The following is a 230,686-nucleotide window of genomic DNA, read 5'->3' as shown; positions in this document are numbered from 1 at the left end:
CCGTGGGCCCCCAACGGGGTGTTCCTCGGCACGTTCGAGGGCCTGATCCTCACCTACGTGGCGTTCGCGCTGCCGTTCACGGTGTTCTTCCTCTACGCGTTCTTCCGGACGCTGCCGAACGAGATCGCCGAGGCCGCCCAGGTGGACGGTGCAGGTCACTGGACGACGTTCTTCCGCATCATGTTGCCGATGGCCAAGCCCGGTCTGGCGTCCATCGGCATCTTCAACTTCCTTGGTCTGTGGAACCAGCTGCTGCTGCCGCTGGCGCTCAACACCAAGGAGGAGCAGTACGTGCTGGCCCAGGGCGTGTTCAACTTCGCCAACAAGGCCAAGTACGAGGTGAACTTCGGCTCGCTGTTCGCCGCAGTCATCATCACCATCGTGCCCGTGCTGATCGTCTACATGATCTTCCAGCGCCAACTGCAGGGCTCGGTGTCGCAGGGCACCATGAAGTAGCAGTCAGAACATGACACCGAGGGGCCGCGCCGAAGGGCGCGGCCCCTCGTTCGTCGTGTGGGACCACCAGGCTCGGTGGTGCGCGTCAGCGGCGGCGCCCCGCCCCGAAGAGGCCGCGGACGATTTCACGGGCTGCGGTGCGGGCGAACTGCTTGAACGCCGTCGACCCCGTCACCGACTCCACGAGTGACGGCTCGCGCCGCGTGCTCTGCCGGGGGGCGGGCCGGCTCTGCGTGGTCGGGGTGCTCCGGCTGCGGGCCTGCTCGTCGGCGCGTCGACGCTGATCCTCCTGAGTGCGGCGCTGCTCCTCCTCCGCGCTCCGGGCCCCCTCCTCCAGCTTGCGGGTCAGCATCTCGCGTGCCGAGTCCCTGTCGATGGCCTGCCCGTAGCGGGGCATGAGCGGCGACTGCGCCACGGCCTGCTGCAGCACAGCCGGGTCGGTGGGTGACATCGAGGACTCCGGCGCCCAGATCCTGGTCCACGCCACCGGGGTGGGGGCGCCGTCGGGGTCCATCACCGTGACGATGGCCTCGCCCGTGCCCAACGTCACCAGTACCTCCCCCAGGTCGTACCCGGAGGTGGGGTACGTGGACACGGTGGCCTTCAACGCCTTCGCGTCGTTCGGGGTGTGCGCACGCAACTGGTGCTGGACCCGGCTGCCGAGCTGGGCGAGCACGTCGGAGGGAACGTCCTTCGGGGTCTGTGTGACGAAGAAGACACCGATCCCCTTGGAGCGGATGAGGCGCACCGTCTGCGTGATGGAATCGAGGAAGGACTTCGACGCGTTGTTGAACAGCAGGTGTGCCTCGTCGAAGAAGAACACCAGCTTGGGCACCTCGACATCGCCCACCTCCGGCATCGACTGGAACAGGTCCGCCAGCAGCCACATGAGGAAGGTCGAGAACAGCTCAGGCTGTGAGGACAGGTCCGGCAGTTCCAGCAGCGACACCACACCGCGACCGTCGGCGGCCCGTCGCAACAGGTCCTGCGGCTCGAACTCGGGTTCCCCGAAGAACACGTCACCCCCCTGGGACAGCAAGGTGACGAGGTTGCGCAGGATGACGCCGACGGTGGAGCTGGAGACGCCCCCGATTCCCTTCAGCTCCGCCTTGCCCGCATCGGAGGTGAGGTACTTCAGCAGCTCGATGAGGTCGCTGAGGTCCAGCAGCGGCAGGCCTGCCTTGTCGGCGTAGTAGAACACCAGCCCCAGCGAGGATTCCTGCACCTCGTTGAGGCCCAGCACCTTTCCGAGGAGGATGGGACCGAACGAGGACACCGTGGCCCGCAGGGGGATCCCCACACCCCTGCCCCCGAGGGCGTAGAACTCGCACGGGAATGGGGCGGCCGACCACGGCTGGCCCTGCGCATCCACGCGGGCCTGCAGCTTTTCGCCGGGCTGGCCGGGGCTGGCCATCCCGGACAGGTCGCCCTTGATGTCGGCGGCGAACACAGGGACCCCCGCCTTGCTGAGGGCCTCTGCCATCACCTGCAGCGTCTTGGTCTTGCCCGTGCCGGTGGCGCCCGCGACCAGGCCATGCCGGTTGAACATCGACACCGGAATCCGGATGGGCACATCCGTGGCAGGGCCGTCGTCGGTCATCAGGACACCCAGTTGCACACCGGGCTCGGGGAAGGCGTACCCCTGCGCGATGGCGGTGGCGTCATCGGATCCGCGAACTGTGTCACTCACGGCCCCAGCCTGCCACAGGAGCGCGCACCACCACCGGCCAATTGGACCATGTCCTTGTCACCTCCCCCACACCGCGGCATCTCCCCGTTAGACTGACGCCCGTGATCTTCAAGCGCGTGGGCGACGGACGCCCCTACCCGGACCATGGTTATGTCCAGAAGCAGTGGGCTGCCATCGCGCCCCACCAGGTCCGGCTGGACGAGCTCGTCACCACCAAGCGCACCCTGGACCTCGATGCACTCCTCGAGGAGGACTCCACGTTCTACGGGGACCTCTTCGCCCACGTCGTGTACTGGCGTGGCGAGCTGTACCTCGAGGACGGGCTGCACCGTGCGCTCCGCGCGGCACTGCAGCAGCGACAGACCCTGCACGCGCGCGTGCTGGAACTGAAGTGAGTGCCCCCTTGACGTCCCCGAACAGAGCTGAGTGAGCTTTCCGTGCGCATTTTTCGACTTGTCGCCACGCCCCTGCTGCTGCTGACCCTGGTGGGGCTGCTCATCTGGGGAGCCTTCTGGGGCTGGCGCAACCTCACAGCCCCGCTGCCCACGCCTGAACCGACCCCGTGCGTGACGGTCAGCACCGAACTGGTGAACGTCACGCAGGTCTCGGTGCGGGTGTACAACGCCGGCTTCACCAGCGGTCTGGCGAGCCGGGTCGGAGCAAAGCTCGAGGAGGTGGGCTTCAACGTGATCCGCATCGAGAACACCGAGGAGCGCGTCACCCGTGGCGTCATCGTCCGCACCAACGAGGCCAACAAAGCCGGCATCCGCCTGGTTTCGTCCTACTTCGCCGCACCCGTGGTGGAGTACGACGACCGCGTCGACGGCACCATTGACATCCTGCTGGCCTCCGACTGGGGCGACTACGGGGACGCACCACTGTTCCAGGTGTCCTCCGGTGAGGGCGGGACCACGTGCGTCCCGCCGGAGGCAAGCCCGTCCGCCGAGCCCACCGAGTCGGAGACTCCGAAGAAGCCCTGATCGCCATGGAGCCGACGCCCCGGAACAGGCCGCACATCCTGCTGATCTGCGTGGACCAGATGCGCGGCGACGCCCTCTCACTGCTGGGACATCCCGTGGTACGGACCCCCTACCTGGACCAGCTGGGTCGGCGCGGCACCGTGTTCACCAACGCCTACTCCGCCACCCCCACGTGCGTCCCTGCACGGGTGGCGTTGTTCACGGGCCAGTCGCCGGAGGCGCACGGCCGCTACGGCTACCGGGAGGGTGTGCCGTTCACTGCCGCCCACGGCACCACCGTGGCGACGGTACTGGGTGAGCACGGCTATCAGACCCAGGCCATCGGCAAGATGCACGTCTTCCCAGAACGCTCCCGCGCAGGGTTCGACAACGTCGTGCTGCACGACGGATTCCTGCACTTCGGCCGCCGCCACGGCAACCGCAACCTGGAGGCCAACGACGACTACCTGGCGTGGCTCCACCGACAACCCGGCCATGCCCAGTCCGACCACGTCGACCACGGCGCGGGCTGCAACAGCCAGGTGGCGCGGCCCTGGGACAAGGCGGAGGCACTGCACCCCACCACCTGGACCGTGACACAAGCCATTGACTTCCTGCGCCGCCGCGACACCACGGCGCCGTTCTTCCTGTACTTGTCGTTCCATCGCCCCCACGCCCCCTACGACCCGCCCCAGTGGCTGCTGGAGCAGTACCTCGCCGCAGAGCACCCCGACCAGGTGATGGGCGACTGGGTGGCCGACGTCGCGGAGCACCTCACCGACGGCGAGGTGGAGGGCGAGTTCACCCGCCAGCCCGACGACGTGCGCCGCCGCGTGCGGGCCGGCTACTGGGGTCTGATCTCGCAGATCGATTTCCAGGTCAACCGTCTCATGGAGGCGCTGAGCGACCACGGACTGCTCGAGGACACCGCCGTGGTGTTCACCTCCGACCACGGCGACATGATGGGCGACCACCACATGTGGCGCAAGACCGTCGGCTACGAGGGAAGCGCCAAGGTTCCCCTCATCGTGACGCTGCCACCCTCGGACGATGCCCACCCACGCGGTGCCCTCCGGGCGGAGGTGGCGGAACTCCGCGACGTGATGCCGACCCTCCTGGGGATCGCCGGCGTCACCGTCCCCCACACGGTCGACGGACGCAGCCTCCTGCCGTTGGCGCGCGGCGACGACGCACCGTGGCGCACCCACATCCACGGCGAGCACACCCTGCACCGGTTCGGCATGTGGCAGGCCAACCACTGGGTGACCGACGGGCACCACAAGCTCATGTGGTTCTCCGGCGACGGCAGGCAGCAGTTCTTCGACCTCGACGCGGACCCGCACGAGGAGCACGACCTCATCGACGACCCGTCCCGGAGCCGCGACGTCGCCCTGTGGCGTGGCCGCCTCGTGGAGGCTCTCACGGGCCGGGAGGAGGGCTTCGTGGCCGACGGCGACCTGGTGGCGGGTCGCCCCGTCACGACGGAGTCCTCGCGCGTCCAGCAGGTCATCGACGAATGGTGCGCCGGGTAGAGAAGCCACAACGCCAACGAACCCCCGGATCTCTCCGGGGGTTCGCAACCTTCTGTGGCGGTGACGGAGAGATTTGAACTCTCGGTGGCTTGCACCACTCTCGCTTTCGAGGCGAGCTCTTTCGGCCGCTCAGACACGTCACCGCCGGTGAGTTTACAACCATCACGCGGCCACCCGCCAATCGAGGTGGCTAGCATCGTCTACGAAGAAGTGTCGTCGATCGAAGAGGGATCCCCATGAAACACCGCCAACTCGGCAACTCCGGCCTCACCGTCTCCGTGGTAGGCCTCGGCTGCAACAACCTGGGGCGGGCCGGCACCCCGACGCAGACCCAGGAGGGCACCGACGCCGTGGTCCATGCGGCGATCGACGCGGGGATCACCCTGTTTGACGTCGCCGACGTCTACGGCAGCGATCCCGGCCTGTCCGAGACCATGCTGGGGCGCGCCCTGGCGGGGCGTCGCGACGAGGTGGTGCTGGCCACCAAGTTCGGCATGGACATGGCGGGCGCGTACGGCAACGACTTCGGGGCGCGCGGGTCGCGCCGCTACATCACCCGCGCGGTCGAGGCGTCCCTGCGCCGTCTCGGCACCGACCACATCGACCTGTACCAGTTCCACACCCCCGACCCGAACACCCCCATCGAGGAGACCCTCGACGCCCTCGACGATCTCGTGAGGGCCGGCAAGGTCGGCTACATCGGGCACTCGAACCTGGCTGGCTGGCAGATCGCGGAGGCTGAGTTCACGGCCCGCATCCGCGGCGGCGCCCGGTTCATCTCCAGCCAGAACCACTACAACCTCCTCGATCGCCGAGCGGAGTTGGAGGTGCTGCCCGCCGCACAGGCCTATGGGTTGGGCGTCCTGCCGTACTTCCCCCTGGCCAACGGGCTGCTGACCGGCAAGTACTCCTCCGGTCACGCACCGGAGGGGAGCCGGCTGACGCACTCCCGCACAAGCATGCTGGAGAACGCTGACTACGACCAGTTGACGGCGTTCGGCGCCTTCGCCCGCGACCGTGGACTGGAGCCCATCGAGGTCGCGTTCTCCTGGCTCGCGTCCCGCCCGGCCGTGGCCAGCGTCATCGCCGGCGCAACGAAGCCGGAGCAGGTGGTGCAGAACGCCGCCGCCGTGAAGTGGGTCCCCACCCGCGAGGACGACGCGGCGCTGGACGAGATCTTCCCGCGCGAGCCGAAGGTCGCCCTCTTCTAGGCCACCCCATGGGACAGGTGTTCAGCGGACTCGTCTGGGCGGTGTTCGTCTGCGTCGCGATCCGGCCACCGTTTCGCGTCGGGCGAGCCGGCTTCGTGTGCTTCGTGCTGAGCATGGTCGTCAACGAGGCGCCGCTTGTCTTCCTGGTGCCATTGGCGGTTTCCGTGGTGGTCCCGGCCCTGGGGAGCCCCCCGGACGCCGGCGCGTGGCCGGCCCTGCCACTGTTCGCGTTCGTCGTGCTGGGCCTGGTGTGGCTGCAGGTCCGGGCGGGCACCGCCGCTCCCGCCCTCGGTGTGACGTCGACGCCCTGGCTGCGGGGCATCCTGCTGCCGTTCCAGCGACACGCGCGCGGCGTCACGCGCCTGCGGAACCTGTCCTACGGGAGCCGGGGCCGCGCGAACCTGCTCGACGTCTATCGGGGACCGGATGGCACCACCCGCAGGCCGATCCTCGTGCACCTGCACGGCGGCGGCTTCGTCCAGGGCGCCAAGAGCCGGGAGGGTGTCGCCCTGCTGAACCGGCTCGCCTCCCACGGCTGGATGTGCGTCAGCGCCAACTACCGCCTCCGTGCCGACGGCGCCCACCCGCATCCCCTCGCCGACACCACCCGCGTCATCGCGTGGGTTCGTGACCATGCCACCGAACTGGGCGCGGACCCCGACGTCGTCGTCCTCGTGGGGTCCTCCGCCGGTGCTCACCTCGCCGCCTCGGCGGGGCTGGGCAAGGAGAATCGCATTGCTGCCGTGGTGTCGCTCTACGGCTACCTGGGTCCGCGGACGAGCGACCCGTCGAGCTCCCCCGCCGCACTCGTGCACACCGACGCCCCCGCATTCATGGTGATCGAGGCAGGCAATGACACGGCACTGCCGCGCAGCGTCGCCCCATCCTTCGTGGCGGCCCTGCGGGAGGTCTCCGCCGCACCCGTGGTCCACGACGTGCTGCCGGGTGCCCAGCACAACTTCGACTGGTGCGCATCGGTGCGCGCACGGGTCGTCGCGGACGCCGTCGAAGTGTTCCTGGACCGGGTCCGCGCAGGGCGCCGTCCGGACTGAGATGTCAGAGGCGCCGTTCCGCAAAGAAGGCGTCCAGCAGTGCGGCGCACTCCTGCTCCATCACACCGCCCGTGACACGGGGCCGGTGGTTGAGGCGGGGGTCGCGGACCACGTCGAACAGGGAGGAGACGGCACCGGCCCTGGCGTCGAAGGCACCGAACACCAGGTGCTCGATGCGGCTGGCGACGATGGCGCCCGCGCACATGGTGCAGGGTTCCAGCGTCACCACGAGCGTGCACCCGGTGAGACGCCACTCCCCCAGCCGCTCTGCGGCGCGGCGGAGTGCGACCACCTCGGCGTGCGCCGTCGGGTCGCCCATCAGTTCGCGCTCGTTGCCGCCCTCGGCCACCAGGTTGCCGGCTGCGTCGAGGACCACGGCCCCGATGGGCACGTCACCGTGTGCCCCAGCAGCGCGACCCTGTTCGAGGGCGCGCTGCATCGCCGGGACGAAGCGGCTGGCCACCTCAGTCGTCGAAGGATTCGACGGCGCGCTCGAACTCCGGCGCCATCTTCAGCTTCGAGACGATCTGCAGGACCAACTCGTCGGAGTCCGCGTCGTAGTCCGTGGCGATCTGTTCCAGCTCGAAGGCGCGCAGCCCGTTGGCGGCGAACATCTCGAGGTCCCCCACGGGTACGGAGTCGTCATCCTCGTCCGGGATGTCCTCGTTGAGGTAGTCCATGACGTCGCGGGCCAGGGGCCAGTCGTTCGCTGCGCCGTTGTCGCTCAGCAGCACCTCGACGGTGCGTCCTCGGACACGGCACGCCACGAAGAACTCGCCGGCCACGGAGACGAAACCGGTGGCGCCGGAGTCCCCGGGCAGACGGCCCAGCTGGCGGACAAGTTCATCGAAGTCGTTGGCCAGGTCGAAGTCCATGGGGACGGCCAGCGGGCGGCCATCCTCCCGGTAGACGGCCACCACGAAGTCGACATCGTCCTCGGTGGCGTCGTCGAGGTCCAGGTCGTCGTCCTCATCCCCACCATCGTCCGAATCCCCGTCGTCCTTGAGGTCGAATGGTTCGGCGTCCTCGTCGAATGCGTCCACGGCAGACCCCTTCCTGATTGATGGCCGGGTCCATCCTCCCAGACAATTGATCCGAGCACAGCCCCGGGTCGGCAACTACGGGCGTCGAGGATGTGCAAAGCTGGGCGTCGTGGAACTTTGCGTGATCAAGCACCCGTTGGTGGACCACAAGCTCACCCTGCTCAGGGAGGCAAGTACCGAGCAGCCGACGTTTCGTCGGCTCGTCGAGGAACTCGTCACCCTGCTTGCCTACGAGGCGACGCGTGGCGTCCGGGTGCGGCAGGTGGACATCACCACCCCCGTCGCCCGGACCACCGGTACGCGCCTGGCCCAGCCGGCCCCGCTGGTGGTACCGATCCTGCGCGCAGGTCTCGGCATGCTGGATGGCATGCTGCGGCTGATGCCCGCCGCCGAGGTGGGATTCCTCGGCATGATCCGCGACGAGGAGACGCTGATGCCCGTCACCTACGCGGAGCGCCTCCCCCAGGACCTGTCCGGACGGCAGTGCTACGTGCTGGACCCCATGCTCGCCACGGGCGGGTCGCTGGGCGAGGCGGTGAAGTTCCTCGTGGGTCGCGGCGCCGATGACATCACGGCCATCTGCCTGCTCGCAGCCCCCGAGGGCATCGAGAACATCCAGAACCTGCTGGCTCACCTGGACGTGCCCTGCACGCTCGTGGTGGCCGCCGTCGACGAGCGCCTCGACGAACAGGGCTACATCGTGCCGGGGCTGGGCGATGCGGGCGATCGTCTCTACGGTCTCGCGGACTGACGACCCACCATCACGGGGTCGCCTCCTAGGATCGTGGCATGACTGATTCCGGGGGCTCCTGCTGCTCACCCTCGCTGGGTGACGTGGCGCCACGCACGGCCTCCGCATCCTCGGCACGGCCCACCGCTGCGGTCCCGGCTTCCCGCACGTCCCGCCATGGCATCGAGCAGGTGGCGGTGCCCGCAGGCACGTTCGCCATGGGCGACCACCACGGCGACGGGCACCCCGACGATGGCGAGACCCCCATCCACACCGTCACGCTGTCGGCGTTCGACATCGACGCCACCAGCGTCACCAACGCGGACTTCGCCACCTTCGTCGACGCCACCGGCTACCTGAGCGAGTCCGAGCGGCAAGGATTTTCCGCCGTGTTCCACCTCGCTTTCGCGGGAGCCGACGACGACGTACTGGGCACCGCGGGGGGCGCGCCGTGGTGGTACGGGGTGCGTGGCGCCGACTGGCGCCACCCCGACGGCCCCGGCTCCACCATCGATGGCCGCGACGAGCACCCCGTTGTGCAGGTGAGCTGGGACGACGCGCAGGCCTACTGTGCGTGGGCCGGGCGGTCGCTGCCCACCGAGGCGCAGTGGGAGCGGGCGGCACGGGGCGGCGTCGAGGGCCAGCGCTACCCGTGGGGCGATGACATTCCCGCACGGGCGACGGGCACGCACTGGCCGTGCAACATCTTCCAGGGCAGTTTCCCCGGCGAGAACACCACAGAGGATGGATTCCTCACCACCGCCCCCGTGCGCTCCTACGCCACCAACGCCCTGGGGCTGTGGCAGATGGTGGGCAACGTGTGGGAGTGGTGCGCGGACTGGTTCGACCCCCACTGGTACGCCGCATCACCGAGGGAGAACCCGCAGGGTCCTGCCGCGGGGTCGGGCCGCGTCATGCGCGGCGGCTCCTACCTGTGCCACGACTCGTACTGCAACCGGTACCGCAACGCGGCACGCACCTCGAACACCCCCGACTCGGCGTCGGGGAACGTGGGGTTCCGGACCGTCAGTCGTTGAGACGGAGGTCGGCGCGGACGCTGTCGAGGTCGGCCAGCGCGGTTGCGTCTGCGTCGACGGCCCCCGCCCAGTACACGGCGTCCCCGTCAGGGCTGCCCGTGTCGACGACCACCACGTCGTAGGTGGCGCCGCCGCCGGGGATGCGCGTGGACGTGGCCTGTCCCCGCACCCACCATCCGGGCTGCCCGTCGATGGTGATCTCCTGCGACGTGTCGATGGTGTGGCCCGTGTAGCCCGAGAAGCGACCGGAGGTCACGTGGCACTCCAGAACCTGGACGGCCGTAAGCGCCGGATCCACGAACCCTGCAGCACTCGGGGCCCTGCCGACGGCGAGGAACGACGCCCACCCGCTGTCGAACAACCGCGAGGCACCGGACTCGTCCGTCAGCACCATCGACCAGGACCCACCCTCGGCCCAGCCCTCGGGCACACCGAACGACATCCCGCCACCATGGACCCGTCCGTCACGAGGATGGTCCTCCACCACGTTGTTCACCACCGGGCAGTCGACGGCGGCGCCACCGCTCGGTGTCGGGTCAGTGGGCACAGGCGTGGAGGGCGCCACGGTGGGGGGTTCCTCGTTCCACACGCTGCCGGTGGGCCGGGCGGAGGCAACGGGATCCTCGGTGACGGCGTCGCGCAGAGATTCCCACACGCCCCACCCGAAAGCCACGACCAGGACCACGGCCAGCGCGATCAGAAGTACTGTGCGGCCGCGCCCCGGAGCGCCCGGGGCGTTCGATGTGCGTGCACCCTCGTCGGAGGGGGTCGATTCACCGACCCACGCCTGCCCGTCCCAGTAGCGCACATGACCCGGCCTCCCTTCGGGGTCCGGGTACCAGCCTGCGTCGGCCATCAGTAGTAGTACGGGAACGTGGACCAGTCGGGGTCGCGCTTCTCGAGGAACGCGTCGCGGCCCTCGACGGCTTCATCGGTCATGTAGGCAAGCCGCGTGGTCTCGCCTGCGAACACCTGCTGACCCACGAGGCCGTCGTCGATCATGTTGAACGCGTACTTGAGCATGCGTTGCGCCGTCGGGGACTTCCCGCAGATCTTCGCGGCCCACGCCAGGCCCTCGTCCTCGAGGTCCGCGTGTGCCACCACCTTGTTGACCATGCCCATCCGGTGGGCGTCATCAGCGGTGTAGACGTCGCCCAGGAAGAAGATCTCCCTCGCGAACTTCTGCCCCACCTGGCGGGCCAGGTACGCCGACCCGAACCCGCCGTCGAAGGACCCGACGTCCGCGTCGGTCTGCTTGAACCGGGCCTCGTCGGAGGCGAGGGTGAGGTCGGAGACCACGTGCAGGGAGTGCCCGCCGCCTGCGGCCCAGCCGCCCACCAGCGCGATCACCACCTTCGGCATGAAACGGATCATCCGCTGCGCCTCCAGGATGTGCAGACGCCCCAGCCGGGCGGCGTCGACCCCCTCGGCGGTCTCCCCCTCGGCGTACTGGTAGCCAGCCCGACCGCGGATGCGCTGGTCGCCGCCGGAGCAGAAGGACCAGCCACCGTCCTTCGGGGAGGGGCCGTTGCCGGTGAGCAGTACGCAGCCGACGTCGGAGGCCATGCGCGCGTGTTCCAGCGCCTGGCACAGCTCGTCCACGGTGTGGGGGCGGAAGGCGTTGCGCACCTCCGGCCGGTTGAACGCGATGCGCACGGCCGGCACCGTGCGGGCGCGGTGGTAGGTGATGTCGGTGAAGTCGAAGCCGTCGACCTCGTCCCACAGCTCGGGACGGAACGGGTTGGTCATGCCCGAAGGTTAGCGGCCCATCCGGACGACGCGCCTGGCCCGGTCCGGGAAGTTCGTCACGAGGGCATCCACGCCGATCTCGATGGCGTGGGCCACGTCCTTCTCCTCGTCGACGGTCCAGACGTTGACCTTCACCCCGGTCTCGTGGGCGAGCCACACGTAGTCGGGCTGCCGCAGCGCCCGCCAGTTGGGGTGCAGCGCACCCGCCCCGATCCACCGGGCGTACTGCCACGGGTTGTACAGCCCGTCGGAGTACAGCACCCCGATCTGCGACGGCGGGACGACGCCGCGCAGGTTCGCGAGGCTGGGGTGGTTGAACGAGGAGAACAGGACCCGATCCGTCATGCCGGCGGCGGCCACGAGCTCGGCGGCCTCCAGTTCGATGCCGGGGTACAGCACCACCGAGTTCTTCAGTTCAATGTTGATGATGGCATTCGTGGGGCGCACCAGATCCAGCACCTCGGTGAGGGTGGGGATGCGGACGTTGCGGTGTCCGATGAAGCCGTTGGAGTAGTCACAGCGGCGGAGTTCTTCAAAGGTCAGGTCCACCACGCGGCCAAAACCGGTGGAGGTGCGGTTGATGGTTTCGTCGTGCACCACCACAAGCACCCCGTCGGCGCTGCGCTGCAGGTCCAGTTCGATGCCCTGGGCGCCCTGGTCCAGGGCCATCTGGAACGCGGGGAGGGTGTTCTCAGGGGCATAGGCCGAAGCGCCTCGATGTGCCCAGATTTCCGTCACGATCGTTCCTCCTCGGACTCACTCCCGCACGCCCGTCCGGAATCGACCGACAAAAAAAGCCCGGCCGTCAGGGCCGGGCCTGCTGCGCGCTCGGGAGGATTCGAACCTCCAACCTTCTGATCCGTAGTCAGATGCTCTATCCGTTGAGCCACGAGCGCTTGCCTTGCGGGCAGTCCCAAACTATACGCGAACTTTCGTCCCACCGCCAAAACGTGCCGTCCTGGTGGTGACATCCCCCGGCCGGGGCCGGGGGATGCGCGTGGCGGAGGTGGAGGGATTTGAACCCTCGATGGGGTTGAAGCCCCAAACCCGCTTAGCAGGCGGGCGCCATAGACCGGACTAGGCGACACCTCCACGCCCGGTAAAGGGTAGCGGAGCCTCCAGAGCAGTACCAAACGACGCCGGTGGGACAAGTGCCCCGACTGAATTAGACTCCATCGTCAGGAGGGCAGAACATCATCATGAGTGACGACCAACAGCCCAAGCGTGCCGCCAAGCGGGACGGGGGCCCACAACGGGACCTCGACGGCATCTACCGCAGCGAGCGCCACGGCGCCCGCGACTCCGACGATGCCACCACCATCCGTCCCAAGCGTCAGCTTCCCCGAACCGACCCCGCGCTGGAGGTGTCCTCCGGTCCCGCCGCGTCCTCCACGGCCACCGACCGGGTGGCCATGACCCGGCGCGGCCGCACTGCGTTGTTCGTGGTCGCCGCCCTCGTGGTGATCGCCGCGGCCTTCGGGATCACCGCGTCCCTGGCGGGGATGCAGGCCGCCTGGGTCGTCGGTGTGATCGCCACCATCGCCGTCATCTGCGTGGCCGCGCTGGGCAGCACGGCCCTGCTCACCATCGCCAGCACCATCCTTCCGGGGTTGGGGCTGCTGGGCGCCCGGTCCCGTCGCGCCAAGGTGGTCGGGGTCGCCCTGCCCGTGGCCCTGCTCGCCCTGATCGCCTGGGCCGGTTTCTCCGCCTCCACCGACCTCGGACGTTTCGCCGGCTTCGCCGTCAACCCCACCCAGCTGCGGACCCTGACCATCGCCCTCGTGGCGGCGGGGCTGCTGTGGGTGACTCTCATCGCCGGGACGCACATCCTGACGCGACCCACCGGCTGGGGTGTTGGTCGCAGAGCTCTCGGGGCCGTGCTCGTGACGGCCATGAGCTTCGGCGTGGCAGGCTCGGCGGCGCTGGCCGCCCGTTACGCCTTCGACCAGCAGAAGCTGGTCACCACCGTCTTCGCCGACGAGAACGACGTCCAGTCCACGTCCCGGCCGTCCATCAACGGCACCGAGAAGGACCCGTGGAAGAACACCCCGCGGCTGAACGTCATGCTGGTGGGCGCCGACAGTGCCGACGCACGCAACCCCCTGAACGGTCTGCGCGCCGACACGATCATGGTGGCCTCCATCGACACAGCCACGGGCGCCACCACCATCGTCCAGATCCCCCGCAACGTGCAATACACCCCGTTCCCCGAGGGCACCGCCCTGGCCGAGCAGTTCCCTCGCGGATTCCGCGGCGAGGGCGACCCGGCCGAGTGGTACATCAATGCTCTGTGGGACAAGGCCGTCATGGAGTACCCGGACCTCATGCAGGGTGCCACCTACCCCGGCGCCGAGGCGATGAAACAGGGCGTCCAGGGCATCACCGGACTGAAAATCGACTACTTCGTCCTGCTCAACATCGACGGCGTGCAGCGCCTCATTGACGCCATGGGGGGCGTGACCGTCAACATCAACGAGCGGCTCCCCATTGCCAGCAACACCACGGGCAAGCGGCCGACCGGCTGGCTGGAACCGGGACCGGACCAACACCTCGGCGGCTACGACGCCATGTGGTACGCCCGCAGCCGCTCCACCACCAGCGACTATGCCCGCATGGCCCGCCAGTCCTGTCTCGTCAACGCCATCATCAAGCAGGCGAACCCGAAAACGATGCTCAGCTCCTACGAGGCCATAGCCGCCGCGTCGGCAGACATGGTGATGACCGACATCCCCCAGCAGGTGCTGGAACCGTTGGTCAGCCTCTCCCTGAAGGTGAAGGACGCCAAGGTCTCGCGCCTGGTGTTCTCGCCCGGCAAGAACGGTTACGACTACAACAGGCCCGACTTCGAGGTCATGCAGGAGTCCGTGCAGGAAGCCATCAGGAGCACCTCGGTGAACCCCTCGATCACACCCAAGTCGACGGCTCCGGCAACCACGGCGGCAGCTCCCCCATCGGCCACCCCGAGCCCTTCGCCGGGGACCTCCTCCAGTGCACCGCCCGACCTGGTGGAAGGCGCACAGGGCGTCGAGGACGCCTGCGCCTACAACCCGGTCTAGAACGAGATCCGCGGCGCCGGCTCGCCACAGCTGGGCATCCGCCCGGACCAGATCCAGAGCCGGACGCTGCTGGCGGCAACGCATCCGTGATCAGTTGCTGGGCTGCCGGCCACACGGGGTTGGCTTTGATGTCCAGCGCCACCGCATGGTGAATCAACCCTCACCGGCGAAATGCCGGTAGCCAACACCAGTGTTGGCATGACAGTGCGCGCCATGGCGGGGACCTCCGGAGTGTGCCCCAATCACCGGCAATGGTGAGGCGGGGCCCGGCTATGTCGTCATGACGGGAAGACGACGGGGCCTACGACCCGTCCCAGGGCGTGTAACCCTTGGCGGCGTCGAGTCGGGTGCCCATCTCCTCGAGCACTTCGTCGATCTGGGCGGTGTCGTCGCTGCGGAACTCCAGCCGGATCCGCTTCCCCTCGCCCTCGTGGATGGTCACGTGGGCGGTGTCGATGGCGCGGGTGATGCGGGTCACTGCGGCCCACTCGCCCGACTGGCTGCCGTCGCGGGTCACCACGGTGTAGCCCTGTTCGTCCAGCACCAGTTCCGCGATGGAGGCGCGCTGCGCGAGGTAGGCCGCCAGCGCCAGTACCAGGCCGGCAGCCAGGATGACCGTGGCCAGGATTGCCACAGCCGGGTGCCAAGAGTTGCTCAGCGACAGGACGAGGAGTCCGGCGCCAAGGATGCTGGCGATTGCGGCGATGAGGAAAGCGCGGAAGGCAGTGCGCGGGACGATGGTGTACGTGGATGCGGCCATGCCTGCATCGTAGGGGCTGGCGGCGAGGGTGGGATTCGAACCCACGGAGCGTTACCACTCGGCCGCTTTCAAGGCGGCTGCACTAGTCCACTATGCGACCTCGCCACTGCGTTGTGCGCAGCGGCCACAATGGTAGCGTGCAGAAGAGATCGCCGCTCCCTCCCCGTCACGGGTTGCAGGCAGCCTGGGTGCGGACACCGGACCGTGACCCCACCGAACCGTGGCCCTGGCCGACGATGCGTGATTTCCTCCTCACCAAGTTGGGCCCCGCCCGCGACGAGGTGGACCCGATGCTGGCCGCCGGCGCCTTCGTGGACCCTGGAGGGGTGCCCCTGACCGGTGACGAGCCCTACACCCCGCACACGTTCATCTGGTTCCACCGTCGGCTCCGCGACGAGGTGACGGTGCCGGGTGAGCTGGTGGTGCTGCACCGCGATGAGCGCCTCGTGGTGTTCGACAAGCCGCACTTCCTGTCCACCATCCCCCGCGGCCGGCACGTTCTGCAGAGCGCCGTCGTCAGGGCCAGGCAGGCGCTGGACCTGCCGGAGTTGACGGCAGCCCATCGGCTGGACCGGGCCACCGCCGGGGTCCTGCTGATGACCACCGAGAAGCGATGGCGGGCCGCGTACCAGTCGCTGTTCAGCGCCCGCACCGTGGAGAAGACCTACGAGGCCATCGCGCCCCTGCGCCCCGACCTCACGTTTCCCCTCGAGGTGGAATCGCACCTGGTCAAGCGCGTCGGCACCATGCAGGCCGAGACCCTGGACCTGCCGCCCAACGCCTGCACCCGCATCGACCTGCTGGAGACCCACGACGGATGGGGCCGCTACGACGTGCGCCCCGTCACCGGCCGAACGCACCAGATCCGGGCCCACTTCACGCAGTTGGGCATCCCACTGGCCGGCGACCCGCTGTACCCCGACGTGCTGGACATCGACATCGACGACTTCTCCTCACCCCTGGCGCTTCTCTCCCGCAGCCTGGCGTTCACGGACCCCGTCGACGGCACCCCCCGCCACTTCACATCCGGACGCACCCTCTCCTGGCCCACGCGGTAACGCGCCGCCCATGTGGCAGGGTGGGAGCCATGGATGCCGTCATCGTTGCCACCCCCGGAAGCATCGACGCGCTGGAGCTGGGCGAGTTGCCCACCCCCCAGCCAAAGCCGGGGGAGGTGCTGGTGCGGAGCGTCGCCTCGGGCGTGAACCGCGCAGACATCCTGCAGCGCAAGGGCCACTACCCGCCGCCGAGGGGGGTCACCGACACCATCGGGCTGGAGGCGTCAGGCATCGTTGAGGCTGTCGGCGACGGGGTGACGCGGTGGCAGCCCGGCGACGAGGTGGTCGCCCTGCTCGCGGGTGGTGGGTACGCGCAGTACTTCGTGGCACCAGCCGGTCAGCTCATCGCCCCTCCCCCCGGCATCGACCTCGTCACGGCCGGGGGCCTGCTGGAGGTGGCCGCCACCGTCGTCTCCAACATGGACGTCGCAGGGCTCTCAGCCGGCGAGACCCTGCTGGTGCACGGCGGGTCCGGCGGCATCGGCACGTTCGCCATCCAGTACGCCAAGGCGCTGGGCTGCACGGTGGTGACCACAGCCGGCACGGAGGCCAAGCTGCAGCACTGCCGCGAGCACGGCGCCGACATCGCCCTGGACTACCACGGCGACTGGGTCAAGGGCCTCAGCGACGCCACCGACAGCAAGGGCGCCGATGTGATCCTCGACATCATGGGCGCCAAGTACCTGGAGTTGAACATCGACGCACTGGCCCGACGCGGCCGCCTGGTCATCATCGGGATGCAGGGCGGCACGAAGGGCACCCTCAACATCGGGAAGTTGCTGCAGAAGATGGGGACGGTCACGGCCACCTCCCTGCGGTTCCGCTCCGAGAAGGAGAAGGCCGCCATCTGCGCCCGCGTGGTGGATGTGGTGTGGCCACTCATCGGGGATGGTCGCATCAAACCCTCCCCGGAGACCCACATTGCCTTCCGCGACGTCCGGAGGGCCCACGAGCTACTTGAGAGCGGCGACAACGTCGGAAAGATCGTGCTCGTGCACGAAGCGCAGTGATGCTTCGGTCGAGGAGGACCCATCGCGTGCTGGCACTCGTGGCAGCCGCCAGCCTGCTGCTGGGGCTGAGCGCCACGTCCCCCGCCCGGGCGGCGGACTGGCGGGAGTACACCTCCAGCGGCCGCCAGTGGCGCGAGAAGTGCGACACCTACTCCTCCACCGTGGTGCGGTGCCGCACCGAGATCCGGGCCACCGTGGCGAGTTGGAACGGCCGACGGTTCGTCACCACCACCGGGTGGGCCTTCAACAACCTGCTGTACAAGCCCAGCCCCCGGGCGCAGTGGGTCGGGAACCCGCTGGCGACCCCCGGCGAGCACACCATCGACGGGCGCCGCTGGAAGACTGAGTGTGAGACGGCGTGGACCGGGCGCAACGGGTGCCGCTCCATGATCCTGGCCGACGTGGTGGACGGCAGCGGCGGACGGTACCGCTACGTCTCCACATGGGTCTTCAACAGTGCCGTGCAGTTCCTGCCTTCCTCGTCCACTCCCCCGACGACCCCTCCCATCCCGGATCCGGGCCCCGCCCCCGACCCGACGCCGGGCGCGACGCTCGCCATCGCCACCGTCGGTCACAAGGAACTGCCCACAGGCGGCCTGTACCGCTACTTCGCGCCCATCCGGGTGACGGGCCGGGTCACGGGCTCCGTGGCCGGCACCGAGGTGAGCCTCACGCTCACGGACTACAGCGCCAAGGTGTGGGGCACCACCTCCGCCCGCACCGATAGTGCCGGACGGTTCACCGCCTCCCTCCCGCCATCGTTCGCCGGGTGGGCGCAGGTGGTGGCCACGCTGGGACCCGACCACGAACCCGCCGCCCGCCAGTTCACGATCCTGCCGGCGAGCCTCACGCAGGCCGCCCCCACCCAGATCGATCCGCTCTCCACCCCTGCCATCACGGGGCGGCTGATCCCCGCCGTGGCCGGCGTCACCGTGCAGGCCCTCGCCAACGTCGCCGGCACATGGCAGTCCGTGGCCTCCGCCACCACCGCGGCCGACGGCAGCTACGCCATCACCTGGAACCACAACCGTCGGGTGCTGGGTGCCGTGGGCGTCCGCGTGAGGGCGACGACGGCCTGGGGCAACACCTTCGAGACGGGCGTGACCAACACCATCACCCGGATGCGATGGCCCAACACCGTCATCACACCCACCACGTCGGACGAGGTGTCCTCCACCTACCGGGCCGGCTGCCCCGTATCGCCCGGCAACCTGCGCACCATCCGCATCAACCAGCAGGGCATGGACGGCACGATCCACCGCGGGGAGATCATCGTCCGCGCCGATCTGGCCGCCAAGGTGGCCGACTCCTTCGAACAGGTCTTCGCGGCAGGGTTCCCCGTCGCCCAGATGCGCAACCCCAACGTGTGGGGCGGCTCGGACACCTCCATGATGGCTGCCAACAACACCTCGGCGTTCAACTGCCGGCGCGTGGTGGGCAACCCGACAGCCCTGTCGCCGCACTCCTACGGCAAGGCCGTCGACTTCAACCCGGTCCAGAACCCGTACCGGGACCCGAACGGGAAGTGGTGGCCCTCGGCCACCTACTCCGTGAACCGTCCCGCCTCGGTCCCCGGCCTGCACACCGCCTCCAGCGCCTCCGTGAAGGCCTTCCAGGGCAACGGCTTCACCTGGTTCAGCGGCTGGGACTGGCACCACTTCGAGTACCCCAACCGCGCCAGCACCACCCTGACGGCCCGCCCTGGCGCCCCGTCCCCCACCACCGCCGGCGACCTGGACGACCGTTCGCTCCCCCAGCCCGACGGCTGGCAGGGTGAGGTCCGCGACGGCTCCCCCGACGAGGGCTTCACCGGCAACGGCACCTGGCTGCACGCCGTTGACCCCGCCACCAAGGGCACCGACATGCTCGCCGTGGGATGCGCACCCACCACCACCGACGCCCCCCGGCCCGTCGCGGCGCTCGAGGGCAACCTCACGGCTGACGGCAGGCCGGGCATCAGTGTCGCGCTGCAATTCGCCTCCGAGGCCGAGGCGACGCGCTATTTCGGCGCGTGGCAGTCCCAGATGCAGGCCTGCGTGGGTGACTCCGCCACGGAACTCGGCGCCCCGGATGCCACCTGGCTGGGGCGGTGGGACGTTGACGGGACCCGCTGGTCCGAGGCCGCCGGGCAGCGCGGCGACACCGTGAAATTGACCCTCCTCGACGACGACCTCACCGTCACCGACCTGGAAGGCATCGCCGCCAACTTCTGAGGCCGGGAACCTCCCGGATTCAGCCTGTCCCCGTCGTTACACTGCCCGCATGGACTGGGACGCAGACACCATCGTTCGCACACTGGAGCGCAGCGATCTTCTCCGGGCGCCGTTCCGGGACGTGGGTGCCCCGTCGTCGGTGGGCCTGGTGGCGAGGACGTCATACCGGGCGCGCGTCGACGACCCGCGCGTGATGTGGGTGTCCCACATCGCCCCTGACCGGGACCCGCACGCCCTCTGGTCGGAGCTGGTGGAGGTGGCGCACAGCCGTGGCTGCTCCACCATCAGTTGCCAGGCCACCGACAGGCTCACCCCCGGCAGCCACGAGCGCGTGATGCGCGACCTCGGGTTCACGCTGGAGGCCGATGGGCACGTCCTCGGCGCCCCGGTGGAGTCGCTGGAGCCTCGGACCCCGCAGCGCCAGGTGGAGTTGACGGCCACGGCGCGGTCACTGGCGGCCGCTTCCCGGGTGCGCGCCACCCTGTGGGGGACGCCCCCCATGAGCACGGACGAGGCCACCGCCATCACCGAGGCCATGACGAAGCTCCCGTTGAGGGAACGGACGAAGCACGACATGGTGGTGTGGCTGAACCATCAGCCCGCCGCCGTTGGTCACCTCGACGTGCACGGCCACGTCGGCACGCTCGAGGACGCAGCCACCCTGCCGGAGTACCAGCAGATGGGCGCCTACACCGCCACCGTGGATGCCCGCCTCATGCTCGCCCGTGCCGTGGGCTGCCACACCGTGGTGGCGTTCACGGAGAACGACATGGCCCGCCGGGTGCTCCAGTCCCGAGGCCTTCAGGTGGTGGACACCACGAGGCTGTACACACTGAACCTGTAGCCGCTCGCCGCTCGCCCCTCTGGTGGAGGCCGGGCCAGCCGCATGTCAGGCCGGCAGCACCACGGAGATGGAGTCGCCGGTGTCAGCTGCGAGCGACGCCGGACGTCACAGCGGGTTGGCGTCGATGAGCTGGAACTGTGCCCCCTGGTCGTCCGCGACGGTGGCCACCCTGCCGAACGGGGAGTCGACGGGCCCGTCCAGCAGCGTGCCGCCGAGGCTGCGGACCTTCTCGACGCTGGAGTCGACGTCGACCACCTGTACATAGACACGCCAGTGGGACGGCACTTCGTCCGAGACGATGGTGGCGGCGTCACAGATGCCGGCGAGCAGCCCGTCACCCTGCCCGAAGGTGGAGTACTGGAACGGCTCTGACTGTGCACCGAGGGGATGGATGTCCATACCAAACACATCGCCGTAGAAGGCCACCGCTGCGCCGTAGTCTCCGGTCATCAACTCCCACCACGTGAAACCACCGGGCTTGTCCCGCGCCTCCACCCTGACCTGGTCCCCTTCCCAGAGCCCCACGTGCGCGCCGGTGGGGTCCTGCAGATAGGCCATCGTGCAGCGGCCGGGGATCTCCATGGGCGCCACCGTCACCCGTGCCCCGGCTGCCTCCGCCCTCGCCGATGTGGCAGGGACATCACTGGCCGCCAGGTAGACGGCGAACGACGGCGGCGAGTTCGTGAGGTCCGGGTGCAACTCCATGGCACCCGCCACCAGCTCGTCACCGAGCCGGACCGTGTTGTAGTGGCCGTAGTCCAGCCCCTCGTCCTCGAAGAGCCAGCCGAACAGCGCCCCGTAGAACGCCTCTGCCTTCTCCATGTCCGGGGTGTTCAGTTCGACCCACACGGGCTCACCGGGAATGATCACCTTGCTGCCTCCTCGCACGTCATGACGGATGGCTCCACGCTAGTTGAGCGCACCCCTCCACGGGGGACGTTCCGCTCCCTCGGTCCGCGGCATGCTCCCATTCTGGCAAACCGTGCACGGAGCCGGTGGAGGGTCCGGGATTATCGGAAGCATCAGGGACGTCGGGCCGCGTCGATCCGAACCGAACCCTTGCCGCGGTCCACCAGTGGAATTACTGTGCAAACACACCGTCGGAGCGTGGGACACACCATCCCCGGCGGGCTGTCGGGAGAATACTGAGACCACCGGGAGGACGGAAGATGACCACGTTCGTACTGATCCCCGGGGCTGGCGGCGCCGCCTGGTACTGGCACCTCGTCGCCCCGAAGCTGGAGCGCGCGGGCCACGAGGCCTTCGCCGTCGACATCCCCGAGGACGACCCGGTGCTCGGGTTGCCGGAGTACGCCGACATCGTCGAGGAGGCCATCGGGGACCGCGAGGACGTCGTGCTCGTGGCGCAGTCGATGGGCGCCTTCACGGCGGCGATGGTCGCGGGTCAACGACCCGTGCGCCTCGTCGGCCTGGTGAACGCCATGGTCCCGCTGCCGGGCGAGACACCAGGGCAGTGGTGGGACATCACGGGCCAGCCGGAGGCGATGCGCCTCGCCGATGAGCGCGCCGGACGCCGCGGCGGCTTCGACGAGGGCATCCACTTCCTGCACGACGTACCCGAGGAGGTCCTTGAGGGCGCCACGGAGCCACGCGTCCCCGCGGACACCCCCTTCGGGCAGCCGTGCGAGTTCGACGGCTGGTCGGGATTTTCGGTGCGTAGCCTCATCGGCACCGGCGACCGGTTCTTCCCCCCGTCGTTCCAGCGCGCACTTGCTCGCAACCGGCTCGGCATCGAGCCCGACGAGATCCCGGGAGGCCACCTGATCGCGTTGTCCAACCCACGGGGCGTCGCGCAGTGGCTGCTGGAGGCGAGCGCTACGAGCCCACACCCCGACGACTCGCCCACCTGACAGCACGACCACGCAATCAGCACCCCTGAAAGAGGCAGCGACATGCGCAAGCTCATCTACCTCGTCGGTATCTCTGCCGACGGGTTCATCGCCGCCTCCGACGGTTCCGCCGACGGGTTCCCGCTCGACCCGGAGGTGCTGGGACGCATCTTCACGGAGTATCCCGAGACCTGCCCGGCACACCTGCGCGAGGCTCTGGCCGTCACTGGTGAGGCGCGTCACTTCGACACCGTGGTGATGGGCTACCGCACCCACGAGCCGGCGCTCCAGGCCGGTTTGTCCAGCGCCTACCCCCACCTGCGGCAGTACGTCGTCACACACCGGGGCGACCTGCCGCCGGACCCCAGCCTCACCGTCGTCCACGACCATCCCGTCGCCCTCGTGCGCGACCTCAAGGCCCAGCCGGGCCGTGACGTCTGGCTATGCGGCGGCGCGAACCTGGCGGGACAACTCGTGGACGAGATCGATGAGGTGCACCTCAAGGTCTACCCCGTCGTGTTCGGCTCCGGGGTGCCACTCGTGTCCGGGTCCATGGCGTGGACGCTGCTACTCGTCTCCAGCACGCCGCTCGGCGCAGGAGTGTTGCTCAACATCTACGGCCGCGGCTGATACGACAACGGGCGGGCCTGACCCGCCTCAGTCGTGCAGGATGCTCTCGGCGTTGACGAGCCCCGTTCCAGCACCCTCTGCGGGTTCATCCGGCACAACCTACTCGCTGTCGGCTGCCCGGCGCGCAGGGAACTCGAGGAACGTCCATCGACGACGGATCAGGTCCACGGCGGGGCCCATGAGGATGAAGATCAGGACGGTGCCCGGGCCCACGGAGGCACCCATCAGCCAGCCGGCGAGCGCGCCGACGGCCTGCAGGATGCTGTAGCTCCACCGGAAGGGAAGCGGCGGATCCCAGGCCAGCGCCATGGCCTCGGCAGGGCCGGCGCCGGTGTTGCTGGCCAGGTAGCCCGCCACCCCGAACGACATCAGCACCAGGGCCAGAACCAGTGCCGTGACGCGCACGACAAGCGGCTCCAGGTCCGGCACGAGGGCCATTCCCACGGAGATGACGGTCCCGACGAGAAACCACTGCACCAACGTCCCGGGGCCGGGTTTCCTGCCGCGCGCCCACGCGATGGCGACGAAGACGGCCCCCACCATGATGTTCATGAGCCAGAACGGCGTTCCTGTCTGGATCGTCAAACCACTCACGAGCGTGGAGTAGCCGTCGGAGCCCATGCCAGCCTCCAGGAGGAGGGCCACCCCCAGCCCCAGAACCGTGCACGAGATGACCAACTGGGCGTACTGCGCCGCCACGGACCTGGAGGTCACCCATTGCAGTATCACGCCATCAAGATATCTGACCCGCGCCGGCTCAGGACGCCCCGGGGCGTGGTGATGTGCGCTCGAACTGCGGGTCGGGGACGTCGTAGCGGCGGAGAGTCGGGCGCACGGTTGCGCGGGCGAGGAGTCGCACCAGCCACCTCATCCCCACACCGAACCGCTCCTCGCGGGCAACCCGTCCGATCCGGTGCATGATCCAGGGCTCGTGGGGACTGCGCACGTGGTGATCAACGAGGTCGATCCGGCACAGGTGCTTCACGTGCTTGTAGCCGTACAACTGCGGCACGACGAGCCGGTACGGGGCCCCGTGGTCCCGCTCCAGCGGCCGCCCGTCACGGGAGTGGGCGATCATGACGTCGTCCCGCAGAAGTTCTTCGAGCGGGATGCTCGCGGTGAAGCCGTCGAGTCCCGTGAACAGGACCTCGACGGTGCCCGGCTCGGCAGGGTCCCGCAGAAGGGTGTCCCACAGATCGCTGAAGCGCCATCCGCTCCATCGGGTACCCACCGCGCTCCACGTCATGACGCAGTGCAGGTCAAGTGCCTTGGTCGTCCCCGGCACGGCATCCAGTGCTGCACGGTCAAGCGTGATCGGGTGGTCGACGAGCCCACCGACTTCGAGCACCGGCCCCTCGGGGATCGTGAACCTGGCAGCCAGGTACTGCGGCAACCCGAAGCGCGGGGCGGGGCCGATCAGTACACGTTGCCCCGGCGAGGGATCCTTCACCGCAAGCCGCCCGCCCCTGTGGCGATCGCATGCGGCGTGGGGCGCCGGATCAGTCCGCTGCACGCGTGGATGACGCTCCAGTAGGGACGCAACCGGCCTCCGTCGACCGGGCTGGTTCCACCACACAGCGTCGTCGTCATGCACGGACACTACCAGGTAGTAGAGCACACATTCTAGAACTCAGTGCCTACAATGGCGCCATGGCACGCCCCGCTCACTTCACCCATGACGACGTCCTCGACGCGGCAATGGCCTGCGTGGCCGCCACCGGGCCGAACGTCAGCGTCGCCGACATTGCCCGGCAACTGGGCGGACCGGTGGGCTCCATCTATCACCGCTTCACCTCGCGGGACGTCCTGGTCATTCGCCTCTGGTTGCGCAGCGTGCAGCGCTTCCAGGCCGGACTCTTCGAGATTGCCGAGACCATGGACGACCCGCACGAGGCGATGATCGCCATGGCCCTCCACATCCCGCAGTACTGCCGAACGCACCAGGACGAGGCCGTGAGTCTCACGCTCTTCCGGCAGGAGCGCCTGCTGACCGCCTGCCCCGCCGGGGTGCGCGACGCTGTTGCAGGCGTGAACGGCCCCGTCACCGCGATCATGCTGGAGTTGACGCAGAGACGTTACGGCCGACTCACGGCCGAGAACCGGCAGTGGGCACTCATGGCCACCCAGGTGGCGCCGTTCGGTCTCGTGCGGCCCCACCTCGGGGGACCCGTCCCCCGCCATGTCGACGACGCCGTCGTCGCATCCACCGACGCGATCCTGCGCCTCGGGGATCGGACCGATTCCTGAGCCTGAACCGCGCAGTTCAGGCCAGGGTCGCCGCGTCCCGCGTCCCGCGCGCCGATGGCCACAGCATCAGCTACGGCCCGGCCCGGCCGCACCGGCGACGGCCTGACGTGCGGCCCAGCAGACTCGTCGATCCATTGACCGGATCCCCCGGCAGGAATATTCTGAAATTCCATTCTGGGGGGGCTTGGTCGGCGACGCCGTGACGGCGGGAGGACGGGCTCGACGCTTCCCACAAGCTGTGAGGGGTCCGCAATGACGCAGGCAGTACTTCATCGATGGCTTCGGAGGTTGACCGTGGCGGCCGCCACCGCAGCCCTGGGGCTGACCGCCGCAGTGGTCACAGTGTCCCCGGCCAGGGCAGAGATCGACGTCTATTCAGCGCCGGGCCAGTACTTCGTCAACGGTCGCGACTGGCGCACCACCTGCGAGCCGTACTCGCAGACCCAGCGCTGCCGCACCGAGATCTGGGCCACCCAGGTGACACAGGTGAAGGGAAAGTTCGTCTCGAAGACGGGCTGGTACTTCAACAACCTGTCGTACCTGCCGTCGCCGCGCTCGTTGTGGAAGAACAACCCGCTGGGCGCCTACGGCAAGGTCAACGGCACAGCGAAGTGGAAGTCGACGGACGGCCGCCAGTGGCGCACGGTGTGCGACACCGCCGCCACTGGCCGCAACGGGTGCCGCTCCTACGCCAGCGCCCGTGTCATCGAGACGTACACGACCTCCGGGGGTGCGACGGCGTACCGGTGGGTCACCAAGGAGCTGTTCAACAACATCGTCCGCTTCGGCGCACTTCCGGTGTTCAAGAACGTGAACATGAACACCACGGTCTCGCTGAAGTACTTTGACGTCACCGTCAGCAGCCCGGTCTACGAACCGGACGGCACCGGCTTCGGGGCCATGGTCAAGGTTTGCTACACCCACGCACACCCGGATGCCGGCTCCGACGGCAAGGTGCGGGTGAGCCTGGACCCGTGGTCCTTCGGTGTCCTCGACCTGGAGGCCGGCGCCACTGACCTGGCGTACTTCGAGGCAAGCGCCGTGCCCAGCAGCACCCTGTGGACGCCGCTCTACAAGGAGACGAGGCTGGCGCTCGGGACCTGCAACACGGGCTACATCTCCGCCCACCACGGGAACCCCGACCTCTCCACCGGCTTCACGTTGCGCTACGCCCCCTCGGGCTCGGCGGATCGGATCACCTGGTACGCCCCCAGCTGAGGCGCCAACAGATGGAGCCGACCCCGGCCCGCGTCCTGGACGCGCGCCGGGGTCGTCGCCGTCCGGGCTGCAGGTGTGGTGGGATGTAGCGACTTCTCACGAAAGGCCACCGGATGATCACGCGTCGCCACCTGCTGTACGGAACAGGGCTGGCCGGACTGGCCCTCACTGTGGGGGCGTGTTCCGGCTCTGCAGAGGAACTGCGTGGCACCACCGCCGTTCTGGCGCTGCCACTGGAGGGCACACCCCACGTCGGGGCCGCCGCCACGGCTAGCGCCCGCATCGCCTGGCAGCTGATGACAGCCGACCCCGTGGGCCGGAGCCAGAACACGGCGATTGCCCCCAGCTCCCTCGCCGTGACCCTGGCGATGCTCGCCGAGGGTGCCGCGGGCACCAGCCTGCAGAGCCTGGACGACGCGTTCGGCCTCACGGGCGACGACCTGTCCGCCGCCATCGGGGCACTGCGGCAGGCGCTGGCCGACTATGAGGACCTGCCGAAGTCCGTGGATGCCGATGACCCACCGGAGACTCCCGTGGTTCACCAGGCCAACCGGGCCGTGATCATCGACGACGCCCAGGTGAGCCAGGACTTCCTCGACAGGCTGACCAGCTACTACGACACCGCCGCCGCCCGCGTCCCCCTGAAGGCTGCACAGGCGGATCTCGATGCATGGGCGAAGAAGAACACGGCCGGGCTCGTCGAGAAATCTGCCATCACGGTTTCCGCCGAGTCGCGGCTCATCACGCAGGACGCCCTGCTGTTCGCAGCCGCGTGGCGCCAGCGCTTCACGAACACCACTGCCGCTCTGACCTTCAGCACGGGTGACGGCGCCAGCAGCGACATCGACGCCCTGGCCGACACCTTCACGATTCCCTACGCCACGGGCGACGGATGGCAGGCCGTCCGCCTCCCTTATGACGACAACCTGGCCATGGACGTGGTTCTCCCCGCCGACGGCACCCACCCCGGCGAGTTGGACTTCGAGGAAGTCGATGCCAGCATCGCAGCACTCACCGAGGCCACCGTACGATCCGTTGACCTCGTTTTGCCGCCCAGCGACATCAAGGCTGCATGGGATCTCCTCGCGGCCCTGGGGGATGTGGGTATCGACCTCTCCGACATGGGTGGGATCTTCCCGGGCGCCTACGTCGGGCAGGTCGCGCAGCAGGTCCGGCTCACCGTCACCGCCAGCGGCACGGTGGGGGCTGCGATCACGGAGACAGGAATCCCGACGGGGGCGCGGCCTCCGGAGGCGGAGCCCGTCGAACTCATCGTCGACCGGCCGTTCGTGATGCGAGTCCTCGATGTCCGCACGGGCTGGCCGCTGTTCCTGGCCATCGTCAACGACCCGGCCATCCGGGCGGACTGAGCCACCATGGACACCTACGACATCAAGAAGGACCACCCGTCCCTGTACGCCCCCAAGCCGGTCGACTGGCACGTCGTCGAGGTGCCCGAACTGCAGTTCCTGCAGGTGGATGGGCACGGCGACCCGAACACCTCCCCCGCCTACACCGAGGCGGTCGAGGCGCTCTACCCCCTCTCCTACGGCATCCGGGCGCTCGCGAAGAGGGACCTCGGCCGCGTGCACACCGTCGGGCCACTCGAGGGGCTGTGGAGTGCAGAAGACCCCCACGACTTCGCGGCCCGGAACAAGTCCGCCTGGGACTGGACCATGATGATCTCCCAACCTGACTGGATCACCTCAGAGATGGTGGATGAGGCCACGTCCGTGACCGGGAAGAAGGCACTCCCCGGCCTGCATCGCGTGCGCTTCGCCCCGTACGCCGAGGGCAGGAGCGTCCAGGTGCTGCACGTCGGCTCCTACGACGATGAGGCCCCCACACTCAGGCGACTCCACGAGGAGTACCTCCCCGCGCATGGCCTCACCTTCAACGGCCGCCACCACGAGATCTACCTCTCCGATCCGCGTCGCATCGCGCCCGACAAGCTGCGAACGGTACTCCGTCAACCGGTGACCGACGCCAGCTGACAACGCTCCCCGCTAGCGTGCCGGACCGCCCCGGCCAACGACCCACAGGAGATCCGACACATGAAGCTCACCGTCAACACGTTCGTCACCCTCGACGGCGTCATGCAGGGTCCCGGAGGCGCCGAGGAGGACCCCACCGGCGGGTTCACCCAAGGCGGCTGGCTCGTCCCCTACGTGGACGAGGGCTTCGGCCAGGTGGTCGATCAGTGGTTCGCCGCCGGCGACGCCGTCCTGCTGGGGCGCACCACCTACGACCTCATGAGCGCCTTCTGGCCGCTGGTCACCGACCCTGAGAACGCGACCGCCACGGCACTCAACGACCGCCAGAAGTACGTCGTGTCCCACTCACTCACCGACCCGGGCTGGCAGAACACAACCGTGCTCACCGGGGACGTCGTCGAAAGTGTCCGGGCGCTGAAGGAGGAACTGGGCGAGGGCGAGCTGCAGGTCCACGGCAGCGCGCAACTCGCGGCCACCCTGCACGAGGCGGGCCTCGTCGACGAGTACCGCCTACTGGTCTTTCCCGTGTGCGTGGGACCGGGCAAGAGGCTGTTCCGGGAACAGGCTCCCCCCGTCGGCTTCGAGGTGGTGGACTCCCGCAGCACCGAGGCCGGCGTCACGCACCTCGTCCTGCGCCCCACGGCGTTCCGCAGCGGCGTCGTCGGAATCGAGGACGGTCGGGAGACGGTCTGACACCCGACACCCTTGTCCCTGAATATCCGCCTGGACTACGGTGGATGCACCCACCAGCGCAGGAGTCACCATGACCATGGGCAACAGCGACGTCGTCGAGCGCATCCGCGACGCACTCCACACCGGGCGCACTGTGCGGGAGGTCCGCATGTTCGGCGGCCAGTGCTTCATGGTGGACGAGAAGCTCCTGCTGGGCGTGATGAAGGACGGCGCCCTGCTGGTGCGCACCAACCCCGAGAACGGCGACGACCTCCTCGCCGTCGACGGGGCCAAGCAGGCGGAGATGGGCGCCGGCCGCTCGATGGGTCCCAGTTGGGTGTCGGTCGCCCCGGAAGCAGTGGCCACGGAGGAGGCCCTGCAGTTCTGGATGGACGAGGCACTGGCCTACAACGCCACGATCACCGATCGCTGACATTTGGGGCCGAAGCCCCCACGATTAGCACATCCGGCGACCCCTAGGATTCAGCCGGACCTACCCGCCCGTCCTGGTCGCCGAGGCGCTGGCGTACCAGGTTGCCACCAGCAGGAACATGGGAGGCGGCAAGGAAATGGCGCGAGGTTGGCATCTCGTTGCCTCCGACACGGAGTTTGAGCACGGCACGGGACCCGAAGTGCACGGTGAGGCCATCTCGCTGCTGCTTGCGGTGTCGGGTCGCGCCGTCGGCCCCGACAAACTTTCCGGCCCCGGGGCCACAGGCTTCCTTGCCGACGCGGTGGCGCTCGGCTAGGCGGCCCTGGACGTCATGCCGCGGGAGATGATTCCCGAAACTGCCATGGTGATCAGCATCGTCCCCACCAGGAAGAGCAGCCCTCCGCCGACGATGGCGGCTTTGTCCATGCCGACCAGCACGGTGATCATCATCCAGATGACCGCAGAAATCAGTCCCGCAATCAGTCCGCCTCTGACTTGTTCCCTCATGGCGATCCCCCATCACTCTGAACAGCCACCGCGCCACAGCATCATGGTCCGGCAACCGTGGTTGCCAATAATACGTGGCAATATTACGCGCTACCCGGTCAGGCGCGGCCTTCAATCACCGGTGGACGGCAGACCGGGTTTGCCGGGCCCACCCTGGACACTCTTCAACAGGCCCGCGAGACGTATCAGGACGCTGTCGTTCTCGAGTGCGACCATCTGGGCGATGACGCCTTCCTCAAGCTGCCAGCGAAGGTTGATGGGGCTCAAGTCCGCCGTGGCGAAGGCCCCGGGGGTGAGACCAGCAAAGTACATGAAGGCGGTGTTCATGGGTGGTTCCCTGGAGACATCGCGCTTCACCCGGTCGCGGTAGTCAAAGATGGAGCCGTAACCCTTCACGGTGGAGAAGGAAATCCACTTGTCGCCGTCCTTGAACGCGCACCTAGCCTGGCCCTCGGGGTCAAGCACGACCGGCCGGCCAACAACCTTCGACACCTGCTTCGCAGTGGGACAGGTGAGGGTGAAGGCTTTGGCCGGGACTGTCGGTGCAGGTGGTTCGGCGATGGCAGCAATGAACAGTTTCGCCAGACTGAGGGAGAGTTCCGGTTGTGCCAACGGCACGGACAGGTTGAAGAGTCGCCCGTCGGGCTTGCCGTCGTTCCAGTACAGGATCACGCTGCCATCGGCATAGCTGAAGGCCCCGGCGCCCAACTCGGGCACGTCCACGACAGGCTTTCCGGCGCTTTCCGCGGATTCCCTGAGGTTGCCCAAGATGTAGCCAAACTCGTCGAACGAGAACCGAACGCCCTCTCCATCGATCTTGACATAGCTGCAGCCGTTGGCCGAGAAGCCGACTTGGTAGAAGGTGTACCCCAGAATTGCCTCCATGTCAGGCTCGGATGGGCAGTACACCATCGTGGGCTCCGGGCCCGGTTCCTCGGCCGCGGCCGTGGTTGTCAGGGCGGTCGCAGCCAGCATTACAGCGCAGGCTGCGGCAAGAATTCGGGATCGAACGCGCATCGTTGGGCTCTCTCTCGTCGACGCCACCGCCCCACTGAGGAGTCACACGTGGGCAGCGACCGTGATTGCGGTGATCATAACCCCCCGACAAGGAGATTCAGCGTGAACGTCAATCACCCGTCGACGGCAGGCCCGGCTTTCCCGGCGTCGTCGGTGAGTCGTCGCCGTGCTGGACGGCGGCAAACATCAGAGCGAGACGTCGCAGGACATCTTCCTCCCCGGGGGAAGTCAACTGAGCCACGACCCCCTCTTCAAGCTGCCAACTGAGGAGAGGCGGCGTGAGATCCGAGAATTCGAAGGCCCCGGCGGTGAGGCCAGTGAAATACCGGAATTGGCCCATGAGTGGCGCACCACCGACCTGGTATTCGCGTATTTGGGCTTCGCGGAACTCGACGATCGAGCCGTACCGCGGCGCGATGAAGAAAGCAACCACACCGTCGCCGCTCGTGAACGCACACGGATAATATTCCATGGGGGCCAACGTGGCCGTCCGGCCCAGTACCCGCGTGACCTGCTTGGCCGTCGGGCACGTGAGCGTGAAGGCCTTGGCGGGGACATTCGGGGGTGCGATACCCATGGCGGCGGTGAACAGTTTGGCCAGGCTGACAGCGACATTGTCAACCGCCAACCGGACCGAAAGGGAGTAGATCCGACTGACAGACTCGCCGTCGGTCCACCGCAGGTTCACGTAAGCGCCGTCCACCCAGCTGAAAGCCCCTGCCCCCAACGTCGGGACGTCCTCAACGGTGAAGCCTTCGTCCTCCGTCGACGTGCGCAGGCGCATGAAATCCTCTGTCGAACCCACGTCGAAGCTGAACCCCACCCCTGCGTTGCCGTCCCCCACGTAGGAACACGACTTTTCCCCGTATGCGAAGAGGGAGAGGTCGAGACCAGCGGTGGCCGAGACTTCCGGGGGTGTGGGGCAATACACCATGGGCCAGTCCTCGGCCCTCGCAGTGGGGGCCAGGGCGGCCACCAACAGGATCGCAGCGCAGGCTGCGGCAAGAATTCGGGATCGAACGCGCATCGTTGGGCTCTCTCTCGTCGACGGCCGTGGCCCACTGATGAATTCGTCAGTCGGGCATCGGCCACCACTCAGGTCGGCCCCCGCACCACGTCCTCGGGGCACAGCGACCGTGAATGTAGTGATCATAACGTCACCCCTTGGGATCGTTAGAGCAATCGTTGTTGATTCGTGATCACCCACCCGGCGCTTTCCTTGACGGTCGGTGATGTGATGGGCACAAGCGCTTCTGACGAGGGGAGTTCACGATGCTCACACGTCGCCACGCACTGCAGGGAGCGGGCCTGGCCGGGCTCGCACTGGCGCTGGGAGGCTGTTCCGGATCGTCGCCCAACGCGGAGGATCTGCATGGGGCCACCGACCTGCTCACCCTCCCCTTGGACGGCACGCCCCACGTGGCCGACGCCGCCACCGCGAGCTCCCGCATAGCGTGGCAGCTGATGGTGGCCGACGAGGATGTTCGGACGCTCAACAGGGCCATCTCCCCCAGTTCCCTGGCCGTGACGCTCGCGATGCTCGCCGAGGGTGCCAGCGCCGGCAGCCTCACGAGCCTGGACGAGGCGTTCGGCCTCAGCGGCGACGAACGCTCCGCCGCCATCGGCGCCCTGCGCCAGTCGCTGGAACAGTACGAGGACCTGCCGACGTCGGTGGATGCCGACGACCCACCCGAGAGCCCCGTGGTGCACCAGGCCAACCGTGTGGTGATACTCGACGAGGCCGCAATCAAACAGCCGTTCCTGGACCGACTGGCCAGCTACTACGGCACCAGCGCCGTTCGACTTCCCGCCGAGGAGGCGAAACCGGACCTGGATGCCTGGGCCAGGAAGAACACGGCAGGGCTCATCGAGGAGTCCAAGATCGAGATCACGCCCGACGTCCGTCTCATCACCCAGGACGCCGTGCTGTTTGCTGCCCGCTGGAGGCAGGAGTTCGCGCAGGACGACAGACCCCTGAGCTTCACCACCGGTGAGGGCGCCACCACCCAGCTGGATGCCCTCTTCGACAGCTTCCAGATTTCGTACGCCACTGACGCCGGCTGGGAGGCCATCCGGCTTCCCTACGACGACAACCTCGCCATGGATGTCATCCTCCCCGAACGCGGAGTCCACCCCGCCGAGTTGGAGTTCACCACCGTTCACGCCAGCAGCGCCGCCCTGAGTGGGGCGAAGCAACGGCCCGTGGATGTGACCATGCCCCCCAGCGACACCAAGGCAACGTGGAACCTGCTGAAACCTCTGGCTGACATGGGGGTGGACCTGTCGCGCATGGACGGGATCTTCGACGGCGGTGAGACGCTGCAGTTCGCCCAGCAGGTGGTGCTGACCGTCACCGCCAAGGGCACGGTGGGGGCGGCGCTCACGGAGGCCGCCGTCGGAGAGTCCGCGGTGCAGGCCCCGGAAGCCGTGAAGTTCGTCGCCGATCGTCCCTTCCTCATGCGCGTCCTCGACACCCGCACGGGCTGGCCGCTGTTCATGTCCATCGTCAACGACCCGGGCGACGAGACGCCCTGAGTTCTACGCTCGCGTGGTGACGTGGTCGTGGTGACCGCGGAACCGCACGAAGCTGTACACGATCAGGCCGAGCGCGAAGCCTCCGGACGCCATCATGGTCACGCCCGTGACCCAGCCGCCGAACAGCCACCACTTCGCATCAATGGGCCACCACCCCGGGGCGCGGAAGTCCATCCCCCACAGGATCCCGACCGTCACGATCATCAGTGCCCCCATGGTGCTCATCACGATCCGGGGCCACGTCTGCACCCCCTCGGCGGCGAGGTGGTAGGCGCGGGCCTTGAGGGGGTGGAGCAGCTTGTCGGCCCAGCTGTACTGGGTGGAGAGCAGTGCCAGTCCGGCTGCGATGAGCAGCAGCCCCGGGCCGGGCAGGAACAGTGCAGCCACCCCCACAATCAGCAGGACGTACCCGCCGATTTCTGCAGCAAGCCGCTTGGCCAACCCCATCGGGGAAATCGGCTTGCGGGCAGTGCGGGTCACGGGCGGCCTCCCTTGGTCGCGTCAAAGGCACCAGGGTTCAAGGTCCCAGCACTTCCAGTAATTTTGCCATGCCGCGCCAAGCATTCCATCGGACCACGGAACGAACCTGCATGGCACCCCAGTCCCTGAAATGCACCGCATCCGGGAGCGACGTTGCTGGTGCAACGCGTCAGGACGGCAGCTCGCCCGGCCCCCCAACGAGGATCCTGGCGAATGTAGCTGCGGCAACCGTTCCTGCCCGACTGGGCAGTCTCGCACTCCGTCTTCCACTTCCGGCGGTTGGACACCAGATGCGGCTGACCAGAAGAGACGCTTCTGATCCCGCTCAGCCCGAGAGCGCGCCCAGCCAGTCAGCTGTGCCAGTGGGGCGACGGCTGCAGGGACGGAGGAGTCGCCCGTCCCTCGAGGTGTGTGGGCGGACTTGTCCCCCTGAGCAGAAATCGGTGATGGAGCCGGGGAACACGCGCCGGGTCGATCTGCCGGGGCGGGGTGAACCACGGCAGCCCGGTTTCCGGGTCGAGGAGGATCTGCCACTGGACTTCCGCTGATCTGTCCGGATCCGGCTCCACGAGGCGGTGGTGGTAGGCGCAGAGGAGGACCCCATTCGCCACGCAGGTGGTGCCTCCCGCCCACCACGGTGTGTGGTGGTGCGCATCGCATGCTGCCGGTGGGGCATCACATCCCGGGAAAGCACACCCCAGGTCCCGCAACACGAGAGCCGCCCGGATCGCTTTGGTGAAGAACCTGTGGCTCCGACCCACGTCCAGTACTTCGGAGGGCCCACCCAGCACTGCCGGGATGACCTGGGCGTCGCAGCACAGCCGTCGGGCCTCACCCGCGGAGATGGGTTCCCCGGAAGCCAGCAGGGCGCCCGCCCCCAGACCCTTCATCAACGTCTCCAGTGTGAGACTCAACAGAACCTGCGGCCGGTCGCCACCCACAGCTGGAAGCTGTCCGGAGGAGGCGGTGATGCCACACCACCGAACGAACGCGTCCGCGCGTCGCGCCGACCGCTCCGGCACTTCACCGGCCAACTGGTACGACGCGGCGGACGGCATCAGCGCTTCCAACTGCGCGAGGAACAACTGACCGTCGGCAATCGGCACCTGTCCGCGGATCAGCATCGAGCCGTGATGGTCCGGGTAGACGACCATCGACCTCCGCTGGAACGCGATCCGTGCGTCTCGCTCCACACGGTCCGCCTCCAGCGCCTCAGCGTGGTCCGGGTCGACGACTTCCGCCATCCGCTGCGCCAGTACTCTCAGCTCATCCGGGTCCAGCCGGTCGGCAAACGCCACCACCTCGGACTGACACGTCTCCAGCTGCGACGGCGACAACGCCAGTGGCAAGTGCTTCAACCCGGCAACTATCCCCCGCGCCTGCTGCCCCGAGAGGGTGCCGTCACGCCACGCCCGGGCCACGACCGGGAACCTGTCTGCGAGATCCTTGGCCAGCCGCACATCGGACCGCGACGAGGCACGGGAGACCCGATTGGTTGCGTGCAGCCGCTCTGCCACACTCAGCCCCGGCTCGCGCACCATCTCCGCGTCGTGCAGCAAACCCATCCGCACGGCCGCGAGCCGGTCACACAGACCGTCGACCCCCGCCACCACCGCAAGCAACCCGGAGGCATCTCCGGACGTGGCCGACGCCATCGCGACGACGACATCCAGAACAGCAGCCAGCTGCCCCAAGCCCCCGTCGGTGGTTTCGTCCATACCCCTATTGTTCCCACCACCACTGACAAAAATAGAACACACAACCATTTATCGTCCAGGACCCAGCATCGTTACCACATCGTTACATTCAGATAGTGCAGAGGCCCAGTCCTACACGGCACAGGGGCAAGCCTGGGGTGTTCATCTCCGGGACGATCCCCCGCCGCGCGCCTCAACCCCGGTGAGGCTGGAGCAGCTGGTGCAGCTGGTGCAAGATCGTCCAACCAGCCGGACGCAACTGGCACAACACCAGCCGCTACATGACCGTCGAGGGCGCGTAGGCCCTGCGTCGAGCCTGCGGAACCGACCACACCGGGAGACCCGCTGCCGACCAGCACAGAGGTGGAGTGGGCGGTCCCATCAGGTGGCGGTCAGGGCGTCGGCGTTGCGGCGAACATGGAGCGTCGCCCCTCGAACGCGCGGCCGAGCGTGATCTGGTCTGCGTACTCCAGGTCACCACCCACCGGCAGGCCGCTGGCGGGGCGGGTGACCTTGACGCCGAAGTCGCGCAGCATCCGGCTCAGGTATGCGGCGGTGGCCTCGCCCTGGGTATCGGGGTCGGTGGCGATGATCACCTCGGTGACCTCCCCGTCGGCGAGCCGCTGGAAGAGTTCACGGGTGTGGAGATCGCCGGGGCCGCGCCCGTCGATGGGCGAGATGGAACCACCCAGCACGTGATAGAGGCCACGGAACTCGTTGGTGCGCTCCACGGCGATGACGTCCTTGGACTCCTCCACCACGCACACCATGGAGCGGTCGCGACGGGGATCGCGGCACACACGGCACCGGGTCTCCTGCGTCACGTTGAAGCAGACTTCGCAGAACTTGGCGGACATCTTCACCCGCCGCAGGGTGTCGGCGAGGCTGAACACGTCCTCCTCGGCCGCGTCCAGCAGGTAGAACGCGATGCGCTGCGCACTGCGCGGGCCCACACCGGGCAGCCTGCTCAGCTCGTCGATGAGGTCTTGAATCGGTCCTTCGTACACCGAACCCTCAGAACCCGAAGCCCTCGGGCAGCGTCGGCATCTGCGGCATGCTGGCCTGGGCTGCGCCGTCCGCTTCTTCCTTGGCGGCACGGAAGGCGGCGATCACGAGTGCGGCGAGGGTTTCGGGGTCCTCGGGGTCCCAGGCTTCCGGGCTGATCTCCAGGTGCAGCAGGTCACCCAGACCGGAGACCGTGGCCGTGACGAGTCCGCCACCGGAGGTGCCCTCGAACTTGCGGTTCGCCTGGTCCTCCTGCGCCTTCATCACGTCGGCCTGCATCTGCTGTGCCTGGGCCAGCAGGGCGTTCATGTCCATGCCTTCAAACATAGTTTTCCGTCTCCGTTCATTGGCGCTGCGGCCAGCATATGCGCCATTGGCGAGGCATGCGTCCCCGTCTCTTCGACGTGGCACCCGTCTGCCGGGCGGGAACGGTCAGAACGTAGTCTGGGCTCCCATGGGAGTACTTGAGATGGTCCTCGTGGCCATGGTGGTACTCACCGGGGCAGCTACGCAGCGGGTGAGCGGGATGGGCTTCGGCCTCGTCAGTGCGCCTCTACTCGTACTCATCATGGGTCCGTTTCTGGGAATCCTTCTGACGAACACTCTGGGGCTGACCACCAGTCTCATCGTGCTGACCCAGGTCTGGCGCCAGGTGGAGCTGCGGAAACTGGCGCTTCTTGCACCTCCCGCCCTGCTCGCCATCATCCCGGGCGCCTGGGTGGCGCTGAACGTACCAAGTGCCCCTTTGGCCATCGTCGTTGGCAGCATGACGTTCTCGGCTCTCCTCGGAATGCTCCTCAGTGAGCGCCTGCGGGTGTTTCACGGCACCACCGGTGCGGTTGCGGCCGGCGCCCTGTCCGGGTTCATGAGTGTCACGGCCGGCGCCGGGGGTCCGGCCATCACCCTCTACGCACTCTCGACGCGGTGGAAGCACCGATCCTTCGTCGGCACTGCACAGCTGTGCTTCGCGATCATCACCGCCGCCTCGCTCACTGCCAAGGGAGGGCCCCCGGACCTGCCCGCGGCAACGTGGGCGCTCACCCTGGGAGCGCTGCTCATGGGCGTACTGCTGGGCGGTCGCGTGGCACGCTACATCCCTGCGACCCTCGCCCGCGCGCTCATGGTCGGGCTCGCGCTGACCGGGTCACTCACCACAGTGGCCAAGGGCATCATCGACCTCTGAGGGACAGCTCACTCACCTGCGGGTCAGGGGGCGTTTTTGTCCTCCACGTCAATGACCTGCGCGTCGAAGGTCGCCGCCAGCAGTGCGGCGGCCGCCTCGTCGGCGTTGACCAGCTCGACATCGTCGGAGGCAATGTCAGCCTCCGCCCGCTGGGGCTCCTTCTCGGAGGCCGATGCGGCACTGGCGACGGCGTCGGCCATCTGCCGTGTGGCGGGCGGCGGGCCCGGCGGCGGGGCGGACTGCGCGGGGGTGGGCTGCGCCGCGGCGGCCTGCTCGCCCGACTTCGTCTCCACGGCCTGGATCCGCAGTTCCACACCGATCACCTCGATGAGGGAGTCGGCCAGCACGTCCTGGTTGCCGCTCGCGGAGAAGTTCTCCTTGGCGCCGGCGCTGGCGAAGCCGAGCACCAGTTGACCACCGGAGACCTCGATCACCTGCGCGTTCTGGGACAGCAGCATGTAGGTGAACCGACGTCTGCCCTTGACCTCCTCCAGCACGTTGGGCCACACCCTCCGCAGCTCAGAGGTGGTGAGTGCCACCTGCGACTCGGCGCGTGGCCTGGCAGCCGCAGGCGCTTCCTGCTGCGCGGGGGCCTGGGCGCTGCCGGCGGCCGGAGCGCCGGCCGGGCGCTGCCGCAGAGGCTGCTTGGCAGGGCCCTGCGCCGGGGCTGGCCTCGAGGGGGACGACGGGGCGGACGGCTGCTGGGCTGGTGCCGGCTGGGCGGCAGTTTCCCGGGAGGGGGCCTGCTGGGCGGGACGCTGCGTCGGTTCAGCAGGTGCCGCAGCCTGGGGGCGCTCCTCCCTCGCCGGCTGCGGGGCCGGTGCCTGCGGAGCGGGTGCCTGCCGCTCGGCCGGGGGCTGTTCAGCGGGCACCTGCTGGGCCGGTGCCTGGCGGGGCTGCGGGGCGGGAGCCTGCTGCGGCTGCGGGGCTGGCCGGGCGAGAGCCTTCTCCGGGGGCCGGTGGCCCTCGACGTCGTCCCAGTTCGCCACGGGTGCCTCCCCGGAGCCGATCATCCCGACGCGCCGCTCAAGACGATCCATGCGGGCGTTGAGGCCGCGCTCGTCGGCGTCGGCACCCGGGAGCAGCACGCGGGCGCACATCAGCTCCAGGTGCAGGCGGGGTGCGGTGGTGCCGCGCATGTCCGTGAGACCCGTGGCGATCACCTCGGCGGCGCGGGTCAGTTCCCCGTTGCCCATGCCCGCCACCTGGGTGGCGAGGCGCTGGGCCTGGTCGGTGGAGACCTCGAGCATGCCGTTGGTGGCGGCGTCGGGGACGGCGGCCAGGATCACGAGGTCGCGGAGACGGCGCAGCAGGTCCTCGGCGAACCGGCGCGGGTCCTGGCCCACCTCGATGACCTTGTCGATGGTGCGGAACACACCCGCACCGTCGCCGGCGGCGAAGGCGTCCATGATCTCGTCAAGCAAGGCGTCAGGGGTGTAGCCGAGCAGTGCAGCAGCCTGTTCGTGGCCGACTCCCTCCTCCCCCGCCCCGCCGAGCAGCTGGTCCAGCACCGAGAGGGAGTCACGCACGGACCCGCCGCCGGCCCGGACCACCAGCGGCAGGGCAGCGGCGTCCACGTGGACGCCCTCGGTGTCGCAGATCTGGGACAGGTACTCGGTGAGGATGCGCGGCGGCACCAGCCGGAACGGGTAGTGGTGGGTGCGGGAACGGATGGTGCCGATGACCTTCTCGGGCTCGGTGGTGGCGAACACGAACTTGGCGTGCGGTGGCGGCTCCTCCACCAACTTGAGCAGTGCGTTGAAGCCCGCCGTGGTCACCATGTGGGCCTCGTCGACGATGTAGATCTTGTACCGGCTGGCCACGGGGGCGAAGAAGGCACGCTCCCGCAGGTCGCGGGCATCATCCACACCACCGTGGGAGGCGGCGTCGATCTCGATGACATCGATGCTTCCGGGGCCGCCGCGGGCGAGGTCGGTGCAGGACTGGCACACCCCGCACGGTGTGGACGTGGGGCCCATCTCGCAGTTCAGGCAGCGTGCCAGGATGCGGGCCGAGGTGGTCTTGCCGCAGCCACGGGGACCGGAGAACAGGTAGGCGTGGTTGACCTTGTTGTTGTCCAGTGCGCGTTGCAGCGGCACGGTGACGTGGTCCTGACCGATGAGCTCCTGGAACGTGTCGGGCCGGTAGCGGCGGTACAGCGCCAGCGGTGCGGCCGGCGCCTCAGGGGTGGTGCGGCGCGAGTTCAAGACCGCACCAACGGCCGACGCGGGCAGCCACGACGACTCTGCAGAGGAGTCCTCCGGGTCGTCGAGAGGTTCCTCGGCGGGATCGTCGAACAGGCCTGGGCCATCCTGTTCCACTACGTCATCGGGCGCAACGTCGTCGATGCCCTCGTCGCCGAACAGGCCCGGGCCGTCCTGGAAGATGTCGTCCGGGGGCGGTGCGTCGCCGCTCAGGGTGTCCCCCGGCTCGCCGATGGGGCCGTACTCGTCCTCAAGGTCCTGGTCCACGCTGGACAGCCTATGCCAGCGCACGGACATGTCGTGCCCGGCCCGGGTCCTGCGTCAGGGCATGAAAAAAGGCCCCTCGCGCACCCAGAAGAGCTCACTTACCCTTGCTGCCTTCCGACCCTGGGGGAGTTGGGCGAGTTACTGCCGCGCGAGGAACCAAAGACAAGCCTACCGGATCCGTCGGAAATGGCCACCCGAACCCCGAGGACCGTTTGGCACAGGCACTTCTCGGCCATTCGTCGCAGAGACAGGTCGAGCATTCTCAGCAGGGAAGGACCACCTGAACTGCTGCCTGTCCGGGTGGAAGCTCGGTCTCGATCGAACCTCCTGCAGTGGAAATCCGGTAGCTGCCGGCGAAGCCATGAATGGTGACGGCGCCCGCGCCGTCGGTCTCCAGATGGGTCTCGGGGTACCACCACTCCCCCCGCAGCAGCTCGTGGAGGGCGTCATAGGCCGGCTTGCGCGTGCCGTCGACGCGGACGAGCCCGCAGGGAGCGCCCAGCCACGCCCCACGGTCGGTGATCCCCCAGTATGTGAGCGACTCGACGGCTGGGTGGGACACGACGGTGCGGTAGTGCCGCACGATCTCGTCGGCCTGGCGCGCCTCCCCCTCCGGCGTCGAGGGCCACGAGTCGACGACGTGGTCGTTGAGGTCGACGATCTCCGGCGGCATCAGGTCCCCCGACACCAGCGTCGTCTCGGTCAACTGGAGGGGAAGCCCGAACCGCGAGAACCGTTCGAGCAACTGCCACACCTGCTCCTCGCCGCGGTACCCCTGGTGCATGTGCGTCTGCAGCCCCACCGCATCGATCTGGATGCCGGCGTCGAGGCACTCCTCGATGAGATGTTCGTAGTCCGCGGACAGGTCGAAGTCGTTGAGGACGAGACGGGCACGAGGGTTCGCAGCGTGGGCCTCCTCGAATGCCATGGCCACCATCTTGACTCGGCCCTTGCGCTGGGCGAGGCGGGTGACGGCGTTGTCCTCCGCCGTGAACACGGGAAGGATGACCACCTCGTTGATGGCGTCCCACAGGTCAATGACCCCGGCGAATTCCGTCACCTCACGCCTGATGCGTCCACGGATCACCGCCTCCACCTCGTCCTCGGCCACGTCGAGGAGCCATGGGGGCGCCAGCGTGTGCCACACGAGGGGATGCCCCTTGACGGTCACGCCACGGTCGGTGAACCATTCCGCGGTGCGGCGCAGACGGGCGGTGTCCGTGTGACCGCGCACCGGTTCGAAGCCGCGCCAGTAGAACGGCAGCGTGACCGTGTTGAACAGGTTCAGGTAGTCGGCTGCCAGCGCCTCCGCACGGCTGGCGGACTCGTGCGGGGTCTCCCAGGCCGACGGGGCCCCCGCCGGTGGTGGTCCGCCCAGCCAGTCGACGAAGTCGAACCCGATGTTGCCGAAGCCGAACGCCTGACGCGTCTGCTGCACGGTGACGGCTGCATTGCGCAGCGGCTCTCCGGCAGTGTCGACGAGGGCAACGCGGGCCTCGGAGAACCGGTGGCTGATGTCAGGCATGGACGCAATCCTCCGAGGCGTACGGTCCGGGGGTCACGAGGCCCACGGTTCCCTGGCGACGCGCACATCGGCGCCGCTGCGGGCGGACTCCTCGATGGCGAGTCCGAGCAGATGGTCCTGACAGGCGTCGGCCAGCGGATATGGCGCCGGCCCCTCGGACCGGGTCCACAGCCCCACCTCCTCCAGGAGCGATGCGACCGCGATGTCGTCCTCGGACAGTCGTGTCCCCACCCACGGATTCCGGTAGACCATGCGGCCTTCGAAGGACGCCGACACCAGGTCGTTGCCCTCCAGGTTCATGTCGATGCCGGTGCGCCGGTAGGAGATGGGGGACACGATCACACCTTCGGTTGTGAGGTGGGTGACGGTGTCGTCCACGATCTCGCCCCGCTCCCCCCGCACCACGAGGCGTCGCGCCAGCAGCGGGTTCCACCACTGGTTGTCGGTGAAGTCGTACAACCCCATCCGCCCGCCGCCGAAGTCGAGGGTGGCGATCGTGGTCGTCAGGGGACGCGGTGCGGGGTTCTCCACCCATCCGTCGGGTGTCAACGGGTCCATCTGCGAAGCGACGAACGACCGCGCATTCACACGTACCTCCCCCGGCCCCACGTCCAGGAAGGTCCTCATCATCGAGGTGGCGTGGTAGAGGTGCGTGGAGGAGATCTGCACCGCCGTGGGTGCCCCGATGACCCCACTGCGCACGACGGCCAGCCGTGCGGCATGCCCGGGCATGCGCATGTACTGCTCGGCCACCTGCACGCGACCGCTCCCGCCCACCTTCGCCCACAGTGCCCGGAGTCCGTCCACGGTGGGCGCCGGCGGCGTTTCCGCCAGGACGTGTGCTCCCGCGTCCACCAGTTCGGTGACCACCTGCGGCATCGCGTCCCACGTCACCGAGGCGATGACGAAATCGGGGGAACATGCCAGTGCCTCACCGATGGTGCGGACGACGGGAATCCCCCACGACCGCGACCGCTCCGCCCCCGCGTCGGAGTGCGCCACCACGGCGACGGCCTCCAACCGGTCGGGAGCCTCCCGTGCCATGCGGAGGTGGAAGTCGGACCGCCAGCCGGTGCCCACCACCGCGAACCTCATTGGATGTGTCACGCGCATCACGCCCCGGGTCGGTAGTCGAAGGTGACGACGTCGGCTGTGGCGTCGCTGGGTTGCCCGTTGCTGGTGGCGTAGACCCCCATCCACAGACCCAGAAATCCTCCCACCGTGACCGGGTCGAGTTCCCGCCCGTCCACCACCGCGAGTGTTTCCGTGCCCGAGGGCGTCTCCACCGCCAGGCTGTACTCCTGCCCGCGGGCCCGGACCATCAGCGTCACGGTGCCATCGGAAGAAAGTTCGAGCGGCGTCTCGGCCAGTACCGTCTCGTCACCACTTCTGCGATGCGCGGCCCGGACCACCATGCCCCCGTCCGGACCGGGCGCGACGTACACGGTTGCGTGATCGCCCTCGGACTGGCGGAGCACAAGGCCCACATGCTCATGCGGGAGCCGCGTCCGCGGGCGGATCGTGGCGGTGACGTCGACGTCGACGTGCTGCTGGCGCACGCCGAGGAATGTCGGGGTCAGCCGCTGGGCGAGGGTGACTGGCTGCAACGCCAGGCGCCATCCGTCGCCCTGAGGTGTCGCGAAGGCCGTCACGGGTCCGCGCAGCGACGTCCACCGCGGGTCGTCCGGGCCCACCGGGCCCGCCTGGGGGGCCAGCTGCACGGCTGCGGAACCGGGCACCTCCAGCGTTGGGGACACCTGCCCGACACCGGGCGCGAAGATGGGCCAACCGTCCTCCCACTCGACGGGGACGAGGAACGTTTCGCGGCCAAGGTTGTAGTGGTACCCGCCGTAGGGTCGCATCGCGAGCAGTACTGCCCACCACGATCCGTCAACGGCCTCCACCAGGTCAGCGTGACCGACGCCGACGATGTCGGCGGTGCGTCCCAGGTTTCTGTGTGTCAGCACCGGGTTGGCGCGGTTGCCCACGTAGGGGCCGGTGACGTGCTCGGAGCGGGCGACGGAGACCGCGTGGTGAAGGTCGGTGCCCCCTTCAGCCGTGAGCAGGTAGTAGAAGTCGCCGATCTTGTACAAGTGCGGCGCCTCAGCCCACACCGCCCCGAGCAGGGCACCGTTCCACAGGATGTGTTCGTCACCCACGAACGACATGGTCTGGGGGTCGAGTTCGCGCACCCAGACCTCCGTCTGGTCATGCCATGGCGGATCGAGGACAAGCCTCGTGCCGTGCACCCACATCCTGCCGTCGTCGTCGAAGAAGAGTGACGGGTCGATCCCGCCACCCTCCAGCCAGATGGGGTCCGACCACGGACCCGCCGGGTCGGTGGCCGTCAGGAGGAAGTTGCCTCCCCGTGAGCGGTCAGAAGAATCGACCATGGTGCACGCAATCCAGAACACACCGTTGTGGTGACGCAGGGTGGGGGCGTACAGCCCGCCCGAGGACGGGACCCCTGCCATGTCGAGTTGTCCCTCCCGGTCGATGGCGGAGCCGATCTGGGTCCACGAGACGAGGTCGCGGCTGTGGTGGATCGGGAGTCCGGGGAAGTACTCGAACGTGGACGTCACCAGGTAGTAGTCGTCCCCCACCCGGCAGATGGAGGGGTCGGGGTAACAGCCGGGCAGGATGGGGTTGGTCACGGTTGTCATGTCAGGTCCACCTCGACGGACACGATCCGCTGGTCGGCTGACGTCACCTGGTGCACGTCGCCGGTGATGACGGTCCGTACCCGCTCGGTTGCTGTCCCGGCAACGACGTGGCCCTTGCCGGGGCGCGTGCTGGTGATACCGCCGCCAGTGGTCTCCCTGAGGTCGCCCGACTGCGTGGCGGTGGCTGAATGCGAGGCCACCCAAAGATCCACCTCACCTGGTTCCACCACCTTGACCATGCGGCGATTGGTGAACGCGAACCGCGCGGTGGGCACGCCGAAGGACACGGTGCCGGACTCGCCCGGCTCGAGGAACACGCGTGCGTACCCGATGAGTTGTACCGTCGGGCGCGTCAGTGACGCATGAACGTCGTGGCCGTAGAGCTGCACCACGTCGGCGCCGGCCACCTGGCCCGTGTTCGTCACCGTGACCGTGGCCCGGATGACACCGTCGGAGGGTGTTGCGTCGCTGGTCTCCAGCGAGGAGTAGCTGAAGGTGGTGTAGGACAACCCGAACCCGAAGGGCCGCAACGGGGTGGAGTCGGCGACGGTGACGTCGGAGGGACCACCCAGCAGCGGGCGCAGGTAGCTGTAGGGCTGCGCCCCACCAGAGCGGGGCAGCGACACCGGCAGTCGACCAGAGGGGTTGACCCGGCCGGTCACGATGTCGGCGATCGCCAGGGCTCCCCCCTCCCCCGGGAAGAACGCCTGCAGCACGGCAGCCGGACGGGCTCCGGGCCCGTCGAGGGCCCAGTCGATGGCGTACGGGCGTCCGGTGAGCAGGATCAGCACCACGGGGGTGCCCGTGGCCACCATGGCCTCGACGAACTGTCGCTGCACGCCCGGGAGCTCCAGGGTGTCGACGTCGTTGCCCTCACCGACGGTGCCGCGGCCGAAGAGACCTGCCCGGTCCCCCACCACGACGATGGCGACATCCGAGGACGACGCTGCTGCGGCGGCCTCGGCGAACCCGGAGGTGTCCTCGCCCTCGACCTCACACCCCTGGAGGTGGACGATGTCTGGGCCGGGCTCGTCCCCGGGCCTGAGTGCGCTTGTACACGCCTCCAGGACGGTGGCGATCTCGAAGCCCATCGGCAGGTCGGGATGACTGGCCAGGACGTGATTGGCGAAGGAGTAACAGCCCTGCAGCGCCTGCGCGCTGTCAGCGTTGGGCCCGAGGACGGCAACCCTCAACGACGCATTGGAACTGACATCGAGCGGGAGCGTGCCGTCGTTGGACAGCAGGATCACAGATTCCTCCGCCAGCCGCCGCGCAACCTCGCGGTGCTGCGGGGAGTCGAGGTCGACATGGGTGGGCGGCTCGTCCTCGTAGACGTCGGCCTCCAGGAGCCCCAGCTCCTCCTTCTGCGCCAACACCCGGAGGACGGCACGATCCACGTAGCCCTCGTCCAGCAGTCCGGCACGGACCTGCCCGGCGAGGGGCTCGAGGTAGGCATCCCCCGTGGGCAGTTCCACGTCGATGCCGGCCATCAGTGCAAGCTGTCCAGCTTCGCCGAGGTCACGGGCGACGCCGTGCATGACGGCCAGGAAGGCCACGGAGAAGTAGTCGGCCACCACCACGCCGTCGAAGCCGAGTGTGTCGCGGAGCATCCCCGTGAGGTATTCCGGGCTGGAGGCGACCGGTGCCCCGTCGATCTCCGAGTAGGAGTTCATGACCGAGCGGATGCCGCCGTCGCGGATGGCCATCTCGAAGGGTGGCAGGAACACGTCCGCGATTTCCCTGGGCCCCGCGTGGACGGGCCCGTGGTTGCGACCCGCCTGCGACGCCGAGTACCCCAGGAAGTGCTTGGCGGTGGCATGCACCCCGGTGCTCTGCAATCCCTGCACGAAGGCGGTGCCAATGGTCCCCACGACGTAGGGGTCCTCGGAGATGCACTCGTCCACGCGGCCCCACCGTGGGTCGCGGATGACGTCCAGAACCGGCGCCAGCCCCTGGTGAATACCCAGGGTGCGCATCGACTCACCGATGAGCTGCCCCGCCTCCCTGACCAGTACCGGGTTGAAGGATGCCCCCCAGGCCAGCGGCGTCGGAAACGTCGCGGCCTGCCACGCCGCCAGTCCCGTCAAGCACTCCTCGTGCACCAGTGCCGGGATGCCCAGCCGGGTTTCACGCTTGAGGCGGCGCTGCTCGCCCCACAACCAGGCGGCCCGCTCCAGCGGCTCCACCGGCCTCGTGCCGTAGACCCGGGTGTAGTGCCCGATGCCGTGACAGGTGGTCTCGGCGAGGGCGTCGGGGTTGCCCTTGCCTGCGGCCATCTCCCCCTGCATGGGGGCGACGACGGAGCCGCCCTGGTCCAGCCAGTACCCCACGAGCTGCGCCAGCTTCTCCTCCAACGTCATCCTGGCGTGCAGTTCCCGCACAAGGCTTGAGCAGGTGGGCATAGCAGGGATGGCTGGCGGGGTGGCCACCGGTTGGGCGGGCACTGGCCCGTCGGTGGTCGGCGGGGCGGGGACGAACCGCGGGGCGTTCGACGTCAGTGGCACATGAGACACAGCAACTACTCCTTGGACGAGCACGAACAGAGAGGACGGGGGTCGGTACGAGGGGCCGGGGTCACCCCATGCGTGGCCGGGATATCACGGCAGATGGGGGCTGCCGCACATCACCCCTTCACCGCGCCGGTCAGTCCGCCGACGATGCGGCGCTCGAACAGGCTGAAGAAGATCAGGGCCGGGATCATCGACAGGGACGCGAAGGCCAGCACGCGGGCGGTGTCGACGGAGTACTGCGACGCGAAGGACTGCACGCCGAGCGGCAGCGTGTAGGACATCTCGTCGTTGAGGATGAACAGCGGCAGCATGTAGCTGTTCCAGCTGGCGATGAACGCGAGGATGCCGGTGGTGATGACACCGGGGAGGGACAGCGGCACGACCAGACGGACGAAGAAGCCCAGCCTGCTTGCCCCGTCGATGGCCGCCGCCTCCTCCAGTTCCTTCGGGATGGCCCGCAGGAACGGCACGAGGATGATGATCGTCGTGGGCAGGGAGAACGCGATCTGCGGCAGGATGATGCCGCCGAGGCTGTTGATCAGTCCGAGGCTGCGGATCATGATGTAGAGCGGGGTGATGGCCACCGTCATGGGAAACATGAGACCGGCCGCAAAGAGCGCGTACAGCACACCCCGCGCCTTGAAGTCGTAGCGCGCCAGGACGAAACTTGCCATGACTCCCAGGACAACGACACCGATGGTGGTGAAGATGGCCACGATGGCGGAGTTGCCCATCTGCCGCCAGAACAGCGACGTGGTCATGACGTCGATGTAGTTGACGATTTTCCAGGGTGAGGGGAAACCGGAGGGGTCCGTGGTGATCTGGGAGTTGGTCCTGAATCCTCCCAGGACGATGTAGGCCACGGGGACGATGCAAATGGAGACCAGCACGAGGGCGACGATGTAGGTCAGCGGTCCACCCCTCCCGATCTGCGACCCCTTGGAACGCCGCTTCGTGGCGACGGGGCGGCTGGTGGGCGGCGGAGCAACGGCGAGTGCGGACATCACTTCCCCTTTCCTGTGAGGGCGCCCTCGGTGTCGCGCCGGAGCACGTAGCGCTGGTAGATCAGGGCGATGACGAGCGAGATGAGGAACAGCACGACGGCCACGGCGTTGCCGTATCCGAACTCGCCGGCGTTGCGCCCGTAGGTGACCATGTAGGTGGCCATCGTCGAGGTGCCGGCAGTGGCGGAGACGTACTGGCCCCAGATGATGTAGACGAGGTCGAAGAGCTGCAGGGATCCGATGATGGACAGGAACGCCCAGATCCGGACCGTGGGGCCGAGCAGGGGTACCGTGATGTGTCGCTGCGTCCTCCAGTAGGAGGCGCCGTCGATGGCGGCGGCCTCGAACAGTTCCTCGGGGATGCTCTGGAGCCCCGCGAGGAAGAGGATGACGGCGAAGCCGATGTACTTCCAGGAGATGATCAGGAGCAGCGACCAGATCGCGATCTTCGGATCCGACAGCCAGTCGACCGCCCAGCCCGGCAGGCCGATCTTGGTTCGACAACGTGCCGGAGTCCGCGCTCGCCACTCCCCCGCTGACTACCATCAACCAGCCCATCCAGCAGATGGGCTCCGAGGCGTTGCGCCTCCTCATCCAGCTCATTGAGGGCCAGAGTGACACCGAGACCCATGTCATGCTCCCCACATCGTTGGTCCTTCGCTCCACCACCTGCCCGCCCCGCTCCTGACTGGCCGGACGCGGTGAGCGTGGGAACGGGGTGGGTGCCATGCACCCACCCCTCCCCCCTGGCCTCAGGCCATCACATCTGAGTGCACTGGCGGCGTCGTGATCAACGGAACCTGACCAGGTTGTTGAACACCCAGGTGTCGACGAGCTTGTAGCTGTAACCGCCGCCTGGAAGCGCGGTGGGTGTCACCACGTTCTTGATCCAGATGAAGCTCCGGCAACCGTTGCGACCCGTCGCGGCGGTGTCGCACTCCGTGCGCCAGCTCCGACCGTTGCTCATGAACTCGCCGGTGTTGGCCAGCGGGTTTGCCCCCCACGCCTTGCGGGTCATCATCGGCAGGTAGGTGAGGTTGTTGAACACCCAGCCGTTGGTGTTGACGTAGCTTCCGGAGGCGGACCGGGTGGTCGTGGTGGCCCAGATCTTCGTGGTGCACCGCACCGTCTGCGAGTAGGGCTCACACGTGGTGAACCAGTCCCGCCCATTGACCCGGTGGAACCCCGGCGTGGTGTACAGGTCGCCCTGGCTCGGGGGTGCCGTGACGGTCACCGTCACCGTCGGCTTCACCGAAGGTTGGGTCGCCGGAGAACTCGGGCTTGCGCTCGGGCTCGGGCTCGGGCTCACGCTCGGGCTGGGACTCGGGCTCGGATTCGTGCCTGGGTCGTTCTTGCTGAGCCACGCCTCCGGGTCGGCAACTGCCACAGCCCCCAGCTTCTCTGACCAGTCGCTGTTGAAGATCAGGGGATTGTGGGTGGAGCGCCAGCTGAGCTGATCGTTCAACCCCCAGAACGTGACACCGTCAATGTGGTCCGCGTACTTCTTGTAGACCGCGAAGTACTCGGCGAACCGCTGCGCCTGGATCGCCTCCAGCTCAGCACGGTTGGTAATCTTGCCCACCCAGTAGGTGAAGCCGTCCTTGGAGATCCGGTCCTTGACCGATGGGTCGGTCAGGTCACGGTAGTTGGCCGCGCTGTCACCTTCCGGCTGGCCGTTGTAGGCCTCCCAGACCTGGAGATCAAGCTCGCTCACGTCTGCGTCCATTCCGGCCTCGATGATGAGCTGGATGGACCGCTCGACCGACGCCGCATCGGAACAGGCGCCGGGCTTCCAATCGGCGGCATCGTCGTCCACGAGGTCGGCGAGTTCGGTGTGGTCAGAGCACGCGAAAGCCGGCGTCTGGTTGATGTAGGTGTGCGACTGCATGCCGATGGTTTCGACGAGCTGGCGCGGGTCGGCCGGGAACTCGTCCGCATACCGCTCATTGAGCTCCGTGGCCATGGCGATGATCGCCTTGGCCTTGCCCTCGGACTGGAAGACGTTGAAGTCGTTGTACTCGAGCTTGACTTCGGGTCCGTACTTCCGGGCGAACACGAACGCGTCGTAGAGGAAGTCACCCGCGGTCTCGCCGGCCGCAGCGTCGGCGCCGTTGGCGTAGGCCTTGTACCAGTTGGAGGCGCCACCGTTGGGGCCGCCGCGCAGGAAGTCACGCCAGTCCTGGGTGGCGGGGTCGAACTCCGCGAGCCCATCGACGAATGCCTCATTGACAACGTCCCAAGAGACGGTGCGGTCCTTGAAGTGCGTGAGAACCGTCTCGATGTAGCGTTCCATGTTGGCCTTGGCCAGCGCACGGGTCCCGCCGGTTGTGCCGCTGTTGATGCGGTCCGGCGACTGGCCGTGCCACACGAGGACGTGTCCGTGCACGCCCATGCCCCGCTCGATGGTCTGGTCAACGAAGGCGTCGGCCGGGCCAAAGTTGAAGGTGAACTCGCCGGTCACCGGGTCGATGTTGTTGTTGGGCAGCAGTTCGACCGGCTTCATGATGTTCTCGGCGGTCATGACGTTGAAGTGACGGGCGATCGTGTTCGAGTTCGGCGAGCCCTCCGCGTACGACTGTGGGCCGGAGTAGATGTTGCCCACCGTGAAGTAGTCGGCGTAGACATCCTTGAGGGGGGCGATCTGCGGCCGGAAGGTGGTGTCGAGGGCGACGTCGCCCTCGGGCATCGTGAACGACGTGGTGCGCGCTCCGATCCAACCCAACTCCGGGGAGGTCCAACCGCCCCAGACGTTGGTGCTGGACGGATTCGCAGTGAGGGTCACCGTGTCGCCGGCGCTGTAGGTGCCCGCTCCGGAGAAGGTCCCCTTCCCCGTCGCGTTGATCTCCACGTCGAACGCACCTTCATCGGCGGCGCTCTGGGCTGGCGCGACGAGCCCCGTGGCAGCAAGCGTGACTCCTACCCCGACAGCCAGCCAACGACCGGCTCGGGACTGGCCGATTGAGCGGTGCCTGGGCGGCCTGTTCTCGTCGCCCAGAGTGGTTCCAGCAGACATGTCTTTCCCACTTCCTCGTGAGGTGTCGAAACTTTCGGTATCGGCGTCGATACCTTAGGTCGGTAAGCTACGCGGCCCTGGGCCCCAAGGTCAAGGGTTTTCACTCAATTAGTTTCGGTCCCAGCCAAAAGGGTGACCCGCCCCACCGAGGGCCGCGCCTGCCCCCACGCCCCCCTCTGTGTCGTAAGATGCCGCCCCGGATCCCCCCCCCCCCCATCTGCATCATGAGCAGCCGCCCCCGGATGCCCCCACATGTGTCCTGAGTAGCCGCCACGAGGAACGAGTGCGGCGGATCAAAGGGCGTCCCAGCACAGCCCATCACACGCGGTAGACTTCTCGAAAGTTGCGAAGGAGAACCGATGTCTCGCACAACAATTGCGGAGATCGCCGCGTCGCTTGGGGTCTCCGTCCCCACCGTCTCCAAGGTGCTCAATGGCCGCAGCGACGTCGCGCCAGGTACCCGAGCACGCGTGGACGAAGCCCTGAAGCGCCACAATTACCGCCGATCCGTCTCCCCCACTGCTCGAAAGTCGGGCCTCCTGGACCTCGTGTTCCGCTCCATGGACAACATGTGGGCCCACGAGATCATGCTGGGCGTCGAGGAGGCAGCCTCCGCCCGCCGTCTGAGCGTCGTGGTCTCGGAGCTGCGCGGCGCCCACAGACCGCCGCAGCGTTGGCTCGACGGCGTGATGTCACGGCGGCCCGTGGGAGTCATCCTTGCCCTCTCCACGCTGGAGGACGAGCAGCGGGAGCAGCTTCTGGCCCGCTCCATCCCGTTCGTCGTCGTCGACACCGAGGGCCAACCACCGGTGGGGGTGCCGACCGTGGGCTCCACCAACTGGGACGGCGGGCTGGCCGCCACCCGTCACCTCCTCGAACTGGGGCACCGCCGCATCGGCGTCATCTCGGGCGCACCGCACGTCCTGTGCAGCCGTGCGCGGGTGGATGGGTACCGCTCCGCTCACGACGAGGCGGGCATCACGCCCGACCCGGCACTCATCCGTTGGGGCGACTTCACCGCTGAGGGCGGGTACCAGCACGCGACCGCACTGCTCGCCCTGGAGGACCCGCCCACCGCCATCTTCGCCGGCTCGGACCACCAGGCGCTCGGAGTGCAGCGAGCCGCCCACGAGGCTGGCATGCGCCTCCCCCAGGACCTGTCCATCGTGGGCTACGACGATCTACCCATGACTGCGTGGCTCAGTCCCCCGCTGACGACGGTGCGCCAGCCGCTGCGCGAAATGGGCGCCCTGGCCACCAGAATGGTTCTCTCACTCGCTGAAGGTAAGGAGCTTGTATCCATGCGTATGGACCTCGCCACTGAACTCGTGATCCGCGAGTCGACCATGCCGACCTCGCCATGATGCGCGGCCACCTGCACCATGCGTCCCCGGAAGCCCACGGCCTGGACTCCCTGTTGATCCTGCGCGCCCTGACCGCGCTCGAGGACCAGGGGCTCGACCCCCACGGGTTCGCCATCGTGCGCCACGGCCGCGTCCTGGCTTCCGGCAGCTGGGCACCGTGGACCGCCGAGCAGGCAGGCCAGGTGTACTCGGTGTCGAAAACCTTCACCTCCGTGGCGATCGGTCATCTTGTCGCTGAGGGGCGCCTCGCCGTCACCGACACCGTCGATACCCACCTGGACATTCCCAACCCGGCCGGCATCACCGTCGGCCATCTCCTGTCGATGTCCACGGGACACACCGACGAGCAGTTGGCGCAGATGGGGCCCCCGTACGAGACCGCGACAGTGCTGTCCACGCCCCCCATCCACCAGCCGGGCACCCACTTCGCGTACAGCTCCCCCTCGAGCTACGTCCTGTCCCACCTCGTCACCGCGATCACCGGGCAACGTCTCACGGACTACCTGCGCCCCCGGATCCTCGACCCCCTCGGCATCCCCGATCGGTGGTGGACGCCGCAGGGACCCCTGGACCAGGGATACTCCGGGCTCCACATCACCCTCGATGACCTCACACGCCTGGGCGTTGCCCTCACGGCGCGCGGGAGCTTCGACGGCGAGCAGGCAATCCCCGCCGACTGGGTGGACGCGCTCGCCCTCCCGATGGTCGACAATTCTCAGCAGAACCAGGAGGCTCCGGACTGGGCATGCGGTTACGGCCGCCAGGTATGGATGAGCCAGCACGGTTTCCGTGCCGATGGCGCCTACGGCCAGTTCTGCCTGGTCATCCCGGAACTGGACATGGCCATCGCCTATCTCGGTGCCACCACGAACACGCAGGCGACGCTCGACGTGTGGTGGCGGCTCGTCGAGTCAGTGTCCGACGTTGCCCTCCACCGCAACCCCGCTGCCGAGGTGGAACTGTCTGCCCGGCTGGACGGCCTCGACTCCTGGCGCGAATCGATCGAGGTGGACGCCAACGCACCAGCGGGCGACCCCGCGCCGCGCCCCTGGCGGTTGGCTGCACGTCCCGGGGGCTGGGACCTCACCCTTGGCCCCCTCACCATTGACGTTCCCGAGGGGAAGTGGCTGCACCAGGTGTGTGACGTCGCACTGGATGACTACCACCAGCAACCGGGGCGAACAGACAGTGGTCGCCTCGTCCTGGCCGCACGAGGAGCCACTGTCGACGACGGTGTGGAGATCCATCTGGTGGTGCCGTCCTCACCCCACCGCCTGGTGGTTCGCTCCGTCGCGGGAGAGCTCACCGCCGCGTGGCACACGGTTCCGCTGTGGCGTCCGGACCTGACATCACTGGCAGTGCCCTCCTTCGTCGTCGCGGACAGCGACACCTCGCCGCTGCCCGAGTAGTGCAAACCTCGCTGCCTGAGTGGCCGCCGCGAGGAACGAGCAGCGGCATATCGATCGCCTCCAACCAGCGTCCCGAGCGCCGACCATTCCCCGCTGCCCCGCGCACCCCCACTTTCCCGCTCCCTGAGTAGCCGCCGCGAGGAACGAGCAGCGGCGTATCGACGTGCCGCCCCCACAACAACCTGAGGCTAGGTTGAGAACAACCCCAAGAATCCGCCACCCCCCAACCACCACCTGAGCGCTCAAACAGACTGTGAGCTCCACGCCAACCCTCAACCCAAGCTGAACGAATTCTTTGGATTTCACAGGAACTTCGTGTTACGTTCCTATTCGTTCGTAACGTTACTGAAAGAGGTTGGGATGCTGAAGCGCTCTTTGCACATCATGCTCGTGGTTCTGATGGGTGCCGTGTTCGGCGTCGTCTCCACCCAGAGTGCGAGTGCACTGACCTACACGGTCTACAACCAGCCGGGCGACCACCTGGTCAACGGCCGGTACTGGAAGACCTCGTGTGAGATGTACTCCTCCACGGTGGTGCGGTGCAGCACGAACATCTGGGCCACCAAGGTGGTCAAGAGCAACGGACGCTTCTACAACCACAACGGCTGGGTCTTCAACAACATGACCTACCTGCCCTCCGGCAAGGCCGCGTGGAAGAACAACCCGCTGGCGACGAACAAGCAGTGGACCGCCGCAGACGGCCACCGTTGGAAGACGGAATGCAACACCGCCGCCACCGGCAAGAACGGCTGCCGTTCCTATGTCCTTTCCCGGAACGTGGTGAACACGGGCGGCAAGTTCGTGTCGCAGAGCGCATGGCTGTTCAACAACATGGTCCAGTTCTCCTCCAAGGGGACCCCCGCCCAGACGACGATCCCCCCGAAGGCCCCCGCCGTGGCGAACGTGCCCGTGGAGAAGGCCTTCAAGACTCCGGTCGCTGCAGCAGCGGGCGGCGCCGGCGGCACGTGCAGCGCGTCGTACTACTGGGAGGGCCAGATGACCGCCAACGGTGAGCGGTTCAACACCAACGACTTGACGGCCGCCCACAAGACGCTGAAGTTCGGCACCCGGGTGAAGGTCACCAACCCCGCCAACGGCAAGTCCGTCGTGGTGCGCATCAACGACCGTGGCCCCTACGTTTCGGGCCGCTGCCTCGACCTCTCCAAAGCTGCCATGTCGGCCATCGGCGGAATCTCCGCCGGCCACATCAAGGTCAGCTACCAGGTCGTCTCCTAGATCCGCCTCATCCCCCCCGTGAGGTGTGGCCCCGTCGGCGTAAGCCGGCGGGGTCAATTCTTTTGTCCCCCATGCGGCCGTCTTGGATCAAATTCGCGCCGATGTTATCGTCATTTCATCCCAATATCAGAAAGGCTCCTGCATGCTCAAGCGCGCACTGCACGTATTCATGGCCGTCATCCTGGGTGCCACCCTCGGCCTCGCTGCGTTGCCGCAGGAAGCAAAGGCACTGGAGCCGACGCTCTACAACCAGCCCGGCGATCACTTCGTCAACGGACGCTACTGGCGCACCTCGTGTGACATGTACTCCACCAACGTGGTGCGTTGCCGCACGGAGATCTTTGCCACCAAGGTGGTCAAGTACGCTGGCAACTACTACAACCACAACGGCTGGGTCTTCAACAACCTGACCTACCTGCCCTCCGACGAGGGACAGTGGGCCGGTAACCCGCTGGCCACCAGCAGCGACGCCTGGTATGCCCCGGATGGTCGCAAGTGGAAGACCGAGTGCAACACCCCGGCCACCGGCCAGGGCGGTTGCCGCTCCTACGCCTTCGTCTCCGACGTGGTGAACGAGGGCGGCAAGTTCTTCCGGAAGAGCAGCTGGATCCTGAACAACATCGTTCAGTTCAGCACCGCGTCCGTTCCCGCGCAGAAGACCATCCTGCCGGCCGCCCCGGCCGTGCCGAACATGCCCGTCGAGACGGCGTTCGTGCCGCCGAAGCCCACGGCACCGCCCGTGAACACAACCTCGTTCCGCACGGACTCTCGCTGCAACACCGGACGGGTGCTCTGCATCTCGAAGAACCAGCGCAAGATGGCCTACATGATCGACGGCAAGATCCAGGACGTCGTGTCGGTGCGGTTCGGCTCCGAGCTGACGCCCACCCGTAACGGCAACTGGACCCTGTTCCGCAAGTCCCGCAACCACGTCTCGAGCCTGTACGGCTCGGCCATGCCGTTCGCCATGTTCTTCTCGGGCGGCCAGGCTGTGCACTACTCCTCGGACTTCAACCGCCGCGGCTACAACGGCTCGTCCCACGGTTGCGTGAACGTCCGCGATTACAACGCGCTGGAAGCCATCTTCAATTCCATCCGCGTCAACGACCGCGTGGTCGTCTACAACTGATTCACAGCTGAACCAACGCAAACTGCGGCGCGTCCCTGATGGGGCGCGCCGCAGTTCCTGTACCAGCAGGTTGACCGGGGCGGAGCAAATTCAAGCGTGTTTGATTGTGAAGGAGACCATGATCGGCCTTACCAACACCCTCAAGTCCAGGCCTGCGTGATGGGTTGAAAAACCTGAGGATCTTGGGTGGCACCCTCAAGCGTCACCGCTAGCACCTGCTGGCCTACTTCGCCCATCCGGGCGCTAGCAATGATTCCCTTCGGGCGATCAAATGCCGACGCTGCCATTTTGGCTGAGCGATGAGTGTGAGCCTGAAGTGGCCCCGGTTGGAGCGGTGGTGATGGGGCGGATTCATGGGAACGACGCAACAGTTGCTTATCTGTCTGCTGACTTAAGCACAGTGAACTGCGTGGCCGGTGATGTCCACGAGAGCGACTTGCGAGGGCGGTTGTTGAGATGATTTTGGACGGCAGCGAGGTCAGGGGCCGAGTGTCGACGTAGATCTGTGCTTTTCGGAAAGTACTGCGAAACGAGGCCGTTGCCGTTCTCTTTCGTACCACGCTGCCACGGTGAGTGCGGACCGCAGAAGTACATCGCCAGCCCTGTTGCCGCCGTGATCTGATCATGGTTGGCCATCTCCTTGCCCTGATCCCATGTGAGTGTTCGGCGCAGGCGGGAGGGGACGGCGGCCATCGCCTCGGTGACTGCCCCACCGGTGGCGGCTGCGGTGTGATGCTGGGGCAAACGTACGAGTACCGTGTACCCGCTGGTGCGTTCCACCAGCGTCCCGATCGCGGAACGGTTCGCTCCACCCGTGATCAAGTCGTCCTCCTTAAGCTGTTTGGTGAGGCCGGATCGGTGTTTGGCGTAGCCTTTCCGGTCACCCTCGGGCAGCGGGTATGGCTTAATTTGTCGCCCTGCCGCCCGGGAGATGAGTGCGGCGAGATGATGGCCCGGGTGGATGCGCCACGCGGACAGATCTGCTTCGGGAGTATGTCGCTGCTTCCGGTGCCATGGTCGTGGCGGCGCAACAAACACCGATACGAGCCCTATATCTGAAGGGGATCTATGCTTCCTGGCTCCTCGTAATGGCGGCGGGGAGAGCACGACGCTGTGAGTTGAGGCGGGTATGTGAGGGGGCCCAGGGGTTGGGAAGATGGAGATGTCTTACGTCCCAATCGCCAACCCGAGGGCCCTTGTGCGAAACGCTACCCCACCCTGCCTTGATCAGTTCTGCCGCCTCGATCGTCTCGATCTGACCGTCGTTGCTCAAGAGGTCCTGCCGAGTCACTCTGTCTTAACCTGTGTCGTCTTGTCGCCGGGAAATTGTTGCCCGGGCTGCGACGACGTCGGCGTCCTTCACGACACCGTGATCAGACGGTTGGCCCATGTCCCCAACGGGTGGTGGCCCACCATCTTGGAGGTTCAGGTGCGGCGCTACCGCTGTCCGTCCTGCTCGCGTGTGTGGCGACAAGACACCCGGGCCGCGGCTGAGGCCCGCTCGAAGCTGACCCGGCAGGCTGTGGTGTGGGCGTTGAAGTCCCTTGTCATCGACCGGATGTCGATCTCGCGGATCGCCGCCGGACTCGGCGTGGCCTGGAATACCGCCAACACCGCTGTCTTGGCCGCCGGCCAACACTTGCTGATCAACGACCCCACCCGCCTCGACGGTGTCAAGGTCATCGGCGTCGACGAGCACGCCTGGCAACACGTCACCGGAAAGGACCGCTACGTCACCGTGATCATCGACCTCACCCCAGTACGGAACAAGACCGGCCCAGCCCGCCTACTCGACATGATGCCAGGCAGGTCGAAAAAGGTATTCAAGGACTGGCTGGCCGCCCGCGACAAGGACTTTCGCGACGGCATCGAACAGGTCGCCATGGACGGGTTCACCGGATTCAAGTCCGCCTCCGTCGAAGAACTACCCGACGCGGTCGAAGTGATGGACCCCTTCCACGTTGTCGCCCTCGCGGGGCAGCGCCTCGACGACACACGGCAGCGGATCCAGCAACTCACCATGGGTCATCGCGGCCGCTCCGGAGACCCGCTCTACGGCATCCGCGCCACCCTGCGTTGCGGCTACGAGATGCTACGGGACAAGCAGAAGAACCGACTCGAAGCCGTGTTCGCCACCGACGCGCATGCCGTGGTCGAGGTCACGTGGAGCGTCTACCAGAGCATCATCACGGCCTACCGGAGTAAGGACCGCGGTCTCGGTAAGCAGCAACTGACCCGGATCATCGACTCACTCAAGACCGGGGTTCCCGCAGCGTTGCCGGAGTTAGCGACGCTGGGCAGGACTCTCAACCGAAGACGGGTGGATGTGCTGGCCTACTTCGACCATCCGGGCACCAGCAATGGACCTACTGAGGCCATCAACGGCCGCCTCGAACACCTCCGAGGCACCGCCCTCGGCTTCCGGAACCTGACCCACTACACCGCCCGGTCACTCCTCGACAGCGGAGGATTCAGGCCCCTGCTCCACTCTCTTTTATGAAGAGCCGGTCAACTTTCGCTGGCCGTGGTGGTCGACGTTCCAAGCCAGGTTGCGGACTTTGTTGGTGACGTGGGCGTCGGAGATGGTGCGCGCCGTCACCGGTTGGCGGATGCTCTTCCAAGACTGGTACGTCCTCGCGGCGATCTAGCAGCCTGCTCACGAAGGACCCTACAGATCGACTCGACCGCATGGCCTTCGCCTTTCATGGCGTCGATGAAGCTCATCATCAGCGGTAGCGGGGGTCAAGTTCCCCCACGAAGAAAGACGCTGCGGCATTCAAAAATGCCACGTCTTCCCTGAACCGTCGGTTCTCCGTCTTCAACTGTTGATCTCTTCGCTCTCCTGGGTGGTGGCACCGTCGCGGGTCCCGGCATCGAGTTGGTCCTGGATCACGCAGCGACACACGGTTTCCTTCCCGAAGCCGAGTTGCTTGGCCACCGCCGCTGCCGCGGCGGCCAATGATGGGTACTCGCTCTGGTGTTCGTTGGCCAGCCGCACAGCTTCACACAGATTCGGATCCCCGACCACACAACACCCATGTGTCCACCTCACTTTGTCCGGCGCAGAACTCGAAACAGTTCCATCGAGTTAGCAACTATAGGCCTACGGAAAAAGGCGAAATAGCCGAGTAAGAGAACAACAAACGCTCCGGTTGCGACCACCCCATCGAGCGTGGAGTGCATCAGGATGGCGCACCCCACCAGTCCGATCTCCACCCACATGACTGACGGCAAGGAAATGCCCAGAATTCTTACAAGTGCGACCTCGGCCACAATAGCTCGCAAACCAAGTACAACAACAATTGACACAACAGCCAGATGCAAATCCTCCAATAGATAAACAGTGACAAAGCTCAAACAAACGCTGACCGCAAGAGCTGCGAGGTTAACCCCCAGTAGAAGGTTTTCCCGCCTCAACGTCTTGAGATACTGATTCACCAAGAGGCCCATCCGCGACTCAAAAACAATGATAGGCAACAGAAGCGGGATGTACTGAGTACCAATCTCAAACTGCGGGAGCCACAAATTGATTAAATGGGCAATAGGGAACGAAAACGCTAAGACTACAAGGAGTGAAGATGATAAGGGGATACGAATAGCTCCATAGAGCCCCGGCAAGCGGTCCGCCCCGAGGCGCCGCAGGGCAGGAAACAGAACAAGACCCACCGCATTAACGAAGACCATGAAAAGAGTAGTGACATTCAATGTCAGCGAGATGGCGCCGAATACAGCAACCCCAAAGACTCGATCAATCAAGAAGCGAGACACCCCAAGAATAAGCATGTTTGAAGTACTTGCCAGACTCAACTTGGACCCGACGTACACATTCTTCAACAACTCCCGGAAAGCCAACTTCCATTCCCGAAAATCAACGGATAAGATATCCCGCGTCAGAATTACCGCAACCAAGAGCGACAATACCTTAGCAAAAATCTCAACCCAAGCAAACCATACGAAATCTCTCACACCTAGCAAAAGTAGCGCAGTCAAGACGCTGGCGAACAGGACCCTGTCCCCGATGGCAACACGACTGTAGGCCTTGAAGTCAGAAGCCGACTGCATTTGCATCAAGACAAAGTGGCGCACATTGATTGCTAAACCAACCAGCGCCGTCAAACGAATCACGCCAACACGTTCTGGACTGGAAGCCAGCGAAGGAGCCAACCAAAGAAACAAAACAGAAACCAAGGCTGCAAACGCGACCAGAAACAGGGCCTGTAACCCCACTGCCCGAGCCGCGATCTCCGACCGCTCCAACCCTGCGTAACGCAGGTTAGCTCCCCCACTCACGCCGAACTGGATCAGCAGCACGTATGAGGAATAGAAGACAAACAGTTGCCAATACCCGTATTGTTCAACACCCACCAGCTTGGGAATAACCAAAGTCGCCATCGCCGACACTACAGCCACCGAAAAATTGGAGATGATCGCGTGAAGGACATTAGATTTAAACGACTGGCGGTGCGGCATCCGCAATCACCAACTCCTCGGCTGATTCGAGCAATACAATTGAGCTGAGTCTGACGAACCTCTTACAGTCCCCCGCCGCCCTAATCCAGGGGCGGCAGGTGGACGTCCACTGGCCATGCCGACCGGAAGGCCACAACCATGGAGGGCCAGATTTCACAGGTGCAGAACCCACATCAAAGAACCTATGAACGGTGCACGTCACGGGAAGATATCCCAAATCATCACATCAACGCCATCCACTAAGCATCAACACTCACAAATTGCTTCATCCAATCATCTATTGCCACCCGATTAATTCTGACATCAGTCACCACGTCCTGTTCCACCATTCTCCGCAGCTCAGATACGTCTCCACGAGGGACCACGTTGAGGTTGTGGGTCTCCTGCATGTCTAGCGCGCGATGGTCAACAGCGACGATGATCGCTCTGCGTCCATGCCTCATTGCAAAAATCCCCGCATGCAAGCGGGTCCCCACGTAGTCGACGTCCTCCATCGCCAGGAAGTCCCGATATGCACTGAGGCTGGGCTCTATCAACGTGACTCGATCAAGGACGTCGAGTTCCGACAGATACTGAAAATCGCGGGACCCTTGAATCCACACAAACGTTTCTTCATACATATCGCGCAAAGCATCCAAGATCGCGAGATCATGATCACGATTCTGCGCATAATCGGTCACGGTGAATACCACCCGCGGGGCACGAGCAAGCGGAATCTTTGCGCAATGCTCTGCCGTGAGAGTCCACGTTGTCGGGCACCCAGTGTTGACTGCTCGAACCCCAAGAGCCTGAAGGACCTCAGCAGTCCGTTGGTCGCGCGTGGAGTGCACAATGCTAGGCGACAGGACGCTCCGGTATATCCACTTAGTGTAGGGGTCCCTTATTGGACCAGAACCACCCACACCACAACCCACCGTAACAGCGCCCCGATACAACGGAGCGGATACTGGGTTTATATTCCATCCTGGCTTTTTACTGATCAGGGTAGACTTGATCAAATTGGTCCCCCCCAGGAACTTCAAATTCGCCTTAAGGCAAAAGTCGCGCATACCGTTGGAAAGGAGCATTTGATGCCCATGAAGAACGGGAGAGTGTGTTGAGAACCGCGCAAGAAAGTTTCCTCGCAGAATCGGAGCAAGCTCGGTCATTAGCGCGTCATTTATGATGTTGTCACCCAAGTTGAGTGTCCCATACGAAGGATCAAAAAGCACTATTTTCTTCACGTGTGGATCTTTCTGTTGTAACTCATGGTTGAAATGGTTTTTACTAAAACCCTACTCGAAATACTAAGCGTTAGAATCAAATAGACCCATACTCCTCACAATTGGAACGGTCGAGAGGGTCGCAACGCGTTAGTCCAAATACACCAAAGTTGACACGCTTCACAACTTGCGCCACCAATGCGGTCCGAACGTTTGAATCTCGAAAGCTGAGCCGAATAGGCTCTGCCCGAAAGTCCAGGAAAACAGATGCGAACAACAAATCAGAGAAAGCACCTATCATCCAATCGCTATACGCGCCTTCCCAACGACGACGAGAGGCGAAGGTACAGTTCCTGGATGCTATTCGCGCTCTCCACTGAATCGTATCCTGCGGCCCTCAACTCATCCACCCTCGAACGGCGTTCGCTTCCGCACACCCAGGCAGTCATCACCGCGTCAGCCCATTCTTCATCTGTGTCGGCAAGTCTCATAAATGTCACCCCCTCCGTGACTGCAACTTCGCTTGTGACAGTGTCAGCGACAACGCAGGGCAAACTTGACACCTGCGCTTCAATGACCGCGACGGGTAACCCTTCGTAAAGGGAAGGGAACAGTAAAACATCCATAGCAGCAATCAGTTCCGGAACGTCTTTGCGAACACCAAGCAGGTGCACAGTGTCTCCCAATCCCAACTCGTTGACCCGCTTTTCAATTACGTCACGAAGCTCTCCATCTCCAACAAGCACTAGACGGGCTGACGGTTCTTGCGCTGAAATCCGCGCGAAAATTCGCAAAATGCGCTCGTGGTTCTTCGGCGTCGCGAAGCGACCCACGTGGCCAACCACCATCGATTCTTGCAATCCCAGAATCGCCCTAGTTGATTGACGAGCGCTTCGGGCATCTGCAAAACGGTCCAGCCCGATTCCATTTCGAATGATCCGCACTTCTTTGTTACCGAACATCCACGTTGCCGCGGCTTGGGAGCACCCCAACAGAAGATCGGCTGAATAGCGCAGGGGCAATCTTAGTGCCGTCCTGATCAGGCCGGAGAGACTTGGTTCTCTGCCAGCGGTGTGGCTGTGTGCGATAACTTTGCGTCCCAGTGTCCGGGCTATGGGAATGTAAACAAACCCAGGCACCGTGTGGTGAGCGTGAATGATGTCCCACTCAGGATGATCCTTGAAACATCGCCACCACCAGAGCGCGTAGCCAATTACATTCCAGCCTTTGAATCTTGGAGCCCTTACCACGCGCCCGCCGAGCGCAACCACCTCATCTTCGTGCGCGCCACGTCCATCGCCGTCGTTCACAATGAAGTCGAATGCGATCCTGTTTGGGTCGACATGCCGAAGCCAATCCATCACGACGGCCTCCGCCCCGCCACGGTCTAGGCTCGCCATCACTTGGAGCACGCGCACTTTCTCTACCATTACCGTCTGCTCTTTCTAAGACTTGTCACTTCCAGCGATTGAACGGCAACTCCACGCTCCGAAATGCGAAGAGTCGCGGTGCTTCTCGAAAGCGGGGCCGGCTTCCGGAGACTGCTGCTGACTTGCTTCAGACTCGGAGCGGCAGGATCGCTGTTCGAGGTTTTCGAAAGCGCAATCAAGGCGAAGAACAGCCCCGCGAGCTTGAATCTATGTCTTGCGGCCGTGCCTGCATTGCTGACGCCTGCACCAAAAACAATACTAGAAATCACTATTGAGATCATTAAAGCGTACCCCAGTAGCCGTTCATTTCGGCCCAGTAGCTTCCTCCTGCGGAGGAAGAGAAAGGGGGCTCCTAGATAGAGGACCGAGTCACTCAGGAAAGTTGCAGCATCCACCAAACCCCTTATATCCCATGGCATTGGGGCGCCAAGGAAATAAACTGCCCTTAAGGGCCCAAATAGCAAAAGCTCCGGATAGGAGGAGATGGTCAATCCGCTCAGATACTGCGAGCCGCCGCTCCGCCTGTTCACATCACCGAAGAGAATCTCCTCCGAACCATAACCATCAAACTTCCCTAGAAATACGTCAGGATTCTTGGCCACGACAGCTAGGACCATGGCCGCCGCGATGGCCAAATAGGCCAGGCCTTGCAGACTGACCCCAAAACATCTGCGGGTTGGCTGATAAACGATCGACACACACACGTATCCGATGCCAACTGCGATCACCGCAGCATGAAACGTTGCCCCTACGAGGACCATAACGGCCGTCCATATCAAGAACGTCCCTCGCCCACTCTGAAACCATCTGGCGAAAAAGTAGGCTGAACTGGCAACGAGGAACCCCACCACGCTTTCCCTCAAAAAGATGGAGGACAAGATGAGCGAGTTGGGGAGGAGGGCCACTACCGCCATCACCTTGACCGTCTGTTCCCGATCCAACGGCAGCAAATCCGTGATCAGACCGACAACGAGCACGAGACTCATACCGAAAAGCACGTTGGTATATTGCCCGAATATCCGGAGCGGGCCAGTGACCCAGAAAAGGGTGCCGAAAAGTTTAGAGAACGCTCCTCCGCGAATATCAACGCTCAGGAGAGAAGGGTCTTGCGCCACCGCCCGTGCGTAATTGAAGAACATTTCGCTGTCCAGACCGCTATTCGGCAAACTGACGATATGGGACAGGTTTAAATCCCAGAACACAAGGCCTACCCGGATAACCAAGGAGACCACCAACAGTAGCGCCACACTGCGAATGCGATGTCGCGCAAGGATGTAGATCGCGACCATGGCATGGACAACCACCGCTACACCCTCGACCCAAGTCGACCTCTGTGCTGGCACCCAAAGAATTCCCAGAATCAAAACAAATATGAACCAGGTGAGCCAGAGTTGCAATAATAGGACACCGTAAGGAGATCTACTCCCCACCTTATCCGCACATCGAGAGTTCATGACGTGAAAGATCCGCTTCGCTTTAGATTCTGTTCGATGGGGACGCTGGCTCCGGCCAAAGTCAACGGCGGCGTTTGAGAAAGTTTTAACCAGTGACGCTCTCCGCGTTCCTGCAGTCGCCGCTTCGTCATCGGCGTACTGACACGGAACTCTCGGCAGCGCAGCATTTTGCGCCCCTTTCGCTCGGGATCCTACACATTTTCACGCTTATTGATGCAGCTTCGACATGTTCATCAGCGCTCTCCGTGGCCATCCGTAACAAACTGACCCGTTTTCCAAGAGGGTACTCAGGTCTACGACGGCGCGCCCATGCGTTAAATTCTGGATGCCAACCGCGACGCGCAGAGTATGCACGACCGTGACGTCCAACGATCCTCTGCTGCCTCGAGAGCGCAACCGTCAGGCGTTCACGGACTTTAGCTAAGTGATCACAGCCTTTTCGGGGCGTCGGTACCACCTCAGAGTCTCATGTCAGAATCGCTTGAATCAAACGCATTCTTCAGGTCATAGAGCACGTGGCTTCCGCGAACTCCAAATTGACGGATTGCCTTAGGTCCCATCTTTTGATATTCCCGATGGTTCACCGCGACGACGATTGCATCGTATGCGTCTTCGGCAGGATTTTCCACGAGCAGCACATCGTATTCCGCATGAGCCTCCGTTGGGCTAGCCCATGGGTCATGCACGTCGACGACCACGTCGTATTCCTGAAGTTCACGGATGATGTCGATCACACGTGAGTTCCGAAGGTCGGGGGTGTTCTCCTTGAACGTCAAACCAAGCACAAGGACGCGTGCCCCGCGCACGGGGATACTATTTTTCGTCATTCGCTTGACGAGTTGTGCTGCCACATAGGCGCCCATCGAGTCGTTGAGTCGTCGTCCTGCCAAGATGATCTCCGGGTGGTAGCCGACTGCTTGTGCCTTGTGCGTCAGGTAGTAGGGATCGACGCTAATGCAGTGTCCGCCCACCAGGCCAGGGCGGAATGGAAGGAAGTTCCACTTCGAACCAGCGGCAAGAAGCACGTCCTCGGTCTCGATCTCCAACTTATTAAACAAGATCGCCAGTTCGTTCATTAGGGCGATATTCACGTCGCGCTGTGTGTTCTCGATCACCTTAGCCGCCTCGGCCACCTTGATTGACGGCGCCCTGTGCGTGCCGACCGTGACGATGGCACGATAGAGATCGTCGACAAGGTCTGCAGTCGCCGGGGTGGAACCAGAGGTGACCTTCACGATGTTGTGAACGCGGTGCTCCTTGTCGCCCGGATTGATCCTCTCCGGGCTGTAGCCCACGAAGAAGTGCCTATTGAACTCGAGTCCGCTGACCCGTTCCAAAACGGGCACACATTCCTCCTCCGTCGCACCCGGATATACAGTCGATTCGTAGATAACGACGTCGCCTATAGCGAGGTGCCGGCCGATAGTCTCTGACGCAGACAGGACCGGACCGAGATCTGGTCGCTTATGCTTGTCGATCGGTGTCGGTGTGGTGACGATGTACACGTTGGCCTCGTCCAGGCGGGACTCGTCCACAGTGACAGTGAGATCCGCGCGGGCAAGGTCGTCATCTTCGACTTCCAGGGTGTGGTCGTGTCCCGATCGCAACGCATCGACACGCTTCGAGTCGATATCGAAGCCGATGACCGACGACATTTTACCGAATTCTACAGCCAGCGGCAGACCAACGTATCCAAGCCCAATGACCGCGATCCTCACGTCTTCAAGTCTCATGCCTGCTGCGCCTTCTCCGCGACGCTACGGAACCACTCGACGGTCATGGCAAGACCATCCTTCAGGCCGAGTGGTTCGACAGACGGAAACAGTTCCCTTACGCGTCTGTTGTCGGCTTGAGAGGCGCGCACGTCGCCAGCGCGTGGGACCGTGTGCTCACGAGAGACTCTGAACCCCAACTCCGCCTCGATGTCGTCCAGAAGCGCAAGCAAGGTGGTGTTGGTTCCATAAGCCAAGTTCACAGGATCGGGGCTGGAAGTCTGGTTGAGAACAGCTTGGTGAATAACTGCACACACCGTTTCCACATAAGTGAAGTCGCGAGACTGCTCCCCGTCCCCCTGCACCTGCGCCGGCCGACCGTTCATCGCTGCGTCAAGGAACTTTGGAATGACCGCTGCGTAGGCGTGGTTGGCAGCTTGGCCCGGACCGTAGACGTTGAAAAACCTAAACGCGAGGGCCTTCAGTCCATAAGAATACTGGTAGGCCAGCGCATAACCTTCGGTGGCCTGCTTACTCACGGCATAGGGACTCATAGGACGAGTCCAGTCAAACTCACTCTTCGGCATTTTTGGATTCGATCCGTACACCGAACTGGAGGACGCGACAATTACATGACCAACCCCGACCTCGCGAGCAGCTTCGAGCACGTTGAGAGTGCCCGTGGTGTTGGCCTCATGGGAAGCACGTGGATTGACGATAGATCTCGGAACGCTGGGGATAGCAGCCAAGTGCACTACCGAATCAACACCCTCAGTCACGTCTTTCAACGAATCGAAGTTCAGTATTGACCCTTCAGTGAAGTTGACCTTCAGATTATTTAGATTCTCGGACGAGCCGGTGCTTAGATCATCAAGGATCCGGACCTCATCGACTCCTTGCTGCAAGAGGAATCTGGCGAGATTTGATCCGATAAAGCCGGCGCCGCCGGTAATAAGTACGTTCACTTCAAACTTTCTTTGGGTCGTCTGATGTCGGCGTTCGGCGCAAAGGATTTTCCCACCGAACTACACATAGCTAGATGGGGATCCCCCCGGTGCCGGTATGAGCAACGAGCAGCATCAGTGTCTTCTTTCCGATTTTTTCTCGTCATTTTCTAGCTCTCCTAGCCTGTCGAGACGGGTGAGCCCCTCTGCCTCGTAGCGGTCAGACAGGATGTCAGCGAGTCCTCGCCAGATCGTCTCCGGCTGGAAATCGTTCACAGCTCGCTCACGAGCGGCCTTACCTAAGCGCTGCACCAGCGAAGCGTCGTCCGCAAGCATGTTCAGCGTCACGACCAACCCTTCAGAGTCATCGACGTCCACCAGGATCCCGGTCTCTCCGTCAACGATTGAGTCAATGGCGCCTGTGGCTCGGGTCGTGACAGTAGGGATTCCCGCAGAAGCAGCTTCCAGGACGACATTCGGGAACCCCTCCCTCCGCGTTGGTAGACAAAGAACGTCAAGAACGGGCAGCGTGCCCCAGAGGTCACTCGTCCACGGAAGGACCTTGACACGATCACCCAAGGTCTCTGTTGAGGCTGCCAAAGCTGGATCCTCAACTGCGCCAATAAGGAGCAGCTCAATGTTTGGCAAAAGCCGACCGGATGCAAATGCTTGAATTAGTGTGCCAACACCCTTGTCTTTCGATACGCGGCCCACAAACCCGACAACAAGGGTCTCCTCGCTGAACCCAATCTCCCGGCGGAGCCCGGAGCGATCGACTTCAGCGGCTCGTGAGGCAATCCTGCTGGCGTCGACGCCGTTGCTGCTACCCCTGCCGATTAGCCAGGCCTTTCTCGGGGTGACCAGCTTGCGATCCAAAAGTTCATGTGCGAGTGAGCGGCTCACGACCACGACATCAGTCGCGACCGCAGCCGAGATCCATTCCATCACCCAAAGGACTTTCAAAAATAGTCCCTTGGTGCCTTCAAGGCGTAAACCGCGAACGACATAGATCCGTTTCGGGACACGAGTGATCCATGCAGCGAGCCCGGCGAGTAGACCGGCTTTCGGGGTTCCGACGTTGACTGCATCTGGGCGCAGCCTTCGCAGCAGACGGAGCCACCCGTAGAGCGCACGGACATCTGCGGCCGGCGATATATTCCGTTCCGTCGGAATCCCGTGAAAAGCGATGTGTTCGCGGTCTACGGTCAAGAGCGCTTCGTCGTCCGGGGTACAGGCCAGCGTCACATCCCATCCGGCCGCCGAGAACCATCCCAATTGACCCCGCATCAGCGCGAAGGCACTGACGCCAACACCGACGCCATAGACTAGCCGCGGCGCAACATGCCCGCGTCGCGAAGTTAGTCGTGTCTTCTTGTGCAATTCTTCGTCATTTTGCCGAGACATTCACCCTCCCAGTGCGCTGACCGGACCCCTGCCGCAGGCCGGGAAGGAAAAGATACACGGCTATGACGGCAATAAGGAGTGCTGACGACGCGTACGGACTTAGGGCGCCCCCAACCAAAAGTAATCCGATGCCGCCCGTGAGTGCCGTGAGAAACGAGACTACAGCAGCCACTGCCAAATGGGACAGCCCCGCACCACTTAATCGTTGATAAAAGTGCGTCCGGTGGGCGTGATGCAGCGACTCACCTTTTAGCGCTCGGCGAACTAGGGTGGCCAGCGTGTCTGCTAGGTAAATGCATAATGGCGAAAAAGCAGCGACGGGGTGCACTCCGACCGCTATCGCCACGATAGCGATAGCTGACAAGCTTCCACCGAGCAGATAACTGCCAACGTCGCCAAGGAACATTCCCGGCGGACGGATATTCCAGGGCAGGAAGACGAAGAAAGCGACAGCAACCAAAAGACCCGCAAGCATGAGCCACGAGTAGCCGAGGATTCCTCCCATGGCTGAGAAGGCCAGCCCTGCGGTCAAACCATGAAGGCTCGAAATGCCGTTGATGCCATCCATGAAGTTCGCGAAGTTCACGTAAGCGGCGAAGCCGAGCGCAGAAAGGGGAACGATGATCCAATGGGAACCTGCGGTTGGGACGAGGACGAGTCCCACCCCAACCCCGAGAAGCAATTGAAGAGCGAGGCGGACCGAAACGCGCAGCCCTCGAACATCCTCCACGAGTCCAACTACGCCAACAAGGCAGCTGGCCGTTACGATCAAAAGGACGAATGCGACTCCGTCTCTTTCACCCATGGAAGCCGATCCGACCGCGCCTCCCAGCGCAAGCGCGGCCAACTGAGCTACCCCACCGCCACGAATCGTCGGACGAGCATGCGACGAGCGGTGGTTAGGAATATCAACCGCTCCAATACGGAGCAGGATGGGCCGAAGTAAACGGGGGACCAATCCCGCGATTACCGAAGTGATGAAGACTGCCACCCACGCACCTGCGGTTAGCACGAGCGCTTCCCTTGAACGACCAATCCTCTGACCGTTCCGGTCACATCACAGCCGCTACCTTTCCGAATTACGGAAGGGGACACTCTTCCTTTTGGGGTTCGTTTCACAGGAGTTCGTGACCCGAAAACTCCGACCCGAACACACCGCCCCATAACGACATGATCCCGGGGCGATTCAGTGGACGAGCGGTGAGACGAAACGGGCGAAGGGCCCTTGAACTTTAGGACGAAGGGGCGAATGAATGTCGGGGACACGAGTGACATCACGTTGGCCGGTGCAACTGGTGCAAATGAGAGTGCGTTCATTTCGAACCATCAGGAATCGCCGCACCAACTGATGCGCCGTTCAGTTCCTTTTCGTGGGCCGGAGACCAGCCTGTCTGGTCATTCTGAACGGGTCGCTTGGTGACTGAGTGTGGTTCCGGGCGGTCCTCGTTATCAACCCAGGGGGCGACGAGCTGCACCGGACTTCTCGGCGCTACCCTCACGGCTGAGATCAGGGGGTGAATACTGGGTGAAGACTGCTCGGCACCGCTGAACAAAACCTCGTGAAGTTTCTCGCCCTCTCGGAGTCCGGTGATACGCACCCCGATGTCCTTGCCAGAGTCCCGAATGAGCCTTTTAGCCATATCGAGGATGCGTACCGGCTCTCCCATGTTGAGGACAAGCACTTGCCCACCCTGTCCGACCGCGCCGGCCTGAATGACCAACTGACAGGCTTCTGGGATCGTCATAAAGAAGCGGGTGACGTCCGGATGCACCACGGTGATAGGGCCGCCCCGTTCAATCTGCTGGGCAAATGTGTGGAGCACCGAGCCGCGGGACCCCAGCACGTTGCCGAAGCGGACCGAAAGGTAGTTGCCGTCGTGGTTCTCCGCAAACCAGGCGGTCAATTCCTCCGCGCGGCGCTTGGTCTTGCCCAGAACGCTGGTGGGATCGGCTGCCTTATCCGTCGAAATGTTGACGAACGTCTCAACACCGAACTCCGCTGCGCATTCGAGGACGTCCAGGGTGCCGAGCACGTTGGTCTTCCAGCCCTCGTCCGGGTATTGCTCCAGGAGAGGGAGATGCTTGAGTGCCGCCGCGTGAAAGACCACATGCGGACGGTGCGCCTCGAAGATTTTCTGCAGGGCGGGTTTGTCCCGGATGTCACACAGGACCATGTCAGGTGTGTCCAAGAGGCCTTGTCCATATATCGACAACTGCACCGAGTGGAGCGCTGATTCGTCCCTGTCGAGGCAGACGAGTTCTTTGGGGCCAAACTGGTGCACCTGCCGGGCGATCTCAGAACCGATGGAGCCCCCGGCTCCAGTGATCAGCACCACCTTGCCACGCACGTAGTCGGCGATCGAGGTGAGGTCCGTCTTGATGGGGTCACGGCCTAGAAGGTCGGTGACGTCGAACTCGTGGATGTCACCCAGCTTGAGCTGACCACCACTCCACTCGCGCAGCGGAGGAAGAACCAGCATCTTCATGCCGGCCGCATCCAAGTCGGAGGAGAGTTGCTTGAGGAAATCGGCTGAGGCCGTGGGGATCGCGACGAGCACGCTCTGGACGCCGAGGGCCCTGGCCTTTGCAATCATGTCCTTGCGCTGGCCGACGACGCGACCGAACTCGAAGCGACGGTGGCGCTTGCGCGGATCATCGTCAATGAGGCCGACAACCTGGAACTTGCTGTCGGGATCCGAGAAGAACAGGTTGCCCACCATACGTCCGGCATTGCCAGCCCCGTAGAGCAGGATGCGCTCAGCTTTGCCAGCAGCCTTGTACCGCTGGAAGATCTGGATGGCGACTGCGCGGGCCACGAACCTAGCTGCCCCCATGAGAATCAGTGCCAGGAAGGGGGCGAGGAACGCGACGCCATTGGGATAGTCAGGCACGCCGATCATGAAGACAAGCCCAACGATGAACCCCACGGCCAAGGTGACTGTTGCCATGGTGGACGCTTCGATGAAGCTCCCGATCCGGTTGGAGCCCCGGTAGACACCGGCGAGCCATCCCAACAGCATCTGCGCGCTAGCGGCGAAGATGCTGTACACGAGGACACTCGACCATTGGACTGCGTTGAGCTCGAAGTCGTAGCGGAAAGCAATCAAGGCAAACGCCGCGACGAACCAGCAGAGCGCGTCGATGAAGCTCAGCGTCAGGTGAACGTCCGTGCGTTCCAGAAGCATGAGCGGAGGCTTCCGCCGCGACTGGCCGCTCAACAGGGGCGTCATGACTGGTGCTCCAGGACAGGCTCGGCAACCTTGTTGGTACGCTTCCTCGCTCGCACTGGCTCTCGCTTGGCCTTCACCGAATCGGATGCCGGCACCGAGGTGTACTCGGCGTAGTAGCCGCCGTAGCTTCCGGAGCCGTTGGCTGGGGCATCGTTGAGGACCACTCCGAGGAGGGTGACTGATCCGGATTCGAGCAGTCCGACGGCGGCCTCGAACTCAGGGCGCTTCACCTTGCCAGAGCGCGCCACCATGATGGCTCCCGCCGTCTGGCCGGCAAGCACGACGGCGTCAGTCACGGGAAGCAGCGGGGGCGCGTCGAACAGCACGTGGTCATACTGGCGCTCCACCGTTGCCAGGAGGTGCGCCATCGCTTCGGACCCCAGGAGTTCCGACGGGTTGGGCGGCACTGTGCCAGCCGGGAGCACGGCCAGGGAACCGGGCACAACATCAATCACCATGTCCTGCAGCGACCCCTTGCCGGAGAGCACCTCGGAGAGGCCAAACTCGCTGTCCAACCGCATACGGTTGGCTACCTGCGGCCTGCGAAGATCAGCGTCGATCAGTAGCACCGATTCGCCGGCCTGCGCGAGGACGCGGGCGAGGTTGACGACGGTCTCCGTCTTACCCTCCGCCCCCACCGATGAGGTGACAACCATGGAGGGACGCCGCTCGCCACCGAGTCCGACGAAGCCAACGTTCGTGCGGAGGCGGCGGTATGCCTCGGCGTTCGACCAGTGTTGGCCTTCAGTCTCCAGGGCGCGGTCACTGGGCGCATCGACGTGGCCGATCGCACCGAGCAGGGGCGCTTCCGTGAGGTTCTCGAGGTCATCAACGGTGCGGACCCGCGTGTCGAGCACGCTGCGCAGCACGGCCTGACCGACGCCGAGCAGCATTCCGAGGACCAGGCCCAGGGCCAGGTTTACGGTGGGCCGCGGAGCGGTGGGTTGCGTGGGTGCAAGGGCGGGATCGATGGCGGTGGCGGTCACCAGTTTCGCTCCATTGACACCGGCCGGCGATAGCTTTTCGACGGCCTTCTGCAGGCTGTCGGCAACCGTGTTGGCAAGCAGTGCAGCTTGGGCCGGGTCCCCGTCGGTGGATGTCACGTCGATGAGCGTCGTCGCGGTGGGCGACGTGACGGTCAACTTCTTTCCCAGCTGCGTGGACGTCATGTCCAGCTTCAACTCGTCGATCACCGGCTGCAGCACCACGGCAGTGGTGGCCACACTGACGAAGGACTTGACCTGCCGTTCGGCGTACGTGGCCCCTTGTGCCAGGTCGCCGGCAGTGTCACCGCTTTCCACCGCGAGGAAGAGTGCGGCAGACGCCGTATACGTGGGTTTCTGCGTCAGCGTGACAGCGGCGGCTATAACCACACAAAGAAGCAAAGTCGCAATCGCGCTCCGCCAGTAACGACGCACGATGAGCAGGTATTGCTGCAACTCCATTGAGAACCTTGTCGATCGGGGGAATCGTTGGTTGTGTGGAGTTCCCGGCACAATAAAGCATCATGCGGCGTCTCCAACATCCAACACTCTAAGCTAGGCCCCGCTACTCACCTAAATCAGTTGAACCTGATACGACGCACTGGTTCTGGCAACCGAGTGGCCAGGCCAGCCCCCGTTGTCCGCCGCTACCACGAAAGGTCATCCATGCGCTCACGCAGCCAGAGGAACCTCCTCAGCACTGTTGGCTTGACCGTGTTTGCCCTAGTGGCAGCATGTCTGAGCGTGGCTGCGCTCACGCAGAATCGCGCCTCACCGATGGAGGCCACCCCGCCTGAGATTGCGCCGAGCGTCACGAGTGGACAACCGACGGAAATGGTTCCGCCAGACGGGAACAGTCAACCAGTGGTAACACCGAAATCAACTTCTGTTGATTCGGAATCAACACGTCTTAGCGCCGTTGTGGTGTTGGGTGACACCCATTCAGCCAGCGACACGCCCGGGATATGGCTCACTTCCGTGCAAAGTGAACTCGGTTGGGCGCCCGTGACGAACCTGTCGACACCGGGTCGCGGCTATCTCAAGAAGCCTGCATCATGCGAGATTGCGGTCTGCGCAAACTTCGAGGGGACCATTCCCGCAATCGTCGCGGCTACCCCCGACGTTGTTGTGACTTTCGGCGGGGCAGCCGACGGCGACAGAGACCTCAGTGATGCCGCGCGGGAGTACTACGCCGCATTGCGCGAGGCCCTTCCCGACGCCGAGATCATCGCCATCTCCCCCGTCACGTCCGAGGACGAGGCCGCGTACTGGCTCACCATGCACAAGCGCACCATCCGCACCGCCGTGGAAGCCGTGGACGGCACGTTCATCGATGTCGGCCAACCGGGTGTGGGCGACGGCGAATACCTCTCCGCTGCCGCTCAGGCGGAGATCGCCGCTACCGTCATCAAGGAACTGTCCTGATGGGGACCCCACACTGCCACCGGAGAGGCTGAGTTCTTGCACCCGCTGAAGCTGGACACCACCGACATCCCCGGCCTCCTCATCCTGAGGCTCCACGTCCAGCACAACGACGTGGGCTGGTTCAAGGAGGACTGGCACCGCGAGAAGATGGCCGCGCTCGGGCTGCCCGACTTCCGACCGGTCCAGCACAACCTCACCCACAACGACAGCCGCGGAATCACCCGCGGCTTCCACGCCGAACCGTGGGATCGCCTCATCACCGTGGTCTCGGGCAAAGCCATGGGTGCCTGGGTGGACCTCCGCGTCGGTGAGACCTTCGGCAAAGTGGTGACCTGCGATCTGGACCCGGGCACAGCCGTCTTCGTGCCGCGCGGCGTCGCCAATGCGCACCAGGTACTGGAGGACCACACCACCTTCAGCTACCTCCTCAACCACCACTGGACGCCCGAAGCCCGTGCCCGGTTCTCCACCGTGAATATGTTCGACCCCGCACTGGGCATCACGTGGCCCATTCCCCGCGAGCAGGCCGATCTGGGCCGTGCTGACGTGCATCTGCCAGCCTTGGCGGACGCGACACCCATGCAGCACCGCCGCATCCTCGTGGCCGGCACGGACACCCCTCTGGGACGCTCACTCCTGGCGGAACTACCGGGAGCCGACGGCGTCAGCGGGGCAGCGATGACTCACGCTTCGCGAGCAGAGTCCCCCGTTGACCTCTCCGCCTACGACACCCTCATCAACGCACAGGGTGAGACCGGTAACGGCACCCCGCGAACCTCCCGCGACCGTGAGGCATGGACCACCACGGCCGCCCACGCGCGCGATCTTGCTGACATCGCCCGCCGGCACCGCATGCGCTACGTCCACGTCTCCACCGATTGCGTGTTCGAGCGCGACTCCCCCACCCACACGGAAGACGACTCCCTCAGCCTTCTCGACACCCGCACCCAAGGGCTTGCCGTCGCAGAGGTGGTGGCCGCGACCGTTCCACGACACCTCGTCATCCGCACCGGGTGGGTGATGGGCAGGCAGGACCACGCCATCGACGAGCTGGTGTCCGCCGCTCGCCACGGCCGAGCCGCCGAGATGGACAACGCCCAGCACGGACGCCTCACGTTTGCGTCAGTCCTGGCCGCCGGCATCCTCCACCTGCTGAATGCGGGGGCCGCGTCAGGCACCTACAACCTGACCGGCGACGGCCCCGTGGTGTCCTGGGCGGACATCGGGCGCCGCGTCTTCGAACTGTGCGGCCGCAACCCCGACGACGTGCAGAACGCCGCCGCCCCGGACCAGGCACCATCCAGCGGCAGTGCCCTGGTTCTTGACCGCATCAGGGCAACGGGTTTCCGACCCGGCAACTCCTGGCTCCAACTGGGCGACCGGATGCCCGGTGTGGGGGCGCCGCGCAGCCCCAGCAGCGCGCCGGAGCGGCAACGCCCCGTCGCCCCGAACCCACAGGCCGTTGAGGCCGTCGCGAAGCAGACCGTTCGTGAGCCGTACCGGGTGCTGTTCGTGTGCACCGCCAACATCTGCCGCTCCGCCTACGCCGACGTGGTGGCGCGTGGCACGGGGATCACTGGCATCGACTTCTCCTCCGCAGGCACTCATGCGCTCGTGGGGCAGGGCATTGACCCACCCATGGCCGCACAGGTCGGGAACCGAGGCGACACCTCCGCCCATCGCGCTCGGCAGCTGACGCGGCAGATGGTGGGTGACGCCGATCTGATCCTGGCCATGGGCGTCGAGCACCGTCGCTATATCCTCGACGAGTGGCCAACACTCGGGCGCAAGGTGTTCCTCCTGGGGCACGTCGCACGGGAGATGGCCCGGCTGCCGGAATCAGTGACGTTGGACAACCTCACCTCCCACCTGTGGAGGCACAGGAGCGCCGACCCCTCCGACGAGGTGGCCGACCCGTACCGCCGGGGTCCGGAAGTGGCCGCCACGTGCGCCGGGACCATCGACGGACACCTCAACGCCATCCTGGGGGGATGCACCACCTTGTTTGATCGAATGGAGCACGCATGACCGACGACACCTTCTTCCGCGGCGAAGATGAGCAGCCCGCCAAGGGCAAGCGCCGTAAGAAGCGTCTTCGTGAACGCTGGCTGCTGCTCAGCATCGTCGGTGTCCTGGGTGTGGCGCTGCTGGTGGCTGCTGCTTTCGCCGGCTACTACGGCAAGGCGGCCAAGGACGCTCTCGACTCGATCGACCGCGAGCCCACCCTGATGCCCACGTCCACCGAGAACCGTCCGCAGCCGGTGCCGACGAAGGAGGGCGAGTCCAACCCGCCCCTGAACTTCGTTCTCATGGGCACGGACGCACGCAACCCTGACGAGCGGGGTCGCTCCGACGTGCTCATGGTCATGCACATCCCCGGGGACCGGAAGCAGGCCTACCTGATCTCCCTCCCGCGCGACTACTGGGTGGACATCCCCGGACGCGGCAACGCCAAGATCAATGCCGCATACTCGTGGGGCGGCCCTGCGCTGACGGTGGAGACGGTCGAGCAGTTGCTCGACATCCCCATCGACCACACGGCCATCATCAACTTCGAGGGCTTCATGAGCGTCATCGACGCACTGGGTGGCGTGACCGTCGTCAACCGCCACGTGTCCTCCAGCGACGGCTTCGACTTCCCGAAGGGACCGGTGGAGTTGACCGGGGAGTCCGCTCTGCGTTTCGTGCGGGAGCGCAAGAACCTCCCCAACGGCGACTTCGACCGTGCTGAGCGCCAGCGCGACGTCCTCAAGGCCATCGTCAGCAAGCTCACCTCGCGTGGCGTGCTGACGAACCCGGGGATGTTCCGCGACGCCGTCACCACGCTGGGGCCCAACTTCACGGTCGACACCGGGCTGGACAACAACACGATCATCAACCTTGGTCTGGGCATGAGGATCAACGGAGGCGACGACATCAAGTCGCTCATGGCCCCGACCGCTGGCTTCGGGACAAGCGCGGACAAGCAGTCCTACGTGAAGGTGGACGGCAAGAAGCTTGACGAACTGGCCACTGCCCTGCGCACCGACACCATGGCCGAGTACTACGCGGCCAACGGCTGACCACCTCACTGGTTTGCCGCTCGTCGAGTGACGAGCGGCAAACCAGTGTGTCAAGACGTCCTGCAGGCGACAGCGGTCTGGTCACGTCACTTCTCCGCGTGACAGGCTGGAGTTCCTTCGTCGCCCGGCGACTCAGAGCAACGCGCTCCTCGACTACTCGACCACCGGTGTGACGCAATCGTGCCGGGCCTCGGAAATGAATCCGGGGCCCGGCACGATTGGTGTTTCAGCGGTGTGTCAGGAGAACAGGACGATGTTGTTGAAGATCTCCTTGGTGATCCAGCCCAAGCGAACAGGCTGGCCGGGTGTGGCGACGTTGCCGATCACTTTCGCCGTGGCGTAGGAACGACACCCGTTGCCGCCGGTGGCGGGCGTATTGCACTCCGTCCTCCACTGACGGCCGTCAGCGGCGGTCCAGGAGCCGGGCCGGCCCAGCGGGTTTCCTGCCCAGGCCGATTTCTTCGAGGGCAGGTACGTCAAGTTGTTGAACGCCCAGCCCTTCTTGCTGACGAATTGCCCGTTCACCTGGGTCACCGTGGTGGCCTGGATGAGGGTGCGGCAGCGCTGGGTGACGGAGTAGGGCTCGCAGGACGTGAACCAGTGGCGCCCGTTGTAGTCGTGGTAGCCGGGTGTGGTGTAGATCGATCCCGGGTACGACGGGGTGGGCGGCGGGGTCGTGACCGGCGGGGTGGTCACCGGCGGGGTGGTCACCGGCGGGGTGGTCACCGGCGGGGTGGTCACCGGCGGGGTGGTCGGCGTGGGTGTCTTGGCAACACCGATGCGATCCATCATGTAGTTGGCCACATCGATGAAGTAGTCCTCCCCTTCAGGGGTCAGGTAGCCGGCACGGATCTGCCGCGCATCCACCTCGGCCATCAACGCCAGGTATTGTGCGCGGGTCTTGTAGGCGGTGAGGAACTCATCCAGCGACATCAGGTGCATGATGCCGTGCGCGGTGAATCCCGTACCTTCAATGCCCAGGTACTGGCCGAGGGGGTGGTCGATGAGACCGTAGCGAACCCCTCCCAGGGCGTTGCCGGCGTCGTCCCGCAGGAGCGCTCCGGTGGCGGTGGTTGTTTCCCACAGCGACGGTGCAGCCGGAATGCCTTCCTGATGCCACTTCACCAGCGCGTCAGTCGCCGCAAAGATGGTGGGCTCCAGAGGGTAGTAACTGATCTTGGCAAGGAACTCAGGCTTGTGAACGTTTGCATCCGGCGTCCGGCCGCTCTTGAGGATCTCCTCGTCGGACGGGATCACCGGCGACAGCAGGTCGGTGTGAGGGGTACCGGGTACCGCCCAGACACGCTGCTTCGGCGGAAGGTTCCGGGGGCCTCTCCTGTCCAGGATGAGTTCGGAGTCGACGAGGATGTTGGGAACCGAGAGCACCGGATCAGCAGCCGGGGTGGCCTGGCCCCCGGTCCGCAGTGAGCGCCCGGTGAGACCAGCGACGTTGAGGTAGCCGTCGTAGACCGACTGGCCATTCGCCTCCTCCGCCAATCCGGCGATCTTGTTGGTGTAGGTGGCGATGTAGCCACCGGACTGGGACTGGCCCGTCAACAGGATGGTCCTGGGCTGCTGGCCACCGAGGACGAGACCCGCGTCCTCACTCTTCAGAAGGGCACCCATCTGGGCGATGATGTCCCACGCCTGCCCCTCCTCGTCCCAGGCAACCGGGGCGTAACGCACGGGATCATAGGTTTTCAGTCCGACGATCTGGTTCGGCTTCGAGACGACGCCGATGTAGGTGTCGCCGTTGGCCATGTGGTGCTGCCACAGCCGCCGCCACATGTCCTCACCCGCGTAGCCGTTGGACGCGTTGGTCAATTCGACATCGATCACCCCGGACGAGTCCGCCGCCTTGGCGGGGCGTCGCACGATGATGCGGTTCACGTAGGGAACATCCTTTGTCACGACGGCGAGTGAACCGTCGATCTCGTCGTAGACATTGCTGGTGCCCGAGATGAAGTACTCCTCCTCCACGTAGCCATAATCCGCCACGTCAAAGGGCACCATTGCCCGCTTCATGCTGGAGAACATGTGGGTGGTGTCGTCCTCAGCAATGGGACCCTGCACCTCCGGGATCATGCTGAGTGATTCCAGGATGGGATCAACCGGGTCATCCGCTGAGGCCGGTACGGCCCAGAGCGTCCCCATCATGGCTGTGGCAGCCGTTACAGCCAGTGCACCGCGCACTCTGCGGTCACGTCTTGAGGGTGGCATTTCATTGTCCAATCTGTCGGTGGATAACGACATGGTTCTGTGCCTTCGCGCGTCTGTTGACAACACAGTCCGCGACGGCCGGCGTGGAAACGCCGCAACCGGGTCGGCCTTGACCTTCGGTGTGCACAAGCTATCGAGGAGAAATTGCTCGTCACAAGGTTGCCACCATTTGCCACACGCCCACACGTGACGCAGAGCTTGCGCGAGGCACGGAAAAGGGTGACCGACGTCAGTCGGCCACCCTTTCTCGCGTGTCAGCGCCCGAATCGGACGATGTTGTTGAAGACCCACCCCTTCGAGAGTTCGTAGCCCGTGGAGCCGTCAGGCCTGGTCACCTGCTGGGCGATGTCGTTCATCCAGATGGAGGAGCGGCAGCCGTTGCGACCCGTGGCTGGGGTGTCGCACTCGGTCCGCCACTGGCGTCCCTGCGACGTGAACTCACCGGTGACCCCCAACGGGTTGCCGGCCCATGCGGAGCGCGGCATGAAGGGCAGGTAGGTCAAATTGTTGAACTGCCAGCCGGTGACCGCCACGTAGTTGCCCGGTCCGCGGTAGTGCACCTGCGTGCCCCAGATCTCGGTGCGGCACCGCATCGTCTGCGAGTAGGGCTCGCAGGTGGTGTACCACCAGCGGCCGTTGACGTGATGGATGCCGGGCACCTCGTAGGGGATCTGGGCCATGCTGCCCGGCGTGCTCTGGGAGACGGACGGCTGCGGGGACGCCGTCGGAGATGTCGACGGTTGCTGGGTCGGCCGAGGCGACGCGGACTGGCTGGGACTTGGGGTCGGGGACTGGGTGGGCTCCGGACCCGGATCGCTGAGCGCCTGGAGAGAGAAGTTGTCGCCCTGCACCCAGCGGTCGCCCGTCATGGTGGACCCGGCGTAGACCTCAACCTTGGTGAGAGACCCGCTGTCGAACGTCACGGAGAACTTGTGCCAACCGTCCAGGTCAGCGAAGGTCTCCTGCTCCACGACGGTGGCACCCGGCCCGACGCCCCGCGCACCGATGCGGCCCTCGCCTGCACCGCCACCCACGGTGTCACCCGTCTTGAGCCAGCCGGTCAACTGGTACTGCGTGTTGGGCGTGACGCTGACCTGCTGCGCCATCAGCTGTTCACCCTGGTTGCCACGCACCCAGAACTGCCGACGCCCCACCTTGGCCCACTCCTGATTGGTGTCGATCCCGCCCGTCCCGGTGGCACGCCAGCCGCCGGGCACGTCCAACAGGGCGCTGCGTTCGAACGAGGGATCCACCAGAAGGTTGGGGCGGATGATCATGCCCTCGTCGTCCAGGGTCACCTTCATGAGTGCGACGTTGTACTGGTTCCAGACCGACATGAGGAAGTACACCTGCCCGTCAGCTGACCACGGGTGGATGTATCCGCCGTACAGGCCGGGGTACTCGGCCTGGGAGGCCAGGAGCTGTTCGTCGCACCATGGGCCCTCCGGCGCGCTGGCCACCCGCAGCACCAGGTCCGCGTTCCCGTTCAGGGTGATGAGCTGCCACAGCCCGGATGCCTCGTCGAAGTGGACGGACAACTCCGCCACGGCCGGCGGCAGGATCTGGGCTGAGGTGGCGTAGTCCGCGGACCAGTCGGCGCCGTTCCAGTAACGGTAGGCAGCCTTGTCGAGCATCTGCGTGGCCGGGACCCGTGCCAGCGAGGCGGCCCCCACCCGCCCGTTGGGTGTACCAAACATGTAGACGAAGTCGCCGTGGTGGACGTAGGCCACCATCTGGAACGGGTCCGTGCCATCGGCGTTGTTGTCCCAGCGCGGCGCCCCGTCGATGGACCAGGTGGCGCCCGCGTCGTCGGAATAGGCGAGCTGGCTGAAGTTGGTCCTCCACTGACCGGGGAGCCCCCACTCCTTCACGGACATGTAGGCCATGTACTGCCGGCCATCGACGGCGATGCCGCCCGTGGGGATGGTGGTGTGCTCATCGCCGGGGATCTTCTTCGAGCCGACGATCTCCTTGGCCACCCCTGAGTCATCCGAGAGCGCCCAGTCGAAGGTCATGCCGTCGGCAAGGCTGTGATCAGAGGAGCGGAACAACACGTTGGAGCGCCAGTTCCCGACCCCGGCACCGTCGCCCCCCGGGGTGGAGAACGTGTCCCCGAACGCCACCAGGACGTTGTCGTCCCCGTCGTCCCAGATGACGCCCAGGTCTGTGGCGCCCACATCCCAGGGAGTGGTGGTGTCGGTGGTCGCGTCGGCGCCCGTCACCTCGTCCACCAGGATGGCCGGCGAGATCGGTGCGTCGGAGTCGTCGGCCTGCGCGTGGGGCGCCCCGAGAACGGGGATGGCCAGCGCGACGCCGGCGGCAAGGATGAGAAATCGATTTCTAACAAGGGTGAACATGTTCGGTCTCCAATCGGTCCATCAATGTGGGGGTCGCGGGCGCCTCCATTGGCGCCCGTTGCGGTGGGCGGTGCGCTCAGGTACGAACAGAACTGGCCCGGGCGCGCAGCACGGGGTCCAAAATGATGCGGGCATTCTCCATGTCGGTGCCGCGGGCCCGAGTGGCCAGCAGCTGACCGGCCCAGGCACCCAGCTGTGCGGATGGTTGGTCCACCACGGTGACCTGGGGTTCCACCATCACGTTCCAGCGGTCGTCATCCACACCCACGAGCCCCACCTCCGGGCCGATGAGACGCCCCTGGCCCCGCAATGCGAAGAACGCCTCCCCCGTGAGCGTGTTCGTGGTGGCGAACACGGAGTCGAAGTGCGCCGAGGCCTCGTGAAGCAGGCGGGCCGCCGCCTGGGGCCGTCCGTCGTCGAACAGCAGACGGTGGACGCGCTCGTCGGGAACGGGGTGACCGAGTGCCGCCATTGATGTCCGGAACCCGAGTTCCCGGTCCCGCATCGGCGAGAGGTCAATGGTGTGGTTCAGCACCAGCGGCCTCGTGCGTCCCTGCGCGACGAGATGCTCCGCGGCGAGCCGACCAATCATGATGTTGTCGACCGAGACGCAGTCGCCCGCGAACCCGTCGATCTGACGGTCGACGGTGATCACGGGGATCCCCGCACGCTCGAAGGGCCGCATCTGTGAGGCACGCGGAACGGCGGCCGCGATGAGAACGCCGGAGACGCGGTGCGCGATGACGGTGTCGATGGCCGCCTTCTCCGATGCGGCGTCCTCATGGGAGTTGCACAGGACCACGGAGAACCCCTCCGCGTTGGCGACCTTCTCAAAAGCCTCCATGAGGCGCACGAAGAACGGGTTCCGCACGTCGGGGATGATGGCGGCGAAGAGGTCGGACTTCTGCCGACGCAACGCCCGGCCCGCGAAGTTGGGCCGGTAGTTGGCCTCCAGCGCGGCAGCCTCCACACGTTTGACGAGTTCAGGCGCCACGCGGGGATTCCCGTTCAGTACCCGAGAGACCGTGGCGGGTGACACCCGAGAGGCTCGGGCGACGTCGGTGATGGTCGCCTCGCGACGGGGTCTGAGGTCGTCGCTCACGGCAAAGCCCTCCGAGGGTTTCCGGCAATCGCGGCCACGCAGTGCATCTTGGTGACACCCACACTCACGATCATCTCGCCCCATCCCTGTGCAGAATTCTCCGACAACAATCCGACGTCCCCCACTGCGCGCTGCCCTGCAGGCTGGGGTGCACCGCACTCCTTGGGGCGCCGGGACTGGTCTGGGTCCCAGTGGCGCTGGCGAGTCGCGATCCCGGCAATGTCGTGACGCCGGACCAACCCCGGATCACAGTACCGCTTCGCTTCCACGAGTCCGCCTGGCTGTCCTCTCACTTCAGACCGGCCATCTTGATGTTGCCGATGATCTGGCGCTGGAAGATGAGGAAGAGGATCACAACGGGCGCCGCGGCCAGGGTGGAGCCCGCCATGAGGAGGCCGAGTTCGGTGCTGCGCTCTGACCTGAACGTGGCCAGGTACTGCTGCAGGACGAACTTCTCGGGCGAGGTGATGGTCAGGATGGGCCACACGTAGGAGTTCCAGTACGCCAGGAACGAGGTGATCCCCATCACGACGAACGGGGGCTTCGACAAGGGAAGGAACAGCCGGATGAAGATGCTGAACCGGCCGCAGCCATCCAGCATGGCTGCCTCCTCAAGGCTGGAGGGGATGTTCAGGTAGAACTGCCGGATGAAGAACACGACCCCTGCGCTGGCTGCCCCCGGCACCACGAGCACGGCCAGGGTGTCGAGCATCTGCAGCCTCGTCACGACGATGAAGCTGGTCAGCAGGATGGTCATGCCAGGAATGAACATGGTGCCGATGAGGATGACCCACAGCGTGCGCTTGAACCGGAACTCCAGGCGGGCGAAGGCGTAGGCAGCCAACGAGTTCACCGTCAGCCCGAGCACCGTGAACAGCAGGGCACCCAGCGACGTCCACCCCATGGTGAGAAGGAAACTGGGGTCGCTCAGGATCTGGGTGTAGTTCTCGACCTTCCAGACTTCCGGGAAGAACTGGAACGGTGTGGCGATCACCTCGGTTTTCGACTTGAATCCGGCAATCACCATCCAGGCCAGGGGGAAGAGCGCGGCGACGAGGAACACCAGCCCCACGAGCACTTTGAGGACCGACCCCACCCACCAGGCCGGGGTGTGGTGGTGTTTGCGCGCAGGCACGACGGCAGTTCTCATCTCAGTCCACCAGCTTCTCGGAGTTCAGGATGCGGAACACCACGGCCGACACCGTTCCGAGGACCACGAAGAGCAGCAGCGCCGCGGCAATGGAGTAGCCGACGTTCACGTCGTTGCGGAAGTGGTTGAAGATGAACAGGTTTGGCAGTGTCGTCGAGTCCAGGGGGCCACCGCCCGTCATGACCAGCGGCAGTTCGTACTGCTGGATGGCCGCCACGAACCCGGTGATCAGCAGGTACAAAATGATGTTCTTCATCTGCGGGAGCGTGATGTAGAGGGTCTTCTGCCACCAGTTCGCCCCCTCCATGGCCGCCGCCTCGTAGAACTCCTGCGGTATGTCCACCATGGCGGCCACCATGATCAACGACGTCAGCCCCATGCCCAACCAGATGGCGGGCACGGCAATGGCCAGCAACGCCCAGGCAGGGTCACCGATCCACGCGACCGGGTCGATGGAGAAGTACGCCAGCACCCAGTTCAACAGGCCGCCGGAGTAGTCGTAGATCAGCACGAACACGATGGAGGTGATGACGGTGGAGATGATGGTCGGGATGTAGATGCTGACCTTCAGCACGCCCGCGAACCGGCCAGACACGCTCACCACGAGGCTCGAGAACAGGAAGGCCAGCACCAGCATGACGGGCACCGTCATGAGGACGAACATGAATCCACGACGGATGGTGGCGTAGAAGAGGGGATCCTTCAGCACGTCGGTGAAGTTCTTCCATCCCACGAACTCCGGATCCTTGTAGAAGCTCCAGTTCTGGAAGGACAGGTACCCCGCGTAGACCGCAGGCCAGAGCACGAAGATGCCGAGCAGGATCATCACGGGAAGGATGAGCAGGTACGCCACCTTCCCGTCCCGGTAGCGGAATGTGTCGTGTCGTTGACGGCCGGCCCGACGGCTGGGCGAGCGTTCTGCAGTGCTGCTGGTCACAGGGGCCTCCTTTCAGGATGGGTCGTTGCCTCACGCGGGGCGGGTCATGGCAGGCGGTTCACCCCCCGTCACTTGGGGGCTTTGGCGGCGAGGCCTTCCCTGTCGACCACGGTCTGGATCGACTTCGTTGCCGTGGCCAGCGCCGCAGGAATGGGCGAGGCCCCCTTCATGCCGGCCTCGATGGCGGTACCCACCGCGACGGAGACGTCCCAGGGGTAGCTGGGCTCGGGGATGGCAGTGGGTGCGATCTCGTCGGTGATCACCTTCACCCACGGGGCCTTGGCTGCCTTCTCGTCGCTCGCCACGGCCTTCTGCACGGAGTCGCGCACCGGCACCTTGGTGAACTGCGTCGTGACGAAGAACGGCACGAGGAGGGCAGGGTCGCCCGCGATGGCCCAGGAGAGGAAGTCACCGGCGGCCTGCGGGTCCTTGGCCTTGGCGTCGATCACCCACTTGAAGTTGCCGAGCGTCGTGGCAGTGCGATCCCCGGCATCCGGCGAGTTGGGGAGGGCCCCGATGCCGGTCTTCATGAGCAGGTCCGGGTAGTCGGAGCCGATCTCGGACAGCATCCAGGAACCGGAGATCTTGAAGGCCACCTTCTTCTCGCCGAAGTCCTTGCCCTCGACGTAGGCCGCCAACGGCTGCTTGGGCATGTAGTCGTTGTCCCACAGCTTCTTGTAGACGGCGATGAGTGCCTCGTAGCCCGGATCCTCCACTGCCGCCCCGGTCCAGTCATCCTTCAACGCGGTGTGGCCGGCAAAGTTGTACTGCTGACCGACGCTCGACCAGGCGAACGTGACGGCGTCCTGGGCCGGGGAGATGCAGTACTGCCCCTTCTGGAGGGTCGGCTTGATCTTCTCGCACATCCCGAACAACTCGTCCCAGGTCTTGGGCCCCTTCTCGGGGTCCAGACCGGCAGCCTCCATCATGTCCTTGTTCCAGAACAAAACACCCTGGGGCTCCAGCAGCAGCGGGTAGGCGTAGTACTTCCCGTCCTTCTCGGACACGGGCTTGGCAGCGTCGATGATTTCGGCGAGGGCCTCGGCCGGGACGACAGAGTCGAGCTCGTGGAGCTGCCCGGCTGTGACGGCGTCCTGGATGGACCCGGGGTGCGTGTAGACGTCAGGCGCCTTGCCCGCGGCCTGGGCGGCCTTCATCTTCTGGTCCCACGCGTCCGCCGGGACCTCGGTGCCCACCACCTTCACAGCGGTTTGCGCTTCGTTGAACTGCTTGATGATGCCCGTGTACCAGTCGTTCTCCACGGGGGTGAACGTGCGGTGCCAGAACTGGATGGTGACCGCGGCTGCCGCCTCGGTGGCTCCATCCGAAGCCGGAGCTGAACCGGTGGGGGCGGGCTCCCCGGGTGTCCCGGAGCCGCAGGCCGTCAGAACGCTGGCCGCGGCGAGACCGAGGCTGGTCCCCAGCAGGTGTCGTCGAGTGATGGTGGGTTGCATGATCGTGATCTCCCTGAGGTCGACCCGCGGCTGTGCGGGTGTCAATGTGTCCCTGACCCATGTCCCCATGGTCAGGTGGTGCCCCGGACTGCACGCCGGGGCCGGGTGCAGCGGTCAGCCCAACCGTGGAACGCGTTGGGCGGCCGGCGGAAGCGTGAGCGTCTCGTCGATCCTGTCGAGGTACCAGTAGGCCACCGACGAGATCTCGTCGCTGCGTGCGTTGTTGTGTCCGTGCTCGATGGTCACGCGCACCGACTCCTGGAACGTGACGGGGTCCTCGATGTGGAACCGGTACATGGAGATCTGTCCCGACCAGTTGGGACCACCCGGAATGGTGATGCCGTGATAGTTGGACTGGTACGCCTCTGACGGGCACCACGCGGTGTTGAAGTAGTCCTCCGTACCGGTGCCGTGAATGTTCGGGGGCCAGGACTCGCCATCGACAAAGATCATGTCGTCCCCCTCCCCGTACCAGTTCCAGGCTTCCGTGTGACGCAGGTTCGTGACGTTGAACGTGCACCCCACGTAGTGCCCCCGTCCGCGGGTGTCGAGAATCGTGTAGTTGCCGTCGCCGGTGGTGTTGTTCCCGCCGAAGAGGAACTCACCGTTGCTCCTGTCCCCCTGCTCCTCCCCGCCGCAGGGGTTCTCCCTGTGCCATGAGGCGTGGAAGCGACCGATGCCGTCCTCGAGCTCGTCGAAGGCCTCGTAGTCGATGTAGTAGTAGAACCACAACACCAGGTCCTCGCACTCGTTGGTGATCTCGAAGCGCGCCCCGTCCGCAAACGGCATGTGGAAGAACGAGTTGAGCGACTTGCCGTCCTGCGGGCTCATCTGCAGGGGCAGCGACGCGAAGTTCGTGGTCCGCCCATGCCCCACGCCGAAGAAGTCCCCCAGCGGCACGAGGACGCTCGGGTGCTCGTTCCCGTCCCAGTAGGCGCGCAGCACGAGCTTGCGCATGAAATCGTTGTCCGGCGTGTCAGGACCGGGCGGCAGCATGGGGGCAACCGTCATCCAGATGTGGTTGACGCTTCCGGCTCCCCGGATGTCGGCCAGTTCCGCCGTGTCCCCCGGCTGCAGGGTCACGCGATCCTCGTTGCCGCCCGTGACGTCGTAGGACGACACACGTCGTCGTCGGGTGGACCGCAACCGTGGAAGGTCGCGGAGGCTGGAACCGTAGTCGCCGTACCGTGTCATGGATCTACTCCTCATATCTGCGACACCACTGTCGCTGAGAAACCTCAAGTAATCGTTTTCTCAAATGTAGGTCAACGCCGCTGGGCTGTCAACGGTCGGTTTTTCCGTGGCGATAGCGAGGTCGCCCTGCCCCCTCGCGGGCGACAACGAGCGCAAACGGTCAGATATCAAAGGATCCTGACGTGCGACTCCAGCCCCACCGCACTCTTGGGGCGGCGTTTCGTCACCCATCTGACCCTTGACACACCCCTTCGCCGCGCATACCGTCGTGTGAAATCGTTTTCTGCACTCGTCAACCAGGACGGGGCGCTGGATCGAGACCGTTGCCCCCATCCCCGACGACACAGGAGCTCCGCCATGCCACCCACCCGCAGCACCCGACGGACACCTCACGAGGACGCACGACACATCGCCATGCCGCTCGGCGGCATCGGCACGGGCAACGTCTCGCTGTGCGCCGACGGGTCCCTGCGCCAGTGGCAACTGCACAACACCGGCAACCACCTGGGCGAACTGCCCGGATCGTTCTTCGCCGTGCGCATCTCGCAGTGGGAACCCCCGTTCAACGAGGTGCGTGTGCTCCAGGCACCGCCGGGACCTGTATCCGGAACGCAGACACCGCTGGTCAACGACGACCACGTCCCGCACTGGCAGAGGGACCTCCTGTCCCACGCGGAGGGGGTCACCGCCACGACGTTCTCCGGCACCTACCCGTTCGCCACGGTGGACTACGAGGACGAATCCCTGCCGGTACGCATCAGCCTGGAGGCGTTCACGCCCATGGCCCCGCTGGATCTTGACCGCAGCTCGATTCCGGTGGCCATGTTCACCTTCACCATCACCAACACGGGTGTGGTGCCGGTGAACGGGTGGCTCGGAGGTGCACTGCAGAACGCCGTCGGGGGCGACGGGATCCTTCCCCCGGACGGCATTCGGCATCCGGGCTACGGGGGCAACACCAACCGGGTGGACCGCTCCGAGGGCTGGACGTCCCTCATCATGGAGAACCACACCCTGCCTGTCGACCATCCGGGTGCGGGGCAAATGGTGCTGACGGCTGATGCGCCCCTGACCACGGCGCTCCCCCAATTCTCCAGCACGGAGCAGTTCCTCAGCTTCCTCCGGTCCCGCCAGCCGTTCGGGCCGAACGACTGGGACCACATGCCGAGGGACATGGCCGACCCGCAGCCGTCGGGCACGTTCACCACACCAGCGGCCAGCCCCACGGGAAGCACCTGGAACGGCGGCCTGGCGGCCCAGTTCTTCGTGGAGGCGGGTGAAACGGTCACCGTACGCTTCGCCCTGGCCTGGCATTTCCCGAATCGTCACGTCAACTTCACGCAGTTCGGTGGCATCCGCCCCGAATGGGGGGCCACGCGGTTCCTCCTGGGGAACCACTACACCACGCAGTACGCCGACGCCGTCGCGGTGGCGGCACGCGTCCAGCACGAATGGGAGGACCTGGAGCGGATCTCGCGGGAGTGGACCTCGGCACTGGGTGAGAGTTCACTGGACGACGAGGCGCTGGAACACATGGCCGCGCAGGCCTCGATCATCCGCAGTCCCAGTTTTTTCCGCACCGCTGACGGCCACTTCTTCGGCTTCGAGGGCGTGCAGGGAGCCTCCACCCCCATGTGGTCCGGGAACGTCGGTGGGTCCTGCCCCCTCAACTGCACCCACGTGTTCGCCTACGCCCAGGGCGTCGCGGATCTCTTCCCGGAGATCGAGCGGGACATGCGCGAATGCGAGCTGGACATCATGCAGGCGCCACAGGGATTCATCCCCCACCGGGTGCTCTCCCCCACCCACCTGCCCCAGCTGTGGGATCGGGACATCGGCGGCCCCGGCGAACCCGCGCTGGACGGGATGCTCAGCACGGTGCTGAAGTTGTTTCGCGAAGTCCGCAAGGGCGCCGGGCTGCCATGGCTGGAGCGCTACTGGCCCCGTCTGCACCTCCTGATGGACTACATCGCGGGAAGGTGGGATCCCGACGGCAGCGGCATGCTGCACGGCATCCAGCCCTCCACCCACGACATCGACCTGGCCGGACTCAACCCCTTCATGGGGACGCTGTGGTTGGCCGCCCTGCGGGCCATGGAGGAGATGGGGGCACTCCTGGGCCGTGACGACGAGGTCGCATGGTGCCGCGATCGATTCATCCTCGGGAGCCGCGGCTACGACGACGCACTGTTCAACGGCCAATACTTCACCCAGGTCCTCGAGGACGGTGACCCGCCCCAGTACCAATGGGAATCCGGATGCCTGTCGGACCAGCTCATCGGGCAGTGGTGGGCGCACCACCTGGGACTGGGGTACGTGCTGCCGGCTGAGCATGTGCGCACTGCATTGACATCGGTGGTGCGGTACAACCTTCGCGTCGGGTTCCGGGACTTCGACAATCCCTACCGCACCTTCGCCGACGCTGAGGACACGGGACTGCTGATGTGCACGTGGCCGCTCGGTGGTAGGCCGGAGGTCCCCACGCGGTACTGCGATGAGGTGTGGACGGGCAGCGAACAGCAAGTGGCCGCCCACTGCATCCGCGAAGGACTTCCTGAGGAGGCCGAACAGATCCTGCGCGGCCTCTGGGGACGCTACGACGGGCGACGTCGCAACCCCTACAACCAGATCGAGTGCGGCGACCACTACGTTCGGGCCCTGTCCGGGTGGAGCGTGCTGCAGGCCTGGAGCGGCCTCTCCTGGGATGCACCCTCGGCCACACTGCAGGTCCGCTCGCCCGAGCGGGGCACGGCGTGGCCCCTGCTGACCGACTCAGGCTGGGGACTTATCCGGGTGGGAGACGGCACCCTCGAGCTGTCCTGCCGATTCGGTCAGGTCTCCATCGACCATCTCGCCATGGACTCCGGTGCGCCGGTCCACGTGGCGGTCCGCCTCACGGCCGGGGAGTCGCGCGTGGTGGGCACAACACCCCAGAGGTCGTAGGAAACGGACGTGAGCGCCGTCGCTCCGGCGGGACCGCGTTCGGCGGTGGCGCCCGCTACGAGCAGCCGGGAGCGAAGGGGTCGCTGACGGGGTTGAAGCCGAGGAAGACGTAGTCCTGCTTCTTGTCCTTGGACACGAACCTGAAGGTGTTGTCGGTGCCCCGCACGCGGTACCGGGTGCCATCGATCCTGGTCAGCACCGCGTTCTGCCCGCTCAGGTTCGCCGGGAGGCTCGCGGGGCAGACGTAGTTGGCGAGATCGATCTCCGCCTCCCACGGCACGAGGTACGTGAACGACGATGTCACCTTCATGCGCAGTTGCACGTGGTACTGGGTGCTGCCGGGCTCGAGGGAGACCTGGGGCTTGTCGAAGCGGGTGCTGTCCACAGCCGGGATCTTCGGCTGGGCGCAGTAGCCCACCGTCACCGACTGGCCGGCCGCGAGGACCTTGTTGTAGTTCACGCCACCCACGCTCCACAGGCCGGTGGATCGCTGGTAGTCGATCTTCTCGAATCCCCACATGCTCTGCAGTGTGCCGATGCCGTTGCCGTCCACGACCGTGGGGTCCAGACCCCACATGGGCGGCTTGGTGGTGTCGAACGTCAGGCGCCAGGCGACGGCCTCCTTCGAGGTGTTGGAGATGTCGAACTCGTGACAGAACCGCAGGGTGGTCTCATCCTGCTTCTGGGAGGAGCGACCAGTGACCTTCAGTCGCGGGTCGAGGCCAACGGGTTCCACGGCCGAGGACACGGCCACGGGCTGCGGGGTCGGACTCGGCCCCGGGGTGGGCGTGGGCGTGGGCGTAGGGCTCGGCTCAGGGGCCGTTGCCTCCACGAGTCCGCCGCCGGGGATGATGGCGTAGGTGGTGGCGGCCGACTGGTCGGCGCCCAGCCGCTGGGGCTGCAGGAGCATGAGTTGGTAGCGGGCCACGTCGGCCACCTTGGGTGCCCGTCCGCCAGCCACCCGCGTCAGGTCGACCACCACGGTGGACACCGCGGTGCGGGCGTCCTTCTCGGCCCAGATCCCCTGGTTGTTGAAGGGGGTGCCGACGACACCCACGTACGGTGTGTCCTCGTTGGCCGGTGTGGCAAGAATGGCAACGAGGCGGCGACCCACCAACTGATCCGCCGTGATGTCACCCACTCCGAGTCGCAGTGTGGTGAGTCTGTCGACGCCGGACGTGCGGACGGTGGTGTAGCCGGGTGTCGCGGGAGCATCGGGCTGGACGACGGCGCCGTCGAAGCTCGCGAGCGTCCCCTGCAACGCCCCGACGTTGGTTCGCAGTGCTGTGGCATCGCCGGATCCGGAGATGTTGACGGCCACGCCACGGAGTTCCCACAGCATGACCCCGCAGGCAGGGAAAGTGAGATCCACGACGGTGGAAGGTGTTGGCACCGTGGCCTTGGCGGAACAGGTGTCGGAACCCGGGCCGGTGGCGGTGACGGCGACTGTGTCGCCCTGCTCGAACGACTGGTCGCTGTCGACGGTCAGCCGGAGCGAACTGGGACGGGTGGCCATGTCCTGGGCGTCGCGGTTCCACTCGAGCTGCACCGCTGAGACGTGCTGGGTGACGCCACTGGCGGCACCCAGCCCATCGGTCTGCAGCCCGCCGAGTGTGCCCGCGGAACTGAAAACGACTGAGGCCGCCAAGACGCCAGCAGCCGCCAGGGCCACGACGACACGTGGTCGCATGGCTCGGCGGCGCAGCATGATCATGCCTGTCTAGTCCGTCTCATGAGTGGGCTTGGTGGTGGGCGCCCCATTCTGCGGCTTCGGCCTCGATGGCCACAACACGACCAGGACGGCGAAGCCCACCACTGCCCCCAACATCAGTCCACTCGACCCGTTGAACGCGCCCCCAATCCGGGGTACGCGCAACGTGGCCTCGCCCACGATGTCGGTTGTACTGAACCGCCACGGGTCCACCGAGGGATTGTTGTCCCCCTGTGTGGTGAACACGGGCTGCACGCCGCTGTCGTCGACAGCGATGATGCGGTGGATGACACGCCCCCCGGCGCCATCCTGCCCCTCCGGAACCTTGTACGAGACGACATCCCCCACCGCGTACGACGAATGCCGCAGGGTGAGGACCATGTCATTGTTCTCGTACGCCGGCTCCATGGAGTGGCCGTTGACGACCGTGATGCCTGTGAGTCCCCCCCACGTCGCAGGCCAGATGGCCACGACAAGCATCACGAGCAGCATCCAGCCGAGGACCTTACGGACCCCCCCACGGGTCCTCGGCTGTTGCTGCTCCGCATGACGAGGAGAACTCGCGACAGTGTCAGACTCGGCGCCCCCCGACGCGTTGTCCGCCACTGGGCGAAGGATCTCCTGGGTCATGGGATCGACGATCAATCAGTCTCGTCGGCGATGGTGGTGACGTTTCCGCCGTTGATGACCACCGACGCGTTCGCGACGTCATGGGCTGTGACGACCTTGCCCGGCTTCTCGAACGACGTGGCGCCGTCGGTACTGTTGTACTCACCGAGCACGTCGCCGGAAGCATCCGTGAGGGTGACGCGAACGGTCGCCTTCTCCGGGATCTTCTCCTCCGTGGAGATGGGCGCCAGTGCAATTGACGAGACGACATACGCCTGGTCCTTGGCACTGAATTCCGTGCTCCAGTTCAGGGCGACGCCCTTGCTGACCGGCGCGGACACCTTGTTGCTGTTGGCGCCCACGGAGTCCGTCTGAAGGCCACCCAGTGTGGCAGCCGACACGGTCACTGCGGCAAATGCTGCGGCTGCGCCGACAATCGCGACAACCTTACGTTTGGACACAGAGAACTTCGCTTCCTTCATTGTTTTCCCCCCCGGGAAATGAATGCCTGAGGCATTGCGTACAGCGCGGCTCCGAGTGGAATGTCCCGGGGTTCCAGATCTGCTGATCGGGTCCCACAGGTTGTCGCGCTGGGATCATTTAAACACCAAAGGTTGATTGATGCAACTCCCAAAGTTGATTTCTTGTGAATTGGCTTGACATTGACGCAGTGTTGTGTCGCATATATTTTCTGCAGATACTTCCTGGTTCCGGTTAATATCCGCAGGTGATGGACAATGGCGTTGCCTCATCGCCTTTTGGGGCGCTGTGGCCACCGATCCGCACGTCGGCGCGACGTCGACGTCCCCACGTCCGCCTGGAATGACCGGGCAGTGCATCCTCCTGGACACTTCCGCCCTGGCCGGCTGCGCCCGTTTGGTCCCCCGGCTCCATCTTGGGTAGCATGTGCGACGGAGGATTCGCCTAGTGGCCTATGGCGCTCGCTTGGAAAGCGGGTTGGGTGCAAGCCCTCACGAGTTCGAATCTCGTATCCTCCGCCAGCAGGACCAGGAAGCCCCCGACATCGCATCGGGGGCTTTCTGCATGTCTGGGCCCGAGTACGGTGCTCACAAGCTCAAGAGGCCGATCATCACGACGACGTAGACGATCATGAGCAGGACGTAGAGCGATCCACCCACGATGGTGAGGATGCCCATCACCTTGCCGATGATGTGACCCGTCTTCAGGTTTCCCGCGTAGGCGAACGGCGCACCGCTCTCGATCTCCCGCTTGGCTTTGGCGCCCATGTACCAGGCAACGAAGGACAGCACCGGAACAGCGATGCTGACAGCCCCCAGCACCAGCACGGTCGTGGCCTGAGGGTGCTCCGCGCGGACCATCATGTAGGGGCCCTGTGCCCCGTACGGGCCCACCGGCATCAGGGGCGATGACTGTTGCGTGTACGGCAACGGGTAGGGAGGTGGTTGCTGCTCCGGCTGCCGCGCGGCCCCGTGGTACGGATCGGGGGCCATCGTTCTCTGCTGCAGAACGGGCGAAGGCCCAGGGTTCCAGGGGGCCTGGTCTGTCGGGTACGGGGCCGAATCGGACCAGTTCTGCGCCGTCGGATAGAGGTCAACGATGGGCAATGTGTCCTCCGGTACCGCGGAGGCACTGAACGGGGAACCTCCTGCCGGGATGGTGACATCCGGCCCAAGTCCCTCCAGCGGCATCGTCCGCTCGTCCCCGAACGGGGCGACGCCGTCGGGCTGCTCACACGCGGGCGGCGGCTCGCGGTACTCGTCAGATTGCTCCATTGCCCACTCCGATGATCGTCATCACACCTTCGTCCATCATCTCAGACCGCGCCACGTCGTCGTCCTCCGTACGCCCCCCGGCACACGACTGGGGTCAGCGGCGCGTGGCCTCTCCTCGTGTCATCCCTGACCCCGCGGCGAACCACTCGATCTGCGGAGCGTGGGCAGACAAAAGGGCCGCCCCCCGGTGGGGGGCGGCCCGATCCGTCCGACGAGTGGTAGCGGGGGGGAAACCTACATCGTCCGACGCCCACGCTGACCAGCGGCCAGGAGCAGGGAACCTGGGGTTGCCAACACAATGCTGGGGATGAGGATCTGGATGGCACCCGTGTTGGGCTGCATGCCACCGTTGCCACGCCTCGAAGGGCCGCGCCATCCTCGGCGAAGTGATCCCCACAAAGCGTCCGACACCATCCCCCTGAAGTGTCAGCAATCAAGGAAAACCATAGCGGCGACTCCCAAAGTTGTCACATTTGTCCCCGAGGTCATCTTCGATCCTCCGCGAAGCCGCTAGGAGTCACAACAATTAGTCATTGTCGTTATTGACGAGGCGCCAGAGCATGTCCTCACCCTGCGATGCGATGGTCCCGGCGTGCAGAAACTCCTCGACTGCGCAGGAGCAGCAAGGGCTCAGCCAAGGGGTTTGCGTCGGATGGACGCCTCTCAGTTCCCTGTCGGGGCATCCAGCAGCCGCCGCGGCGTCGACCTGGTGGCGAACACGGCGAAGCTGAAGAAGACCCCCGCACCCAGGCCCACGGCCCACCAGGGGAACCCGGCGACGACGCCGTCGCCCGGAACCCAGAATCCGGGCTCAGTCTCGACCAGAGGAGGCGGGATCCGGGTCCCCCTCACCAACAGTCTGTGGGTATTGATGCCGATGGGGGTGCACGTGATGAGGGTGATGTAGTCCTCGTTGGCCACAATCTTGAGCGACTCGGTCTGGTTGGGCAGGACCGTCAGGATCTGGTCCACCCGGTAGTAGTGCGGCTCCCCCAGGACATCCACGGAGAACACGTCCCCCAGTGCCGTCTTCTTGGGCATGTTGGAGAACAGCGTGGCGTGCACGAGGCCGGAGTGCGACGTGAGCACCGAGTGGGTGCCCGGCCCTCCGACCGGGAGGGACGAGCCGTACAGGTGCCCCACGCCCTTGGCCAGCACATCCTCGCCCGTCCCGTGGTAGATCGGGAGGTCAACACCGACGCCCTCGTAGACCAGACTTCCAATCACACCATTGGCGCTGGCCTCCAGCATGCGCTCATAGGCGGCGTACGCTGCGCCCTCCTCCTCCGCGCTGATTTCACCGGCGTAGGGGTCCCGCAGAGGACCCTGCGGCATGCGGGAGTTGTAGTCATTGGCGATGTCCAGAAGGTCCCGCCGCACCTCGGGTGCCACCTTTTCGACGGCCTGCACGTAACCGGACGTCTCGGAGTTGTGCTGCCTGGAGGAAAACCAGTCGGCAGCCGTCGGATACAGCAGAAGCACGACACCGAGGATGATGACGGCCTGCATCAGCACACGATCCCGCGTGACCGGTGCCAGGCGCATGACGTGACTCCTACAAAGGAAGTGGGCGGGTGGTGGTGAGTGGCTGTCGTGAGCCATCTTGCGGTGCAAGCGTCGCCATGCCAAATATGTCGGCGCGGTGCGCGCCTCCTCCGGGGGCAACACCCCAGCGGCGATGGGCACGCCGCAGCGTCGGACCACACCGGTGCCCTGGCGGGCGTCCGCGCCCGGACACAACAATGGGCGGGCGCACCAGCACCCGCCCACGTTGGAAGGGCTGTGGATCACCCCTCTGGATTCACTGGGTCAGCTCGGGTCGTGCTCCTCCAGCTTGAGCGCGACGCCGAGCGCGAAGAACGTCGGAGCCCACTCGCCCACGTACAGCCCCCAGCGGTCGGACTGGGCCTTGCTCTCCGGGTGGTTCTTGGACGCCTTGCGGGAGATGAAGTAGGACAGGACGCTGAGCCCGATGGAGGCGAAGCCGCCAATGTAGGCGTGCTCGCTACGGATACCCATGCCGGACAGTGTCTTGATCACGATCTTTGCTCCTTCCAGAGGATGGCCGGGCGCCAACCACTTTTGATTCTACGAACGAAAGAGTTCATCTCGTCGGAATCGTGACAAAGCGACGCCCGACGGCGCCCTGCCGTCCCGGCCACCCCTCGGTGCTGCCCAGCCGGTATTCGCCGACCCCGTGGGACACCCCATCCAAACGGGTGGGGTGGCAAACTGTCACGGGTTTGTGCCCTGGACGCGGTCATAGTCTGGAATGCCAAACACTGCATCGCAGAGGAGACACGCCCCATGGCCCACGACGACGCCCACACCGAGACCGATCAGTTGGTGTTCCAGAACCCGGTCACCCGCTACCCCTCCATCGAGCCCCCCAAGCAGGACCAGCCGGAGCCGGGTCTGGACGCAGACCTCGAACCGAAGACGGATCGCGGCGAGTTCTCATACCGCGGCACTGGCCGCCTCGAGGGACGGCGTGCGCTCATCACAGGTGCGGACTCCGGCATCGGGGCAGCCGTGGCCATCGCCTTCGCGAAGGAGGGCGCCGACGTGGCCCTCAACTACCTCCCCGCCGAGGAGGAGGACGCCCAATGGGTCAAGGGTGTCATCGAGAAAGCCGGCCGGACGGCTGTGCTGCTGCCCGGCGACCTCACCGACAGGACGGTCTGCGAAAACCTCGCGGACAAGGCAGCAGAGGGGCTCGGCGGCCTCGACATCCTCGTCAACAATGCAGGCAAACAGATCTCGCAGGACAGCATCGAGGACATCACCGACGAGCAGTTCACCGACACGTTCACGGTCAACATCATCGCCATGTTCCGCATCACCAAGGCCGCACTGAAGCACATGCCCGCAGGGTCGTCGATCATCAACACCACGTCGATCCAGGCGTACAACCCGTCGCCCACCCTGCTCGACTACGCGTCCACGAAGGCAGCCATCAACAACTTCACCAAGGGCCTGGCGCAGCAACTGGCACCGAAGGGCATCCGCGTGAACGCGGTCGCCCCGGGACCGTTCTGGACGCCGCTGCAGGTCAGCGACGGCCAGCCGAAGGAGAAACTGCCGAAGTTCGGCAAGGACACCCCGCTGGGCCGCGCCGGACAACCCACCGAACTGGCTCCTGCGTATGTTTTTCTCGCCTCTCCCGAGTCGAGCTACGTGGTGGGCGAGACACTGAACGTCAACGGCGGCACACCCACCCCGTGACAGCCCGTGCGGCGACGCGTCGCCGCAAGAAGGAGCCAGCACGATGACTGACGAACAGCCGACGAGCGACAAGACGGCACTGACTCTGGCGGCGGTGAACGCCGCCGCCGGTGTGATGCACTTCGCGAAACCCGAAGTGTTCGACGGCCTCATCCCCGGCTGGCTCCCGGGCAAGCCCCGCACCTGGACCCACGCCTCCGGTGTTGCGGAACTGGCGACGTCGGCACTCATGTTCAACCCGGGCACCCGCAGGCTCGGCGGCCTCATGGCCGCCGGGCTGTACGCGGCGGTGTGGCCGGGGAACATGCAGATGGTGGCGAACTGGCGCAACAAGCCGTGGCCCATGCAGGCCATTGCCTGGGCGCGCCTGCCGCTGCAGGTGTGGCTCCTGAAGCAGGCCTGGAGCGTCGCACAGGACGACGGCGGCGCCAGAGGTGGTCTGAGGCTGCGTCGTTGAGGACCCCCACGACGAAGGGCGCCGCCGTGAGTAGCCGCGCGACCAAGGAGTCGGCGTATCGAAAGAAGCTCACGTATCGAAGGACCACCCGCACCGACCTGAGCCAGCGAGGATCATCGCTCACTCGTGGTTTTCCGGGTGTGCAACGATCGTGACATGCACGCTGCGGAGGAATTGTCGGAGTTCACGGAGACCGCCCTCACCGTTCGCGGCATGGACGTGCGGGTGTTCGAGTCCGACCTGGTCACCGGGCCCGCGTTCGTCCTCATCCATGGGTTCGGGGTCTCGTCGCGCTACTTCGGTCCGCTCGCCAGGGAACTCAGCAAGTACGGCCGCGTCCTCGTGCTCGACCTGCCGGGGTTCGGTAAGACCCACGACCCGGATCACGCTCTCCGGCTCCCGGGGTTCGCCCACGTGGTGAACGAGGTCATCCGCACACTCGACGTCGTGGAACCTGTTCTCGTGGGCCATTCCATGGGGACGCAAGTGGCCGTCGAGGCCCTCCTTCGGGCACCGGGCCTGTCCCGAGCCGCGGTGCTGGCCGCACCCGTGGTCAACGATCGCGAACGCCGCGCCGGTCTGCTGATGTGGCGCTTCGTCGAGTCCGCAGTCAAGGAGCCGCCTGCATCGGCCTGGGACTCGATTCGCGGTTTCCTCCATTCAGGCCCGCGGTGGCTGTTGCGCGACTTCGGCCCCATGCTCACCTACCGCATCGAGGATCGCGTCCCCGATATCGCCGTGCCCATCACGGTGGTGGGTGGGGTTGGCGACCACATCGCTCCCCCAGACTGGTGCCGTCGCCTCGCTGAGCGTTGCACCAACGGCAACGTCGTCATCGTCGAGGGTGCCGCCCACCAGATGATCCACACCAGCGCTTCCCAGGTGGCAGAAGTGGCCCTGGACCTCGCGAAGTCCGGCGTACAACGTCCCACGAAGACCGGCGAAGGGGAACAGGTTCGACGCTCCCCCGGAGCCAAGCCTCCCGGACTGCCGCCGTGCGGCGACTGAGGGAACTCGCGGGTCAGGTCACCGACGCCGTCCTGGACGTCGGCCACGCCGGGCTGGCGCAGACCAGGGCCGGTTGGGCCTGGTTCCGACGCCACGGCGGATTCCCCATCGGCACTGCTGACTGCGCACCCATCCCCGTGGTGCTGCTCCCCGGAATCCTGGAACGATGGATCTACATGGCACCCATGGGCAGGTTCCTGGCGTCGCAGGGGCACCCCGTCCACGTCGTCGCCACCCTGGGCTGGAACATCTCCTCCCTGGAGGACTCTGTGGAGCGGTGCCTGCAGTTCTTCTCCGACAAGGACATCCACGGCGCTGTACTCGTGGCGCATTCCAAGGGGGGTCTCATCGGCAAGTCGCTGCTCCTTGACCCGCGGCTGGGCGACGGGGCCGTCGGCCTCGTGGCAGTGGCCACCCCCTTCGCCGGCTCCACGCTCGGCGGGCCGTTGCAGCGCCTGCCCTTCCTGCAGCGCTCCCCTCTCGGCCTGTTCACCCCCACCAACCTGGAGCTCGGACGGCTCTCGGAGGAACGCGACGTCAACAGCCGGATCGTGTCCCTGGCACCGGCGTGGGACCAGATGATTCCCGGCGGCTCCCGCCTCGAGGGGGCCACGAACGTCCTGTTGGAGGGCCGCGGCCACTTCCGGCCCGTTGATGACCCGGCCGTCTGGGGGCAGGTGCACACCCACGTGCACGATGTGGCGGAGCTCGCGTCGGGGAGCGGGCACGCACCCTCATGACCCCCTTCACCCACACCATCTCCTGCCAGGACCGGGACTTCCCGGAGTGGCACGGCGGACGCACCCACGCGCTGGTGTGGGCGCTGGAACTCCGGCAGCCGGACGTGGGGGACGTTGTCACGTCGGCCCGGGCGCGCCTGGATGGCCTGCTGCTGCCCCGCTACGAGAGGCAGCCCCACGTCACGGTCGCCTTCGGCGGGTTGGCGGGGGACGACGGGCTGGCCGGATACGGCGGCGAGCGGTTGGCCAACGACCTGAGCAGCCTGCGTCCACTACTGGAGGGGCCCCTGGAAGTGAGCGCGACCGGGTGGGGCAGCTTCCCGATGGTGCCGTACCTCGCCGTCGAATCGCCGTGGCTCCCCCGTGCCCATCAGTTGCTGGACCACGGCGCCACCGAACACGGCATGACCTACCTGCCGCACGTCACGCTCGGTCACTGGGCCGGAGAGTGGCGGCGGGACGACGTGCTGGACCGCCTGGACGCACCACTGCCCACAAGGTCCTGGAGCGTGGGTGAACTCTCGTTGCTGCGCTACGAGACCCACGACATCGCGGGCCGCCTCGAACCCGTGGGCAGGCTGGACCTCACCCATGGCACCTGGAGGACCGTGCTCGACGGCTGAGCCCCATCGCCCCGCCGGGTCGGGACGGGTCGGTTCGGGTCGGGTCGGGCGACCCTGATCAGAAAATGGAAACGACGCCGAAGCCGACTGCGGCCGTGACGAGGAAGACCACCTGGGTCACCTCGATGATGGAGCCGAACGTGTCGCCCGTCAGGCCACCGAGCCGACGCGCCAGATACCTGCGCCACACCCAACCCACGACGAGCGCCAACGCCCCGGCGACGAAGAACACCGTCGCCCCACCCGCCCCGGCGACACCCCACCCCGCGGCCACGGCGACCGCCAGGGCGGCGACGCATCCCCCCACGGCCATGGCCGTGGAGGTGACGCCGTGGAACAACGCCCCGAACCCCTCGGTCCGGGCGCCCCCGTTGGCGCTGGTGGTGGAACTGAGGACGGCCACGCGTCCCGCGACGACGGCCAGCGCCAACGCCACCGGGCCAGCCACCAGGGATGCCGTGGTCATGATGCGGGAGATGGCCGCGACGTCGGCCAGCAGCACGAAGAGCAGCGTGACGACCCCCATGGGGCCGATGTCGGAGCGTCGCATGATCTCCAGCGCCCGCGCCGCCGGTGCGCGGGACCCGAGCCCGTCGGCGGTGTCCGCGACGCCGTCGAGGTGGAGGGCTCCGGTCAGCGCGGCGAGGGTCGCGAGGCCAAGAACAGCGCCCAGCAGCGGCCCTCCCAGTGCACCGACGCCCCACGCGACTCCACCCGCGAGCAGCCCCAGCACCAGGCCCACCACGGGGAACCATGCCATGGCGCGGCCCGCGAGCCGGCGGTCGATGGTGGCCACCGACGGCATGGGGATGGTGGTGAACAGCCCCAGCGACACAGCCAGCGGGTGCGGGATCCGCGCCACGGTCACCGCCACCTGCGTCCGAAGCCGCCTACGCACAGCCACAACTCGTCGCAGGCCGCGGCCACGCGGGCGTTGAGACGGCCGAGTTCGTCGCGGTACATCCGACCCGAGGCCGTGGCGGGCACCACCCCGGAGCCCACCTCATTGCTGACGAGGATCACCTCGCGAGACGTGGTGCCGAGGGCGTCGACGAGGTCATCGACCCGTTGCTCCAGCGCGGGGCGCCACACCGCCTCGTCGGCCTGCCATGCGTCGACGTCGTCCAGGGTGCGGGACAGCCACAGGGCAAGGCAGTCCACCAGCACCGGCGCCTCATCGGGGTCGCGCACCACGGCGGCCACATCGAGGGTCTCCAGCGTGCGCCAGCTGCCGGGTCGGCGGCTGCGGTGCAGGGCCACGCGGTCCTGCCACTCGGGATCGTCGTCGTCTACCAGCGACGTGGCGACGTAGTCCACCACGGTCCTGTCGCGGAGCTGTGCTTCGGCCCAGGAGGACTTGCCGGAGCGCGCGCCACCCAGCACCAGTGCGGTGCCGTGCCCTCGTTCCATCGGCTCCACCCGTACACGTCTGGACAGTGCCGTCAGCAGGGCGGTGGCCAGTTCGTCATCCTCGGGCACGTCGACGCGAAACTCCGCCACGGTCAGCTCCCGGCCTCGATGCCGGCCTCGGCGAACGTGGCCATCTCGGCCATGATGCGCGCAGCGGCCTGCACCATCGGCAACGCCACGGCCGCCCCCGACCCCTCACCCAGGCGCATGCCGAGGTCGACGAGGGGCTGCAGGCCCAGGTGGGCCAGAGCGGTCCGGATCCCGGGTTCGGCGCCGGCGTGGCCGGAGACAAGGTAGTCGCGGACGGCGGGGGCGAACGCGGCTGCCACGCACGCGGCGGAGCAGGCGATGACACCGTCGAGGACCACCGGCACCCGGTGTGCGGCACCCGCCAGGATGAAACCGGCCAGGGCTGCGTGCTCCAGCCCACCGATGGCAGCCAGCGTCCCGAGCGGATCGTCCGTCTGCGGCTGGTGGAGTTTCAGCCCCCGTTCGATGACCTGGGTCTTGACGGACAACATCTGGTCGTCGGCTCCGGCGCCGCGACCCGTCACGAGTGCCGGGCGCGTCCGGGTGAACACGGCGATGAGGGCGCTGGCCGGTGTGGTGTTGCCGATGCCCATCTCACCCGTCAGGAGGCACCGGGCGCCGCCGGCGATGGCCTCCTCGGCGGCCTCGATGCCCACAGCCAGTGCGGCGCGGGCCTCGTCGCGCGTCATGGCGGGCTCGACGGTGAAGTCGTGGGTGCCACGGGCCACCACACGGTTCCGGATGGCCGGATGGGCGGGGTGGTCGGTGGCGACGCCGACGTCGGTCACCAGCAGGGACGCCCCCACCTGCCGGGCCAGCGCGTTGATGGCGGCGCCTCCTCCGGCGATGTTCATCACCATGGAGGCCGTCACCTCCTGCGGCCACGGGCTGACGCCCTGCGCGCAGACACCGTGGTCGCCCGCGAACAGGCCGATCACGGCCGGCTCGGGGATCGGTGCCGGGCACCGGCCCGCCATGGCGGAGAGCCGGTTGGCCAGTACCTCCAGGGCGCCGAGGCTGCCCGGCGGCTTGGTGAGCTGCGCCTGGCGCTGCTCCGCCTCCGCCAGGGCGACGGCGGACGCGGGCTGCACGGCCGCGATGGTGCGCGCCAGGACGTCATCGGTGTCAGCACCCAGGGACACGGTGTGCACGGAGCCGGTGCCGAAGCCCGACCAGTCGACGTCACGGTGGCCTTTTCCCTCCAGCACCGCCAGCAGGACGCGCAGGGCGTCGCCGTGGGAGACGAGCGCCACCTCGTCGTCGTCGCCGAACTCCTCACGCAGCGCCGCCACCAGGGCACGCATCCGCTCATGGACGTCGGCGATCGACTCGCCACCACCCCAGCGGACCTCGCTGATGTCCATCCCGTCGGGGACCGGCTGCTCCGTCATCTCGGAGGCAAGCCTGCCCTCGAGGTCGCCCAGACTCTGCTCCCGCAGCAGCGGGGTGGCGCGGACCGTCAGGTCGTGACGGGCCACGACGACGCCGGCGGTCTGCAACGCCCGCAGCTGGTCGCTGGACCAGAGCGCCGTCAGGGGCCTGTCCACCAGTTCGGCGGCCGCGTGGGCCGCCTCGATGAACCCTGTCTCGGTGAGAGGCACGTCCATCGTCTGTCCCTGCAGCCGCCCCTCCACGTTCCACATGGTCTGGCCGTGTCGTACAAGATGGAGGATCACAGCTGGGAGTCTAGGCCCGGGGCTCTCGGGCTCCGTCGCCGGGATCACGTCCGGGCGCCCGGGTGTGGGACGATCGGTCCCATGGACCCGATTGACGAGATGATCCTTGCCGAAACCCCTGATGTAGCGGGTGCCGTCGCAGTCATCGACGCCCCCGGCCTCGTGGAGCACGCCCTGGAGCGCAGCGACGACGTCCGCGTCTGGTGCGACGACTGGCGGGACGCGCAACTCGTCGACCCTGCCCTTCTGGTGGAGCACCCCTCCGACCTGTCCGGCGTCGACCTGGCCTGGGCGCACCTGCCCAAGTCGCTGGGCGCACTCGACGAGCAGGCCGCCAGCGTCCAGGGCGCCGACGACGTCACCTTCCTGGCGGGTGGCCGGGTCAAACACATGAACCTGTCCATGAACGAGGTGCTGGGCAAGCACTTCGTGGCGGTCTCCGCGAGCCTCGGGCGCAGGAAGTCGCGGGTCCTGCGGGCCTTCGGCCCCAACAACCTCCCCTCCGACTGGCCCAAGGCGCGCCACCACGATGACCTGAACCTCGTCGTGACTGCCCACGGCGCCACCTTCAGCGGCACCAAGGTGGACCCCGGCACCCGGCTGCTGTTGAGCAAGCTGAAGGTGGAGGGCGACACGGTCCTGGACTTCGGCTCCGGCAACGGCGTGATCAGCGCCTTCCTCAACCGTCGTGGCCACCGGATGCTGGCCCGCGACGTGTCCTGGTCCGCCGTGGCGTCGACGCTGGAGACGGCCGCCGCCAACGACCTGAGCGTCGAGGCAAGCTGGGGGGTCGGCCTGGACGGGTACGCCGACGGCAGCATCAACGCCATCGTCACCAACCCTCCGTTCCACCAGGGAACCACGAAGGACTCCTCGGACACCCTCGCCATGTTCGACGACGCCGCCCGCGTCCTGACCCCCGGCGGCCAGCTGTGGTGCGTCTACAACTCGCACCTGCCCTACCGCAAGGAACTGAACGTGCGCCTTGGCCGCACCAACGTCGTCGTCCAGGACAGGCAGTACACCGTCACGCTCACCACCATCTGAGCCGTAGCGCAGGGGCCCTTCAGCTGTGGTGACCCTCCGGGGCACGACGCTCGCACTCGCGGTCGCTTCAGGGGAACGGGCACCAGGCAGGCGCGCAGCTGTCGCAGCGACTCCGGATGCTCATCGGCGCCGCGTGGTCGACCCACAGGAAGTGATCAGCCCGCACACAGGAGACACACAGCTTACGGGGGTTCATTGGTCCTATCAGCCACGCAGCCCTGGAGGATCTGATGAGCAACGAACCGACCAACCCCCGTCCCAGCTTCACCCACCCGCAGCAGCCGCAGAACATGCAGCCGGGCATGCAGCCCCAGCAGTCGCAGAATCTGCAGCCGGGAATGCAGCCGCAGCAGTCCGGTTCCTGGTCGGGTGGCGGCCCCGGGGCCACGACCGGCCCTGCCATGCCGGCCGCCTACGGCCCCACGGCACCCAACGCCTCCTACGGTGCTCCGCAGGTGTTCGCACCCCGCCCCGCGAAGCGGCGCGCCGGGATCGCCGGACTGTTGGCAGTGGCCGTGCTGTCCGCCGGCATCGGGGGAGGTGCCGCACTCACCGTCGACCGTTGGGGTGGAGGCACAGACAGCGGCACGGCCGCAGCGTCGTCGTCCTCCCAGGTGGTGCAGGCAGATCCCAGCAACCCGAACTGGGCCGCGGTGGCCAGTTCCGTGTCCGACGCCGTCGTCGCCATCCAGGTGAGCAACGGCCAGGGCGGCGACCAGGGTTCCGGCGTCATCCTCGACGAGCAGGGCCACATCGTCACCAACAACCACGTCATCGAAGGTGCGGGGGCCGGTGCGCAGATCGCCGTCCTCATCAACAACCAGATGTTCAAGGCAAAGGTGGTCGGTACCGACCCCTCCACCGACCTGGCCGTCATCAAGATCGACAGCCCCCCGTCGGGGCTGAAGACCGTGAGCTTCGCCGACTCCTCGAAGCTGGTGGTGGGTGAACCCGTCATGGCGATCGGCAACCCCCTGGGACTGTCCGACACCGTGACAACGGGCATCGTCTCCGCCCTCAACCGACCCGTCACCACCAAGGCGGCCTCCACCACAGTCGGGGACTCCAGCAACGGCGTCGTCGTCACCGCGGCAATCCAGACCAGCGCCGCCATCAACCCGGGCAACTCGGGTGGTGCGCTGCTGAACGCCTCGGGTGAACTGGTGGGGATCACCAGCTCCATCGCCTCCCTCTCCAGCGGCTCCGGCGGACAGTCCGGCAGCATCGGGATCGGGTTCGCCATCGGGTCCGACCAGGTCCGCTACATCGCCGACCAACTCATCGCGACAGGTACCGCCAAGCACGCCCAGCTGGGAGTCAGCGCCCGCGACGTCACCGACAGTGCCCAGCTCGGCGCCCAGGTGGCCGAAGTGGTGAAGGGTTCGGCCGCGGCCGACGCCGGCATCGAGGTGGGAGACGTCATCACAGCCGTGGGCGGTGTCGACGTGAACTCCTCCGAGTCCCTCGTGGCCCTCATCCGCAGCGCGGAGGTGGGACAGCAACTCGAACTCAGCGTCCAGCGTGGGGGCGCCGAGAAGTCGGTGGCGGTCACCCTCGGCAGCGCCGACAGCTGATCCCCCACCCACACCCACAGGTTCGTGAACATTTCCGTCGGCCGTCCGACGGGAATGTTCACGAACCTTCGTCGTTGAAGGCCCGGTAGCCTTCGGGCCATGCAGATCCGCGTCGTCCTCGTGTCCCCCGCGCCCATCTCCGACGACCTGGTGGCGCTCGCCTCCCAGCCCGGTGAACCCCGGATGCTCGGCACCGACTACGGGCACGTCATCAGCGTCCTGCGCGAACACGACGACCCCGACACCCTGCGGCAGCAACTCCGCGACACCGCCGGGCAGGACGTGGCCGTGGCCGTCATCACCGGTCCCCTCGCGACCTCACCGGCCGGGCTCATCCTCCTCGACGTCGACTCCACATTCACCACCACCGAAGCCGTCGACCTCCTTGCCGAATACGCCGGGGCCGGCGAGCGGGTGGCCGAGATCACAGAGCGGGCCATGCGCGGGGAGATGGACTTCACCGCGTCGTTGAGGGAACGGGTGGCCACCCTGGCGGGCCTGCCCACGAGCGTCCTCGACGAGGTGGGTCCCCGGATGACCCTGGCCCCCGGCGCCGAGGCGCTGGTCGCCGCCGCGCAGGCCGCGGGAGTCAGGGTGGGTGTGACCTCAGGCGGCTTCACCCAGCTCGTCGGCCCCATGGCGCAGCGTCATGGCCTCGACTTCTCCAACGCCAACGAACTCGGCACCCACGTCGTCGATGGCGTGGAATACCTGACCGGCACGGTGGTGGGACCCATCGTGGACCGCGACCAGAAGGCACGCGACCTCGTCCGCTTCGCCGCCGCCCATGGTGTGGATCCGGACCTGACTGTCGCGGTCGGGGACGGCGCCAACGACCTCGCCATGCTGAGTGCCGCCGGTCTCGGGGTGGCGTACTGCGCCAAACCCCTCACCGCCCGCCAGGCCGATGTGGCCATCACCTTCCCGCGGCTCGACGCCGTCGCCGCTTTCGCGCTGCTTCGCTGAGTGTTTGTGGGGGCCTCCCTGCCCCTGGAACGGTGCCACCCGATAGCCTTGCCCCCGTATTGCAATCTTCCAAGGAGGAAAGATGTCGGGTCGCATTCACAACGAAGCACTGCGTTCCAAGGTCATGTCGGCACCGGACGCGGCTGCTCTCGTCAGGAATGGCTGGAACATCGGGTTTTCGGGTTTCACCGGAGCGGGATATCCCAAGGACTTCCCCGAGGCGCTGGCAGGCCGGATCGACGCCGCGCATCACCAGGGTGAAGAGTTCAAGGTCAACGTCCTGACGGGGGCGTCCACTGCACCCGAACTCGACGGTGCGCTGGCCCGCACGGGGGGTATCAACTTCCGTGCGCCCTACCAGTCGGACCCGGAGATGCGTTCCGCCATCAACAAGGGCATCAGCTACTACTCCGACATCCACCTCTCCCACATGGGCCCCCAGGTGTCACAGGGCTTCCTCGGAAAGATGGACCTCGCTGTCATCGAGGTCACGGCCATCACGGAGGACGGCGAACTCATCCCGAGCTCGTCCGTGGGCATGAACCGGACCTACCTCGACTACGCCGACAAGGTGATCCTCGAGGTCAACGAGTGGCAGTCCGAGGAACTCCGCGGGATGCACGACATCTACTACCCCATCGGTGCCCTGCCGCCGAACCGGGTGCCGCTGCCCATCCTCACGCCCTCGGACCGCATCGGTCAGCTGACCCTGAAGGTGGATCCCGAGAAGATCATTGCGATCATCGTGACGGACAGCCCCGACCGCAACACCCCGTTCAAGCCGCTCGATCACGACTCGAAGGCCATCGCCGGCCACCTGCTGGACTTCCTGTCCAACGAGGTGAAGCAGGGCCGCATGCCGAAGAACCTGCTGCCGATGCAGTCGGGCGTGGGCAACATCGCCAACGCAGTGCTCGCCGGCCTACTCGAGGGCCCGTTCGAGAACATGACCTCCTACACCGAGGTCATCCAGGACGGCATGGTGGATCTGCTGGACTCCGGCAAGATGAGGGTGGCGTCCGCCACTGCCTTCTCGCTGAGCCCCACGGCTGCCGAGCGTCTGAACAACAACGCCAAGGACTACCGCGACAAGATTATCCTGCGCCCCCAGGACGTGTCCAACCACCCGGAGGCCATCCGTCGCATGGGTGTCATCGCGTGCAACGGCATGATCGAGGCCGACATCTACGGCAACGTGAACTCCACCCACGTGATGGGCTCGCGGATGCAGAACGGTATCGGCGGCTCCGGAGACTTCACCCGCAACGGCTACTTCTCCAGCTTCGTGACGCCGTCGACGGCCAAGGGCGGTGCGATCTCCTGCATCGTGCCCATGGTCAACCACGTCGACCACACCGAGCACGACGTGTCGGTGATCATCACGGAGCAGGGCCTCGCCGACCTCCGTGGCCTGGCTCCCCGCCAGCGCGCGAAGCTCATCATCGAGAACTGCGCGCACCCGAGCTTCAAGGAGCCGCTGCGCGAGTACGTGAAGCTCGCGGAGAAGGTGGCCAACGGCCTCCACACCCCGCACGACCTCGAGTCGGCCCTGAGCTGGCACATCCGCTTCCTCAAGACGGGCACGATGGTCAGCTGACGATCTGAACCAGTCGAAGGCGCCGCATCCTGCAAGAGGATGCGGCGCCTTTCGCGTGCAACAAGACGAAGGACTCCCGACACGTCGGGGACCCCTCGATACAGCGCCATTAGTCCTCCATGGACGGCACTCAGGGAACACAAACGGCTACCCCAGCCCTCCCCCATGCGCGGCACTCAGCGAACGGGAGGAACGGCCGGCTCGGGGTGCCGGTCGGGCCGGCATGCCAGACTGGGGCCGTGACTACACAGGACTTTCTCCAGAGCATCAACGGCGAACTCGTGGCCCTGCGCCGCGACCTGCACCAGATCCCCGAGGTGGGCCTCGACCTGCCCCAGACCCAGGCACGCATCCTCCAGGCCCTCGACGGCCTCCCCCTGGAGATCACGCTCGGCAAGAGTGTCAGCAGCGTCGTCGGCATCCTCCGCGGCGGCAGGCAGAGCGAGGGCAAGCGCGACGTCGTCCTGCTGCGCGGCGACATGGACGCCCTCCCCGTGGAGGAGCTGACCGGCCTGGACTACGCCTCCACGAACGGCAACATGCACGCCTGCGGCCACGACCTCCACATGAGCCTGCTCGTGGGGGCGGCACGTGCGCTGTGCGAGATGAAGGACGACCTCGCCGGCGACGTCATCTTCATGTTCCAGCCCGGAGAGGAGGGCGTCGACGGCTGCCGCTACATGCTCGAGGAGGGCCTCCTCGACATCGCCGGCCCCCGCCCCACGGCCGCCTACGCCATCCACGTCTGGTCCTCGCTGGACCCGCTCGGCACGTTCTCCACGAAGCCGGGGCCGGTCATGGCATCCTCCGACGTGGCACGCGTCAGGGTGGTGGGGCGCGGCGGGCACGGCTCGGCACCGCACCTGGCGAAGGACCCCGTCCCCGCACTCGCAGAAATGGTCACGGCCACCCACTCGCTCGTGACACGTGGCTTCGACGTCTTCGACCCCGTCGTGGTCACGGTGGGCCGCCTGTCGGCGGGCACCATCGCCAACGTCATCCCCGAAGAGGGCAGCTTCGACGCCACCCTGCGCACGTTCTCCGACGCCGCCCACACCACACTGCTGGCCGAGTTGCCGAAGATGGTCGACGGCATCGCCGCGGCGCACGGCGTCACGGCACACTACGACCTCCTCGAGCAGTACCCCGTCACCGTGAACGACGCAGACCACGCGGACCTCGTGGCCGAGACCGCCACACGACTGTTCGGCGAGGACCGCCACCTGCGGTGGAAAGCCCCCCTGGCCGGCGCCGAGGACTTCTCCCGCATCCTCGAAGAGGTGCCGGGCTGCTTCATCGGCCTGTCCGCCTGCCCCGCCGACCTCGACCCCGCCACCGCGCCGTTCAACCACTCCGCCTACGCCCGCTTCGACGACGCGGTGGTGGCCGACGGCGCGCTGCTGCTCGCGGATCTGGCAGCGACGCACCTGTCCCCGGGCGCGTAGCCGCAGCGCCTCCGCGGCACTCCTGACCGCGGAGCCCCGCTGCGGGCAGGCTGCGGAACACTCCCGGCCCGGGCCTATCATCTGTCAATAGTGTCCGCGCAACCGCGGCCCGCTCCCGGGAGGAGATGGTTCCTGTGGGAACTCCGTCACGCCGTGGAGGGACTCCGCTGCCCGCCCTGGGAACCGTCGCGATGGGCTCAGCAGCAGGCCGATGGATCCTTCTGGTGTCCATCCTCGGCTCCGGGCTTGCGGGCATCGACGCCACCGTGGTCAACGTGGCACTTCCCGCCATTGGCGGGTCGTTGGGGGCCGGGTTCACGGGCCTCCAGTGGACCGTTACCGCCTACACGCTGACACTTGCGGCCTTCATCCTCCTGGGCGGCTCCCTGGCCGACAGGTTCGGGCGCCGCAGAATGTTCATCGTGGGGGTCGTGTGGTTCGCGGCCGCGTCCATGCTGTGCGGGCTGGCACCCGGCATCGGGACCCTCATCGCCGCCCGCACCCTGCAGGGCATCGGCGGGGCACTCCTGACCCCCGGCAGCCTGGCCATCCTCCAGGCGACCTTCGCCCCCGGTGACCGTGCCAAGGCCATCGGGGCGTGGTCCGGCCTCAGCGGGGTCGCCACCGCCATCGGCCCCTTCCTCGGCGGCTGGCTCGTCGAACACGCATCCTGGCGATGGGTGTTCCTCATCAACGCCCCCGTGGCGGCCCTCGTGGTGTTCCTGGCGCTGCGCTACGTCCCCGAGTCGCGGGACCCGGCGGCAGCGCCCCGTCTGGACATCGCGGGTGCCGCCCTCGGCGTCGTGGCGCTGGGCGGGATCACCTACGGACTGCTGGAGCAGCCGTCCCAGGGCATCACGGCACTGCCCGTGCTGGGCGCGTTGGTGCTGGGGGTGGCCGCGGGTGTCGCCTTCGGCGTGGTGGAGTGGCGCAGCACGAGCCCCATGGTGCCCCTCGACATCTTCCGCTCCCGCCAGTTCACCGCCGCCAACCTGGTGACGTTCACCGTCTACGGCGGCTTCGGCGCGGTGTTCTTCCTGCTCATCATCCAACTGCAGGTGGTCAGCGGCTTCAGCCCCCTGGCCGCCGGGGTGTCCATCCTCCCCATCACCTTCATCATGTTGGCGCTGTCGTCGGCCTCCGGCGCGCTGGCGTACCGGATCGGCCCGCGCCTGCAGATGAGCGTCGGGCCGGCGGTGTGCGCGCTGGGGCTGGTGCTGATGTTGCGCATCGGCCCGGACGCCTCGTACGTGGCCGACGTCCTCCCGGGCGTGGCCGTGTTCGGCCTGGGCCTGGCCATCATGGTGGCACCGCTGACCGCCACGGCCCTGTCGTCGGCGCCCGTGGATCGCGCCGGCCTCGCCTCCGGCGTCAACAACGCCGTGGCCCGCGCCGCGGGGCTCCTGGCCATCGCCGTGCTGCCCGCCTTCGCGGGTCTCGGTGGCGACGACTACACCCGCCCCGAGGCGTTCAACGCGGGGTTCGACCGTGCCATGTGGGGGGCCGTTGCCGTCCTGCTGGTGGGGGCCGCCATCGCTGCCATCAGCATCTCCAACCACGCACTCGACGAGGCCGGACACACGCCCGGGGAGCCGGGGGAAGCCCTCAGGGACGTCGCCCGGATCCACACGTCACCGCACCCGCACCCGCAGGTGATCGCCAGCCACTGCGCCGTCGCCGCGCCACCCCAACTCATCGACTGCGGTGAGGGCGCCGACGACACCAGCCATCGCTGAACCGGCCCAGCCGCGGGCAGATCAGGGGTGTTCGTCGGGGTGACGCACACCAATGGTCAACAGCAGGTTGGCGTAGATGCGTGCCTCGCCGGTGGCGATGACGACGGCGACGTCGTTCGACCCCGCCTCCGGATAGAAGTCCCAGCGTCGGATCCCCGTCACCTCAATGTCGGGCAACGCAGCGCGGAACTCATCATGGATGGGCACGTCGATGTGGCCATCCTCCTCGGCCGGGAGCATCACGGCAGCCGCTTCCAGAGGGATCGTCTTCTTCAGCACCTCCAGTACGTCCATGGCATTGACGAGTCCGGGCGCCAGGTTCAGGAAAACGACGGTGCTGCGCGGGTTGGCCCACGTCTCGTGCGGGTAGTTGGAGTCGGCGATCAGGATCTTCGCACCGTGGCCCGCCCCTGCGAGGGCGCGCAACAGCGGCGGGTGGATCATCGGTCCGTGGATCATGTGTGTCCTTTCGAGCTTCCCCGAACGATCAGTTCGGGTTGAATGAGGGAGTGCTCCGGGGAGCCGCCATCCATGAGGCGGGTGAGCTGGGCCACGGCGGCGTGGCCCACCGCCCGGAACGGCTGGCGCACGGTGGACAGGGGTGGCCAGAAGCAGTCCGAACCATCCGCGTCGTCGAAGCCGATCACGGAGATGTCCTCGGGGACGGTGACGCCATTTTCATGGAGGCGGCGCAGGAGACCGAGGGCCAGGTGGTCGTTGCTGGCGAAGACGCCGTCAATGCCGGGGGGCAGACTGCTGGTCGCGTCGTAGGCGGATTGCGCATCCCAGGTGGGGCTGGAGATCTTCTCGAACGCAATCCCCGCCTCGTCGCAGGCCTCCACGAAACCGTTGCGCCGCTCCTCGGCGTCCAACCAGTCGCGCGGCCCGCAGATGTGCATCAGTTTCGTCCGGCCCTGCTCGATGAGGTGTCGGGTCGCGAGCAGTGCGCCGTGAGCCTGGTCCACCCCCACGCTGGACACGGTGGGCGGAAGGCCGACGCGCTGGCCCACGAACACGACGGGCACACGGGTTTCCGCCACCTCGGCCCACTGGCTGGAGCGGCTGTGCCCGCCCAGGATGACCACGCCGTCGACACCCATGGGGATGAGCCGGTTGAGCGTCAGGTCCTCCCCGAAGGGCAGCACCGACATCGACGTGTGGAGGTCGAGCTCTCCGAGGGCTCCCACCACTTCGAGGAATGTACGGGCGTGGCCGTGGAACAGCGGTGTGGCGTTGACGACGTGCACCACGCCGGTGCGGCGCTGCGAGAGGGAACGGGCAGCCAGGTTGGGCTGGTATCCGAGCTCCGCCACGATGGCCAGCACCCTTTCCCGTGTGTCCTTCGCGACCACGTCGGCCCCGCGCACCACCCGGGAAACGGTCTGGCTGGAGACCCCCGCCAGTTTGGCGACGTCAGCGAGGCTGGGTCGCTCGTTCGTGGTGGTAGTGCTGGTGGTGGTCATGGCGCGTACCTGATGGTCTGGGCCGAACGGGCGATGACGTGGTTGCGGTCCTGGGGGTCGAGATGGCCGGTGATCTCGAACTGCGCCAGCAGCGAGCCCAGTGTGGAGGCCTCCGCGGGACCCGCGATGACGGGCACCTGCAGCGCGTCGGCGGTGAGCTGGCACAACAGCGGGTTCCTCGAACCGCCCGCTGTCATGTTGAGCTGCGTGGCCCTGGTCCCGGTGAGGTCGGCCAGGTCCGCGACGCCACGGGCGTACCGGTGGGCCAGCGACTCAAGGATGGCGCGCACCACCTGCCCCTGCGACACGTCGAACGGTGCACCCTGCTGGGACAGGGCCACGGTGACGCGTGCCACCATGTCACCGGGTGCCGCAAACTGTGGCTCGTCGGGGTCGATGAGCAGCCCCAGCGATTCGGCCCTGGTCGCCGCCTTCACAAGGCTCACGATGTCGGCGTCCCTGCCCTCGGCACCCCACTGCCGCTGGCATTCCTGCAGGATCCACAGGCCCGTGATGTTGAACAGTGGCCGCACGCCCCGGTCGCCGCGGGCCTCGTTGGTCAGTCCCAGCGCGTGCGCCTGCGGAGTCAGCAGCGGCTCGTCGCGCGCAACCCCCAGCACCGACCACGACCCACAGGACAGGAAGTAGGAATCCGTGGCCTCGTCGCGCGGCAGCGCATGGACGGCGCAGGCCGTGTCGTGTGCCCCCGCACGCACCACGCGCAGCTGCTCGAGCCCCGCGACGATGCAGGGACCCACCTCGTCGTGTTCGTGGGTGAGCTCACCCACCCACCTTCGAGGGACCTCCAGCGCGTCGAACACGTCCTCAGCCCAGTCCGTGGCACCCGGGTTGCAGAGCCCGGCAGTGGAGGCAATGGAGCGGGACCATCGCCGCTCCCCCGACAGCAGGTGTGTGAAGTGGTCGGGGAGGAAAAGGATCTGGTCGGTTCGCTCAGCCAGCCCGGGTTCCTCGGTGAGGAAGGCAAACATCTGGTTGGCGGAGTTGATGGTGGCGGGCGCTATGCCCGTGAGTTCCCATGCACGTTCATCGGGCAGACGTCGACGGAAGGCCGCCAGCGTGCGCTCTGTGCGCTCGTCCCGGTAGGCGCGTCCCGCGCCCAGGCGTTGGCCTTCCGCATCCAACGGCACCCAGTCGACACCCCAGGTGTCCACCGAGACGCTGCTGGCGTGAGGAAACTGCGCCACGGCCTCGGTCAGGCCGGCGACCACTTCACGCCAGATGAGATCGAGGTCCCAGGCCAGGTGCCCGTCCGCCATGGCGGCGCCGTGCGTGAAGCGGTGCACCTCCACCTGCGACACCTTGCCGCCCTGGAGAGTTCCAGCTGTGATCCGGCCCGACGAGGACCCCAGGTCCACGGCCAGTGCGGTGACATGGCTTCCCACGTCTCCTCCATCCTCGCGTAGGGGTGTCTCGGTGCTTGCAGTGCGGAAGCACCCCGGGAAGCGACGTCGCCGCCACCCGGGGCACATTCTGTCAGCCGTACAACGGACCGAACTGGGCACAGGCCCTGTAGTCGGCACCCTCGGCGTCGGCCGTGCCGAAGCCCAACCAGTTCTTGGGCCTGAAGACCTGCTCGGACGGCACGTTGTGCATGTTCACCGGAATGCGGAGCATGGATGCCAGCGTGATGAGGCGCGCACCGATGTGGCCGTAGCTGATGGCGCCGTGGTTGGCACCCCAGGCGTTCATGACCTCGTACACGTTGCGGAACACGCCCTCGCCCGTCAGGTTCGGGACGAACCACGTGGTGGGCCATGCACGGTCCGTGCGGTCCTCGATGGTGGTGGCCACCTCGTCGGGCAGTTCCACGGTCCAGCCCTCGGCGATCTGGATGACCGGGCCCAGACCGTCGACGAGGTTGATGCGCGTCATGGTGACGGGCACCTCACCCGCGGAGCGGAAGTGGGTGGAGAAGCCTCCGCCGGGGAAGTACTCGACGTTGGCCGGGTGGAACGTGGTGGCATCCAGTTGCGCCTGGCAGTCCACTGCTGTGAGGTCCCACCACTGCTTGATGGTGGGCTTGCCGTCTTCCTGGGCGGCGAAGGTGCCGTCCAACGTGGTGGAGCCGGAGTTGCGGAGGTCAAGGAAACCATTGGCCGCCTTGCCCTCCAGCGTGTGCCCCGTGACGCGCTTGACGGCGTCGGGGCTCCAGTACGTGCGGACGTCGGAGAAGATCTGAGCCCTGTTGGTCAGGAGATGGTTGAACAGCATCGAAGCCCCGTTGAGGGCGTCGTTCTCCGTGGCCAGGATGTAGGGGGCCCTCGTGCCGTTCCAGTCGAACTGGGTGTTCAGGACCGTCTCCATGACGTCGCCGTTGGGCTTGCCGTCGGTCCATTGCCGCTGGCCCTGGAAACCGGCGGCGAGGGCGCCGTGGCCCATCGCCTCCTCGCCCCAACCTGCCTCGGCAAGCTTCGGGTTGCCCACCATGAGGTCACGGCCGATGAGCGTCATCTTGGTGACGTACTGCCACCACTCCTCGTGCCGCTCCGGGAACTGGTTCTGCTCGGGGTTGAAGTCCTCGCCCTGGGTGAAGTTGTCACGGATCCAGGCGTAGGCCTTGGCGTACTCGTCCTTGTCGTAGATCTCGTTGTCGACGCGGCGGCTGACCTCGGACATGTCCACGTACTCGTTGCGCATACCCAGGTATTTGCCCCAGAAGCTGTCGCTGACCACGGAGCCCGCGATGCCCATGCAGACCGAACCGATGGCCAGGTAGGCCGTGCCCTTCATCTGGGCGACGGCGAGCCCGCACGTGGCGTAGTCCAGCAGTCGCTGGCGCACGGCGTCGGGGATGCTGTCATCGTCGGCGTCCTGCACGTCCTCGCCGTAAATACCGAAGGCGGGGATGCCGAGTTGGGCGTGCCCGGCCAGGGCGGCCGCCAGGTAGACGGCGCCGGGACGCTCGGACCCGTTGAACCCCCAGATGGCATGCGGCATGGTGCGGTCCATGTCGATGGTCTCGGTGCCGTAGCACCAGCAGGGTGTGACGCTCAGCGTCAGTCCCACGTTCTCACGACGGAACTTGGTGGCCGTTGCCTGCGCCTCCGCGACGCCGCCGATGGTGGTGTCGGCAATCACGCACTGCACCGGCGTGCCGTCGGGGTAGCGCAGTTCGGACTCATACAGTGCCGCGACGCGCCTGGCCATGTCCATGGTCTGGTCCTCGAGGCTTTCGCGGACACCGCGTCGACGGCCATCAATGATGGGCCGGATACCGATCCTGGGATAGTTCGTCATGGTTGCTGATCACACCTTGGAATTGTGGATTGTGGGTACTGGGGTACTGCGGGGCTCTGCGGCCACTGTCGTGCGCCGCAGAGGGTGGTGGCCAGGGGCGCCGACGGGAATCCCGGCGGCGCCACTGACCCCGTGGGTCGGCCCCGAGGGGCCGGGACTCACTCGTAGAGGTTGGACTTGATGTCCGGGTCTTCCATGTTGGTCTTGTCGTACCAGGCGAAGCCGGAGTCAATGATCTTCGGCAGTTCCTGACCATCGACGGCCATGATGGCGGCCTTGACGGTTTCGTAGCCCATCTTGACGGGGGACTGGGTGATGGCGCCGGCCTCAACGCCGGAGCCAATGGCGTCGAGCTGGGCCTTGCCCGAGTCGAAGCCGACGAGGGTCAGTTTCTTGCCCGACTCCGTGACACCCTGGAGTGCGCCGATGGCGGCTGCCTCGTTGGTGCCGTAGATGCCCACCATGTCCGGGTTGGCCTGGATCATGGCCTTGGCGGTGTTGGCGGCAAGGCCCACTTCACCTGCGTACTGGGGGTCAAGCACCTTGACATCGGGTGCGTTCTCCTTCATCCACTCCTGGAATCCCTCACAGCGCTGGATGCCGGTCTGGGAGGTCTGGTCGTGGCAGACGAGCCCGACGGTTCCCTTGTCGCCGACGAGTTCCGCCATGTGCTTGGCAGCCTCAGCGGCCGCAGCCCTGTTGTCCGTCTGGACTGTGGTCAGCGGAATGTCCGAATCCACACCGGAGTCGAAGGCGATGATGGGGATGTTGGCGGCCTTGATCTGGTCCAGCACGGGGCTGGCCGCGCCGGAGTCCAGCGCCGCGAAGCCGATGGCGGCAGGCTTGCTGTTCAGTGCCGTCTTCAGCATGTCGAGCTGCTGCGTGACCTGCTGCTCGTTGTCCGGGCCCACGAACTCGACCTTGTAGTTGAACTCGGTGCCTGCCTGCTGTGCCCCCTCCTTCACCGCCTGCCAGAAGCGGTGCTGGAAGCCCTTGGACACCAGGTAGATGGTCTTGGTGCCGTCACCCTTGGTGACCTCACCCATCGGCTCGCCGGAGGTGCTTTCCATGGGGGATGCGCTGTCCATGGGGGACGCGCTGTCCATGGGGGACGCGCTGTCCATGGGGGACGCGCTGTCCATGGGGGTTGTGGTGGGTGTGGATGTGGAACAGGCTGTGAGGCCGAGCGCCAGCAGTGATGAGACTGCGATGGCGGAACGCAAGAGACGCATCTCTTTCCTTTCGTTGGGGTGAAGCGACATCGCTTCCCCTTGGTGCGTGTTGACGGGAAAGCGATGGCACTTCCCCCCCGATGAGCGATTCAGTTGTGGATGTGTGCGGCAGGTGTCACACCGCCGCGGCGCGGCTCCGTCGGACGTTGTCGGCGAAGACCGCGATGAGGACGACCACACCCACCACGACGAGCTGCCACTGCTGGGCGAGGCCCATCATCTGCAGACCGGTGTTGAGTGTGTTCATCAGGAGGGCACCCACCAGGGTGCCGATGATGTTGGCGCGGCCGCCGGCCAGCGAGGTACCGCCGATGACCACCGCTGCGATGACCTGCAACTCGAACCCGAGCCCCTCAGCGGGCTGGACGAAGCCGAAGCGCGCGGAGTACAGGACTGCACCCATCGCCATGAAGATGCCGGCCGTCACGTACACGAGGATGAGCCAGAACTTCACGTTGATGCCGGAGAGCCGGGTGGCCTCCTCGTTGGAGCCGATCGCGAGTGAGTACCGGCCGAGGATCGTCTTGGACAACATGACAGCGGCCACGATGGTCAGGAGAACAAAGATGAGCGCCGCGTTGGAGACGAACGGAAGTATGCGTCCGTTCGACAGCGCGATGTAGTCGGGGTTGGCGATCTTGATCGACTGCGCCTTGGAAATGATCAGGGCCAGACCGCGGGCGATCATCATCATGGCCAGGGTGGCGATGAAGGGCGGCAATCCCAGAATGGCGATGTTGAAGCCGTTGATGAGTCCGATGAAGGCTCCCACCAGCAGGGTCAGCAGCAGTCCGAGCCCCATGGGCAGGTTCATGTAGTCGGCGCCGAGGAAAATGCCCGCCATGACAGCGCACAGCGTCATGCCGGTACCGACGGAGAGGTCGATGCCGCCGGTGGCGATCACGAAAGTCGCGCCGAGCGCCAGCACACCGATGGTGGAGGACTGCAGGAGGATGTCGGTGAGCACGTTGGGTGAGCCGAAGTTGGGGGCCACCACCAGGAAGAAGACGTAGACGGCGATCAGCGCCGCGAACACGAACACCTGTTGCAGTGACGACCTGACGAAGCGCGAAAGACCGGAGGGACTGCTCGCCACGGAACCCGCACGCCCCTCCTGCGCCTCCGAGCCCATCTCGACGTCGTGGGGGACCACAGAAGTGTCGTGGTCGGGCTTGAGGGTGTTGCTCATGCTGCGTCTCCGCTCAGTTGTGCTTTGCCGACCGTGGCAAGCTCCATGATTTTTTCCTGGTTGGCGTCCTCGTTCTCGAGGACCCCCGTGATGTGGCCGTGCGCCATGACGGCGATCCGGTTCGACATCCTCAGCACCTCGGGCAGTTCGGAGGAGATCATGATGATCCCCTTGCCCTGCCCGCACAGCTGCTCGAGCAGCCCGTAGATTTCCTCCTTGGCGCCCACGTCGATGCCTCGCGTCGGTTCGTCGAAAATGAGGATGTCGCAGTTGCGCACGAGCCACTTGGCGATGACGACCTTCTGCTGGTTGCCACCTGAGAGCTTCCCCAGCAACTGGTTGACCGACGGGGTCTTCACCCTGAGCTTGTCGGAGTACTCCTGGCCCACGGTGCGGATCTTCCCGTCGAGGATGAACCCTCCGATGTTGAAGTCCTTCATTGCCGCCATCACACAGTTGGCCTTGACGTCCTGCTCCAGCAGGAGCCCGAACTGTTTGCGGTCCTCCGACAGGTACCCCATGCCGTTGCGGACCGCGTCGGCCGCCGTCTTGTTGGACACCTTCTTGCCGTGCATCTCGATGTCACCGGTGACCCGCGGGTCGGCGCCGAAGATGCAGCGTGCCACCTCGGTGCGCCCGGCGCCCATGAGGCCTGCGAATCCCAGGATCTCGCCGCGCCTGAGCTCGAAGTTGATGTTGCGGAGCAGCTTCTTGGTGCTGAGGTTGCTGACCCGCAGCACCACCTCATCCGACAGCGGCTTGGTGCGGGGTCGCGCCTCTGCGGAGACCTCGCGGCCCACCATCATGGAGATGATCTCGCGCATCGCCACGTCCTTGGTCACCACCGTCCCGATGAACTGGCCGTCGCGGAGGACGGAGACCCTGTCGGTGATCTCCTCGATCTCCGGCATCCGGTGCGAGATGTAGATCAGGCCGGTTTCGGGCTTCACGAAGTCACGGATCATCGTGTACAGCGCCTCGGTCTCAGCGATGGTCAGGGCCGCGGTGGGCTCGTCCATCACGAGGATCCGGGAGTTGTACGACAGCGCCCGGGCGATCTCCACCATTTGCTGGCGTGCCACGGACAGGGTCGAGATGAGCGCTTTCGGGTCGACGTTCATGCCGAGGCGCTCGAAGAGCTCTGATGCGTCCTTGTTGAGTTTGCGGTCGTTGACCCAGCCCGACGAGTGGCTTCCGGGGCGCCCCAGGAACAGGTTCTGCGCCACCGTGAGGTCCGGCACCATGTTGAGTTCCTGGTGGATGATCGACAGGCCCAGATCGCGGGCGTGGTTCACCCCGGAGACCTCCACCCGCTTGCCTTCGAGCCAGATCTCGCCACCCGGGTCGGCCGTGTAGATGCCGGTCAGGATCTTCATGAGGGTGGACTTGCCGGCACCGTTCTCGCCGCACAGGCCCAGCACCTCGCCCGCCTCCAGGTCCAGGTCCACGTTCTGCAGCGCCTTGACCCCGGGAAAAGTTTTACTGATGTTCTTCAGTTCCAACAGCTTGGCCATACGTACTCCTTCGTACAGCGAGGTCGGAGCGTCCATGCGCCGAGGCCTCAGAATGTTAACGCTAGCACTGCTGGGTGCACTTGCGACTCTTCGTTACCAAAATGTCACTTTCGCGGGGTGTTCACCCGCGGGCGAGAGGGCCCTGTGGCACTCGAGGGCGTGGGTGACGGCTTGCGGGCGGCAAGGATCCGACCGGCCTGCTGCGCCCCGGCAGCAGGTCGGTCGGGTCCCCTGAGTTGTCGGGCAGCACCACCGTCACCGTGGAGCGAGGAGTGCTTCCTCTGCGGCCTTGGTCCACACCCCGCGCTCCAGGAGCGCCGCGACGTGCGGCAGGGAATCGGGCATGTCCACGAGACGGGTCAGCGGCAGGTCGGGCAGGCTCGGGTAGACCATGATCTTGCCGCCGGAGGTGCGGTTGATCACCGCATCGATGGCGTCCTGGAAACCGGCCATGCCACACACCGCGTCGAGCGAGATGTGGGTGTCGATGATCCCCCGCTCGATCTTGTCGAGCACGGTGCGCATGTCGGAGACGTCGGATCCCGAGGTGCCCAGCATGAAGATGCGCCGCTCGAGGATCCCCTGGAGGTCAAACTCCCCCAGAGTGCCCGCCGGGATCCCTGCGAAGGCGTTGACGATGGCGCCCTCCCCGGCGAGGTCGACGGCCTGACTCACCAGCGCCGCCACGGGGACCATGCAGCTGAGGTGGGTGTATCCGGGCTGCAGCTGCGTTGATCCGGAGTTGATGATCTCCAGCGGCACGCCCCTGGCTTCGGCGACCGGCCCGACGACGGCCTGCAGGTGCGCCAAGCGGTCATCACTGAGGTCCGTGCCGGCCACGGTGATGCCGGGGATCTCCGAGGTGACGGCACGCATGGTGTGCATCTGGCCCATGGGGCCGGCGGCACCGATGATGGCCACCCGGTCCCCCTCGCGCAGCTCGCCCGTCTCCGGGATCCAGGCGTAGCCCGCGGCCGGGTCATTGCCCGTGGTGCCACAGAACCGGATGAAGTCGTAGTGCACCCGCCCGATGTCCAGGGCAACCTTGCGTTCCAGTCGCCCGCCGCCCAGCACGACGCACAGCACGGCCCGGGTGCCGAGTCGCGGCGCCAGCACCTCGACGACGGCCGCGTCGTGTCCGAAGTAGATGATGTCGTCGAAGGGCTCCCCATCCGCGTCGGCAACCTCACGAGACGACAGTCGGACCATCTCCGCCGGTTCGTTGCCGCGGGTCAGGTCGTCGAGTCCGTGGACCTCGCCGTCGGAGACCACCAGCATGCGGCCACCGGCCAGGACGTGGTTGCGTTCGCGCCATGCGTAGGACCCCTCGACCGTGGCCCAGGGCTCGATGAGGGCGACCGCTGCCGCCGACGGCCCGTCGGTGACGTGGATGAGGAACTCCTCACCCGAGGGCGAGACCACGCACCGCTCGTCGATGACGACGAACTCCTGCAGGGCACCCTCGAAGTTGTACCCGAATGCGCCGTTGGACGTTGCGGTGCGCAGGTGCTTCCAGTCCGCCTGGACCAGCACCCGGTCACCCACCCGGAAGTGCGTCACCTGGTCCCCCACCTCGACGATGCGACCCACGGGTTCGTGTCCCGGCACCGTGGGGGCGGCACCCGGCTTGTATCCGGGGATCTGCGCCAGGGCGTCGGGGTCGATGCCGCTGACCACCGCCGCCTTGCGGGGGTGGGAGTCGAAGGCCTTCAGCAGCTTGGTGTCGCTGAAGCAGATCCCGCAGGCCTCCACCTGCAGCATCATCTGGTGCGGGCCCACCGGGTCAATGGGCTTGGCGTCGTTGTGGACGATCTCCCCCACCCCGGTGAACTGGATGGCGTGCTGGGTCTGTGATCCGTGGCTCACGGTTGTCCCTCTCGATGGTGTGGGTTTCAGCTGCTCAACATGACTTGGCCGCCCGTGACGGGGACGGCCTGGCCTGTCTCGTAGGCCTGCTCGACGATGTAGTAGAGGGCTCGCATGACGTCGGCGCCCAGCGCCCCCCGCCCCATGGGGACCTTGGACTCGTAGAACGCCCTGACCTCTTCTACTTCTGTGGCGCCGGGGACCTTGCCCGAGCGCAGGTACTGGACGAACAGCCCGTTGACAGGGTCGGACCAGAGCGGTCCGTCGAAGAAGTTACCGGGGCAGATGGCGTTGACCTTGATGCGGCTCTCCACCAGTTCCAGGGCGAAGCTCTGGACCAGCCCGATGCCACCGAACTTGCTGCCTGCGTACGCACCGTTGCGGTTGGAGCCGACGAGTCCGGACTTGGAGTTGATCTGGATGATGTCGGTGGCCCAGTCCGGCGCCGCGACATTCTGCAGGCGCAGCACCCGCCCGAGGTGTTTCGTCACGAGGAAGAACGCCGTGTAGTTGACGTCAGTGCTCAGCGCGAAGGCCGCGAGGTCCTGCTCGAGGACGGAGCCGGCGCGGGCGATGCCGGCGTTGGAGACCACGAGGTCAATCCCGCCGCAGGTGGCCACGATGGTGGCCGCCAGGTGCGCGACGGAGTCCTCGTCGGCCACGTTGCAGCCCACGGCGGTGGCCCGCTCCCCCAACTCCTTCGCGAGCGCTGTGGCGCCGTCGAGGTTGAGGTCGGCGATGAACACCCAGGCGCCGGAGGCGTGCAGCGCCCTGACGATTCCCTCGCCGAAGCCCTGGGCGCCACCGGTGACGAGCGCAACCCGCCCCGCGACGACGCCAGCCCTGGATGCGGCACTCCCGGCCGCTCCATCCCGAGGATCGGGCACGGGCACCGCACCGGGAAGGTGCCGTGCCGTCACTGTGACCCGATCCTCGCCACTGGTCAGGCAGACAACGGCGGGCAGCGTCAGCCCCGCGGGGAGGGCATCGCGCAGGAGCTGCGCGGCCTCCGCCGCGTCAGAGGCGTCCACGTCGATGGTGATGCTCGGCTCCGACGTGGCGGGGGTGAGCACCACCGGGGTGGCATGGGCATCCAGCAGGACACCGCGCAGCAGCACCAGCAGGTCGTCGGTTCTCATGGGGTGGCTCCCTTGTCGGAAACGAGCTGGCGGCCCAGTTCTCCGTAGGCCGAGATTCGCTCGGACAACGGGAGGTCCGCCATGGGGTTCTCGGGGTGCAGCAACCCGCGTCGCGGGTCGGCATCCGAGAGCACCTCGTGCGCCACCAGCGCCCACGTGGAGTCGCCCAGGTGGGCGAAGCGGGGTTCGGCCAGCTCGGGACAGGAGAACACCTGCCGGGGCTGGTTGATGTCGACACCGGAGACCTGGATCATGTCGTGGGCATCGGCCAGCGCGGAGATGCGCCCCAGCTGCGCCGCCGTGTTGCGGGGCGGCATGAACGTGATGGCCGGGAACCCCAGGTTGCGCAGGTACGCGACGAGTTCGTCGAGGTAGGAGTCCTCGAACGCTTCGGCTCGCTTGTCACCGGTCGGCGAGGCCGACACGTCGCCCAGGTAGGCGTAGCAGGGGATGGCGCCGATGCGGAGCGCGAACTCCACCACCGTGCGTGCATCCGGCAGTTCCCCACCGTGGACCATCCGCTCGGGCTGGATGTAGAAGCGCTCGAGGTATTCCGCCTTGAGCAGGCCCAGGAGGTCGTGCGGCAGGAACAGGTTCCCCGGGTCCGCGAGCACGGCCCGCAGCGGTCCGGGGATCCCGACGCCCATCTTCTGGAGCCCCTCCACGAGGGCGTCGCCGCGCCCGAAGCAGGCGATGAGCGCCTCCGACATGGCGTAGAGCAGGTGCCGCTCGGTAATCGTGCCGCCGGAGGCGAACTGGGAGATGCCGACGACGTCGGACTCGAAGTCCATGGTCGGCGCCCCGAGTGCCGCGAGGATCTTGTTGGCACCCTCGGTCATGCGGCGGGTGCGCTCCAGCCGTGCCGCACGGATGGGACGCAGGAAGTCCTCTGCCGCCTGGCGTGAACGGGCCGGGATGGCCTGGACCGTCATGTAGGCGACACCCTCGGAGTCCGGGTTGTTCACCTTGCGGTCCGCGAAGGGGGCGCGCCCCTGCTCCACTTCCTCTGCGGAGTGGAGCATCACCCGGCACTCGAAGCCCGTCACCACGCCCATTCCGAGGATGGAGCCGGCGTCACGCATCTCCGCGGCTGCGGCCACGGAGTCGTGGTCCACGGACCCCACCACCTGCAGCCCCGCCTCCCGGCCCCGCAGGCACGCCATGGCGGGTGTGTAGGGGCTGAAGCTGTAGATGGTGTGGATGTGGTTGTTCGACTCCAGCGTCAGGGGCGGGAAGTCGTTGCCGGCATCCACCCAGCGACGCAGCGCACCGACCCGGTCATCCGGCGTCGCGCCCGGGTCGTTGACCACCTCGATCGTCACGCTCACACCCCTTCCCGGGAACGACGTGCCAGTTCGGACTCGGTCTGGTTCGTGGTGGGGGTGTAGTTCTTCAGCGGGAGGATCCGCTCGTGGATGGCGTCGATGAGCCAGTTCGGCTGCGGGAAGAACTCCTTCTCCAACTCGGCGGCCGGCGTGATGGTGTTGCGCGAACCCACCACCGTGACGGGCGCGTCGAGGTGGTCGAACGCGAGCGTGGAGACCCCTGAGGCGACGTTGTGCAGGAACGAGCCGCGGTCGACGGCATCGGAGGTCAGCAGCAACCGCCCGGTCTTCTTCACCGACAGGACGATGGGACCCAGATCAAGTGGCGCCACGAACCGCAGATCGATGACCTCGGTGGAGATGCCGTGCTCCTTCTCGAGGGTCTCGGCGGCCTCCATCACCCGGTAGAGGGTGGCGCCCAGGACGCCGATGGTCAGGTCGGTCCCCTCCCGGCGCACCACGGGCTGGCCCTCGGGCACCTCGTAGTACCCCTGTGGGACGCCGTCGGCCTCGAACTCCTCGGCACGGTCGTAGAGCAGCTGCGACTCGAAGAAGATCACGGGGTCGGTGCCGCGCAGGGCGAGGTTCATCATGCCCTTCGCGTCGTAGGGTGTGGCCGGGTAGTACACCTTCAACCCGGGCATGTGCGCGCACAGGGCGGCCCAGTCCTGGGAGTGCTGGGCACCGTACTTGCTGCCCACCGACACCCGGACCACCAGGGGCATCTCGAGCAGCCCCGCAGACATGGACTGCCACTTGGCTGCCTGGTTGAAGATCTCGTCGCCTGCACGTCCCAGGAAGTCGCAGTACATGAGCTCGACGATGGCCCGGCCACCCGAGAGGGCGTAGCCGACGCCGGCGCCGACGATGGCGGCCTCGGAGATGGGCGAGTTGAACAGGCGGTGGTGCGGCAGGAGCTCGGTGAGGCCGCGGTAGACGGCGAACGCGCCGCCCCAGTCGCGGTTCTCCTCGCCCCAGGCGCACACGGTGGGGTCGGTGGCGAACCGGTGGGCGATGGCCTCGAAGAGCGCGTCACGGTAGGAGAACGCACGGGCCTTGCTGACGGGTTTGCCGTCGGCGTCCAGCGCGGTGCGGATCTTGTTCTTCAGCGACTTGACGCGGGCGTTGTCCTCCAGCGGCTCCAGCAGTTCGGGCTCACCGTCGGCCATTTTCTCCTTGTTGCCGTTCGAGTACATGACGGATTCGATGAAGTCCATGTGGACGCGCGGCGAGGTCTCCTCGTCCTTGGTGCACAGGGCGATGATCTTGGTGAGCCGCTCGTCGAAGCGCGCCCGGATGTCATCCACCTCGCTCTGGCCCACCACCTTGTTCTCCACGAGGTAGGCGGCGTAGTTCTTGAGCCCGTCGTGCTGCTCCCACATCTCCACCTCGTCCTTGCTGCGGTAGCTGGAGGCGTCCGAGGGTGAATGACCCGAGAAGCGGTAGGTGATGGTGTCCGTGAGCACCGGCCCACGGCCGGCCTCGAGCAGCTTGCGCTTGCGCCACACGGAGTCGGCGACGGCCAGCGGGTTGAGACCATCGACGCGCTCGGCATGCATGGCCTCCGGGTTCACCCCGGCCCCGACGCGGGCGAGGATGTCGTAGCCCATGGTCTCGCCGGAGGTCTGGCCACCCATGCCGTAGAAGTTGTTGAAGAAGTTGAACCAGATGGGCGGGTTGCCCTGCACACCGTCGTTCCACAGCGTGCGGTACTGGTCCATGGCCGCAAACATCATGGCCTCCCAGACCGGGCCACAGCCCATGGAGGCGTCACCGATGTTGGCGATGACGATGCCCTCCTGCCGGTTGACCAGCTTGAACAGCGCCGAACCGGTGGCGATGTCCGCCGAGCCGCCCACGATGGCGTTGTTGGGCATGGACCCGAACGGTGAGAAGAAGGCGTGCATGGAGCCGCCGAGGCCCCGGTTGAAACCGGCCTTGCGGGCGAACGTCTCGGCGACGGTGCCGTACAGGATGAAGTTCTCCGCCACGTCGGCCAGTCCGTCGTTGCTGATCTGCTCCGCGAAGGACAGGGTCTCGCCGTCGAGGAAGCCCTTCATGATGGATTCGAGACCGGAGGGGGCGAGCTTGCGTGCCGCGGAGAAGCACTTGGCGAGGATCTCGCCGTGACTGCGGTGGGACCCGAAGATGAAGTCGGTGGGCTCCAGCTGCGACGCCTGCCCGACGACGGCGGACTCCTGACCGATGGACAGGTGCGCAGGGCCACGGTGGTCGTACTCCACCCCGTTCCACGCACCGGTGGTCTTGATGGAGTTCAGCATGGTCTCGAACTGCCGGACGGCGATCATGTCGTGCAGGATGTCGACGAGGCCGTCCTTGCCGTGGCGTTCCAGCTCGGCTGCGAAGTCGGGTTCGTACGCGTTGACGGGAATGTCCGGCGTCTTGATGGTGGCCTTCGCCCGGACGGTGATGGGGTCGACGATGAGTGAACGGGGCATGGTGTTCTTTCTTCTCCAGTTCGCGGGCGTCCTCAGGCCTTGATGGCCCAGGCCGCCTCTCGGATGAGTTCGCTGACGGTGGGGTGGGGGATGACGACCTGGCGCAGGTCGTGCAGATCAAGTTCGGTCTCGAGCACCGCGCAGGCACCCCAGATCATTTCGGCGGCGTAGGAGCCGAGCACGTGGATGCCCAGCACCTGGAGGGTGTCGGCGTCGACGATGACCTTCGCGCCGCCGGGTGCACGGAATCCGTTCTCCGCCACGAAGCGGCCGGACATGTAGCCGGGGACGGTGGCGCTGAGTGTCGTGTGTCCTGCTTGCGTGGCCTGTTGCTCGGTCATGCCGACACCGGCTGCCTCCGGGTTGGAGTACACCGCCCACGGCACGGTGTTCCACCGCATGGTCTCGCCGCGGCGGTGGGCCTCGGGGTGGAGGATGTTGGCCGCTGCCACTTCTCCCATCCGGTAGGCAGTGTGGGCCAGCAGGCTGCGGCCGGTGACGTCACCAATGGCCCAGACATTCGGCAGGTTGGTGCGCAGCCGGTCGTCCACGACGATGCCGCGGTCGGAGAATTCCAGTCCGGTGTCCTCTGCACCCCAGCCCCGCACCACGGGGCGACGACCCACGGCCATGAGTACGACGTCGCCATCGATGGTCTCTGCGGCGCCCTCGGCCGTGGTGAAGGCGACGGTGCCACCGTCGAGGCCGGTGACCCGGCACCCCAGGCGGAAGTCGATGCCGGTGAGTGCCTCACGGAGCATGGGCGCGATGCCGGCGTCCATGAACGGGACGATCTCCGGCAGCATCTCGATGACGGTGACGTGTGTCCCCAGCATCGAGAACAGGCTGGCGAACTCCACCCCGATGACGCCCCCACCGATGACGGTGAGCCGCTCCGGGACGGCCTCCAGTGCCAGCAGCCCCGTCGAATCGACCAGGTGGGGGTTGCCCCCGGTGCCGGGGATGGGTGGCATGACCGGCTCGGACCCCGTCGCCAGGATCACGTGCCGGGAGGTGTGGGTCTCACCGTTGACGCTGACCCGGCCGGGCCCCATCAGCGTGCCGTGCCCGTTGATGACGGTGACGCCGGCCCGCTTCTGGGTGACGCCGACGCCGGCCACGAGCTTGCCGACCACCTCGGCCTTCCATGTCTGCATGCGCTCCCAGTCGAAGCTGACGCTTCCCCCGTCGACGCCGTACTGGGCGCCGTGTTGGGCGTGGTGGAACGTCTTGGCCGCGTTCAACAGTGTCTTGGTGGGGATGCAGCCCACGTTGAGGCAGGTGCCGCCCAGTGCCACGGCCTCCACGAGGAGGACCTTCTGCCCGGCATGACCGAGGCGTTCGGCGGCGATGTAGCCGCCGGGGCCGCCGCCCAGGATGATGACGTCGAACTCACTCATGTGCGCACCCCCCTCAGGCCAGCACTGCGATGTCGATGGCCTCGAGGAAGGCCACGAGGTCGGACAGGAAGCGTGCTGCGTCGGCGCCGTCGATGACCCGGTGGTCCGCGGTGAGCGACAGCCCGATGCGCTGCTCGGCCCCGGCGGTGCCGTCGGCGTGGATGACGGCGCGGGGGAAGATGGCGTCGACGCCCAGGATGGCGGTCTGGGGGACGTTGAGCAGCGGGGTGAAGCTCTCGATGCCGAGGCCGCCCAGGTTGGACACCGTGAAGGTGGCGCCCTGCAGCAGGTCGGGGGCGATGGTGCCGCCGATGGCGTCAGCGGCGAGTTGCTTGCTGGCTTGTGAGAACTCGGCGAGCCCCATGAGTGAGGCGTTGCGGACCGTCGGCACGAGCAGTCCGCGGGGGGTGTCGCAGGCGAATCCCATGTGGACCCGTTCGAACTCCGTGAGGACGCCGTCGACCAGGTGGGCGTTGTGCGAGGTGTGACGGGCGGCAGTGCGGGCGGCCGCGAAGCCGACGAGGTCACCGATGGTCACAGCATTCAGCCCGAAGGACGGATCGGAGGTCTTCAACCGTTTGCGGAGGTCGAGCAGGCCCTGCGCGCCGGCGGTGGTGGTGTAGGTGAGCTGGGCACTGGAGGCCAGCGAGTTCATCATGCGACTGGCGATCACCTTGCGGATGCCCCTTAGCGGCGTGGTGGTGCTGGGACCCATGTCGCCGTCGTCACTGACGGGGGGTGCGCTCACCGCGGTGCGGGTGGTCCGCACGTCGGCCGCTGTTGCACGACCGCCGATGCCGGTCCCCACCACGTCGCTGCGTCCCGAGCCGCCAGCCCTGGCCGCCGCACGGGTGGTGGGCCCTGCCGCGAGCACCGCCTGGACGTCACGCTCAATCACACGACCGCGGGGTCCGGTGCCGCTCCCGATGTCGCGCACGTCCACGGACGTGGACGCGGCAAGGGTGCGCGCTCGGGGGCTTGAGCCGTAGCCGGGGACCGTCGTGTCGGCGGGACCGCCCACGGCCGACTGGTCACCGGCCGGGTCGGCAACCTCCAGCGTCTCGACGGGTGCATCCTGCGAGTCTCCTGCGTGGTCGGTCTCCTCGTAGGAGGCCTCACCCGAGGGCCGCGCCGGGGTGTCCACCTCGGTGGTGGGACCGTGGCCCGCGGCACCGGCCACCTGCAGCGCTGGACCCGGGTCCTCGCCGGGTTCGCCGAGCACGAGGAGCGGGTCCTTGACGGGGACGTCGTCACCCTCCGCCCACAGAACCTTCAGGACGGTGCCGGCCGCGGGGGACGGCACCTCCATGGATGCCTTGTCCGTCTCCACCTCGCAGAGCACGGAGTTCTCGGCGACGACGTCGCCCTCACTCACGGCCCATGACACGATGAGACAGGACTCGACGCTGTTGCCGAGCTGCGGCATGACGACCACTGTTGCCATTGATTCCTCCTAGACGACGCGCAGTTGCGTGTGTTCGTTCAACGATTGGGCCGCTTCGTCGGAGATCAGGGAATCGGTGATGATCCCCGTGATACCGGCGAGTGGCAGGAAGGTGACGAATCCGGCCTGGCCGAACTTGCTGGAGTCAGCGACGAGCCAGGTCTCCTCGGCGCGGTCGCGCATCATGGTGGCCACCTGGCCACCCTCGACGAACCGTGTGGTGAGTCCCCTCTCGGGGGAGAACCCGTCGGTCCCGAGGAAGGCGATGCGGGTGTTGAAGTCCCCGATCGAGCGTTCCGCGATGGGCCCCACGAGCGATTCGGAGTCCCGTCGGAACACGCCCCCGGTGAGGATGATGTTGAGCGCGGGATTGAGACGGGCATTGCTGAAGACCAGCGTCGAGTTGGTCACGATCTGCACGCCCCGACGCCCTGCCAGAAACCGCACGATGAGGGCGGTGGTGGTGCCTGCCTCGATCATGACCGTGTCGTCATCCGTCACGAGACCGGCTGCCGCGGCGGCGATGCGCTCCTTGGCCTCGACGTTGATCTTCTGGCGCTGCAGGATGTGCTTGAGGGTGCTGGGACGCGCACCACCCCGGGTGCGAACGAGCATTCCCTGGTCCTCGAGTGATCTCAGGTCTGTGCGGATGGTGACCTCGGAAACGCCCAGATCGGTGGCCAGCGACGTGACCGTCAGGCCGCCCTCCTCTGCGAGACGGGAGAGAATTGCTTCTTCCCGCTCACCACGATCGATCGTCACGTATTCGGCACCTTTGCTTACGAACTGCTTTCGATACTCTGACGATACACCATCATTTGCCTTCGATCCATGGTGGAGACCACGCTGTTGCGTTGGCTGCGGGAGGCACGCCCACCGTGGAAAGGGGACCGACGCCACCCCGCACGGCTACGCTGGGCGGCCGGAGGTGACATGACCAATCCCGCTGACCCGCGCGACACCACGGCTTCCCGGCCCAAGCAGATCGAGACGCTGCCGCCCCTGCAGGTGCTCAGGGCGGACATCGTCCCGAGTCCACGCACCGGCGAGCCGCTACGGCCCGCCGCCGCACTGGTGGCCCTCGTGGTGTTCCAGGTGGCGGCCGCCGGGGTCGCCGTCGCCTACGGCCTGCACTGGTGGGCCGCCGTGCACCCCGAGACCTACCCCGCCTCCGCCAGGCTCATCGAGTGGGCGGCACCGCCCCCCGGGAAGTGGCTGGCCCTGACACTGGAAGGCGCCCTCGCGGTGATCGCCGCGATCGTCGCCGCCGCCTGCGGTGTCGCCGGATTCCAGGCGTGGAACGGCTGGCGCTGGTCACGGTGGGCGGCGCTGGTGGCAGTGGCCCTCACCGGCGCCCTGACCGCCGTGCTCAGCTGGTGGGGACTCCTGGCCGCAGTGCCGGCACTGGTGGGAACCGCGTGCCTGTTCCTCCCCCGCATGACGCGGTTCTTCCGCGAATTCGCCGCGTTCCGCAGCGCAGGACACGCCCCCTACCGCCGCCCCGAGCGCATCTTCTACGGGCGTCTGCCCCGCTTCCGCTGAGGACACACCATGGCATCCACCAGCAGCATCATCGACGCCGGGCTCCGACTCCTGCGCCAGGTCATCCGCTCCAGCAACGCACGCCCCCCACGCGCCCACTCGAGAACCGCCACGTTCCGGGAGCCGCAACGGCGCACCGGTCGTGGCGGTGGCGGGGGCGGCGCCTACCCCGGCGACTTCACCGGCAGCCCCACCATCTCCTACGCACCCTTCGACGACGACCTCGCCGACCCCGGGGAGATCGTGTGGACGTGGGTCCCCTACGAGGAGGACCACACGCAGGGCAAGGACCGCCCCGTCCTGGTGATCGGGCGCGACGGCCCGTGGTTGCTGGTCCTGCAGGTCACCTCCCAGGACCACGACCTCGACGCCGCCCAGGAGTCGCGTGCGGGCCGGTACTGGGAGGACATCGGCACCGGAGCGTGGGACCGGGAGGGCCGCCCCAGCGAGGTTCGGCTCAACCGCATCATCCGCATCGACCCGGGCAGCGTCCGTCGCATCGGTGCCGTGCTGGACGAGACCCGGTTCCGACGGGTCGCCCGCGGGGTGGCGCAGCACCGCTGACACGAACGGTGACTGCCGGGCCGCCGTAGCGGCGCGGCGACGGCGTGCTAGAAATGGCCATGACCTTGAATCGCAGCACCGGACCCGGCCGAACGTCACAGATCCCCGCATCCACACCGTCGGACGACATCCGCTTCTTCATCGATTCCGCGGACCGTGCCGCCTGCGAACCATGGTTGAACATCGGCATGTTCTCCGGCGTCACCACCAATCCACAGCTGATGCGTGAAGCGTCGCGACACATCTCGGACATCAAGGACATCTACAACTGGGCGCGGGACGCAGGTGCCCGCGAGGTCTGCTTCCAGGCGTGGGGACCCACTGTGGAGGATCAGTACCGATCGGCCATGGAGATCCGCGAGATCGCGCCGTCGGCCACCATCAAGGTTCCCTGCACCCGCGTGGGCGCCCAGACCATCTCGAGGCTGCGGGACCAGGACGTCCCGGTGCTCCTCACGGCCGTCTACTCCGCCAAGCAGGCGCTGATCGGATCGGCCCTGGGCGTGAAGTACATCGCGCCGTACTTCAACCGCATGTTCCGCGCCGGTCTGGACGGCACCGAGGAGATCACGCACATGATCCGCGCCATCCCCCAGGACGGCACCGGTCCCATGATCATGGCCGCGTCCATCAAGTCGGCGAAGCACCTGGTGACCCTCACCGACATCGGCGTGCGGGTCTTCACCGTCTCCCCTGAGGTTCTGGACGACCTCTTCACCGACGACCTCACGGACAAGGCCGTCGGCGACTTCGAGACCTTCATGATTGACGTGCGCTGATCATCCGCGTCGTCCATCGCGTACGGGTTGGCGCCCCCTGCAGCTCCCGTGTCGTCCGGATGGCCACTTCCCACCCATGGGGTGGTGCCACGGACTAATGTCTCGCCCATGGCGCTCCGCTCGACGGTCGAGCAGCAGCCACCCGGGGGCCACATCATGCGAAGAATCCGCGTCGTCCTGTCCACACTCTTTCTTGCCATCGCGCTCGTGACGAGCGGCCTGAGCGCACCTGTCGCCTCCGCCGAGGTCGACGTCTACACCACACCCGGCGAGCACACCGTCAACGGCCGACAGTGGCGGACGTGGTGCGAGCCGTACTCCCAGACCGTGCGGTGCCGCACGGAGATCTGGGCCACGACGGTCATCCGCTCGGGCGGAAGCTACTACAACCGCACGTGGTGGACGTTCAACAACCTCACGTACCTCAGCTCCCCGCCCAGCCTGTGGGTGGGAAATCCGTTGGCCTCGCCGGGCGAACACCGGCTCAGCGGACGCACGTGGGAGACCGAGTGCTACACGCCCCGCACGGGCAACGGCTGCAGGGCCTACCTGTGGACCGACGTCGTCGCGGCCCACAAGTCCGGCTCGGGATACCGCTACCAGAGCGAACGCACCCTGGTCTTCAACAACATCGTGCAGTTCGGGGCCCTGCGCACCGACCTTGCGGAGCTCGTGAAGTGGCGGCCGAAGAACACCACACCTCCAGGGCCGCCCTCGCCGTCGCAGCCCCCGGCACCTGCCAACTACAACATCAGCAAGGGGCCCAACAGCACGAACAGGGTCACGCTGACCTTCGACGACTGCCCCAAGTCCCTGAGCGCCTTCAAGACCACCGTGTTGGCCGCGGAGGAGGCGGGCATCGCCCTGGCCGTCCTACCGACGGGTGACTGCATCCGCGCCGGCAAGATCGACACGTCCTTCGCCCGGGAGCACGGCCACTACGTCTTCAACCACAGCATCAGCCACCCGGACCTCACCACCCTCAGCTACGCGGGCGTGGTGAAGCAGTTGGGTGCGCCGGGCGTTGTCACCACCTACGGCCGTCCTCCCTACGGTGCGTGGAACTCCACCGTCAAGAAGGCCTACGACGCCGTCGGCATGAAAATCTGGATCTGGAACGTCGACACCAACGACTGGAAGGGCAAGTCACAGTCGGAGGTCGTGAACTACGTCGTGGCCAACGCCAAGGCCGGCAACTCCGTGCTGATGCACATGCAGTGGAACGGGTTCAGCGGGTCTGCACTGCGCGCCATGAAATCCGGGCTGGCCGCCAAGGGGATCTCCGTGTGCCGCAACCAGGGCGCCACCACCCCCGTGAAGCCCGCAGCGATGAACTGCTGATTGGAACGCTCGTCGCGGTCAGGCGCGCTGCCTGGCCGCGATGACCTCCGCGTGGTGCGGGTTGTACATGATGCCCAGCACGTTGCCGAACGGGTCGGTCACCGATGCTGTGACAAAACCGGCCTCACGCTCCGTCCGGGCCTCGTACTGCGTGGCACCCATGTCCAGGAGCGTGCCGAGAACAGCATCGAGGTTGTCGACGTGCCAGAACACGACGGCGCCGCCGGGTGGGTTGGAGGCGCCGCCAGGGGCGTAGCGTCGATCGATGATGCCAAGCTCGTCCTCGTCGTCGCCCACGCGGAACTCCACGTAGGCGGGGGTGGCGGACTCGGGCGGGTACGCGTAGTACGCCTGCTTCCCCAGCAGCTGGGCGTACCAGTCGCGGGCGGCGGGCACGTCGTCGGCGTAGAAACTGATGGTGGCCATACCGCGGAACATGGTGTCCTCCCTCCGGGACGGCGGGAGGTCGCCGTGCACCACCAGTATTGGCCACACGGGGGATCATCTGCCCCACCAACGGTCGAACCCACCCCCGGGATGCGGGCCCACGGCGGCGACGATTCCTGCCGAAGCCACACGCGGTGGTAGAGTTCTCTTCGTCGGTCCGCCCAGTCTTACCTCGGGCCGCTTGGCGCAGCACTTGTTGCTTGGACGCCGTAGATGCTTCAACAGAGCTTTTGCACCGGTGAGACTCACTCCCGATTGGTTATCTTTCTTGTCTTCAGATTTCGCACGCCTCGGCGTGTCCGCTGACCTTGTCGCTGCCCTCAACGCACGCGGCATCACCATCCCGACGCCCATCCAGGCGGCGACACTCCCCGACTCCCTGGCCGGACGCGACGTCCTCGGCCGTGGCCGCACCGGCTCCGGCAAGTCGTTCGCGTTCCTGCTGCCGCTCGTGCAGCAGCTCCGCGCCTCCGGCCGCCGCCAGCCCAGGAAGCCCCGCGCTCTGGTCCTGGCCCCCACCCGTGAGCTGGCACTCCAGCTCCACGAGTCGCTGGTACCGCTGGAGAAGGTCGCCGGCCTCACCAGCACCGTCGTCTTCGGTGGCGTCAACCAGAACCCCCAGGCCCGTGCGATCGCCACCGGCGTCGACGTGGTCATCGCCTGCCCCGGCCGGCTGCTGGACCTCATGGGCCAGAACCTCGTGGACCTCTCCCAGGTGCGGATCACCGTCATCGACGAGGCCGACCACATGGCCGATATGGGGTTCCTGCCCAATGTGCGCCGCATCCTGCAGGCCACCGCACCCGATGGGCAGCGCATGCTGTTCTCCGCCACGCTGGATGCGGGCGTGAACACGCTCGTCAAGCAGTTCCTGCACTCCCCCGTGGTTCACGAGGCCGACTCCGAGCTGTCCCCGGTCGGCGAGATGGACCACCACGTGCTCCGCGTCGACACCGAGTCCCGCACCGCTGTGCTGGCCGACCTGGCCGCCGCGCCGGGCCACACCATCATCTTCACCCGCACCAAGCACGGCGCGAAGAAGCTGGCGAAGCAGCTCATCGGACTCGGCATCCCGACGGTGGACCTGCACGGCAACCTGAGCCAGAACGCCCGCACCCGCAACATGGACGCCTTCCACTCCGGCAAGGTCTCCACTCTCGTGGCCACCGACATCGCCGCCCGCGGCATCCACGTCGACGACGTCTCCCTCGTGGTGCACGCCGACCCGCCCACCGAGCACAAGGCGTACCTGCACCGCTCCGGCCGCACCGCCCGTGCGGGCAACGCCGGCACCGTCGTCACGCTGGAACTGCCGACGCAGCGCAACGAGGTTCGTACGCTGCTGCGCCAGGCCAAGATCAACGCCACCTCCACGGCAGCCACCACCGGTGCCGACATCCTGGCTTCGCTTGCTCCCGGCGAGCGCATCTTCCTCACCCCGGCCGAGGCCGCGGAGAAGTCCGGTGTGCAGCCGAAGCAGGAGCAGGGTCCCCGCCGCACCTCCTCCGGGGGCGGTGGCAACTCCGGTGGCCGCAACCGCTCGCGCGGTGGCTCCGGTGCACGCAATGGTTCCTCCTCCTCGACTGCTGGCGGGGGGCGCCCCAGCGGTTCCGGCGGTTCCGGCCGCACGGGCGGGTCGGGTCGCTCGAACGTCGGCGCCTCGAGCGCCGGGTCCACGTCGGCCGCGGATTTCTCCCGCAACTTCCGACGCTCCCGCTGACTCCCTGACGGGGCGGGTATCCGGTGCACACGCCCCGGGTACCCGCCCCGTTGTCGTTGCCCCTCGGGTGACGGTGAGCCCGTTGTGACTGTCATTTTCGCCCTCCAGATGGTCGTGGTGCGCCGCACGGACCTCGCTGAGGCGCACCCGGGATCCCCGGCCGCGTTACGATGCGCGCGTGCTGCTGATCCGGGAGTTTGACGTCCTCGTCCATGAGATGTGGCGGCTGTGGGCGCGTTTCCTTCCGCAGGTGGGAACATGGCTGGCGCTCGGATGGCTGCTGCAGACCGCCTCCAACATGGCCTCCGCGATGATGGGGGCCGCGTGGGGACCGCTTGCCATCATCGTCTTCGTCCTCGGCGTGACGGCCAGGGTGGTCTCCGTCATTCTCGCCATCCTCAGCCTGGAACCCGGGTTGCCGACCACACGGGGGTTGCGTGCGGGCTCCGAGGCCCCGAACCCCTCCCTCCCGACGACGGTGACGCGAACGGAGCGTCCGCTGGAGGTGGCCCTGCTGACGGTGGGACCCGTCCTCGGCGTCTACGCCGTGTGGGGCGTCGTCGACGAGATGATCAGGGAGGGATTCCTGTGGAACACAGTGTTTCGCCGGTTCGGGAACGATGAATGGTCGATCGGCGTATCGGCGGAGTGGCTGCCCACCTATCTCGCCGTCGGTGTGGCCGCACTGCTCCTGCGCACGCTCTGGGGCCGGTTGGTCCGGGATCGAACATCCGCCTGGTGGCGGGTGCCGCTGCTGTTCCTGGAGGGCCTGTGGGTGTTCGCCACCTTCTTCATCGTCCTCATCGCGCTCCGCGAGGTGAGGATCTGGCTGCTGGGCGTCAACATCTGGCGCCAGGGCCAGCACGCCCGGCACCGGTTCCTCGAATGGCTGCCCGAGATGTCCCTGCCCTTCAACCTCACGCTCCCCGAAGCCGTGGCCCGGTTCAGCCACTGGTTGGTGGAGGTGTTCGTGCCGGGAGTGTGGCTGGGCATCGCGCTGCCGCTCGTATGGCTGGCGCTGGTGGCCATCGTCTTCGGGTGGCGCGAGTTCCGTGTTCGTGACCTGGTTCCTGAGCGGCTGAGGTCGCGCAGGAGGCGTCCCCTGCCCGGGGCGGCACCGCAGCCCACCTCGTTCAGCCGGGCCGTGCAGTTCCTCACCGAGGATGTGCGGATGAAGTACCTGCCGCTGGGCCACGCCTTCCGCCTCATCTGGCGCTCCGGGCCGTTCCTCCTCGGCGCCTTCCTCATGCTCGCCGCGCTGTTGGCGGCAGGACGCTCCGCGTCGGCGGCACTGCTGTCCGTCACGTTCGCCGCCGGGACCCAGTCGGACATGTTCCTGGCGTTCAACGCCATCGATTTCGTCGTCGAGACGGTCTTCACGTCCCTGGCGCTGTGTCTGTACGCGGCGACGTTCGACCGCGGCCTGGCCGACACCATCGGGGCCAGCTCAGCCGAGTTCGAAGCTCCAGAGGACGTCATCCTCGACGAAGAGGGGCACGATGTCGAGCGTGAACGAGTCGAGGTCCTCAGGCACCACGATGAACACTGACTGGGACTCGAACCGGTCGCCCTCCCCAATGGGCCCCCCTGCCTTGTTGGTGGCCGCAAGCGCATTGCAGTCCGACGCAGCCGGCCCGTCGATGCCGTAGTCCTTGTTGCCGATCTGCTCACCGTCACGGTTGCGGAGTTGGACCAGGCAGCCGAGGACCCCCTCCGCAGGGACAAGCGACTCCACGGTCAGGCGCACCCGCAGGAACTGGAACCCCTCGGGGGCCATCACGTCATCCGTCGGGTCATACGAACTGGGAAAGGCCGTCGCCATCTCCACGTCGTCGAGCCGGACGCGGAAGCCCTGGTCAGAGAGCTCGGCCCAGCTTCCCACCACGCCACTTCCCAGCTGCGTGGGTTCCGTGGTGCGGACGATCCACGCACCGGCACCCACCGAGAACACCAGGCACGCCACCACGACGCATGCGAACCCCAGCCAGGGACCCCACCTGCCGCGCGACATCACGCTGCGGGCTCCACGATCGTCTCGTCGATGGTCAGGCTTCCCGACTCCACGTCCACCTCGACGGGAAACCAGGCCACCGGCTGGATGGCCTGCACGCCGTCGTCACCGGCGCCGCGGATCACGAGGTGTGCGCCCGCAAGCCTGTCCGCGGGCACCTCGAAGATGAGCGTCTGTGTGACGCGCTGCCCCACGTACACGACGGCGGGGGACGGAAGGCCTGCCACGTCAAGGGCTTCGTAGCTCCGGCCGTCAGCGCTCTGGATGTCGCTCACCACCCGCAGCGTCCCCCCGTGGGGCGTGATGCGCACCCGCGCCGTCACGAAGGTGGCGTCGGTGCCGAGGCCATCGGGGAAGGACCCGTCGCCCTGCAGTCGGGTGGCCGCACGGACCTCCAGCAACTGGATGGCGCCCACCTCCAGATCCACGACGGACTGCTCATCGGGGGAGACGTGGGACTGGGTGGGCAGGTAGGGCGGGATCGCGGAGCGCACAACCCCCACCACGACAAGGCTCACCACCACGGCGACGACACCAGCCACACGCCGGTTCATGGTTGGTCCACCACGGCCGTGGCCGTCACCCCGACCCACCCGACGGGCTCGCCGGCTTCCGGCGTGGGGACGTGGATGAGCGCGTCCGTCATCGTCTGGTCGCAGACCACCACCCGGACGTCCATGGTCTCCGCCACGGCGGGGGCGGGCACGTCGTTGCGCTCGTAGTCGAACTCGCACACCGCCCGTGTGGGAACCTCAGGCCCGAAGGAGGACCGGTCCACGGGGAAGCAGGAACTCCGCCACATCGCGGTGTCATCCGGAAGAATCACCACCAGCATGTTGGTGGTGAGGTCCCGTGCACTGTCAAGCTGCTTGTTCGTGGCGACGATGTGGACCCGCACGGTGCCGTCCTCGTGCGACATCTCCGCACCCTCCACCGAGACGTCCCACAGGCGCGTCGAGATCGTGGCATCCGTGTCGTACTCGCTGCCGACGAAGGCTGCGGCGTTCCTGCCGAAACCACCGGTGAGAGCGATGGCGGCCAGCGCGCACACCAGCAGCGTGATGGTCACGACCCAGGGCATGGTGGCGCGCCCCCGTTGCCGTGGCGTTGTTGCAGCCGGTTCGCTGGACACGGACAAACCCTAGGCCATGCCCGGGCCTCCCCGTTCACGCCGTGCCTGCGCCGCAGACCCCTGCGCTGACGACACCCCTTCTCCGGGGCCTACGCTGGTGTGGTGACCCCCCACATCTCCCTCCCCCGCCGCGCCACCGTCTTCGACCTCGATGGGACGCTGGCAGACAGCGTCTCGGTCATCGAGGACACCATGCACCTGGCCATCACCGGCGCCGGGCACGAGGCGGAACGCCACGCGATCCGCGCCACCATCGGGCGGCCTCTCGACGTCGCGCTGGCCGACCTGACGGGCCAGGACATCGGCCACGACAGCGTCACCGCCATGGTTGCCGCCTACCGCACCGCCTACGTGCCCGCCATCGAGGCCGTCGGCGCGGCCCTGCTCCTGCCCGGCGTGCCGGAGATGCTGGTGCGGCTACGCGCCGCCGGACACTCCATCGGCGTCGTCACGGCCAAGACCACGCCGGGTGCCGAGCATCTGCTGGAGATCATCGGCCTTCGCCACCTCGTCGATGTGCTCGTGGGTACCGAGCGGGTACTGCACGGAAAACCCGCACCCGATTCAGGGCTGCTGGCGCTGGAGGAGTTGGGCGTCGAGGCCGGGGACACCTGGTACGTGGGCGATGCCACCAGCGACATGACCATGGCCATCGCCGCCGGGATGCGTCCGCTGGGCGTGACGACCGGGGTCGCGGACCGGGACGAACTCCTGGCCGCCGGGGCCCTCGCGGTCGCGGACACACCGGATGAGGTTGCCACGATCGTGATCCACGGATGGGGGATGACGCCGCCCGGTGATGTCTCGCGGCGATTGGAGCGGGCGGAAGGAATCGAACCAACATCTTCAGCCCGGAAAGGCTGACGCTCTACCACTGAGCTACACCCGCATGGCCCCACGTTTCGGTGCGGAGCCGACCACAACGGTCTGACCGGGGCCCCACCGTCGAGCGGGCGACGGGAATCGAACCCGCGTGTTCAGCTTGGGAAGCTGACGCTCTACCATTGAGCTACGCCCGCGTGGCCCTGAGGCCGACGCCAGCTTAGCCGACACCCCCGCCCTCGCGCACACCGGCTCCGGGGTGAGGCCGTGTGGCGCTCCCCCCTTACACTGGCAGGGTGAGCGCTCAGGATCATCCCGGCGGCATCGGTCACCTCCGATGCTCCGACGGCGACCGCGAACTCGTCGCCGACGTCCTGGGCCGTGCCTTCAGTGAGGGCCGCATCACGTTCGAGGAACACGACGAACGCCTCAACCACACCTACGCGGCCCGCACGTTTGCGGAGCTCGACGCCATCACCACGGACCTGGTCGCCCCGTCGGAGGCGCCCACACCCGCACCTCTGAGCGCACACGTCCCAGAACGCCGTTTCAGCGGGACACCCGCCACCGGTACTGTGCTGCACAACTCCACCACCGTGATGACGACGCTGAACCCGGGTGCTCCCCTGCACATCCCCCAGGAGACGAGCCTCATGGTGATCCTGGGCACTCTCAAACTTGATCTCGTGAACGCCACCTTCGCCGCCGAGACCGTCCACATCAACATCAGCAACCTCATGGGCGACGTCCGTATCCGGGTGCCCGAAGGCATCCGCGTCGTGAACTCGATCAGCAACATCATGGGCGACTACAAGGCAAAGAACGTGCCAGTGGGGCCCGCCTCCGTCACGGTGGAACTCCACGGGACCATGGTCATGGGCCAGGTCACCGTGCTCGGCCCCGGCGGCCGGCCAGGCAAATACGAACGCTTCGTGCGTTGATGGAAAAGGACACCATGGACGATCTGTTCCGCCCGCCCGCAGCAACCTGGCACCGGCTGTCGCCGTCGTACCTGAAGCTGAAATACCTCATGATTGCCATCACCTGGCCATTCCTGGGCGCCGCAGTCGTGGTGCCGTTGGTGCTGCTGGACATGTCGTGGTGGTGGGCGCCGCTGGTTGCCTTCCTGGTGCTGTGGGCGTGGCGGTTCCTGCGCGCGCCGCGCGTGTTTCGCCGCTGGGGTTACGCGGAGACTGACGACGACGTCTACCTGACCCGCGGCCTGCTGTGGCGGGAACTGACGTGCGTCCCGTACGGGCGGATGCAACTCGTGAACGTGTCCTCGGGTCCCATTGAGCGCCAGTTCGGGCTGGCCAGCGTGGAACTGGTGACGTCGTCGACGTCGGGCACCATCATGATCCCCGGGCTTGCGCGCACCGACGCCGTCAACCTGCGCGACCGGCTCATCGAGCGCGGCGAACTGCTGCAGGCCGGTATCTGATGAGCCAAACCCCCACCGATCCTCCCCGCAGGATCGTGGTGCGCCGTGGAGCCCCACCTCCCCCCACAGGCACACCCCCCATGCGTGCGACACCCGAAGCGACGGCCTACACCCAGGCCGTGGCAACCGTCCCCGAGCCCGTGGTCCTGCTCCGCAAGGAGATCGAACACCCCCACCCACTGACAGGCATCGCCCGCAGCTGGATCGCCGTGTTCGGCCTCATCCTGGTGTTCGGCCGCGACATCGCCGAGCGTGGGTTCGAGTCCATCAAGGAGATGGGCCCGTTCATGTGGATCATCCTCGGGCTCGTGCTGGCCGTGGTGCTCTTCAACCTGGTGTGGGGCATCATCGAATGGCGCACCACCACCTTCATCGCCGACGACGAGGAGTTCCGCATCGAGCGGGACTTCCTCTCCCGCGACTCCAGCCGGATCTCCTACGCCAAGATCCAGTCCGTCGACATTGAACGCTCACTGCCGGCGCGCCTGCTGGGGCTCTCCAGCGTCACCATCGACGTCGGAGGCGCGGGCGGCAAGAAGCTCGAGTTCCTGGCGAAACAGCGCGCCGAGGTGCTGCGCGACCAACTTCTGGCCCGCATGCGTGGACTCACCACCGCAGCCACCACGGATGATGACGGCACCGCCGTCGTAACCGCACCTCCCGCCGTTCCACCGCACACCGTCGTCAGGGTGTCCCCCGTCACACTGGTCAAGGGTGTACTGATCTCCTCATTCCTGCCGTGGCTGCTGGGCGCGTTGGCGTTCCTCGTCGGCATGCTCTGGCTGGGTGAAGGCTTCACCATCGCCGGCCTGGGTGCCGTGGTCTTCGGCGTCGGCGGCTACCTCTGGGCCCAGATCGTCAGCAACTGGAACTTCCACCTGGACAAGGTCCCCGACGGCCTCCACATGACACGGGGGCTGTTCACCACCCAGTCGCAGAGCCTGCGTGCCGACCGGATCCAGGCCGTCTCCATCCATCAGGACTACCTGCAACGTCTCACAGGCCTGTACCGCGTCCGCGTGACCGTGCTGGGCCTCCACGGCGGCGAAGGGGGCGCACAGACCAGCGGTACAGTGCTGCCGTACGGCACCCGCGACGACGTCACCCGCGTGCTGGGCGCCTTCTGGCCCGGCATCAACCTCGACGCCATCCCACTCCACGGTCAACCCTCCCGCGCCCGCTGGCTGACACCGCTGGGGTTCAAGCGCCACCTGTGGGGTGCTGACGACCAGACGGTGGTCGCCCACCACGGCTGGCTCGACCACACCATCACGCTGGTGCCTCACCGCCGCATGCAGTCGTTGGGAATCTCCCAGGGACCGTGGCAGCGCAAGCTCAACCTGGCCACCGTCGCCCTCCACACCACCGACGGGCCCGTCTCGCTGAGCCTGTACCACCTGGACGCCTCCGACGCCCGCGGCTTCTTCGATGCGCAGCGTGAACGCGCGTGCGCCGCCCGCAACGACACCGCCGAACCCGGCTACCTGGCAGCCCTGCCCGCCCCGGCAGCCGATGAGTTCATCAGCCGTCCCTGACTTTCGGACCCTCCACCCCGACACCCCACACTCATGCCGCTACGCTGTGCGTCCATGAGCATCATTCTGGGCATTGACGTGGGCGGATCCGGCATCAAGGGCGCGCCCGTGGACCTGGAAACCGGTGAGTTCACCGCCGACCGCCTCCGTATCCCCACGCCGGAGAAGTCCACCCCGAAGAACGTGGCCCGCGTCATGGCCCAGATCATCGAACACTTCTCCGACGACATTGGCGACGCCCCCATCGGCCTCACCATCCCGGCGCCCGTGGTGCATGGTGTGGTGCCGTTCATCGCGAACCTGCACAAGTCGTGGACCGGTATCCACGCCGAGAAGTTCCTGCAGGATGCGCTGGGCCGCAGCTTCACCCTCGTCAACGACGCCGACGCAGCCGGCCTTGCGGAGGTCCACTTCGGCGCCGCGAAAGGTCACCCCGGACTCGTCATCCTCACCACACTCGGCACCGGCATCGGTTCCGCCATCATCCACCGCGGCGTCCTCATCCCGAACGCGGAACTCGGCCATCTGGAGCTCGACGGGCACGATGCGGAAACGCGGGCGGCGTCGTCGATCAAGGACAAGGAAGGCCTGTCCTACGCTGAGTGGGCCGTGCGTCTGCAGCGCTACTACAGCCACGTAGAGATGCTGTTCTCCCCCGACCTGTTCGTGGTGGGTGGCGGCGTCTCCAAGGACGCGGACCAGTTCATGCATCTCCTGAAACTACGCACCCCCATCGTCCCCGCGGTGATGCGCAACAAGGCTGGCATCGTCGGCGCGGCCCTCGCGGCCCGCGACGCCATCGAGCACCCGGACATGCTGGACACCACAGTCAACCCGGAAGCCACCGACCCCGCCGTCTGAGGCCCGCCTCAGTCGTTTCCTGAGTAGCCCCGCGACGAAGTCGCCGGGCGTATCGAAGGACTTCCCGCACCTCACGAGCGGCCCACACAGAACGAACGCCCCGTTGCGCCGCACTCAAGCGAGCGTCACATGCGGTCGGGGGCGTCGATCCCCAGCAGGTGCAGGCCCCTGCTGATCACGGACTTCGTGGCCGCGCACAGCGCGAGGCGCGAGGAGCGGACCTCGCCGTCGGACTTCAGCACGGGGCAGGCCTCGTAGAACGTGGCGAGCGCGCCCGCGACGTCGTAGAGGTACCCGCACAGCTTGTGGGGGGCCAGGGTGTCGGCCACGTCGTCGACCACCTCGCCGAACCGGCTCAGCAGTAGTGCGAGCTGTTGCTCGGCGGGGTCCGCCAGGACCGCGACGGCACCGAACCCGATGTGTTCGGCCTCGGCCCTGCGCAGGATCTGGCACATCCGGGCGTGGGCGTACTGGAGGTACGGGCCGGTGTCACCGGTGGTCTGCACCATCCGGGACGCGTCGAAGGTGTAGTCCTTCTGCAGGCTGCTGGAGAGGTCCGCGTACTTGATGGCGGCCAGCGCGATGTTGGGGGCGGCCTCCGCCTCGGCCTCGTCGAGCAGCACGTCGAGGGACACGGCGGTGCCTTCCCGCGTGGAGAACTTCTTGCCGTCGGCGCCGAGCACCTGCCCGAACCCGACGTGCTGCGCCGCGACATCGTCGGGCAGGTAGCCGGCGGCCCGCGCCACGGCGAACACCTGCGCGAAGTGGAGCGTCTGCGGTGCGCCGACAACGTAGATGATGCGGTCCGCGGCCAGGTCGCCGACACGGTGACGGATGGCCGCCAGGTCGGTGGTGGCATAGCCGTAACCGCCCCGCTGGTTGCGAATGATGGCGGGAGCGTTGAAGCCGGGGACGAACGCCACGAGTGCGCCGTCGTCGACGACGGCGATGCCGCGGGACTCGAGGTCCTCGCACACGGCCGCCAGGTCGTCGTTGTAGGTGGACTCGCCCGCCAGGTCGTCGTCGGTGAGGAGCACGTTCATGCGGGCGTAGGTGGCGTTGAAGCCCGCCAGTGACACGTCGATGAGCTGCTGCCAGATGCGACGGGTCAGCTCGTCGCCGGCCTGCAGCTTGACCACACGGTCGCGGGAGCGGGTGGCGAACTCCTCGTCCTCCTTCAGGTGGGCGTTGGCGCGCTGGTACAGCGCCTCCGCCGAGGCCAGGTCGAGGGTGCTGGGGTCGAGGTCCTCGACGAGGATCTGCTCGACGAGCATGCCGAACTGGCGTCCCCAGTCGCCGATGTGGTTCTGGGCGATCACCGTGTGTCCCAGCGCGCGCAGCACCCTGTTGAAGCAGTCCCCGATGATGGTGGAGCGCAGGTGGCCAACATGCATCTGCTTGGCCACGTTGGGCGCCGAGTAATCGATGACCACACGCTGCGGGTACGAGGTGACGTTCAGCCCGCCGTGGGGGTCCTCCAGGATGGCGCTGGCCGCGGCCGCCAGGACGTCGGCGCGCATCCGGAAATTGATGAACCCGGGGCCGGCGATCTCCAGCGGCTCGCACAGGTCCGCCACGTCCAGCTGCTCGATGATCCCGGCCGCCACCTCGCGGGGGGGACGGCCTTCCTGCTTCGCGAGACGCAACGCCACGTTGGACTGGAAGTGCCCGAACTGCGGCTTGGTGGCCGGCCGCATCTCGGGGTCTATTCCGACAACGTCGCGGACACGGGCATCCAGCAGGGCTGGCAAGGATTGCATGATCGTCATTCTTCCATGCGTGCTGGGCGCGGCCCAATGGGGACCATGGGCACGCACTTGTCCGGAGCGTGTTGAATGGGGACCGACAACCAACACCTTGGAGGCGACATGACCAGCGCACCGCTGAAGAAGCTCAACGACGGCACGCAGATCCCGCAGCTCGGTCTGGGCGTGTTCCAGATGGACGACGACGAGGCGCACCGCGCCACCCTGGCCGCGTTCGAGGCCGGCTACCGTCACGTGGACACCGCAGCCATCTACCGCAACGAGGTGGGGGTGGGACGCGCCATCGCCGAGTCCGGCCTCGCCCGCGACGAGATCTTCGTCACCACCAAGCTGTGGAACAAGGCACAGGGCAGGGACAACGCCCGTGAGGGCATCACCCGCAGCCTCGAGAAGCTGGGCCTGGACCACGTTGACCTGTACCTGATCCACTGGCCCTGCCCGGCGGCGGGTACCTACGTGGAGACGTGGGAGCAGATGATCGACTTCCGCTCCGAGGGCCTCACCCGCAGCATCGGGGTGTCCAACTTCCTGCCGGAGCACCTGGACACCATCCTCGACGAGACGGGCATCACGCCGTCGGTCAACCAGATCGAACTGCACCCCACCTTCCAGCCCGACGACCTCCTGAATCACTGCTCGGACCTCGGCGTCGTCATCGAGAGCTGGAGCCCGCTGGGTCAGGCCTCCGATCTGGAGCACCCCGAGATCCTGCGCATCGCGGAGGCCACCGGCGCCACGCCCGCCCAGGTGATCATTCGCTGGCACCTCGGCCGCGGTTTCGTGACCATCCCCAAGTCCACGAACCCTGAGCGCATCCGTGCCAACTTCGAGGCGCTGAACGTGACGCTGAACTCCGAGCAGATGGAAGCCATCGACGGAATCAGCGCAGGCAACCGCATCGGCCCCGACCCGGCCACCGTCGAGCCGTGACCTCCGTTACCCGGGCAGAGCCAAGGGGCTCCCGCTAACCTGAGGGCCATGCGCATTTCAGTGATCGGTTGCGGCTACCTCGGTGCCGTCCATGCCGTCTGCATGGCCGACATCGGGCACGACGTGGTCGGCCTCGACGTTGATGACCTGCGGGTCGCCTCCCTGGCTGCGGGGGTGGCCCCGTTCCACGAACCCGGACTGCCCGAGATGCTGTCCCGCAACGTGGCGGCGGGGCGGCTCCGGTTCACCACCGACGCGACGCTCATCGCCGATGCGGACCTGCACTTCATCGCCGTTGGGACACCCCAACTGGAGGGGCAGCTGGGGGCCGACATGCGCTACGTCTCCGCCGCCCTGGACACGGTCCTGGCCCACGCCGAGGATCGCCCCGCGGACCGCCCTGCCGTGGTGGTGGGCAAGTCGACGGTCCCCGTCGGGACTGCACAGGCCTTGGCGGAGCGCATCGCCGCGGACGGCAACAACCTGATCCTCGCGTGGAACCCCGAGTTCCTGCGCGAGGGCTACGCCGTCGACGACACCCTTCACCCCGACCGGATCGTGTACGGGCTACCCGTCGACATCCCCGCCGGCACGGCTGCCCGGAAGCTCCTGGACGAGTGCTACGCCCCCCAGGTGGCCGCCGGTACCCCCGTGGTCGTGGCGAACTACGCCACCGCGGAACTCGTGAAGGTGGCCGCCAACTCGTTCCTGGCCACCAAGATCTCCTTCATCAACTCCATGGCGGAGCTGTGCGACGCCACCGGCGGCGACGTCACCCGGCTCGCCGAGGCCATCGGCTATGACGACCGGATCGGCGCCAAGTTCCTGCAGGCAGGCATCGGGTTCGGTGGCGGCTGCCTGCCCAAGGACATCCGCGCCTTCATGGCGCGAGCCCAGGAGTTGGGTGTGGATGAGGCGCTGACGTTCCTCCGCGAGGTGGATGCCATCAACCTGCGGCGCCGACACCACGCGGTCCAGCTCGCCGAGAGCGCCGTTGGCGGATCCCTGGAGGGGAGGAACATCGCGGTGCTGGGCATCACCTTCAAGCCGGACACCGACGACCTGCGGGACTCCCCCGCCCTCGACATCGCCGACCAGTTGCTGGGGCGCGGCGCGCACGTTGTGGTGGTGGATCCAGCCGCGGGCGCCGAGCTGCGCCGCCGCCGCCCCGACCTCGACGTGGCGGACACCGTCACCGAGGCCGTCACTGGCGCCGACGTGGTGATGGTTCTGACGCCGTGGAAGGAATACGTGGAGCTGGACCCGGCGGCCCTGCTGTCGCTGGTGGCCACGCCCACGATCATCGATGGCCGCAACGTGCTGGACCCGCACCGCTGGCACGACGCCGGCTGGAACTACCACGGCATGGGTCGCGGCGTCTCCACCTGGTGATGCGACGTCCGACGGCGACCCTGACCCGATGACGACTGATCATCGCGTCCACCGATGCTGCCACCCCGAAGGAGAGCAACCATGGCATTGACGATCGGCGACCACGTGTCCTGGAACACGTCCCAGGGCAGGACCCACGGGGTGGTGAAGGAGAAGCGCACCAAGGACTTCCAGTTCGACAAACAGAAGTTCACGGCCAGCGAGGACGAGCCCATGTGGATCGTCCTGTCCGACAAATCCGGCGCAGGGGCGGCGCACAAGGAGTCGGCCCTCACGAAGAAGAACGACTGACGCGGCGACGCCCTTCGTCTCATGGGCCAGGACACGGCAACCGACGCCCGCTACGTGCTTTCAGCCGCATCCCGTCGTCGAGTCAGCGCCAATCGCCGCTGTCCAGGGCTGGCTTTACGGGCCATGGGGAGTTGCGCACCGAGGTGGCCGCAGCGTCGAGCCGCTGTGCAGCCGTGGCCCGGCTGGCGTCGATGTCGGTGAGGGTGGCGAAAGCGATGACGGCAACGACGGCGGCGAGCACAGCGACGACGAGCCCGATGATGGAGACCACAAGGCCTCCTCCGCCCGACGGAATGGCCAGGACGAGTCCGACGATGGCCGCCACGAGACCTGCAATGGCCAGCGCGAGGCTGATGACGGCCACCAGTACCCCAAGGAAGTAGCTCTCGTAGTCACCCGTGAGGTCGGAGAGAATCTCGCAGATGTCCTCGACGGCGTCCTGCAGGTTCTGCAGTTTCGTGGGGAGGGACTGCACGGCGTTGCGGTAGTTCTGGGTGTTGCCCGAGTCCCAGTCGTCCCCGCGCGGACCCAACGCACCCTGCCCCACGGCGGCTGCCGCCACGGAGAAGTCCACGCCGCAGTACTGCGGACCGGTGGCCTTGACTGCGTTGTAGTCATTGATTTCCCGGAGGATCCATTCGGTGGCCGGGTCCAGCTTCGGAGGGATCGTCTGGTACTTGGCCCAGGCCTCCTGCGCCTTCTCCTCCGCGCGATCCTTCAGCCATCCCGGGATCCACCATTGGCCGAAAATCTTGTCCACCGCCCCCTGGAGGGCGTCATTGATCTTTCCGTTGGCCTCGGTGAGATTGCTGTAGATCTCGTCGATCTTCGTCTGGATCTCTTCGGCGGTGCTGCTCATGTTCTCACAGTCCTGAATTCGCGATGAGGATGGAAATAGTGGTTGCGTACTCCGTGTTGGCGGATTCCATTTCGAGGTAGTTGCGGCCCGTCTGAGCAATGGCCCCGGACAGGGAGTACAGGAGGTCGCCACCCGCGTCCAGCGAGACGTCCATTTCGTCCAGAATGGCGGCTCTGGCGTCGTCGTAGGCCGCCTTCACCGCGGACAGGTTGCTGTTGGCCGCAAGGTTGAACGAGATGGCATTGACGTCAGATTGGACGCCACGAACAGCGGTTTCGGCGTCCTCAAGATTTCCCTTCTCCTCGACGAACCAATCGAGTCGGGTGACAAGTTCTTCAAAGCTCATGATTCCTGTCCTCTGCTGTGGTCGTTGCGGCGCTGGACGACATCGGCGAGCCGCTCCCGCAGCCCCGCCAACTGCCCCAGAACTTCATCCTTGGGTGCCTCGTCTGACATCGCACGGAAGGCCTCCACGATGTCACTCTCGATCCTGACTGCATCGGCGGTCCGCAGCCACGACTCATTGATCTTGATGTCGTTGGGCATCCCACCCAGCGACTGGATGGTGATGTGGCGGTGCCGGTCACCCACGTCGACGGGGTCCCCCTGGGTTGGGGACCACGAACCGAGTGCCTTCAGCAATGACGACACATCCCGGGACAGATCGATCACGTCGTCGCGCAACTGCGTGGGATACCGAATTCCCGGGCGCATGGTGTCAAATCCGGCGACGTTACCCGCCGCGGCCTCAGCATGCTGCTCGGCATACGCCATCAGCAGGGCGAATCCGAATTCCTCGAGAGGGACGAACGTGGACCAGTCATCGGCGAGGTGGACCGCCGAAACCGCACCGGTGTCGTCGAATTCGAACGCGAACGCATCCTGTGGGTTGTGTGCTTCTTCCATGCGGGAAACCGTACCGGGCCCGTGGTTCAGGCGTCTGTGACCACCGAGCAGCCATACTGGTGGGATGCCCCACGACGAAACACGCGTTGACCCCCTGACCAAGCAGGTGCCGTTGTTGTGGATTCTCCTCTACGTCACCTGCCTGATGTTTGGCATCGTGCTGGCCGCCCTGATGATGCCCCTCCAGGAGGGCGTGGTGATCGTGGCGCGGATCGCATTCAGCATCATGATGGTGCTGGTGCTGGTCATTCTCGGCCTGTCCACCTGGCGGTTGACCACAGCACTTACCGTTCCCAGGGCCGCGTGGCGATGGGTGGTGGTGCTGGTTGCCGCGGCAGCGATCGTCGGGGTGGGCCTGTGGTCCGCTGCGGCGCACACACCCGATGAATCGGTCTGGAGCATGCTGGGAACGGCCTTCTTGGGCGCGCTCGGATTCACGCTCGCCTCCGCTGTGGGTATGCAGTCACTCGTGAAAATACTGGCATCGTTCACCGACGCTCCACGGAGTCACCAGACACCACAGGGGCGTTGAGGTTGGCCGGACCACTTTCCAGTCGCGGTGGGATTCGGTGAACGGCGCCGACACTCAGTCCTGGCCGGCGGCCTCGAGCAGGGTGCCGTCGAACGGATCCTGCTGGGGCTTGCGGCGGGACAGGAGGTCCCATTCCATCTTGAGGTTGGCTGCCCACTCGCGCTTCTCGCCCTTGTAGTACAGGTCGGGGAACTTGTCGCGTGCAGTGACGTCGCCGACACCCACAGCGTCGACGCCGATATCCTCGCAGATCGTTACGGCGCGCTCCAGGTGGTACAGCTGGGTGAGGATCACCATCTCCTTGACGCCGAACACGTCCCGCGCACGAACGCACGAGTCGTAGGTGTCGAACCCGGCAGGGTCCTCCACCACCTTCTCAGCGGGAACCCCCCTGTCCACGAGGTAGTCGCGCATGACGGTGGTCTCGTGGTTACTCTGGGCCCTGTTGTCACCGGAGACCAGCACCGCCCTGATGGTGCCCTTCTCGTACAGGTCGACGGCGAGGTCCAGCCGGGCCGCGAGGAACGCAGACGGCCGGTCCCGGTCTGCCTTGGCGCCGAGCACCATGGCGACGGCGCGGGGTGGCACGTCATCGACGCTGAACATGCGGCCCGCCGCGACGTGGCTGACGTGCCGGGCACCGAACACGATGGCACCCACCAGCCCCACGGCGCCCAGCACACCTGACAGCATCAGGTAGCCGAGAACTCGCAACGCACGACGAGGCCCGCGCGGTGGCGTCACAATGGCACCACCCGCCGGGGAACGGCGACTCCGGCCCGATTCCTCGGTCACAAATCAGGTCCTGTTCTTCAGGTACCAACTGACGAGCGACTGGGTGGAGCCGTCCTGGGCCACCAGCGCCTCCGCGTCACCGGAGACGGCCGGGGCAATCTCCATGGCGAGCTTCTTGCCCAGTTCCACACCCCACTGATCGAAGGAATCAATGCCCCAGACGACGCCCTGAACGAACGTGATGTGCTCGTAGAGGGCGATGAGTTGCCCCACCACCGACGGTGTCAGCGCGGGAGCCATGATGGAGGTCGTGGGACGGTTCCCCTGGAAGACCCGGGCGGGGACGATGTTCTCCGCCGTGCCCTCGGAGCGCACCTCCTCCGCGGTCTTGCCGAACGCCAACGCCGCCGTCTGCGCGAAGAAGTTGGCCAGGAACAGCCCGTGCACGTCGGCGTCGCCGTCCTTGACGGGGTGGGCCGGGTTGGCGACGGTGATGAAGTCGGCAGGGATCAGCCGGGTGCCCTGGTGGATGAGCTGGTAGAAGGCGTGCTGGCCGTTGGTGCCGGGCTCGCCCCAGAAGATCTCGCCGGTGTCGCAGGTCACGGGGGTGCCGTCCCAGCGCACGGACTTGCCGTTGGACTCCATGGTCAGTTGCTGCAGGTAGGCGGCGAAGCGGTGCAGGTACTGCGCATAGGGCAGCACGGCGTGGCTCTCAGCGCCCAGGAAGTTGACGTACCAGACGTTCAGCAGGCCCATCAGCAGGGGGACGTTGGTGCCGGGCTCAGCGGTGCGGAAGTGCTCGTCGACGGCGTGGAAGCCGGAGAGGAAATCGCGGAACCCGTCCGGGCCGATCGACAGCACCACGGGCAGCCCCACTGCGGAGTCCACGGAGTAGCGACCGCCCACCCAGTCCCAGAAGCCAAACGCGTTGGCGGGGTCGATGCCAAAGTCGGCCACCTTGTCCAGGGCGGTGGAGACGGCGACGAAGTGCTTGGCGACGGCGTCGCGGCCCTGCTCATCGGAACCGTCGACGGCGCCGGATGCGGCCAGTTCACGCAGCAGCCAGGCGCGTGCCATGCGGGCATTGGTGAGTGTCTCGAGCGTGGTGAACGTCTTGGACGCGATGATGAAGAGCGTCGTCTCCGGGTCCAGGTCGTGGGTCTTCTCCCAGCAGTCGCTGGGATCGATGTTGGAGACGAAACGGCACGCAATGCCGTCCTGCTTGTAGGGCAGGAGTGCCTCGTACACCATGACGGGCCCGAGGTCGGAGCCACCGATGCCGACGTTGACCACCGTCTCGATGCGCTTGCCCGTGACACCCACCCACTCGCCGGAGCGGACCTTGTCGGCGAAGGCGTACATCTTGTCCAGGACCTCGTGCACGTCGGCGACAACGTCCTGCCCATCCACCACCAACTCGGCGTCACGCGGGAGCCGGAGAGCGGTGTGGAGCACAGCGCGGTCCTCGGTGACGTTGATGTGTTCGCCGGAGAACATCGCCTCTCGGCGGCCGGCCACATCCACCTCGTCGGCGAGGCGCAGCAAAGCGTCGATGACGTCGGCGTCGACGAGGTTCTTGGACAGGTCGACGTGCAGGTCGGCCACGTCGAACGTGAACTCCTCGGCACGGTTGGGCTGCTCGTCGAACCAGGTCCGCAGGTCAGGGTGCAACTGGTCCTTGAGCGCTGCGAGTGCGGCCCAGGCCTGCGTGGTGGTGGGGTCTACCGGCGTGATCATGCGTCCAAGACTAGGCCGGGAGGGGCCAGTCGGCAGCCCCGGGCCCGCGATTGGGATCAGCCGACGCTGATGTGCACGTGGTCGTAGTGGTCAGCGCTGGCCGACCCACGGCTGGCCATGCTGCGCCAGCCGTCGCCGGAGCGCTGCGAGGTCCAGATCTTCTGCTGGTAGATGACCTCGACAACGCCCAGCGACGAAGCGTTGGCGCGAACCCAGCGGGCCACTTCCAGGCCTGCGTCGCCGGAGATCATGGCATCAATGGCCCGGCCGGAGCCGTGGTAGCCGCTGGAGCCAGCGCGGTACCCGCCGTAGCTGGTGATGTTGGGGAACTGGGCGCACACCTTGCGCAGCACGCTGATGGTGCGGCTTTGCATGCCGTTGGTCGCGCTCCCGGCCCGCGGGCACGATCCGGCATCTGCGACGACGCCGGAGGCGGCCTTGTTCGACGAGGACGACGAGGTGGAGGATCCGGATGCGGTGGCAGGAGCGGCGGGCTCGTCGGATGTGAGGAAGCTGGCCTTGACCCAGCCGGCACCGTTCTTCAGCGACACCTGCTGCCAGCCGTCGTGCTGGGACTTGGTGATGGTGACCTTGCGGCCCGCCACGAAGGCGGTGACCACGTCGTGGCTGGTACCCGGCCCTGTGCGGACATTCACGGACTTGGTGATCCACCGTGTGCCTGCCTCGGCGCCCTTGACGCTCCAGTCCACGGCCGGGGTTTTCGCGGCGGGGGCGGGTGCGGCGGCCACTGCGACCGGTGCGCTGGTGCTGGCGGCTGGGGCGCTCGGCGAGGCCGATGCGACGGGGGAAGCCGGCGGCGCGACAGCCACGGCTGGTGGAGCGCTGATCGATGGTGTGGGCACCATCATGGAGGGCACCACTGACACGGCGGCCGGAGCGGCTGTTCGTGTGAACTCACGGCTGGCACGGTTGGCGGTGCGGACGTCGTGGGCCGTCAACGGGTCCGCCACGCTGACCTCATGTTCGGTTCCCCCCATGGGGACGAACGTCAGCGTGGCCGTGGCAGCCAGAAGCGCGACGATGGCCGTGGGTGCGATGGCCCTGCGCACTGCAGGGCCGAACGCGGAGCTGTGACCGCGGCGGGGCGCCTCGGTGGGCACCGTCACTTCCGGTGTGTCCACGGCTGCCCGTCGAGCGTGCGACATGTGCACCTTCCTGAGAAACGAATGAGGTTTCCTCAGAATAGTCTCAGCCACCTATATTTCCAAAGCAGGCCACTTCACCCCCGTAGGGGTGGGCTAGAGTTCCTGCGTCCGCACGACGGGAGCCTCGACGATGAACGGCGATCGCCCAACCACCTGGGCCCTCAGTTTCCTCACGGCCACAGCCGTGATGCTGCTGCTGGTCCTCGGCAGCCAGAGCGCCGCAGCGGACCCTCAACCGGGCCCCACCTCCCTCAGGGTCCAGGCGCAACTCGCCCCCGACTTCACGGTGACGGCCTCGGGGCTTCTCACGGACCGCGACGGCAGGGCCATCGGGAACGCGGCGGTCCAGGCGCGTGTCGATGGGAACGAGGTGGCGGACACCATCACCAGCGCGGACGGCACGTACCAGCTCGTCTTCACGCTCGCAGAGGACCTCCGTGCCACCCCACAGCAACTGGTGGTGGTCTTCGGCGGCAGGGACGGCCTTGACGCCTCCCAGACCGACACCACCATTTCCACCGCAGGGCCCCCTGCCACCGAGGAGGGGCCATCCACCCCGCCTGCGTCCTCCGCGCCCCCCTCACCCACCCGACCAGCGGTGATGTTCGAAATATCCCTGGCGCCCACGCTGGTGCCACTGGGGGGTCTCGTCACGGTGCAGGGAACCCTCAGCGGCGAGGACGGCACCCCCATCCCCGACGCCAGGGTCGTAGTTCGTCTCGACGGCAAGGAGAGCGCCGACTCGCTGGTCCTCACCGGCCCCCAGGGCGCCTTCCAGACATTTGCGGAAATCCCCGACGACCAGCCGGCCGGGAAGGCAGACCTGGTGGTGGTGTTCGCGGGCAACGACGCATACGCCCCCGGCGAGAGAGCGGTCACAGTGACGGTGGAGGAACTGCCGCTGGCCGAGGACACCAAGGACTCCGCCAAGGCCACCGGAACCGTGAGCGCAGAAGCTTCCGCAACGAACACCACCACACCCACAACTGTCTCCACTGGTGACGCAGGAACCACCACCGATACGGCCGGGGGGCGCAGCCCGCTCTCCTGGTTCTACGTGGCGCTCATCGTGGTGGGTGGTGTGGCGTTGCTGGTGGCCGCTGCGTTGGCGTTCCGCACGATGTATGGGCAACGCGACGCCACGCTCCGCGACACAGGAGGCCTGGAACGACTGCTCGACGTCGATCCCGACGCAGACGCAGACGCAGACGGTGGTGGTCTTCTCGGTGACCCCGCGGAAGAGGAGAATCTGCCGTCAAGCGCGGATGGGCAGAGCGCCGGGCAGCCACCACAGGCGGAACCGGGCGAAAACCTGCATCCCCGTCGACGCGCCGACTGACGAGCCGACGCTCAGGCCTTGGCCGCCCGGTCGGCCGCGTCGTTGTTCACCTTGACGAAGGACCCGCAGCGATCGCGCAGCATTCCCAGATCCCCGCCACGCAGTGCATCCCCCAGCAGCGTCGAATCGACGCACGCCGCAGGGGCTCCCGCCTTCAACCACTCAGTGGCCGAGAAGGCGCCGATCCCGCCGCGCGGGATCACATGCTCCGCGAGACCCAGAGTGCGCAGGCGCTCCGCCATCACGTGGCCCACCACGTCGGCCGGGTAGAGCATGGCCCCGGCAACGCCCGCCGACAGCGCCGAGCGCACCTCGCCCGGTGTCATGGCCTGCACCCACACCGGAACCTGTGCATCCGCAGCGGCATGCACGAGGTCTTCGTCGGCGACGTCGGCCAGGATGAAGGCGGCCCAGGGGCGCAGCCACTCCACGTCTGCAGCGGAGACCGGGCCGTGCACTCCGAACGTGGCGCGGGCACCGAAGATGGCGACGATGTCGTCCACCTCCTCATGCCGCGCGGGCAATGAGAAGGTGCGCAACCCTTCCTGGACCATCACCTCGACGGCCCCGATGAGGTCGTCGAGGGTCACGTCGTCGAGACAGACGATGAGTCCGGAGGGTGCACTCGCAGTTGGCATGGGCACCATCATGCCCGGCCTGCCCACGGTCCCACCACCGCAGCATGGCCCACCGGTGGGCAGTGTCCGCGAGACTTCGTGTCCAGCCCTAAGATTTCGCGCATGAACCGCCTGACGCGCGCCCAACGGCTGGACCGTCTCCCCTACACCCGCAAGCACAACAAGCTTCTGATGGGCTCCGGGGTCGGGTGGGCGCTGGACGCCATGGACATCGGCCTCATCTCCTTCATCATGGCTGTGCTCCTGAAGCAATGGCAGCTCAGCGCAACGGAACTGTCGGTGCTGGGATCCATCGCGTTCGTCGGCATGGCGGTGGGGGCCTCCGCCGGCGGCCTGCTCGCCGACCGCATCGGGCGCCGTCAGGTGTTCGCCATCACCCTGCTGGTCTACGGCATCGCGACGGGCCTCTCGGCCCTGTCCACCGGGCTGGCCGTCCTGGTGCTGCTGCGATTCATCGTCGGCATCGGGCTGGGCGCGGAATTGCCGGTCGCCTCCACACTGGTGTCCGAGTTCGCGCCCAAGCGCATCCGTGGCCGGATCGTCGTGGCGCTGGAGTCCTTCTGGGCGATCGGATGGTTGGCAGCGGCCTGCATCGGCTACTTCCTGGTGCCCCATGGTGACAACGGGTGGCGCTGGGCACTGGCACTGGGTGCCATCCCGGCTGCCTGGGCGCTGGTGATCCGCTACGGGCTGCCCGAGTCGGTGCGATTCCTGGAGTCCAAGGGGCGCCACATCGACGCGGAGGCCGTCGTCACCGAGTTCGAGGAGGCGGCAGGGGTGAGTACCCCACCATCGCAGATGGCGGCGGAGACCCCGGCTCGCGTGGTGAAGGTGGCCTGGCGCGACCTGTGGACCACCCGCTTCCGCCGCTCCACGATCGCGCTCTGGCTGACCTGGTTCGGCGTGAACTTCGCCTATTACGGCGCGTTCATCTGGCTCCCGACGCTGCTGGTGCAAAACGGCATGCAGTTGGTGAAGTCGTTCCAGTTCACCCTCTTCCTCACCATTGCCCAGCTCCCCGGCTACCTCGTGGCCGCCATTCTGGTGGAGGCGTGGGGGCGCCGCGCCACCCTTGCCACGTTCCTGGGAGGATCCGCCGTCGGCGCCATCCTCTTCGGGACGGCTCCACAGATCGCCGCCGCCGTGGCGCCCGGCAGCGATGCAGCCCTCTACGCCATCACGTTGGCCGCCGGATGCACCCTGTCGTTCTTCAACCTCGGAGCCTGGGGCGCCCTGTACGCGGTGACGCCCGAGGTGTATCCCACCAGCATGCGGGCATCCGGCGCCGGCGCCGCCACCGCGTTCGGCCGGATTGCCGCCATGTTGGCGCCTCTCCTGGTCCCGCTGCTCAACGGTGCAGGCGGGTTGCCGGTGCTCTTCAGCGTCTTCGGTGCCATGTTCATCATGGCGATGGTCGCCTCCTTGTTCCTGCCCGAGTACCGCGGCGACGCCCTCGAAGAGGTCTAGGGACCGAGGACGAAAAGGGTCGCCAGAAACTACCCTTTTGATGCGTCAGCGGGGCCCGGTGATGACCCTCGACGCTGTTTACACTCGCACCATCCAGCGCCGGTGAGGGGCTTTGCCCCGCGGCCGGCCCGATGAGCGAGGAGCAGAGCCATGGCGCCCAGCCAGGAGAAGGCCAACCACACGCTGACACCGCCGATGGGACCCGGGGTGCAGTCCCCGTCCCTCGAAGAACCCACTGCCGCTGTCCCGCCCCCACCCCCGAAGCCGTCACAGCAGGGGCCGGCAACGGTGACGCCGACGGGGGCCGCCACGGGCGCCCCGCCCGAGGCTGTCGCTCAGCAGGGCATGTACCTCACCACGTCGCAGGGCGCCCGGCTCAGGTCGACGGACCACGCACTGAAGGCAGGGCCACGCGGCCCCGTGCTGCTGCAGGACCATCACCTGCGGGAGAAGATCTCCCACTTCGACCATGAGCGCATCCCGGAGCGGGTCGTCCACGCCCGCGGCAGTGGAGCCCACGGCGTTTTCGTCGCCAACGGGCGCGCCTCGAAGATCTGCCGGGCCGCGTTCCTCGGCAAGGACGTCGAGACCCCGGTGTTCGTCAGGTTCTCAACGGTGGCCGGTTTCCGTGGCTCCTCGGACACCGTGCGCGACACCCGCGGTTTTGCCACAAAGTTCTACACCTCCGAGGGCAACTACGACCTGGTGGGCAACAACATCCCGGTGTTCTTCATCCAGGAGGGCATCAAGTTCCCTGACATCGTGCATGCCGTCAAGCCCGAGCCGGACAAGGAAATTCCGCAGGCGCAGAGTGCCCACGACACGTTCTGGGACTTCGTGTCCCTGCACACGGAGGCGCAGGCGCACGTTGCGTGGTCCATGTCGGACCGTGGGATCCCGCTGTCGTTCCGGATGATGGAGGGGTTCGGCATCCACACCTTCCGTCTCATGGACGCCGCAGGTGAGACGTGCCTTGTGAAGTTCCACTGGAAGCCGCGACAGGGTGTCCACTCGCAGGTGTGGGAGGAGACCCAGATGTCCGCGGGCGCGGATCCTGACTTCCACCGTCGAGACCTCTACGACGCCATCGACGCCGGCGCATATCCGTCGTGGGATCTGGGCGTGCAGGTGATGCCGGACACGCCGGAGGAGATCTTCGAGGGGATCGATCTGCTCGACCCCACGAAGTTCATTCCCGAGGAGGTGTGCCCCGTGGAGGTGATCGGCACGATGACCCTGAACCGTCGCCCCACCAACTTCTTCGCCGAGACGGAGCAGGTGATGTTCAACCCCGGCAACCTGGTGCCGGGCATCGACGTGACCAATGACCCCCTTCTCCAGGTGCGGCTGTTCTCCTACATCGACACCCAGATCACGAGGCTCGGCGGACCCAACTTCAGCCAGCTCCCCATCAACCGCGCGCACTGCCCCGTCAACGACATGTTCCGTGACGGGTTCCACCAGGACGCTGTGCACGGCGGCGTCGCACCGTACAAGCCGAACTCGCTCGACGGCGGCAACCCGGCCGAGGCCGACGACGATTCATCCGGCTACATCGACATCCCGACGCCGGTCGCAGGAAACAAGGTGCGGGAGCTGTCCGCCACCTTTGACGACCACTACAGCCAGGCGACGCTGTTCGTACGCTCGCTGAGCAGCGCGGAGCGTCAACACCTGACCAGCGCCTACACCTTCGAACTGTCCAAGTGCTACGAAGAGGCGATCCGCGTGAGGCAATTGCAGTGCCTCGCCAACATTGACGCAGACCTGTGTGCCGAGGTTGCTCGCGGGCTGGGCCTGAGCGCACCCCAGCCCACCACTCCACCCGGTGACGTGGAACCGAGCCCGGCGGTGTCGCAGCTGGGGAAGAAGTGGCCGGTCGTCGGGCGCAAGATTGCCGTCGTGGTGGATTCCGACACCCCCCCGGACGCGGTTGCCTCCGTCAGGGAGGCGATCATGAACGCCGGCATGCTGCCCTTCGTGACGGCCCCCAGGGGCGGCAAGCTCGGCGACGTCGTGGTGGACCGGACGTTCCTCACCGCAGCATCCATCGAGTTCGACGCGGCACTCGTGATGGTCGCGCCCGTTCCGGCGCCCGACGCGCTGCCTGCGTTCGACGCGAAGTCAGGGCAGGACACCACCGGCAGGGCCGTGGACCCACGCGTGGTCAAGATGGTCGCCGAGATGTTTCGTCACTGCAAGGCGATCGCGGTGACCCCGGGTGCCACGTCCGTCCTGGCGGCGGCGGGAGTCCACGAGGATGCGCCGGGCATGGTGGTCGCAGAGCCGGTGGCGGCGGTGGCAGGGCTGGCCGGGTTACTGGCGAGCCATCGGGTCTGGGAGCGCTTCCCGGCGCGTGTGACGCACGAGTCATCCTGACGCCGACAGGACCCAGCTCAACGGAGCTGCCACGTCATCGACGTCCTGCGCACGAGGTGATGCCCATCCCCGGGGCGACTGGTCGCTCCGGGGGTGCGGCATGGCGGTTGGGTCACCACGCGGGGAGATCGAGCTCGTGTGTCGGAAGATGACGCACTCGACTCAGGTCACCGAGCCGAACTGCCAGGGCACGAACTCCTCCTGGCCGATGCCGAGTTCCTCGCTGACGGTCTGCTCACCCGATGCGACCCGGAGGATGAGATCGAAGATCTCCTGCCCCACCTCAGCCATTGTCGCCGTGCCGTCGACGATGCGTCCGCAGTTGAGATCCATGTCCTCCGACATGCGCTCATACATTTCGGTGTTGGTGGCCAATTTGATCGACGGCGTCGGCTTGGCACCCAACACGGAGCCGCGTCCGGTCGTGAAGCACACGACGGTCGCACCTCCCGCGACGATGCCTGTCACCGAGACCGGGTCATACCCGGGTGTGTCCATGAAGACGAGGCCGCGTTCCGTCACAGGCTCCGCGTACTCATAGACCGCACTGAGGTCTGCCAGTCCCGCCTTGGCGACAGCTCCCAGGGACTTCTCAAGAATGGTGGTGAGGCCGCCAGCCTTGTTTCCCGGCGACGGATTGTTGTCCAGCGTGCCGCCGCCGCGCTCCATGTAGCCGTGCCACCAGGTGATGCGCTCGAGCAGCTTCTCCCCCACGGCGGCTGAGACGGCTCGCCGTGTGAGCAGGTGCTCGGCACCAAACACCTCGGGGGTCTCCGCGAGGACCGAGGTACCGCCAAGGGAGATCAGTTTGTCCGATGCGACGCCCAGCGCAGGGTTCGCCGTGATTCCGGAGAATCCGTCCGAGCCTCCGCAGTTGAGCCCCAGCACCAGTTCCGACGCGGGGCTCTCCACCCGAGTCCTTGAGTTCAGTTCGGTCAGCATCTCCTTGATGGACGCGATTCCCTGCTTCACCGTGGCGCGGACACCGCCCTCACCCTGGATGGTCATGGTCCGCACCAGCGTGTCGCCCGGTATCGCCGTGTTCCCGGCGAGCAGGTCGACGGGCACCATTTCGCAGCCGAGGCCCAGCACGAGCAGCCCCTGGATGTTGGGGTGGGCCGCGTAGCCGTTCAACGTACGCAGGAGCACCTGCCCGCCCTCGCTGCTGGGGACGAGGCCGCATCCACTCTGATGCGTGAGCGCCATCACACCGTCGACGTTCTCGTACTCGTCGAGCGCGGCTCCCCGAAATGCTTCGGCGATGAGCTTCGCGGCGGTGGCGGAGCAGTTGACCGATGTGAGAATTGCGATGTAGTTGCGCGTCCCGACTTTCCCGTTGGCCCGTGGATATCCCATGAACGTCGGCATCGGACCGGACGCCGGCAGCGGTCCAGACCGAGCTGTCCCGAACTCGTGGGGACGATCGCTGTCGTCCATGCCGAGGTTGTGGCTGTGCACATGGTCCCCGGGCGAAATGTCGACGAGCGCCCGACCGATCGACTGGCCGTACTTGTGCACGCTCATGGCTCGGGGAACCGGACGCAACGCAAACTTGTGGCTGCCGGGGACGTCGCGTGCGAGCGTGATCGCCCCATCCTCACCCGCATCAATGATCGTGCCTGCGGCGAGCGCGCGTGTGGCCACCGCGACCTCGTCCTGTTCGTTCAGATGGAGCGCCACATCAGCCAGCTTTGCCTGCGTTTTCATGTGGCAGAACTCCCTCATTGCGAAGTATGGTGAATGTAAACGTTTTCATTTCATTATTCGTTGCTGCGGGAGGACGGTCAAGATGCCGACGACGATCAGGCGGGGCGCATGAATCGACCGATCAGCACCGGGGTCATCGGATACGGGCTCGCGGGCCGCGTGTTCCACACCCCGTTCCTTGCAGCGAGTGCCGACTTCTCGCTCGACATGATCGCCACGGGCAATCCGACAAGACGGGACCAGGCCTCAGCCCGATATCCGGGAGCGGCCATCGTTTCCTCCCCTGATGAGCTTCTCGCGCGCGGATCGGAACTGGATCTCATCGTGCTCGCGACTCCCGCACACACACACCGAGAACTTGGAGAGGCCGCATTCGCTGCTGGCGCGGCCGTGGTCGTTGACAAGCCGTTCGCGCCGTCCAGCGAAGACGCGGAGGCACTCATCGACGCCTCCATGCACGCCGGCCGACCGTTGATCGTCTTCCAGAACCGACGCTGGGACGGTGACTTCCTCACTCTGCAAGAACTGGTCGCCAGCGGCCGACTCGGGCGGATTCATCGGTTTGAATCGACGTTTGAGCGGTGGAGCCCGACGCGCCGTGAGCGCTGGCAGGATCGCACGACACAGGCCGACGGTGGGGGGATCACCTTCGACATCGGTAGCCACCTCATCGATCAGGCGTTGGTGCTCTTCGGGCCGGTCATGGACCTGCACGCCGAGTTGTCGCCCGTGCGCGACGGGGCGGTCAGCGAGGATGATGCCTTCTTGTCGCTCCTCCACGACAGCGGTGTGCGCTCGCACCTGAGCATGAGCAGCGTCGCCGCGTTGAGCGGGCCCCGCTTCCGTGTGCTGGGGACGCAAGGGGCGTACTCCGTCGACGGCCTGGACGGGCAGGAGAGCGCCCTTGATGACGGAGTCCTCCCCAGCGACCCGGTCTACGGAACAACACCCCCCTCCCACTGGGGAACGGTGAGCGACGGACACACGGAGCGCATCCCGACACTGCGCGGAGACTATCCAGCGTTCTACTCCGGCGTTGCAGCCGCCGTACGGGGTGAGGCTGCGCCGCCCGTGGATCCGCACGACGCTCTCGAGGTCGTGCGGATCATCGAGTGGGCGCACCGGGTGGCCGCGCAGCACGCCTCGAGCGCCGACCTCATCTGAACTCATCGGTGGGTGGCGCCGCGAACCTCGGCGAGTTGCGTCACCACGGCGTCGACGAACAGGCTCGAGCCGGCGATGTCCTCCGGGAAGATCTGGCGAATGGCGAACAGTCGTTCCACGACGCCACGCGGGTCGATCTGGAGGGCATCGGTGGATCCGATGCTGGAGAGCAGCGTGTCCGCCAAGGGGTCGTCGAGGGTCTCTCCTGACTCCAGCGCATGCGAGACGAAGGCGATCCAGGCGGCGACGGCGAACGCCATCCCGTGCGGGACATGGCCGGCGGTGAGTCGATCGGATGCGGTACCCAGCATCCGGCTGGGCAGTTTCTGGGAGCCGTCCATCGCCACCTGGCGTGTCGTGTGGGCGAGTGCGGGGTTGGCGAAGCGCTCCAGTACCTCGTCCCGGTACTGCTGGAGATCCATGCCGGGAGGCGACTCCAGTGTGGGGAGGATGTCATCGTCGACGATCGCCCGGGCGCGACGGCGAAGTACGTCGTCGGCCACTGACTCCGCGATCGTGGCGTAGCCCTTGAGGGCCCCGCAGTAGGCGAGCACGGAGTGGGTGGCGTTGAGGATGCGCAGCTTGGCACGCTCATAGGGTGCAACGTCGCCCGTGAGGATCGCTCCCGCCACCTCCCATGCGGGACGTGGACCTGCGAAACGGTCCTCGATCACCCATTGGATGAAGGGCTCCGCGACGACGAGCGCCTCGTCCCGCAGACCGAGGAGTCCGAACGCCTCATCGCGATCCGCGTCGGTGACGGCGGGGGCTATCCGGTCGACCATCGTCGAGGGGAACGCCACCGAATCCTCCATCCACTCACCGAACGACTCGCGGGCCCTGGTCAGTGCTTCGGAGGAGTTACTGGAGCCGATCGCCGCGACGAGCGAGGTGACGAGGGTGCGCACCACCGTCCCGTTCTCGACGAGGTTGTCGCACGGCACCACCGTGAAGGGCTCGCGATGCCGGCGGAACCTGCGCGCCAGTCCCCGCACGAGGAGGCCGATCGGCGTCTGCGACATCAGCGCGCTGTCATCAATTGATGCAGCCTCGGGGGACTCGGTCTTCACCAGTTCGGCCTCTATCAGGCCAAGGTCGTGCTGCACCGCTGCGCGACCCAGGTCGATCGAACCGTCACCGGCGCGCGGGTACCCCTTCTCGGTGATCGTCAGCGTGGCGATGTGCGTGCTGGGCTGCGCCAGGGCCTCGACGACCCGTTCCGAGTCCCGACCCGGCCACACCGCTTCACGCACGCTCCCGATGATCCTCAGGCTGGTGGCTGCGGCCCCCTTCTCGAGGACCCCGTAGAGGCAGTCCTGCGCTCGCAGCTGCGCCGCGACCGTGTCGGAGCGCCCTGTCACCCCCAGGATGCCCCAGCCTGTCTCGCCCGTCGCGGCTGCCGCGTCCTCGGTGTACACCGCCTGGTGGCTGCGATGGAACGCGCCGATGCCGAAGTGCACGATGCCGATGGAGAGTGCGGCGGGATCGACGGCGGGCCGCCGCACTCCCTCAGGGATCGAGGCCATCGTCGCGAGCGACAACCTCTTCGCCCCCGACGCTTCACCCTGTGTGGACCCCGCAGGGTGCTGTTTCGTCCTTGTCATCGAGCTCACTCGTCTCTGGATTCTTTGACCTGGGCCACCAACTGGGTGGGGTTGATGAAGCGCAGCGCGATGACAAGGATCACGAGCATCATCACCGTGTAGACCACCCCCATCGCCGAGACCAACTGTCGCGCCTCGGATCCGCCTGCACTGGTCATGGCTCGATAGATCGCGACGACGAGCGTGTCGGAGGACGGGCCGGAGACCAGGAACGTCAGCTCGAACATCCCGACGGTTCTGACGAGGACGAGGATGCCGGCCGCGAGGATGCCCGGGACGAGCAGCGGTGCCAGCACCCTGACGAAGACCTGCCGCATGTTGGCCCCGCACATGCGCGCCGCGTTCTCGATCGACGGGTTGATCTGCTCGATGAACGGGGTCATCGTGATGATCACGAAGGGGACCGAGGGGACAAGGTTCACCAGGATGACGGCGATGAGTGTCCGGCCGAGACCGAAGTTGTACATCACGGTGGCCAAGGGAATACCGAACGTGATCGGTGGGATCAGAATGGGCAGCAGGAACAACACCATGACGAGCCGTTTCAGCGGAAAATTGCTGCGGGCCAGAACGTAGGACGCAGGGACTCCGATCAGGACCGAAATCACCACCACCGAGAAGCCGACGATGAGGGTCACACCGATGATGTGGGTCATGTCGAACTTGTCCCACGCGCTCTGGTACCAGCTCAGCGTGAAGTTCTCAGGCAACCAGGTCCTGAACCATGGCTTGCCGAACGAGTCGACGAGGACGCTGCTGATGATCCCGAACAGGAAGATGAAGAAGGCGCCGATGCCCGCCCAGACGAACCAGGTGCCCGGTGACGCCGCAAGCGACTTCTCACCCGGCGGGCGAGATGCGTGGCCGGACCTCTTCGGCTCCGCCAGGACCTTCTCGGCTCCACGCACGAACGGTGCAGCCTCGTCGACGATCTGTGACTTGGACATCAGCCCTTCCCTCCCGTTGAACCCTTGTACAGGAAGGAGCGACCCAGCAGGACGATGGCGATGACGATGAGTTCGATCACTCCCATCATGACTGCGATGGTCGACGCCATGCTGTAGTCGATCTGTTCGGCGAATGACCGGTACGCCATCAGCGCCATCACACGGGTGGTGCCGAGCGGATCACCGACCAGCCTCGCGGACGGGAAGACGCTGAATGCCAGGACGAAGGTCAGGATGAACGTCGTCGCCAGCCCGGGCGCCAGCAGTGGCAGCGTCACGCGCATGAAGCGCTGCTTCCAGTTGGCTCCGAGAGTCTTCGCGGCGGCATCGAGCGATGGGTCGATGCCGGACAGGTACGAGGAGATCAACAGGTAGGCAAACGGGAACCCGGAGATGACCAGCGTGAACGTGACGCCGAGGTAGTTGTTCACCAGTTGGAGCGGATCGGAGATGATGCCGCTCTGGATCAGGAAACGGTTCAGCCAGCCCTGGCGCCCGGCGAAAATCAGGAGCCCCTGGGCGGTGAGGACGGTGCCCAGCGTGATCGGGAGCACCAGCATCGTGGAGAGAAACCGCTTCCCACGGAACTTGCGCCGCAGCTTGAAGGCAATGGGCACCGAGACGATCACGTTGAACAGCGCCGCGGGTAGCGCCAGACGCATCGTGATCCAGATCGAATCGAAGATGAAGGAATCGCCGAAGAACGCCACGTAGTTGGCGAAGATTCCCCCACCCCACTTGTCGACCGTGCCCTGCAGCGGCTGGAAGGTCAGCCCGATGCCGTAGGTGAAGGGATAGACGAAGAGGACCAGCGCGAAGAGGATCGCCGGCAGCAGCATCAGCAGTTTCCTGTCGACCCCCCGCTCCGCCATCCGGTGACGCAGGCTGGCACTGGAGGCGGCGCCCCGCTCCCGCCTGGTGGCAGTACTCATGCGTGCACCTCGGCGAGGCGGCTCTCCTCAATGCTCCCCGTGTCGGTGGAGTCGGGCGAGTCCAGCACAAAACGGTAGACGAGGGCACGTTTCGGGTCCAGGGTCAGGGTGACCTCGCTCCCGATGGGGGGTGCGGTCGCCGCGTGCACGAAGAGGCGCGCACCCGATGCCGTGGTGACCTCAACCGCGAACTCCCGGCCCTGGTACTCGACGACGGTGACCACCGCAGTGAAGACGTTCGATCCGGGTGGGCGTCCGGCACCCTCCACCACGAACAGGTCGTGCGGCCGGATGGCCACCCGCACCTTGTCACCGACCGACGCGGGCTGTGCCGCGGTGCCGGTGAGCTCGAGTCCCCCGCCGGCCACCCGCACCTGTGGGCCGTCGACACCGACCACCTCCAGGTCGAGGAGGTTGCGGTACCCCATGAAGTCCGCCACGTGCCAGTTGGCGGGGTTGTTGTGCAGCTCTTCGGGGGTGCCGATCTGCTGAACGCGGCCCGCCCGGAGCACAACGAGTCGGTCCGCCAGGGACAACGCCTCCTCCTGGTCATGCGTCACGTAGACCGTCGTCAGACCCAGAGACTGGTGCAGCCGCCTGATCTCGGTACGCATCTCCAGGCGCAGCTTCGCGTCGAGGTTGGACAGGGGCTCGTCCATCAGGACGACACGCGGTTCGAGCACGACGGCTCGTGCAATCGCCACGCGCTGCTGCTGACCACCCGAGAGCTGACCGGGCAGCTTCTTGGCATGCTCCTCCAGTTTGACGAGGCTGATCGCCTCGGCGACGCGCCTGTGGACTTCCGATTTCGGCAGGTTCCGCACCTGCAATCCGAACGCCACGTTCCTCTCCACGCTCAGGTGGGGGAAGAGTGCGTAGTTCTGGAAGACCATGCCGAAGTCGCGCTTCTCGGAGGGCAGCACGTCGATTCGCTTGCCATCAATGGTGATCTCACCGTGGGTGAGGGGCAGAAGGCCCGCGAGGCAGTTGAGCGCCGTGGACTTCCCGCAACCTGAGGGCCCGAGCAGGGCGATGAACTCCCCTGCCCGGATCGTCAGGTTGAGCTCGGCCAGTGCTTCGCGGCCGCCGAAACTGCGTCCGACATCCTTCAGTTCGAGTGACTCGAATGTGCCAGCCGATAGGGACATGTTCTACTTCACCTCAAATTTACCGGAGCCGATTTCGCGATCCCAGATGTCGAATGCCTTGACCAGTTCGGCCGGGGCGAGGGGCGTTGCCTTGGGCATCTTCTCAATCAGGGCGTCGTACCAGTCGCGCCCGAACTCCTTGAGGAGGTCCTGGCTCTCCTGCGGGGCCATCTCGAGGGTCGCTCCCTCGATGGAGGGGCCGGGGTAGAAGTAGCCACTGTCATAGGCCATGGCGTTCGTCTCCGGCGTCAGCATGTCCTGGAGCAGAAGCAGGATCGCGGAGATCTTGTCAGCCGACTGTCCCTTGGGGATGACCGCATAGTGTGCGTCGGTCACCCAGGTGAACTTGTCGAATGCAGCGGCCTCGATGTCAGCGGGCTCCTTGCCGGTCGCCCGCGGTTCAATGTCCCAGCCCGTCGTGGTGGGAATCATCGACCAGGTGCCGTCAGCCATGTTGGTGATGACCTGGCCCGTACCCGTCGGGTAGTTGTCGATGGTCGCACCGATGTCCTTGAGGTACGCCCAGGTCTTGTCCCACCCCTTCTCGGGGTCACTCGGGTCGGAGTCGCCGAGGATGTAGGGCAGGCCCATCAGGAACGTGCGTCCGGGACCGGAGTTGGCGGGCCTGGCGTACCCGAACTTGCCGGGGTTCGCCTTGGCCCACTCCAGGAGGGCCTCCGGAGTGGTCGGAACATCCGTGACCACCTTGGGGTCGTACTGGATCAGCGGTCCCGACGGGTAGTACGTCGTGACGACGCCATAGCCACCGGCCAACTTCTGCATGTTCGCCGCAGGTTCTATGTAGTTCGCCTGGTTGCTGAGGCGGTCCCCGTAGTCGTCCACCACAGGCAGCCAGAGGTTCTGGTCAATACCGGCTGACAAACCGTCGTTGCCGGTCATGACGAGGTCGACGGACAGGTTCTTGCTGTCGACCTGGGGCTTGATCGTTCCGACGAGGTCGGGCGCGCCCGCGCTCTCCCAGGTGACGGCCGAGATGATGTCGGGGTTGGCCTTCACGAACGCGTCGACCATCGGACCAGTGAGCTTCTGGTTTCCGGCAACGTCGAGGATGTTCAGGGTGACAGGGGCCGACGGCTTGTCGGGGACCGAGTCCGCATCTCCGGCGGGGGACGCACTCTGGGATGGTCCGCCCGTATTCGGCGCGGAGCAGGCAGCGAGTGTCAGTGAGAGCACGGCAACGACAGACGCCGCAAAGACGCTTTTTGGTGCAGGCATAACGTGTTCCTTTCCTTCTTGGTTCCCTAGACGTGGGCGTCTAGAAGCGTGTGGGGTGCGCCGAGCGGAGGATTCTTCTCCCGAGCTGAACGCATGTCTTGTGAGCCACCGGCGGGCACGGCGGTGGACTGGCGGATCACCAGTTCGACCGGGATCTGGTGGACGGGTTCGCTGTTCCACTGGCTGCCGAGGACAACCTTGAGCAGCGAGTCGACGGCTGCTCGTCCCATCTGGATCCGGGGGAAGTCGACGGTCGTCAGGTTCGGCCACACGAACGTCGCCACGGCGACGTTGTCGAAGCCGCCCACGCTCATGTCCGCGGGTGCGCTCATACCGCGTTGGCGGAGCCGGTCCATCAGTCCCAGTGCCACCAGGTCGTTGAAGGCCACCACTGCGGTGGCTCCACTGGCGATCGCGAGGTCCCCCGCCTGGATGCCGCCGGAGAAGGTGGGCCGGAAGTGTCCGAGCTGCACCAGATCCAGCTCGGGTGACGTGCGCCCGTATTCGGTGAAAGCGTCGCAGCGGTGATCGTTCGACCAGCTGCGCGCCGGCCCTCCGGCGTAGGCGATGTGGCGGTGCCCCAGTGCCACCAGATGGTCCATCATGGCCCGCATCCCGCTGGCGTTGTCGTACGTGATGGACGGGATTCCGGGCATCGTCCGGTTGACGAGAAGCGTGGGTGTCTCCTGGGCCATCCGAGCGATGTCGGCATCGGTGCCACGCGCGGAACAGAAGATGATTCCGTCCACCTGTTTGCCGAGGTGCTGGAAGATCTCCACCTCTGCGGAGGGATCCTCGTCGGTGTCAGCCACGAACACCGTGTAGCCCACCTCTCGCGCACGAGCCTGGGCGCCCTTGCAGATGGAGCCGAAGAACGGGTTCTCCAGGTCGGGGACGATGAGCCCGATGGTGCCGCTTCGTCCGGTGATGAGGCTGCGGGCCATGGGATTCGGGCGATAGCCCATGGAGATGGCCATGGCCTGAATCCGCGCTCGCGTCGCTTCGTTCACCTTGTGTGGCGCCGACAAGGCGCGGGAAACGGTTGCGGGTGACACGCCGCAGGCCTGGGCGACATCGCGAATGGTTACAGCCACCTCACACCGCCCCGTGTAGTTCAGTCGCAGTCGATGCATCATTGCAACGCTGTGGGGACAGTCTGCAAACCTTTTCATCGTCTCGTCAAGAGGTGACATCGATTTGTTATAAATCAGGGCGCCGCCGTCTACTCCCTGTCAGGATGGGTCTGGGAATCACGCTTGATTGTCGGTATGGTGAAGAGCAGTTGCGTCCAACTTCCCCTCGGGGACCGCTGGAGAATCTCTGAAACGATGTTGCAGTGTTGCAACCAGGAGGAAGAACATGTCGAAGGCGTCAACCACTGGTACGGCATGGTCGCTCGATCCCGATCGTGCACTTCCAGCTGAGCCCCGGCAACGCGACATCGCCCGGGCTGTGTACCGGGCCACCGCGGAGCTTCCCATCGTGTCCATGCACGGCCACGTCGCGGTGGAAGCCATCCTCGACAACCAGTCGTTCGGCGACCCGGCGGAACTGTTCGTCATACCGGACCACTACCTGGTGCGCATGCTCGTCTCCCAGGGGTACTCCCCCGCCGACCTCGGCGTCCCCGCGGTGGACGCATCCGGAACGGCTTCTGAAACCGACCATCGCAAGATCTGGCGGCTGTTCTGCGAGAACTGGAAGCTCTTCCGAGGAACGCCGACCCGCTACTGGATCGAGCACGCACTCATCGACGTCTTCGGCGTCACCCACGTGCCCTCATCCGAGCACGCGGACGAGATCTACGATCACCTGCTCGCCACGCTTGCACTGCCCGAGTTCCACATCCGGAGCCTGTTCGACAGGTTCAACATCGAGATCCTCAGTACCACGGATGCACCGGAATCTGACCTTGCCGCGCATGCGGCATTGGCTGCCGACGGCTGGGGCGAACGAGTTGTCCCGACGTTTCGTCCCGACGCCCTCTTCTACCCGCATCACGCCACGTGGCGCGACGGCATCGGCCGCCTTTCTGCTCGCAGCGGCATCGAGATCACCGGCTACGAGAGCTACCTGGACGCCCTCAGGAAACGCCGGTTCGCGTTCGCGGAAGCCGGCGCCCGGGCCAGCGACCACGGCCATCTGCTCGCTGACACCACGCCCCTCGCTGCTGCGGATGCGGGACGGATCTTTGACGCTGCCAGACGCGGACAGATCAGCCAGGGCGAATCTCATGCATTCGCCGCCAACATGCTCTTCGAGACGGCACGCATGTCGCTCGACGACGGACTGGTCATGCAGTTGCACCCCGGCGTCCTGCGGAACCACTCCGACGCCAATTTCACGGCGTTCGGCGCCGACACCGGCTTCGACATTCCCATCCCCATCGAGTTCACCCGATCCCTTCGCCCGCTCCTTGAAGAGTTCGGGCTGGACCCACGGTTCCGGATGATCCTCTTCACCATCGATGAGGACGTCTACTCGCGGGAACTGGCCCCCCTGGCCGGCGTCTATCCATCCGTGCGCCTCGGGGCCCCGTGGTGGTTCCTCGACTCGCCGGGCGGGATGGCGCGTTTCCGCGATCTCGTCACGGAGACCGCCGGTTTCTACAACACGAGCGGGTTCGTCGACGACACGCGGGCGTTCGCCTCCATCCCGGCCCGGCACGACCTGGCGCGTCGAGTCGATGCGGGATACCTCGCCAAGCTCGTCGCCGAGCACCGCCTCGGCCTCGACGAAGCCGTCGAAACTGCCATCGACCTGGCGTACAACCTGCCGCTCCAGTCCTACGCCCGCCGCGACAGCTGACTCCCCCCGTGCACCAGAACTGACCCCTGCGACACTGAAGTTCCACTGAGGAAAGAGAGCACCATGGCTGTTATCGAAACAGCGGAAGTCTTCGTCACAAGCCCCGGACGCAACTTCGTGACCTTGAAGATCACCACCTCCGACGGCGTCACCGGACTCGGGGACGCCACCCTCAACGGTCGCGAACTCTCAGTCGTCGCCTACTTGAAGGAACATGTCGCCCCCCTGCTGATCGGACGCGATCCGCAGAATATCGAGGACATCTGGCAGTACCTCTACCGCGGTGCCTACTGGCGGCGTGGCCCTGTGACGATGGCATCCATCGCCGCGGTCGACGTCGCCCTCTGGGACATCAAGGGCAAGGTCGCGGGGATGCCCGTGTTCCAGTTGCTCGGCGGTGCTTCCCGCACGGGCGCACTCGCGTACGGGCACGCCTCCGGCTCGGACCTGCCTTCACTGTTCAGCTCCATCAGGAACCATCTTGACGAGGGCTACAGGGCAATCCGCGTGCAGACGGGGGTGCCCGGCCTGGGCCAGGTCTACGGAGTCGCCAGCGACCAGGCTCCCGGTCAGCGCTACGACTACGAGCCGGCCGGCCGGGGCGCTCTGCCGAAGGAGGAGGCATGGGACACCCGTGCCTACATGCGCCACATCCCGACCATCTTCGCGGCAGTTCGTGAGGAGTTCGGGTACGAACTACCTCTGCTGCACGACGCGCACCACCGCCTCACCCCCAATCAGGCCGGCAGCCTGGGCAAGACGCTGGAGCCCTACGACCTGTTCTGGCTCGAGGACTGCACCCCCGGCGAGAACCAGGAGGGGCTGCGGCGGGTCCGCTCGCAGACCACCACGCCGCTCGCCATTGGCGAGGTGTTCAACTCTGTCTTCGACTACCAGACGCTCATCACCGAGCAGCTGATCGACTACGTCCGCAGCGCCGTGACCCACACCGGTGGAATCAGCGGGCTGAAAAAAATCATGGACTTCGCCGCGGTCTACCAGATCAAGTCCGGCTTCCACGGACCGACGGACATCTCCCCGGTCGGGCAGGCCGCCGCCCTCCACCTGGACATCGCCATCCACAATTTCGGCATCCAGGAGTACATGCAGCACTCCGAGGACACCTTGAAGGTTTTCAAGACCAACTACACCTTCGAGAACGGACTTCTGCACCCTGGTACTGCACCCGGTCTCGGCGTCGAATACGACGAGGATCTCGCCGCCGGATTCGAGTACACCACCGCCTACCTCCCCATCAACCGCCTGCAACTCGACGGGACCATGCACGACTGGTGACGGCGTTCACTGGGTCGTCAGGTGAGGTCGTCAGGTGAGGTCATCGGCCCAGGGAGCGATGTCGACCTCGTTGCCCTCGGCGTCGGCGAGGGTCCACCAGTGCGGCGCGTTCGCGTCGCTCACCATGTGGCCACCCGCGGCCAGTGCGGCGGCGACGCGCTGTTCCACCTGATCGCGGGGTACCGAGACATCGACGTGGATGCGGCTGCGCTGGGGCCGCGGCTCGTCCATCTGCTGGAAGGTCACCACCGGCCCGAAGCCCAGAGGATCCACGGCATCGTCGTCGCCGCGTTCCACGTAGCCCATGGCGGCGCACCAGAACGGCCACACCTTCGCGATGTCCAGTGCGTCGATGGAGACCTGCATGGCCTGCACTTTGGACGGGTCGGCAGGGATGCCCAGTGTGCGCGCCGCGAGTGAAATCTGCTGCGCCAGGGCAACATCACGCTCGCTGATGTCGTCGATCTCATGGGTGACCGTGCAGACTCGCACTCCCCCGTAGCGCAGGTCCACGTCCGGGTGATGGTTGGCTGCATCGGCCAGAGCTCCGATGGCCTCCACCAGTTCCACACCCTTGGCGAACGATCCGGTCGAGAAGTACGCCGTCGCGCCGCCGAACACCACGCGCCAGTCCTCGACACCGTCGACTTCATGGAACTGCCGATGGGAAACACGTTCAACCATGTCCGCTCCGCTCATCCGTCCGCCTCCGTCCTGGAGGGTGGGTCCACATTGCGCCCGCACGTCGTCGTTGTCAACGGTCGGGGTGGACCCGCACCAGAGGTAGTCGGAGTGAACGCAGACTTGACCATCGACTCTCTCGGAGCCTGAAGGTCAGGCTCCGAGAGTATGACTATGAGTTGGCTTGCTGCCACGCTTCCAGGAACCGGAGGAAACCGGTCGCGCCAGGATCCTGCAGACCAATACTGCGCTCCTGCATCCAGGAGGCGCGACCGCGACGGGACTGAAGACCTGTCGACCGCTCGACCCCCTCACGTGCCGCTTCGATGGCGGCAGCGAGGGGCTCTTTCTCCAGTCCAGCGACGTACGCCTCCGCCGCAGGGAACATCGCGTCGAGAATCGTCTTGTCACCCAACTGAGATTTGCCACGCTGGCTGATCGACTGAGCGACGGCCTGAATAAACGGACCCACTTGATCCGGTCCAATCATGGCCGCATCGTTGATGGTGCGCGAGCCCGCAAGCAGCCCGCCGGCCACGAGCGCCGCCATCGTGGACGGGTTGGCGTTGGCGAAGGCTTTGGCGCAGGTCAGGAGCACCTCCGTCGGCGTCGTGTCATCACCCAACTTGGCCAAAGCCTCGTTCGTCGCCTTGGCTCCGAGCGACACTGTGATACCAAGGTCACCGTCGCCCAGTGCCTGGTCCAAATCGCCCAGTTCGTCAGCGCTTTGAGCGAAAACCGTCAAGCAGCGGCTGATCGCTTCCTGCAGTGCCTTTCCGTCCATCGCTCAGATCTCCTGAAAGAACGGCGTACGAGCCGGTGCGTTGAGTAGCGCAAGGCGTTCTGCGTTGAGTTTCAGCATCGAGATCGAGGCACCTGCCATTTCAAGGCTGGTGGCGTATTCGCCTACGTAGTGCTTCGCGATAACAATGCCGCGCTCGGCAAGGTTGTGGTGCACCCTTCGAACGAGAACATACAACTCCTCCAGAGGAGTGGAACCCAACCCGTTCACGAGGAGTGCAACCTCGTCGCCCTTCTGCAGGGACAGGTCTTCAATCTGTGGCAAAGTGAGTCGGTCGGCAATTTCGTCCGCGGTCTCCAGCTTGCCCCGATGGATGCCGGGCTCGCCGTGAATCCCAATGCCGATCTCCATCTCGTCATCGGACAGCTCGAAGCTGGGTTTCCCGGTCATCGGCATGATCGTGGGTGTAAGCCCCACTCCCATGGTTGCCGTATTGTCGACGATATCCTCCGCGACGGCCGCAACCTGCTCCAGCGAGTCACCCCGCTCCGCCGCAGCGCCCGCCCCCTTGAAGGCGAAGAAGATGCCTGCGACACCGCGGCGATCTGCTGCACGTTCGCGAGGCTGACTCGCCACGTCGTCACGGCCCACAACGGTGAGGGTCGAAATGCCGTCAAGTTCGGCCATGTCTGCAGCCAGATCAAAGTTGAAGACGTCTCCGCCGTAGTTGCCATACAAGTACATGACCCCGGCACCGCCGCTGACAGCCTTTGTGGCTTCAAGCACTTGGTCCGAGGACGGCGAAGAGAAGACGTTGCCGATGGCAACTCCATCGCACAGGCCAGCTCCGACGTACCCCTTGAACAGGGGAAGATGCCCAGACCCACCCCCCGTGACAATGCCGACTTTGCCAGCGACTGGGGCGTCCGCCCGCACCATTACACGTGCGTCCTCACCCGGCGTCTTCACGAGCTGCGGATGCGCCAACAGGATTCCTTCGATGAACTCGTCGACGAAATTCTGCGGGTCATTGATGATTTTCTTCATTACTGCTCCATCCTTGATGAATCGGTTTATTTGGTGGGCGCACCGGAGGCGATCCGCTTTTTGCCGCGTCGAAGCTTGGGCCAGGTGATGGCATCGACGATCATCACGGTGATCAGGATCACACCTTGGGCGATCGCGTACTGATAGGTCGAGAGCCTCAACGCGGTGAATCCGCTGGAAACAACCTGAAGGGTCAGCGTCGCCAAGACGACACCGGCCACGGACGCAAAGCCGCCGTTCGGGTTGGCCCCACCGAGGACGGCGATCACGATCACCAGCAGGACGTACGAAGTTCCGTAGTCTGCCGACGCTGTTGGATTTCTAGCCAGGAAAAGGAAACCCGCCAGACCGGCCAGACCACCGCCGATGGCGTAGCTCCCGAGCAACACCTTCGCACTCCGAATGCCGGAGAAAAGCGCGGCTACGGGGTTGGCGCCTTGCAGTTCCATTTTTCGGCCGAGCGCGGTCCGGTTGATCATTATCGCAATGCTGATTGCTACCGCAAGAAACACGATGAACAGCATTGGGATGGTAGCGACAGCGGTCTTACCGAATGTCACGAAACCTGACGGCGCCCCGTAGAGGGTCGAGCCACCGGTCCACACGATGGCCAGACCGTTGAGGATCTGCATGGTTCCGAGCGTAGCGAGGATGGGTGTGATGCCGACCACACCGATCAGCACCCCGTTGAGTAGCCCACAAAGTACACCGACCATTATTCCCGCCAAGAGGATGGGAACGGCCATCGACTCGGCCAGCCCCGGACTGGATGCCCCCAATGCGGTGTACATCGTGGACATCGTGATTGCAGACAAGTTAGCGATCGAGACCAGGGACAGGTCGATGCCGCCTGTCAACATCGCCAGAGTCATGGCAACCGCGATGACTCCGACCTCCGGCGCCGACACCATGATGTTCTGCAAGTTGATGGGCCCGAGGAACACGCGCGGATTCAGGGCTGCGAAGAGGGTGAAGGACGCGACAAAGACAAGTACCATCCGCCCAACTCCGCGGTTGTCCCGCGCCCGCTCCACCATTCCCCGTACCAACGAATCAACTCGGCCATTGGTATCCCGCAGGCCCGTGCTCAGATCATTCTTCGGCATCGTCAGGCCTCCTTTCCAGCTGGCGTTGCTGCATCTTCGACAGAGTGCACGCGTCTCGCCTTGCGCCGGGCGGACACCGTCTGGATACCAATACCGACAATGAGCAGGATGCCAACAGCGGCCCGCAGCCACGCCCCGGGGACACCCACCAGTAGCAGGCTGTTGTTGATGACCTGAATCAGCAACACTCCGAGCACAGTGCCGAGAACAGAACCTCGACCACCGAAAATCGACGCCCCACCAAGAACCACGGCCGCGATGATGTCAAGCTCGCCCCCCACGAGATCTTGGGGGTTCGCGCTTCGGCTCATCACGATGTGCGCAACGCCCGCGAGCGATGCGATGACGCCCACCAGTACATACGTGAGCACCTGAGTACGCACGACACGGAAGCCGGCCCGTCGAGCGCCCTCATAGTCTCCACCGATGGCGTAAAGCGAACGACCAAACATCGTCCACTTCAGCAGGCCCCACACGAGCAGTGCCACCACAACCGCCAGCAGGACAAGCACATGAAGATAGGCCTTCCCGTTGCTGGTGACGACATTGACCACATTGACCGTGGAAAGTCGCGACATCGAGGGGGGGAGGTCCGGGTGATAGCGCGAGCCGACATAGGTGAGCATTGCGCCGAAAAAGATGCCCTGAGTCGCCAGGGTGACGATCAGCGTTGGAAGTCTGAATCGAGCGATGACAACTCCGTTGATCAGCCCGAGGACAGCACCGATACAGGCGGACATGAGGAAAACGACCGGGACCCCGTAGTCGAAGTCGAAGTTCAACATCAGCGTGACCGACGTATAGGCAGAGGCGATGGCCACCACTGGGAAAGACACGTCAATGCCCCCTGAGATGATGACCAGTAACACAGCCAGCGCCAAGATCAACGGCACGGTCGTACTACGCATGATCGAGAACGCCGTGTTGATGGAAAAGAACACGGGATTCAACAGAGACATGATCACGCACAGGCCGATAAGCACGAGCAGCAGAGTGCCCTCGTTGTTTCTACCTTGAAGTCTTCTTAAAGAGGGCATCAGACCGCCATGCTCTGTTGAATTGTCTCGACGGACACGTCGTCGCCGGCGAGTTCTCCGGACACACGACCCTTGGTCACCACGAGCACGCGGTGACAGCACGCCACCAACTCCGGCTCGTCGTCGGAGATGACGATGACGGCCATCCCTCGGCGAGCCTGTTCGCGGAGCAGGTCAAGGATCTGGGCCTTCGACCCGACGTCGACTCCGACGGTTGGGCCGTTGAGAATCAGGATCTTTGGGTTGGTCGCAAGCCACTTTGCCAGGACCACACGCTGGGCGTTACCCCCCGAGAGGGTGCGTACTGCAGCCTTCGCATTGGGCGCCTGTATGTGAAGCTTCTGAAACAGCTCATCGATAGTGGCGCGGATCCGCCGGCGATCGAGGACGCGCCATTTGGTTCTGTGTTCGCTGAGTGAGCTCGCCACGATGTTGTCGGCGATGGATTTTTCGAGAAACAACCCCTGGGTGAGTCGGTCTTCCGGCACGTAACCGATACCCGCGCTGACAGCGTCGCGGATGCTTCCGATGGCGACGGACTCGCCGTCGACACGCACCGTGCCCCGCTCCGCTGGCACGATCCCGAAGAGGGACTCCGCAATTTCCGTGCGACCCGAACCGAGGAGGCCTGTGATGCCTAGGATCTCGCCCTTTCGGACTTGAAAGTTCACATCCCAGAAGGCGCCCGGCAATGTCAGGCCGACCACTTCCAGCCGAACTTCAGCCTCGGGAGAAAGTTCAGGGAGGGTTCGCACGTCGTCAATGTCGAGGCCAGTCATGAACTTCGTGATCGACTTGATGTCGAAGTCCTCGACCGGGCCAGCCGTGACAACCGCTCCGGAACGCATGATTGTCACACGCTGCGAGATGCGAAGCACCTCGTTGAGTTTGTGTGACACAAAAAGGAGTGCGACACCGCGGTCTCTGAGCTTGTCCACGAGCACGAAGAGGTTTGTCACCTCTGCGTGAGTCAGCGCGGTGGTGGGCTCATCCATAATGATCACGCGTGCGCGGCTGATCATTGCACGACAGATGGCGGTGAGTTGCCGGTTGGCCACAGAGAGGTTGCCCACGTCAGCGTCGAGGTCGAGGTCCAGTTGGAGTTCCTCAACAATCTCCTTGGCCTGTGCACGCGCACGGCGCGCGTTGTGGAACTTATGGCGTTGGGCCACCGCCGAAGTGAGGACGATGTTCTCCGCCACCGTGAGATTGGGAAACAGCGAGAAGTCTTGATAGATGACTTGGATGCCAGTCTCGATCGCGGAGGTAGTGTCCATCCGCTCTCGGCTTTCACCGTCGACGACTATCTGCCCACCGTCAGGGAACTCGGCCCCCGAGATGATCTTGATGAGCGTGGACTTGCCGGATCCGTTTTCGCCCGCCAGACAGTGCACCTCACCAGGGCGCAGTTCCAGTGACACGTCGCGCAGTGCGACGACGCCGCCGAAACGCTTGGCAAGACCGTGCACGCTCAGAACGGGTGGGGCGGCGTCTACGCTCGCTCCAAATTCGACATTGGTGGTCATAAATGCACTCCTCAAGGCCTTGAGGGCGCACAGCGGTTCTCCGCCGGACGCCCCCAAGATCAGGAACTGTCAGAAGTCGAACTGTTTTGCGGCTTCCGCGTCGGCTGCGACCTGGGCAGCCCCGACGAACACATTGTCGAAGCCCTCCATCGGCTGCAAGTCGTTGTATCCCTCAATACCGAGGTCTGTGCCGGCGGCGATCTTGCCTCCCTCATGCAGAATCTTGGCAATCTGCAACTGTGCCTCGCCTGCCAGGGCTGGGTCCCAGAAGAAGATCTTGTCGATGGAGCCGTCGGCCAGGTACTGGTTGGCCACCGACGGGATCGAAGTCCCCATCACGCAGACCTTGTCCTCCAGACCTGCTTCCTGAACGGCGCGGGCGATGCCGGGCACATCGTTGCCCGCAGACCCCTGGAAGGCTGCGAGGTTCGGGTACTTCGCAAGCAATTCCTTGGCGCGCTGGTAGGCCGTGTCCTGATCATCGGTGCTCTCGATCGGGGTCTCGACACGCTTCATCTCCGGGAACTTCTCCTGCTGGTAATCGTAAGCAGCCCCCACCCACTCCATGTGGGTCTTCGCGGTCAGACCGCCGACGAACTGGACGTACTCACCCTTGCCCCCGGTGCACTCACCGAGGTTCTTCATGATGTCCGACCCGTAGGCCACGTTGTCGAAGGCCTCGATGTCAACGTCGACGTTCTTGATGCCGGTGGCCTCATGTGAGACAACAATGATTCCCTGCTCCCGAGCCTGCGTCAGAACGCTCTCGAGTGCCTCCGGTGAGTTGGGAACCACTGTGATGGCGGTTGGTTTCTGTGCGATCAGATCCTGGACAATCTGCACTTGCTTCTCGGGACTGACGTCGTCAGCTCCTTCTTGGCGTGCATCGATGCCTGTGCGCTCAGCAAAGGCTTTGACCCCCTGCTCCATACGCTGAAACCAGGGGATGGTCTGCGCTTTGACGACTGTCACCATCACCACATCGCCGCTGCTGGCACCATCGGTGGACTGGCCGGGGGTGGGTGACGTTTCACCGACGGTGCCACACCCGGTCAGCGCCAACGACAGGCCGGCGACCAGTGCGCCACCCCGAAGTAGATACTTGCGTGTCATTCGTTGACTCCTTCGTGAACGAGTTAATGCCTGCGAGGGTTCAGCATCTTCGCTGACGACGCACCTTGCTTGCTTGAGAGTGAAGCTAGACCAGTTGTGGGTACTCGTCAAGCAAAACCACACATAAATTTTTGGTAACGAACAGGTTCACGTATGAAAACTAACAAAAAATGTGCGTTTTGGGACAGGACATGTTCACATGGAGCTAGTGTTCGTGGCACCGAAACTGAGGGAGAACATGTCCAGACAAGCAGAGATCGTCGACGTCCTAAAGGATGAGGGGTTCCAATCTGTCCGTGACCTTGCGCTCCGTTTTGACGTCACTCCAGCCACCATCAGGCGCGACCTGACACAGCTCGAAGCGATGGATCTTCTGCGGCGGACGCACGGAGGAGCGACGCTGGTGAAGCAGGCAGAGACTCCCAATCACTTCAAGGAAGCCCTGCATCTGCCCGAAAAGGCCGCCATCGGGAAAGCTATGGCGGAACGGGTGTTGGACGGCCAGACGATCCTGCTGGACACTGGTACGACCACCCTTGAAGTTGCTCGCCACCTGAAGCATGAGCGGGTGACGGTCGTCACCAGTGACTTGCGGATCGGGCTGGAGATCGCGCGGAGGCGCTCTGCTCACCTCGTTTTTATCGGTGGAGAATTGCTGCCCGACTCCTACGCCATGTGGGGCCCCACCTCCGTACAACAACTAGCCAATCTTCGCGTAGACGTGGCAATCATGGGCTGTGACACTGTTGCCGAGGATGGCCTGCATCACTCCACGAGCTACGAAGTCGAGGTGAAGAGACAGATGCTGTCGATCGCGCGCGAGGCCTTCTTCGTGGCTGACAGCTCGAAGTTCGGCCGCGAGGCCCTGTTCAAAGTGTTTGACCTGACTGCCTTCACGGCGGGCATCACGGACTCGATGCTTGATGCACTACGGGCTTCACGCTTCGACATCCCCATCATTCAGGCTCCGGTCCACCCCAGGGTGTGAATGAAACGGACCAGACCGAGACGTCAGGGACTGATACTGCCAGCTGTTGCGTTGGTGGGGACGTCAGGGGGGACATGGACTCACAGGCGTCGGAGGAGCGTGGATGCCTTCAGCGTCCCTCTTCGAGTGAAACTTCGCTGATCGCTGGGATGAGGAGCGTGTTGGGCGTCCGGTCGCTCCTTTTGTTCGTCCTGGCAGCAGTGGCTGAGATCGGGCGCGCATGGCTGGTGTGGCAGGGCGTTCGGGAACACCGCGGGTGAATCTGGATTGGCCTCGGTGTGATTGCCCTCGGTCTCTACGGCGTCGTGGCGACGCTCCAACCGGACGCGAACTTTGGACGATTCCTCGCCGCGTACGGCGGCGTCTTCGTGGCGGGATCATTGGCCTGGGGGATGGTCGTTGACGGATTCGGTCCGGACCACTGCGATGTCGCCGGCGCCCTCCTCTGCCTCGCTGGAGTGGCGGTCATCCTGTCCGCACCCAGGAGCGCCTGACGGCCGACGATTCGGGATGCTCGTAGACTTGGCTACAGCGGGTCCCGCCTTCCCCTGCGCGCCCCTGCACGCCGGGGGATGGTGTCCTCGGGCGAATGGCCGAATCATCTCCCGCCCTGGGCAGGCTCAGGCGTCGACCCGATCGGATGTGACCGGAGACGTTGCCGGCACCCGTTCGCCCTTGGACATTGCGGTGATGCCCTTGGTGTTGCGCAGCAGCCGCATCGCATTGATGATCACGATCAGTACCGAGCCTTCGTGCACCAGCATGCCGATCGACATCGTGACCCCGCCGGCGAAGACACCGACGAGCAGCGCCACAACCGTGATCAGCGAGATCGCCATGTTCTGCTGCATGACGGTGACGGTGCGCTTGGCCAGGCTGATGGCCTCGGGCAGCTTCAGCAGGTTGTCGCCCATGAGTGCGATGTCCGCGGTCTCGACGGCGACAGCCGAGCCGGCCGCACCCATCGCCACGCCGATATCGGCGATGGCCAGGGCGGGGGCGTCGTTCACGCCGTCGCCAACCATCGCCACGGTGTGGCCCTGGGCCTGCAGATTTGCGACGGCATCCAGCTTGTCCTCGGGCAGGAGGCTGGCGTGGATCTCGTCGATGCCGGTGGCCCTGCCGATGGACTCGGCCACGAGCCGGGTGTCGCCGGTGAGCATGACGACCTTCTCAACCCCTGCGGCGTGAAGGCGCCGGACCATCTCGGCCGCATCCTCACGGACCTCGTCAGCGACGGCGACGAGCCCGATGACGTTGTCCTCGACCGCCACGATCATGGCCGTCCTGCCGTGGGCGGCGAGGTCCTCAGCCTGACGGGCCGCGCCCACATCGTCGCGGATGCCGTACTCCTCCAGCAACGCCGAGTTGCCGACCAGGACGCGCCTGCCGTCCACGTCCGAGACAATGCCCTTGCCGGGGACCGGTGTCACGTCGCCGGGGATGCCGCGCGGCGCCACGCCCTCGTCCACGGCTTTCTGAAGGATGGGGCGGGCCAGGGGGTGCTCGGAACCGGCCTCGGCCGCGGCTGCCCATCGAAGCACATCGCTGCTGCTCGACGTCGCGTCCAGCACAATGATGTCGGTCAGGCTGGGTGTGCCCTTGGTGAGGGTGCCCGTCTTGTCCACCGCAACGGCGGAGATCTTGGCGGAGGTCTCGAGGTACTCACCGCCCTTGATGAGGATGCCGTTGCGGGCGGAGCGGCCGATGCCGGCGACGATCGCCACCGGGATGGAGATGACCAGCGCACCGGGGCACCCGATGACCAGCAATGTGAGGGCCAGCACGATGTCGCCCGTGACAAGCCCGGCCACCACCGCCAGCAGCATGACACCGGGTGTGTACCACTTCGAGAAGCGATCGATGAAGGCCTGGGTCTTGGCCTTGCTGTCCTGCGCCTCCTCCACGCGGTGGATGATGCGGGCGAGGGTCGTGTCTGCGCCCACACCCGTGGCGAGCACCTGCAGGAAGCCGCCACGGGAGACGGTCCCGGCGAAGACTGCGTCGGACGCGACCTTCTCCACGGGGATGGACTCACCGGTGATGGATGCCTCATCGACGGCGCCGGTGCCAGAGACGACCTCGCCGTCAACGGGCACCTTGGCGCCGCTCTTGACCAGCACGATTTCACCCATGCGCACCTCGGCGGCCGGGACCTCCACCTGAGCGCCGTCACGCATGACGATGGCAACATCGGGGGCCACCGCGACGAGTTCCGCCAGAGCTGAGCGGGTCTTGTTCAGCGTCGCCGCCTCCAGGGCGTGACCGATGGTGAACAGGAAGGTGACCGCGGCTGCTTCCCAGAAGTTGCCGATGAGGATGGCACCGATGGCGGCGACGGAGACCAGCAGGTCGATGCTGATGTACTTCACCGCCAGGGCGCTGATCGCCTTGAGGATGATCCCGTAGCCTGCGGCGACCGCCGCGGCGAGCATGAAGACATCGGCGAGGGTGAAGAACGTAGCGCCGGTGGCGTGCGTTCCGGCGTCGATCCACCACCGCGGAGTGATGATGGGGTTGTACACGCCTCCTGCGATGCGTTCCACCGCCCAGGAGGCGATGATCAGCAGGCCGGAGATGACGGGGATGGCCCACTTGCCGTGGAGCCACGTGCGGAAACTGTTCACTGCCGTGCGTCCCTTCGTGAGGTTGTCGATGGTGGGGTGGGTCAGAATGCCGAGGGGCGGGCGGTGTATCCCGCCCTTGCCACCGCGGCGACAATGTCGTCGACGGAGGTGACGTCCGGGTCGTGGTCGACCTCGATCCGCGCGGAGGCGAAATGGACCTTCACGGATTCGACGCCCTTGAGACGGCCGACCTGCTTCTCGATCTTGGCGACGCAGGAGGGGCAGGAGAAGCCTTCGGCGCGGAGGCTGGTGTGGGTGGTGGTGATGGCAGTCATGATCTGAGTCCTGTTCGTTGATGTCTGGTGTGTTCGACATCTTCAAAGTACGAGAGAAGCCCCGGGGCCACCTTGACCAACGTCAAGTCCAGCTGGCGGGTTCTCCCGGCATGAGGCTCACCCCTCGGCCCATCCGTGAATCGGGGCGCAACGTGCCCAACCCGTCGGTGGATCCGTCCTCACCGACGGCGACAAAACTGCCATGACAAGGGTGGACCACCGGGAACCGCGGTACCTTGTGGGTGTGGCACGCCCACCCCGGATGGCGCCCAGAAGGGTTCAACCATGAACAAGCTCAACGTGGCGGCAAAGTCGCGTGAACTGGCCAAACAGGCAGCGACGGCGTCAAGTGGCCGGGCCTCGCAGACGGTGTTCGGCGGTCATGAGAAACAACTTCGCCAGACCGTGATCGCCATGCGGGAGGGAACCACACTGGCGGAGCACGCCAACCCCGGTGAGGCGACCCTGCTGGTGATCAGTGGCCGATTGTGGCTGACCAGCGGTGAGGACAGGTGGTCCGGTCGCGAGATGGACTACCTGGTGGTGCCGGACGCGCGGCACGGCATCGAAGCAGAAACCGACACCACGTTCGTGCTGACGGTGATGATGCCTCCTCGCTGATCCCGTGGATCGGGCCTTGCGGGAACGAGGGGCTTGCGGTCGATGCTCGAACAATCGCTGGGCGGGGCCGCGTCACAAGGTGATGACTCCCGAGGGGGTCAGACCAACTGCAGCGTCGTGATGCAGGTGGCACCTTCCTTGTCGGAGGAGAAGGCCACTTCCCCGGTCTTGCCGTCCTTGGTCACGGTGACTGTGCCACTGACGTCCTTGGGAACCCAGAAACCGACGAATCCGTTGGCGTAGGTGGTGGCGTCCTCGTCCACGAGGGTTTCGCCGTCCTCAGAGACGACGGTGACGTGGACATCGGTGTTGGTCAGCTCACCCTGGCAGGTGCCGAGGCTGTGGAAGTAGCAGTCGTGGGTGCGGCTCTCATAGGGCGCCACCGAGATGTAGAACTCGTCGCCGTCGAGCGGCAGCGTCGCCTGGGTGGTGCCGTCGTCAAGCGTCACCTCGTCGTAGCGGACCGATGCCATCAGAGGGAGCGGTCGGGCAGTCGGATCCTGGTCCAGAGCCTCAACAACTTCCTGCGGGCTCTTGCCGGAAAGTCCGCGCGAGGCCAGGATCGCCTCAGCGTCACCGGCGACGGTGTGCGAGGTCGCCGAAGGTGCGGGCGTCGGCCCGGTTGAGGCGGAGCATCCGGCCACGGCTCCGAGGCTGAGCAGGGAAACAGCAGTCAGGAGAGCGGTGCGTGCGCGGTTCATGGTGCGTCAATGTCCTTCTGTCGTCGTTGCGTGGTCACAGGTTCTGCAGGAGTTCCTGCATCTGGTGAATCTCGATCTGCTGCGCGTCGATGATGCGTTGCGCCAGTTCCAGTGCCTGAGGATTGTTGCCGTCACGCAATTCTTCCTCCGCCATCGCGACGGCCCCCTCATGGTGGGCGATCATGGACGACAGGAACTGGTTGTCAAACTCGGTGCCGGTCCCCTCCTGGAGCTCGGCCATGACCTGCTCCTGCGACTTGCCATTCATGTCCATGCCCCCGTGGTCCATACCGGCATGACCGCCCGGTTCCACGGGTTCCCCCCACGCGCTCAGCCAGCTCTGCATCAGCTGGATTTCCGGCAGTTGGGCCCCCTCGATCGTCGCGGCAACCTCCTTGACCTCGGATGATGCGGCCTGCTGAGCGGCAAGTTCTGACATCTCCAGGGCACCCTGGTGATGGATCGTCATCATCTGGGCGAATGTCACATCGGCATCGTTGTGCTCTGCGTCGACGACGGACGGGGGATCGCTCGTCGGCTGTGCGACAGACGCGGTCGAGGTGGCTGTGGCAGCGGGGACGCTGGTGGTTGCCTCAGGGGCTGCGGGCGGGTTGGCTGCGCATCCAGCGAGGCTGATGGCAAGCATGGCGCCCACGAGCACGGCGGCGACACGAGTTGATGACTTCACGATGTTTCCTCTGGAGCGGGGACGAAGTGGTTTCCAGCGTGCCCGGCGTCGAAGCGATCCCTCGTCAGGAACGGTGAAGGTTTGGTGAAGAAGGCAGTGACAGAGTGAAGGTGGCGCCTCTTCCCGGCCCGTCGCTGTGCGCCTGCAGATCGCCGCCGTGGGCGCGGGCGATGGCCCGCGCGATGGCCAGTCCCACTCCTGTCCCGGAACCGTCAGCGCGGGACCGGGCGGGGTCGGCGCGGTAGAAGCGTTCCATGACGTGGGGCAACGCTCTCGGGTCGATGCCCTCGCCATCGTCCACCACCTCAACCAGCACAAGCCCGTCGCTCACGGAGCACCGAACCTCGACGTGCCCCCCGGAAAAGGTGTGTCGCAGAGCATTGGCCAGGAGGTTGTCCAGCACCTGCCCGATGCGTGCCCGGTCCGCATGGATGGTGACGCCGGGTCCGGCAGGGATCACCAGTCCCACACCTGCCTCCGCGAAGCGCTGTGTCCACTGTCGTGCGAATGCCTCCAGGACATTCGCCGTGCTGATGTCCTCCAGTGACAGGCGCGGACGGCCCTCCTCTGCGGTGCTCACGTCCCGAATGTCGGAGGCGAGCCGAGCCAGGCGCGCAGATTGCGCCCGGAGCGTGGCATAGGTGTCGGGGCCCGGGATGAGCACGCCGTCCTCGAGTGCTTCCAGAGTGACGTCGATGGCGGCGATGGGGGTTCGCAGCTCGTGCGCGACATCGGTGAGCAGTGTGCGCCGCCGTGCTTCGGTCGTCTGGATCTGGGCGGACATGCCATTGAACGCGTCGGCCACCCGCTCCAACTCCGGGCTCGACCCGTCGAGCTGCACCGGCTGGTCGTAGCGGCCCGCGGACACGCGTAGCGCACCTCTGCCGAGAGCGTCCAACCAACGCCCCAGCCGCCTTGTGGTGACCACGCTCACCAGCAGCGCTCCGACGGCAGCAACCAGGAGCCCGATCCCGATGGACTGCAACCCGGCAGAGTAGAAGGCTTCCTGCGCATGTTCCAGCACATCAGGCTGGTCGCCATGACCTGCGCGACGCATGTGGTCGTTGAACACTGCGGGGCCCACGAGCGCCGCAGCAACGACGATGCTCACAGTCATGCCCAGCACCACCAGGCTCTGTCCCACCAACAGCCGGCGCGCAAGGGACCCGCTGCCCTGCCTCACGCGCCCTGCCCCATCCGGTAGCCGTGGCCGCGGACGGTGGTGACGTAGAGCGGGTCTGCGGCCGAGTCCCCCAGCTTGCGGCGCAGGTTGCCGATGTGCACGTCGACGAGGTGCTCATCGCCTCCCCAATGGCTGCCCCAGACGGCATCGATGAGCTGCCGCCTGGAGTGGGCGAGCCGGGGTTGCGAGGACAGGGCATCCAGCAGGTCGAACTCGGTGGCCGTCAGTTCCACGAGCAGCTGGCCCACCCTGACCTGACGGCTCACAGGGTCGATGACCAGGTCACCGAAGACCCGATCGGCAGCCAGTCCCGGCGCGCGGGGACGCCTCAGTTGCGCCTCCACCCGGGCCACGAGCTCGCGGACGCTGAAGGGCTTGCTCATGTAGTCGTCGGCACCGGCGGCCAGACCCTCGAGTGTGTCCTCCTCCTCCACGCGCGCTGTCAGCATGATGACGTAGCAGGTGGAGAAGGTCCGCAGCCGTCGGCAGACCTCCATACCGTCGAGGCCGGGCAGCCCCAGGTCGAGAACCACCACGTCGGGACGCCACTCGAGGGCGGCATCCACGCCGTCAGGACCGGTGTGGACGGCCCGTGCGTCGAACCCGGCGCGACCCAGATAGTTGACCACCGTCCCGGCCAACACCTGTTCGTCCTCGATGACCAAGACACGAGGCACAGCTGTGGGCTTCTTGTGAGGCTCCTGCATTGCCCCCGCCGAACCCAAGGCTGCCCGCGTCGCGCTCATGAGTGGTGAGGCGGTGTGTCGTACACAACGTGTTCGGTGTGCTGGAGGACGTTGGTGACAAGCGCGGCGACGTGTTCGTCGGGTTGGCCGTAGTAGATGGTGGTGCCATCACGGCGCGACACCACAAGGCCACCCGAGCGTAGTTTCGCCAAGTGCTGGGACACGGCCGGACCGGGCCGGCCGAGGGCTCCGGCGATGTCAGTCACCGACATCTCGGTCCCCTCCAGCATGGCCAGAATCGCCAACCGTGTCCGCTCCGCGAGCAGGCGCAGGACATCAACAGCGACGTCGAGGTCAGCATCGCGCGGAATCCCGGGCAACGTGGTGGCGACGAATGTCATGACCCCACCATGCCATGCTCACTCACCGGAGTGCGCTGCCACAACCACGCCGACAGCAGTGTCGCGCAACCCGCCACACCGGCCAGCGCGAGGGCTGTGACGGTCAGGCTGATCCCCCCCAGCCACCCCGCGACGGGGTAGGTGACCAGCCAGCACGCGTGGGAGAGCGAGAACTGGGCCGCGAACGCAGCCGCCAGGTCACGGGAGGCGACACCGCGCCGAATCAGGCGACCCACAGGGGTCTCGACAGCCGCCCAGCCGATACCCACCAGGATCCACAATCCGGCGACCACCGTCAGGCCCACGGTGGGTCTCGGCGCGGAAAGGGCGAGGGGGATCAACCCCGTCGCCAACGTCAGGAGCACCGCACCACCGAGCATCACCGACCGCTCTGTCCAGCGGCGCAACACACGCGGCAGCGCGATCGCTGCACCCATCGACCCTGCACCGTTGGCCGCCAGCAGCAGCGCCACCATGGCATCTCCCTGATCAAAGGTGCTGCGGGCAATCACAACGGTCTGAACAAGAACGAAAGCCCCCGCCGCCGCCACCGCCAGGTTGAGCGCCAGGACAGGGCGCAACCCGGGGGTCTTCAGGAACAGCACGATGCCGTTGCGGGCCCGCTGGCCGAACGGCATCTCCGGCACCCCATCCGAAGGCGTGTCGCGCCGCGGCAGCACGGTCGACACCACCAGCACCGCGGAGCCTGCGAAACCGATCCCGGTTCCGAAGAACAAAGCCGTCGACGGCACCACCAGCAACAGCACAGCAGCCAGCATCGGGGACAGGACCGCCTCCAGATCGTATGCAAGACGGGACAGTGACAGGGCTGATGTGTAGTCCTCCTCCCCCGGCAGGATGTCCGGGATCACGGACTGGAACGTCGGGGTAAACGTCGCTGATGCCGCCTGCAGGACGAAAATCAGCACGTACACCTGCCACGCCTGCCCGACGAACGGCAACGACACTGCCACCAACAACCGCACCAGGTCGGCACCCACCATGACCGCCCGACGCGGCAACCGGGCCAAAGCCGCCGCAGCCAACGGAGCAACAAAGACGTAGGCCACCATCTTGACGGCCAGCGCCGTCCCCAGAACACCACCCGCGTTCCCCGGGTCCAGTTGGTAGACCAACAGCCCCAACGCCACCGTCGCCAGACCCGTCCCCGTCAGAGCAACAATCTGGGCAAGGAACAGCCGACGATAAACGGGGTTGCTCAAGACGCGAAGCATGCCTCTAGACTTCTATATACCTGCATAACTGCGCAACTGCGCATTCAAGGACTGAAGAGCCGAGCAGTTGGGGGCACCCCGGTCCACATCGGTCGATCCAGCAATCAGGACTCGAGATGCTGTCGCAGGACCACTGCCGCGACGGACGAAGGCATCCCCGTCCCTTTCGTGATCCATGGGCACTGTTACTTTGAGGAGTGGGTGTGAGTCAACCAGCAAGCAGCCCGGCCAACGGCGTGGAGGCCGCACCAACACTGCTCGACCGCACGTTTCGGATCAGCCTCCTCCTCAAGGGCCTGGACGGGGTCCTGGAACTCATGGGCGGGGTCCTGCTGTTGGTGGTCTCGCCAGCCCGGCTCAACTCGCTGACCCGGTTCCTGACACAGCACGAACTCTCGGGGGACCCCAACGACCTCATTGCCAATGCCCTGCGGCATTACACGAGCACCATGAGCGTGTCGTCATCCCTGTTCGGGGCCGTGTACCTGCTCCTCCATGGGCTCGTGAAAATCGTGCTGGTTTGGGCGGTACTCAAGGACAAGCTGTGGGCCTATCCCTGGATGATTGCATTCGTACTGGTCTTCATCGCCTACCAGAGCTACCAACTGGTGATGGGCTTCACCACCGGGATGGCACTACTGACCGCCTTCGACATCTTCATCGTCTGGCTCACACTCCACGAATACCGAGTACGCAAGACCCGCACCTTGACCACCTCCAGCTAGCCCCATCACCCACCTGACGCCACGACGGCCATCATGCCGGCGTCCTCATGGTCGAGGATGTGGCAGTGGTAGACGCTGCGGCCCGGGTGGCGGGCGAAGTCCACGAGCACCTTGATGGATCCACCTGCCGTCACGTTGACGACGTCACGCCACATAGGTTCGTCGACACTCCTTCCATGTTCCTCGACGACCTGCATCGGCCAGACGTGCAGGTGGAAGGGGTGGTCCATGGTCGTGGGATTGCGGATCGTCCACTCCTCCACCGTGCCGGTGGTCACGCTCTGGTCGGTGCGTTCACCGTCGAAGGGCCGGTCGTCGAAGCCGAATACCATCCCTGCGCCCATCCCTTGCATGCCCATGGTCATGGTGATGTCGCGGCGATTGTCCGGGCCACGATCGCGCAGGTCCCGGTCCGGTATCCGTTGTGCACTCACCCGTCCATCGATGGGCAGGTCGTCACCGTCCACAACGAGCGTGGCCAGGGTGGCGGGACCGGAAAGATCTCCGCTGCCCACCATCCCCATCATCCCGCGCCCACGGTCGTATCCAAGGGTGGCCAGTTCACCTGTCCCGCGCCGCATCCTCACCAGCAGGTCGGCCCGGTTCCCCGGCGCGAGCAGCACGTCGTCAACGGGTCGAGGAGTCCTCTCGTGGCCGGAATCCATGCCCACCAGCCAGATGTCCTGACCCGGCGCTGCGAGGCGCAGGTAGCGGGAGGTGCAGGCGTTGACCACTCGCCACCGTTCGAGCTCGCCCGGCCGTGCCGACAGCAGGGGCTGGGACTGGCCGTTCACCAGCAGGAGCTCGCCCTCCCGTCCGTTCATGGTCTGTGCATGGGAGACCTGAGCGACGGCTCCATCACTACTGAGCGTGACGTCCGAGATGACGAGGACCCTGTCACGGGGAGAGGGCGCCTCGTGTTCGTCCTGGACGAGGATGGTGCCGTAGAGGCCGCCGAAGACCTGGTCGGGCACCGAGCCGTGATGGTGCGGGTGGTACCAGAACACGCCGGTGGGGTGATCCGCCGGCACGTCGAAACGAAAGTCAAAGTTCTCGCCGGGACCGATGCTCAGGAACGGGTTGTCCCCGTTGCCCTCCGGCGACACGGCGAGGCCGTGCGTGTGCACATTGGTGGGCTCATCCAGGTTGTTCACCAGCCGCACCTCGAGCCGGTCACCCGGCCGGAGAATCCACGTCGGCCCGGGAACGGATCCGTTGTAGGTCAGCATGCGCCCCGCGACTCCGGCGATGTCCACCTCCGTCCGCGAGGCGACGAGCTCGGTACGCAATACGCCATCCCGGCTGCGCAACTCTGCCGGCTGCACCAACTCCCGTCCTGAATTCGGGGTGCTCCCCAAGGATCCCGCCGTCCAGGGCAGACCGGTCTGGGACAGTCCCACGCCACCGACCAGAATCCCGGCAGCCCCGACGGCACCCATCTGGAGCGTCTGACGACGATTGATTCCGTCCCTCATCCGTGCTCGCCCAGCTGTTGGAGACGGTCCTGGTACTCGGCAGTATCGATCTCACCTCGGGCGTACCGCTCGTCAAGGATCTCGCGGGCCCGGCTCCGCCCCATCGGTCGGGAATCCGACCTCCCAGCTCTCGAGCCGCGCACCAGCATCATCACGAGCAGCACCACAAGAAGCACCACTCCCGCAACCAGGACGGCCAGGAACAACCAGCTCCACCCCATCCCGCCCCCCATCCCATTCCAGCCGCCCATCATCTGCCCCTCCCGACCTTGATACCCCGGCGGGTATCCATGCCATCGACAGTAGGCCTCTCCTCACCTCGGGACAAGGCTCAGAGCGCGTCTTCACCAGATCTTCATTCAGGCCCCGACCTCCGCATCATGTGACGGCGGAACAAGTCCGGCATCTGCCCAACCACGCGACGAGGGAGCCGGCGCATCGACAAGAATCAGACGTAGCGAAGACTCCCCCGCGCCGCGATTCACGCCCAGGAGAGAGCGTCGTCCTCGTGGATGCGTGGGAGGCCCCCCTCTGTCGGTGCTCCACACGCTCACGAAACGCAGCCAGGCGCTCACGCCTGCGCTACAGGAACTGGAGGCCTGGGCTCAGGAGAACCTCACAGCCGAACGGCGCCTCGGCGACTACTGAGACCGAGCAGCAGGTGCGGCAGAGCGACAACGCCAGAAAACAGTCTGGATCGGTCAACGGTGGTCTCGACGCTCATGCACATCCTCGTACCTCAGCACAGTCGGAGTCAGCAGAGGAGTGGAGCCAGACGTCCTGTGCCGGGTCGCGACGTGGGACGGATCCATCGCCAATCAAGGGACGGTTGCGAAAGGTGCGAGGATGATCAGCAGATTCTCGGACCTGGAGGTTGCCCCATGACCATGCCTTTCGATGACGACGCGCGCTTTGCCGACTACGCCCACCCGCAACGCATAGTGGGCACGAAGTGGTTGGAGCGCCACCTGGGCAGCGAGGACCTCGTCGTTGTGGAGTCCGACGAGGACGTGCTGCTCTACGAGGTGGGCCACATCCCGAGCGCCGTGAAGATCGACTGGCATCTCGACCTCAATGACCCCGTCACCCGCGACTACATCGACGGTGAGGCCTTTGCCCGGCTCATGAGCGCCAAGGGCATCACGCGGGACACCACGATCGTCGTCTATGGGGACAAGTCGAACTGGTGGGCCGCCTACGCGATGTGGGTGTTCACTCTCTTCGGCCACGAGGACGTGCGGCTGCTCGACGGCGGACGCGCACTCTGGCAGGCCGAGGGCAGGGCCATGACACGCGCCGTGGAGAGCCGGGAGCCCACTGACTACCCCGTCGTCGACCGCGATGACTCAGTCGAGCGAGCGTACCTACCGGCGGTGCTCGACTTCCTCGGCGGACAACTCGTCGACGTGCGCTCGGAACCTGAGTACACGGGAGAGCGCACGCACATGCCCGACTACCCACAGGAGGGTGCGCTGCGCGGCGGGCACATCCCCGGTGCGGTGTCGGTGCCCTGGGCGAAGGCCGCGAACGACGACGGCACGTTCCGCTCGCGCGCCGAGCTCGAGCAGATCTACCTCACCGAGCAGGGACTTGATCCGAGCGAGCCGGTCGTGGCGTACTGCCGCATCGGGGAACGCTCCGCCCACAGCTGGTTCGCCCTCAAACACTTGCTGGGCTTCGAGGACGTGCGCAACTACGACGGTTCCTGGACGGAGTGGGGAAACCTGGTGCGGGTCCCCATCGTCAAGGGCGCGGAGCCCGGGGAGGTCGCGCGGTGAGCGAGCAGCAGCCGAACGGTCGGTCACTGCCCCCGGCGCTGGCCCAGGTGGTCGAGGACTTCAACGACCTCGAAATCCCCGACCGCTTGCAGCTGCTGCTGGAGTTCAGCGACGGGTTGCCTCCACTGCCCCAGCGCTACGCCGAGCATCCCGAACTTCTCGAGCCGGTACCGGAATGCCAGTCGCCGATCTTCCTCCACGTCGAGGTCGAGGGCGACGACGGGGACGCCGTCGTGCACCTGTACTTCTCCGCTCCCCCGGAGGCGCCGACGACACGTGGTTTCGCCGGCATCCTGCACGAAGGGTTGGACGGGCTCAGCGCCGCCGAGGTGCTCGCAGTACCGATGGACTTCACGGACCACCTCGGTCTGGGTGAGGCCGTCTCGATGCTGCGGCTCCGCGGCATGGCTGCCATGCTCTTCCGGATCAAGCGTCAGGTGCAGGAGAAGATGGCCGGCTGAGCGCCACGGCCGGCAGGCAGGCAGACAGGCAGGCAGGCAGGCAGGCAGGCAGACGCTCACGCCGCCGTCGAATGGTTCCACGATGTGCGTCGAGCAGGAACCACGACCCCACGCGAAGTCCTGATCGCGGGCTTGCGAACGTATAATTTTCTCATCACCGGGCCGCTAACGGCAGGCTCTCTTCCATCGAGAATGGGCAGTGAGGAAGTGGTGCAGTGAACGCTCTCGAGATGGCCACAGCCGAGCGCCTCGACCTGGCCAATTTTCTGGCGACTCTGACGCCCGGGCAGTGGGAGGCACCGTCGCTGTGTGAGGGCTGGCGCGTGCGGGACGTGGTCGCCCATGTCATGAGCTTCGACAACGTCAGCCTGTTTGGCATGCTCCGACGTGCCATCCGCAGCCGGTTCGTTCACATCAATCAGGTGGGCGTTGACGAACTCGCATCACTGAGTACCGAGCAACTCCTCACCATGCTGCGGGCTCATCTGAGGCCACAGGGGCTGGCCACAACCTTTGGGGGCAGGCTCGCACTACTCGATGCCACCATCCACCACCAAGACATCCGCCGGCCGCTGGGTGAGCCACGCCGGATTCCGACTGATCGACTGCTGTGCGTGCTGAAGGACGCCGTGCGCAGCCCTGAGCTGCCGGGACGACGCCTGGCCCGAGGTGTACGCCTTGCGCCGACCGACCTGGACTGGAGTCACGGCTCGGGACCGGAGGTTACGGGACCCGCGGAGGCCATCCTGATGGCGATCACCGGACGGGTGCATGCCAACGGGGAGTTGGGCGGTCCAGGACTGCCGGTGGTGGCCTCTCGTCTCGTCCACTGACAACACAGGCCCTCCCGGGGGCAGGATGGTTGGTGCCCTCCTCAGTCCAGTGCATGTGGAAGTTTTGTCCTTCCCGTGCGCCTGGGATTCGACGGTGGCGGGACAACGGGACCGATGTCCCCGTCCGGGGCCTCGTCCAGATCGACGATGACGGGCGCGTGGTCACTGGGGAGCTTTCCCTTGCGCGCGGCACGGTCCACCCATGCTGCCGCGACCCGCTCCGCCACCGGCGGGGAGGCCAGGACGAGATCGATCCTCATGCCCAGGTCCTGGTGAAACATCCCAGCACGGTAGTCCCAGTAGGAGAACAGTCGTGGGTGCTCCGGCCAGTGGACACGCGTCACGTCGATCAGGCCCAGAGCGGCCAGGCGTTGCCGTTCCCGAACAGTCACGTGGGTCTGGCCGACCCAGGCGGCGGGGTCGAACAGGTCGGCATCGGCGGGCGCGACGTTCATGTCGCCACACAGCGCCACCGCTGCCGGGCCAGCGGCGATGGCCGCCGCGAGGGCGTCGAACCATTCAAGCTTGTAGGCGTAATGGTCGGAGTCCACCTCGCGCCCGTTGGGCGCGTACAGGCTGTGAATGCGCACGCCGTCGCAGGTGCCGCTGATCGCTCGCGCCTCAGTGTCGCCGCGGAAGACGGGTTGGCCGGGGAAGTCGCGCTCCACATCGGCCAGACCGACGCGCGAGAGCAGCGCCACGCCGTTGAATCCCCCCTGACCGTGGTGAGCCACCTCATAACCGAGATCACCCAACGGTTCGTTGAGGAGATCGGCGAATGCCACATCAGTCAGCTTCGTCTCTTGAAGGCAGACGACGTCGGGCTGGCGCGCCTCCAGCCACGTCAACAACCGCGGCATCCGCTGCTTGGCGGAGTTCACGTTCCAGGTGGCGATCCTCATCTTCGTGAGGCTACCCGCCGGGCGTGGATGCGCTACCCGGGAACACATCACTTCAACGTGCCATCATCAGTCAGTTGAAGAGCGGCGGCATCGGTCTGTATTCCTGCAGAGTGAAAGCGTGACCTCAACATCAACCTGAGTCTGGCTGGGCCCGCCGTGGCTGTGACAATTCGGACTAACCGCTTGGCGCAGGCGACAGCGGGTGCCCGATCCACTCGGTGCCCCTGTCGAACCCCCGACGTGTGGAGCGCCGAGCCGGGAGCGCCTCACGGCGAGTGGCCGCTCAGAGCGGCGAATATTGGAGCCCGGGGCTACCGCGGCTCGACGCGACAATGAGACTACCCCACCGCTGCCAAAACCGAAGGGGAAATTCAGTCGAGGGTGCCTGAGCGCCACAGCCGTGCGCTCGCGGCCAAGTCGTCAGCCAGAGCCATCAGCCGCCCCGATGCCTGTTCGTCCGCGGTACGTAGAAAATCTCTTCCCGCCGACACCACGCGCGTGAAGGCGGCCGCGCGTTCCATAGCAATGCCGAAGTCGCCGTCGAAGACGCCTCGCAGAATGTCGTCGATGACGGAGCGCACCTCTTCGGGGCCGGTGGGATCTGCACCGGCAACAGCATGGTTGGGCTCGGAGTAGTGGACGCCTGCCGCATACTCGCGGGCCGCGGCGTCGAGATCGGCCAACACCCACTCCCGCATGATGTAGAGCCGGTACAAGACGCCGGGCAACGAGCGAGCAGGACGAGTGGCCCACAAATCGGCGAGCGTGGTGATCCCCACCTCATCCACGACTGCCATCAGACGTCTTGTCACCTGAGGGTCGGTGCCCGCACGCCCAACGCCCAGCAGGACCGCAGCTGTTTCGTGGGCGGCGTGCAGCTGGGCCACCGGGTCGGTGCCCACTGCCATGGCGTCGAGCGCGGCTGAGTCCCGCAATGCGGGGCGGCGGGGTTTCGGTACGTCAGTCATTGACCCCCAGACTAGTCAGCAGCGCCACCACACGTTGGTCTCGCACGTGCGCCAGCGTCCCGAGAATGCATCTGATGTTCGTCGGCGCCCGAGGAGACCAGTCGAGAAACGCTCCGATTCTCGTACCGTTCACCGCTCCAGATGCAGTGGCGAGTGACCAACTGGACCATTTCGGCGGCACTACACGCGATCGGCGAGTACGTGCGACGACGGATCCTGATCATGGAGTTGAACGGAGTTCGACCCCCGCGGCACGCCGGATGAGCCGTTCGTTTGACGAGGGAAAGGGGCAGAACTTCGACAAGCACGTATGACGCAAGGTTGGCCGGGGCGGCACCACCGTTACGCCTGGCTCGTCGGTTCCGCGGGTTTGACGCTCCAACGACTGGTCAGCGTCACTGATTCATCTGGATCAAGGTCGGTCAGCGGGGAAAGCGGCTCGAACTCGACCAAGCGCGCGGTTGCCTCGAGACCATCAAGGCCTGGCAGAGGCCCCCCGTGGTCGGTCTGCATCCACAGTTGGAAGGGGCAGTCGTCCGGATAGACCGACTGCGTGGCAACGTCGAAGTCAAGGATCAGGGTCGGCTGCCCCGACCTCTGGAGTCGGACACGTCCCGCGGGGCTCCGGAATCCGATCTTCCCAACGGTCTCTCCGAACGGAACGCGGACCACTCCCTGTGACAACGTGTACGCCATTTCACCCAGAGGGGCGAACAACACCCGCGGTTCCTCGCGCCCGATGACGTCCACGAGGATCGCGCTCTCGTCGTTTCGCACATCTCGGGCGTCGAACGCGAGTTGGGTCACCCCCCAGGTTGCCCAACGAACACGCCGTGATGTTTCGTTGGTCAACGTCGCCGTCACACTGACCGACTCATCCGGTGAAATATGGAGGTCTCGCCGGATCCGCAACCCACTCCGGGAGTCGAAACCGCTCTCCATCACTACCCGATCCCGAGTCTTCTCCAGAATTCGGTAATGACCCGCATCCAGGACGGCGTCGGGTGGCCCCGGCCACTCGTCTGGGCCAGACCAGCCCTGGGGCGCCGGCCACGTCTTGTCCCCGCCCCAGTTCTGCCAGTCCGAGAATCCCGCTCCGGCCAGCGGCTGGAGGGCCTCGGCCAGCAGTTCCAGCTTCGGGCCCAGTAACGCAGGGTTGCGCCAGAGGAACTCGTGACCGCCAAAGCACATCGAGACCATCCTTCCCCCAAGACGCGGCATGACTCCAAGCCGGATGGTCCCTGCCTGGAGCCACACCACGTCCTGTGAGCTCATCGAGGGTTGATCCGATGGAACAGCAGACGCTCCGGCAGGCTGGTGGCGAAGTAATCAGTGTGGCCGTCGTCGTGGACAGCTACAGGGGGAATCGCCACCGGCCGGGCCTCACCAAGGTTGAGCGGAGGATCCTCACGCGGGAGCCCGAGTGCATCCCGGGCAGCGTCCCAGGCTCCGAGAACCTCACCCTCCCCGCCCTCCCAGGGTTGGAACTGCCTGGATTCAATCCACACCAGCGCTTCACTGGCCCGCCCCGAGACGGTCAACAGGTTGGCGTAGCGCACCACAAGATCGTCGCGCCGCCCCACCAGAGTCGCTGCCAACTCCAGCCGCTGCAGGCGCTCCGAAACGGGATGCCCGAGCAGCTCGGCCAGCAGGTCCTGCTCGTAGAGAAGCCGAGCGTCTTCAGGAGCCAACTCTCGCGCCTTCATGAAGCACACCCACGATCGCTCGTCGTCCCCCGTGACGTTGTACGCGGCCAGTCCCGCGTTGCGCAAGAGCACGGCGTCAGCCAGTCCCCCGCTGACCGCCTCCTCCCACAGTTCCTGCGCCTCACTCCTGCGGCCGGCGTCGTAGAGCAGCATGCCCAGCAGTAACCGCGCGACTGCATCATCGGGCTCGGCGGCAATCGCTGCGACCAGTGCGTCGTGCGCATCCAAACCGACGGGAAAGGCCCACCGCCGGTCCGCAGCCCTTGCCAGCGAACGGTCCAGGGCTGCCGACGTGGCGTCACCCAGAAGCTGATGAGTTGCTGCCATCAAATAGTGGGCGACCGGACGGGCGTTGCCGGAGACCACAACGGGGCTCATGGTGGCGGCCTGCCAGACGCGTAACGCCTCAATGTGCTCCCCCGCCGCAGCCAGATCAAGTCCGAGGTCCACCAGCAAGTTCCCGTCGGTGGGCAGCGCGCCATCGGCAAGGAACGCGAGCACATCATCCACGCGGCTGTCGGAGCGTGCTGCGCGGAGCAGCACGCCGGCCTCGTCGAGTCGTCCGAGCCGGCGGAGCACAATGACACGTAGAGCGACGAGCCGTGGATGCTCGGCCCCGTGCAGGAGCAGTAATTCGACCTCAGCAAGCGCCCGAGCATGCTGACCATTCCGGGCGAGGATCGACGCCGTTTCGAAACCCGCAGGCATGACCCATGCGTTGTCCCATCCGGCCCGGCCGAACTGCCTCGCCGCCTCCTCCATCTCACCCAGCCGGAGAAGGATCAGTCCGAGCACGTAGTACGCCTCCGTGTCCCGGAGCCGCTCGTTACGAACGGTCAGACGCGCCACGGCGGCCTCGGCATGGTCGCGCGCCCGACGATACTTCCCGGCGCGGTACTCGCGTCTGGCGAGAGCCAGGTTGACCCGGGCATCGCCGGGATCCCGACGGAGGGCTTCAGCCCAGTACGGAAGTGGCGATCGGGTCGGGTGCCGATACTGCTCCAGGTGGAGTCCCGTCAGGTACAGCTCGTCGGCGCTGGCAACCTCGGACGGCTGAGGAGGCTCCGTCGCAGACCAGGGCTCAGCGTCGTCCGGTGTCGCCAGCTTCCACTCCAGCATGACGTCGTCCCCCTCACACAGCTGAACCCGGACTCGTGCCGCATCAAGACTTTCCGGCAGCTCCACGCCAATCCGCGCGACCTCGCCGGGCACCAGATGCGCCTCCTCCTCGTGGAGCACACCGCAGTGGATGTCACGGATGCGCAACACTGCCGTGGTGGGTCGGGTGACAGTGAAGGCTGCATCCACTCTGGAGGTGGCACCCGTCCGGGTGAGGTCGACGTGCACTGCTGCATCAACGGTTGCCTGGTGGGCGACCCCGATACCAGGGATGGGATACCAGAACTGGGAGAATCGCTTGACCTCGCCTGGGCTGAGCCATGCGAAGTCCGGTTGGTTGTCGGTGTAGACACCAGCCATCAGCTCGATGTAGGGCCCGTCCTCGTCGGTCAGGTGTCGATCCCAGGCCTGACCAAACGGCGAGTTTCCCCACGTCCACTGCTTCTTGCCCGGAGAGATCCGTTTGTCGGCCCAGTGGACCACCCCGGCCTCGGCGGCGTGGTCGTAGCCGCCAAAGAACGACTCGTCGGTGTCGACGATCATGTAGGACGTCGGCGCTTTGATGTTTCGGTAGAAGTCGATCCTGTCCGCACCCGCGCATTCTTCAGCGAGCCGAGGGTAATCGACTCCGTAGTAGGGGCGATCAGCCTTGGGGAACGCAGTGATCGCCCGACGCGCGTGGTCTGCCACGTAGGTGACATCCTGCGGGAAGAACGACTGGTACTGATCATGTACCCGGACCGCCGCGTTGGCCCACCACAGGAACGTCTGATCCAAGTTCGTGCGGTTGTGGAGTCGGGCGAGTATCTCCACCACAGAACGGTCTGCATGCAGCCGGATGCCGTGGGTGCCATGCATCCGGGCGAAGGGATCATGGTCACCGCACCACACCGTCGCGCTGCCGTCATCGTTCATGTCGAGGGCCGCCTCAGTCGGGAAGTACGTCGCGGGGCGGTGGTGCTGCGGCCAGTTGAACTCGACCCCACCGCTGATCCAGGGTCCGTCCAGTCCGACGAGTGCTGGTTTGATGACCCTGTTGCGGTAGAAGAAGTCGTAGCCGGTGGTCTTGTCGTAACCGGAATAGATCCTCCCACCGAGTTCGGGCAACACCACCACCCGGACATAAAGGTTCTCCAGGAAGACGGCGTGCCAGGCACGCGGTACCGGTGTGCGCGCGACCCCCTCCACGAAAGGCATCGGGTACACCCGGCCGCTGGAGCCCTGATAGACGCGGTTGTCCAGGTACATCGGGTACTGCGACGGGTCATCGGGCTCGTATGTCGGCAGGGTCAGGGTTTGACGCCAGACGACGGCCTCCCCCGACTCCAGACGGATCTGGAGCTCTTCTGGCACCGGCTGATCCACATCGGTGGTGTGCCGAGGAATACCTGTTGTGGCCATGGTCATCGTCCTTCCTGGCCCTGATGGGCAGGGTCGCTCAAGGGTGGTGTGCCACCCGCTGTCGTGCGGCAATTGATTTCTGGTTCTGTCCTGAGCAGAGTTGGTCAGGCCATGGCATCAACCGGGGCCAGAACGAGGACGTCGGCGTCGGGCGCCCAGCTGAACGCGACGGGTATTCCCAGATGCCGGGCGGCTTCTGCGGTGATCGTCGTACCTGAACCACCAATGCTGTAGCGAGTCCCGGGCAGTAGACCCGAGGGGTGGACACGTACGATCTCCCGGTCCCGGGTCCGGTCTCGGTCCCTGTCGAAAACGATCAGCACCGTACGTGGATCATCCACCGGGCCGTTGTACTCAAGGCAGTAGCCGTTGAGTCTGACATCCCCGTGTTTTCGCAGTTGCCCGCGGTGCAGGACGGCACGCACGTCCTTGTACGTCGAGATCATTCGCTGTGCGGTATCGCGCTCCGATTGGCACCAGGCGAGCAGGTCGGTCCCGATGCCCAGAACCCCACACATCGCGACCGCGAATCGGTACCCCAAACTGGGTGTCAATCGGTCCCGGTGGCCAACATCGTCTGTGACCCAGGAACTCATTGCCGAAGCCGGGTAAGCGGACAGAAATCCGTCCTGGATGACGAGTCGGTCTCGAGCACCCACCTCGTCGCTGGCCCAGACCACGTCCGCCCTGGCCAGAACTGCATTGTCGATCCGACCGCCGCCGCTTGAACAGGCTTCCACCACGACATGGGGGAACTCCAGACGCAACATGTCAAGAAGGCGGTAGTAATTGCGGGTGTGTTGCAGTGACCATTCCCGGCCGTGTCGGTCCCCCGGCCTGCCTCCATCGCTGACGGGACGATTCATGTCCCATTTCAGGTAGGTGATGCCGGTTGAACTCACAAGGCTCCGCAGCGTGTCCGCCACCCAGTCGTGCACATCGGATCGGCCCAGGTCCAGCACGTACTGGTGACGGATGAGCTCCAGCGGTCGCTCGCCCGCGCGGTACACCCAATCGGGATGACAACGGTAGAGGTCGCTGTCAGGGTTCACACCCTCGGGTTCGATCCAGATGCCAAAGCTCATCCCAAGACCGGCGACGTACTCTGCCAACTCCGCAAGGCCCGCCGGAAACTTCGCCGGGTCGGGTGCCCAGTCACCAAGTCCGGCATCATCGCTGGCACGACCGACGAACCAGCCATCGTCCACAACAAATGTCTCCACCCCGATGTCCGCGGCGATCCGGGCCAGCTGCTTCTGGTGTTCAACGGTGACGTCGAAGAACGTCGCCATCCACGAGTTGTACACGACTGGACGGCGATTCTCGGCCGAGCCCCGTGCCAACTCCGCCCCTTGGAACTCGTGCCACGCCTGCATCACCCCCTCAGGCCCTTGTGCGCTGAAGACGCCCAGGGTGTCGGGCGAAGTGAATGTTTGACCGGCTTCGAGCACCACGGTGCAGACGTCTTCGTGTACCCCGGTGGACACGCGGACGTGCTGGCCCACCGGGGAGCATTCCACCTGCAACCGCCAGGAACCACTCCAGTCAAGCGCCACCCCGTAGGCCACCCCTTCGGGAACCGCATTCGAGTCCATGTCGGGCAAGGCGGTGAGGGTGACCACCGGGCTGGACTGCAGACCTGTCAGCCCCTGTCGGCTACCGATGGAGAAGGTGCCCCACCCGAGGTCAATGGATCGCCGTTGGAACTCGCGGGCCCAGGATCCAGCCAAGTAGTCCACGCGAACCTTCTGCCCGAGCGGAAGATTCCAGGCTCCCGAGAACGCGCGTGACAGTTCGACAGCCTCGCCGCCACGATTGGTCATGGTGATACTGCGGCGGACAACGTCGTGGGTGAGGGAAGTCTGGAACCGCAGCTCCAGTGTGAGCTCGCCCGTCTCGTCGAGCAGAGGGACGATCAACCGCTCCCCGACGGAGGTACGGGTCAACGTCGCCTCTTCTGGCAGAACTGTCCAGCAGGCACCGGTGTAGGAGTCCGGCCGGGCCACAAGCAACTCGCTGAAGGCAGCATGCCTCTGACCGTCGCTCGCATACTCGAGAGGCGTGACGTCGGCCGCGGTGGTGAACCCGGAGAATCGGTACGGCTCCGCCCACCTGGGCACGTCCCCCATCTGCGGTCCCCAGTGGTCTGGCACCAGCCCGGAACCGTCCGGCAGCACACTCACCACGTAGGCGGTGCGTCGAGTTTGCAGTTCCCACTGCGTGTTCATGCTCACCCTCCTACTTGTTGGATCCGACGGCCAAGCCGGACACGAAGTGCTTCTGGAACATGAAGAACACGATCGCGGTGGGCACTGCCGCGACCATGGCACCGGCTGCCACCACGTTCCACTGGCTCACGAATCCCCCCTGAATGTTGAGGAGGGCCGCCGTGATCGGGAATTTCGTCTCCGTGCGCAGGACGGTCAGAGCCCAGATGAGGTCGTTCCACACCCACGTCGTGGCCAGTGCCCCGAGGGCGGCCAGTGAGGGTCGACAGAGCGGAAGGACGATCCGGATGTACGTGCTCAACTCACCCGATCCGTCCACCCGTGCTGCCTCAAAAATCTCCACAGGGATGGAGCGCATGAACCCGTGGAGCACGAATGTGTAGAAGCCGAGCCCGAATGCAATCTGGACGATGATGAGCGCCAGAAGTGTGTCGGCGATCCCGAGACTTTCGCTGATCCGCGAGACGGGAATCAGGAGGATCTGGGGTGGCAGGAGGTTGCCGGCGAGCATGAACAGCAGCACGCCTCGACGCCACGGGATGTGGAACCGGCTCAGCGCAAAGGCGGCCCATGACGAGAAGAGCAGCGTGAAGAACACAGTGGACACGGTCACGATCACGCTGTTCCACACCGCTCTGCCTGCCAGTCCGTCCGTGAAGACGGTGACGAAACCATCCACGCTGAAGGAGCGTGGCAGGGAGCCGAGTCCGTTGCTGGTGATATCGGTGAACGTACGAAAGGCGACGAACGCAACGAACACCAGTGGTGCGATCCACACGAGTGAGACGAGCCCCATGCCGACGTGGAAGAGCGGTTCGCGCCAAGGGTGGGCGGGGCGACGGGGAGTCAGTGTCACTCCCGGCGTGGTGTGCGGCCGTGGCTGTAGTGCGTGTTGGTTGATGGGGAGGGTCACGTCAGTCCTCCTTCCCGGATCGGGCCAGGTATCCGATGATGAAGAGAATGGCGAACAGGAAGATCACGACGGCAATGGCTGAGCCATAGCCCAGATTCACGACTGTGAAGCTTGTCTGGTACATGTACGTCGAGAGCAACTGTGTGGAGTTGTAGGGACCGCCACGAGTCATCGCCCAGACAATGTCGAAGGTCCGCAGCGAGTCGATGACGGTGATCGCGAACACGACCGAGTTGACGCCTCGCAACTGGGGCATGACGATCTGCCAGAAGCGTTGCCAGGCGTTGGCCCCGTCCACGGCGGCTGCCTCCTCCAGTGCGGGGTCGACTCCCTTCAGACCGGCGAGGTAGAGGACCATGATGTAGCCGCACTGACGCCAGACCGCCGCAATCAGCACCGCGTACAACGCCGTCGAGGGATCGGCGAGCCACTGCCGTTCGATCCCTTCCAGCCCTATCGCCCCGAGGAATGTGTTGACGGCACCGTCTGGCTGGTACAACAACCGCCAGAAGAGTCCGGTCACGGCCAGGGAAAACACCATCGGTAGATAGATGGCGCTGCGGTACAGCCCCACCCCCTTCCGTGGTTTGTTGAGGGCCAACGCCAGGCACATGCCGATCACGACGGAAGCGCCACCGAAACCGATGACCCAGATGACGTTGTTGACCAGAGCCTGGATGAAGATCGGGTCGGCGGCCAACATCTGAAAGTTGCGAAGCCCGATGTAGCGCGGGTCACCCGCACCGTTCCACTTCGTCAGGGAGATGTAGAAGCTGTTGAGCGCCGGCCAGAAGACCCACGCCACTTCGAAAACGAGCGGCACCAGCAGGAACGCCCAGATCAGCGGCGGAACACGATTGAGTCGCCGACGATGTCTGGTGCCGTCCGGTCCAGCCCGAGCCCGTCCACGTGAGGCGAGGCTGGCGGCCTGGCTCACGAGTTGAACACCCGTTGGGCGGCGGCCTGCCACTCCTTGAGGATGGAATCGACCTCCTGCGGCTTGGCGAGGAACTTCGTGAGCGCCGCGTCGGCAGTGGTCTGAAGAGCGTCGGAGGAGTCACGGTTGAAGAACTGTGTGATCTGGTCGGCATCCGCGAGCGTCTTGAGGCCCTTCTGCACCAACGGCGAGAACTTGCTGACGTCCACGTCCGGTGAGGTGGGCAGGTTGGATGATCCGGCCGCCTCGATGAACTTCTGCTGGGCCTCGGCGCTGGCGAGGTAGCCGAGGAAGGCTTTCGTGCTCTCCACGTTCTTGGTCTTCGCGCTCGCGAAGTAGCCGTCGGTGGGTGCCTCCTCCGCCACCGGGATGGATTGGTCGATGACGGGCACCGAGAAGAAGTCCAGATCGTCCGGGTCCCCCTCGGTGATGTTCTGGCTGATGAACGCACCCACCAGGTACATGGCGTTCTTGCCCTGGACCAGAGGCGTGACCGCGTCCTGCCATGCGTAAGCCGTCATGTTGGGATCGAAGTACGGGACGATCTGGGTGTAGTAGTCCATCACCTTGCGAACTTCAGGACTGTCGAACGAGTGTTTGCCGGTCAGTAGTTCCCGGTGGAAGGCGGCACCGTTCACGCGAAGGTTCAGGATGTCGAACCAGCCGGATGCCATCCACGGAGTGGTACCGACGCCATTGGACAGCGGGTTGACGCCTTTGGATTTGAGGGTGTCGCACAGCGCGATGAACTCCTCCCACGTCTTGGGTTCGGAGACACCCCACTTCTTGAAGGACGACCGCAGGTAGAAAACGCCCCACCAGTAGTAGTTGGTTGGCATGAAAACCTGCTTGCCGTCGTCGCTGGTGGACAGCTCTTTGAGCGCCGTCGAGTACGACGCCGCCGGCCCCTTCTCCACCCACAGGTCGGAGATGTCCAGCAGGTAGCCGTTCTTGGCGTAGTCACGGGCTACGGAGCCGGCGTACCAGGTAAGCACATCCGGGGGATTCTGCGAGGTCAGGTAGGTCGACAGCTGAGCCCTGAACTGCTCGATGGCCACCGTGTTCAGAGTGACGTCTCCGGGATACGCCGCCACGATGGACTCGAGGGCTTTCTTGGGCAGGGGATCCGACAGGGACGACTGCAGCGTGATCGCGGCAGCTGCTGGCGTGCCGCCGCCGTTGGTTGCGTCCCCCTTCGTTTCCGTGCCCTTCGTGGCACATCCACTGAGGATTGCAGCCGTACTGAGGCCGATGGTTCCAAGGACAAAGCCTCTTCGGGTGAGGTGCGGTGAAACGGACATGATGGGTCGTCCTCCTTGACGAGAAGTGGTTCAGCTATGTGTGGCGGGGGGATCTGTGGACAGAAAGAAGTCGTTGCACCACTTCTGGAGGGCAACATCGGCCCACATCGAATGGTGCGGCGCGGCATTGGAGCACACGATGGTTCCCCATGCACCGACGCGAGCGGATTCGCGGATGGCGAAGCGGCAGTATTCTGCCCCCACCGGCCCCTCTTCGAAGTTGCCGTGCAGAGGTGTGTAGCCGATCCATCCCTCACCGAAGGCGAATGGGATGCCGCGTGCAATGGCCACATCGGCCGCCGCGTCCAACCAGGTGGTGAGGATCCGGGACATCTCGACGCGATGCGACTCGTAGCGTTCGTACAAATAGCGGTCGAAGGCTTCGGCATCCACCCAGTCGTGCAGGAAAATTTCTCCCCGTCCAACGATCGTGGCATCCATTTTCCAGGCCATCTCGCCCGTGATCACCCACTCGTCAGCCGCCGGGGCCCCTGCACGTAAAAGCCCTGCGGCCTCCACCGCAACGCGTGGAAATGTTGCGAGGGGGCCCCGCAAGTCGAAAGCCATCGTGATTTCGTCCAGCACGCCGTACACGTACGGATGCGTGATGAAGACGTCGATCTCTCGCGGGATGCCCCGGAATGCACCCACTGGGACCCGGGAGTAATTGACCGTGACCGGCTGGCCCGGCTGACGGTCGTGAAACCTCGCCAACCCACGGTCCAGGCGCGGCGTGAGCGCGACGACCTTCGCGAGGTCGGTGTCCGCGTCCAATCCGTCGACGAGGTGCCCGGTGGCCACCTCATTGTGCAATTCAGTGAAGGCGATCCGATCTTCCAGCCCGAGATCCCGGACGAACTCCACGAGATCGGCCAACGCGTCGGCCAACCGAACGCAACGGTCCTCGGGATCCACCGCAGCCAGGGCGTCCCACCAGTCACTCGAGGTCGAGAACGAGGCGGACTGCTGGTATTCCCACGAGGACAAGATGATGAACAGTCCATGTCGTTGGCAGACCTCGAACAGTTCGATCAGCTTCGCGCGGCCATCGAAGCGGGTGGGGGACGACACGTCGTACCAACGAACCCCTTGGCCGTACTCCCCGCCAAGACGGTCGAGGGTGATGTCACTCGTGTCCAGATCCGCTCCGAAGAGCAAGAACGGCATGGCGCAGATCCTGACGGTGTTGTAACCACGCATGACCGTGGCCGCTGCCGCGGCATCAAGGTCCTCGAAAGGCTCACCCTCTCCTGACCTGACGTACCAGGAGAAGTCCCAGAGGCAGATGGTGAGGCGTCGTGGCAGATGCTCCGCCACGGGGACGGGACGGTAGGCACCTGGCTCGGTCACAGTATGTACATCGGCGGACATACAAGAACGATATTGATCATCCTCACGGAAGGGAATGGTTGTTTCCACTGATACACATGGACGATTCCCTGATCACCCTAGGGTGGTCACATGCTCGTCAGAGACGGTTTCCCGGGACAGCGCCTGCGCGTCCTGTCTGCCCCCACCGTAGAGATGGCACTGCGCTCACCCCTGACCGAGCGCCTCTTGGTAACGGATGCTGGCTACTTCCCACATGCTGCGGCGCACGGAAGAATCCGGCGTCATGGTGCGCGGGAGACGATCGTGATCGTGTGCGTCGCGGGGAGGGGCAGAATCAAGCTGGACAACACTCTGCACGACGTGGGTCCTGGCGAAGTCGCAGTGATTCTGCCTGAGGTCCCACACATGTACATGGCTGACGAAGCAGATCCGTGGAGCATCTGGTGGCTGCATGTGACCGGATCAGACGTCGAAGAATTCACACAACTCATCCGCCACCCAGGAGGCGGGCCGACCGTGAGGCTACGTGACTCTCACCGAGCCATCGCCTGTATCGAGAGAGTGATCGACGCACTCGAGATCGACGATACTCACGCCACCCTCTATGAGGCGTCCGGAGCGGCGTGGCAACTGATGGCCTACATCGCCGCAGACGTTCAGCGCGGCAAGAAGACACTTGCAACGGACAGCATTCGCCTGGTGCAGGACTACCTGCGCGCCAACCTGGCCTCATCACTTGGCGTCCCAGAACTGGCCAGGATGGCCAGCCTCAGCACCTCGCACTTTTCCGCATTGTTCCGTGCAGCCACGGGGATGACAGTCACCGAGTATCTGAAACGACTGCGCAGCGCACGGGCCCGGGAGCTTCTCATCACCACTTCGGCAACAATCGCGGAGGTGGCCGAACGCGTCGGATACTCCGACGCCTTCTATTTCTCCCGACAGTTCCGTGCGATCAACAGCATTTCGCCCCGAGAGTTCCGGCGACGCCACCTCGACAACTCCCAGCCAACGATTCCCGGTTATCAACGTCCGAAGTAGCACAGCGCACCCGCCTCACGCTTCACGAGTGGCGGGACACACCCACAGGAGATCACGCAGAATGTGAAGGCGAACCGTTCCAGCACCCTGCTCGAACGTGCAAAGCAACCACATCCGTCCTCTTCCGTCGAAGATTCAGCCTGGTTCACCGAAGCCCGATCGGACGAAGCACTCGCACCAGCCGCAACGGTGCCGTCACCAGCGGGTCATGCGTGCGGCCTCGACCGCGCCCAGCGGTCACGGGCCCGTCACCTTTCGACCGGGGCCGATCGACCGCAGAACTCATGCAGCGGACATCTCACCTGGCATCTGGTGCCGGTATGTCCATGACGTGAGGGCGGTAGCGATCATGACCACCCACACGCCCCAAAAGATGTGGACCGAGGCCAGGCCCGCCTCCCCCAGTGCGTACTGGGCCACGACACCCACAGCCAGCGCCACCGCAAGAGCGACATTGACCGGGCCCGCAGAGCGACGCAGGACCACATACACCACGGCCCCGAGAACGCTCGCAGCCACGGCGACCACCGCACCCACCCGGTGGTACGGGAAATAGTCCTCGGACCCACCGAGGAAGGCCGCGGCCCACCCGGCCTGCGCGATGATGCAGCTGATGACGACGGTCGCCACCGTACGCAGAATGACGAGGTGCGGATGAGGCATCGTTGGCCTTGGCATGGTAACACTGTGCCATCTGGAGGGGTCGGCCGCCAGAGCCGAAAAGTCGACAGAGGACGAAGGCAGGCCTTGGCCGCCACCCACCCACACCATGACCGGGCTGCACCCGTGTGAGGCCGAGCCCGTCGCCAGCCCGCACGGCGGCCACACTCCCACGAGGCAATGGGTGGCGTGCGGATGGGGTCTCCGCCGACGACGGCGAACAATAGAGAGTCGTGCTATTGATATCCGACAACAAAGGGCCATGGGTGTGCCTCATTGTTGATTCCCAATCCCCCAAAGTTGACTGATTGCATCAACATGACTCACTATGGGAGACGTACCCCGCCAATGGCCGCCGTCTGGGAGGCCTATGAGGCGTACCTGACATTTCGGCGTCCCGGAAATCCAAGGATGCCCAATGTTGAGACGACCATCTCGCCCAGAAAGACTGCGCCAAGCGCCCACCAATCTCTCGGACCTGAACATCGACAATGAACTGTCGGAGTCCGGCTCTGTGGAAGAACGCCGAGAGGCGACCCGAAACCGCTATTCCCCGGCTGTGCTGGCGCTCACGATCCTGGCGACCCTCGGCGTGATCACCTACACCGCATTCCTCCTGCGCATTGACAACCGCGGCGACATGCTGCCGTGGTTGCTCGTGCTGGGAGCCGAACTCATCCTCGTCTTCCTCGGTCTGATGAGCATGTGGACGATGCTGGCCGGCTACAACAAGGCGCCGTCCTACGCACATCATGAGGCGCAGCGCCGTCTCTACAACCCCCGGCTGAATGACGACCTGGGCATCGCTGAGAACGCCGTGGCCTGGCCGCTGTTCCTCAACAAGCGCCAGGTTGACGTCGACGTGTTCATCACCGTCTTCGGTGAGGACCTGGGCACCATCCGCCGCACTGTGACCGCAGCCCTGGCCATGAAGGGACTCCACGAGACCTACGTCCTCGACGACGGTGACTCCGACGACGTCCGGGACCTGGCAGCCGAATTGGGCGCCGGATACATTCGCCGACTCACCCATTTCGGCGCCAAGGCAGGCAACATCAACCACGCGCTGTCGATCACGCACGGGGAGTTCTTCCTGATCCTCGACGCCGATTTCGTGGTGAAGCCCGAAATGCTGGAGGAGACACTGCCGGCAATGGCCGACGACACCATCGCCTTCGTTCAGACCCCGCAGGTTTACGGCAACCTCCACACCACGATCGCCCGCGGAGCTGCCTACATGCAGTCCATGTTCTACCGCTACATCCAGCCGGGCCGCAACGAGTTCAACGCGGCGTTCTGCGTGGGCACCAACGTGCTCTTCCGTCGCAAGGCCGTCAAGGAGATCGGCGGCATGTACACAGGCTCGAAGTCGGAGGACGTCTGGACCTCGCTCCTGCTGCACGAGCGCGGCTGGAAGTCGCTGTTCGTTCCGCAGGCCCTCGCGGTGGGTGAAGCCCCCGAGACCATCGAGGCGTACAGCAAGCAGCAACTGCGATGGGCAACAGGCGGGTTCGAGATCCTGCTGAGCCACAACCCACTGTCCCCGAGACGACGCTTGACGCTGGATCAGCGGCTCATGTACTTCGTCACCTCCACCCACTACCTGAGCGGTATCGCCACCGGCATGTTGCTGTTCGTGCCGGCGCTGGAAATCTTCTTTGACCTGCGGCCGATCGCAGTATCCGTGGGCCCCATTGAATGGGCGCTCTACTACTCGGGTTTCTACGTCCTGCAGATTCTGCTGTCCGCGCTCATCCTGGGCACGTTCCGGCCGGAGGTGCTGCTGCTGGCGGCGGCATCCTTCCCGATCTACTTCAAGGCCTTCCGCAACGCGCTGTACGGCATCGACGTCAAGTGGTCGGTGACCGGCGCGACCGGTGGGCGGACGTCCGCCTTCAACTTCATCATGCCGCAGGTTCTGACGTTCGTCTTCCTGCTCATCACCTCAGCCGTCGGCATCTGGCGCGACCTGTTGCAATCCACCATGAACGTTGCCACGTTCTGGTGCCTGATCAACACCCTCGTGCTGGGGCTCTTCGTGCTGACCGCCTGGCGCGAGGATCACCACCGCGCCCATCCGGAAGCCACCCGCGCCGTCATCGACCCGTCAGCGGACCTCGCGCTCGCTCGCCGTCATGGCTCCGCATTCGACCGCGACGCCCTCGTCGCCGCCCAAGCCCACACAAAGGAAGCAGTCTCATGACCTGGCTGACCCGTCTCAAGATGTTCGGCGGCATTCTCGCCGTCCTCGCGTTGTCCTTCGCGCTGACCCTGTTGTTCAACCAGCGGATGACGCAGGCGCACAGCGTGACCGCCACCGTCACGGCCCCCACATTCGACGTCGGCTCCGGCTACGGCGGCATAGTCAACAAACAGCTCGCCCAGGACGGCGACCAAGTCAGCGCAGGCGACGTCTTGTTCGTCGTGAGCTCCAGCTCACTGCAGCAGGCAGTCAGTCAGGGCGGTGCGCCCGGCTCGACTGTGGCCTACCAACTCGACTTGGCCACGGGCACGGTCACGTACACGGCAGTCAGCGACGGCTATCTCGTCGACGTGGCCGCGACCCTTGGGTCCTACGTGCCGGACGGCGCCGTCCTCGCCAGAGTGGTCAGCCAGGAGCGCACGGTCGAGGGACTCTTTTCCCTCAGCCCTGTCGATTACGGCCGTGTGGAGGAAGGCGCCGCGGCCATCATCGTGCTGCCCAACCTCCAGACGCTGGAGGCAACCGTCGACAGCATCACGGTGGAGACCGAGGACGGGAAGGCGTTGGCAGTGATCCGGCTCACGTCTGACGCTCTGACGGACCCTGTGTTGGCTTCGCTCACACGCGATGGCACTCCGGTCACCACCCAGGTGCAGTTGCGTGACGACGGCGTCCTCGCCGGACCCACCACCACGGCACTGTCGTTCCTGACCAAGATCGGGCTCCGCTGATGTGGGGCTCACGTGCCATGGCGGCCGCCGCCGCGGCCGCCCTGCTTCTGGCGGGATGCACCGGGTCTCCCCCACGGGAGGAGTCCTCCACCGGCGGGAACTCCCCCGCTGGCACCGACATCCAGTCCGGGGAGGGTGCCACGTGGCAACCCGACGGCCTGGCAGCGTCCATTGAGCGGCTGGGAACCGTACCCAGCAAGGACCTCAAGCCGGTCCGCCTCGCCAAGGGGCTCATGCCACCGACGAATCGATGGTTCTCCGGACTGGTGTTCGGCGAGGCCCCACAGCCGGTCTACCCCCTGCCGCTGTCCTTCGCCCTCACCGAGGACGGGTTGACCTTCGGGCTGCCCACGGTGACCACGACGGAGAAGACCATCATGGGCACGAACGCGCCGATGGTGCAGGTCACCCTGGCCGAACGACCCACGTGGCAGGTCGTGGCCTACGATGACCTGTCCGTCACCGTCGAGTCCTCAGCAGGTGGGTCACCGCTGGGCCGCGTCACCGTGGTGCAGGGTTCGCCCTACCTCACCTACATCGCGATCCGTGATCAGGAGCTCAGCACACAGTTGCCGTTCGAGGCGAAAGACGGGTTCAGCTCGGTGCGCTCCGGCGACGACGAGTACGTGGCGGTCTCCGACGGCGGTTCCGTCGAAGGGGCGGACGTGAAGCTACCGGCTGGGTCCTCCGTGACATGGGGGGCGGTCCCCGAGGGCGGCGATGCGGCCGTCATGGCGGCGCACGCAGGACCTGTGACCGCCACCGCAGCGTCCTTTGAGGTGGGCCCTGAAGTGCGGACCACGCTGACCTACGCGTCGCAGCAGCCCACCGTCGTTGTCCGAATGCCGCACCAGCGGGACGAATCCGCGACGTGCGACCTCGGAACCTACGCGAGCAGCTACGGAACTCTGCAGGCGTGCGAGGGCAGCGAGATTTCGTGGAAGACCCCCGTCTACGCTGCCCGGGGTGAGCTGGACCTCTCCGACATCTCCGACAAGGACGCCGATGAACTGCGGGCCGCACTGAGCGCCGATGTTGAACAGGCCAAGGACTACCCGGCGGACTCCTACTTCGGCGGCAAGGCGCTGTACCGCGATGCACAGCTCTACTCGATTGCCCGCCAGTTGGGCGCCACGGATGATGCAACGGCGGTCCATGACCGGGTCAGGGAAACACTCCTGAGGTGGTCGAACCCAGACGGTTGTCAGACGGAAGCCGCGTTCTGCTTCGGCTACGACGCAACCAATCGTGGGATCGTCGGGCAGACGCCGTCGTTCGGTTCGGATGAGTTCAACGACCACCACTTCCACTACGGCTACTTTCTCTACGCCGCCGGCGTCCTGGGTGCCGACGACCCCGAGCTTGTGGAGGAAATTCGTCCGGTCATGGACCTGCTCGCCGCAGACATTGCCTCCTCGCCCGCCAACGAGTACTTCCCCGGACGGCGGACATTCGACGCTTACGCCTCACACTCGTGGGCCTCAGGCACCTCGCCGTTCGCGGACGGAAACAATCAGGAGTCGTCGTCGGAGGCGGTGCTCGCCTGGGCTGGGCTGACGTTGTGGGCACAGGTGTCGAAACAGCCTGAACTTGAGCGGGAGGCCACCTGGATGCATGCGCTGGAAGGTCAGTCGGCCCGCGCATACTGGACGGATTTCGACCAGACGGATCCGGTCTATGACGGTTATGGGCACACCGTGCTGCCGCTGAACTTCGGCGGCAAGCGCGACTACGCCACCTGGTTCTCTCCCGAACCGGCGGCCTTGTTGGCCATCCTGGTGATCCCCGCGAGCCCATCGTCAGACCACTTGGCCGGTGACCCCGCGCGGATCGAGCGCAACGTTGTCGAGGCAACGGCCAACGGCGGGTTCAACCAGCTCTACGGCGATTACCTGCTCATGTATTCCGCGTTGGCGGGAGAGGAGGCGAGGGCGGCGGCTCTGGAGGAAGCACGGAATCTTGACGCCGTCGACGACGGAAACACACGCACCTACCTGCTGGCCTGGCTGATGTCGTTGGAGGCCTGAGCACCACTCGGGTCGCGGTCAGCGCGCCTCGCACTGCCACCGGCTACGGCGTTCAGCGCGGGGCGCGTGAGTGTGCGTCGCATGATCGCTTAGCATGAGAAGTCTATGAACTCTGAGCGAACCGCCGATCCGATCCGCACTCCGCGCAATCTGTGGGGTCGTCTGATTGTGCTGCTCTGCCCCGCGGCTGTTCTGGGGGTGGCGCTCAAGCTACTGCGGATCCGGGAGTTCTTCCCCACTGCGGGGTGGGAGGAAACCGCGTCAAAGGTCTCCTCCGACATTGCATTCGGCGGCGCGTGGGTGCTGGTGTGGACTCTTGGCTGCCTGGTGACCCGGAGGCGCCTCCGCACCATCATTTTTTACGCCGCTCACCTGGCAACCCTTCTCGTCGGCCTCTTTGCTGTGATCAACCATGAGTACGTCATGACCACTGGTAGTCCGTTGACGTGGCCAACGCTCGTCGACGCTGCGCAACGACATGACGAGCTTGCAGCCGTGATCGACTCACAGATCGACGACAGCCTCATCGGCCTGCTCATCGCTGTCGGCGTAGGGGTGGTGGTGTTGCCGCTGATCCTGGGTCCATTCCTCAGCCGCCTCCTGAGGCCCAACCCCAGAACGAGGGTCAAGACCGTCAGCGTGGTGGGGCTCGTCGTGCTGCTGATTGCATCCGGGTGGAGCGCCCCCAACGCATCGGCTGCCTTCTCTCTGGCACCGGCCCTGAGGTTGGCGATGGCCCCGGTGCGGGCCGCCACTGCCTACCCCCGGGGGTCGGCCGCTGACGCGGTGACTCCCACTCCGGAGACCACCCGCCTCGTCGGCCACGACGGCGCTTTCCGCAACGTGGTGGTCATCACGCTCGAGTCGCAACGCTCAGCGGCCACCCTGCAGGACGTGAAGCAGCCGGTGACGCCCGTCATCGATGAACTCATGAAAACGTCGATCAGGCCGGAACGCGGCTACTCGGTGCTGCCGCACACTTCCAAGGCGCTGACCGCCATCCACTGCGGCATCGCACCCCCGCCGGACAGCGACAACTCCGAGGCCGACCCCGACAGCCTCCCCGCCAAATGCCTGCCCACCCTGCTGGCGGAACAGGGATATGCCACGTCGTTCTTCCAGTCAGCCATCGAGAAATTCGAGCGGCGACGCGACACGGCAAGCAACCTGGGGTTCCAGGACTTCATGGCCGTTGACCAGATGCAGTCCAGCGGGTTCCAGCGGGCCAACTACTTCGGTTACGAGGACGACATCATGCTCGCCCCCGAGCGCAACTGGCTGGAGGACAACGGCGACAAACCCTTCATGCTCTCCATGCTGACGGTGACCGGCCACCACGATTACACGTTGCAGGGGTATCCGAGGATTGATTTCGTCGAGGACCCCGTACTCAACAACTACCTCAACGGCATCCACTACCAGGATCGGTTCGTGGGCAAGGTCATCGACCTGTTCAAGGAACTGGGGCTGTACGAGAACACGGTTTTCGTCGTGGTCGGCGACCACGGGGAGGGCTTCGGGGAGCACCAGATCTTCCAGCACGACGACACCATCTATGAGGAGGGCATCCGCATCCCGTTCCTCATTCATGACCCCCAGCGTGCGGGTGAGCTGGTCGACGGCCCGGCCAACCAGCTCACCGTGCTGCCCACCGTCGTCGACCTCCTGGGATTCGAGCTCGAAACCGATGCCACCTACAGGCCGTCCTTGGTCAGCGGAGAGCCACAAGGTCCACTTGTGGCCACGTGCTACGCCCGCGGCAAGTGCACCGCCATCATCGACGGGGACATGAAACTCATCCACCACTTCGGTGATCGGCGCGACGAAGTGTTCAACGTGGCCATCGACCCACATGAGACAACCGATCTCATCGGGCAGACCGACCAGGCATGGCTGACCGAGATGCGCGGGACCGCGCTGCGCTGGTACGTGAACACCGAGAACAGCTACGCAGCCTTTCGTCACCGCTGAGTCGGCCCGGCTTCAGGCACCGTCCGAGCTCTGTGGAACGGACATGCCGTCTGCCGTTCGGCGAAACCTTCAGCGCAGTTCGAGCCCGTCGGCGACCACGGTCCCCCCTCGCAGTACGGTGCGATCCGCAGGCCGGTCCATGACGGCGGAGGTGACACTTTCTCCTGCAATCAGCACAAGATCGGCGGGGTCGCCGACTGTCACACCGGGACGATCGGCAGATGAGGACAGACGGGGCGTGTTGCGGTCGACGATGGAGCGGCCACCCACCGTCGCCACTGCTGCGCAGTGTTCTACCCACTCGTCAGCCCTTGCCCCTTGGGTGAAGGCCAGCTGCCACGCCCGGTCCAGCATGTCGCCGTTGCCGTACGGCGACCAGTAGTCGCGCTGCCCATCCTGCCCCAGCCCCACTCTCACCCCGGCTGCGACCAACTGCGGCAGCGGGAGCGGCTGCGCCCTGCCGGGGGCAACCGTGGACAAGGCGATGTCGGCTTTCGCCAGGTCGTCAATCATCCGGCCCGTTTCTGCCCCACCATCGAACAGCCCGTACGCATGCGAGATGAGCACCCTGCCCTGCATCCCCAACGCCTCGGTACGCTCGATGACGAGGGATGCGCTGAACCTGCCCAGATCACCGGGCTCATGCAGGTGAATGTCGACGGGCACCTGATACCGTTCGGCCAGGTCGAAGACGATATCCAGGTGCCGGGCCGGGTCCCGGTCCAACGAACATGGGTCGATCCCGCCCACCACCTGCGCGCCGGCCCGCAACGCGTCCTCCAACACCTGCACCGAGCCTTCCTCACGCAGGAGCCCCGCTTGCGGGAACGCCACCACCTCGACGTCGGCGCGAAGTCGATGGGTGTCCTTGGCGGCGAGCACAGCCTCGAGGCGCTCCAGCCGACAATCGACGTCCACCTGCGCGAAGCTGCGCACTCGTGTGGTGCCGTGGGCGATCATCCGACCGAGTAGATCGGTGGTGCGCTGCGTGAGGCTGACCTCCGCATCGCGCCAGTGGGCCCGGTCGTTGAGCATCATCTGCCACACCCCGGGTCCGCCGGTGTGTGACCGGAATGGCAGACCCACCCTGGTGGAGTCCAGATGGCAGTGTGCATCGGTGAAGGACGGCAACACCAGCCTCCCCCGGCCGTCGAGCACGCCCTCACGTGTGACGCTGGCCCCTGTGTGTGCGGAGACGGCCGTGATCCGCCCATCGGCCAGATGCAGGTCGCACAGCTCTGCGCCCCACGGACGACAGGCCTCAATGGTGGTGATCATTTCCATCTCCGCAGCGTGTGTGATGCAGCTGCGTTGAGCACTCGTCCGCGAGCCCAGAATACGAGCCCCCGCCATTCCACCTCCGAAGGCGACGCGCTGGCGATGTTTCGTCGGACGAACGGCGAATGAATGCAGGATTCAGTCGAGCAGTGCAGGATTCGCTTTCTCAGCGAGGAGGTCACGGGCCGCCATTCCAATGACCGCACTGTAGGTGGGGTAGGCGAACTTCACCCCAGCCAGAGTTGCGACGTCGATTCCTGCCGCCATCGCCGTTGTCACCGACTGGATGACCTCCACCGCGTTCTCCCCCACGGCGTGTGCGCCGAGGATGAGTTCGCGCCTCCTGTCGGAAATGAGCTTCAGGAATCCGCGCTCGCGATCGTCGATCACCGCCCGATCGAGAGCCGTGTACGGAAAGATCGACACGACGCATTCGGCGTCGCGCTCGCGAGCCTGCTCCTCGGTGAAGCCGACCCCGGCATAGTCGGGATCGGTGAATCCGCCAGCTGGCAACAAGTGACGCGGGGTACGGCGATTGGTATCGAGTACAGCGTTCTCCGCTGCGACCTCACCCTCGAACTGCGCGGCCTGCACGAGCATGTCGCGACCGGTCGCGTCGCCGACCGCGAAGATGTGCGGCACCACGCTGCGGAAGTGCGAGTCGACCGGTATCGCAGACTTCACCACCTCTATCCCTGCCGCTTCGAGCCCGAGGTCACCCACATCAGCCGGCCACCCCGTCGCCATGATCACGGCGTCGACGCTGCACGACTGCGGGCGCCCATCTTCGCTCCAGAGCAGTGTGATGGAGCCATCCGCGGCTCTCTCGAGTCCGGTCACCGTCTCGATTCCGGTGCGCACGGTCATGCCCTGCTCGACGAACGCACGCGCAACATGCTGCGAGATCAGGGCATCGGATGCCATGAGGATGCGCGGCGCGAGGTCGAGCAGGGTGACGTGCGAGCCGAACGAACTGAAGACCGTGGCGAGCTGGGCACCGGTGTTTCCTGCGCCGATGATGGCTACGCGGTCCGGGAGTTCCGGCAGTGTCAGGACCTCGTCGGGAACGGTCGCGAGCTCCGCCCCGGGCACCGGAAGCCTGCGCGAGTGACCGCCCACGCACACGATGAAGGTGTCTGCGGTGAGGCGTCGGCCCGACTCGGTCACCACGGTAGAAGCGTTCGTGAACCTGGCCCTGCCCTCGAGCACGAGCTCGATTCCTGCGTCGTCGAACCGCTTGGCCTCACGCTTCATCGAGCGCACCCGGTCTATGCGCTCCTGCACGCGACCGACGGTGGTGGACCACTCCAGCGGATGCTGCTCGACGTCAATCCCGTACGCCTCGGCGGTGCGGATCTCGCGCATCATGCGTGCCGCCTTCGCGAGCACGCGGGTCGGTACGCATCCGGTATTCACGCAGGTTCCGCCGGTGCGGTCGCCCTCGACCACGGCGACTTTCGCACCCAGCTCGGCCGCCCGCAGTGCGGCCGCCGTGCCGGCCGGGCCTGCGCCAATCACGACGATGTCGAAGTGGTCGGTGGCGTGGTTGGTCATCGCGTCTCCCAGTGCTCGGGGCCACCGTTGAAGTACCTGCGGCGCTCACAGCGAAGGATAATCGGCCTTATCAAGTGATGGTCCGCTGCGCCAGTGCGCAGGGTGTCCCCCACGCAAGCTGTCAGCCAGATGCGCCCCCACGAAGGGGACTCGATCTTGGGCCGGTTCCTGCTCGGGGTGTTCCGCGACCCTCGGTCCACGCGAGCGTGGTCGGTCGGCGCTGGAGGTGAGCGCTCCTCAGTGAGACGGTGACCCGCATCACCCGGGGTGGAGAGTGATTCGGGGAACAATGAGTCCGGTCACGACGCGGTCGCGCACTGCAGTCTGCACCCATCAGGCGCTAGGAACCCGGCAGATGCAAGCGCTGCGCTGACACAAGGCGGATTCAGGCTGAACCGGACCCGTGCGGCCTCTCGGATGCGGGCGGCCTACGATACGAACGTGCGCCTGCGTCCCCACCTTTTCGTCGAGCACGACCGTGTCCTGGCCGAGCGCCATCCGCTGGCCAGCGAGGACGTGCACTTTTCTCGCGCTCTCGTCGCGGCAGTACTTGAGGATCTGACCCGACCGGGCGACCGGGTTCTCGACCCGTTCGCCGGTTATGGGACCACCCTCCAAGTGGCAGAAGCCATGGGGAGGCAAGCGGTGGGCGTCGAACTTCTACCCGAGCGCTGTGCCGCTGCGGCCGCGGCAGCCCCGGCGTCCTTGGTCCTGCAGGGGGAAGCGCGCCACCTGTCGCTCCTCGTCGATGGACCCTTCGATTTGGTTCTGACTTCCCCGCCCTACATGGCCGAGGACGACGGACCGGAAGACCCGCTCTCTGGCTACAACGGCGCCAGCTCCTACAAGAAATACCTGGCCGATCTTCGCGACATATTGGCGCAGTGTCAGGACTTGCTGACGCCGCAGGGCCACGTGGTGGTCAACGTCGCCAACATCGACAGCGGTGCGCACTTCACCCCGCTGGCGTGGGATGTGGGAAGGCTGCTCAGCGAGGTCGGGCGTCTGACCCAGGACGTCTTCGTCTGTTGGGACCGCTCGTGGCATGACTTGGCGGGTGACTACCTGCTCGTCGCCCGTCCACAGGTCGCTCGACAACAGGGCTGATCGGGTGCCGGAGCCCTCTGCCCACGAGTCGACGAAACCCGAGAAATGGAACGCGGTCAGCTGGCTGCCTGACACGCCGGACATCCAGGACGAGATCTTCTCGGGGTGGCGATTCCAGCTCGCGAACGCCTCCTTTTCTGCGCGGCGGTTCACTCAGTTCACGCACATGTGTTCTCGACGCAGTAGTCGTGCTGCATGCTTGACTTCTGGTCTGGACGGAGGGCTCCATGGGCAAGCTGATCTACGCGGCCAACATCTCGCTCGACGGCTTCCTCGAGGACGAGACTGGCGCATTTGACTGGTCCGTGCCTGACGAGGAAGTGCACGCCTTCTGGAACGAGCACGAACGACACATTGGCACGTCACTCTATGGACGTCGCATGTACGAGACGATGCGTGTCTGGGAAAGCGACGATTGGTTGAACGACGAGCCAGCAGTTGTCCGCCAGTACGCGGGGATCTGGCGTGACGCGGACAAGGTCGTCTACTCTGCCTCGCTCAACGATGTGTCGACCGCGCGCACGAGGATCGAACGGCGGTTCGATCCCGAGGCGGTGCGGCAACTCAAGGAGGCCTCCGGTGCGGATCTCAGCATCGGAGGAGCGGGGATCGCGGCCGAGGCTTTCCGGCACGGTCTGGTCGATGAGTGCGTGCTGCTGCTGTGTCCGGTGCTCGTGGGCGGTGGAAAGCCGGCGCTGCCTCGGGGCGTACGGCGCGATCTCGAACTTCTGGAGCACCGGCGATTCGACAACGGCGTGATCTATCTCCACCACGCGGTGCGAAACCCCGCCTGAGAGCTGAGGCCCCCTCTCTCCAACGCGGCAGATGGGGACGTTGGAGGTTGACGCCCGTCTGCCCGTGCCGTGACGATCCGTGCCTGAGCGACAGCGACATGGCCCATGCCACCGGCGGGGTGCGGCTGGCGATGGCAGTGTTCGGTGTGGCCGCCGTCTTTGCCCTGGTCACGGTGATGGAAGAAATTTCTCCAGGACCGCCTGGTGGGGCTACAGGAGAGATTGACAGAGAAGGGCGACAACGAAGGCCCATCCGCCGGTCAGCCTCCGGTGCTGTTCTCGGGGCGAACGAAGTGGAGGGGTCGGACCCGCGAGGATCAGGAACAACGGCGGCCCGATTCCGGCCGAGATGATGATCCACAACCAGGCCCACCGTGTGGCGCGCCAGGGCTGGGGCCCTGAGACGAGCACCGTGAAAGTGCCAACAGCGCCCGCCAAAGCGAACACGAGCAGCCACATGGGAACCTCGAAGCCGTACACCACTCCATAGGATGAGCGTTGCGGGATTCGTGTGATCAGAACGGCCGAATCTTCGTCAGTAATGTGCTGGGCGATGTCGTATCCCCAACGAACCGCCATGTCGCCAGAGGACGGCGAAGCCAAGCTTTCATCCCCGGGGGTGATCATGAGCACATCGGCGCGGTGATTGAGCACACCAGACCGCCAGAAAACGGACTGCGTCGTCACACCTTCGGCTCCAGGTGGCAGTCCGGGTGTCACCATGACAGACGTCACCCCACCGGCCTTCAGGTCGGATTCGAGATCACTCAGCTGACCTGTGCGGCTGCCAATGGTCACAGCGACCGCCATGACGAAGATCCACACCACGAGCGTCCACCAACGAACCACGTCAAACACAGTGCCATGACGCGGGAGTCGTCCTTCGACAAAGTGCTCGTCAACGCGTGTTGTGCCGGAGAGTTGGCCGCCAGCTTCCATCTGCGTCTCCGTTCGCGACGTGAGCGATCTTGCGGTCGAGAATATCGGAGCAAGGTTGCTGTCACCCGGCATAAGCCAATTGACGTTGCCAGGACCGCATTGTGAGGTCGTCGATACGTCGGTCCTCACGGCGGTGAACCATGCACATGAGCGGCAGCGAGTACGACCGGAAGACGAGCGACGCTCACCAGCGCGCCAATCACGCCTTCCACCAGGAGATCGAGACAAGGACAGCGGCATCCTCTCCGACCTCGCTGGGCAGGGCCAGGCTCCATCAACGCCGGTGATGGCGCAGCGTGTCGAGGACAGGACCAGGGGGACGTCACCCCCCCCCGAATCGCACATCCACCCTTGCCCGATGCCATGGCCGCGCCACCGCTCGCGTTTGGTGGAGGATCCGGCTGGTAGCGGGGAACAGCCTTCCCTTGGATACTGGAGTCGTCGCTTGTTGCCTCACGGCGGCGCAGCCACAGCAGGGGGCCGATGGTCATGGTGAACTACTCGTCGATGTACCGGCGATACGGTCGTCGAGCCACACCGTGGGAGCGTTACGCGCAGGTCTCGGGCGCGAGAATCGTGGACGTCTTCGATCGCGTGTCGGCGGGGTGCGCTCGTCCGCCCGGCAGGGCGCTGGATCTGGGGTGTGGGCGTGGGATGTACACGCGTGAACTCGCTCAGCGCGGATGGGATGCTGTCGGAGTCGACGCTGCCCCTGAAGCGATCGCGGGCGCTCAGGAGCGTGGCGGTACCACGGTGCGATACCTCGTCGGGGATGTCACGAACCTCGACGCTGTCGACCTCGGTGGTTTCGACTTGTTCATTGACATCGGCTGCTTCCAGGGTTTGAGTGCGCAGCAGAGACCGGCGATGGGCAAGAGCGTTTCTTCGCTGGCGAACCCGAATGCGTCGTTCCTCATGCTCGCATTCGGCTGGACGCGCTTCCGGTGGCTTTTCGAGGGGGTTTCTCGGGGCGAGATTGATGATGCTTTCCCTCTGTGGGAAATACGTGAGGTCTGGCCCGCGCCGACAGCTGGTCTGGGCTGGCCGATGGATCGAACGGCGCCGCAGTGGTACCGGATGCAGTTGCGCTCGCGTGCGGAGACGCGATCCCACGCCTGAAGCTCGACATGTGACCATCTGGTGGGCGCTCCCCCCATGTGGAGCGAGGTCAGTCGAGGTTGGAGTACGTGGTGCGTCTGTCCCACAGAGCTGATGGACCACCCGCTGATGGCACATTGAGGCTTACATTGGTGTCGATGCTGATCCCAGAAGCCTTCCGCATGGCAATCGCTGGCCGCACCGCTGATGCTGCCGGTTACCTCGGCGGCGACGATTGGCTCGCACGGGTCCCTTCGCTTGTGGAGGAGCACCTCGATCGTTGGGAGCTCACGCTCGACGGGCCACCCTGGCACGGCGAAAACGCCGTGGTGTTCCCGGTGCTTCACGAGGCGCAGACTGCAGTGTTGAAGGTGACGTGGCCGCACCCCGAGGCGCGTCACGAGCACCTCGCCCTGAGGCTGTGGGACGGTCGCGGCGCGGTCCGGTTGATTGCTGCACACCCCTCGGCGTCGACACTCTTGTTGGAGCGCCTCGACGGCGACCGCCCACTCACCGAGCTCCCGATCCTTGAAGCGTGCGAGGTCGTGGGAGAACTCATGCAGCAACTGGACCGGCCACCGGTCCCCCAGTTGGACACGGTCGCGGACAAGGCCATCCGGTGGCAGGACCAGCTCAGGGAGCCGTCGGTCCTCGTGCCCCGACGTCTCACCCACCAAGCCAACGATGAACTGAAGGCGCTGGTGGCAAGTGCTCCGCCGGCACGGTTGGTGCACGAAGATCTGCACGACATGAACGTGCTGGCACCACTCGCACAACGTCGCGGCGACTGGCTTGCCATCGACCCGAAGCCCGTAGCGGGGGAATGGGCCTACGCCGTCGCGCCCATCGTGTGGAACAGGTCGGAGGTCACGGCTGCTGCATTCTCCGTGCGCAACCACGTCCGGATGCGCGCAGAAGTGGTCGCGGATGTGGCGGGGCTCGACGAGGACAGGGTCCGACGCTGGACGTTTGTGAGGCTGGTGCTCAACGCTGTCTGGGCCGCAGTGCACACCCCCCGTTCCGACGACTTTCGAACACGCATGATCTTGTTGGCGAAGGCGTTCTCCGACTGATCCGAAGCGCCTGGCGTCCTCGACAAAAATGACTGCCATGGGCGCACCCGGGCTGCCGAGTCTCTGGCAGGGTATTTCATCCGAATCCCGACGGATTCCGATGTGATCTGCGGCTCGCTGCGCACCTGCGGAGCGTCCTCACAGGACACCAGCGCGGCTCGTGGCGAAGTTCGACGAACGCGAGCACTTCGTGGGCTGTTCTCGGCAACGCCGGTCAGTGCCATCGGCCAGGATCCGCATGCGCAGCCCGACGCCTGGGCCAACCGGGTCAACCGGGTCACGGACCGGACACGCTCTCAGATGCGACATCGAAGAGCGGCACCGCCCCGCCGCGGCGTGGGATCCACCGCCCACTTCTCTACGTGAGCGTGGTCGACGCAGTCGCAGTGCAATCGCAGGGAGGGGGTTGACATCGTTACCTAACGCGGGTTAGTGTCTTGTCGTAATAGCACTAACCCGGGTTAGTACGCACTCGATGGAGAGGGGCGGAAGTGAAAGACAAACACATGGCGACGCGTGCGGTGACGATGCAGGATGTGGCTGACCACGCGGATGTGTCCCGGACTGTGGTGTCTCTCGTGCTGAACAACCGTCGATCCGTTCACATTGCGGAGGAAACCCGCGGGCGAGTGCGTGAAGCGGCCTCGAAACTTGGTTACCGCCCGAACGCTAGTGCCAGGGCTCTGGCAAGGCAGCGCAGTGATTGGTATGGGCTGGTCACCGAGATCGTGACCGCCCCTTTTGCTGTCGAGGTGATCAAGGGTGCTCAGGACCGTGCAAGTCTGGACGGGAAATATCTCCTCATCGCCTCCACGGACTCTGACCCGGATGCCGAGACTGCCGCCATAGAGCAACTGCTCGAGCAGCGTGTCGAAGGGCTGATCTATGCCACGACCTGGCATCGGCCGGTGACTGTTCCCGCATTGGCACGGGAAGTCCCCACGGTCCTGGTCAACTGCTTCGACGTTGAGGGCCGCTTCCCCTCCGTGGTGCCCGATGAGCGCGCGGGAGGAAGACGTGCGACAGAGCGACTGCTGAAGGCTGGACACCGCAGGATCGGTCTACTGAACCTGGATCCAGACATTCCGGCCACCGTTGGTCGGCGGCTGGGCCATCATGACGCCCTTCGGGAAGCCGGCATTCCGATCGTCGACGAGCTTGAAGTCTCGGGACACGCGACGGCCGACGGAGGCTTTGTCGCGGCTGAGGCCCTGTTGAATCTTTCGACGCCCCCCACAGCGATCTTCTGCGCGAACGACCGGATGGCCATGGGCGCCTACGACGCGATCAAAGAGCGCGGACTCCGCATTCCCTCCGATGTCGCCGTCGTCGGATTCGACAATCAGGTGCTCATTGCGTCCTACCTTCGGCCAGCGCTGACGACGATTGCGCTCCCGTTCGCGCTGATGGGCGCGCAAGGTGTCGAGCTACTGGCTGCGATGGCAGGAGGGCAGCCGACCACCACGCAGACCGTGACAATCGACTGCCCACTCATTGAACGTGCGTCCGTCTGACTGGACATCTCTGGACGCAACGAAACCCTCCCCTTCAAGGAAGAAGAAGAAAGGAACATCACCCATGATGGCACTTCGGACGAGGCTGGCGCGCTTCTGCGCAGCCGCAGCCGCTGGAGCACTACTCCTGACCGGATGCGGTTCAGGTAGTCAGGACCCAACCGCGGGCTCAACCAACGTCGCGGGCTCGCTCGACGGCAAACAGCTGCTCACAATCCCCAGGGAGGACATGGGCACGTTTGAGCGGAACTTCAACCCGTTCTCCAACCCAGACTTCCCGATGACCCAGCAGGCGATCTTCGAATCGATGCTGATCTTCAACCCGGCCGACGGTTCCACCACGCCGTGGCTGGCGACCGACTGGGAAGTAGCACCAGATAGCAAGGGAGTCACCTACAACCTGCGCGACGATGTGAAGTGGTCTGACGGAAAGCCTCTCATCGCTGACGACGTTGTTGTGTCCTTCAAGCTGCAACGCGAGATCCGTGGCGGTTTCGATTACATCGACACGGTTACTGCGGTCGACCCCCACACGGTCAAGTTCGACTTCAACAAGCCGTTCTCTCCTGCACTGCTCGACATCGGGCAGCAGGTCATTGCACCCGCACACGTCTGGAGCACAGTCGAGGATCCGACCGCGTTCGCCAACGAGGACCCTGTCGGCACCGGCCCGTACACGACAGTCACGAACTTCCAGTCCCAGTCCTTCGACCTCGGACGGAACCCGAACTATTGGCAGCCCGACAAGCAGAAGATCGAGGGCATTCGCATGCGTGCCTTCGCTGGCAATGACGGCGCCAACCTTGCCGCCGCCAACGGTGACGTCGATTGGGCACCCCAGTTCATCCCCAACATCGAGAAGTCCTTCGTCGACAAGGACCCGGAGCACCGCTTCTACTGGTTCCCGCCCACCGGTTCCATGATCAACTGGCAGTTCAACACCGCCAAGGCGCCCTTCGACGACGCGAATGTTCGCAAGGCACTGTCGATGGCCGTCGATCGTGAGCAGGTCACCAAGATCGGCATGCAGGGCTACACCATCCCCGCCGACTGCACCGGCCTGTCAGGTGCCTATGACTCCTGGCGGGACCAGTCAGTTGTCGACGCGTGCACCTGGACCAAGCGGGACATGGAAGCTGCAGGCAAGCTCCTGGATGGTGCCGGGATCAAGCTGGGTGCAGACGGTAAGCGCGTCCTGGCAGATGGAAGCCCCTTCGAGTTCGACTACTCCGTCGGTTCCACATCGAGCGACTGGGTTTCGGTGGGCAACGTCATCGCGCAGAACCTCGCTGAGCTTGGCGTGACGGTCAACGTTGCGGCACGGGATTGGGGAGACGTCTCCGCCGGGTACGAGAACGGCACGTTCGACTCGGGCATCGTGTGGAGCGCTGGGGCGCCCACCCCGTACCAGTTCTACAGCGGCATGATGTCGGCGCAGACCGTCAAGCCTGTCGGAGAGCAGACCTTCGACAATTACCACCGATTCGGTGACAAGCGGGCTGATGCGCTGCTCGAGGAGTTCACGGCAGCCTCTGACGAGTCGGAGCAGAAGCAGATCATGAACAAACTGCAGGCCTTGTTCTCTGAGGATGCACCGGTGGCGCCGCTGTTCCCCGGACCCGAATGGGGTGCGGCCAACACCCAGCGCTTCACCGGATGGCCCAACGAGGACAACCCGTACGCAACCCTTTCAGTCAGGGCCCGCACAACAGTCCTGGTCCTGACCGCCTTGGCACCCGTCGCCGGCTGACCACACCGATTCCCGCAGCGTCCCGCAGGCGCCAACCATCCCGAACAGTTCGTTTGTGATGAGGCGCCTGCGGGTGCTGGGGGCACACACCCCAAGGACAATGACATGGGATTCATCCTTCGCCGATTAGGCTTCTATATCGCGGCCTTCTGGGTCTCGATCACATTGAACTTCATACTTCCCCGGCTCATGCCCGGTGACCCGGTGTCGCGCATGGTCGCCCGCCTCCAAGGCGAGATCCGGCCCGAGCAGGTGGACGCACTGAGGCGTTCCTTCGGACTCGACGACTCCCCGGTGCTCGTGCAGTACTGGCACTACTTGGCCAAGCTCTTCTCCGGTGACATGGGGTTCTCCATCTCCCGCTTCCCCACACCCGTCACCACCGTTATCTCTGGCCAAATTGGCTGGACGCTTCTGCTCGGCTTTTCAGCGCTGATCATCGCCGTCATCATCGGGAACACCCTTGGCATCCTGGCCGCCTGGCGCCGGGGCGGATTCCTCGACTCTGTGCTGCCACCCATCCTCGTGTTCCTCGGATCGTTCCCCTACTTCTGGCTGGCCATGGGGCTGCTGTGGCTGTTCGGGATCACCCTGGGATGGTTCCCCCTGCGGCACGCATTCGAGGCGGGCACCTCGCCGCAGCTGTCACTCGCCTTCATTGGAGATGTTGCCTACCACCTCGTCCTACCGGCGACCTCGATCGTGCTCGTTTCCATCGGAGGTTGGTTGCTCGGAATGCGCAACACGATGATCGCGACGAACGCCGAAGACTACATCGTCATGGCCGAGGCCAAGGGCCTGCGAAGCAACCGCATCATGCTGCGCTACGCCGCACGAAACGCGATGCTGCCAGCCGTGACTGCCTTCGGGATGTCGCTGGGGTTCATCGTCGGCGGTGCACTCCTCACTGAGGTCGTCTTCGCCTACCCGGGTGTGGGTTACCAGTTGCTGCAGGCTGTGCAGGCACTCGACTACCCGCTCATGCAAGGGCTTTTCCTGACGATCACCGCGGCGGTACTGCTGGCCAACTTCGCCGTCGACATCGTCTACGTCCGCCTCGATCCACGCGTTCGCGCCAACTGAAAGGAGGAGCAATCATGTCCCTCGCACAAGATCCTCGAGCAATGGCTGAAATGGACCTGGGCATCGGCCCGGATGAGGTCCTCACCACCCCCGTTCCACAAAAGACGCCGAAGTCTCCACGGAGCGGGCTGATACACGGCCTACTGAGCAATTCAAAGTCGGTCGCGGGACTGATCATCCTCGCCCTGTTCATCGCCGTTGCCCTCCTGGCGCCCATCATTTCGCCCGGAGACCCCATGCTGATCCAGGGATTCGGCGCCGAGCCACCGTCTGCCGCGCACCTCTTCGGAACAACCGCCAAAGGACAGGATGTGTTGGCCCTCAACCTTTGGGGCGCACGGTCCTCACTGTTTGTCGGTTTCATCGTCGGTGTGGCTGCCACCTTCGTGGGGCTTCTCGTCGGCCTCGCCTCCGCATACTTCGGACGTGGCCTCGACAACCTGCTGTCCCTGGTCACCAACGTCTTCCTGTTGCTGCCAGGACTCCCCCTGCTGGTCATCCTCGCGGCATTCCTGCCCCAGGGAATGGGCACGGTGATCATCGTCCTGGTCATCACCGGCTGGGCGGGATCAGCCCGGGTTTTGAGGTCACAGGCCCTGTCGATCCGCGGGAAGGACTTCGTTGCGGCAGCACAGGTGACCGGCGAGCGTGGTCTGCGGATCATGTTCCGGGAAATCCTGCCCAACATGGCATCGATAGTGATGAGCACCTTCATCGCCTGCGTCATTTTCGGCATCGGCGCGCAGGCCGGCTTGGAGTTCCTTGGCCTCGGCGACATGAGCACGATCAGTTGGGGCACAAACCTGTACTGGGCCAGCAACGACGGTGCTCTTCTGACCAGTGCGTGGTGGGTGTTCATCCCGCCAGGCGCCGCTATTGCGCTGGTTGCCTTCGCTCTCGCGCTGGTCAACTACGGCGTGGACGAGACCACCAACCCCAGGCTGCGTCGTCCTCGCGGACGAGTGCACGCGGCAGCTCCGACGCCGGTGACGGCGAGCCCGAAGGGACAGGACCGATGAGAACCGAACTATTGGGAATCAACGACTTGAGCGTCGAGTACAAGACGGGCACGGGCACTGTGCGGGCGGTTGACGGCGTCAGCTTCTCCATCGCAGAGGGCGAGGTCTTCGGGCTGGCAGGCGAGTCCGGCTGCGGCAAGTCCACCATCGCCAATGCCATCTTGCGGCTACT

At 65.8% G+C, this 230,686-nt stretch carries 201 protein-coding genes, 7 tRNA genes, 1 other RNA gene, 3 pseudogenes and 1 other annotated feature (2 of these 213 only partly in view); of the genes and pseudogenes, 89 read left to right on the top strand and 123 right to left on the bottom strand.

The genetic code is table 11. The annotated features are described in order from the left end of the window. Positions 1–456: the end of a carbohydrate ABC transporter permease gene (locus EAX62_RS04965; protein ID WP_121900490.1), read on the top strand. Its footprint begins 483 nt before the window's first position; 456 of the gene's 939 nt are visible here — the last part of the coding sequence; its start codon lies beyond the left edge, outside the window; the stop codon is at positions 454–456. Positions 457–541: 85 nt separating this feature from the next. Here the strand turns inward: EAX62_RS04965 and EAX62_RS04960 are convergent, their stop codons facing one another. Next, positions 542–2,146 (bottom strand): helicase HerA-like domain-containing protein, encoded by a 1,605-nt coding sequence (locus tag EAX62_RS04960; RefSeq protein ID WP_233557812.1) that lies wholly within the window; start codon positions 2,144–2,146, stop codon positions 542–544. Positions 2,147–2,247: 101 nt separating this feature from the next. Here EAX62_RS04960 and EAX62_RS04955 point away from each other — a divergent pair, with 101 nt between their 5' ends. Genes EAX62_RS04955 through EAX62_RS04945 form a run of 3 tightly spaced genes read left to right on the top strand, consistent with a single transcriptional unit; the run spans position 2,248 to position 4,637 of the window. Continuing rightward, positions 2,248–2,541, top strand: a complete 294-nt coding sequence (locus EAX62_RS04955; RefSeq protein WP_121900489.1) for a type II toxin-antitoxin system VapB family antitoxin — start codon at positions 2,248–2,250, stop codon at positions 2,539–2,541. A gap of 42 nt (positions 2,542–2,583) precedes the next feature. Further along, the gene (locus tag EAX62_RS04950; RefSeq protein ID WP_158600540.1) at positions 2,584–3,126 is read left to right on the top strand and encodes a LytR C-terminal domain-containing protein; all 543 of its coding nucleotides are present in this window, start codon (positions 2,584–2,586) and stop codon (positions 3,124–3,126) included. Between the two features lie 5 nt (positions 3,127–3,131). Then, entirely contained in the window at positions 3,132–4,637 is a 1,506-nt protein-coding gene (locus tag EAX62_RS04945) for an arylsulfatase (protein WP_121900487.1), read from the top strand. 55 nt (positions 4,638–4,692) lie between these two features. On the opposite strand, the gene EAX62_RS04940 is transcribed toward EAX62_RS04945, so the two are convergent. Further along, positions 4,693–4,780 (bottom strand) — tRNA-Ser (locus EAX62_RS04940). 93 nt (positions 4,781–4,873) lie between these two features. Here EAX62_RS04940 and EAX62_RS04935 point away from each other — a divergent pair. Both EAX62_RS04935 and EAX62_RS04930 read left to right on the top strand, forming a co-directional pair. Further along, entirely contained in the window at positions 4,874–5,848 is a 975-nt protein-coding gene (locus EAX62_RS04935) for an aldo/keto reductase (RefSeq protein ID WP_121900486.1), read from the top strand. Positions 5,849–5,856: 8 nt separating this feature from the next. Further along, positions 5,857–6,900 carry an alpha/beta hydrolase gene (locus EAX62_RS04930; RefSeq protein ID WP_121900485.1) on the top strand — a complete coding sequence of 348 codons (1,044 nt, stop codon included), beginning with the start codon at positions 5,857–5,859 and terminating at the stop codon, positions 6,898–6,900. 4 nt (positions 6,901–6,904) lie between these two features. On the opposite strand, the gene tadA is transcribed toward EAX62_RS04930, so the two are convergent. Beyond that, positions 6,905–7,339 carry a tRNA adenosine(34) deaminase TadA gene (gene tadA, locus EAX62_RS04925; protein ID WP_121901026.1) on the bottom strand — a complete coding sequence of 145 codons (435 nt, stop codon included), beginning with the start codon at positions 7,337–7,339 and terminating at the stop codon, positions 6,905–6,907. Between the two features lie 25 nt (positions 7,340–7,364). Next, the gene (locus EAX62_RS04920; protein ID WP_121900484.1) at positions 7,365–7,943 is read right to left on the bottom strand and encodes a tRNA adenosine deaminase-associated protein; all 579 of its coding nucleotides are present in this window, start codon (positions 7,941–7,943) and stop codon (positions 7,365–7,367) included. Positions 7,944–8,067: 124 nt separating this feature from the next. On the opposite strand from EAX62_RS04920, the gene upp reads away from it, so the two are divergent. Together upp and EAX62_RS04910 are read left to right on the top strand one after the other, a co-directional pair. Continuing rightward, a complete protein-coding gene (upp, locus tag EAX62_RS04915) occupies positions 8,068–8,694 on the top strand; it encodes a uracil phosphoribosyltransferase (RefSeq protein ID WP_199711182.1) in 627 nt (208 codons plus the stop codon). A gap of 38 nt (positions 8,695–8,732) precedes the next feature. Continuing rightward, a complete protein-coding gene (locus tag EAX62_RS04910) occupies positions 8,733–9,710 on the top strand; it encodes a formylglycine-generating enzyme family protein (protein ID WP_121900482.1) in 978 nt (325 codons plus the stop codon). Here EAX62_RS04910 and EAX62_RS04905 read toward each other — a convergent pair. The 5 genes from EAX62_RS04905 to EAX62_RS04885 all read right to left on the bottom strand — a co-directional run bounded on the left by EAX62_RS04905 (position 9,700) and on the right by EAX62_RS04885 (position 12,551). Then, the gene (locus EAX62_RS04905; RefSeq protein WP_121900481.1) at positions 9,700–10,566 is read right to left on the bottom strand and encodes a DUF2510 domain-containing protein; all 867 of its coding nucleotides are present in this window, start codon (positions 10,564–10,566) and stop codon (positions 9,700–9,702) included. The two genes, EAX62_RS04910 and EAX62_RS04905, sit on opposite strands and share 11 nt — an antisense overlap. Next, entirely contained in the window at positions 10,566–11,459 is an 894-nt protein-coding gene (locus tag EAX62_RS04900; RefSeq protein ID WP_121900480.1) for a 1,4-dihydroxy-2-naphthoyl-CoA synthase, read from the bottom strand. Before EAX62_RS04900 ends, EAX62_RS04905 begins: the two co-directional genes overlap by 1 nt. A 9-nt stretch (positions 11,460–11,468) precedes the next feature. Further along, entirely contained in the window at positions 11,469–12,197 is a 729-nt protein-coding gene (locus tag EAX62_RS04895; protein WP_158600539.1) for a glycerophosphodiester phosphodiesterase, read from the bottom strand. A gap of 85 nt (positions 12,198–12,282) precedes the next feature. Beyond that, positions 12,283–12,355 (bottom strand) — tRNA-Arg (locus EAX62_RS04890). Positions 12,356–12,457: 102 nt separating this feature from the next. Beyond that, positions 12,458–12,551: transfer RNA gene (locus EAX62_RS04885), tRNA-Ser, on the bottom strand. 107 nt (positions 12,552–12,658) lie between these two features. Here EAX62_RS04885 and EAX62_RS04880 point away from each other — a divergent pair. Beyond that, positions 12,659–14,515, top strand: a complete 1,857-nt coding sequence (locus tag EAX62_RS04880) for an LCP family glycopolymer transferase (RefSeq protein WP_121900478.1) — start codon at positions 12,659–12,661, stop codon at positions 14,513–14,515. Between the two features lie 301 nt (positions 14,516–14,816). On the opposite strand, the gene EAX62_RS04875 is transcribed toward EAX62_RS04880, so the two are convergent. Next, positions 14,817–15,275 carry a hypothetical protein gene (locus tag EAX62_RS04875; RefSeq protein WP_147454015.1) on the bottom strand — a complete coding sequence of 153 codons (459 nt, stop codon included), beginning with the start codon at positions 15,273–15,275 and terminating at the stop codon, positions 14,817–14,819. Between the two features lie 17 nt (positions 15,276–15,292). Then, a tRNA-Ser gene (locus tag EAX62_RS04870) sits at positions 15,293–15,380 on the bottom strand. Between the two features lie 131 nt (positions 15,381–15,511). On the opposite strand from EAX62_RS04870, the gene EAX62_RS04865 reads away from it, so the two are divergent. From EAX62_RS04865 to EAX62_RS04850, 4 genes are read left to right on the top strand one after another with little or no spacing between them, the layout of a single operon-like run. After that, positions 15,512–16,333, top strand: coding sequence for a pseudouridine synthase (locus tag EAX62_RS04865; RefSeq protein WP_121901025.1), 822 nt, complete (start codon positions 15,512–15,514; stop codon positions 16,331–16,333). Positions 16,334–16,362: 29 nt separating this feature from the next. Beyond that, positions 16,363–17,343: an NAD(P)H-quinone oxidoreductase gene (locus EAX62_RS04860; RefSeq protein WP_121900476.1), complete on the top strand. Its 981-nt coding sequence runs from the start codon at positions 16,363–16,365 to the stop codon at positions 17,341–17,343. 26 nt (positions 17,344–17,369) lie between these two features. Next, the gene (locus EAX62_RS04855) at positions 17,370–19,556 is read left to right on the top strand and encodes a M15 family metallopeptidase (RefSeq protein WP_121900475.1); all 2,187 of its coding nucleotides are present in this window, start codon (positions 17,370–17,372) and stop codon (positions 19,554–19,556) included. Between the two features lie 49 nt (positions 19,557–19,605). Continuing rightward, a complete protein-coding gene (locus tag EAX62_RS04850; RefSeq protein WP_121900474.1) occupies positions 19,606–20,400 on the top strand; it encodes a GNAT family N-acetyltransferase in 795 nt (264 codons plus the stop codon). A gap of 105 nt (positions 20,401–20,505) precedes the next feature. Here EAX62_RS04850 and EAX62_RS04845 read toward each other — a convergent pair whose 3' ends face one another. Further along, positions 20,506–21,270 carry a VOC family protein gene (locus EAX62_RS04845; protein WP_121900473.1) on the bottom strand — a complete coding sequence of 255 codons (765 nt, stop codon included), beginning with the start codon at positions 21,268–21,270 and terminating at the stop codon, positions 20,506–20,508. A gap of 299 nt (positions 21,271–21,569) precedes the next feature. Here EAX62_RS04845 and EAX62_RS04840 point away from each other — a divergent pair, with 299 nt between their 5' ends. Further along, positions 21,570–22,271, top strand: coding sequence for an alpha/beta fold hydrolase (locus EAX62_RS04840; RefSeq protein WP_121900472.1), 702 nt, complete (start codon positions 21,570–21,572; stop codon positions 22,269–22,271). 42 nt (positions 22,272–22,313) lie between these two features. After that, positions 22,314–22,880: a dihydrofolate reductase family protein gene (locus EAX62_RS04835; RefSeq protein ID WP_121900471.1), complete on the top strand. Its 567-nt coding sequence runs from the start codon at positions 22,314–22,316 to the stop codon at positions 22,878–22,880. Between the two features lie 99 nt (positions 22,881–22,979). Here EAX62_RS04835 and EAX62_RS04830 read toward each other — a convergent pair whose 3' ends face one another. Together EAX62_RS04830 and EAX62_RS04825 are read right to left on the bottom strand one after the other, a co-directional pair. Next, positions 22,980–23,594 carry a YczE/YyaS/YitT family protein gene (locus EAX62_RS04830; protein ID WP_147454014.1) on the bottom strand — a complete coding sequence of 205 codons (615 nt, stop codon included), beginning with the start codon at positions 23,592–23,594 and terminating at the stop codon, positions 22,980–22,982. 43 nt (positions 23,595–23,637) lie between these two features. Continuing rightward, positions 23,638–24,330, bottom strand: a complete 693-nt coding sequence (locus tag EAX62_RS04825; protein ID WP_158600537.1) for a molybdopterin-dependent oxidoreductase — start codon at positions 24,328–24,330, stop codon at positions 23,638–23,640. Positions 24,331–24,530: 200 nt separating this feature from the next. On the opposite strand from EAX62_RS04825, the gene EAX62_RS04820 reads away from it, so the two are divergent. From EAX62_RS04820 to EAX62_RS04790, 7 genes are all read left to right on the top strand, one after another. After that, on the top strand, positions 24,531–25,127 hold the full coding sequence (locus EAX62_RS04820) for a TetR/AcrR family transcriptional regulator (RefSeq protein WP_121900468.1): 597 nt from the start codon (positions 24,531–24,533) through the stop codon (positions 25,125–25,127). Positions 25,128–25,379: 252 nt separating this feature from the next. Beyond that, positions 25,380–26,345 carry a hypothetical protein gene (locus tag EAX62_RS04815; RefSeq protein WP_147454013.1) on the top strand — a complete coding sequence of 322 codons (966 nt, stop codon included), beginning with the start codon at positions 25,380–25,382 and terminating at the stop codon, positions 26,343–26,345. Positions 26,346–26,458: 113 nt separating this feature from the next. Continuing rightward, positions 26,459–27,715 (top strand): serpin family protein, encoded by a 1,257-nt coding sequence (locus EAX62_RS04810; protein ID WP_121900466.1) that lies wholly within the window; start codon positions 26,459–26,461, stop codon positions 27,713–27,715. A 6-nt stretch (positions 27,716–27,721) separates the two neighbouring features. After that, complete coding sequence (locus tag EAX62_RS04805) at positions 27,722–28,339, top strand: GyrI-like domain-containing protein (RefSeq protein ID WP_121900465.1); 618 nt, start codon at positions 27,722–27,724, stop codon at positions 28,337–28,339. Positions 28,340–28,399: 60 nt separating this feature from the next. Next, positions 28,400–29,032: a dihydrofolate reductase family protein gene (locus EAX62_RS04800; RefSeq protein ID WP_121900464.1), complete on the top strand. Its 633-nt coding sequence runs from the start codon at positions 28,400–28,402 to the stop codon at positions 29,030–29,032. 70 nt (positions 29,033–29,102) lie between these two features. Further along, positions 29,103–29,444: a TfoX/Sxy family protein gene (locus EAX62_RS04795; RefSeq protein ID WP_121900463.1), complete on the top strand. Its 342-nt coding sequence runs from the start codon at positions 29,103–29,105 to the stop codon at positions 29,442–29,444. Between the two features lie 118 nt (positions 29,445–29,562). Then, positions 29,563–29,760 (top strand): hypothetical protein, encoded by a 198-nt coding sequence (locus EAX62_RS04790; RefSeq protein WP_121900462.1) that lies wholly within the window; start codon positions 29,563–29,565, stop codon positions 29,758–29,760. Here EAX62_RS04790 and EAX62_RS04785 read toward each other — a convergent pair. The 3 genes from EAX62_RS04785 to EAX62_RS04775 all read right to left on the bottom strand — a co-directional run bounded on the left by EAX62_RS04785 (position 29,757) and on the right by EAX62_RS04775 (position 31,995). Then, the gene (locus EAX62_RS04785) at positions 29,757–29,951 is read right to left on the bottom strand and encodes a hypothetical protein (protein ID WP_121900461.1); all 195 of its coding nucleotides are present in this window, start codon (positions 29,949–29,951) and stop codon (positions 29,757–29,759) included. The two genes, EAX62_RS04790 and EAX62_RS04785, sit on opposite strands and share 4 nt — an antisense overlap. A 111-nt stretch (positions 29,952–30,062) precedes the next feature. Continuing rightward, positions 30,063–30,926, bottom strand: a complete 864-nt coding sequence (locus EAX62_RS04780) for a hypothetical protein (RefSeq protein ID WP_121900460.1) — start codon at positions 30,924–30,926, stop codon at positions 30,063–30,065. 151 nt (positions 30,927–31,077) lie between these two features. After that, positions 31,078–31,995 carry a hypothetical protein gene (locus EAX62_RS04775; protein WP_121900459.1) on the bottom strand — a complete coding sequence of 306 codons (918 nt, stop codon included), beginning with the start codon at positions 31,993–31,995 and terminating at the stop codon, positions 31,078–31,080. A gap of 245 nt (positions 31,996–32,240) precedes the next feature. Between EAX62_RS04775 and EAX62_RS04770 the strand changes: the two genes are divergently transcribed. Further along, positions 32,241–33,503, top strand: coding sequence for a serpin family protein (locus tag EAX62_RS04770; RefSeq protein ID WP_121900458.1), 1,263 nt, complete (start codon positions 32,241–32,243; stop codon positions 33,501–33,503). A gap of 3 nt (positions 33,504–33,506) precedes the next feature. Here the strand turns inward: EAX62_RS04770 and EAX62_RS04765 are convergent, their stop codons facing one another. The 4 genes from EAX62_RS04765 to EAX62_RS04750 form a co-directional block, all read right to left on the bottom strand. Next, positions 33,507–33,983 carry a PGPGW domain-containing protein gene (locus EAX62_RS04765; protein ID WP_233557811.1) on the bottom strand — a complete coding sequence of 159 codons (477 nt, stop codon included), beginning with the start codon at positions 33,981–33,983 and terminating at the stop codon, positions 33,507–33,509. Between the two features lie 350 nt (positions 33,984–34,333). Continuing rightward, entirely contained in the window at positions 34,334–35,701 is a 1,368-nt protein-coding gene (locus EAX62_RS04760; RefSeq protein ID WP_158600535.1) for an HNH endonuclease signature motif containing protein, read from the bottom strand. A gap of 371 nt (positions 35,702–36,072) precedes the next feature. Continuing rightward, positions 36,073–36,687, bottom strand: coding sequence for a recombination mediator RecR (recR, locus tag EAX62_RS04755; protein WP_121900456.1), 615 nt, complete (start codon positions 36,685–36,687; stop codon positions 36,073–36,075). A 7-nt stretch (positions 36,688–36,694) separates the two neighbouring features. Then, positions 36,695–37,012 carry a YbaB/EbfC family nucleoid-associated protein gene (locus tag EAX62_RS04750; RefSeq protein ID WP_121900455.1) on the bottom strand — a complete coding sequence of 106 codons (318 nt, stop codon included), beginning with the start codon at positions 37,010–37,012 and terminating at the stop codon, positions 36,695–36,697. A 127-nt stretch (positions 37,013–37,139) separates the two neighbouring features. On the opposite strand from EAX62_RS04750, the gene EAX62_RS04745 reads away from it, so the two are divergent. Continuing rightward, on the top strand, positions 37,140–37,868 hold the full coding sequence (locus EAX62_RS04745) for a sulfite exporter TauE/SafE family protein (protein WP_158600533.1): 729 nt from the start codon (positions 37,140–37,142) through the stop codon (positions 37,866–37,868). A 23-nt stretch (positions 37,869–37,891) separates the two neighbouring features. Here EAX62_RS04745 and EAX62_RS04740 read toward each other — a convergent pair whose 3' ends face one another. From EAX62_RS04740 to EAX62_RS04705, 8 genes are all read right to left on the bottom strand, one after another. Further along, a complete protein-coding gene (locus EAX62_RS04740; RefSeq protein ID WP_407703308.1) occupies positions 37,892–40,285 on the bottom strand; it encodes a DNA polymerase III subunit gamma and tau in 2,394 nt (797 codons plus the stop codon). 118 nt (positions 40,286–40,403) lie between these two features. Beyond that, positions 40,404–40,500, bottom strand: an RNA gene (ffs, locus tag EAX62_RS04735) — signal recognition particle sRNA small type. Positions 40,501–40,601: 101 nt separating this feature from the next. Then, a complete protein-coding gene (locus EAX62_RS04730) occupies positions 40,602–41,864 on the bottom strand; it encodes an endo-1,4-beta-xylanase (protein ID WP_121900452.1) in 1,263 nt (420 codons plus the stop codon). Positions 41,865–41,897: 33 nt separating this feature from the next. Beyond that, the gene (locus EAX62_RS04725) at positions 41,898–42,971 is read right to left on the bottom strand and encodes a Gfo/Idh/MocA family protein (protein WP_121901023.1); all 1,074 of its coding nucleotides are present in this window, start codon (positions 42,969–42,971) and stop codon (positions 41,898–41,900) included. A gap of 5 nt (positions 42,972–42,976) precedes the next feature. Further along, the gene (locus EAX62_RS04720) at positions 42,977–44,527 is read right to left on the bottom strand and encodes a glycoside hydrolase family 43 protein (RefSeq protein WP_121900451.1); all 1,551 of its coding nucleotides are present in this window, start codon (positions 44,525–44,527) and stop codon (positions 42,977–42,979) included. After that, positions 44,524–46,929 carry a beta-xylosidase/alpha-l-arabinosidase gene (locus EAX62_RS04715; RefSeq protein ID WP_121901022.1) on the bottom strand — a complete coding sequence of 802 codons (2,406 nt, stop codon included), beginning with the start codon at positions 46,927–46,929 and terminating at the stop codon, positions 44,524–44,526. The genes EAX62_RS04720 and EAX62_RS04715 overlap by 4 nt, the downstream gene beginning before the upstream one ends. A 221-nt stretch (positions 46,930–47,150) precedes the next feature. After that, complete coding sequence (locus tag EAX62_RS04710; protein WP_121900450.1) at positions 47,151–48,041, bottom strand: carbohydrate ABC transporter permease; 891 nt, start codon at positions 48,039–48,041, stop codon at positions 47,151–47,153. After that, a complete protein-coding gene (locus EAX62_RS04705) occupies positions 48,041–48,502 on the bottom strand; it encodes a carbohydrate ABC transporter permease (RefSeq protein WP_267897975.1) in 462 nt (153 codons plus the stop codon). Before EAX62_RS04705 ends, EAX62_RS04710 begins: the two co-directional genes overlap by 1 nt. Positions 48,503–48,546: 44 nt before the next feature. Between EAX62_RS04705 and EAX62_RS17100 the strand changes: the two genes are divergently transcribed. Then, on the top strand, positions 48,547–48,729 hold the full coding sequence (locus EAX62_RS17100; RefSeq protein ID WP_121900449.1) for a substrate-binding domain-containing protein: 183 nt from the start codon (positions 48,547–48,549) through the stop codon (positions 48,727–48,729). 102 nt (positions 48,730–48,831) lie between these two features. On the opposite strand, the gene EAX62_RS04695 is transcribed toward EAX62_RS17100, so the two are convergent. Then, complete coding sequence (locus tag EAX62_RS04695) at positions 48,832–51,054, bottom strand: endo-1,4-beta-xylanase (protein ID WP_121900448.1); 2,223 nt, start codon at positions 51,052–51,054, stop codon at positions 48,832–48,834. 359 nt (positions 51,055–51,413) lie between these two features. On the opposite strand from EAX62_RS04695, the gene EAX62_RS04690 reads away from it, so the two are divergent. From EAX62_RS04690 to EAX62_RS04675, 4 genes and pseudogenes are all read left to right on the top strand, one after another. Continuing rightward, positions 51,414–52,418 carry a LacI family DNA-binding transcriptional regulator gene (locus EAX62_RS04690; protein WP_121900447.1) on the top strand — a complete coding sequence of 335 codons (1,005 nt, stop codon included), beginning with the start codon at positions 51,414–51,416 and terminating at the stop codon, positions 52,416–52,418. Continuing rightward, on the top strand, positions 52,415–53,827 hold the full coding sequence (locus tag EAX62_RS04685; protein WP_121900446.1) for a serine hydrolase domain-containing protein: 1,413 nt from the start codon (positions 52,415–52,417) through the stop codon (positions 53,825–53,827). The genes EAX62_RS04690 and EAX62_RS04685 overlap by 4 nt, the downstream gene beginning before the upstream one ends. Positions 53,828–54,781: 954 nt before the next feature. Next, a pseudogene (locus tag EAX62_RS17095) lies at positions 54,782–55,063 on the top strand (septal ring lytic transglycosylase RlpA family protein); the annotation flags it as partial. Between the two features lie 142 nt (positions 55,064–55,205). Continuing rightward, positions 55,206–56,192, top strand: coding sequence for a L,D-transpeptidase (locus tag EAX62_RS04675; RefSeq protein ID WP_199711116.1), 987 nt, complete (start codon positions 55,206–55,208; stop codon positions 56,190–56,192). 375 nt (positions 56,193–56,567) lie between these two features. On the opposite strand, the gene EAX62_RS17485 is transcribed toward EAX62_RS04675, so the two are convergent. Further along, positions 56,568–57,230, bottom strand: a complete 663-nt coding sequence (locus EAX62_RS17485) for an IS30 family transposase (RefSeq protein ID WP_407703299.1) — start codon at positions 57,228–57,230, stop codon at positions 56,568–56,570. Positions 57,231–57,354: 124 nt separating this feature from the next. On the opposite strand from EAX62_RS17485, the gene EAX62_RS04665 reads away from it, so the two are divergent. Beyond that, positions 57,355–58,692, top strand: coding sequence for an ISL3 family transposase (locus tag EAX62_RS04665; protein ID WP_407703298.1), 1,338 nt, complete (start codon positions 57,355–57,357; stop codon positions 58,690–58,692). A gap of 39 nt (positions 58,693–58,731) precedes the next feature. Here the strand turns inward: EAX62_RS04665 and EAX62_RS17480 are convergent. From EAX62_RS17480 to EAX62_RS04610, 11 genes and pseudogenes are all read right to left on the bottom strand, one after another. Further along, positions 58,732–59,220 (bottom strand): annotated as a pseudogene (locus EAX62_RS17480) (IS3-like element ISPfr13 family transposase); the annotation flags it as partial. After that, positions 58,828–58,961 (bottom strand) — a sequence feature (AL1L pseudoknot). Its footprint overlaps the pseudogene before it by 134 nt. Positions 59,221–59,240: 20 nt before the next feature. Beyond that, positions 59,241–60,662, bottom strand: a complete 1,422-nt coding sequence (locus EAX62_RS04655; RefSeq protein WP_121900443.1) for a lipopolysaccharide biosynthesis protein — start codon at positions 60,660–60,662, stop codon at positions 59,241–59,243. 239 nt (positions 60,663–60,901) lie between these two features. Next, entirely contained in the window at positions 60,902–61,711 is an 810-nt protein-coding gene (locus tag EAX62_RS04650) for a polysaccharide pyruvyl transferase family protein (protein ID WP_325048796.1), read from the bottom strand. Positions 61,712–62,172: 461 nt separating this feature from the next. Then, the gene (locus EAX62_RS04645) at positions 62,173–63,294 is read right to left on the bottom strand and encodes a glycosyltransferase (RefSeq protein WP_121900441.1); all 1,122 of its coding nucleotides are present in this window, start codon (positions 63,292–63,294) and stop codon (positions 62,173–62,175) included. Beyond that, positions 63,294–64,583, bottom strand: a complete 1,290-nt coding sequence (locus EAX62_RS04640; RefSeq protein WP_147454011.1) for a hypothetical protein — start codon at positions 64,581–64,583, stop codon at positions 63,294–63,296. The genes EAX62_RS04645 and EAX62_RS04640 overlap by 1 nt, the downstream gene beginning before the upstream one ends. 623 nt (positions 64,584–65,206) lie before the next feature. After that, on the bottom strand, positions 65,207–66,481 hold the full coding sequence (gene tviB, locus EAX62_RS04635; RefSeq protein WP_121900439.1) for a Vi polysaccharide biosynthesis UDP-N-acetylglucosamine C-6 dehydrogenase TviB: 1,275 nt from the start codon (positions 66,479–66,481) through the stop codon (positions 65,207–65,209). Continuing rightward, positions 66,478–67,425 carry an NAD-dependent epimerase/dehydratase family protein gene (locus EAX62_RS04630; protein ID WP_121900438.1) on the bottom strand — a complete coding sequence of 316 codons (948 nt, stop codon included), beginning with the start codon at positions 67,423–67,425 and terminating at the stop codon, positions 66,478–66,480. The genes tviB and EAX62_RS04630 overlap by 4 nt, the downstream gene beginning before the upstream one ends. 114 nt (positions 67,426–67,539) lie before the next feature. Further along, a complete protein-coding gene (locus tag EAX62_RS04625) occupies positions 67,540–68,808 on the bottom strand; it encodes a glycosyltransferase family 4 protein (RefSeq protein ID WP_121900437.1) in 1,269 nt (422 codons plus the stop codon). Then, positions 68,792–69,799: an MraY family glycosyltransferase gene (locus EAX62_RS04620; protein WP_147454010.1), complete on the bottom strand. Its 1,008-nt coding sequence runs from the start codon at positions 69,797–69,799 to the stop codon at positions 68,792–68,794. Before EAX62_RS04620 ends, EAX62_RS04625 begins: the two co-directional genes overlap by 17 nt. 322 nt (positions 69,800–70,121) lie before the next feature. Continuing rightward, positions 70,122–71,993 carry a polysaccharide biosynthesis protein gene (locus EAX62_RS04615; RefSeq protein ID WP_158600529.1) on the bottom strand — a complete coding sequence of 624 codons (1,872 nt, stop codon included), beginning with the start codon at positions 71,991–71,993 and terminating at the stop codon, positions 70,122–70,124. Between the two features lie 41 nt (positions 71,994–72,034). Beyond that, positions 72,035–73,483 (bottom strand): polysaccharide biosynthesis tyrosine autokinase, encoded by a 1,449-nt coding sequence (locus tag EAX62_RS04610; protein ID WP_121900434.1) that lies wholly within the window; start codon positions 73,481–73,483, stop codon positions 72,035–72,037. A gap of 543 nt (positions 73,484–74,026) precedes the next feature. Between EAX62_RS04610 and EAX62_RS04605 the strand changes: the two genes are divergently transcribed. Genes EAX62_RS04605 through EAX62_RS04595 form a run of 3 tightly spaced genes read left to right on the top strand, consistent with a single transcriptional unit; the run spans position 74,027 to position 77,508 of the window. Further along, positions 74,027–74,446, top strand: a complete 420-nt coding sequence (locus tag EAX62_RS04605; RefSeq protein ID WP_147454009.1) for an SGNH/GDSL hydrolase family protein — start codon at positions 74,027–74,029, stop codon at positions 74,444–74,446. Positions 74,447–74,482: 36 nt separating this feature from the next. Next, positions 74,483–76,474 (top strand): dTDP-4-dehydrorhamnose 3,5-epimerase family protein, encoded by a 1,992-nt coding sequence (locus tag EAX62_RS04600; RefSeq protein WP_121900432.1) that lies wholly within the window; start codon positions 74,483–74,485, stop codon positions 76,472–76,474. Continuing rightward, complete coding sequence (locus EAX62_RS04595; RefSeq protein ID WP_121900431.1) at positions 76,471–77,508, top strand: LCP family protein; 1,038 nt, start codon at positions 76,471–76,473, stop codon at positions 77,506–77,508. The genes EAX62_RS04600 and EAX62_RS04595 overlap by 4 nt, the downstream gene beginning before the upstream one ends. 237 nt (positions 77,509–77,745) lie before the next feature. On the opposite strand, the gene EAX62_RS16655 is transcribed toward EAX62_RS04595, so the two are convergent. The 7 genes from EAX62_RS16655 to EAX62_RS04560 form a co-directional block, all read right to left on the bottom strand. Continuing rightward, the gene (locus tag EAX62_RS16655; RefSeq protein WP_158600525.1) at positions 77,746–79,593 is read right to left on the bottom strand and encodes an alpha/beta hydrolase domain-containing protein; all 1,848 of its coding nucleotides are present in this window, start codon (positions 79,591–79,593) and stop codon (positions 77,746–77,748) included. 389 nt (positions 79,594–79,982) lie between these two features. Beyond that, positions 79,983–82,085 carry a DUF4185 domain-containing protein gene (locus EAX62_RS04585; RefSeq protein WP_121900430.1) on the bottom strand — a complete coding sequence of 701 codons (2,103 nt, stop codon included), beginning with the start codon at positions 82,083–82,085 and terminating at the stop codon, positions 79,983–79,985. 76 nt (positions 82,086–82,161) lie between these two features. Beyond that, positions 82,162–83,187, bottom strand: a complete 1,026-nt coding sequence (locus EAX62_RS04580; RefSeq protein ID WP_158600523.1) for a LacI family DNA-binding transcriptional regulator — start codon at positions 83,185–83,187, stop codon at positions 82,162–82,164. A 289-nt stretch (positions 83,188–83,476) separates the two neighbouring features. After that, positions 83,477–84,337 (bottom strand): carbohydrate ABC transporter permease, encoded by an 861-nt coding sequence (locus EAX62_RS04575; protein WP_121900428.1) that lies wholly within the window; start codon positions 84,335–84,337, stop codon positions 83,477–83,479. 1 nt (position 84,338) lies between these two features. Beyond that, positions 84,339–85,274 (bottom strand): carbohydrate ABC transporter permease, encoded by a 936-nt coding sequence (locus EAX62_RS04570; protein WP_121900427.1) that lies wholly within the window; start codon positions 85,272–85,274, stop codon positions 84,339–84,341. A gap of 68 nt (positions 85,275–85,342) precedes the next feature. Beyond that, positions 85,343–86,728, bottom strand: a complete 1,386-nt coding sequence (locus EAX62_RS04565; protein WP_121901018.1) for an ABC transporter substrate-binding protein — start codon at positions 86,726–86,728, stop codon at positions 85,343–85,345. 114 nt (positions 86,729–86,842) lie between these two features. Beyond that, positions 86,843–87,922, bottom strand: a complete 1,080-nt coding sequence (locus EAX62_RS04560; RefSeq protein WP_121900426.1) for a glycoside hydrolase family 172 protein — start codon at positions 87,920–87,922, stop codon at positions 86,843–86,845. Positions 87,923–88,279: 357 nt separating this feature from the next. Here EAX62_RS04560 and EAX62_RS04555 point away from each other — a divergent pair, with 357 nt between their 5' ends. Beyond that, positions 88,280–90,865 carry a GH116 family glycosyl-hydrolase gene (locus EAX62_RS04555; protein WP_121900425.1) on the top strand — a complete coding sequence of 862 codons (2,586 nt, stop codon included), beginning with the start codon at positions 88,280–88,282 and terminating at the stop codon, positions 90,863–90,865. Between the two features lie 55 nt (positions 90,866–90,920). Here the strand turns inward: EAX62_RS04555 and EAX62_RS17305 are convergent, their stop codons facing one another. The 3 genes from EAX62_RS17305 to EAX62_RS04540 are packed head-to-tail and all read right to left on the bottom strand — an operon-like array spanning position 90,921 to position 93,646. After that, positions 90,921–92,573: a hypothetical protein gene (locus tag EAX62_RS17305; protein WP_147454008.1), complete on the bottom strand. Its 1,653-nt coding sequence runs from the start codon at positions 92,571–92,573 to the stop codon at positions 90,921–90,923. 12 nt (positions 92,574–92,585) lie between these two features. Beyond that, a complete protein-coding gene (locus EAX62_RS04545; protein ID WP_147454007.1) occupies positions 92,586–93,206 on the bottom strand; it encodes a signal peptidase I in 621 nt (206 codons plus the stop codon). Positions 93,207–93,217: 11 nt separating this feature from the next. After that, complete coding sequence (locus EAX62_RS04540) at positions 93,218–93,646, bottom strand: hypothetical protein (protein WP_121900422.1); 429 nt, start codon at positions 93,644–93,646, stop codon at positions 93,218–93,220. 452 nt (positions 93,647–94,098) lie between these two features. Here EAX62_RS04540 and EAX62_RS04535 point away from each other — a divergent pair. Beyond that, a tRNA-Ser gene (locus EAX62_RS04535) sits at positions 94,099–94,186 on the top strand. Between the two features lie 66 nt (positions 94,187–94,252). Here EAX62_RS04535 and EAX62_RS04530 read toward each other — a convergent pair. The 3 genes from EAX62_RS04530 to EAX62_RS04520 all read right to left on the bottom strand — a co-directional run bounded on the left by EAX62_RS04530 (position 94,253) and on the right by EAX62_RS04520 (position 96,979). Then, entirely contained in the window at positions 94,253–94,939 is a 687-nt protein-coding gene (locus EAX62_RS04530; RefSeq protein WP_121900421.1) for a hypothetical protein, read from the bottom strand. 663 nt (positions 94,940–95,602) lie between these two features. Further along, positions 95,603–96,484 carry a class C sortase gene (locus tag EAX62_RS04525; protein ID WP_121900420.1) on the bottom strand — a complete coding sequence of 294 codons (882 nt, stop codon included), beginning with the start codon at positions 96,482–96,484 and terminating at the stop codon, positions 95,603–95,605. A gap of 264 nt (positions 96,485–96,748) precedes the next feature. Further along, positions 96,749–96,979: a hypothetical protein gene (locus tag EAX62_RS04520; protein WP_121900419.1), complete on the bottom strand. Its 231-nt coding sequence runs from the start codon at positions 96,977–96,979 to the stop codon at positions 96,749–96,751. Between the two features lie 267 nt (positions 96,980–97,246). Here EAX62_RS04520 and EAX62_RS04515 point away from each other — a divergent pair, with 267 nt between their 5' ends. The 5 genes from EAX62_RS04515 to EAX62_RS04495 all read left to right on the top strand — a co-directional run bounded on the left by EAX62_RS04515 (position 97,247) and on the right by EAX62_RS04495 (position 100,992). After that, positions 97,247–98,164: an SDR family oxidoreductase gene (locus EAX62_RS04515; RefSeq protein WP_121900418.1), complete on the top strand. Its 918-nt coding sequence runs from the start codon at positions 97,247–97,249 to the stop codon at positions 98,162–98,164. Between the two features lie 43 nt (positions 98,165–98,207). Continuing rightward, on the top strand, positions 98,208–98,621 hold the full coding sequence (locus tag EAX62_RS04510) for a DoxX family protein (RefSeq protein WP_199711115.1): 414 nt from the start codon (positions 98,208–98,210) through the stop codon (positions 98,619–98,621). Positions 98,622–98,777: 156 nt separating this feature from the next. After that, positions 98,778–99,629: an alpha/beta fold hydrolase gene (locus EAX62_RS04505; protein WP_147454006.1), complete on the top strand. Its 852-nt coding sequence runs from the start codon at positions 98,778–98,780 to the stop codon at positions 99,627–99,629. Further along, positions 99,617–100,369, top strand: coding sequence for an esterase/lipase family protein (locus EAX62_RS04500; RefSeq protein WP_121900416.1), 753 nt, complete (start codon positions 99,617–99,619; stop codon positions 100,367–100,369). Before EAX62_RS04505 ends, EAX62_RS04500 begins: the two co-directional genes overlap by 13 nt. Then, positions 100,366–100,992 (top strand): 2'-5' RNA ligase family protein, encoded by a 627-nt coding sequence (locus tag EAX62_RS04495; RefSeq protein WP_121900415.1) that lies wholly within the window; start codon positions 100,366–100,368, stop codon positions 100,990–100,992. Before EAX62_RS04500 ends, EAX62_RS04495 begins: the two co-directional genes overlap by 4 nt. Before the next feature lie 58 nt (positions 100,993–101,050). Here EAX62_RS04495 and EAX62_RS04490 read toward each other — a convergent pair whose 3' ends face one another. Genes EAX62_RS04490 through cobT form a run of 3 tightly spaced genes read right to left on the bottom strand, consistent with a single transcriptional unit; the run spans position 101,051 to position 104,108 of the window. Continuing rightward, positions 101,051–101,890, bottom strand: coding sequence for an adenosylcobinamide-GDP ribazoletransferase (locus tag EAX62_RS04490; protein WP_233557809.1), 840 nt, complete (start codon positions 101,888–101,890; stop codon positions 101,051–101,053). Continuing rightward, a complete protein-coding gene (gene cobU, locus EAX62_RS04485; RefSeq protein WP_233557808.1) occupies positions 101,857–102,492 on the bottom strand; it encodes a bifunctional adenosylcobinamide kinase/adenosylcobinamide-phosphate guanylyltransferase in 636 nt (211 codons plus the stop codon). The genes EAX62_RS04490 and cobU overlap by 34 nt, the downstream gene beginning before the upstream one ends. Before the next feature lie 2 nt (positions 102,493–102,494). Beyond that, positions 102,495–104,108 carry a nicotinate-nucleotide--dimethylbenzimidazole phosphoribosyltransferase gene (cobT, locus tag EAX62_RS04480; RefSeq protein WP_147454005.1) on the bottom strand — a complete coding sequence of 538 codons (1,614 nt, stop codon included), beginning with the start codon at positions 104,106–104,108 and terminating at the stop codon, positions 102,495–102,497. Between the two features lie 81 nt (positions 104,109–104,189). Here cobT and EAX62_RS04475 point away from each other — a divergent pair, with 81 nt between their 5' ends. From EAX62_RS04475 to EAX62_RS04450, 6 genes are all read left to right on the top strand, one after another. Further along, a complete protein-coding gene (locus EAX62_RS04475; RefSeq protein ID WP_158600521.1) occupies positions 104,190–105,155 on the top strand; it encodes a class I SAM-dependent methyltransferase in 966 nt (321 codons plus the stop codon). A gap of 230 nt (positions 105,156–105,385) precedes the next feature. Beyond that, on the top strand, positions 105,386–106,729 hold the full coding sequence (locus EAX62_RS04470) for a S1C family serine protease (RefSeq protein ID WP_233557807.1): 1,344 nt from the start codon (positions 105,386–105,388) through the stop codon (positions 106,727–106,729). A 99-nt stretch (positions 106,730–106,828) separates the two neighbouring features. Next, positions 106,829–107,695, top strand: a complete 867-nt coding sequence (gene serB, locus EAX62_RS04465) for a phosphoserine phosphatase SerB (protein WP_121900412.1) — start codon at positions 106,829–106,831, stop codon at positions 107,693–107,695. A gap of 82 nt (positions 107,696–107,777) precedes the next feature. Then, positions 107,778–109,292, top strand: coding sequence for an acetyl-CoA hydrolase/transferase family protein (locus tag EAX62_RS04460; protein WP_121900411.1), 1,515 nt, complete (start codon positions 107,778–107,780; stop codon positions 109,290–109,292). Positions 109,293–109,531: 239 nt separating this feature from the next. Further along, a complete protein-coding gene (locus EAX62_RS04455; protein WP_233557806.1) occupies positions 109,532–110,737 on the top strand; it encodes a M20 metallopeptidase family protein in 1,206 nt (401 codons plus the stop codon). 134 nt (positions 110,738–110,871) lie between these two features. Further along, a complete protein-coding gene (locus tag EAX62_RS04450; RefSeq protein WP_233557805.1) occupies positions 110,872–112,473 on the top strand; it encodes an MFS transporter in 1,602 nt (533 codons plus the stop codon). Between the two features lie 21 nt (positions 112,474–112,494). Here the strand turns inward: EAX62_RS04450 and EAX62_RS04445 are convergent, their stop codons facing one another. The 14 genes from EAX62_RS04445 to EAX62_RS04380 all read right to left on the bottom strand — a co-directional run bounded on the left by EAX62_RS04445 (position 112,495) and on the right by EAX62_RS04380 (position 131,524). Beyond that, a complete protein-coding gene (locus EAX62_RS04445) occupies positions 112,495–112,932 on the bottom strand; it encodes an RbsD/FucU family protein (protein ID WP_121900408.1) in 438 nt (145 codons plus the stop codon). Next, positions 112,929–113,936 (bottom strand): LacI family DNA-binding transcriptional regulator, encoded by a 1,008-nt coding sequence (locus EAX62_RS04440; protein WP_121900407.1) that lies wholly within the window; start codon positions 113,934–113,936, stop codon positions 112,929–112,931. The genes EAX62_RS04445 and EAX62_RS04440 overlap by 4 nt, the downstream gene beginning before the upstream one ends. Further along, a complete protein-coding gene (locus EAX62_RS04435; protein ID WP_233557804.1) occupies positions 113,933–115,339 on the bottom strand; it encodes a rhamnulokinase in 1,407 nt (468 codons plus the stop codon). The genes EAX62_RS04440 and EAX62_RS04435 overlap by 4 nt, the downstream gene beginning before the upstream one ends. A 91-nt stretch (positions 115,340–115,430) precedes the next feature. Next, positions 115,431–117,194 (bottom strand): L-fucose isomerase, encoded by a 1,764-nt coding sequence (locus tag EAX62_RS04430; RefSeq protein ID WP_121900405.1) that lies wholly within the window; start codon positions 117,192–117,194, stop codon positions 115,431–115,433. Between the two features lie 158 nt (positions 117,195–117,352). After that, positions 117,353–118,426 (bottom strand): ABC transporter substrate-binding protein, encoded by a 1,074-nt coding sequence (locus tag EAX62_RS04425; protein WP_121900404.1) that lies wholly within the window; start codon positions 118,424–118,426, stop codon positions 117,353–117,355. Between the two features lie 115 nt (positions 118,427–118,541). Continuing rightward, entirely contained in the window at positions 118,542–119,615 is a 1,074-nt protein-coding gene (locus tag EAX62_RS04420) for an ABC transporter permease (protein ID WP_233557803.1), read from the bottom strand. Next, entirely contained in the window at positions 119,612–121,129 is a 1,518-nt protein-coding gene (locus tag EAX62_RS04415) for a sugar ABC transporter ATP-binding protein (RefSeq protein WP_121900403.1), read from the bottom strand. The genes EAX62_RS04420 and EAX62_RS04415 overlap by 4 nt, the downstream gene beginning before the upstream one ends. Before the next feature lie 255 nt (positions 121,130–121,384). Next, a complete protein-coding gene (locus EAX62_RS04410; protein WP_233557802.1) occupies positions 121,385–122,995 on the bottom strand; it encodes an alcohol dehydrogenase catalytic domain-containing protein in 1,611 nt (536 codons plus the stop codon). Positions 122,996–123,021: 26 nt separating this feature from the next. Then, positions 123,022–124,134 (bottom strand): SDR family NAD(P)-dependent oxidoreductase, encoded by a 1,113-nt coding sequence (locus tag EAX62_RS04405; RefSeq protein ID WP_121900402.1) that lies wholly within the window; start codon positions 124,132–124,134, stop codon positions 123,022–123,024. After that, a complete protein-coding gene (locus EAX62_RS04400; RefSeq protein ID WP_233557801.1) occupies positions 124,131–125,456 on the bottom strand; it encodes a PHP domain-containing protein in 1,326 nt (441 codons plus the stop codon). The genes EAX62_RS04405 and EAX62_RS04400 overlap by 4 nt, the downstream gene beginning before the upstream one ends. Positions 125,457–125,458: 2 nt before the next feature. After that, positions 125,459–127,918: an alpha-ketoacid dehydrogenase subunit alpha/beta gene (locus tag EAX62_RS04395; protein WP_121900400.1), complete on the bottom strand. Its 2,460-nt coding sequence runs from the start codon at positions 127,916–127,918 to the stop codon at positions 125,459–125,461. 32 nt (positions 127,919–127,950) lie between these two features. Then, on the bottom strand, positions 127,951–129,318 hold the full coding sequence (gene lpdA / locus EAX62_RS04390; RefSeq protein WP_121900399.1) for a dihydrolipoyl dehydrogenase: 1,368 nt from the start codon (positions 129,316–129,318) through the stop codon (positions 127,951–127,953). A gap of 13 nt (positions 129,319–129,331) precedes the next feature. After that, the gene (locus EAX62_RS04385; protein ID WP_121900398.1) at positions 129,332–130,762 is read right to left on the bottom strand and encodes a dihydrolipoamide acetyltransferase family protein; all 1,431 of its coding nucleotides are present in this window, start codon (positions 130,760–130,762) and stop codon (positions 129,332–129,334) included. 9 nt (positions 130,763–130,771) lie between these two features. After that, positions 130,772–131,524, bottom strand: a complete 753-nt coding sequence (locus tag EAX62_RS04380; RefSeq protein ID WP_121900397.1) for a DeoR/GlpR family DNA-binding transcription regulator — start codon at positions 131,522–131,524, stop codon at positions 130,772–130,774. A gap of 171 nt (positions 131,525–131,695) precedes the next feature. On the opposite strand from EAX62_RS04380, the gene EAX62_RS04375 reads away from it, so the two are divergent. The 4 genes from EAX62_RS04375 (at position 131,696) to EAX62_RS04360 (ending at position 134,988) form a co-directional block, all read left to right on the top strand. After that, positions 131,696–132,304 (top strand): hypothetical protein, encoded by a 609-nt coding sequence (locus tag EAX62_RS04375; RefSeq protein ID WP_121900396.1) that lies wholly within the window; start codon positions 131,696–131,698, stop codon positions 132,302–132,304. 9 nt (positions 132,305–132,313) lie between these two features. Continuing rightward, on the top strand, positions 132,314–132,868 hold the full coding sequence (locus tag EAX62_RS04370; RefSeq protein ID WP_121900395.1) for a type II toxin-antitoxin system PemK/MazF family toxin: 555 nt from the start codon (positions 132,314–132,316) through the stop codon (positions 132,866–132,868). Positions 132,869–132,927: 59 nt separating this feature from the next. Next, positions 132,928–133,647: a transaldolase family protein gene (locus EAX62_RS04365; RefSeq protein WP_158600519.1), complete on the top strand. Its 720-nt coding sequence runs from the start codon at positions 132,928–132,930 to the stop codon at positions 133,645–133,647. A gap of 108 nt (positions 133,648–133,755) precedes the next feature. After that, positions 133,756–134,988 (top strand): polysaccharide deacetylase family protein, encoded by a 1,233-nt coding sequence (locus EAX62_RS04360; RefSeq protein ID WP_121900393.1) that lies wholly within the window; start codon positions 133,756–133,758, stop codon positions 134,986–134,988. A gap of 18 nt (positions 134,989–135,006) precedes the next feature. Here the strand turns inward: EAX62_RS04360 and EAX62_RS04355 are convergent, their stop codons facing one another. Beyond that, complete coding sequence (locus EAX62_RS04355) at positions 135,007–135,483, bottom strand: VOC family protein (RefSeq protein ID WP_233557800.1); 477 nt, start codon at positions 135,481–135,483, stop codon at positions 135,007–135,009. Positions 135,484–135,703: 220 nt separating this feature from the next. Between EAX62_RS04355 and EAX62_RS04350 the strand changes: the two genes are divergently transcribed. Further along, positions 135,704–137,155 (top strand): DEAD/DEAH box helicase, encoded by a 1,452-nt coding sequence (locus EAX62_RS04350; protein WP_233557799.1) that lies wholly within the window; start codon positions 135,704–135,706, stop codon positions 137,153–137,155. A gap of 178 nt (positions 137,156–137,333) precedes the next feature. Continuing rightward, the gene (locus tag EAX62_RS04345; protein ID WP_121900390.1) at positions 137,334–138,704 is read left to right on the top strand and encodes a hypothetical protein; all 1,371 of its coding nucleotides are present in this window, start codon (positions 137,334–137,336) and stop codon (positions 138,702–138,704) included. Here the strand turns inward: EAX62_RS04345 and EAX62_RS04340 are convergent. From EAX62_RS04340 to EAX62_RS04330, 3 genes are read right to left on the bottom strand one after another with little or no spacing between them, the layout of a single operon-like run. Then, positions 138,603–139,166: a hypothetical protein gene (locus EAX62_RS04340; protein ID WP_121900389.1), complete on the bottom strand. Its 564-nt coding sequence runs from the start codon at positions 139,164–139,166 to the stop codon at positions 138,603–138,605. The genes EAX62_RS04345 and EAX62_RS04340 overlap by 102 nt on opposite strands. Then, positions 139,166–139,720 carry a hypothetical protein gene (locus EAX62_RS04335; protein ID WP_121900388.1) on the bottom strand — a complete coding sequence of 185 codons (555 nt, stop codon included), beginning with the start codon at positions 139,718–139,720 and terminating at the stop codon, positions 139,166–139,168. The genes EAX62_RS04340 and EAX62_RS04335 overlap by 1 nt, the downstream gene beginning before the upstream one ends. Continuing rightward, a complete protein-coding gene (locus tag EAX62_RS04330; protein ID WP_147454004.1) occupies positions 139,717–140,298 on the bottom strand; it encodes a hypothetical protein in 582 nt (193 codons plus the stop codon). The genes EAX62_RS04335 and EAX62_RS04330 overlap by 4 nt, the downstream gene beginning before the upstream one ends. A gap of 192 nt (positions 140,299–140,490) precedes the next feature. On the opposite strand from EAX62_RS04330, the gene EAX62_RS17475 reads away from it, so the two are divergent. Then, positions 140,491–141,162, top strand: coding sequence for an HAD family hydrolase (locus EAX62_RS17475; RefSeq protein WP_407703307.1), 672 nt, complete (start codon positions 140,491–140,493; stop codon positions 141,160–141,162). On the opposite strand, the gene EAX62_RS04320 is transcribed toward EAX62_RS17475, so the two are convergent. Both EAX62_RS04320 and EAX62_RS04315 read right to left on the bottom strand, forming a co-directional pair. Further along, positions 141,113–141,187 (bottom strand) — tRNA-Glu (locus tag EAX62_RS04320). The two genes, EAX62_RS17475 and EAX62_RS04320, sit on opposite strands and share 50 nt — an antisense overlap. 59 nt (positions 141,188–141,246) lie before the next feature. After that, a tRNA-Gly gene (locus EAX62_RS04315) sits at positions 141,247–141,317 on the bottom strand. Between the two features lie 99 nt (positions 141,318–141,416). Between EAX62_RS04315 and EAX62_RS04310 the strand changes: the two genes are divergently transcribed. From EAX62_RS04310 to ppgK, 4 genes are all read left to right on the top strand, one after another. After that, positions 141,417–142,061: a DUF1707 SHOCT-like domain-containing protein gene (locus tag EAX62_RS04310; protein ID WP_158600517.1), complete on the top strand. Its 645-nt coding sequence runs from the start codon at positions 141,417–141,419 to the stop codon at positions 142,059–142,061. Positions 142,062–142,075: 14 nt separating this feature from the next. Further along, positions 142,076–142,561 (top strand): PH domain-containing protein, encoded by a 486-nt coding sequence (locus EAX62_RS04305; protein WP_121900385.1) that lies wholly within the window; start codon positions 142,076–142,078, stop codon positions 142,559–142,561. A gap of 80 nt (positions 142,562–142,641) precedes the next feature. Continuing rightward, on the top strand, positions 142,642–144,096 hold the full coding sequence (locus EAX62_RS04300; protein WP_121900384.1) for a PH domain-containing protein: 1,455 nt from the start codon (positions 142,642–142,644) through the stop codon (positions 144,094–144,096). 33 nt (positions 144,097–144,129) lie between these two features. Next, entirely contained in the window at positions 144,130–144,957 is an 828-nt protein-coding gene (gene ppgK / locus EAX62_RS04295; protein ID WP_233557797.1) for a polyphosphate--glucose phosphotransferase, read from the top strand. Positions 144,958–145,082: 125 nt separating this feature from the next. Here ppgK and argS read toward each other — a convergent pair whose 3' ends face one another. Then, positions 145,083–146,717, bottom strand: coding sequence for an arginine--tRNA ligase (argS, locus tag EAX62_RS04290; RefSeq protein WP_121901010.1), 1,635 nt, complete (start codon positions 146,715–146,717; stop codon positions 145,083–145,085). Positions 146,718–146,825: 108 nt separating this feature from the next. On the opposite strand from argS, the gene EAX62_RS04285 reads away from it, so the two are divergent. The 3 genes from EAX62_RS04285 to EAX62_RS04275 all read left to right on the top strand — a co-directional run bounded on the left by EAX62_RS04285 (position 146,826) and on the right by EAX62_RS04275 (position 149,336). Continuing rightward, on the top strand, positions 146,826–147,653 hold the full coding sequence (locus EAX62_RS04285; protein ID WP_121900383.1) for an aldo/keto reductase: 828 nt from the start codon (positions 146,826–146,828) through the stop codon (positions 147,651–147,653). A 48-nt stretch (positions 147,654–147,701) separates the two neighbouring features. After that, a complete protein-coding gene (locus EAX62_RS04280) occupies positions 147,702–149,045 on the top strand; it encodes a UDP-glucose dehydrogenase family protein (protein ID WP_121900382.1) in 1,344 nt (447 codons plus the stop codon). Positions 149,046–149,126: 81 nt separating this feature from the next. Next, positions 149,127–149,336 carry a hypervirulence associated TUDOR domain-containing protein gene (locus tag EAX62_RS04275; RefSeq protein ID WP_121900381.1) on the top strand — a complete coding sequence of 70 codons (210 nt, stop codon included), beginning with the start codon at positions 149,127–149,129 and terminating at the stop codon, positions 149,334–149,336. Positions 149,337–149,418: 82 nt separating this feature from the next. Here the strand turns inward: EAX62_RS04275 and EAX62_RS04270 are convergent, their stop codons facing one another. From EAX62_RS04270 to EAX62_RS04260, 3 genes are read right to left on the bottom strand one after another with little or no spacing between them, the layout of a single operon-like run. Then, positions 149,419–150,195: a hypothetical protein gene (locus EAX62_RS04270; protein ID WP_121900380.1), complete on the bottom strand. Its 777-nt coding sequence runs from the start codon at positions 150,193–150,195 to the stop codon at positions 149,419–149,421. A 4-nt stretch (positions 150,196–150,199) separates the two neighbouring features. Then, on the bottom strand, positions 150,200–150,541 hold the full coding sequence (locus EAX62_RS04265; RefSeq protein WP_121900379.1) for a hypothetical protein: 342 nt from the start codon (positions 150,539–150,541) through the stop codon (positions 150,200–150,202). Beyond that, entirely contained in the window at positions 150,538–151,101 is a 564-nt protein-coding gene (locus tag EAX62_RS04260; RefSeq protein WP_121900378.1) for a hypothetical protein, read from the bottom strand. The genes EAX62_RS04265 and EAX62_RS04260 overlap by 4 nt, the downstream gene beginning before the upstream one ends. A gap of 64 nt (positions 151,102–151,165) precedes the next feature. Here EAX62_RS04260 and EAX62_RS04255 point away from each other — a divergent pair, with 64 nt between their 5' ends. Continuing rightward, positions 151,166–151,633 carry a hypothetical protein gene (locus EAX62_RS04255; protein WP_121900377.1) on the top strand — a complete coding sequence of 156 codons (468 nt, stop codon included), beginning with the start codon at positions 151,166–151,168 and terminating at the stop codon, positions 151,631–151,633. Positions 151,634–151,687: 54 nt separating this feature from the next. On the opposite strand, the gene EAX62_RS04250 is transcribed toward EAX62_RS04255, so the two are convergent. From EAX62_RS04250 to EAX62_RS04240, 3 genes are read right to left on the bottom strand one after another with little or no spacing between them, the layout of a single operon-like run. Continuing rightward, positions 151,688–152,377: a SanA/YdcF family protein gene (locus tag EAX62_RS04250; protein WP_199711114.1), complete on the bottom strand. Its 690-nt coding sequence runs from the start codon at positions 152,375–152,377 to the stop codon at positions 151,688–151,690. A 54-nt stretch (positions 152,378–152,431) separates the two neighbouring features. Continuing rightward, positions 152,432–154,105 carry a glucose-6-phosphate isomerase gene (gene pgi / locus EAX62_RS04245; RefSeq protein ID WP_121900375.1) on the bottom strand — a complete coding sequence of 558 codons (1,674 nt, stop codon included), beginning with the start codon at positions 154,103–154,105 and terminating at the stop codon, positions 152,432–152,434. Positions 154,106–154,161: 56 nt separating this feature from the next. Beyond that, on the bottom strand, positions 154,162–155,271 hold the full coding sequence (locus tag EAX62_RS04240; RefSeq protein ID WP_121900374.1) for an SH3 domain-containing protein: 1,110 nt from the start codon (positions 155,269–155,271) through the stop codon (positions 154,162–154,164). Between the two features lie 130 nt (positions 155,272–155,401). On the opposite strand from EAX62_RS04240, the gene EAX62_RS16650 reads away from it, so the two are divergent. Beyond that, complete coding sequence (locus tag EAX62_RS16650) at positions 155,402–156,610, top strand: hypothetical protein (protein ID WP_158600515.1); 1,209 nt, start codon at positions 155,402–155,404, stop codon at positions 156,608–156,610. An 11-nt stretch (positions 156,611–156,621) separates the two neighbouring features. Here EAX62_RS16650 and EAX62_RS04225 read toward each other — a convergent pair whose 3' ends face one another. Then, a complete protein-coding gene (locus EAX62_RS04225) occupies positions 156,622–157,248 on the bottom strand; it encodes a beta/alpha barrel domain-containing protein (protein WP_158600513.1) in 627 nt (208 codons plus the stop codon). Between the two features lie 102 nt (positions 157,249–157,350). Here EAX62_RS04225 and EAX62_RS04220 point away from each other — a divergent pair, with 102 nt between their 5' ends. Together EAX62_RS04220 and EAX62_RS04215 are read left to right on the top strand one after the other, a co-directional pair. Next, entirely contained in the window at positions 157,351–158,715 is a 1,365-nt protein-coding gene (locus tag EAX62_RS04220) for an MFS transporter (protein ID WP_121900370.1), read from the top strand. A gap of 150 nt (positions 158,716–158,865) precedes the next feature. Beyond that, entirely contained in the window at positions 158,866–161,094 is a 2,229-nt protein-coding gene (locus EAX62_RS04215) for a catalase (protein WP_121900369.1), read from the top strand. Positions 161,095–161,256: 162 nt separating this feature from the next. Here the strand turns inward: EAX62_RS04215 and EAX62_RS04210 are convergent, their stop codons facing one another. Continuing rightward, positions 161,257–162,801, bottom strand: coding sequence for a UxaA family hydrolase (locus EAX62_RS04210; protein WP_121901009.1), 1,545 nt, complete (start codon positions 162,799–162,801; stop codon positions 161,257–161,259). A gap of 108 nt (positions 162,802–162,909) precedes the next feature. Between EAX62_RS04210 and EAX62_RS04205 the strand changes: the two genes are divergently transcribed. Then, positions 162,910–163,965 (top strand): Gfo/Idh/MocA family protein, encoded by a 1,056-nt coding sequence (locus EAX62_RS04205; RefSeq protein ID WP_121900368.1) that lies wholly within the window; start codon positions 162,910–162,912, stop codon positions 163,963–163,965. A gap of 2 nt (positions 163,966–163,967) precedes the next feature. Here EAX62_RS04205 and EAX62_RS04200 read toward each other — a convergent pair whose 3' ends face one another. The 6 genes from EAX62_RS04200 to EAX62_RS04175 form a co-directional block, all read right to left on the bottom strand. Then, the gene (locus tag EAX62_RS04200; protein ID WP_233557796.1) at positions 163,968–165,491 is read right to left on the bottom strand and encodes a mannitol dehydrogenase family protein; all 1,524 of its coding nucleotides are present in this window, start codon (positions 165,489–165,491) and stop codon (positions 163,968–163,970) included. A gap of 83 nt (positions 165,492–165,574) precedes the next feature. Continuing rightward, a complete protein-coding gene (locus tag EAX62_RS04195; protein WP_121900366.1) occupies positions 165,575–166,516 on the bottom strand; it encodes an ABC transporter permease in 942 nt (313 codons plus the stop codon). Then, the gene (locus tag EAX62_RS04190) at positions 166,516–167,448 is read right to left on the bottom strand and encodes an ABC transporter permease (protein WP_121900365.1); all 933 of its coding nucleotides are present in this window, start codon (positions 167,446–167,448) and stop codon (positions 166,516–166,518) included. Before EAX62_RS04190 ends, EAX62_RS04195 begins: the two co-directional genes overlap by 1 nt. Next, a complete protein-coding gene (locus EAX62_RS04185) occupies positions 167,445–168,596 on the bottom strand; it encodes an ABC transporter ATP-binding protein (protein ID WP_121900364.1) in 1,152 nt (383 codons plus the stop codon). The genes EAX62_RS04190 and EAX62_RS04185 overlap by 4 nt, the downstream gene beginning before the upstream one ends. Before the next feature lie 3 nt (positions 168,597–168,599). Further along, complete coding sequence (locus tag EAX62_RS04180) at positions 168,600–169,832, bottom strand: extracellular solute-binding protein (RefSeq protein WP_121900363.1); 1,233 nt, start codon at positions 169,830–169,832, stop codon at positions 168,600–168,602. A 26-nt stretch (positions 169,833–169,858) separates the two neighbouring features. After that, entirely contained in the window at positions 169,859–170,965 is a 1,107-nt protein-coding gene (locus tag EAX62_RS04175; protein WP_233557795.1) for a LacI family DNA-binding transcriptional regulator, read from the bottom strand. 226 nt (positions 170,966–171,191) lie between these two features. On the opposite strand from EAX62_RS04175, the gene uxaC reads away from it, so the two are divergent. Further along, positions 171,192–172,640, top strand: a complete 1,449-nt coding sequence (gene uxaC / locus EAX62_RS04170; protein WP_121900362.1) for a glucuronate isomerase — start codon at positions 171,192–171,194, stop codon at positions 172,638–172,640. A gap of 63 nt (positions 172,641–172,703) precedes the next feature. After that, entirely contained in the window at positions 172,704–173,936 is a 1,233-nt protein-coding gene (gene manD / locus EAX62_RS04165) for a D-mannonate dehydratase ManD (RefSeq protein ID WP_121900361.1), read from the top strand. A 30-nt stretch (positions 173,937–173,966) separates the two neighbouring features. Here manD and EAX62_RS04160 read toward each other — a convergent pair whose 3' ends face one another. The 7 genes from EAX62_RS04160 to EAX62_RS04130 form a co-directional block, all read right to left on the bottom strand. Continuing rightward, positions 173,967–174,620 carry a VOC family protein gene (locus EAX62_RS04160; protein ID WP_199711113.1) on the bottom strand — a complete coding sequence of 218 codons (654 nt, stop codon included), beginning with the start codon at positions 174,618–174,620 and terminating at the stop codon, positions 173,967–173,969. Positions 174,621–174,789: 169 nt separating this feature from the next. Continuing rightward, complete coding sequence (locus EAX62_RS04155; protein WP_121900359.1) at positions 174,790–175,401, bottom strand: DAK2 domain-containing protein; 612 nt, start codon at positions 175,399–175,401, stop codon at positions 174,790–174,792. Between the two features lie 3 nt (positions 175,402–175,404). Beyond that, a complete protein-coding gene (locus EAX62_RS04150) occupies positions 175,405–176,406 on the bottom strand; it encodes a dihydroxyacetone kinase subunit DhaK (RefSeq protein WP_121900358.1) in 1,002 nt (333 codons plus the stop codon). A gap of 26 nt (positions 176,407–176,432) precedes the next feature. Next, positions 176,433–177,512 carry an ABC transporter permease gene (locus tag EAX62_RS04145; RefSeq protein WP_233557794.1) on the bottom strand — a complete coding sequence of 360 codons (1,080 nt, stop codon included), beginning with the start codon at positions 177,510–177,512 and terminating at the stop codon, positions 176,433–176,435. A gap of 2 nt (positions 177,513–177,514) precedes the next feature. Beyond that, positions 177,515–178,495, bottom strand: coding sequence for an ABC transporter permease (locus EAX62_RS04140; protein ID WP_233557793.1), 981 nt, complete (start codon positions 178,493–178,495; stop codon positions 177,515–177,517). Between the two features lie 53 nt (positions 178,496–178,548). Continuing rightward, positions 178,549–180,075, bottom strand: coding sequence for a sugar ABC transporter ATP-binding protein (locus EAX62_RS04135; protein ID WP_121900356.1), 1,527 nt, complete (start codon positions 180,073–180,075; stop codon positions 178,549–178,551). Between the two features lie 69 nt (positions 180,076–180,144). Next, positions 180,145–181,188, bottom strand: a complete 1,044-nt coding sequence (locus EAX62_RS04130; protein WP_121900355.1) for an autoinducer 2 ABC transporter substrate-binding protein — start codon at positions 181,186–181,188, stop codon at positions 180,145–180,147. Positions 181,189–181,387: 199 nt separating this feature from the next. Between EAX62_RS04130 and EAX62_RS04125 the strand changes: the two genes are divergently transcribed. Beyond that, a complete protein-coding gene (locus tag EAX62_RS04125) occupies positions 181,388–182,176 on the top strand; it encodes a DeoR/GlpR family DNA-binding transcription regulator (RefSeq protein WP_233557792.1) in 789 nt (262 codons plus the stop codon). A gap of 149 nt (positions 182,177–182,325) precedes the next feature. Next, a pseudogene (locus EAX62_RS04120) lies at positions 182,326–182,670 on the top strand (YnfA family protein). Between the two features lie 126 nt (positions 182,671–182,796). Here EAX62_RS04120 and EAX62_RS04115 read toward each other — a convergent pair. Both EAX62_RS04115 and EAX62_RS04110 read right to left on the bottom strand, forming a co-directional pair. Then, positions 182,797–184,803 carry a heavy metal translocating P-type ATPase gene (locus EAX62_RS04115; RefSeq protein ID WP_121900354.1) on the bottom strand — a complete coding sequence of 669 codons (2,007 nt, stop codon included), beginning with the start codon at positions 184,801–184,803 and terminating at the stop codon, positions 182,797–182,799. Positions 184,804–184,844: 41 nt separating this feature from the next. Further along, positions 184,845–185,078: a heavy-metal-associated domain-containing protein gene (locus EAX62_RS04110; protein WP_121900353.1), complete on the bottom strand. Its 234-nt coding sequence runs from the start codon at positions 185,076–185,078 to the stop codon at positions 184,845–184,847. A 285-nt stretch (positions 185,079–185,363) separates the two neighbouring features. Between EAX62_RS04110 and EAX62_RS04105 the strand changes: the two genes are divergently transcribed. Next, a complete protein-coding gene (locus EAX62_RS04105) occupies positions 185,364–185,699 on the top strand; it encodes a cupin domain-containing protein (protein WP_121900352.1) in 336 nt (111 codons plus the stop codon). 98 nt (positions 185,700–185,797) lie between these two features. On the opposite strand, the gene EAX62_RS04100 is transcribed toward EAX62_RS04105, so the two are convergent. The 6 genes from EAX62_RS04100 to EAX62_RS04075 form a co-directional block, all read right to left on the bottom strand. Then, a complete protein-coding gene (locus EAX62_RS04100; RefSeq protein ID WP_199711112.1) occupies positions 185,798–186,400 on the bottom strand; it encodes a CueP family metal-binding protein in 603 nt (200 codons plus the stop codon). 34 nt (positions 186,401–186,434) lie between these two features. Next, positions 186,435–187,088, bottom strand: a complete 654-nt coding sequence (locus EAX62_RS04095) for a DUF305 domain-containing protein (RefSeq protein WP_199711111.1) — start codon at positions 187,086–187,088, stop codon at positions 186,435–186,437. Positions 187,089–187,152: 64 nt separating this feature from the next. Further along, positions 187,153–188,271, bottom strand: coding sequence for a sensor histidine kinase (locus EAX62_RS04090; RefSeq protein WP_233557791.1), 1,119 nt, complete (start codon positions 188,269–188,271; stop codon positions 187,153–187,155). Further along, a complete protein-coding gene (locus EAX62_RS04085) occupies positions 188,268–188,948 on the bottom strand; it encodes a response regulator transcription factor (RefSeq protein WP_456119768.1) in 681 nt (226 codons plus the stop codon). The genes EAX62_RS04090 and EAX62_RS04085 overlap by 4 nt, the downstream gene beginning before the upstream one ends. A 65-nt stretch (positions 188,949–189,013) precedes the next feature. After that, positions 189,014–189,358, bottom strand: a complete 345-nt coding sequence (locus EAX62_RS04080; RefSeq protein WP_121900351.1) for an ArsR/SmtB family transcription factor — start codon at positions 189,356–189,358, stop codon at positions 189,014–189,016. Continuing rightward, positions 189,355–190,593 (bottom strand): MFS transporter, encoded by a 1,239-nt coding sequence (locus EAX62_RS04075; RefSeq protein WP_121900350.1) that lies wholly within the window; start codon positions 190,591–190,593, stop codon positions 189,355–189,357. Before EAX62_RS04075 ends, EAX62_RS04080 begins: the two co-directional genes overlap by 4 nt. 203 nt (positions 190,594–190,796) lie before the next feature. Between EAX62_RS04075 and EAX62_RS04070 the strand changes: the two genes are divergently transcribed. Continuing rightward, positions 190,797–191,318 (top strand): DUF2127 domain-containing protein, encoded by a 522-nt coding sequence (locus EAX62_RS04070; protein ID WP_158600511.1) that lies wholly within the window; start codon positions 190,797–190,799, stop codon positions 191,316–191,318. 5 nt (positions 191,319–191,323) lie between these two features. Here EAX62_RS04070 and EAX62_RS04065 read toward each other — a convergent pair whose 3' ends face one another. Beyond that, positions 191,324–192,793, bottom strand: coding sequence for a multicopper oxidase family protein (locus EAX62_RS04065; RefSeq protein WP_121900348.1), 1,470 nt, complete (start codon positions 192,791–192,793; stop codon positions 191,324–191,326). Continuing rightward, the gene (locus tag EAX62_RS04060; RefSeq protein WP_121900347.1) at positions 192,790–193,047 is read right to left on the bottom strand and encodes an SHOCT domain-containing protein; all 258 of its coding nucleotides are present in this window, start codon (positions 193,045–193,047) and stop codon (positions 192,790–192,792) included. Before EAX62_RS04060 ends, EAX62_RS04065 begins: the two co-directional genes overlap by 4 nt. Positions 193,048–193,309: 262 nt before the next feature. Here EAX62_RS04060 and EAX62_RS17295 point away from each other — a divergent pair, with 262 nt between their 5' ends. The 4 genes from EAX62_RS17295 to EAX62_RS04045 all read left to right on the top strand — a co-directional run bounded on the left by EAX62_RS17295 (position 193,310) and on the right by EAX62_RS04045 (position 195,865). Continuing rightward, a complete protein-coding gene (locus EAX62_RS17295) occupies positions 193,310–193,441 on the top strand; it encodes a hypothetical protein (protein ID WP_267897962.1) in 132 nt (43 codons plus the stop codon). Between the two features lie 233 nt (positions 193,442–193,674). After that, the gene (locus tag EAX62_RS04055; RefSeq protein ID WP_121900346.1) at positions 193,675–194,571 is read left to right on the top strand and encodes a sulfurtransferase; all 897 of its coding nucleotides are present in this window, start codon (positions 193,675–193,677) and stop codon (positions 194,569–194,571) included. Then, entirely contained in the window at positions 194,568–195,032 is a 465-nt protein-coding gene (locus EAX62_RS04050; RefSeq protein WP_199711109.1) for a SufE family protein, read from the top strand. The genes EAX62_RS04055 and EAX62_RS04050 overlap by 4 nt, the downstream gene beginning before the upstream one ends. 215 nt (positions 195,033–195,247) lie before the next feature. Continuing rightward, on the top strand, positions 195,248–195,865 hold the full coding sequence (locus EAX62_RS04045; protein WP_121900345.1) for a maleylpyruvate isomerase family mycothiol-dependent enzyme: 618 nt from the start codon (positions 195,248–195,250) through the stop codon (positions 195,863–195,865). Positions 195,866–195,906: 41 nt separating this feature from the next. On the opposite strand, the gene EAX62_RS04040 is transcribed toward EAX62_RS04045, so the two are convergent. From EAX62_RS04040 to EAX62_RS04000, 9 genes are all read right to left on the bottom strand, one after another. Continuing rightward, positions 195,907–196,767, bottom strand: coding sequence for an exodeoxyribonuclease III (locus EAX62_RS04040; protein WP_121900344.1), 861 nt, complete (start codon positions 196,765–196,767; stop codon positions 195,907–195,909). Between the two features lie 371 nt (positions 196,768–197,138). Next, positions 197,139–197,735: a hypothetical protein gene (locus tag EAX62_RS04035; protein WP_121900343.1), complete on the bottom strand. Its 597-nt coding sequence runs from the start codon at positions 197,733–197,735 to the stop codon at positions 197,139–197,141. Positions 197,736–198,077: 342 nt separating this feature from the next. Beyond that, the gene (locus tag EAX62_RS04030; protein ID WP_121900342.1) at positions 198,078–199,010 is read right to left on the bottom strand and encodes a DUF4380 domain-containing protein; all 933 of its coding nucleotides are present in this window, start codon (positions 199,008–199,010) and stop codon (positions 198,078–198,080) included. Beyond that, positions 199,007–201,967, bottom strand: a complete 2,961-nt coding sequence (locus EAX62_RS04025) for a DUF5107 domain-containing protein (protein ID WP_121900341.1) — start codon at positions 201,965–201,967, stop codon at positions 199,007–199,009. The genes EAX62_RS04030 and EAX62_RS04025 overlap by 4 nt, the downstream gene beginning before the upstream one ends. A gap of 98 nt (positions 201,968–202,065) precedes the next feature. Continuing rightward, on the bottom strand, positions 202,066–204,189 hold the full coding sequence (locus tag EAX62_RS04020; protein WP_121900340.1) for an alpha-galactosidase: 2,124 nt from the start codon (positions 204,187–204,189) through the stop codon (positions 202,066–202,068). Between the two features lie 10 nt (positions 204,190–204,199). Then, positions 204,200–205,102: a carbohydrate ABC transporter permease gene (locus tag EAX62_RS04015; protein ID WP_233557790.1), complete on the bottom strand. Its 903-nt coding sequence runs from the start codon at positions 205,100–205,102 to the stop codon at positions 204,200–204,202. 1 nt (position 205,103) lies between these two features. After that, entirely contained in the window at positions 205,104–206,039 is a 936-nt protein-coding gene (locus EAX62_RS04010) for a carbohydrate ABC transporter permease (protein ID WP_199711108.1), read from the bottom strand. Next, entirely contained in the window at positions 206,036–207,340 is a 1,305-nt protein-coding gene (locus EAX62_RS04005; protein WP_121900339.1) for an ABC transporter substrate-binding protein, read from the bottom strand. Before EAX62_RS04005 ends, EAX62_RS04010 begins: the two co-directional genes overlap by 4 nt. Before the next feature lie 30 nt (positions 207,341–207,370). Then, positions 207,371–208,711: a cellulase-like family protein gene (locus EAX62_RS04000; protein ID WP_121900338.1), complete on the bottom strand. Its 1,341-nt coding sequence runs from the start codon at positions 208,709–208,711 to the stop codon at positions 207,371–207,373. A gap of 90 nt (positions 208,712–208,801) precedes the next feature. Between EAX62_RS04000 and EAX62_RS03995 the strand changes: the two genes are divergently transcribed. Further along, positions 208,802–209,713 carry an AraC family transcriptional regulator gene (locus EAX62_RS03995; RefSeq protein ID WP_121900337.1) on the top strand — a complete coding sequence of 304 codons (912 nt, stop codon included), beginning with the start codon at positions 208,802–208,804 and terminating at the stop codon, positions 209,711–209,713. Between the two features lie 282 nt (positions 209,714–209,995). Here EAX62_RS03995 and EAX62_RS03990 read toward each other — a convergent pair whose 3' ends face one another. Beyond that, positions 209,996–210,391, bottom strand: a complete 396-nt coding sequence (locus tag EAX62_RS03990; RefSeq protein ID WP_147454002.1) for a hypothetical protein — start codon at positions 210,389–210,391, stop codon at positions 209,996–209,998. 496 nt (positions 210,392–210,887) lie between these two features. Here EAX62_RS03990 and EAX62_RS03985 point away from each other — a divergent pair, with 496 nt between their 5' ends. The 4 genes from EAX62_RS03985 to EAX62_RS03970 all read left to right on the top strand — a co-directional run bounded on the left by EAX62_RS03985 (position 210,888) and on the right by EAX62_RS03970 (position 217,305). Then, entirely contained in the window at positions 210,888–212,576 is a 1,689-nt protein-coding gene (locus EAX62_RS03985) for a glycosyltransferase (protein ID WP_233557789.1), read from the top strand. Continuing rightward, positions 212,573–213,307, top strand: a complete 735-nt coding sequence (locus EAX62_RS03980) for an HlyD family secretion protein (RefSeq protein WP_121900334.1) — start codon at positions 212,573–212,575, stop codon at positions 213,305–213,307. The genes EAX62_RS03985 and EAX62_RS03980 overlap by 4 nt, the downstream gene beginning before the upstream one ends. Next, on the top strand, positions 213,307–215,334 hold the full coding sequence (locus EAX62_RS03975; RefSeq protein ID WP_121900333.1) for a glycosyl hydrolase: 2,028 nt from the start codon (positions 213,307–213,309) through the stop codon (positions 215,332–215,334). The genes EAX62_RS03980 and EAX62_RS03975 overlap by 1 nt, the downstream gene beginning before the upstream one ends. A gap of 105 nt (positions 215,335–215,439) precedes the next feature. After that, on the top strand, positions 215,440–217,305 hold the full coding sequence (locus EAX62_RS03970; RefSeq protein WP_121900332.1) for an LTA synthase family protein: 1,866 nt from the start codon (positions 215,440–215,442) through the stop codon (positions 217,303–217,305). A 69-nt stretch (positions 217,306–217,374) separates the two neighbouring features. Here EAX62_RS03970 and EAX62_RS03965 read toward each other — a convergent pair whose 3' ends face one another. Further along, positions 217,375–218,583, bottom strand: a complete 1,209-nt coding sequence (locus EAX62_RS03965) for an amidohydrolase family protein (RefSeq protein WP_121900331.1) — start codon at positions 218,581–218,583, stop codon at positions 217,375–217,377. A gap of 138 nt (positions 218,584–218,721) precedes the next feature. Then, on the bottom strand, positions 218,722–220,137 hold the full coding sequence (locus EAX62_RS03960) for a dihydrolipoyl dehydrogenase family protein (RefSeq protein ID WP_121900330.1): 1,416 nt from the start codon (positions 220,135–220,137) through the stop codon (positions 218,722–218,724). A 441-nt stretch (positions 220,138–220,578) separates the two neighbouring features. On the opposite strand from EAX62_RS03960, the gene EAX62_RS03955 reads away from it, so the two are divergent. Continuing rightward, on the top strand, positions 220,579–221,244 hold the full coding sequence (locus tag EAX62_RS03955; protein WP_158600507.1) for a TRM11 family SAM-dependent methyltransferase: 666 nt from the start codon (positions 220,579–220,581) through the stop codon (positions 221,242–221,244). Positions 221,245–221,471: 227 nt separating this feature from the next. Further along, positions 221,472–222,038 carry a dihydrofolate reductase family protein gene (locus tag EAX62_RS03950; RefSeq protein WP_121900328.1) on the top strand — a complete coding sequence of 189 codons (567 nt, stop codon included), beginning with the start codon at positions 221,472–221,474 and terminating at the stop codon, positions 222,036–222,038. Between the two features lie 210 nt (positions 222,039–222,248). Here the strand turns inward: EAX62_RS03950 and EAX62_RS03945 are convergent, their stop codons facing one another. Further along, positions 222,249–223,106, bottom strand: a complete 858-nt coding sequence (locus tag EAX62_RS03945) for a hypothetical protein (protein ID WP_147454001.1) — start codon at positions 223,104–223,106, stop codon at positions 222,249–222,251. A gap of 354 nt (positions 223,107–223,460) precedes the next feature. Here EAX62_RS03945 and EAX62_RS03940 point away from each other — a divergent pair, with 354 nt between their 5' ends. The 7 genes from EAX62_RS03940 to EAX62_RS03910 form a co-directional block, all read left to right on the top strand. Beyond that, positions 223,461–224,096 carry a class I SAM-dependent methyltransferase gene (locus tag EAX62_RS03940; RefSeq protein ID WP_325048775.1) on the top strand — a complete coding sequence of 212 codons (636 nt, stop codon included), beginning with the start codon at positions 223,461–223,463 and terminating at the stop codon, positions 224,094–224,096. 137 nt (positions 224,097–224,233) lie between these two features. Further along, positions 224,234–225,148 carry an aminoglycoside phosphotransferase family protein gene (locus tag EAX62_RS03935; RefSeq protein ID WP_121900326.1) on the top strand — a complete coding sequence of 305 codons (915 nt, stop codon included), beginning with the start codon at positions 224,234–224,236 and terminating at the stop codon, positions 225,146–225,148. A gap of 491 nt (positions 225,149–225,639) precedes the next feature. Next, entirely contained in the window at positions 225,640–226,662 is a 1,023-nt protein-coding gene (locus EAX62_RS03930; protein ID WP_199711107.1) for a LacI family DNA-binding transcriptional regulator, read from the top strand. A gap of 64 nt (positions 226,663–226,726) precedes the next feature. Continuing rightward, positions 226,727–228,412 carry an ABC transporter substrate-binding protein gene (locus EAX62_RS03925; protein WP_121900324.1) on the top strand — a complete coding sequence of 562 codons (1,686 nt, stop codon included), beginning with the start codon at positions 226,727–226,729 and terminating at the stop codon, positions 228,410–228,412. 105 nt (positions 228,413–228,517) lie between these two features. Further along, the gene (locus EAX62_RS03920; RefSeq protein WP_121900323.1) at positions 228,518–229,495 is read left to right on the top strand and encodes an ABC transporter permease; all 978 of its coding nucleotides are present in this window, start codon (positions 228,518–228,520) and stop codon (positions 229,493–229,495) included. A 14-nt stretch (positions 229,496–229,509) separates the two neighbouring features. Then, complete coding sequence (locus EAX62_RS03915; protein WP_199711106.1) at positions 229,510–230,514, top strand: ABC transporter permease; 1,005 nt, start codon at positions 229,510–229,512, stop codon at positions 230,512–230,514. Then, positions 230,511–230,686, top strand: the 5' portion of a protein-coding gene (locus EAX62_RS03910; protein ID WP_121900322.1) for an ABC transporter ATP-binding protein. The gene runs 742 nt beyond the window's last position; only the first 176 of its 918 coding nucleotides appear in the window; the start codon lies at positions 230,511–230,513; its stop codon lies off the right edge, out of view. The genes EAX62_RS03915 and EAX62_RS03910 overlap by 4 nt, the downstream gene beginning before the upstream one ends.

This window comes from Tessaracoccus antarcticus, assembly GCF_003688855.1.
GTDB lineage: Bacteria > Actinomycetota > Actinomycetes > Propionibacteriales > Propionibacteriaceae > Arachnia > Arachnia antarctica.
This window is presented reverse-complemented; position numbering and strand designations above follow the sequence as displayed.

What these genes read in the sequence shown, in the direction of transcription:
- EAX62_RS04030 (WP_121900342.1), bottom strand. Translation starts at nt 199,010, where the DNA reads ATGAGCTCACAGGACGTGGTGTGGCTCCAGGCAGGGACCATCCGGCTT.
- EAX62_RS04055 (WP_121900346.1), top strand. Translation starts at nt 193,675, where the DNA reads ATGACCATGCCTTTCGATGACGACGCGCGCTTTGCCGACTACGCCCAC.
- EAX62_RS04155 (WP_121900359.1), bottom strand. Translation starts at nt 175,401, where the DNA reads ATGGACGGAAAGGCACTGCAGGAAGCGATCAGCCGCTGCTTGACGGTT.
- EAX62_RS04280 (WP_121900382.1), top strand. Translation starts at nt 147,702, where the DNA reads ATGCGCATTTCAGTGATCGGTTGCGGCTACCTCGGTGCCGTCCATGCC.
- EAX62_RS04785 (WP_121900461.1), bottom strand. Translation starts at nt 29,951, where the DNA reads ATGAGGGAACAAGTCAGAGGCGGACTGATTGCGGGACTGATTTCTGCG.
- tviB (WP_121900439.1), bottom strand. Translation starts at nt 66,481, where the DNA reads ATGAGACTTGAAGACGTGAGGATCGCGGTCATTGGGCTTGGATACGTT.
- EAX62_RS03940 (WP_325048775.1), top strand. Translation starts at nt 223,461, where the DNA reads ATGGTCATGGTGAACTACTCGTCGATGTACCGGCGATACGGTCGTCGA.
- EAX62_RS04275 (WP_121900381.1), top strand. Translation starts at nt 149,127, where the DNA reads ATGGCATTGACGATCGGCGACCACGTGTCCTGGAACACGTCCCAGGGC.
- EAX62_RS03995 (WP_121900337.1), top strand. Translation starts at nt 208,802, where the DNA reads ATGCTCGTCAGAGACGGTTTCCCGGGACAGCGCCTGCGCGTCCTGTCT.
- EAX62_RS04395 (WP_121900400.1), bottom strand. Translation starts at nt 127,918, where the DNA reads ATGCCCCGTTCACTCATCGTCGACCCCATCACCGTCCGGGCGAAGGCC.
- EAX62_RS04205 (WP_121900368.1), top strand. Translation starts at nt 162,910, where the DNA reads ATGAATCGACCGATCAGCACCGGGGTCATCGGATACGGGCTCGCGGGC.
- EAX62_RS04285 (WP_121900383.1), top strand. Translation starts at nt 146,826, where the DNA reads ATGACCAGCGCACCGCTGAAGAAGCTCAACGACGGCACGCAGATCCCG.
- EAX62_RS04815 (WP_147454013.1), top strand. Translation starts at nt 25,380, where the DNA reads ATGACGCAGGCAGTACTTCATCGATGGCTTCGGAGGTTGACCGTGGCG.
- EAX62_RS04225 (WP_158600513.1), bottom strand. Translation starts at nt 157,248, where the DNA reads ATGCCAACTGCGAGTGCACCCTCCGGACTCATCGTCTGTCTCGACGAC.
- EAX62_RS04150 (WP_121900358.1), bottom strand. Translation starts at nt 176,406, where the DNA reads ATGAAGAAAATCATCAATGACCCGCAGAATTTCGTCGACGAGTTCATC.
- EAX62_RS04775 (WP_121900459.1), bottom strand. Translation starts at nt 31,995, where the DNA reads ATGCGCGTTCGATCCCGAATTCTTGCCGCAGCCTGCGCTGCGATCCTG.
- EAX62_RS04130 (WP_121900355.1), bottom strand. Translation starts at nt 181,188, where the DNA reads ATGACACGCAAGTATCTACTTCGGGGTGGCGCACTGGTCGCCGGCCTG.
- EAX62_RS04005 (WP_121900339.1), bottom strand. Translation starts at nt 207,340, where the DNA reads ATGTCCGTTTCACCGCACCTCACCCGAAGAGGCTTTGTCCTTGGAACC.
- EAX62_RS04100 (WP_199711112.1), bottom strand. Translation starts at nt 186,400, where the DNA reads ATGAACCGCGCACGCACCGCTCTCCTGACTGCTGTTTCCCTGCTCAGC.
- EAX62_RS04530 (WP_121900421.1), bottom strand. Translation starts at nt 94,939, where the DNA reads ATGGAGCAATCTGACGAGTACCGCGAGCCGCCGCCCGCGTGTGAGCAG.
- EAX62_RS04075 (WP_121900350.1), bottom strand. Translation starts at nt 190,593, where the DNA reads ATGCTTCGCGTCTTGAGCAACCCCGTTTATCGTCGGCTGTTCCTTGCC.
- EAX62_RS04575 (WP_121900428.1), bottom strand. Translation starts at nt 84,337, where the DNA reads ATGAGAACTGCCGTCGTGCCTGCGCGCAAACACCACCACACCCCGGCC.
- EAX62_RS04790 (WP_121900462.1), top strand. Translation starts at nt 29,563, where the DNA reads ATGGGAGGCGGCAAGGAAATGGCGCGAGGTTGGCATCTCGTTGCCTCC.
- ppgK (WP_233557797.1), top strand. Translation starts at nt 144,130, where the DNA reads ATGCCGCTACGCTGTGCGTCCATGAGCATCATTCTGGGCATTGACGTG.
- EAX62_RS04715 (WP_121901022.1), bottom strand. Translation starts at nt 46,929, where the DNA reads ATGCCCACCTGCTCAAGCCTTGTGCGGGAACTGCACGCCAGGATGACG.
- EAX62_RS04585 (WP_121900430.1), bottom strand. Translation starts at nt 82,085, where the DNA reads ATGTTCACCCTTGTTAGAAATCGATTTCTCATCCTTGCCGCCGGCGTC.
- EAX62_RS04065 (WP_121900348.1), bottom strand. Translation starts at nt 192,793, where the DNA reads ATGAGGGACGGAATCAATCGTCGTCAGACGCTCCAGATGGGTGCCGTC.
- EAX62_RS04850 (WP_121900474.1), top strand. Translation starts at nt 19,606, where the DNA reads ATGGACTGGGACGCAGACACCATCGTTCGCACACTGGAGCGCAGCGAT.
- EAX62_RS04865 (WP_121901025.1), top strand. Translation starts at nt 15,512, where the DNA reads ATGCGTGATTTCCTCCTCACCAAGTTGGGCCCCGCCCGCGACGAGGTG.
- EAX62_RS16650 (WP_158600515.1), top strand. Translation starts at nt 155,402, where the DNA reads ATGAACGGCGATCGCCCAACCACCTGGGCCCTCAGTTTCCTCACGGCC.
- EAX62_RS04650 (WP_325048796.1), bottom strand. Translation starts at nt 61,711, where the DNA reads ATGCGCGACTTTTGCCTTAAGGCGAATTTGAAGTTCCTGGGGGGGACC.
- EAX62_RS04260 (WP_121900378.1), bottom strand. Translation starts at nt 151,101, where the DNA reads ATGGAAGAAGCACACAACCCACAGGATGCGTTCGCGTTCGAATTCGAC.
- lpdA (WP_121900399.1), bottom strand. Translation starts at nt 129,318, where the DNA reads ATGAGTGAGTTCGACGTCATCATCCTGGGCGGCGGCCCCGGCGGCTAC.
- EAX62_RS04510 (WP_199711115.1), top strand. Translation starts at nt 98,208, where the DNA reads ATGACTGACGAACAGCCGACGAGCGACAAGACGGCACTGACTCTGGCG.
- EAX62_RS04405 (WP_121900402.1), bottom strand. Translation starts at nt 124,134, where the DNA reads ATGAGAACCGACGACCTGCTGGTGCTGCTGCGCGGTGTCCTGCTGGAT.
- EAX62_RS04360 (WP_121900393.1), top strand. Translation starts at nt 133,756, where the DNA reads ATGGCGCTCCGCTCGACGGTCGAGCAGCAGCCACCCGGGGGCCACATC.
- EAX62_RS03915 (WP_199711106.1), top strand. Translation starts at nt 229,510, where the DNA reads ATGTCCCTCGCACAAGATCCTCGAGCAATGGCTGAAATGGACCTGGGC.
- EAX62_RS04370 (WP_121900395.1), top strand. Translation starts at nt 132,314, where the DNA reads ATGGCATCCACCAGCAGCATCATCGACGCCGGGCTCCGACTCCTGCGC.
- EAX62_RS04020 (WP_121900340.1), bottom strand. Translation starts at nt 204,189, where the DNA reads ATGAACACGCAGTGGGAACTGCAAACTCGACGCACCGCCTACGTGGTG.
- EAX62_RS17475 (WP_407703307.1), top strand. Translation starts at nt 140,491, where the DNA reads ATGCACCTGGCCATCACCGGCGCCGGGCACGAGGCGGAACGCCACGCG.
- EAX62_RS04795 (WP_121900463.1), top strand. Translation starts at nt 29,103, where the DNA reads ATGACCATGGGCAACAGCGACGTCGTCGAGCGCATCCGCGACGCACTC.
- EAX62_RS04910 (WP_121900482.1), top strand. Translation starts at nt 8,733, where the DNA reads ATGACTGATTCCGGGGGCTCCTGCTGCTCACCCTCGCTGGGTGACGTG.
- EAX62_RS04640 (WP_147454011.1), bottom strand. Translation starts at nt 64,583, where the DNA reads ATGGTCGCGATCTACATCCTTGCGCGACATCGCATTCGCAGTGTGGCG.
- EAX62_RS04190 (WP_121900365.1), bottom strand. Translation starts at nt 167,448, where the DNA reads ATGAGTACTGCCACCAGGCGGGAGCGGGGCGCCGCCTCCAGTGCCAGC.
- EAX62_RS04180 (WP_121900363.1), bottom strand. Translation starts at nt 169,832, where the DNA reads ATGCCTGCACCAAAAAGCGTCTTTGCGGCGTCTGTCGTTGCCGTGCTC.
- EAX62_RS03925 (WP_121900324.1), top strand. Translation starts at nt 226,727, where the DNA reads ATGATGGCACTTCGGACGAGGCTGGCGCGCTTCTGCGCAGCCGCAGCC.
- EAX62_RS04175 (WP_233557795.1), bottom strand. Translation starts at nt 170,965, where the DNA reads ATGCATCGACTGCGACTGAACTACACGGGGCGGTGTGAGGTGGCTGTA.
- EAX62_RS04035 (WP_121900343.1), bottom strand. Translation starts at nt 197,735, where the DNA reads ATGACTGACGTACCGAAACCCCGCCGCCCCGCATTGCGGGACTCAGCC.
- EAX62_RS04340 (WP_121900389.1), bottom strand. Translation starts at nt 139,166, where the DNA reads ATGTCGCGCGGCAGGTGGGGTCCCTGGCTGGGGTTCGCATGCGTCGTG.
- EAX62_RS04125 (WP_233557792.1), top strand. Translation starts at nt 181,388, where the DNA reads ATGGAGCTAGTGTTCGTGGCACCGAAACTGAGGGAGAACATGTCCAGA.
- EAX62_RS04880 (WP_121900478.1), top strand. Translation starts at nt 12,659, where the DNA reads ATGAGTGACGACCAACAGCCCAAGCGTGCCGCCAAGCGGGACGGGGGC.
- EAX62_RS04305 (WP_121900385.1), top strand. Translation starts at nt 142,076, where the DNA reads ATGGACGATCTGTTCCGCCCGCCCGCAGCAACCTGGCACCGGCTGTCG.
- EAX62_RS04690 (WP_121900447.1), top strand. Translation starts at nt 51,414, where the DNA reads ATGTCTCGCACAACAATTGCGGAGATCGCCGCGTCGCTTGGGGTCTCC.
- EAX62_RS04565 (WP_121901018.1), bottom strand. Translation starts at nt 86,728, where the DNA reads ATGCAACCCACCATCACTCGACGACACCTGCTGGGGACCAGCCTCGGT.
- EAX62_RS04025 (WP_121900341.1), bottom strand. Translation starts at nt 201,967, where the DNA reads ATGACCATGGCCACAACAGGTATTCCTCGGCACACCACCGATGTGGAT.
- EAX62_RS04080 (WP_121900351.1), bottom strand. Translation starts at nt 189,358, where the DNA reads ATGACATTCGTCGCCACCACGTTGCCCGGGATTCCGCGCGATGCTGAC.
- EAX62_RS04860 (WP_121900476.1), top strand. Translation starts at nt 16,363, where the DNA reads ATGGATGCCGTCATCGTTGCCACCCCCGGAAGCATCGACGCGCTGGAG.
- EAX62_RS04255 (WP_121900377.1), top strand. Translation starts at nt 151,166, where the DNA reads ATGCCCCACGACGAAACACGCGTTGACCCCCTGACCAAGCAGGTGCCG.
- EAX62_RS04805 (WP_121900465.1), top strand. Translation starts at nt 27,722, where the DNA reads ATGGACACCTACGACATCAAGAAGGACCACCCGTCCCTGTACGCCCCC.
- EAX62_RS04745 (WP_158600533.1), top strand. Translation starts at nt 37,140, where the DNA reads ATGGGAGTACTTGAGATGGTCCTCGTGGCCATGGTGGTACTCACCGGG.
- pgi (WP_121900375.1), bottom strand. Translation starts at nt 154,105, where the DNA reads ATGATCACGCCGGTAGACCCCACCACCACGCAGGCCTGGGCCGCACTC.
- EAX62_RS04935 (WP_121900486.1), top strand. Translation starts at nt 4,874, where the DNA reads ATGAAACACCGCCAACTCGGCAACTCCGGCCTCACCGTCTCCGTGGTA.
- EAX62_RS04595 (WP_121900431.1), top strand. Translation starts at nt 76,471, where the DNA reads ATGACCGACGACACCTTCTTCCGCGGCGAAGATGAGCAGCCCGCCAAG.
- serB (WP_121900412.1), top strand. Translation starts at nt 106,829, where the DNA reads ATGCAGATCCGCGTCGTCCTCGTGTCCCCCGCGCCCATCTCCGACGAC.
- EAX62_RS04710 (WP_121900450.1), bottom strand. Translation starts at nt 48,041, where the DNA reads ATGTCCGCACTCGCCGTTGCTCCGCCGCCCACCAGCCGCCCCGTCGCC.
- EAX62_RS04760 (WP_158600535.1), bottom strand. Translation starts at nt 35,701, where the DNA reads ATGGACGAAACCACCGACGGGGGCTTGGGGCAGCTGGCTGCTGTTCTG.
- EAX62_RS04720 (WP_121900451.1), bottom strand. Translation starts at nt 44,527, where the DNA reads ATGACAACCGTGACCAACCCCATCCTGCCCGGCTGTTACCCCGACCCC.
- EAX62_RS04265 (WP_121900379.1), bottom strand. Translation starts at nt 150,541, where the DNA reads ATGAGCTTTGAAGAACTTGTCACCCGACTCGATTGGTTCGTCGAGGAG.
- EAX62_RS04545 (WP_147454007.1), bottom strand. Translation starts at nt 93,206, where the DNA reads ATGACCCAGGAGATCCTTCGCCCAGTGGCGGACAACGCGTCGGGGGGC.
- EAX62_RS03975 (WP_121900333.1), top strand. Translation starts at nt 213,307, where the DNA reads ATGTGGGGCTCACGTGCCATGGCGGCCGCCGCCGCGGCCGCCCTGCTT.
- EAX62_RS04655 (WP_121900443.1), bottom strand. Translation starts at nt 60,662, where the DNA reads ATGCCGCACCGCCAGTCGTTTAAATCTAATGTCCTTCACGCGATCATC.
- EAX62_RS04385 (WP_121900398.1), bottom strand. Translation starts at nt 130,762, where the DNA reads ATGGCAACAGTGGTCGTCATGCCGCAGCTCGGCAACAGCGTCGAGTCC.
- EAX62_RS04525 (WP_121900420.1), bottom strand. Translation starts at nt 96,484, where the DNA reads ATGCGCCTGGCACCGGTCACGCGGGATCGTGTGCTGATGCAGGCCGTC.
- EAX62_RS04625 (WP_121900437.1), bottom strand. Translation starts at nt 68,808, where the DNA reads ATGTCTCGGCAAAATGACGAAGAATTGCACAAGAAGACACGACTAACT.
- EAX62_RS04675 (WP_199711116.1), top strand. Translation starts at nt 55,206, where the DNA reads ATGCTCAAGCGCGCACTGCACGTATTCATGGCCGTCATCCTGGGTGCC.
- EAX62_RS04430 (WP_121900405.1), bottom strand. Translation starts at nt 117,194, where the DNA reads ATGACGAACTATCCCAGGATCGGTATCCGGCCCATCATTGATGGCCGT.
- EAX62_RS04800 (WP_121900464.1), top strand. Translation starts at nt 28,400, where the DNA reads ATGAAGCTCACCGTCAACACGTTCGTCACCCTCGACGGCGTCATGCAG.
- EAX62_RS03935 (WP_121900326.1), top strand. Translation starts at nt 224,234, where the DNA reads ATGCTGATCCCAGAAGCCTTCCGCATGGCAATCGCTGGCCGCACCGCT.
- EAX62_RS04820 (WP_121900468.1), top strand. Translation starts at nt 24,531, where the DNA reads ATGGCACGCCCCGCTCACTTCACCCATGACGACGTCCTCGACGCGGCA.
- EAX62_RS04750 (WP_121900455.1), bottom strand. Translation starts at nt 37,012, where the DNA reads ATGTTTGAAGGCATGGACATGAACGCCCTGCTGGCCCAGGCACAGCAG.
- EAX62_RS04105 (WP_121900352.1), top strand. Translation starts at nt 185,364, where the DNA reads ATGAACAAGCTCAACGTGGCGGCAAAGTCGCGTGAACTGGCCAAACAG.
- EAX62_RS04610 (WP_121900434.1), bottom strand. Translation starts at nt 73,483, where the DNA reads ATGGAGTTGCAGCAATACCTGCTCATCGTGCGTCGTTACTGGCGGAGC.
- EAX62_RS04665 (WP_407703298.1), top strand. Translation starts at nt 57,355, where the DNA reads ATGTCTTACGTCCCAATCGCCAACCCGAGGGCCCTTGTGCGAAACGCT.
- EAX62_RS03980 (WP_121900334.1), top strand. Translation starts at nt 212,573, where the DNA reads ATGACCTGGCTGACCCGTCTCAAGATGTTCGGCGGCATTCTCGCCGTC.
- EAX62_RS04210 (WP_121901009.1), bottom strand. Translation starts at nt 162,801, where the DNA reads ATGAAAACGCAGGCAAAGCTGGCTGATGTGGCGCTCCATCTGAACGAA.
- EAX62_RS04160 (WP_199711113.1), bottom strand. Translation starts at nt 174,620, where the DNA reads ATGGTTGAACGTGTTTCCCATCGGCAGTTCCATGAAGTCGACGGTGTC.
- EAX62_RS04135 (WP_121900356.1), bottom strand. Translation starts at nt 180,075, where the DNA reads ATGACCACCAATGTCGAATTTGGAGCGAGCGTAGACGCCGCCCCACCC.
- EAX62_RS04440 (WP_121900407.1), bottom strand. Translation starts at nt 113,936, where the DNA reads ATGACCACCACCAGCACTACCACCACGAACGAGCGACCCAGCCTCGCT.
- EAX62_RS04200 (WP_233557796.1), bottom strand. Translation starts at nt 165,491, where the DNA reads ATGGCCTCGATCCCTGAGGGAGTGCGGCGGCCCGCCGTCGATCCCGCC.
- EAX62_RS04555 (WP_121900425.1), top strand. Translation starts at nt 88,280, where the DNA reads ATGCCACCCACCCGCAGCACCCGACGGACACCTCACGAGGACGCACGA.
- EAX62_RS03970 (WP_121900332.1), top strand. Translation starts at nt 215,440, where the DNA reads ATGAACTCTGAGCGAACCGCCGATCCGATCCGCACTCCGCGCAATCTG.
- EAX62_RS04300 (WP_121900384.1), top strand. Translation starts at nt 142,642, where the DNA reads ATGCGTGCGACACCCGAAGCGACGGCCTACACCCAGGCCGTGGCAACC.
- EAX62_RS04470 (WP_233557807.1), top strand. Translation starts at nt 105,386, where the DNA reads ATGAGCAACGAACCGACCAACCCCCGTCCCAGCTTCACCCACCCGCAG.
- EAX62_RS04875 (WP_147454015.1), bottom strand. Translation starts at nt 15,275, where the DNA reads ATGGCCGCATCCACGTACACCATCGTCCCGCGCACTGCCTTCCGCGCT.
- EAX62_RS04685 (WP_121900446.1), top strand. Translation starts at nt 52,415, where the DNA reads ATGATGCGCGGCCACCTGCACCATGCGTCCCCGGAAGCCCACGGCCTG.
- EAX62_RS04770 (WP_121900458.1), top strand. Translation starts at nt 32,241, where the DNA reads ATGCTCACACGTCGCCACGCACTGCAGGGAGCGGGCCTGGCCGGGCTC.
- uxaC (WP_121900362.1), top strand. Translation starts at nt 171,192, where the DNA reads ATGTCGAAGGCGTCAACCACTGGTACGGCATGGTCGCTCGATCCCGAT.
- EAX62_RS04000 (WP_121900338.1), bottom strand. Translation starts at nt 208,711, where the DNA reads ATGTCCGCCGATGTACATACTGTGACCGAGCCAGGTGCCTACCGTCCC.
- EAX62_RS04335 (WP_121900388.1), bottom strand. Translation starts at nt 139,720, where the DNA reads ATGAACCGGCGTGTGGCTGGTGTCGTCGCCGTGGTGGTGAGCCTTGTC.
- EAX62_RS04810 (WP_121900466.1), top strand. Translation starts at nt 26,459, where the DNA reads ATGATCACGCGTCGCCACCTGCTGTACGGAACAGGGCTGGCCGGACTG.
- EAX62_RS04900 (WP_121900480.1), bottom strand. Translation starts at nt 11,459, where the DNA reads ATGACCAACCCGTTCCGTCCCGAGCTGTGGGACGAGGTCGACGGCTTC.
- EAX62_RS04110 (WP_121900353.1), bottom strand. Translation starts at nt 185,078, where the DNA reads ATGACTGCCATCACCACCACCCACACCAGCCTCCGCGCCGAAGGCTTC.
- argS (WP_121901010.1), bottom strand. Translation starts at nt 146,717, where the DNA reads ATGCAATCCTTGCCAGCCCTGCTGGATGCCCGTGTCCGCGACGTTGTC.
- EAX62_RS04445 (WP_121900408.1), bottom strand. Translation starts at nt 112,932, where the DNA reads ATGATCCACGGACCGATGATCCACCCGCCGCTGTTGCGCGCCCTCGCA.
- EAX62_RS04220 (WP_121900370.1), top strand. Translation starts at nt 157,351, where the DNA reads ATGAACCGCCTGACGCGCGCCCAACGGCTGGACCGTCTCCCCTACACC.
- EAX62_RS04425 (WP_121900404.1), bottom strand. Translation starts at nt 118,426, where the DNA reads ATGCGTCTCTTGCGTTCCGCCATCGCAGTCTCATCACTGCTGGCGCTC.
- EAX62_RS04835 (WP_121900471.1), top strand. Translation starts at nt 22,314, where the DNA reads ATGCGCAAGCTCATCTACCTCGTCGGTATCTCTGCCGACGGGTTCATC.
- EAX62_RS04645 (WP_121900441.1), bottom strand. Translation starts at nt 63,294, where the DNA reads ATGGTAGAGAAAGTGCGCGTGCTCCAAGTGATGGCGAGCCTAGACCGT.
- EAX62_RS04505 (WP_147454006.1), top strand. Translation starts at nt 98,778, where the DNA reads ATGCACGCTGCGGAGGAATTGTCGGAGTTCACGGAGACCGCCCTCACC.
- EAX62_RS04240 (WP_121900374.1), bottom strand. Translation starts at nt 155,271, where the DNA reads ATGTCGCACGCTCGACGGGCAGCCGTGGACACACCGGAAGTGACGGTG.
- EAX62_RS04060 (WP_121900347.1), bottom strand. Translation starts at nt 193,047, where the DNA reads ATGATGGGCGGCTGGAATGGGATGGGGGGCGGGATGGGGTGGAGCTGG.
- EAX62_RS04415 (WP_121900403.1), bottom strand. Translation starts at nt 121,129, where the DNA reads ATGGCCAAGCTGTTGGAACTGAAGAACATCAGTAAAACTTTTCCCGGG.
- EAX62_RS04185 (WP_121900364.1), bottom strand. Translation starts at nt 168,596, where the DNA reads ATGTCCCTATCGGCTGGCACATTCGAGTCACTCGAACTGAAGGATGTC.
- EAX62_RS04475 (WP_158600521.1), top strand. Translation starts at nt 104,190, where the DNA reads ATGGACCCGATTGACGAGATGATCCTTGCCGAAACCCCTGATGTAGCG.
- EAX62_RS04780 (WP_121900460.1), bottom strand. Translation starts at nt 30,926, where the DNA reads ATGCTGGCTGCGACCGCCCTGACAACCACGGCCGCGGCCGAGGAACCG.
- EAX62_RS04560 (WP_121900426.1), bottom strand. Translation starts at nt 87,922, where the DNA reads ATGACACGGTACGGCGACTACGGTTCCAGCCTCCGCGACCTTCCACGG.
- EAX62_RS04195 (WP_121900366.1), bottom strand. Translation starts at nt 166,516, where the DNA reads ATGTCCAAGTCACAGATCGTCGACGAGGCTGCACCGTTCGTGCGTGGA.
- EAX62_RS04145 (WP_233557794.1), bottom strand. Translation starts at nt 177,512, where the DNA reads ATGCCGAAGAATGATCTGAGCACGGGCCTGCGGGATACCAATGGCCGA.
- EAX62_RS04365 (WP_158600519.1), top strand. Translation starts at nt 132,928, where the DNA reads ATGACCTTGAATCGCAGCACCGGACCCGGCCGAACGTCACAGATCCCC.
- EAX62_RS04945 (WP_121900487.1), top strand. Translation starts at nt 3,132, where the DNA reads ATGGAGCCGACGCCCCGGAACAGGCCGCACATCCTGCTGATCTGCGTG.
- EAX62_RS04840 (WP_121900472.1), top strand. Translation starts at nt 21,570, where the DNA reads ATGACCACGTTCGTACTGATCCCCGGGGCTGGCGGCGCCGCCTGGTAC.
- EAX62_RS03950 (WP_121900328.1), top strand. Translation starts at nt 221,472, where the DNA reads ATGGGCAAGCTGATCTACGCGGCCAACATCTCGCTCGACGGCTTCCTC.
- EAX62_RS16655 (WP_158600525.1), bottom strand. Translation starts at nt 79,593, where the DNA reads ATGATCCCGGAGGTGCAGGGTCCCATTGCTGAGGACGACACCACCCAC.
- EAX62_RS04215 (WP_121900369.1), top strand. Translation starts at nt 158,866, where the DNA reads ATGGCGCCCAGCCAGGAGAAGGCCAACCACACGCTGACACCGCCGATG.
- EAX62_RS04930 (WP_121900485.1), top strand. Translation starts at nt 5,857, where the DNA reads ATGGGACAGGTGTTCAGCGGACTCGTCTGGGCGGTGTTCGTCTGCGTC.
- EAX62_RS04905 (WP_121900481.1), bottom strand. Translation starts at nt 10,566, where the DNA reads ATGGCCGACGCAGGCTGGTACCCGGACCCCGAAGGGAGGCCGGGTCAT.
- EAX62_RS04420 (WP_233557803.1), bottom strand. Translation starts at nt 119,615, where the DNA reads ATGAGCAACACCCTCAAGCCCGACCACGACACTTCTGTGGTCCCCCAC.
- EAX62_RS04375 (WP_121900396.1), top strand. Translation starts at nt 131,696, where the DNA reads ATGACCAATCCCGCTGACCCGCGCGACACCACGGCTTCCCGGCCCAAG.
- EAX62_RS04515 (WP_121900418.1), top strand. Translation starts at nt 97,247, where the DNA reads ATGGCCCACGACGACGCCCACACCGAGACCGATCAGTTGGTGTTCCAG.
- manD (WP_121900361.1), top strand. Translation starts at nt 172,704, where the DNA reads ATGGCTGTTATCGAAACAGCGGAAGTCTTCGTCACAAGCCCCGGACGC.
- EAX62_RS03920 (WP_121900323.1), top strand. Translation starts at nt 228,518, where the DNA reads ATGGGATTCATCCTTCGCCGATTAGGCTTCTATATCGCGGCCTTCTGG.
- EAX62_RS17305 (WP_147454008.1), bottom strand. Translation starts at nt 92,573, where the DNA reads ATGCTGCGCCGCCGAGCCATGCGACCACGTGTCGTCGTGGCCCTGGCG.
- EAX62_RS04040 (WP_121900344.1), bottom strand. Translation starts at nt 196,767, where the DNA reads ATGAGGATCGCCACCTGGAACGTGAACTCCGCCAAGCAGCGGATGCCG.
- EAX62_RS03990 (WP_147454002.1), bottom strand. Translation starts at nt 210,391, where the DNA reads ATGCCAAGGCCAACGATGCCTCATCCGCACCTCGTCATTCTGCGTACG.
- EAX62_RS04695 (WP_121900448.1), bottom strand. Translation starts at nt 51,054, where the DNA reads ATGTCTGCTGGAACCACTCTGGGCGACGAGAACAGGCCGCCCAGGCAC.
- EAX62_RS04615 (WP_158600529.1), bottom strand. Translation starts at nt 71,993, where the DNA reads ATGCTTCTGGAACGCACGGACGTTCACCTGACGCTGAGCTTCATCGAC.
- tadA (WP_121901026.1), bottom strand. Translation starts at nt 7,339, where the DNA reads ATGCAGCGCGCCCTCGAACAGGGTCGCGCTGCTGGGGCACACGGTGAC.
- EAX62_RS04270 (WP_121900380.1), bottom strand. Translation starts at nt 150,195, where the DNA reads ATGAGCAGCACCGCCGAAGAGATCCAGACGAAGATCGACGAGATCTAC.
- EAX62_RS03960 (WP_121900330.1), bottom strand. Translation starts at nt 220,137, where the DNA reads ATGACCAACCACGCCACCGACCACTTCGACATCGTCGTGATTGGCGCA.
- EAX62_RS03965 (WP_121900331.1), bottom strand. Translation starts at nt 218,583, where the DNA reads ATGATCACCACCATTGAGGCCTGTCGTCCGTGGGGCGCAGAGCTGTGC.
- EAX62_RS04460 (WP_121900411.1), top strand. Translation starts at nt 107,778, where the DNA reads ATGTCGGGTCGCATTCACAACGAAGCACTGCGTTCCAAGGTCATGTCG.
- EAX62_RS04730 (WP_121900452.1), bottom strand. Translation starts at nt 41,864, where the DNA reads ATGCCTGACATCAGCCACCGGTTCTCCGAGGCCCGCGTTGCCCTCGTC.
- EAX62_RS04495 (WP_121900415.1), top strand. Translation starts at nt 100,366, where the DNA reads ATGACCCCCTTCACCCACACCATCTCCTGCCAGGACCGGGACTTCCCG.